Origin of the sequence: Streptomyces luteolifulvus (assembly GCF_008806595.1) — a bacterium.
Classification (GTDB): Bacteria; Actinomycetota; Actinomycetes; order Streptomycetales; family Streptomycetaceae; genus Streptomyces; species Streptomyces luteolifulvus.
Window position 1 is genome coordinate 1 of sequence record NZ_VZRB01000004.1, and the last position, 225,993, is coordinate 225,993.

Annotated in this window: 201 protein-coding genes, 1 other RNA gene and 13 pseudogenes (1 of these 215 only partly in view); 118 read left to right on the forward strand and 97 right to left on the reverse strand. The window is 70.9% G+C overall.

What is annotated here, in order from left to right; genetic code table 11:
• Both F7R91_RS06965 and ctaC read right to left on the reverse strand, forming a co-directional pair.
• Window positions 1–309, reverse strand: a 309-nt coding sequence (locus tag F7R91_RS06965; protein WP_191971386.1) for a cbb3-type cytochrome c oxidase subunit I, incomplete at its 3' end; no start/stop codon positions are given.
• The gene (gene ctaC, locus F7R91_RS06970; protein WP_150945633.1) at window positions 306–1,271 is read right to left on the reverse strand and encodes an aa3-type cytochrome oxidase subunit II; all 966 of its coding nucleotides are present in this window, start codon (window positions 1,269–1,271) and stop codon (window positions 306–308) included. The genes ctaC and F7R91_RS06965, both read right to left, overlap by 4 nt.
• A 328-nt stretch (window positions 1,272–1,599) precedes the next feature.
• On the opposite strand from ctaC, the gene F7R91_RS06975 reads away from it, so the two are divergent.
• The gene (locus F7R91_RS06975; protein WP_150945634.1) at window positions 1,600–2,976 is read left to right on the forward strand and encodes a cysteine desulfurase/sulfurtransferase TusA family protein; all 1,377 of its coding nucleotides are present in this window, start codon (window positions 1,600–1,602) and stop codon (window positions 2,974–2,976) included.
• Between the two features lie 12 nt (window positions 2,977–2,988).
• On the opposite strand, the gene F7R91_RS06980 is transcribed toward F7R91_RS06975, so the two are convergent.
• On the reverse strand, window positions 2,989–3,963 hold the full coding sequence (locus F7R91_RS06980) for a carbohydrate kinase family protein (RefSeq protein WP_150945636.1): 975 nt from the start codon (window positions 3,961–3,963) through the stop codon (window positions 2,989–2,991).
• A gap of 139 nt (window positions 3,964–4,102) precedes the next feature.
• Here F7R91_RS06980 and F7R91_RS06985 point away from each other — a divergent pair, with 139 nt between their 5' ends.
• Both F7R91_RS06985 and F7R91_RS06990 read left to right on the forward strand, forming a co-directional pair.
• Window positions 4,103–4,312, forward strand: a complete 210-nt coding sequence (locus tag F7R91_RS06985) for a hypothetical protein (RefSeq protein WP_150945638.1) — start codon at window positions 4,103–4,105, stop codon at window positions 4,310–4,312.
• Window positions 4,313–4,481: 169 nt separating this feature from the next.
• Window positions 4,482–6,296, forward strand: coding sequence for a hypothetical protein (locus tag F7R91_RS06990; protein WP_191971387.1), 1,815 nt, complete (start codon window positions 4,482–4,484; stop codon window positions 6,294–6,296).
• Window positions 6,297–6,407: 111 nt separating this feature from the next.
• Here the strand turns inward: F7R91_RS06990 and F7R91_RS06995 are convergent, their stop codons facing one another.
• Entirely contained in the window at window positions 6,408–6,764 is a 357-nt protein-coding gene (locus tag F7R91_RS06995; protein ID WP_030794551.1) for a HesB/IscA family protein, read from the reverse strand.
• A 265-nt stretch (window positions 6,765–7,029) separates the two neighbouring features.
• Between F7R91_RS06995 and nadA the strand changes: the two genes are divergently transcribed.
• Complete coding sequence (nadA, locus tag F7R91_RS07000) at window positions 7,030–8,226, forward strand: quinolinate synthase NadA (RefSeq protein ID WP_150945641.1); 1,197 nt, start codon at window positions 7,030–7,032, stop codon at window positions 8,224–8,226.
• Window positions 8,227–8,244: 18 nt separating this feature from the next.
• On the opposite strand, the gene F7R91_RS07005 is transcribed toward nadA, so the two are convergent.
• From F7R91_RS07005 to F7R91_RS07030, 6 genes and pseudogenes are all read right to left on the reverse strand, one after another.
• A complete protein-coding gene (locus F7R91_RS07005) occupies window positions 8,245–10,473 on the reverse strand; it encodes a protein kinase domain-containing protein (protein ID WP_150945643.1) in 2,229 nt (742 codons plus the stop codon).
• A gap of 114 nt (window positions 10,474–10,587) precedes the next feature.
• Window positions 10,588–11,049 (reverse strand): annotated as a pseudogene (locus tag F7R91_RS07010) (efflux RND transporter permease subunit); the annotation flags it as partial.
• A 77-nt stretch (window positions 11,050–11,126) separates the two neighbouring features.
• Window positions 11,127–11,810, reverse strand: coding sequence for a response regulator (locus F7R91_RS07015; RefSeq protein WP_150945645.1), 684 nt, complete (start codon window positions 11,808–11,810; stop codon window positions 11,127–11,129).
• Window positions 11,807–13,039 (reverse strand): sensor histidine kinase, encoded by a 1,233-nt coding sequence (locus tag F7R91_RS07020; protein WP_150945646.1) that lies wholly within the window; start codon window positions 13,037–13,039, stop codon window positions 11,807–11,809. Before F7R91_RS07020 ends, F7R91_RS07015 begins: the two co-directional genes overlap by 4 nt.
• Window positions 13,040–13,132: 93 nt before the next feature.
• On the reverse strand, window positions 13,133–13,411 hold the full coding sequence (pspAA, locus tag F7R91_RS07025) for a PspA-associated protein PspAA (protein ID WP_150945648.1): 279 nt from the start codon (window positions 13,409–13,411) through the stop codon (window positions 13,133–13,135).
• A gap of 32 nt (window positions 13,412–13,443) precedes the next feature.
• Window positions 13,444–14,220 (reverse strand): PspA/IM30 family protein, encoded by a 777-nt coding sequence (locus F7R91_RS07030; RefSeq protein WP_150946214.1) that lies wholly within the window; start codon window positions 14,218–14,220, stop codon window positions 13,444–13,446.
• 227 nt (window positions 14,221–14,447) lie between these two features.
• On the opposite strand from F7R91_RS07030, the gene F7R91_RS07035 reads away from it, so the two are divergent.
• A complete protein-coding gene (locus tag F7R91_RS07035; RefSeq protein WP_150945650.1) occupies window positions 14,448–15,119 on the forward strand; it encodes a DUF3043 domain-containing protein in 672 nt (223 codons plus the stop codon).
• An 83-nt stretch (window positions 15,120–15,202) separates the two neighbouring features.
• Window positions 15,203–15,904 carry a class I SAM-dependent methyltransferase gene (locus F7R91_RS07040; RefSeq protein WP_150945652.1) on the forward strand — a complete coding sequence of 234 codons (702 nt, stop codon included), beginning with the start codon at window positions 15,203–15,205 and terminating at the stop codon, window positions 15,902–15,904.
• 34 nt (window positions 15,905–15,938) lie between these two features.
• On the opposite strand, the gene F7R91_RS07045 is transcribed toward F7R91_RS07040, so the two are convergent.
• Window positions 15,939–16,154 carry a hypothetical protein gene (locus F7R91_RS07045; protein ID WP_150945654.1) on the reverse strand — a complete coding sequence of 72 codons (216 nt, stop codon included), beginning with the start codon at window positions 16,152–16,154 and terminating at the stop codon, window positions 15,939–15,941.
• A gap of 165 nt (window positions 16,155–16,319) precedes the next feature.
• Between F7R91_RS07045 and F7R91_RS07050 the strand changes: the two genes are divergently transcribed.
• Window positions 16,320–17,522, forward strand: a complete 1,203-nt coding sequence (locus F7R91_RS07050) for a bifunctional adenosylcobinamide kinase/adenosylcobinamide-phosphate guanylyltransferase (RefSeq protein WP_150945656.1) — start codon at window positions 16,320–16,322, stop codon at window positions 17,520–17,522.
• On the opposite strand, the gene F7R91_RS07055 is transcribed toward F7R91_RS07050, so the two are convergent.
• Entirely contained in the window at window positions 17,511–18,335 is an 825-nt protein-coding gene (locus tag F7R91_RS07055; protein WP_150945660.1) for a class I SAM-dependent methyltransferase, read from the reverse strand. The two genes, F7R91_RS07050 and F7R91_RS07055, sit on opposite strands and share 12 nt — an antisense overlap.
• A gap of 158 nt (window positions 18,336–18,493) precedes the next feature.
• On the opposite strand from F7R91_RS07055, the gene cobT reads away from it, so the two are divergent.
• The 3 genes from cobT (at window position 18,494) to F7R91_RS41890 (ending at window position 20,501) form a co-directional block, all read left to right on the forward strand.
• Window positions 18,494–19,579 carry a nicotinate-nucleotide--dimethylbenzimidazole phosphoribosyltransferase gene (gene cobT, locus F7R91_RS07060; RefSeq protein WP_150945662.1) on the forward strand — a complete coding sequence of 362 codons (1,086 nt, stop codon included), beginning with the start codon at window positions 18,494–18,496 and terminating at the stop codon, window positions 19,577–19,579.
• 65 nt (window positions 19,580–19,644) lie between these two features.
• The gene (locus F7R91_RS07065; protein WP_150945663.1) at window positions 19,645–19,836 is read left to right on the forward strand and encodes a hypothetical protein; all 192 of its coding nucleotides are present in this window, start codon (window positions 19,645–19,647) and stop codon (window positions 19,834–19,836) included.
• The gene (locus F7R91_RS41890) at window positions 19,833–20,501 is read left to right on the forward strand and encodes a hypothetical protein (protein WP_191971388.1); all 669 of its coding nucleotides are present in this window, start codon (window positions 19,833–19,835) and stop codon (window positions 20,499–20,501) included. The genes F7R91_RS07065 and F7R91_RS41890 overlap by 4 nt, the downstream gene beginning before the upstream one ends.
• A gap of 368 nt (window positions 20,502–20,869) precedes the next feature.
• Here F7R91_RS41890 and F7R91_RS07075 read toward each other — a convergent pair whose 3' ends face one another.
• Entirely contained in the window at window positions 20,870–21,631 is a 762-nt protein-coding gene (locus F7R91_RS07075; RefSeq protein WP_150945665.1) for a hypothetical protein, read from the reverse strand.
• 81 nt (window positions 21,632–21,712) lie between these two features.
• Here F7R91_RS07075 and F7R91_RS07080 point away from each other — a divergent pair, with 81 nt between their 5' ends.
• The 5 genes from F7R91_RS07080 (at window position 21,713) to sucB (ending at window position 28,406) form a co-directional block, all read left to right on the forward strand.
• The gene (locus tag F7R91_RS07080) at window positions 21,713–22,498 is read left to right on the forward strand and encodes an adenosylcobinamide-GDP ribazoletransferase (RefSeq protein WP_150945667.1); all 786 of its coding nucleotides are present in this window, start codon (window positions 21,713–21,715) and stop codon (window positions 22,496–22,498) included.
• A gap of 41 nt (window positions 22,499–22,539) precedes the next feature.
• Window positions 22,540–23,154, forward strand: coding sequence for an RDD family protein (locus F7R91_RS07085; protein ID WP_225320555.1), 615 nt, complete (start codon window positions 22,540–22,542; stop codon window positions 23,152–23,154).
• 254 nt (window positions 23,155–23,408) lie between these two features.
• Window positions 23,409–24,935, forward strand: a complete 1,527-nt coding sequence (locus F7R91_RS07090; RefSeq protein WP_150945669.1) for a leucyl aminopeptidase — start codon at window positions 23,409–23,411, stop codon at window positions 24,933–24,935.
• Window positions 24,936–25,184: 249 nt separating this feature from the next.
• Window positions 25,185–26,573, forward strand: coding sequence for a dihydrolipoyl dehydrogenase (gene lpdA / locus F7R91_RS07095; protein WP_150945671.1), 1,389 nt, complete (start codon window positions 25,185–25,187; stop codon window positions 26,571–26,573).
• Window positions 26,574–26,633: 60 nt separating this feature from the next.
• Window positions 26,634–28,406: a 2-oxoglutarate dehydrogenase, E2 component, dihydrolipoamide succinyltransferase gene (gene sucB / locus F7R91_RS07100; protein ID WP_150945673.1), complete on the forward strand. Its 1,773-nt coding sequence runs from the start codon at window positions 26,634–26,636 to the stop codon at window positions 28,404–28,406.
• A gap of 53 nt (window positions 28,407–28,459) precedes the next feature.
• Here sucB and F7R91_RS07105 read toward each other — a convergent pair whose 3' ends face one another.
• The gene (locus tag F7R91_RS07105) at window positions 28,460–29,143 is read right to left on the reverse strand and encodes a hypothetical protein (RefSeq protein WP_150945675.1); all 684 of its coding nucleotides are present in this window, start codon (window positions 29,141–29,143) and stop codon (window positions 28,460–28,462) included.
• A 211-nt stretch (window positions 29,144–29,354) separates the two neighbouring features.
• Here F7R91_RS07105 and F7R91_RS07110 point away from each other — a divergent pair, with 211 nt between their 5' ends.
• From F7R91_RS07110 to F7R91_RS07125, 4 genes are all read left to right on the forward strand, one after another.
• Entirely contained in the window at window positions 29,355–29,981 is a 627-nt protein-coding gene (locus tag F7R91_RS07110) for a GntR family transcriptional regulator (protein ID WP_150945677.1), read from the forward strand.
• Between the two features lie 347 nt (window positions 29,982–30,328).
• Window positions 30,329–33,040, forward strand: a complete 2,712-nt coding sequence (gene aceE / locus F7R91_RS07115; RefSeq protein ID WP_150945679.1) for a pyruvate dehydrogenase (acetyl-transferring), homodimeric type — start codon at window positions 30,329–30,331, stop codon at window positions 33,038–33,040.
• 55 nt (window positions 33,041–33,095) lie between these two features.
• Entirely contained in the window at window positions 33,096–34,070 is a 975-nt protein-coding gene (locus tag F7R91_RS07120) for a helix-turn-helix transcriptional regulator (protein WP_150945681.1), read from the forward strand.
• Window positions 34,071–34,126: 56 nt separating this feature from the next.
• Window positions 34,127–34,645, forward strand: a complete 519-nt coding sequence (locus F7R91_RS07125; protein WP_150946218.1) for a DUF4240 domain-containing protein — start codon at window positions 34,127–34,129, stop codon at window positions 34,643–34,645.
• Window positions 34,646–34,648: 3 nt separating this feature from the next.
• On the opposite strand, the gene F7R91_RS07130 is transcribed toward F7R91_RS07125, so the two are convergent.
• Window positions 34,649–34,840, reverse strand: coding sequence for a hypothetical protein (locus F7R91_RS07130; RefSeq protein WP_150945682.1), 192 nt, complete (start codon window positions 34,838–34,840; stop codon window positions 34,649–34,651).
• A gap of 113 nt (window positions 34,841–34,953) precedes the next feature.
• Window positions 34,954–35,694 carry a peptidoglycan recognition protein family protein gene (locus F7R91_RS07135; RefSeq protein WP_408056014.1) on the reverse strand — a complete coding sequence of 247 codons (741 nt, stop codon included), beginning with the start codon at window positions 35,692–35,694 and terminating at the stop codon, window positions 34,954–34,956.
• Between the two features lie 270 nt (window positions 35,695–35,964).
• Here F7R91_RS07135 and F7R91_RS07140 point away from each other — a divergent pair, with 270 nt between their 5' ends.
• The gene (locus F7R91_RS07140; protein ID WP_150945686.1) at window positions 35,965–37,158 is read left to right on the forward strand and encodes a MarP family serine protease; all 1,194 of its coding nucleotides are present in this window, start codon (window positions 35,965–35,967) and stop codon (window positions 37,156–37,158) included.
• A 33-nt stretch (window positions 37,159–37,191) separates the two neighbouring features.
• On the opposite strand, the gene F7R91_RS07145 is transcribed toward F7R91_RS07140, so the two are convergent.
• Window positions 37,192–37,680: a GNAT family N-acetyltransferase gene (locus F7R91_RS07145; RefSeq protein ID WP_191971389.1), complete on the reverse strand. Its 489-nt coding sequence runs from the start codon at window positions 37,678–37,680 to the stop codon at window positions 37,192–37,194.
• A 73-nt stretch (window positions 37,681–37,753) separates the two neighbouring features.
• Between F7R91_RS07145 and F7R91_RS07150 the strand changes: the two genes are divergently transcribed.
• Window positions 37,754–38,650 (forward strand): TIGR01777 family oxidoreductase, encoded by an 897-nt coding sequence (locus F7R91_RS07150; RefSeq protein WP_150945688.1) that lies wholly within the window; start codon window positions 37,754–37,756, stop codon window positions 38,648–38,650.
• Between the two features lie 166 nt (window positions 38,651–38,816).
• Window positions 38,817–40,175 carry an NAD(P)/FAD-dependent oxidoreductase gene (locus F7R91_RS07155; RefSeq protein ID WP_150945690.1) on the forward strand — a complete coding sequence of 453 codons (1,359 nt, stop codon included), beginning with the start codon at window positions 38,817–38,819 and terminating at the stop codon, window positions 40,173–40,175.
• Window positions 40,176–41,106: 931 nt separating this feature from the next.
• On the opposite strand, the gene F7R91_RS07160 is transcribed toward F7R91_RS07155, so the two are convergent.
• Window positions 41,107–42,543, reverse strand: a complete 1,437-nt coding sequence (locus F7R91_RS07160) for a regulator (protein ID WP_150945692.1) — start codon at window positions 42,541–42,543, stop codon at window positions 41,107–41,109.
• A 218-nt stretch (window positions 42,544–42,761) separates the two neighbouring features.
• Between F7R91_RS07160 and lipB the strand changes: the two genes are divergently transcribed.
• The 4 genes from lipB (at window position 42,762) to F7R91_RS07180 (ending at window position 45,996) form a co-directional block, all read left to right on the forward strand.
• A complete protein-coding gene (gene lipB, locus F7R91_RS07165) occupies window positions 42,762–43,625 on the forward strand; it encodes a lipoyl(octanoyl) transferase LipB (protein WP_269144740.1) in 864 nt (287 codons plus the stop codon).
• 132 nt (window positions 43,626–43,757) lie between these two features.
• The gene (lipA, locus tag F7R91_RS07170) at window positions 43,758–44,747 is read left to right on the forward strand and encodes a lipoyl synthase (protein ID WP_150945696.1); all 990 of its coding nucleotides are present in this window, start codon (window positions 43,758–43,760) and stop codon (window positions 44,745–44,747) included.
• 279 nt (window positions 44,748–45,026) lie between these two features.
• On the forward strand, window positions 45,027–45,227 hold the full coding sequence (locus tag F7R91_RS07175) for an SCO2195 family GlnR-regulated protein (protein ID WP_150945698.1): 201 nt from the start codon (window positions 45,027–45,029) through the stop codon (window positions 45,225–45,227).
• 67 nt (window positions 45,228–45,294) lie between these two features.
• On the forward strand, window positions 45,295–45,996 hold the full coding sequence (locus tag F7R91_RS07180; RefSeq protein WP_150945700.1) for a DUF4191 domain-containing protein: 702 nt from the start codon (window positions 45,295–45,297) through the stop codon (window positions 45,994–45,996).
• A gap of 124 nt (window positions 45,997–46,120) precedes the next feature.
• On the opposite strand, the gene F7R91_RS07185 is transcribed toward F7R91_RS07180, so the two are convergent.
• Window positions 46,121–46,588, reverse strand: coding sequence for an RDD family protein (locus F7R91_RS07185; RefSeq protein ID WP_150945702.1), 468 nt, complete (start codon window positions 46,586–46,588; stop codon window positions 46,121–46,123).
• A gap of 210 nt (window positions 46,589–46,798) precedes the next feature.
• Between F7R91_RS07185 and glnA (F7R91_RS07190) the strand changes: the two genes are divergently transcribed.
• The 5 genes from glnA (F7R91_RS07190) (at window position 46,799) to pspAB (ending at window position 51,668) form a co-directional block, all read left to right on the forward strand.
• Window positions 46,799–48,208 carry a type I glutamate--ammonia ligase gene (glnA, locus tag F7R91_RS07190; protein WP_150945704.1) on the forward strand — a complete coding sequence of 470 codons (1,410 nt, stop codon included), beginning with the start codon at window positions 46,799–46,801 and terminating at the stop codon, window positions 48,206–48,208.
• 123 nt (window positions 48,209–48,331) lie between these two features.
• On the forward strand, window positions 48,332–48,589 hold the full coding sequence (locus F7R91_RS07195; RefSeq protein ID WP_150945705.1) for an SCO2583/SCO2584 N-terminal domain-containing protein: 258 nt from the start codon (window positions 48,332–48,334) through the stop codon (window positions 48,587–48,589).
• Window positions 48,590–48,630: 41 nt separating this feature from the next.
• Window positions 48,631–50,049 (forward strand): HEAT repeat domain-containing protein, encoded by a 1,419-nt coding sequence (locus tag F7R91_RS07200; protein ID WP_191971409.1) that lies wholly within the window; start codon window positions 48,631–48,633, stop codon window positions 50,047–50,049.
• Between the two features lie 111 nt (window positions 50,050–50,160).
• Window positions 50,161–51,081, forward strand: a complete 921-nt coding sequence (gene htpX / locus F7R91_RS07205) for a zinc metalloprotease HtpX (protein ID WP_150945706.1) — start codon at window positions 50,161–50,163, stop codon at window positions 51,079–51,081.
• A gap of 2 nt (window positions 51,082–51,083) precedes the next feature.
• The gene (pspAB, locus tag F7R91_RS07210) at window positions 51,084–51,668 is read left to right on the forward strand and encodes a PspA-associated protein PspAB (RefSeq protein WP_150945707.1); all 585 of its coding nucleotides are present in this window, start codon (window positions 51,084–51,086) and stop codon (window positions 51,666–51,668) included.
• Window positions 51,669–51,696: 28 nt separating this feature from the next.
• Here pspAB and F7R91_RS07215 read toward each other — a convergent pair whose 3' ends face one another.
• Window positions 51,697–51,975, reverse strand: coding sequence for a hypothetical protein (locus F7R91_RS07215; protein ID WP_150945708.1), 279 nt, complete (start codon window positions 51,973–51,975; stop codon window positions 51,697–51,699).
• Window positions 51,976–52,208: 233 nt separating this feature from the next.
• Between F7R91_RS07215 and F7R91_RS07220 the strand changes: the two genes are divergently transcribed.
• Window positions 52,209–52,973 carry an alpha/beta hydrolase gene (locus F7R91_RS07220; protein WP_150945710.1) on the forward strand — a complete coding sequence of 255 codons (765 nt, stop codon included), beginning with the start codon at window positions 52,209–52,211 and terminating at the stop codon, window positions 52,971–52,973.
• Between the two features lie 31 nt (window positions 52,974–53,004).
• Here the strand turns inward: F7R91_RS07220 and F7R91_RS07225 are convergent, their stop codons facing one another.
• Window positions 53,005–54,348, reverse strand: coding sequence for a DUF2252 domain-containing protein (locus F7R91_RS07225; protein ID WP_150945712.1), 1,344 nt, complete (start codon window positions 54,346–54,348; stop codon window positions 53,005–53,007).
• A gap of 226 nt (window positions 54,349–54,574) precedes the next feature.
• Here F7R91_RS07225 and F7R91_RS07230 point away from each other — a divergent pair, with 226 nt between their 5' ends.
• Entirely contained in the window at window positions 54,575–55,768 is a 1,194-nt protein-coding gene (locus F7R91_RS07230) for a winged helix DNA-binding domain-containing protein (RefSeq protein WP_150945714.1), read from the forward strand.
• An 82-nt stretch (window positions 55,769–55,850) separates the two neighbouring features.
• Here F7R91_RS07230 and F7R91_RS07235 read toward each other — a convergent pair whose 3' ends face one another.
• A complete protein-coding gene (locus F7R91_RS07235) occupies window positions 55,851–56,165 on the reverse strand; it encodes a hypothetical protein (protein WP_150945716.1) in 315 nt (104 codons plus the stop codon).
• Window positions 56,166–56,338: 173 nt separating this feature from the next.
• Here F7R91_RS07235 and F7R91_RS07240 point away from each other — a divergent pair, with 173 nt between their 5' ends.
• The 8 genes from F7R91_RS07240 (at window position 56,339) to F7R91_RS07280 (ending at window position 64,642) form a co-directional block, all read left to right on the forward strand.
• Window positions 56,339–56,698 carry an arsenate reductase family protein gene (locus tag F7R91_RS07240; RefSeq protein ID WP_150945718.1) on the forward strand — a complete coding sequence of 120 codons (360 nt, stop codon included), beginning with the start codon at window positions 56,339–56,341 and terminating at the stop codon, window positions 56,696–56,698.
• A gap of 58 nt (window positions 56,699–56,756) precedes the next feature.
• Window positions 56,757–57,587 (forward strand): hypothetical protein, encoded by an 831-nt coding sequence (locus tag F7R91_RS07245; protein WP_225320556.1) that lies wholly within the window; start codon window positions 56,757–56,759, stop codon window positions 57,585–57,587.
• Window positions 57,588–57,706: 119 nt separating this feature from the next.
• Window positions 57,707–58,426, forward strand: coding sequence for an RlpA-like double-psi beta-barrel domain-containing protein (locus F7R91_RS07250; protein WP_150945721.1), 720 nt, complete (start codon window positions 57,707–57,709; stop codon window positions 58,424–58,426).
• 360 nt (window positions 58,427–58,786) lie between these two features.
• Window positions 58,787–59,815, forward strand: coding sequence for a glutamine synthetase (glnII, locus tag F7R91_RS07255; protein WP_150945722.1), 1,029 nt, complete (start codon window positions 58,787–58,789; stop codon window positions 59,813–59,815).
• Window positions 59,816–59,899: 84 nt separating this feature from the next.
• The gene (locus F7R91_RS07260) at window positions 59,900–60,823 is read left to right on the forward strand and encodes a DUF6891 domain-containing protein (RefSeq protein ID WP_150945724.1); all 924 of its coding nucleotides are present in this window, start codon (window positions 59,900–59,902) and stop codon (window positions 60,821–60,823) included.
• A 331-nt stretch (window positions 60,824–61,154) separates the two neighbouring features.
• Entirely contained in the window at window positions 61,155–61,763 is a 609-nt protein-coding gene (locus F7R91_RS07270) for a winged helix-turn-helix domain-containing protein (RefSeq protein ID WP_150945728.1), read from the forward strand.
• Window positions 61,764–61,841: 78 nt separating this feature from the next.
• Entirely contained in the window at window positions 61,842–62,864 is a 1,023-nt protein-coding gene (locus F7R91_RS07275) for an SDR family oxidoreductase (protein ID WP_150945730.1), read from the forward strand.
• Window positions 62,865–63,097: 233 nt separating this feature from the next.
• Window positions 63,098–64,642 (forward strand): DUF1996 domain-containing protein, encoded by a 1,545-nt coding sequence (locus tag F7R91_RS07280; RefSeq protein ID WP_150945732.1) that lies wholly within the window; start codon window positions 63,098–63,100, stop codon window positions 64,640–64,642.
• 62 nt (window positions 64,643–64,704) lie between these two features.
• On the opposite strand, the gene F7R91_RS07285 is transcribed toward F7R91_RS07280, so the two are convergent.
• Window positions 64,705–65,142 carry a hypothetical protein gene (locus F7R91_RS07285; protein ID WP_150945734.1) on the reverse strand — a complete coding sequence of 146 codons (438 nt, stop codon included), beginning with the start codon at window positions 65,140–65,142 and terminating at the stop codon, window positions 64,705–64,707.
• A gap of 218 nt (window positions 65,143–65,360) precedes the next feature.
• Between F7R91_RS07285 and F7R91_RS07290 the strand changes: the two genes are divergently transcribed.
• Together F7R91_RS07290 and F7R91_RS07295 are read left to right on the forward strand one after the other, a co-directional pair.
• Complete coding sequence (locus F7R91_RS07290) at window positions 65,361–67,283, forward strand: hypothetical protein (protein WP_150945736.1); 1,923 nt, start codon at window positions 65,361–65,363, stop codon at window positions 67,281–67,283.
• An 88-nt stretch (window positions 67,284–67,371) separates the two neighbouring features.
• The gene (locus tag F7R91_RS07295) at window positions 67,372–68,061 is read left to right on the forward strand and encodes a TetR/AcrR family transcriptional regulator (RefSeq protein WP_150945738.1); all 690 of its coding nucleotides are present in this window, start codon (window positions 67,372–67,374) and stop codon (window positions 68,059–68,061) included.
• Window positions 68,062–68,081: 20 nt separating this feature from the next.
• Here F7R91_RS07295 and F7R91_RS07300 read toward each other — a convergent pair whose 3' ends face one another.
• From F7R91_RS07300 to F7R91_RS07335, 8 genes are all read right to left on the reverse strand, one after another.
• Window positions 68,082–68,438, reverse strand: a complete 357-nt coding sequence (locus tag F7R91_RS07300) for a 5-carboxymethyl-2-hydroxymuconate Delta-isomerase (protein WP_150945741.1) — start codon at window positions 68,436–68,438, stop codon at window positions 68,082–68,084.
• A 33-nt stretch (window positions 68,439–68,471) separates the two neighbouring features.
• Complete coding sequence (locus tag F7R91_RS07305) at window positions 68,472–70,094, reverse strand: fused response regulator/phosphatase (protein ID WP_150945742.1); 1,623 nt, start codon at window positions 70,092–70,094, stop codon at window positions 68,472–68,474.
• Between the two features lie 72 nt (window positions 70,095–70,166).
• On the reverse strand, window positions 70,167–75,566 hold the full coding sequence (pulA, locus tag F7R91_RS07310) for a pullulanase-type alpha-1,6-glucosidase (protein WP_150945744.1): 5,400 nt from the start codon (window positions 75,564–75,566) through the stop codon (window positions 70,167–70,169).
• A 214-nt stretch (window positions 75,567–75,780) separates the two neighbouring features.
• Window positions 75,781–77,154 carry an alpha-amylase gene (locus tag F7R91_RS07315; protein ID WP_150945746.1) on the reverse strand — a complete coding sequence of 458 codons (1,374 nt, stop codon included), beginning with the start codon at window positions 77,152–77,154 and terminating at the stop codon, window positions 75,781–75,783.
• A gap of 134 nt (window positions 77,155–77,288) precedes the next feature.
• Window positions 77,289–78,980 carry a glycoside hydrolase family 13 protein gene (locus F7R91_RS07320; RefSeq protein WP_150946226.1) on the reverse strand — a complete coding sequence of 564 codons (1,692 nt, stop codon included), beginning with the start codon at window positions 78,978–78,980 and terminating at the stop codon, window positions 77,289–77,291.
• Between the two features lie 154 nt (window positions 78,981–79,134).
• Window positions 79,135–80,046, reverse strand: a complete 912-nt coding sequence (locus F7R91_RS07325; RefSeq protein WP_150945749.1) for a sugar ABC transporter permease — start codon at window positions 80,044–80,046, stop codon at window positions 79,135–79,137.
• Between the two features lie 13 nt (window positions 80,047–80,059).
• Window positions 80,060–81,064: a carbohydrate ABC transporter permease gene (locus F7R91_RS07330; protein ID WP_150945752.1), complete on the reverse strand. Its 1,005-nt coding sequence runs from the start codon at window positions 81,062–81,064 to the stop codon at window positions 80,060–80,062.
• 112 nt (window positions 81,065–81,176) lie between these two features.
• Window positions 81,177–82,448, reverse strand: coding sequence for an extracellular solute-binding protein (locus F7R91_RS07335; RefSeq protein ID WP_150945755.1), 1,272 nt, complete (start codon window positions 82,446–82,448; stop codon window positions 81,177–81,179).
• Window positions 82,449–82,862: 414 nt separating this feature from the next.
• Here F7R91_RS07335 and F7R91_RS07340 point away from each other — a divergent pair, with 414 nt between their 5' ends.
• The gene (locus F7R91_RS07340) at window positions 82,863–83,897 is read left to right on the forward strand and encodes a LacI family DNA-binding transcriptional regulator (protein ID WP_150945758.1); all 1,035 of its coding nucleotides are present in this window, start codon (window positions 82,863–82,865) and stop codon (window positions 83,895–83,897) included.
• A gap of 89 nt (window positions 83,898–83,986) precedes the next feature.
• Window positions 83,987–84,847, forward strand: coding sequence for a phosphatase PAP2 family protein (locus tag F7R91_RS07345; protein WP_150945762.1), 861 nt, complete (start codon window positions 83,987–83,989; stop codon window positions 84,845–84,847).
• Window positions 84,848–85,027: 180 nt separating this feature from the next.
• Here the strand turns inward: F7R91_RS07345 and F7R91_RS07350 are convergent, their stop codons facing one another.
• Window positions 85,028–88,042 (reverse strand): bifunctional [glutamine synthetase] adenylyltransferase/[glutamine synthetase]-adenylyl-L-tyrosine phosphorylase, encoded by a 3,015-nt coding sequence (locus F7R91_RS07350; protein ID WP_150945764.1) that lies wholly within the window; start codon window positions 88,040–88,042, stop codon window positions 85,028–85,030.
• A 237-nt stretch (window positions 88,043–88,279) separates the two neighbouring features.
• On the opposite strand from F7R91_RS07350, the pseudogene F7R91_RS07355 reads away from it, so the two are divergent.
• Together F7R91_RS07355 and F7R91_RS07360 are read left to right on the forward strand one after the other, a co-directional pair.
• Window positions 88,280–88,794: pseudogene (locus tag F7R91_RS07355) on the forward strand (pyridoxamine 5'-phosphate oxidase family protein).
• Between the two features lie 22 nt (window positions 88,795–88,816).
• Complete coding sequence (locus F7R91_RS07360) at window positions 88,817–89,251, forward strand: VOC family protein (protein ID WP_150945766.1); 435 nt, start codon at window positions 88,817–88,819, stop codon at window positions 89,249–89,251.
• Between the two features lie 1,266 nt (window positions 89,252–90,517).
• Here F7R91_RS07360 and glnA (F7R91_RS07365) read toward each other — a convergent pair.
• Window positions 90,518–91,879, reverse strand: coding sequence for a type I glutamate--ammonia ligase (gene glnA, locus F7R91_RS07365; protein ID WP_150945768.1), 1,362 nt, complete (start codon window positions 91,877–91,879; stop codon window positions 90,518–90,520).
• Window positions 91,880–92,186: 307 nt separating this feature from the next.
• On the opposite strand from glnA (F7R91_RS07365), the gene F7R91_RS07370 reads away from it, so the two are divergent.
• On the forward strand, window positions 92,187–93,377 hold the full coding sequence (locus tag F7R91_RS07370) for a globin domain-containing protein (RefSeq protein ID WP_150945770.1): 1,191 nt from the start codon (window positions 92,187–92,189) through the stop codon (window positions 93,375–93,377).
• Window positions 93,378–93,386: 9 nt separating this feature from the next.
• Here the strand turns inward: F7R91_RS07370 and F7R91_RS07375 are convergent, their stop codons facing one another.
• Window positions 93,387–93,824: an RrF2 family transcriptional regulator gene (locus F7R91_RS07375; protein ID WP_150945772.1), complete on the reverse strand. Its 438-nt coding sequence runs from the start codon at window positions 93,822–93,824 to the stop codon at window positions 93,387–93,389.
• A gap of 178 nt (window positions 93,825–94,002) precedes the next feature.
• Between F7R91_RS07375 and F7R91_RS07380 the strand changes: the two genes are divergently transcribed.
• The 3 genes from F7R91_RS07380 (at window position 94,003) to F7R91_RS07390 (ending at window position 97,144) form a co-directional block, all read left to right on the forward strand.
• Window positions 94,003–94,659 carry a DUF3105 domain-containing protein gene (locus tag F7R91_RS07380; protein WP_150945773.1) on the forward strand — a complete coding sequence of 219 codons (657 nt, stop codon included), beginning with the start codon at window positions 94,003–94,005 and terminating at the stop codon, window positions 94,657–94,659.
• Window positions 94,656–95,276: a DUF305 domain-containing protein gene (locus F7R91_RS07385; protein ID WP_150945775.1), complete on the forward strand. Its 621-nt coding sequence runs from the start codon at window positions 94,656–94,658 to the stop codon at window positions 95,274–95,276. The genes F7R91_RS07380 and F7R91_RS07385 overlap by 4 nt, the downstream gene beginning before the upstream one ends.
• A 113-nt stretch (window positions 95,277–95,389) precedes the next feature.
• Window positions 95,390–97,144 (forward strand): NAD+ synthase, encoded by a 1,755-nt coding sequence (locus F7R91_RS07390; protein ID WP_150945777.1) that lies wholly within the window; start codon window positions 95,390–95,392, stop codon window positions 97,142–97,144.
• Window positions 97,145–97,231: 87 nt separating this feature from the next.
• On the opposite strand, the gene F7R91_RS07395 is transcribed toward F7R91_RS07390, so the two are convergent.
• The 4 genes from F7R91_RS07395 to F7R91_RS07410 all read right to left on the reverse strand — a co-directional run bounded on the left by F7R91_RS07395 (window position 97,232) and on the right by F7R91_RS07410 (window position 102,156).
• Window positions 97,232–98,452, reverse strand: coding sequence for an MFS transporter (locus F7R91_RS07395; RefSeq protein ID WP_150945779.1), 1,221 nt, complete (start codon window positions 98,450–98,452; stop codon window positions 97,232–97,234).
• Window positions 98,453–98,574: 122 nt separating this feature from the next.
• A complete protein-coding gene (locus tag F7R91_RS07400) occupies window positions 98,575–99,540 on the reverse strand; it encodes an endonuclease/exonuclease/phosphatase family protein (protein ID WP_408056015.1) in 966 nt (321 codons plus the stop codon).
• 276 nt (window positions 99,541–99,816) lie between these two features.
• Window positions 99,817–100,353, reverse strand: a complete 537-nt coding sequence (locus F7R91_RS07405; RefSeq protein ID WP_150946228.1) for a TetR/AcrR family transcriptional regulator — start codon at window positions 100,351–100,353, stop codon at window positions 99,817–99,819.
• Between the two features lie 213 nt (window positions 100,354–100,566).
• A complete protein-coding gene (locus F7R91_RS07410; RefSeq protein WP_150945783.1) occupies window positions 100,567–102,156 on the reverse strand; it encodes an MFS transporter in 1,590 nt (529 codons plus the stop codon).
• A 243-nt stretch (window positions 102,157–102,399) separates the two neighbouring features.
• Between F7R91_RS07410 and panB the strand changes: the two genes are divergently transcribed.
• The 3 genes from panB (at window position 102,400) to F7R91_RS07425 (ending at window position 105,352) form a co-directional block, all read left to right on the forward strand.
• Window positions 102,400–103,266, forward strand: a complete 867-nt coding sequence (gene panB / locus F7R91_RS07415) for a 3-methyl-2-oxobutanoate hydroxymethyltransferase (protein WP_150945785.1) — start codon at window positions 102,400–102,402, stop codon at window positions 103,264–103,266.
• Between the two features lie 245 nt (window positions 103,267–103,511).
• Complete coding sequence (locus F7R91_RS07420; RefSeq protein ID WP_150945787.1) at window positions 103,512–104,531, forward strand: ATP-binding cassette domain-containing protein; 1,020 nt, start codon at window positions 103,512–103,514, stop codon at window positions 104,529–104,531.
• Complete coding sequence (locus F7R91_RS07425; protein WP_150945789.1) at window positions 104,528–105,352, forward strand: ABC transporter permease; 825 nt, start codon at window positions 104,528–104,530, stop codon at window positions 105,350–105,352. Before F7R91_RS07420 ends, F7R91_RS07425 begins: the two co-directional genes overlap by 4 nt.
• A 37-nt stretch (window positions 105,353–105,389) precedes the next feature.
• Here the strand turns inward: F7R91_RS07425 and F7R91_RS07430 are convergent, their stop codons facing one another.
• Window positions 105,390–109,205, reverse strand: coding sequence for an AfsR/SARP family transcriptional regulator (locus F7R91_RS07430; RefSeq protein ID WP_150945790.1), 3,816 nt, complete (start codon window positions 109,203–109,205; stop codon window positions 105,390–105,392).
• A 232-nt stretch (window positions 109,206–109,437) separates the two neighbouring features.
• Between F7R91_RS07430 and F7R91_RS07435 the strand changes: the two genes are divergently transcribed.
• A complete protein-coding gene (locus tag F7R91_RS07435) occupies window positions 109,438–110,238 on the forward strand; it encodes a site-2 protease family protein (RefSeq protein WP_150945793.1) in 801 nt (266 codons plus the stop codon).
• On the opposite strand, the gene F7R91_RS07440 is transcribed toward F7R91_RS07435, so the two are convergent.
• Together F7R91_RS07440 and npdG are read right to left on the reverse strand one after the other, a co-directional pair.
• Window positions 110,228–110,416: a hypothetical protein gene (locus F7R91_RS07440; protein WP_150945795.1), complete on the reverse strand. Its 189-nt coding sequence runs from the start codon at window positions 110,414–110,416 to the stop codon at window positions 110,228–110,230. The genes F7R91_RS07435 and F7R91_RS07440 overlap by 11 nt on opposite strands.
• A gap of 48 nt (window positions 110,417–110,464) precedes the next feature.
• Window positions 110,465–111,190: an NADPH-dependent F420 reductase gene (npdG, locus tag F7R91_RS07445; protein ID WP_150945796.1), complete on the reverse strand. Its 726-nt coding sequence runs from the start codon at window positions 111,188–111,190 to the stop codon at window positions 110,465–110,467.
• 144 nt (window positions 111,191–111,334) lie between these two features.
• On the opposite strand from npdG, the gene F7R91_RS07450 reads away from it, so the two are divergent.
• Window positions 111,335–111,952, forward strand: coding sequence for a hypothetical protein (locus F7R91_RS07450; protein ID WP_150945797.1), 618 nt, complete (start codon window positions 111,335–111,337; stop codon window positions 111,950–111,952).
• Window positions 111,953–112,133: 181 nt separating this feature from the next.
• Here F7R91_RS07450 and F7R91_RS07455 read toward each other — a convergent pair whose 3' ends face one another.
• Window positions 112,134–112,364, reverse strand: a complete 231-nt coding sequence (locus F7R91_RS07455; protein WP_150945799.1) for a hypothetical protein — start codon at window positions 112,362–112,364, stop codon at window positions 112,134–112,136.
• 58 nt (window positions 112,365–112,422) lie between these two features.
• Between F7R91_RS07455 and map the strand changes: the two genes are divergently transcribed.
• Together map and F7R91_RS07465 are read left to right on the forward strand one after the other, a co-directional pair.
• On the forward strand, window positions 112,423–113,280 hold the full coding sequence (gene map, locus F7R91_RS07460) for a type I methionyl aminopeptidase (protein WP_150945801.1): 858 nt from the start codon (window positions 112,423–112,425) through the stop codon (window positions 113,278–113,280).
• A 151-nt stretch (window positions 113,281–113,431) separates the two neighbouring features.
• Window positions 113,432–114,061, forward strand: a pseudogene (locus F7R91_RS07465) (biliverdin-producing heme oxygenase); the annotation flags it as partial.
• A 120-nt stretch (window positions 114,062–114,181) separates the two neighbouring features.
• Here F7R91_RS07465 and F7R91_RS07470 read toward each other — a convergent pair.
• On the reverse strand, window positions 114,182–114,826 hold the full coding sequence (locus tag F7R91_RS07470) for a PhzF family phenazine biosynthesis protein (protein WP_150945805.1): 645 nt from the start codon (window positions 114,824–114,826) through the stop codon (window positions 114,182–114,184).
• Window positions 114,827–115,127: 301 nt separating this feature from the next.
• Between F7R91_RS07470 and efeO the strand changes: the two genes are divergently transcribed.
• The 4 genes from efeO to F7R91_RS07490 are packed head-to-tail and all read left to right on the forward strand — an operon-like array spanning window position 115,128 to window position 119,453.
• A complete protein-coding gene (gene efeO / locus F7R91_RS07475) occupies window positions 115,128–116,285 on the forward strand; it encodes an iron uptake system protein EfeO (protein ID WP_150945807.1) in 1,158 nt (385 codons plus the stop codon).
• Window positions 116,286–116,295: 10 nt separating this feature from the next.
• Window positions 116,296–117,615, forward strand: coding sequence for an iron uptake transporter deferrochelatase/peroxidase subunit (efeB, locus tag F7R91_RS07480; protein WP_150945809.1), 1,320 nt, complete (start codon window positions 116,296–116,298; stop codon window positions 117,613–117,615).
• Between the two features lie 4 nt (window positions 117,616–117,619).
• Window positions 117,620–118,492 (forward strand): iron uptake transporter permease EfeU, encoded by an 873-nt coding sequence (gene efeU / locus F7R91_RS07485; protein ID WP_150945811.1) that lies wholly within the window; start codon window positions 117,620–117,622, stop codon window positions 118,490–118,492.
• Window positions 118,452–119,453, forward strand: a complete 1,002-nt coding sequence (locus F7R91_RS07490; protein ID WP_150945813.1) for a hypothetical protein — start codon at window positions 118,452–118,454, stop codon at window positions 119,451–119,453. The genes efeU and F7R91_RS07490 overlap by 41 nt, the downstream gene beginning before the upstream one ends.
• 39 nt (window positions 119,454–119,492) lie before the next feature.
• Here the strand turns inward: F7R91_RS07490 and F7R91_RS07495 are convergent, their stop codons facing one another.
• From F7R91_RS07495 to F7R91_RS07515, 5 genes are all read right to left on the reverse strand, one after another.
• Window positions 119,493–120,230, reverse strand: a complete 738-nt coding sequence (locus F7R91_RS07495; protein WP_150945815.1) for a bifunctional DNA primase/polymerase — start codon at window positions 120,228–120,230, stop codon at window positions 119,493–119,495.
• Between the two features lie 108 nt (window positions 120,231–120,338).
• Window positions 120,339–121,334 carry a small ribosomal subunit Rsm22 family protein gene (locus F7R91_RS07500; RefSeq protein WP_150945817.1) on the reverse strand — a complete coding sequence of 332 codons (996 nt, stop codon included), beginning with the start codon at window positions 121,332–121,334 and terminating at the stop codon, window positions 120,339–120,341.
• 188 nt (window positions 121,335–121,522) lie between these two features.
• Window positions 121,523–122,527 (reverse strand): serine hydrolase domain-containing protein, encoded by a 1,005-nt coding sequence (locus F7R91_RS07505; RefSeq protein ID WP_150946230.1) that lies wholly within the window; start codon window positions 122,525–122,527, stop codon window positions 121,523–121,525.
• Window positions 122,528–122,648: 121 nt separating this feature from the next.
• Window positions 122,649–123,944 (reverse strand): multidrug effflux MFS transporter, encoded by a 1,296-nt coding sequence (locus F7R91_RS07510; protein ID WP_150945819.1) that lies wholly within the window; start codon window positions 123,942–123,944, stop codon window positions 122,649–122,651.
• 412 nt (window positions 123,945–124,356) lie between these two features.
• Complete coding sequence (locus F7R91_RS07515) at window positions 124,357–124,683, reverse strand: nuclear transport factor 2-like protein (protein ID WP_150945821.1); 327 nt, start codon at window positions 124,681–124,683, stop codon at window positions 124,357–124,359.
• A 132-nt stretch (window positions 124,684–124,815) separates the two neighbouring features.
• Here F7R91_RS07515 and F7R91_RS07520 point away from each other — a divergent pair, with 132 nt between their 5' ends.
• Window positions 124,816–125,382, forward strand: a complete 567-nt coding sequence (locus F7R91_RS07520) for a DoxX family protein (protein ID WP_150945822.1) — start codon at window positions 124,816–124,818, stop codon at window positions 125,380–125,382.
• Between the two features lie 95 nt (window positions 125,383–125,477).
• Here the strand turns inward: F7R91_RS07520 and F7R91_RS07525 are convergent.
• Window positions 125,478–125,657: pseudogene (locus F7R91_RS07525) on the reverse strand (phosphate ABC transporter ATP-binding protein); the annotation flags it as partial.
• Between the two features lie 101 nt (window positions 125,658–125,758).
• Between F7R91_RS07525 and F7R91_RS07530 the strand changes: the two are divergent.
• The 8 genes from F7R91_RS07530 to F7R91_RS07565 all read left to right on the forward strand — a co-directional run bounded on the left by F7R91_RS07530 (window position 125,759) and on the right by F7R91_RS07565 (window position 133,148).
• Window positions 125,759–126,133: a BlaI/MecI/CopY family transcriptional regulator gene (locus tag F7R91_RS07530; protein WP_150945824.1), complete on the forward strand. Its 375-nt coding sequence runs from the start codon at window positions 125,759–125,761 to the stop codon at window positions 126,131–126,133.
• Window positions 126,130–127,041 (forward strand): M56 family metallopeptidase, encoded by a 912-nt coding sequence (locus F7R91_RS07535; RefSeq protein WP_150945826.1) that lies wholly within the window; start codon window positions 126,130–126,132, stop codon window positions 127,039–127,041. Before F7R91_RS07530 ends, F7R91_RS07535 begins: the two co-directional genes overlap by 4 nt.
• 149 nt (window positions 127,042–127,190) lie before the next feature.
• Window positions 127,191–128,060: a F510_1955 family glycosylhydrolase gene (locus F7R91_RS07540; RefSeq protein ID WP_150945828.1), complete on the forward strand. Its 870-nt coding sequence runs from the start codon at window positions 127,191–127,193 to the stop codon at window positions 128,058–128,060.
• Window positions 128,061–128,279: 219 nt separating this feature from the next.
• The gene (locus F7R91_RS07545; protein WP_150945830.1) at window positions 128,280–128,639 is read left to right on the forward strand and encodes a DMT family transporter; all 360 of its coding nucleotides are present in this window, start codon (window positions 128,280–128,282) and stop codon (window positions 128,637–128,639) included.
• A gap of 154 nt (window positions 128,640–128,793) precedes the next feature.
• Window positions 128,794–129,681, forward strand: coding sequence for a DUF5134 domain-containing protein (locus F7R91_RS07550; RefSeq protein ID WP_150946232.1), 888 nt, complete (start codon window positions 128,794–128,796; stop codon window positions 129,679–129,681).
• A gap of 239 nt (window positions 129,682–129,920) precedes the next feature.
• Entirely contained in the window at window positions 129,921–130,316 is a 396-nt protein-coding gene (locus F7R91_RS07555; RefSeq protein WP_191971392.1) for a cupredoxin domain-containing protein, read from the forward strand.
• A 142-nt stretch (window positions 130,317–130,458) separates the two neighbouring features.
• Complete coding sequence (locus F7R91_RS07560; RefSeq protein ID WP_150945832.1) at window positions 130,459–130,752, forward strand: heavy-metal-associated domain-containing protein; 294 nt, start codon at window positions 130,459–130,461, stop codon at window positions 130,750–130,752.
• 113 nt (window positions 130,753–130,865) lie between these two features.
• The gene (locus F7R91_RS07565) at window positions 130,866–133,148 is read left to right on the forward strand and encodes a heavy metal translocating P-type ATPase (RefSeq protein ID WP_150945834.1); all 2,283 of its coding nucleotides are present in this window, start codon (window positions 130,866–130,868) and stop codon (window positions 133,146–133,148) included.
• A gap of 168 nt (window positions 133,149–133,316) precedes the next feature.
• Here the strand turns inward: F7R91_RS07565 and F7R91_RS07570 are convergent, their stop codons facing one another.
• The gene (locus F7R91_RS07570) at window positions 133,317–133,643 is read right to left on the reverse strand and encodes a metal-sensitive transcriptional regulator (protein ID WP_150945837.1); all 327 of its coding nucleotides are present in this window, start codon (window positions 133,641–133,643) and stop codon (window positions 133,317–133,319) included.
• A 704-nt stretch (window positions 133,644–134,347) separates the two neighbouring features.
• Between F7R91_RS07570 and F7R91_RS07575 the strand changes: the two genes are divergently transcribed.
• From F7R91_RS07575 to F7R91_RS07610, 8 genes are all read left to right on the forward strand, one after another.
• Window positions 134,348–134,620, forward strand: coding sequence for a DUF2933 domain-containing protein (locus F7R91_RS07575; RefSeq protein ID WP_150945839.1), 273 nt, complete (start codon window positions 134,348–134,350; stop codon window positions 134,618–134,620).
• Between the two features lie 84 nt (window positions 134,621–134,704).
• The gene (locus F7R91_RS07580; RefSeq protein WP_150945841.1) at window positions 134,705–135,394 is read left to right on the forward strand and encodes a methyltransferase family protein; all 690 of its coding nucleotides are present in this window, start codon (window positions 134,705–134,707) and stop codon (window positions 135,392–135,394) included.
• 5 nt (window positions 135,395–135,399) lie between these two features.
• Window positions 135,400–135,696: a hypothetical protein gene (locus F7R91_RS07585; RefSeq protein ID WP_150945843.1), complete on the forward strand. Its 297-nt coding sequence runs from the start codon at window positions 135,400–135,402 to the stop codon at window positions 135,694–135,696.
• Between the two features lie 31 nt (window positions 135,697–135,727).
• Window positions 135,728–136,474, forward strand: a complete 747-nt coding sequence (locus F7R91_RS07590; RefSeq protein WP_150945844.1) for an ABC transporter ATP-binding protein — start codon at window positions 135,728–135,730, stop codon at window positions 136,472–136,474.
• Between the two features lie 7 nt (window positions 136,475–136,481).
• Complete coding sequence (locus F7R91_RS07595) at window positions 136,482–137,960, forward strand: ABC transporter permease (protein WP_150945846.1); 1,479 nt, start codon at window positions 136,482–136,484, stop codon at window positions 137,958–137,960.
• Window positions 137,961–138,087: 127 nt separating this feature from the next.
• On the forward strand, window positions 138,088–138,660 hold the full coding sequence (locus tag F7R91_RS07600) for a hypothetical protein (RefSeq protein WP_150945848.1): 573 nt from the start codon (window positions 138,088–138,090) through the stop codon (window positions 138,658–138,660).
• 102 nt (window positions 138,661–138,762) lie between these two features.
• The gene (locus F7R91_RS07605; RefSeq protein WP_150945849.1) at window positions 138,763–139,452 is read left to right on the forward strand and encodes a response regulator; all 690 of its coding nucleotides are present in this window, start codon (window positions 138,763–138,765) and stop codon (window positions 139,450–139,452) included.
• Entirely contained in the window at window positions 139,449–140,555 is a 1,107-nt protein-coding gene (locus F7R91_RS07610) for a sensor histidine kinase (protein WP_150945851.1), read from the forward strand. Before F7R91_RS07605 ends, F7R91_RS07610 begins: the two co-directional genes overlap by 4 nt.
• On the opposite strand, the gene F7R91_RS07615 is transcribed toward F7R91_RS07610, so the two are convergent.
• The 8 genes and pseudogenes from F7R91_RS07615 to F7R91_RS07645 form a co-directional block, all read right to left on the reverse strand.
• Window positions 140,521–140,751: a response regulator gene (locus tag F7R91_RS07615; protein ID WP_150945853.1), complete on the reverse strand. Its 231-nt coding sequence runs from the start codon at window positions 140,749–140,751 to the stop codon at window positions 140,521–140,523. The genes F7R91_RS07610 and F7R91_RS07615 overlap by 35 nt on opposite strands.
• A 29-nt stretch (window positions 140,752–140,780) precedes the next feature.
• The gene (gene htpX / locus F7R91_RS07620) at window positions 140,781–141,695 is read right to left on the reverse strand and encodes a zinc metalloprotease HtpX (RefSeq protein ID WP_150945855.1); all 915 of its coding nucleotides are present in this window, start codon (window positions 141,693–141,695) and stop codon (window positions 140,781–140,783) included.
• 25 nt (window positions 141,696–141,720) lie between these two features.
• Window positions 141,721–141,993 (reverse strand): PspA-associated protein PspAA, encoded by a 273-nt coding sequence (gene pspAA, locus F7R91_RS07625; RefSeq protein WP_408056011.1) that lies wholly within the window; start codon window positions 141,991–141,993, stop codon window positions 141,721–141,723.
• A 2-nt stretch (window positions 141,994–141,995) separates the two neighbouring features.
• On the reverse strand, window positions 141,996–142,790 hold the full coding sequence (locus F7R91_RS07630; RefSeq protein WP_150945859.1) for a PspA/IM30 family protein: 795 nt from the start codon (window positions 142,788–142,790) through the stop codon (window positions 141,996–141,998).
• Window positions 142,791–142,847: 57 nt separating this feature from the next.
• Window positions 142,848–143,132: a DUF2933 domain-containing protein gene (locus F7R91_RS07635; protein ID WP_150945861.1), complete on the reverse strand. Its 285-nt coding sequence runs from the start codon at window positions 143,130–143,132 to the stop codon at window positions 142,848–142,850.
• Between the two features lie 277 nt (window positions 143,133–143,409).
• Window positions 143,410–145,440, reverse strand: a complete 2,031-nt coding sequence (gene ftsH, locus F7R91_RS07640; protein ID WP_150945863.1) for an ATP-dependent zinc metalloprotease FtsH — start codon at window positions 145,438–145,440, stop codon at window positions 143,410–143,412.
• A gap of 26 nt (window positions 145,441–145,466) precedes the next feature.
• Window positions 145,467–145,676, reverse strand: coding sequence for a YHS domain-containing protein (locus F7R91_RS44005; RefSeq protein ID WP_225320576.1), 210 nt, complete (start codon window positions 145,674–145,676; stop codon window positions 145,467–145,469).
• A 193-nt stretch (window positions 145,677–145,869) separates the two neighbouring features.
• A pseudogene (locus tag F7R91_RS07645) lies at window positions 145,870–148,275 on the reverse strand (heavy metal translocating P-type ATPase); the annotation flags it as partial.
• A 394-nt stretch (window positions 148,276–148,669) separates the two neighbouring features.
• On the opposite strand from F7R91_RS07645, the gene F7R91_RS07650 reads away from it, so the two are divergent.
• The 5 genes from F7R91_RS07650 (at window position 148,670) to F7R91_RS07670 (ending at window position 157,670) form a co-directional block, all read left to right on the forward strand.
• Window positions 148,670–151,189 (forward strand): heavy metal translocating P-type ATPase, encoded by a 2,520-nt coding sequence (locus F7R91_RS07650; RefSeq protein ID WP_150945865.1) that lies wholly within the window; start codon window positions 148,670–148,672, stop codon window positions 151,187–151,189.
• A gap of 15 nt (window positions 151,190–151,204) precedes the next feature.
• Entirely contained in the window at window positions 151,205–151,396 is a 192-nt protein-coding gene (locus F7R91_RS07655) for a hypothetical protein (protein WP_225320557.1), read from the forward strand.
• Window positions 151,397–151,665: 269 nt separating this feature from the next.
• Window positions 151,666–153,258, forward strand: coding sequence for an FAD-binding oxidoreductase (locus F7R91_RS07660; RefSeq protein ID WP_150945866.1), 1,593 nt, complete (start codon window positions 151,666–151,668; stop codon window positions 153,256–153,258).
• A 414-nt stretch (window positions 153,259–153,672) separates the two neighbouring features.
• Window positions 153,673–155,802: a flavin monoamine oxidase family protein gene (locus tag F7R91_RS07665; RefSeq protein ID WP_150945868.1), complete on the forward strand. Its 2,130-nt coding sequence runs from the start codon at window positions 153,673–153,675 to the stop codon at window positions 155,800–155,802.
• A gap of 23 nt (window positions 155,803–155,825) precedes the next feature.
• Window positions 155,826–157,670, forward strand: coding sequence for an alpha-keto acid decarboxylase family protein (locus F7R91_RS07670; RefSeq protein WP_230989786.1), 1,845 nt, complete (start codon window positions 155,826–155,828; stop codon window positions 157,668–157,670).
• Between the two features lie 510 nt (window positions 157,671–158,180).
• Here F7R91_RS07670 and F7R91_RS07675 read toward each other — a convergent pair.
• On the reverse strand, window positions 158,181–158,411 hold the full coding sequence (locus F7R91_RS07675; protein WP_191971393.1) for a hypothetical protein: 231 nt from the start codon (window positions 158,409–158,411) through the stop codon (window positions 158,181–158,183).
• 33 nt (window positions 158,412–158,444) lie between these two features.
• Window positions 158,445–159,734 carry an MFS transporter gene (locus F7R91_RS07680; protein WP_150945872.1) on the reverse strand — a complete coding sequence of 430 codons (1,290 nt, stop codon included), beginning with the start codon at window positions 159,732–159,734 and terminating at the stop codon, window positions 158,445–158,447.
• A 331-nt stretch (window positions 159,735–160,065) separates the two neighbouring features.
• Between F7R91_RS07680 and F7R91_RS07685 the strand changes: the two are divergent.
• Window positions 160,066–161,372, forward strand: a pseudogene (locus F7R91_RS07685) (BTAD domain-containing putative transcriptional regulator); the annotation flags it as partial.
• Window positions 161,373–161,600: 228 nt separating this feature from the next.
• Here F7R91_RS07685 and F7R91_RS07695 read toward each other — a convergent pair.
• Window positions 161,601–162,266, reverse strand: coding sequence for an LmbU family transcriptional regulator (locus tag F7R91_RS07695; protein ID WP_191971394.1), 666 nt, complete (start codon window positions 162,264–162,266; stop codon window positions 161,601–161,603).
• A gap of 805 nt (window positions 162,267–163,071) precedes the next feature.
• Here F7R91_RS07695 and F7R91_RS07700 point away from each other — a divergent pair.
• Together F7R91_RS07700 and F7R91_RS07705 are read left to right on the forward strand one after the other, a co-directional pair.
• Window positions 163,072–164,379: a tetratricopeptide repeat protein gene (locus F7R91_RS07700; protein ID WP_150945874.1), complete on the forward strand. Its 1,308-nt coding sequence runs from the start codon at window positions 163,072–163,074 to the stop codon at window positions 164,377–164,379.
• A 23-nt stretch (window positions 164,380–164,402) separates the two neighbouring features.
• Window positions 164,403–165,488: a UDP-N-acetylmuramate dehydrogenase gene (locus F7R91_RS07705; protein WP_150945876.1), complete on the forward strand. Its 1,086-nt coding sequence runs from the start codon at window positions 164,403–164,405 to the stop codon at window positions 165,486–165,488.
• Window positions 165,489–165,505: 17 nt separating this feature from the next.
• On the opposite strand, the gene F7R91_RS07710 is transcribed toward F7R91_RS07705, so the two are convergent.
• Together F7R91_RS07710 and F7R91_RS07715 are read right to left on the reverse strand one after the other, a co-directional pair.
• Window positions 165,506–166,285, reverse strand: coding sequence for a 3-oxoacyl-[acyl-carrier-protein] synthase III C-terminal domain-containing protein (locus F7R91_RS07710; protein ID WP_150945878.1), 780 nt, complete (start codon window positions 166,283–166,285; stop codon window positions 165,506–165,508).
• A gap of 330 nt (window positions 166,286–166,615) precedes the next feature.
• Window positions 166,616–166,879, reverse strand: coding sequence for a GlsB/YeaQ/YmgE family stress response membrane protein (locus F7R91_RS07715; protein ID WP_150945880.1), 264 nt, complete (start codon window positions 166,877–166,879; stop codon window positions 166,616–166,618).
• A gap of 39 nt (window positions 166,880–166,918) precedes the next feature.
• Here F7R91_RS07715 and F7R91_RS42535 point away from each other — a divergent pair, with 39 nt between their 5' ends.
• From F7R91_RS42535 to F7R91_RS07725, 3 genes are all read left to right on the forward strand, one after another.
• Window positions 166,919–167,074, forward strand: coding sequence for a DUF5709 domain-containing protein (locus tag F7R91_RS42535; protein WP_225320558.1), 156 nt, complete (start codon window positions 166,919–166,921; stop codon window positions 167,072–167,074).
• A 193-nt stretch (window positions 167,075–167,267) separates the two neighbouring features.
• Complete coding sequence (locus F7R91_RS07720) at window positions 167,268–167,456, forward strand: hypothetical protein (protein ID WP_150945881.1); 189 nt, start codon at window positions 167,268–167,270, stop codon at window positions 167,454–167,456.
• 66 nt (window positions 167,457–167,522) lie between these two features.
• The gene (locus F7R91_RS07725) at window positions 167,523–167,849 is read left to right on the forward strand and encodes a plasmid stabilization protein (RefSeq protein WP_150945883.1); all 327 of its coding nucleotides are present in this window, start codon (window positions 167,523–167,525) and stop codon (window positions 167,847–167,849) included.
• Between the two features lie 217 nt (window positions 167,850–168,066).
• Here the strand turns inward: F7R91_RS07725 and F7R91_RS07730 are convergent, their stop codons facing one another.
• From F7R91_RS07730 to F7R91_RS07750, 5 genes are all read right to left on the reverse strand, one after another.
• Entirely contained in the window at window positions 168,067–168,939 is an 873-nt protein-coding gene (locus F7R91_RS07730; protein ID WP_150945885.1) for an SDR family oxidoreductase, read from the reverse strand.
• Between the two features lie 21 nt (window positions 168,940–168,960).
• A complete protein-coding gene (locus tag F7R91_RS07735) occupies window positions 168,961–169,941 on the reverse strand; it encodes an iron-containing redox enzyme family protein (protein ID WP_225320577.1) in 981 nt (326 codons plus the stop codon).
• 2 nt (window positions 169,942–169,943) lie between these two features.
• Entirely contained in the window at window positions 169,944–170,159 is a 216-nt protein-coding gene (locus tag F7R91_RS07740; RefSeq protein WP_225320559.1) for a CDGSH iron-sulfur domain-containing protein, read from the reverse strand.
• Window positions 170,143–170,826: a HemK2/MTQ2 family protein methyltransferase gene (locus tag F7R91_RS07745; RefSeq protein ID WP_150945891.1), complete on the reverse strand. Its 684-nt coding sequence runs from the start codon at window positions 170,824–170,826 to the stop codon at window positions 170,143–170,145. Before F7R91_RS07745 ends, F7R91_RS07740 begins: the two co-directional genes overlap by 17 nt.
• Window positions 170,827–171,002: 176 nt before the next feature.
• Window positions 171,003–172,103 (reverse strand): YihY/virulence factor BrkB family protein, encoded by a 1,101-nt coding sequence (locus F7R91_RS07750; RefSeq protein WP_225320560.1) that lies wholly within the window; start codon window positions 172,101–172,103, stop codon window positions 171,003–171,005.
• Window positions 172,104–172,179: 76 nt separating this feature from the next.
• Here F7R91_RS07750 and F7R91_RS07755 point away from each other — a divergent pair, with 76 nt between their 5' ends.
• The gene (locus F7R91_RS07755; protein WP_225320561.1) at window positions 172,180–172,341 is read left to right on the forward strand and encodes a hypothetical protein; all 162 of its coding nucleotides are present in this window, start codon (window positions 172,180–172,182) and stop codon (window positions 172,339–172,341) included.
• A 197-nt stretch (window positions 172,342–172,538) separates the two neighbouring features.
• Here the strand turns inward: F7R91_RS07755 and F7R91_RS07760 are convergent, their stop codons facing one another.
• The 3 genes and pseudogenes from F7R91_RS07760 to F7R91_RS07770 all read right to left on the reverse strand — a co-directional run bounded on the left by F7R91_RS07760 (window position 172,539) and on the right by F7R91_RS07770 (window position 174,514).
• Window positions 172,539–172,997 (reverse strand): SRPBCC family protein, encoded by a 459-nt coding sequence (locus F7R91_RS07760; protein WP_150945895.1) that lies wholly within the window; start codon window positions 172,995–172,997, stop codon window positions 172,539–172,541.
• A gap of 455 nt (window positions 172,998–173,452) precedes the next feature.
• Window positions 173,453–173,702, reverse strand: a pseudogene (locus F7R91_RS42540) (cytochrome ubiquinol oxidase subunit I); the annotation flags it as partial.
• A 173-nt stretch (window positions 173,703–173,875) separates the two neighbouring features.
• A complete protein-coding gene (locus F7R91_RS07770) occupies window positions 173,876–174,514 on the reverse strand; it encodes a diguanylate cyclase (protein WP_150945897.1) in 639 nt (212 codons plus the stop codon).
• Between the two features lie 151 nt (window positions 174,515–174,665).
• On the opposite strand from F7R91_RS07770, the gene F7R91_RS07775 reads away from it, so the two are divergent.
• From F7R91_RS07775 to F7R91_RS07790, 4 genes are all read left to right on the forward strand, one after another.
• Window positions 174,666–175,622: an LLM class F420-dependent oxidoreductase gene (locus F7R91_RS07775; protein ID WP_150945898.1), complete on the forward strand. Its 957-nt coding sequence runs from the start codon at window positions 174,666–174,668 to the stop codon at window positions 175,620–175,622.
• Window positions 175,623–175,643: 21 nt separating this feature from the next.
• Window positions 175,644–176,216, forward strand: coding sequence for a cysteine hydrolase family protein (locus F7R91_RS07780; protein ID WP_150946239.1), 573 nt, complete (start codon window positions 175,644–175,646; stop codon window positions 176,214–176,216).
• Window positions 176,217–176,656: 440 nt separating this feature from the next.
• Window positions 176,657–176,986 carry an ANTAR domain-containing protein gene (locus F7R91_RS07785; RefSeq protein ID WP_150945900.1) on the forward strand — a complete coding sequence of 110 codons (330 nt, stop codon included), beginning with the start codon at window positions 176,657–176,659 and terminating at the stop codon, window positions 176,984–176,986.
• 399 nt (window positions 176,987–177,385) lie between these two features.
• Window positions 177,386–177,769 carry a phosphatase PAP2 family protein gene (locus F7R91_RS07790; protein WP_225320562.1) on the forward strand — a complete coding sequence of 128 codons (384 nt, stop codon included), beginning with the start codon at window positions 177,386–177,388 and terminating at the stop codon, window positions 177,767–177,769.
• A 292-nt stretch (window positions 177,770–178,061) separates the two neighbouring features.
• Here the strand turns inward: F7R91_RS07790 and F7R91_RS07800 are convergent, their stop codons facing one another.
• A complete protein-coding gene (locus F7R91_RS07800) occupies window positions 178,062–178,889 on the reverse strand; it encodes a hypothetical protein (protein WP_150945904.1) in 828 nt (275 codons plus the stop codon).
• Between the two features lie 211 nt (window positions 178,890–179,100).
• Between F7R91_RS07800 and F7R91_RS07805 the strand changes: the two genes are divergently transcribed.
• A complete protein-coding gene (locus tag F7R91_RS07805; RefSeq protein WP_150945906.1) occupies window positions 179,101–179,508 on the forward strand; it encodes an SseB family protein in 408 nt (135 codons plus the stop codon).
• Between the two features lie 732 nt (window positions 179,509–180,240).
• Window positions 180,241–180,951: a transposase gene (locus tag F7R91_RS42545; RefSeq protein ID WP_225320563.1), complete on the forward strand. Its 711-nt coding sequence runs from the start codon at window positions 180,241–180,243 to the stop codon at window positions 180,949–180,951.
• Window positions 180,952–181,305: 354 nt separating this feature from the next.
• On the opposite strand, the gene F7R91_RS07815 is transcribed toward F7R91_RS42545, so the two are convergent.
• The 3 genes from F7R91_RS07815 to F7R91_RS07820 form a co-directional block, all read right to left on the reverse strand.
• Complete coding sequence (locus tag F7R91_RS07815) at window positions 181,306–182,649, reverse strand: hypothetical protein (protein ID WP_225320564.1); 1,344 nt, start codon at window positions 182,647–182,649, stop codon at window positions 181,306–181,308.
• Window positions 182,650–182,949: 300 nt separating this feature from the next.
• The gene (locus F7R91_RS41900; protein WP_191971395.1) at window positions 182,950–183,123 is read right to left on the reverse strand and encodes a hypothetical protein; all 174 of its coding nucleotides are present in this window, start codon (window positions 183,121–183,123) and stop codon (window positions 182,950–182,952) included.
• Between the two features lie 86 nt (window positions 183,124–183,209).
• The gene (locus F7R91_RS07820) at window positions 183,210–183,449 is read right to left on the reverse strand and encodes a DUF6766 family protein (protein ID WP_150945908.1); all 240 of its coding nucleotides are present in this window, start codon (window positions 183,447–183,449) and stop codon (window positions 183,210–183,212) included.
• Window positions 183,450–183,614: 165 nt separating this feature from the next.
• On the opposite strand from F7R91_RS07820, the pseudogene F7R91_RS07825 reads away from it, so the two are divergent.
• A pseudogene (locus tag F7R91_RS07825) lies at window positions 183,615–183,941 on the forward strand (Orn/Lys/Arg family decarboxylase); the annotation flags it as partial.
• Between the two features lie 19 nt (window positions 183,942–183,960).
• Here the strand turns inward: F7R91_RS07825 and F7R91_RS07830 are convergent.
• The 8 genes and pseudogenes from F7R91_RS07830 to F7R91_RS07870 all read right to left on the reverse strand — a co-directional run bounded on the left by F7R91_RS07830 (window position 183,961) and on the right by F7R91_RS07870 (window position 191,600).
• Complete coding sequence (locus tag F7R91_RS07830) at window positions 183,961–184,452, reverse strand: hypothetical protein (RefSeq protein WP_150945910.1); 492 nt, start codon at window positions 184,450–184,452, stop codon at window positions 183,961–183,963.
• Window positions 184,449–186,907 (reverse strand): annotated as a pseudogene (locus F7R91_RS07835) (molybdopterin oxidoreductase family protein). Before F7R91_RS07835 ends, F7R91_RS07830 begins: the two are co-directional and overlap by 4 nt.
• An 11-nt stretch (window positions 186,908–186,918) precedes the next feature.
• Window positions 186,919–187,245, reverse strand: coding sequence for a plasmid stabilization protein (locus tag F7R91_RS07840; protein WP_150945912.1), 327 nt, complete (start codon window positions 187,243–187,245; stop codon window positions 186,919–186,921).
• 303 nt (window positions 187,246–187,548) lie between these two features.
• On the reverse strand, window positions 187,549–188,076 hold the full coding sequence (locus tag F7R91_RS07850) for a hypothetical protein (RefSeq protein WP_150945914.1): 528 nt from the start codon (window positions 188,074–188,076) through the stop codon (window positions 187,549–187,551).
• A gap of 769 nt (window positions 188,077–188,845) precedes the next feature.
• An RNA gene (gene rnpB / locus F7R91_RS07855) (RNase P RNA component class A) lies at window positions 188,846–189,250 on the reverse strand.
• Window positions 189,251–189,362: 112 nt separating this feature from the next.
• Window positions 189,363–190,145, reverse strand: a pseudogene (locus tag F7R91_RS44210) (DMT family transporter); the annotation flags it as partial.
• A 22-nt stretch (window positions 190,146–190,167) separates the two neighbouring features.
• Window positions 190,168–190,989: an AraC family transcriptional regulator gene (locus F7R91_RS07865; RefSeq protein WP_150945916.1), complete on the reverse strand. Its 822-nt coding sequence runs from the start codon at window positions 190,987–190,989 to the stop codon at window positions 190,168–190,170.
• Between the two features lie 41 nt (window positions 190,990–191,030).
• Entirely contained in the window at window positions 191,031–191,600 is a 570-nt protein-coding gene (locus F7R91_RS07870) for a Uma2 family endonuclease (protein WP_191971410.1), read from the reverse strand.
• Window positions 191,601–191,772: 172 nt separating this feature from the next.
• On the opposite strand from F7R91_RS07870, the gene F7R91_RS07875 reads away from it, so the two are divergent.
• Window positions 191,773–192,522, forward strand: coding sequence for a MerR family transcriptional regulator (locus tag F7R91_RS07875; protein ID WP_150945920.1), 750 nt, complete (start codon window positions 191,773–191,775; stop codon window positions 192,520–192,522).
• 57 nt (window positions 192,523–192,579) lie between these two features.
• Here the strand turns inward: F7R91_RS07875 and F7R91_RS07880 are convergent, their stop codons facing one another.
• Window positions 192,580–194,019, reverse strand: a complete 1,440-nt coding sequence (locus F7R91_RS07880; RefSeq protein WP_150945922.1) for an RNB domain-containing ribonuclease — start codon at window positions 194,017–194,019, stop codon at window positions 192,580–192,582.
• 76 nt (window positions 194,020–194,095) lie between these two features.
• On the opposite strand from F7R91_RS07880, the gene yaaA reads away from it, so the two are divergent.
• The gene (gene yaaA / locus F7R91_RS07885) at window positions 194,096–194,878 is read left to right on the forward strand and encodes a peroxide stress protein YaaA (protein ID WP_150945924.1); all 783 of its coding nucleotides are present in this window, start codon (window positions 194,096–194,098) and stop codon (window positions 194,876–194,878) included.
• 63 nt (window positions 194,879–194,941) lie between these two features.
• On the forward strand, window positions 194,942–195,592 hold the full coding sequence (gene eda / locus F7R91_RS07890; RefSeq protein ID WP_150945926.1) for a bifunctional 4-hydroxy-2-oxoglutarate aldolase/2-dehydro-3-deoxy-phosphogluconate aldolase: 651 nt from the start codon (window positions 194,942–194,944) through the stop codon (window positions 195,590–195,592).
• Here the strand turns inward: eda and F7R91_RS07895 are convergent.
• The 3 genes from F7R91_RS07895 to F7R91_RS07905 are packed head-to-tail and all read right to left on the reverse strand — an operon-like array spanning window position 195,564 to window position 198,689.
• Entirely contained in the window at window positions 195,564–197,069 is a 1,506-nt protein-coding gene (locus F7R91_RS07895; protein ID WP_150945928.1) for a bifunctional RNase H/acid phosphatase, read from the reverse strand. The genes eda and F7R91_RS07895 overlap by 29 nt on opposite strands.
• Before the next feature lie 13 nt (window positions 197,070–197,082).
• Entirely contained in the window at window positions 197,083–197,826 is a 744-nt protein-coding gene (locus F7R91_RS07900) for a zinc ribbon domain-containing protein (protein ID WP_150945930.1), read from the reverse strand.
• A complete protein-coding gene (locus tag F7R91_RS07905; protein ID WP_150945932.1) occupies window positions 197,823–198,689 on the reverse strand; it encodes a Nif3-like dinuclear metal center hexameric protein in 867 nt (288 codons plus the stop codon). The genes F7R91_RS07900 and F7R91_RS07905 overlap by 4 nt, the downstream gene beginning before the upstream one ends.
• Window positions 198,690–198,893: 204 nt before the next feature.
• On the opposite strand from F7R91_RS07905, the gene F7R91_RS07910 reads away from it, so the two are divergent.
• Complete coding sequence (locus tag F7R91_RS07910; RefSeq protein ID WP_150945934.1) at window positions 198,894–200,135, forward strand: hypothetical protein; 1,242 nt, start codon at window positions 198,894–198,896, stop codon at window positions 200,133–200,135.
• 94 nt (window positions 200,136–200,229) lie between these two features.
• Window positions 200,230–200,391 (forward strand): hypothetical protein, encoded by a 162-nt coding sequence (locus tag F7R91_RS41905; RefSeq protein ID WP_191971396.1) that lies wholly within the window; start codon window positions 200,230–200,232, stop codon window positions 200,389–200,391.
• A 97-nt stretch (window positions 200,392–200,488) separates the two neighbouring features.
• Here F7R91_RS41905 and F7R91_RS07915 read toward each other — a convergent pair whose 3' ends face one another.
• The 3 genes from F7R91_RS07915 to F7R91_RS07925 form a co-directional block, all read right to left on the reverse strand.
• A complete protein-coding gene (locus F7R91_RS07915; RefSeq protein ID WP_150945936.1) occupies window positions 200,489–201,427 on the reverse strand; it encodes a 3-oxoacyl-ACP reductase in 939 nt (312 codons plus the stop codon).
• Between the two features lie 33 nt (window positions 201,428–201,460).
• The gene (locus F7R91_RS07920) at window positions 201,461–202,537 is read right to left on the reverse strand and encodes a Zn-dependent alcohol dehydrogenase (protein ID WP_150945938.1); all 1,077 of its coding nucleotides are present in this window, start codon (window positions 202,535–202,537) and stop codon (window positions 201,461–201,463) included.
• A gap of 90 nt (window positions 202,538–202,627) precedes the next feature.
• Window positions 202,628–203,485: a MaoC/PaaZ C-terminal domain-containing protein gene (locus tag F7R91_RS07925; protein WP_150945940.1), complete on the reverse strand. Its 858-nt coding sequence runs from the start codon at window positions 203,483–203,485 to the stop codon at window positions 202,628–202,630.
• Between the two features lie 420 nt (window positions 203,486–203,905).
• On the opposite strand from F7R91_RS07925, the gene F7R91_RS07930 reads away from it, so the two are divergent.
• Window positions 203,906–205,159, forward strand: a complete 1,254-nt coding sequence (locus tag F7R91_RS07930) for a sensor histidine kinase (protein ID WP_408056012.1) — start codon at window positions 203,906–203,908, stop codon at window positions 205,157–205,159.
• A gap of 88 nt (window positions 205,160–205,247) precedes the next feature.
• Window positions 205,248–205,880 carry a response regulator transcription factor gene (locus F7R91_RS07935; protein ID WP_150946244.1) on the forward strand — a complete coding sequence of 211 codons (633 nt, stop codon included), beginning with the start codon at window positions 205,248–205,250 and terminating at the stop codon, window positions 205,878–205,880.
• Between the two features lie 5 nt (window positions 205,881–205,885).
• Here F7R91_RS07935 and F7R91_RS07940 read toward each other — a convergent pair whose 3' ends face one another.
• Both F7R91_RS07940 and F7R91_RS07945 read right to left on the reverse strand, forming a co-directional pair.
• Window positions 205,886–206,701 (reverse strand): hypothetical protein, encoded by an 816-nt coding sequence (locus F7R91_RS07940; RefSeq protein WP_191971397.1) that lies wholly within the window; start codon window positions 206,699–206,701, stop codon window positions 205,886–205,888.
• A pseudogene (locus tag F7R91_RS07945) lies at window positions 206,701–207,239 on the reverse strand (SigE family RNA polymerase sigma factor). The gene F7R91_RS07940 and the pseudogene F7R91_RS07945 overlap by 1 nt, the downstream one beginning before the upstream one ends.
• Before the next feature lie 182 nt (window positions 207,240–207,421).
• On the opposite strand from F7R91_RS07945, the pseudogene F7R91_RS42550 reads away from it, so the two are divergent.
• From F7R91_RS42550 to F7R91_RS07980, 7 genes and pseudogenes are all read left to right on the forward strand, one after another.
• A pseudogene (locus F7R91_RS42550) lies at window positions 207,422–207,646 on the forward strand (MFS transporter); the annotation flags it as partial.
• A 460-nt stretch (window positions 207,647–208,106) separates the two neighbouring features.
• Complete coding sequence (locus F7R91_RS07955; protein ID WP_150945946.1) at window positions 208,107–208,757, forward strand: class I SAM-dependent methyltransferase; 651 nt, start codon at window positions 208,107–208,109, stop codon at window positions 208,755–208,757.
• Between the two features lie 173 nt (window positions 208,758–208,930).
• A pseudogene (locus F7R91_RS07960) lies at window positions 208,931–210,174 on the forward strand (helix-turn-helix domain-containing protein).
• A gap of 195 nt (window positions 210,175–210,369) precedes the next feature.
• The gene (locus tag F7R91_RS07965; RefSeq protein ID WP_150945948.1) at window positions 210,370–211,326 is read left to right on the forward strand and encodes an N-acetylmuramoyl-L-alanine amidase; all 957 of its coding nucleotides are present in this window, start codon (window positions 210,370–210,372) and stop codon (window positions 211,324–211,326) included.
• Window positions 211,327–211,421: 95 nt separating this feature from the next.
• The gene (locus F7R91_RS07970; RefSeq protein ID WP_191971398.1) at window positions 211,422–212,192 is read left to right on the forward strand and encodes a DUF5336 domain-containing protein; all 771 of its coding nucleotides are present in this window, start codon (window positions 211,422–211,424) and stop codon (window positions 212,190–212,192) included.
• 97 nt (window positions 212,193–212,289) lie between these two features.
• Window positions 212,290–213,300: an LLM class F420-dependent oxidoreductase gene (locus F7R91_RS07975; protein ID WP_150945951.1), complete on the forward strand. Its 1,011-nt coding sequence runs from the start codon at window positions 212,290–212,292 to the stop codon at window positions 213,298–213,300.
• A 38-nt stretch (window positions 213,301–213,338) separates the two neighbouring features.
• On the forward strand, window positions 213,339–213,632 hold the full coding sequence (locus F7R91_RS07980; RefSeq protein ID WP_150945953.1) for a hypothetical protein: 294 nt from the start codon (window positions 213,339–213,341) through the stop codon (window positions 213,630–213,632).
• Between the two features lie 79 nt (window positions 213,633–213,711).
• Here the strand turns inward: F7R91_RS07980 and F7R91_RS07985 are convergent, their stop codons facing one another.
• Genes F7R91_RS07985 through F7R91_RS07995 form a run of 3 tightly spaced genes read right to left on the reverse strand, consistent with a single transcriptional unit; the run spans window position 213,712 to window position 216,937 of the window.
• The gene (locus tag F7R91_RS07985; protein WP_150945955.1) at window positions 213,712–214,785 is read right to left on the reverse strand and encodes a prenyltransferase/squalene oxidase repeat-containing protein; all 1,074 of its coding nucleotides are present in this window, start codon (window positions 214,783–214,785) and stop codon (window positions 213,712–213,714) included.
• Window positions 214,782–215,525, reverse strand: coding sequence for a class I SAM-dependent methyltransferase (locus F7R91_RS07990; RefSeq protein ID WP_150945957.1), 744 nt, complete (start codon window positions 215,523–215,525; stop codon window positions 214,782–214,784). The genes F7R91_RS07985 and F7R91_RS07990 overlap by 4 nt, the downstream gene beginning before the upstream one ends.
• Window positions 215,519–216,937: a glycosyltransferase family 4 protein gene (locus tag F7R91_RS07995; RefSeq protein WP_150945959.1), complete on the reverse strand. Its 1,419-nt coding sequence runs from the start codon at window positions 216,935–216,937 to the stop codon at window positions 215,519–215,521. Before F7R91_RS07995 ends, F7R91_RS07990 begins: the two co-directional genes overlap by 7 nt.
• Before the next feature lie 209 nt (window positions 216,938–217,146).
• On the opposite strand from F7R91_RS07995, the gene F7R91_RS08000 reads away from it, so the two are divergent.
• Window positions 217,147–217,794 (forward strand): TetR family transcriptional regulator, encoded by a 648-nt coding sequence (locus F7R91_RS08000; protein WP_150945961.1) that lies wholly within the window; start codon window positions 217,147–217,149, stop codon window positions 217,792–217,794.
• Between the two features lie 304 nt (window positions 217,795–218,098).
• Here the strand turns inward: F7R91_RS08000 and F7R91_RS08005 are convergent, their stop codons facing one another.
• Both F7R91_RS08005 and F7R91_RS08010 read right to left on the reverse strand, forming a co-directional pair.
• Window positions 218,099–218,332, reverse strand: coding sequence for a ferredoxin (locus tag F7R91_RS08005; RefSeq protein ID WP_150945963.1), 234 nt, complete (start codon window positions 218,330–218,332; stop codon window positions 218,099–218,101).
• Window positions 218,333–218,335: 3 nt separating this feature from the next.
• The gene (locus tag F7R91_RS08010) at window positions 218,336–219,793 is read right to left on the reverse strand and encodes an aldehyde dehydrogenase (protein WP_150945965.1); all 1,458 of its coding nucleotides are present in this window, start codon (window positions 219,791–219,793) and stop codon (window positions 218,336–218,338) included.
• 230 nt (window positions 219,794–220,023) lie between these two features.
• Here F7R91_RS08010 and F7R91_RS08015 point away from each other — a divergent pair, with 230 nt between their 5' ends.
• The 5 genes from F7R91_RS08015 to F7R91_RS08035 form a co-directional block, all read left to right on the forward strand.
• A complete protein-coding gene (locus F7R91_RS08015; RefSeq protein ID WP_150945967.1) occupies window positions 220,024–221,052 on the forward strand; it encodes an MBL fold metallo-hydrolase in 1,029 nt (342 codons plus the stop codon).
• 300 nt (window positions 221,053–221,352) lie between these two features.
• Complete coding sequence (locus tag F7R91_RS08020; RefSeq protein WP_150945969.1) at window positions 221,353–222,576, forward strand: prenyltransferase/squalene oxidase repeat-containing protein; 1,224 nt, start codon at window positions 221,353–221,355, stop codon at window positions 222,574–222,576.
• Window positions 222,573–223,214 (forward strand): SCO2322 family protein, encoded by a 642-nt coding sequence (locus F7R91_RS08025; protein ID WP_150945971.1) that lies wholly within the window; start codon window positions 222,573–222,575, stop codon window positions 223,212–223,214. Before F7R91_RS08020 ends, F7R91_RS08025 begins: the two co-directional genes overlap by 4 nt.
• Window positions 223,207–224,361 carry an energy-coupling factor transporter transmembrane component T gene (locus tag F7R91_RS08030; RefSeq protein ID WP_150945973.1) on the forward strand — a complete coding sequence of 385 codons (1,155 nt, stop codon included), beginning with the start codon at window positions 223,207–223,209 and terminating at the stop codon, window positions 224,359–224,361. Before F7R91_RS08025 ends, F7R91_RS08030 begins: the two co-directional genes overlap by 8 nt.
• Window positions 224,358–225,993, forward strand: the 5' portion of a protein-coding gene (locus F7R91_RS08035; RefSeq protein WP_150945975.1) for an ABC transporter ATP-binding protein. Its footprint extends 53 nt past the window's final position; 1,636 of the gene's 1,689 nt are visible here — the first part of the coding sequence; it begins with the start codon at window positions 224,358–224,360; the stop codon falls past the right edge of the window. Before F7R91_RS08030 ends, F7R91_RS08035 begins: the two co-directional genes overlap by 4 nt.

Genomic DNA, 225,993 nt, shown 5'->3' on the forward strand with positions numbered 1-225,993 from the left:
GAACAGCGGCGTCGCGAACATCAGCAGCATGATCGTGCCGTGCATCGTGAACGCCTGGTTGAACTGCTCGTTCGACATGATCTGCAGGCCCGGACGGGCCAGCTCGGCGCGCATGAACAGCGCCATCACGCCGCCGATCACGAAGAAGATGAACGACGTGACCAGATACAGCGTTCCGATCGTCTTGTGGTCAGTGGTCGTCAGCCACTTGATCACGACGTTGCCGGGCTGCTTGCGCCGGACCGGCAGTTCGTCCGTGTAGTGGGACTCTGCTGCCGCGGCACCCTGGGGTTCGTTGAGGATGCTCACAGGTTGTTCGTCTCCCGGTTCTTCTCGTGGCTCGTCTGCGCGATGCCGGCGGGAATGTAACCGGTCTGCCCCTTCTTGGCGAGGTCCTTGAGGTGCTGCTCGTAACGCTCGGGGGAGACGACCTTCACGTTGAACAGCATCCGGGAGTGGTCGACGCCGCAGAGCTCGGCGCACTTGCCCAGGAAGGTGCCCTGACGGTTGGGGGTCACCTGGAAGGCGTTGGTGTGGCCCGGGATGACGTCCTGCTTCATCAGGAACGGCACCACCCAGAAGGAGTGGATGACGTCACGCGAGGTGAGGACGAAGCGGACCGTCTTGCCCTCGGGGAGCCAGAGGGTCGGACCCGGGTTGCCCGTCTGCGGGTTCCGGGTGGCGGGCGTGCCGACGTCGTAGACACCGCCGGCGTTCGCCGGGAAGGCGTCCTTGTACCGGTCCGGAATGGCGTCCAGGTTCTTGTCGGTCTTCGCGTTGCCGGTGGAGCCCTCGACGTTCTCGATGTAATTGAAGCCCCAGCTCCACTGGAAGCCCACGACGTTGATGGTGACGTCGGGCTTCTTGTCGAGGCTCAGGAGTTCCGTTTCGTCGCGCGCCGTGAAGTAGAACAGCACCGAGACGATGATGAGGGGGACCACCGTGTACAGCGCCTCGATCGGCATGTTGTACCGGGTCTGCGGGGGAACTTCGACCTTGGTGCGGCTGCGCCGGTGGAACATGGCGCTCCACAGGATCAGGCCCCACACCAGCACGCCGACGGCGAGCGCCGCCGCCCAGGATCCCTGCCACAGGGAGAGGATCCGCGGAGCCTCTTCCGTGGTCGGGGTGGGCATGCCAAGGCGAGGGAAGTCTTCCCAGTTGTACGAGCAACCGGTGGCTGTCGCCAGGACCAGGCCCGCAGTCATTGCCTGCAGCAGCTTCCGCCGCATCGGGCGCCGCGGCGAGCGGTCGGAGCCGTTGGGACTCACGTAGCGCCTTCCCGAGAGTCTCGCCCGCGCGGATTGGCTGCGGCCTGCCTTCTCGCTGGTCGGTCGCCGCCCTGCGTCGGGCAGGGGTTTGATGTTTATGCGGACCAAACCCTACTGGACGCATTTTGGGGTCGCGCGGGGAGGGTCCCCAACTCGCCGGGGGTCACGCCAAGGGGGGTTGGGGGCGCCCAGGAGCCCGGGGATGTCTGTTGTGTCGCGGCTGCGGGTTCGTGGGGGCTTGTCGCGCCCACGCGGCACGGCCGCACATCGACACAGTCCCGCGCCCCTGGAGGTCCGTTGCCCTTGCCGCAAGTCGTAGCGTTGCTGTGTGCCCTACTTCGATGCCGCCTCCTCCGCACCCCTCCACCCCGTCGCCCGGCAGGCTCTTCAGGCCTCCCTCGATGAGGGGTGGGCCGATCCCGCACGTCTCTATAAAGAGGGGCGGCGGGCACGGTTGTTGCTGGATGCGGCTCGGGAGGCGGCGGCCGAGGCGGTGGGGTGCCGTGCGGACGAGCTGGTGTTCACGGCCTCCGGTACGCGGGCGGTGCACTCCGGGATCGCGGGGGCGCTGGCGGGGCGGCGCCGGGCCGGACGCCACCTGATCGTGTCAGCGGTCGAACACTCCTCTGTGCTCCATTCGGCGGAGGTGTTCGAGGCGGACGGCGGGACGGTCACCCAGGTCGCCGTGGACCGGGCGGGTGCGGTGACCGCGGAGGCGTACGGGGAAGCCCTGCGGCCCGAGACCGCGCTGGCCTGTCTTCAGTCGGCCAACCACGAGGTGGGCACTCGGCAGCCGGTGGCCGCCGTGGCCGGGGTGTGCCGGGAGGCAGGGGTGCCGCTGCTGGTGGACGCGGCGCAGTCGCTGGGCTGGGGACGGGTCGAGGGCGACTGGTCACTGCTGACGGCGAGTGCGCACAAATGGGGCGGACCGTCGGGCGTCGGGCTGCTCGTGGTGCGCAAGGGGGTCCGGTTCGCGGCTCAAGGGCCGGTGGACGAGCGGGAGTCGGGGCGGGCCCCCGGATTCGAGAACATCCCGGCCGTCGTGGCCGCGGCGGCCTCGCTGCGCGCGGTGCGCGCGGAGGCGGCCGAGGAGACGGTACGGCTGCGGGAGCTGACGGAGCGGATCCGGGCGCGGGTGCCGCAGCTGGTGCCGGACGTGGAGGTGGTCGGCGATCCGGAGCGCCGGCTGCCGGGGATCGTCACGTTCTCCTGTCTCTATGTCGACGGAGAGACTTTGCTGCACGAGCTGGACCGAGCCGGTTTCTCCGTCTCGTCCGGATCGTCCTGTACGAGCAGCACACTGACGCCCAGCCATGTCCTGAAGGCGATGGGGGTGCTGAGCGAGGGGAACGTCAGGGTGTCGCTGCCGCTCGGGGCGCCGGAGGAGGACGTCGAACGGTTCCTGGGCGTGCTTCCCGGGGCGGTCGCGGCGGTGCGCGAGAAGCTGGGGGCGCCGGTTCCCGAGACGGTGGTGAGCAGGGACGTCCTCGTCGTCGACGCCCGCGGCAAGCGCTGCCCGATCCCGGTGATCGAGCTGGCGAAGGTCATCGGCGATGTGCCGGTGGGCGGCACGGTGCGTGTCCTGTCGGACGACGAGGCGGCACGCCTGGACATTCCCGCGTGGTGCGAGATGCGGGGCCAGGAGTACCTGGGCGAGGAACCGGCGGACCACGGTTGCGCTTATGTGGTCCGCCGGATCGCCTAGGTACTCTCCGCCTCAGCCGAGGTGCTTGCGGACCTCGGCGGCCGCGTCGTGGCCGTATGCCTTGGTGAAGCGGTCCATGAAGTGGGCGCGGCGCAGCTGGTACTCCTGGGTGCCGACCGTCTCGATGACCAGCGTGGCGAGCATGCAGCCGACCTGGGCGGCACGCTCCGGGGGGACACCCCAGGCCAGGCCGGACAGGAAGCCGGCGCGGAAGGCGTCGCCGACACCGGTGGGGTCGGCCTTGCGCTCCTCCTCGGGGCAGCCGACCTCGATCGGGACCTCGCCGAGGCTCTCGATGCGCACTCCGCGCGAGCCGAGGGTGGTGACCCGTGTACCGACCTTGGCGAGGATCTCCTCCTCCGTCCAGCCGGTCTTCGACTCGATGAGGCCCTTCTCGTACTCGTTGGAGAAGAGGTACGTCGCGCCCTCCAGCAGTATCCGGATCTCGTCGCCGTTCATCCGGGCGATCTGCTGGGAGAAGTCCGAGGCGAACGGGATGCCCCGGGTCCGGCACTCCTCGGTGTGCCGGAGCATCGCTTCCGGGTCGTCGGCGCCGATCAGCACCAGGTCGAGGCCGTCGACACGGTCGGCGACGGTCTTCAGCTCGATCAGGCGGGCCTCGCTCATCGCACCGGTGTAGAACGAGCCGATCTGGTTGTGGTCGGCATCGGTGGTGCAGACGAAGCGGGCGGTGTGCAGCGTCTCGGAGATACGGACGGACTCGGTGTCGACGCCGTGCCGGTCCAGCCAGGCCCGGTAGTCGTCGAAGTCGAAGCCCGCGGCGCCGACGAGGATCGGCTGTGTACCGAGCTGACCCATGCCGAAGGCGATGTTCGCGCCGACGCCGCCGCGGCGGACGTCGAGGTTGTCGACCAGGAAGGAGAGCGAGACCGTGTGCAGTTGGTCCGCGACGAGCTGGTCGGCGAAACGGCCGGGGAACGTCATGAGATGGTCGGTGGCGATGGAGCCGGTGACTGCGATGCGCACGGCGTGGACTCTCCTGTGGGGAGACGGGTTGACAGTTCACGCTACCGGGTCGGGGTGGGCCTCTGCGAGGAGCCGAAGCAGCCAAACTACCCGATAGTAGAGCTTTCTCAACGGGCTCCGACGTGCATACGGTTCCGGTATGACGAACCTCGAGGTCCATGCCCCCGCGCCGGCCGACCTGGAAGGCGGCCTGGCGTCGCTGATCGGCGACTGCGCCCGGATGGCCCCACACTGGGCGGCGCCCGACCGGATCACCCCCCGTCCGGTCTCCCCGTCACTCATCCACGGTGTGACCGTGCCGCAGAAGTCCGCCCGGCTGCTCGACGCGATGTCGGACTACGGAGACTGAGGCAGCGCGTTTTTCGGGGAAAGGCGCCTTTCAGGGAACCGTGCGCTCCCCCGCTGCGTCCCATCGCTGTCCCCCGTAAAGGGGACGCGCGATACGACCCACCAGCAGGCCGTTTTGGCAGGGCCGGGTCAGAATCACTGGGACAGTGCGCAGCCGAAGGAGCGATGCGGTGAACACCGAGCGACCCGACAACGACGACGCGGCCCACGAGGCCGACGCCGCCGAGACCGCCGGTAACGCGCGGAACACCGAGGAGACCGGGGGTACGGCCGGGGAAAAGGGCGCGGAGAAGGAGTCCCCGGAGCCGGAGGCTGCCGCGGAGTCGGAAGCTGTTCCAGAGCCCGAGGCCGCGCCCGGCCCCGGTGCTGCCGCCGCGCCCGACCCCGGTGCTGCCGCCGGGCCGGCGGCGGCACCGGGCGCCGACGGTGGCGATGGCGATGGCGATGGCGATGGCGAGCCTCCCGCGCCTGACGTGACCGCCGGGGCCGGCGGTGATTCACCCGAAAGGGCCGGCCGCCGCTCCCCCCTCGTCGTCGCCTCCGTCGCCGCTGCCGTGCTGCTCGTGGGGGGTGGTGGGGCGTACTTCGCCACCACCACCGCCTCCGACGGTTCCGGCGGCTCGGACAGCCGTACGGGCTCCTCGGCCCCCGGCGGCGACGGCACTCCCCCGCCACTCGTCCTCGACGGCGTGTCCGAGGGCGGCAACGGCATCGCGACCGGTGAGCCCGACCCGTACGGCGTCACCTATCGCGCCGACGGCCCCCTCCCGGACGGCCCCGACTCGGCGCCCGTGTACCGGGCGGAGGGCGAGGTCACGCAGGACGAGGTGGCGCGCCTGGCGAAGGCCCTCGGCATCGACGGGACCCCGGTGGTGCGCGGGCAGGCCTGGCAGGTCGGACCGGCGAAGGACGGTGCGGGGCCGAGCCTGCAGGTGAACAAGCAGGCGCCCGGCGCCTGGACCTTCCACCGCTACGCACCGGGTACCGACAACTGCAAGAGCACCCTCGTCTGCGCCAGTGATCCCGCGAACCCGGCCGGCGACACGGTGAGCGAGGAGACCGCGAAGAAGGCGGCCGCGCCGGTTCTCAAGGCGGTGGGCCAGGACACCGCGAAGGTGGACGCGAGCCAGGTCATGGGCGCCCAGCGGGTGGTGAACGCCGACCCGGTGATCGGCGGACTGCCCACGTACGGCTGGACGACCGGACTGACCGTGAGCGCAGACGGCGAGGTGGTCGGCGGCAGCGGCCAGGTGAAGGCGCCGGCGGAGAGCGACACGTATCCGGTGGTGAGCGCGCAGAAGACGCTGGAGCTGATGAACACCGCGCCACCGGCCGACCCCCGTACGGGCATCGGCGGCTGCGCCAGCCCCGTACCCCTGAAGGACCGGCCGGAGGCGCCCTGCGGGGAGTCGACGTCCGCATCGACGCCCACGCCGCAGCAGGAGACGATCACGGTCGACGACGCGGTGTTCGGGCTGGCGATGCATGTCGTGGACGGGCGGCCGGCGCTGGTGCCGTCCTGGCTGTTCACGGTGAAGGCGTCCGGCGCGCAGAACAGCTTCACGGTGACGCATCCCGCGGTCGACCCGGAGTACCTGGTCCACCAGATGCCGGCCGGGGAGCCGACCGACGCGCCCAGCCCGCGGCCGACCGGACCGGGCGACGAGCCGACCTCGTCGGTGAACACCCGTGAGGTGCACGTGGACGGCTACACGGCCGAGGGCAGGGAGCTGACCGTGGCCTTCACGGGCGGGGTGTGCGCCAAGTACGAGGCATCGGCGAGCGAGACCGCGGACGAGGTGACGGTCACGGTGACCGAGACGTCCGATCCGGAGAAGATCTGCATCATGATCGCCAAGGAGTTCCACCAGACCGTGACGCTGGACGCGCCGCTCGGCGACCGTGAGGTCGTGGGCTCGGACGGCAAGGCGATCCCGCTGGAGAAGCCGGGGGCGCGGCTGCCGGAGACGTCCGGGGCCCGGTGAGTCGGACTCCGGGACACCCGAAGGCGGCGGCCCGGTCGGAGGGGGCCGCCGCCTTCGCGGTATTCGACTGCGGCTGAAAGCTTTCCGACGGAAAACTTTCAGCCGAAGGCCTCAGCTGAAGGAGTCGCCGCAGGCGCAGGAGCCGGTCGCGTTCGGGTTGTCGATCGTGAAGCCCTGCTTCTCGATGGTGTCCACGAAGTCGATCGACGCGCCGCCCAGGTACGGGGCGCTCATACGGTCGGTGACGACCTTGACGCCGTCGAAGTCCTTGACCACGTCGCCGTCGAGGGAACGCTCGTCGAAGAAGAGCTGGTAGCGCAGGCCGGAGCAGCCGCCGGGCTGAACGGCGACGCGCAGCGCCAGATCGTCACGGCCTTCCTGGTCGAGCAGGGCCTTGACCTTCGCCGCGGCGGCGTCGGACAGGATGATGCCGTCGGTGACGGTGCTGGTCTCGTCCGATACGGACATCTACATCTCTCCCGGGTTGTACGGAGACTGCTTGCCGACGGTTGCAACCGGCGGGACCGCGGATTCATTCCGGGCCGGGCACTTCTGTTGTCGCCTCTTCTTCATGCTCGCACACGCTCGGCGAAGCGGACAGCAGCCCCGTACCACGCCTGCCTGTACGGCATCGGGATTCATGTCACATCGACGCAATGGCCATCGTCAAACTGACGTGAAGCGGTTATGATAGATAGCGTCAGTTCGACGAAAAGTAGAAAGGGTGCGTGTCGTGACCACCGCCCAGACCCAGGAGCTCGACGTACAGCCGACGCCCCTCGCCCTGCTGCTCCTCGGCCGTGAGGCCGATCCGAGGAGCGAGCGGGGCGTCGAGTGTCCCGGTGAGCTGCCCTCGCCCTCCGACCCGGACCTGATCGAGCGCGCCCGTGCGGCCAAGGAGAAGCTCGGCAGCAAGGTGTTCGTGCTCGGCCACCACTACCAGCGCGACGAGGTCATCCAGTTCGCCGACGTCACGGGGGACTCCTTCAAGCTGGCCCGGGACGCGGCGGCGCGGCCGGAGGCCGAGTACATCGTCTTCTGCGGTGTGCACTTCATGGCGGAGTCCGCGGACATCCTGACCTCGGACGACCAGAAGGTCGTCCTGCCCGACCTGGCCGCCGGCTGCTCCATGGCCGACATGGCCACCGCCGAGCAGGTCGCCGAGTGCTGGGACGTGCTGACCGAGGCCGGGATAGCGGAGCAGGTCGTGCCCGTCTCGTACATGAACTCGTCCGCCGACATCAAGGCGTTCACGGGCAAGCACGGCGGCACCATCTGCACGTCGTCGAACGCCAAGCGGGCCCTGGAGTGGGCCTTCCAGCAGGGGGAGCCCTCCACGACGAAGGTCCTGTTCCTCCCGGACCAGCACCTGGGCCGCAACACCGCGGTGCGGGACATGGGCATGACGCTGGAGGACTGCGTCGTCTACAACCCGCACAAGCCGAACGGCGGGCTGACCCAGCAGCAGCTGCGCGACGCGAAGATGATCCTGTGGCGGGGCCACTGCTCGGTGCACGGCCGCTTCAACCTCGACTCCGTCGACGAGGTCCGCGAGCGGATCCCGGGCGTGAACGTCCTCGTCCACCCCGAGTGCAGGAACGAGGTCGTGGCGGCGGCCGACTACGTCGGATCGACCGAGTACATCATCAAGACCCTGGAGGCCGCTCCCGCCGGCTCCAAGTGGGCCATCGGCACGGAGCTGAACCTGGTGCGCCGGCTGGCGAACCGCTTCGCGCCCGAGGGCAAGCAGGTCGTGTTCCTCGACCGGACGGTGTGCTTCTGCTCGACGATGAACCGCATCGACCTCCCCCACCTGGTGTGGGCGCTGGAGTCCCTGGCCGAGGGGAACCTCGTCAACCGCATCGAGGTCGACCAGGAGACGGAGGCGTTCGCGAAGCTGGCGCTGGAGCGGATGCTCGCCCTGCCGTAACCGGGTCCGGCCCCGCCGTCACCCCGAGGCGGGTTTCCGCTCGGGGTGGGCGGGGTCGAGGCTGAAGAGGGTGCCGTCCGGGGTGGAGACGATCAGCGCGCCCTGGTGCAGGAGTACCCGGGGCTGGGCGACCGCGGCGGACGACACCCGCCCGGCGTGCGGCAGCGTCTCCCACAGCACCGTGCCGGTGCGGCTGTCGAGCGCCGCCACCCGGCCGCTGGCGCTGGCCAGATACAGGGTGCGGGTCCGGGCGTCGTAGGTGGCCTCACCCGGTTGCTCCAGGCTGGTGCGGGCCTGCCACAGCCGCTTGCCCGTCCGCGGCGACACGGCCGTCACCCGGCCGCCGGACGTGACGAACCAGAGCGTGCCGTCCGCCAGTGTCGCCTTCCCCTCGACGGTCTGCGCCGGCTTCGCCGTGCTGCGGGCGCCGGTGCCCGGGTCCACCAGCAGGATCCGGCCGTATGTGTCGTCCTCGGCGGACTGCGACTCGCGGTCCTCCCACTCCAGCACCAGCAGCCGGCCGTCGAGGACTCCGAGCAGCCCGCTCCTGGGCGGGCCCTTCAGGCGGCGCACCGAGCCGTCGGTCCGGTCCAGCTCCAGGATCACGGAGTTCCCGGGCTGTTCCACGTCGTTCTGGAAGCACTGCGCGTACAGGCCGGTGCCGCCCGCCTTGAAGGTGCAGTAGTGGCCGGCCGGCAGCTGCGCGGTCCAGCGTGCGGCGCCGGTGCGCGGCGCCCGGGCCGTCACCGTCCGGCCGCCGGTGTCGGAGGTCAGGACCATGTCGCCGGCCAGGGCGAGCTCGATGTTCTCGTCGTCGGCCTTGCGGGTCCACCGCTGAGCGCCGGTCCCGGCGTCGAGGGCGACGAGGCGGACCGGGTCATTCAGGGAGTCTTCGCTGAAGACGGTCTGCCGCACGATCACCGTGCCGTCCCGGACGCCGAGGACCGAGGAGGAGTACGACGCGCTCTCGGTGGCGGACGGTACGAGGCCGGCGCGCCAGACGGTCCTGCCGGTCAGGCCGTCCAGGCGGACCGGAAGGATGCCTTCGCCCGCGCAGTAGACGGCGCCCTCGTGCGTCAGACAGCCGGGCTCGCCCGACGGCTTGTCGTCGTCCGCGAACAGGGGGTCCCTGGCGCCGAGCGGTGCCGTCTCGAACACCGTCGTCTGAAAGGGCTTCCAGCTCTCGGGCAGCGCCGCCCACCTCGGGGAGTCCGGCTTCGCCCCGCCGTCCGCCGGCCACGGCCCGGTCAGCGCATAGGCCGTCAGTCCGAGGGCCAGCGCGCCGACAGTGCCGGTCGCGGCCCACAGCGGACGGATACGGCTCGGGCGGCGGGGCGGGGTGGTGGCCGCCGGGCCGGGCGCGGCTCCGGGGCCGGTGTCCGCCGTGGACGGCAGGGCGTCCCTGCGCAGCGTCACCGTGGGCAGGTCGCCCGGCGCCGTCTCGGGCAGGACCGCCCCGAACTCCCGGGCCAGCTCGTCGAGTGCGGGCCGGTCCGCGGGGTTCTTGGCCAGACAGCGCTCCAGGACCGCGCGCAGCGGCAGGGCCAGCCCGTCCAGCACGGGTTCGTTGTGGATCACCCGGTAGGCGGTGAGATAGGGGCTCTCGGCGTCGAAGGGTCCCCGCCCCGTCGTGGCGAACACCAGCAGCGCCCCGAGCGAGAAGACGTCCGAGGCGGGACCGACCGAACGGGCGTCGCTGAACTGCTCCGGGGACATGAACGGCGGAGTCCCGATCATCTGCCCGGTCTCGGTCAGCGTGTGGTTCTCCGCCGCGCGGGAGATGCCGAAGTCGATGACGCGCGGACCGTCCTCCGCCATCAGGACGTTGGCCGGCTTCAGATCCCGGTGCACGACTTCGGCCCGGTGGATGTCCTGCAGCGCCTCCACCAGCCCCAGCGCCAGCCGCCGCAGCGCGGTGCCCCTCAGCGGGCCGTGCTCGCGCAACCGCTCGGCGAGCGAGCTCCCGGGCACGTACTGCGTGGCCATCCAGGGCCGTGCCGCTTCCGGATCGGCGTCCACGACCGGTGCGGTGAAGGCACCGCTCACCTTGCGGACGGCCGCGATCTCCTGCCGGAACCGGGTGCGGAAGACGGCGTCCTCGGCGTACTGGGCGTGCACCACCTTGACGGCGACGTCCCGCCCGGACCGCGATCTGCCCCAGTAGACGACCCCCATGCCCCCGGCCCCGAGCCGGTCGACCAGTCTGTATCCGCCGACGGACTTCGGGTCGTCCCTGTGCAGCGGCACAGCCAAGCCCCTTCCCCCGCAGCATCGTTCGAGGGCCACAGGATACGAAACGGCGGCCGGGGTCCCGGACCGTTGTGGTCCGGGACCCGGCCGCCGTCGGTGATCCACGGTCTGTCAGACGGCCGCGGGCTCCGGCTCGTCCGCGGCGGACTCGGGCCGGGGCGCTGCCCCGTTCTTCTTCTCCCGCTTCGCCGCCCGCTTCTTCGCGCGGCGCTCCTTGCGCAGTTCCAGCATCGTGTACAGCGTCGGGACCAGCAGCAGGGTCAGCAGCGTCGACGTGATCAGACCGCCGATCACCACTACCGCCAGCGGCTGGGCGATGAAGCCGCCCTCGCCGGTGACGCCCAGCGCCATCGGCAGCAGGGCGAAGATCGTCGCCAGCGCCGTCATCAGGATCGGGCGGAGCCGGTGGCGGCCGCCCTCCACCACGGCCTCGACGACGCCGTAACCCTGTCTGCGGTACTGGTTGATCAGATCGATCAGCACGATCGCGTTCGTGACCACGATGCCGATCAGCATCAGCATGCCGATCATCGCGGGGACGCCCATCGGGGTGCCGGTCGCCACCAGCAGGCCGGCGAGCGGTGATCCGTAGGCCCCAGGTCCCGTTCCTCGTACGGCGCATACTCCGGGCGCAGTACGGCCGGCGGAGGTCAGTCCACCCTTGGACGTACCAGCCCCGACTCGTACGCGATCACCACCAGCTGGGCCCGGTCCCGGGCGCCCAGTTTGGCCATGGACCGGTTGACGTGCGTCTTCACCGTGAGGGGGCTGACCTCCAGGCGTTCGGCGATCTCGTCGTTGGAGTGGCCGCCGGCGACCTGCACCAGCACCTCGCGCTCCCGCACGGTCAGCGCGTCGAGCCGGGCAGCACGGTCGGGATCGTGGCCGTCGTCCGCCCCGTCGCCCTGGGCGAGAAAGCGGGCGATCAGTCCCTTGGTCGCGGCGGGGGACAGCAGGGCCTCGCCGCCGGCCGCGACGCGGATCGCGGTGAGCAGTTCCTCGGGTTCGCTGCCCTTGCCGAGGAACCCGGAGGCGCCCGCGCGCAGCGACTGCACCACATAGTCGTCGACCTCGAAGGTCGTCAGGATGACCACGCGGACCTGGGCGAGCGCGGGGTCGGCGCTGATCAGCCGGGTGGCGGCGAGGCCGTCCGTGCCGGGCATCCGGATGTCCATCAGGACGACGTCGGCCCGCGCCTCCCCGGCCAGCCGGACCGCCTCGGCGCCGTCCGACGCCTCCCCCACGACCTCCATGTCGGACTCGGAGTCGACGAGCACACGAAAGGCGCTGCGCAGCAGCGCCTGGTCGTCGGCGAGCAGGACACGGATCGTCATACGGGCTCCCCCGGCCTTCCGGTGGCGGCTGTGCGTGTCTTGACGGGCAGGATCGCATGGACGCGGAACCCGCCGCCGTACCGGGGGCCGGTGGTGAGGGTGCCGCGCAGGGCGGTCACGCGCTCCCGCATGCCGAGCAGTCCGTGCCCGCCTCCGCTCACCGGGTCCTCGTCCTCGCCGGAGCCGTCGTCGAGGACCGTGACCTCGATGTGCGGTCCCACGCGGACGACGCTGACCTCCGCCTTCGCCTCGCCCCCGGCGTGCTTCTGGACGTTGGTGAGGGCTTCCTGGATGACCCGGTAGGCGGCCAGGCCGACGGCGGCGGGCAGGGCGGTGCCCTGGTCCGCGCGGGCGACCTCCACCTGAAGACCGGCGCTGCGGAAGGTGCCGACGAGTTCGTCGAGCCGGTGGAGGCCGGGGGCGGGTTCGGTCGGCGCCTCGGGATCGCCGGACTGGCGGAGCAGACCGACGGTGGCGCGCAGCTCGTTCAGCGCGGAGCGGCTGGCCTCCCGTACGTGGGCGAGGGCCTCCTTGGCCTGGTCGGGCCGCTTGTCCATCACATGGGCGGCCACCCCGGCCTGGACGTTGACCAGGGCGATGTGGTGGGCGACCACGTCGTGCAGATCGCGGGCGATACGCAGACGTTCCTCGGCGACCCGGCGGCGGGCCTCCTCCTCGCGGGTGCGTTCGGCCCGCTCGGCGCGCTCACGGATGGCGTGCACAAAGGCGCGGCGGCTGCGGACCGCGTCTCCGGCGGCGGCCGCCATACCGGTCCAGGCGAAGATGCCGAGGTTTTCCTGGGCGTACCACGGCAGGGGGCCGGCGAGCATCGCCGTGCCCGTCAGGACCGTCATGGTGAGGAGGCCGACGCGCCAGGTGGTGGGGCGGTCGGTCGAGGCGGCGACGGTGTAGAGGGCGACGACCGCGGACATGGCGACCGGGGCGCGGGGGTCGCCGGTGACGCACTCCACGACGGAGACCGTGCCGGTGAGGAGGAGGACCGTCATCGGGGCGCGGCGGCGGAAGACGAGGGCCACGGCGCCGAGGGTCATGAGCAGCAGGCTGAGCGGGGCGGGGCTGTGGACGCCGCCCCAGCTGACGCCGTCCTCCCCGTGCGGGTCCACGAACGAGCCCGCCACCATCGCCGCGAGGACGCCCGCTGCGAGGGTGGCGTCCAGGGCGAGGGGGTGCGCGGTCAGCCTGCGGCGGGCTCGGTCGAGATGGCTCACGTCTAGTAAAGGTACGGAAGGCGTGACGGGGGCGGAACGGGGGCTACCTGTGCGTTTCCTGTCGGGCGGGCGGTAACGGTCGGGCGGGCGGACTCACCCGGGGATCAAGCCGTCGTCGCTGAGCAGTTCCTGGACCTCCTCCAGGGTTGCGTCCGGGGACGGGAGGATCAGGTCCGACGGTTCCAGGGAGTCGTCGGGCAGGGGCTCGCCCAGGTCACGGACCCTGGCCAGGAGGGCCTGGAGAGTGCGGCGGAAGCCGGGGCCGTCGCCGCTCTCCATCTCTGTCAGGAGCTCGTCGTCCAGCTTGTTCAGCTCGGCGAGGTGGCCGTCGTCCAGCCTCACCTGCCCCTCCCCCATGATCCGTACGATCATGTCGCCCTCCTAGGCGTGGGCCCTGCTGCTCGTCACTGCTTGTCGAAGCGCGGAGTGTCCTGCGGCTGCTGCTGGGACTGCGGCTGACCCGAGCCGCCCTCGATGGCCTGCTGCCCGCCGGACGAGCCCCCGGCCAGCTCGGCCTTCATCCGCTGCAGTTCCAGCTCTACATCCGTACCACCGGAGAGCCGGTCCAGCTCGGCCTGGATGTCGTCCTTGTGCATGCCGGACTGGTCGTCCAGGGCTCCGGAGGCGAGCAGTTCGTCGATCGCGCCGGCGCGGGCCTGGAGCTGGGCGGTCTTGTCCTCGGCACGCTGGATGGCCAGGCCGACGTCGCCCATCTCCTCCGAGATGCCGGAGAACGCCTCACCGATCCGGGTCTGCGCCTGGGCCGCGGTGTAGGTGGCCTTGATCGTCTCCTTCTTGGTGCGGAAGGCGTCGACCTTGGCCTGGAGCCGCTGGGCCGCCAGGGTGAGCTTCTCCTCCTCGCCCTGGAGTGTCGCGTGCTGCGTCTCGAGGTCCGTCACCTGCTGCTGGAGGGCGGCACGGCGGGAGAGCGCCTCGCGGGCCAGGTCCTCCCGGCCGAGCGCGAGCGCCTTGCGGCCCTGGTCCTCCAGCTTGGACGACTGCGACTGCAGCTGGTTGAGCTGGAGTTCCAGGCGCTTGCGCGAGGTCGCCACGTCGGCGACGCCGCGGCGCACCTTCTGCAGGAGCTCCAGCTGCTTCTGGTACGAGTAATCGAGGGTCTCGCGCGGGTCCTCGGCCCGGTCAAGGGCCTTGTTCGCCTTCGCGCGGAAGATCATCCCCATACGCTTCATGACACCGCTCATGGGCTTCGCGCGCCCCCTTCTGACGGACTCCAGCTCCAGCTCTGCGACAGAACCCACAGTACGGGCCCTGCCTCCATTGACGCACTGTTCCGGGACGGATGCGCTCCTCCCCGAGGACGACTGGCCGACACCTTGCTCCGGCGTGAGGAGTAGGTGACCCTCAGGGTGAGCGAACCGGTCACCGGGACGCCCCCTCTGTCCTTTACATGACGACTGGTGTTGCCGGATCGTTCCCCACCGGGCTGGGGTCCATGCCGTCGCACCCCGTACCCTTGGGTTTTGTGTTCCGTAGCCGCGCCAAGGAAGAGAAGGCCCCCGCCGACAAGGCGGCGGTGACCGACTCCACTCAGACCCGTCACCCGCAGGCCCCCAAGGGACGCCCCACGCCCAAGCGCAGTGAGGCCCAGTCCCAGCGTCGCAGCGTCGCCAACTCGCCGACGACGCGCAAGGAGGCCGCCAAGCGCCAGCGCGACGAGCGCCGCGCACACATGGAGAAGCAGCGCCAGGCACTGGCCGGCGGCGACGAGCGGTATCTGCCCGCGCGCGACAAGGGCCCGGTCCGCAAGTTCGCGCGCGACTTCATCGACTCCCGCTTCAACATCGCGGAGTTCTTCCTGCCGATGGCCGTGGTCATCCTCGTGCTGAGCATGGTGCGGGTGGCCTCGCTGCAGAGCATCGCGCTGCTGCTGTGGCTGGTCGTGATCGTGCTGATCGTGCTCGACTCGATCCTCACGGGCTTCCGTCTCAGGAAGCGGCTCACCGAGCGCTTCCCGGACCAGAACAGGCGAGGCGCCGTCGCCTACGCCCTGATGCGCTCCCTCCAGATGCGTCGCCTCCGGCTGCCGAAGCCGCAGGTCAAGCGCGGAGAGCGGCCCTGAGCGCGACATCTTTCTCCGGGGGCGCGGCACAAGCCTGGCTGAGCAAGCTCGGCGGACTGCGTGATGTCGTACGACAGGAGCTGGTGGCCCGGCAGCTCGACGAGCAGATGGCCGGGCGTTTCCCGGTGGGGCAGCGGCTTCGGGTGCTCGACGTGGGGATGGGCCAGGGCACGCAGGCGCTGCGTCTGGCCCGGATCGGGCATCAGGTGACCGGACTCGAACAGGACGCGAGGATGGTCGCCGCGGCCCGTGAGTCGCTGTCCACGGAGCCCGAGGGCATCCGGGAGCGGGTGCGGATCATCGAGGGCGACGGCCGGGACACCGGTGTGCACTTCCTGCCGGGCAGCTTCGACGTGGTGCTGTGCCACGGCGTGCTCATGTACGTCGAGGAGCCCGACCCGCTGCTCGCGGGGCTGGCGCGGATGCTCGCCCCGGGGGGCCTGCTGTCGCTGCTCGTGCGCAACGGTGACGCGCTGGCCATGCGGCCGGGCCTGGCCGGGGACTGGGCCGGGGCGCTGGGCGCCTTCGACACCACCGCGTACCGGAACCGGCTCGGGCTCGATGTACGAGCCGACCGGCTGGGCACGCTGACGCGGACGCTCGCGGGGATCGGGGCGCCGTTGCAGGCGTGGTACGGGGTGCGGGTGTTCACGGACACCGCGGCAGACGGCGCGCAGGTGCCGGACGACGTGGAGGCGCTGCTGACCGTCGAGGAACGCGCCGGGCGGACGGATCCGTACCGCGGGGTCGCGGCGCTGCTGCATCTGTGCGGGGTGCGCGGCTGAGCCGGGCGAGGGCAGGGGCCCTCGCCCGGACCTCCTAGGCTTCCTCGGCCACGCGCAGGCTCATCGGGCCGTAGATCTCGGTCGTGTCCTCGAACAGCCGCACCTGGTCGGCGCCGCCTTCGAGCAGGGCCTTCCAGTGCTCCCCGATCCAGGACTCGGCGTCTCCCTGCGTGGTGAACTCGTCGGGCTCCACCGCGGGCTGGACCTCCGCGCCGTCGGCCTTCTCGAATCGCCACGTCCATGCAGCCATGTACGCCTCCAGAGTCTGAGCAGTAGAGGATCAAGGTAGTCGTTTATCTGCGGGTCGTCTTGGGCCGGTCGCGCCCACGCGGTGGAGCCGCATGGGTCACTGCCCCGCTCCCCTTGGGGGCACCTCGGTCGCGCATGTCCTCCGGTGACCGGGGAAAATCGTTTCGTGGAATTGACTCTCCTCGGTACCGGTGCCCCCGCTGGACTCCCCCGACCCGACTGTCCCTGTGCTGTCTGTGCCGGCGCGCTCGGGGTGGATGCGCGGGCTGCGACCGCGCTGCTCGTGGACGGGGCGGTGCTGCTGGATCTGACGCCCGGTGCGGCGTTCGCGGCCGCTCGGGCGGGGCATTCGCTGGGGGGCGTACGGCAGGTGTTGCTGTCGCATCCCCATGACGGGCCGGCGGTCGAGGTGCCGGCGGGGCTGCCGCAGCCGGGGCGGGTGCCGGACGGGCGGGAGTTGGCACTGCTGACGGGGCATCGGGTGCGGGCGGTGGCGCTGGACGCGCCGGGCACCGGGTACGCCGTGACCGGCCCGGATGGGCAGCGGCTGCTGTATCTGCCGCCGGGAGGCGCTCCGGCCGGGCTGGAGGAAGGGTCCGGTGAGGCGTACGACATGGTCGTCGCGGATGTCGTGGGGCGGCCGGACGCGCTGGCCCGGCTGCGGGCGGCGGGGGCGGTGGGGCCGACGACGGACGTCATTGCCGTACACCTCGACCACGATGTACCGCCGGGGGCCGAGTTGCGGCGGCGGCTGGCCGCGGCGGGGGCGCGGGCCGTGCCGGACGGGACGACCCTGGCGGTGGGCGCCTACGAGGACGTACCGGATGTGCCGCGCCGGACGCTGGTGCTGGGCGGGGCACGGTCGGGCAAGTCGGTGGAGGCCGAGCGGCGGCTGGAGGCCTTCCCGGACGTGCTGTACGTCGCGACCGGCGGCACCCGTGGCGGGGACAGCGAGTGGGCGTCGCGGGTCGCCGTGCACCGGGAGCGGCGGCCGGGGTCGTGGCAGACCGCCGAGACCTGCGATCTGGTGCCGCTGCTGGCCGAGGACGGGCCGCCGTTGCTCATCGACTGTCTGTCGCTGTGGCTGACGGACGCGATGGACTCGGTGGGGGCCTGGGACGACGCGGAGTGGGCGGGCGGCGGCGAGCGGGCCCTGCGCGAGCGGGTGCGGGAGTTGACGGAGGCGCTGCGGGCGACCCGGCGGACCGTGGTGGCCGTGTCGAACGAGGTGGGGTCGGGGATCGTGCCGGCCACGGCGTCCGGGCGGCGGTACCGGGACGAGCTGGGGCGGCTGAACGCCGCCTTCGCGGGCGAGTGCGAGCATGTGCTGCTGGTGGTGGCCGGGCAGGCGATGGTGCTACGCGGATGACGCCGGTTCCCCTTTGCGGGCGATGATCCGGTACGTGTCCGGGAGGCGGGCGCGGCTCAGCTGGAGCGCTGCGGCGGGCGGGACGCGGTCCGCGGTTCCGGCCGGGATGATCGTGCAGCCCTGGGACTCCAGCTCCGTGCGGAGGTTGTCCGGCGGCATCAGGTGCAGCTCACCGGGCTGGGTGCGCCGAAGCCACCACCCGCCCAGCAGGGTGGCGAACGCGCAGTGGGGGTCGAGGAGTTCGAGCAGCAGGTGGCCGCCGGAGCGGAGGGCGGTCAGGGCGGCGCGGAGCTCCTCGCGCGGGTCCGGGACGCGCTGCAGGTGATGGACCATGCTGACCACGTCGTAGCGGGCGCGGAGGTGCGCCGTGAGCTGCGGGTTCGTCAGACGGCCCACGTACGCCCGCTCGACGCGGCCCGCCGCGCGGGCCTGTTCGACACGGGGGGTCGGGTCGAGGCCGTCGAAGGACGAGTACGGGAAGAACTCCTTCGCCGTCTGCGGGAAATGGGCGTGCCCCGTGCCCACGTCCAGCCAGGCCTCCGGCTCGGGGAAGGGCAGCATCGCGCGGGCGGTACGGCGATGGCGGCGCGAGGTGCCCCGCCCGTCGCCGGTGTCCCGGCGGCGGAGGGCCGGGCCGGTGGCCGTGAGCCGGGGGTTCTGGAACAGGTGGGAGCAGTCCCGGCACTCGTCGACGGCACACGGGCCGGCCTGGCGCGGGCGCAGGTCCCGGGAGCCGCACCAGGGGCAGTCGTCGCGGCGCGGCTCGTGAACGGGGCGCGCGGAGAGGGCGGTTGGTTCTTGGGGTGCGGACATGAGCGGCTCCCGGGCGCGTGGGGCGTACGAAAGGGCCGTACGACAATCCAGTGCAAAAAGGAACGTATGGGATCGCGATCTTGGGTGCAACGACGTGTCGGAGTCGTGGTGGCCATATGGCGACGAGCTGTTCGATCCGGGCCGGTACTGTTCGGCGAATGAGCTCGCTTAATCTCGACGACTTCACCGATCTGATCGAGCGCCCCGACGGCGGGGTACGCCGTGACGCCGAGGCGCGCCGTGAGCGTCAGATCGTGCCGCCCGGGTCGCTGGGCCGCCTCGACGACCTGGGTGAGTGGCTGGCCACGGCGCAGTCGGCCGTACCGGTGCGGCCGGTCGAACGGCCGCGGGTCGTGCTCTTCGCCGGTGACCACGGGATCGCCGGACTGGGCGTCTCCGCGCGGCCCGCGGGCAGCGCGGGCGAGTTGGTGCGGGAGGTGCTGGAGGGCGGCCGCCCCGTGTCGGTGCTCGCCCGGCGCCTCCGCGTGCCGGTGCGGATCGTCGACATGGCGCTCGACTGCGACCCGGAGACGCTGCCCGCGGAGGTGGTACGGCACCGGGTGCGGCGCGGCAGCGGGCGGATCGACATCGAGGATGCGCTGACGGCCGAGGAGGCCGAGGCCGCGTTCCGGGCCGGGGTCGCGGTGGCGGACGAGGAGGCCGACTCCGGTACGGACCTGGTGGTGCTCGGCGATGTGAGCGTGGGCGGGACCACCGTGGCGGGCGTGCTGATCGCCGCGCTGTGCGGGACCGACGCGTCCGTCGTGACCGGCCGGGGCGGGCTCGCGATCGACGATCTGGCGTGGATGCGCAAGTGCGCGGCGATCCGGGACTCGCTGCGCCGGGCCCGGCCCGTGCTCGGGGACCAGATGCAGCTGCTGGCGGCGGTGGGCGGGGCGGACTTCGCGGCCATCACGGGCTTTCTGCTGCAGAGCGCGGTGCGCAAGCTGCCGGTGATCCTGGACGGGGTGGTGGTGGCCGCGTGCGCGCTGGTCGCGCAGCGGATCGCGTTCCGGGCGCCGGACTGGTGGCTCGCCGGGCAGAACAGCGGGGAGCCGGGGCAGGCCAAGGCACTGGACCGGATGGCGCTGGAGCCGCTGCTCGACCACGGGGTGACGGTCGGGGAGGGGGCGGGGGCCCTGCTGGCACTGCCGCTGGTGCAGGCCGCTGCGGCGCTGGCGGCGGAGCTGCCCGAGAAGCCGGAGCCTGCGGAAAAGACGGAGGACGAGACGGCGGAGGAGTAGCGGAGGCGTAGTCGCCGGTACGGCCGATCGCTGTCACGGCGGAGAAGGCGGCATGATCACCCTTCATGGGAGATGTCCGAGTCGCACCGCGGGCCGCCGTCTTCACCTCCGGTGTGTTCGCGGAGATCCAGATCACTCGGGTGTCGCTCAACTGCGCCCTGTTCCGGTCGGTCTTCGAACGTGGCGAGGGACCGGTGCCGGGGCTGTGGCGGTCGCCGGACCGCGCCGACGCCGAGCACCCGGAGACCCGTGGATGAACACCCTCGCCCGCTGGGCCCGCGCCGAATGGGGACCGCTGTACGCCACGGTGCGCGGGCCGCTGCTGAAGCGGCGGTGGCGGGCGGTGCCGATGACGCTCGGGGCGGTGTGCCTGACGGCGCTCATGCAGGTGGTGCAGAACCAGTCGTGGGGTTACGGGTTCGTGCAGGACATCGGGGCCGTACGGGCGCAGGACCCGCTGTGGCTCGCGCTGCTGCGTACTCCCCTGTCGCTGTTCGTGCCCGCGCTGGACCTGCCGGTGTGGGGTGCGCTCGCGCAGATCCTGCTGGTGTTCGGCATCGCGGAGATCTGCCTCGGCTGGTGGCGGACGCTCGCCGTCGCGTACGCCGCCACGCTCGCCGGGACGATGTACGCGCGTGTGGGCATCTGGCTGGGCCCCGACAGCCCGCTCGGCCTCCCCGCCTCGGACGCCCCCGTCGTGGACACCGGCCCGTCGGCCGCGGTGGTGGGCCTCGCGGTGTTCCTCGGCCGGCGCTACGGCGCGTACGTCACGGCGGCCGCGGTGATCACGGCGATGGTGACCGAGGTCCTCCTGAAGGAAAACCTGGCCGGCAAGGAACACCTGGCGGCCATCGCGGGGGTGGGCATGCTGTGCGGGCTCTCGACACTGCGCCACCGCCGGACATCGGGAACGCCGGGCTAGTCGGTGCTGGTCGCCTTCGGCTGCACACCGCGGCGAACGGCAGGAACCCCCAGCCCGCAGCGGGCACCGTCCGACCGCGTCACCCTCGACACCACACCAGCGGCCCACCCCGGCAAGCGGCTCGCCCCACCCGGGCCACGGACGCCCGAGCCCCTACGCCCCCACGAGTCCCAGCGCCGCATGAGCGCCTCGCCATCGGATTGCCGGAACCACGGGCGACGCCGGGATCATCACGCGACTGCACCACCCCACACCGCACCAGCGGCACGCACCGGCTGCCCGCCCCACCGGCCCGCCCAGGTCGCGGACACCCGAGCCCCGCAGCCGCCGTGGGGAAGCGGCACAGCGGCGAGCGCGTCATCAGTGGCTCACCGTCGAATGGCCGGTACCACCGGCTCGTCCGGTTTGCCGCCGATCAGGTCCTGGAGTTTGCGGCTGAGGGTCGTCCAGCGGCGGTCGTGGTGGTAGATGCGCAGGGTTGATCTGGCGCGGGCGCGCGGGCGGCGGCGGTAGAAGCGCCTCGCCCAGGGGGAGCCGGGGCGGGCCAGCCGGATCGCGCCGATCAGGGCGATGATCGGGATGATCGCGCCGAAGAGCGCGGTGCGGGGCTTGCCCTTGCTCAGCGCGAGCAGGGCCAGGAAGAAGTTGACCGCGATCGTCGAGAGCACGGTGCCGCGGTCCTGCAGTTCGTCCTGGGACAGGTCGTTGACGCCGAACGGCGAGAAGCCCGCGAGGAGCAGGCCCACCAGCGCGGCCGTGACCACCACGACCTCGACGCTCTGCCGGCCCGCCTCCGTCCAGTAGACGTCGTCGAGATGCAGGATCAGCGCGAACTCGTCCAGGACGAGACCCGCGCCGACACCGAAGATGACCGCGGACAAGGCCGCGCCGACGCCGTGCCGGGCGCTGGCGACCGCGCCGAAGCCGCCGATGATGATGAGGAGGACGCCGGGGACCACGTGGTGGATGTGCAGCCCGCCCGCCTGCACATTGCCGAACGGGCCTCTGCCCGCCCGGATGAGGCGGGTGATGACCCGGGTGATCACAAAGGTCAGGACGAAGGCGGTGAGCGCGCAGAGCAGTGGCAGCTTGCCTGGTTCGATGATGTTCCGCTCCAGCCAATGTCCCATATGGCCAACTTTATCCACGCCCCCCGCGGGCGCCATCCGCCGCCGCCCCGGGCCCTTGCGGCCGCCGGGTAATCTGCGGCGGTGTCCAAAACCCCCTGGCCGGACGGCCTCCGCTTCATCTTCGGCACCCTCACCGTGCTCCCCGTCCGGGTGACCCGCTGGGACCGGGAGGCGGCCCGCGGCGGCATGCTGTGCGCCCCGCTGGCCGGGCTGCTGGTCGGCGGGTGCGCCGCGACGCTCGGCGTGCTCCTGCTCTTCCTGGGTGCGGGACCGCTGCTCGCCGCCGTCGCCACCGCCGCCGTACCGGCCGCCCTCACCCGTGGCCTCCATCTCGACGGGCTCGCGGACATTGCGGACGGGCTCGGCAGCGGAAAGCCCGCGCAGGACGCGCTGCGGATCATGAAGCAGTCGGACATCGGGCCGTTCGGGGTGATCACCCTCGTCTTCGTGCTGCTCGCCCAGGTCGCCGCGCTGACCAGGGCGTACGACGACTCGTGGGCCCGGGGTGCGCTCGCGGCGGTCGTCTCGGCGACCGCGGCCCGGCTCGCCCTCACCCTGGCCGCCCGCACCGGAGTGCCGGCCGCCCGGCCCGAGGGCCTCGGGGCGGCCGTGGCGGGAGTCGTCCCGGTGGGCGGGGCGGTGGCGGTGGGCGTCGCGGTCACCCTGGCCGCCGGGGCGGGGGGCGCGCTCTTCGGGCCGTACGACATCACCCGCACCGCACTCGCGGTCGTCGTCGCTGCCGCTGCCGCCGAACTCCTCCGGCGGCACTGCATACGCAGGTTCGGCGGGGTGACGGGGGACGTCTTCGGGGGCCTTGAGGAGACGGCGGCGACGACGGCGCTCGTGGTGCTGGCGCTGGGCCGCTAATCTGAGCGACCGCACAGACGTGATCGTCGTCGGGGGGACGTATGCCGAAGCTGCGCCGTGCCATGGCCTGGTTCATCGACTTCGCGCTGGTGCTCGCGGGCGCCTCCGCGCTCGCCGTGCTCACCTTCCACCGGATATCCGGGCTCGTCACCGATGTGCCCGAACTCGCCACCCGAAGCGGCTTCGACCTGCTGACCTCGCGCGGTGATGTCATCGACGCCTCGCAGCACCTCGGGCTGTCGCTGTGGAACAAGTCGGTGCTGTACGTCGAGCAGGCCTTCGGACTGCTCGTCGTGGCGACGTTCCTCTACCAATGGGGTTCGCTGGCGCTCGCCGGCCGCACCATCGGCAAGGGGCTCCTCGGTCTGAAGGTCACGCCGAGCCGCCCACGCCGAGCCGCGCTGCGGGCCGCCGTCACCACCACGGCGGACGTCGTGATCTACGCCGTGGCCTGTGTGCTGCTGGTCGAGGGGCAGTTCCTGCTGTCGGTGCTGGTGTGGGCGGTCGCGGTGGCCGTCTTCTTCGTCAATGCACTGCCCGTCCTCGCCCCCGCCCGCCGGTCCCTCGCCGACCGGATCGCGGGTACCGCCGTCACCGGGATCGGGCTCGGCACGCCCGGCGCGTCGATCCCGTCCGGAGGGACACCGCGGCGGTGAAGTCCCGTGACCGACGGGCGAGTTCGCCGTCGGGGTCGGGCCCGCCGTCTGCGATGCGTGAAGTGGCCACGGCGCCACCGGCAGGTGAACGCACCGCGGCGATGATCGGACGGCCCGCCGAGCGTAGGCTCGTGCCGGGTCTGCCTGCCCGGGCAGAACCCTGGTTCATGGCCGCACATAGAGTCGGACGTCGGGCCTGGCCGACCCACCCCTCTCGGCCATCGTTACTTCAAGGGAAGCGAGATTCCACCACCGTGACTGCTCTGACTCTCAGCACCGCCGCGGCGCCCGGCCTGCGGGCCGACGCGATCGTGATCGGTGTCGCCAAGGGCGCCAAGGGCCCGGTCGTCGCACCGGGCGCCGAGGCCGTGGACAAGGCGTACGACGGCCGCCTCGCCGGCGTCCTGGAGACCCTCGGTGCCTCCGGTGCCGAGGGCGAGGTGACGAAGCTCCCCGCGCCGTCCGGCTTCAAGGCTCCGCTCGTGGTGGCGGTGGGCCTGGGCGCCGAGCCCGAGAAGGACTCCGCGTTCGGCGCGGAGGCACTGCGCAAAGCCGCCGGTGCCGCCGCCCGTGCCCTCGCCGGTTCCAAGAAGGCCGCCTTCGCCCTGCCGATCGGGGACGCCGGCGACACCGGCGCGGTCGCCGAGGGCGCGCTGCTCGGCGCGTACTCCTTCGACACCTACAAGGACAACGGCAACTCCGGCAAGGCCAAGAACGGCAAGGCCCCGCTCGCCGAGGTCGCGCTGCTCGGCGGCAAGCCCCGCGACAAGGCGTACAAGGCGGCGGTCCAGCGCGCCACCGCCGTGGCCGAGGAGCTCAACCGGGCCCGCGACCTGATCAACACCCCGCCGAACGATCTCAACCCCCAGTCCTTCGCCGCTCTCGCGCAGACCGCGGCCAAGGAGCACGGCCTCAAGGTGCAGGTGCTCGACGAGAAGGCCCTGGAGAAAGGCGGCTACGGCGGCATCCTCGGCGTCGGCGCGGGCTCCCAGGCCGCTCCCCGGCTGGTGAAGCTGTCGTACACGCACTCCAAGTCGGCCAAGCACCTCGCCTTCGTGGGCAAGGGCATCACCTACGACTCGGGCGGCATCTCGCTCAAGCCCGCCGGGCACAACGAGACGATGAAGTGCGACATGAGCGGTGCGGCGGCGGTCTTCGCCGCGGTGGTCGCCGCCGCGCGCCTGGGCCTCGAGGTCAATGTGACCGGCTGGCTGGCCCTGGCCGAGAACATGCCGTCGGGCTCCGCGACCCGGCCGGGCGATGTGCTGCGCATGTACAGCGGCAAGACGGTGGAGGTGCTCAACACGGACGCGGAGGGCCGCCTCGTGCTGGCCGACGCGCTGTGGGCCGCCTCACAGGAGAAGCCGGACGCGATCGTGGACGTCGCGACCCTGACCGGCGCGATGGTGCTGGCGCTCGGCCACCGCACGTTCGGGATCATGGCGAACGACGACGCGTTCCGCTCCGCTCTGCACGAGGCGGCGGAGGAGGTCGGTGAGCCGGCGTGGCCGATGCCGCTGCCGGAGCACCTGCGCAAGGGGATGGACTCGCCGACCGCCGACATCGCGAACATGGGCGAGCGGATGGGCGGCGGGCTGGTCGCGGGGCTCTTCCTGCGCGAGTTCGTCGGCGAGGGGATCACCTGGGCGCACCTGGACATCGCGGGGCCGGCGTTCAACGAGGGCGGTCCGTTCGGTTACACGCCGAAGGGCGGAACGGGGTCTGCGGTGCGGACGCTGGTGCGGGTCGCCGAGCTGACGGCCTCGGGGGACCTGGGCTGAGACCGGCTTCACTGTGACGGGGCCTCGCATGCGGGTAGCGCGAGGCCCCGTCGCCTTTTGTCCCGGTTCGTATGAACAGTGGGACGTCTCACACACCTGCCCGGCGTCTCGTTCGGTCGCGACAAGTGCGAAGATGGGGCACGGCAGGACAGGGCCCCGACCACAGGGCCGAAGCAACAGCGGCCGGACACCAGCCGCCGCCCGGTCATCGAGGACCGGCGTACGGCGCACATGCATGGAGGACGTGACGTGGCGAACGACGCCAGCACCGTTTTCGACCTAGTGATCCTCGGCGGTGGTAGCGGTGGTTACGCCGCGGCGCTGCGCGGGGCCCAGCTGGGCCTGGACGTCGCCCTGATCGAGAAGGACAAGGTCGGCGGTACCTGCCTGCACCGGGGATGCATCCCCACCAAGGCCCTGCTGCACGCGGGCGAGATCGCCGACCAGGCCCGCGAGAGCGAGCAGTTCGGTGTGAAGGCCACCTTCGAGGGCATCGACGTACCGGCCGTCCACAAGTACAAGGACGGCGTCATCTCCGGCCTGTACAAGGGTCTGCAGGGGCTCATCGCCTCCCGCAAGGTGACGTACATCGAGGGCGAGGGCCGGCTGTCCTCCCCCACCTCGGTCGACGTCAACGGCCAGCGCGTCCAGGGCCGCCACGTCCTCCTCGCCACCGGCTCCGTCCCGAAGTCGCTGCCGGGCCTGGACATCGACGGCAACCGGATCATCTCCTCCGACCACGCCCTCGTCCTGGACCGCGTGCCGAAGTCCGCGATCATCCTGGGCGGCGGTGTCATCGGCGTCGAGTTCGCCTCGGCGTGGAAGTCCTTCGGCTCCGACGTCACGGTCGTCGAGGGTCTGAAGCACCTCGTCCCGGTCGAGGACGAGAACTCCTCCAAGCTTCTCGAGCGCGCCTTCCGCAAGCGCGGCATCAAGTTCAGCCTGGGCACCTTCTTCCAGAAGGCCGAGTACACCCAGGACGGTGTCAAGGTCACCCTCGCCGACGGCAAGGAGTTCGAGGCCGAGGTCCTCCTTGTCGCCGTCGGCCGCGGCCCGGTCTCCGCCGGTCTCGGTTACGAGGAGCAGGGCGTCGCCATGGACCGCGGCTACGTCCTGGTCGACGAGTACATGCGGACGAACGTCCCCACCATCTCGGCCGTCGGTGACCTGGTCCCGACGCTCCAGCTCGCGCACGTCGGCTTCGCCGAGGGCATCCTGGTGGCGGAGCGTCTGGCCGGTCTGAAGACCGTTCCGATCGACTACGACGGTGTGCCCCGCGTGACGTACTGCCACCCGGAGGTCGCCTCCGTGGGCATCACCGAGGCCAAGGCCAAGGAGATCTACGGCGCGGACAAGGTCGTCGCTCTCAAGTACAACCTGGCGGGCAACGGCAAGAGCAAGATCCTCCAGACCGCGGGCGAGATCAAACTCGTCCAGGTCAAGGACGGTGCGGTGGTCGGCGTCCACATGGTCGGCGACCGCATGGGCGAGCAGGTCGGCGAGGCCCAGCTGATCTACAACTGGGAGGCGCTGCCGGCCGAGGTGGCCCAGCTCATCCACGCCCACCCGACGCAGAACGAGGCGCTCGGCGAGGCCCACCTGGCCCTGGCCGGCAAGCCCCTCCACTCGCACGACTGACCCCTCGGTCGACGAACGCGACGACACAGACTTCCGCACTTGTAAGGAGCAACCGAAACCATGGCGGTTTCCGTAACCCTTCCGGCGCTCGGCGAGAGCGTCACCGAGGGCACTGTCACCCGCTGGCTGAAGGCCGAGGGCGAGCGCGTCGAGGCCGACGAGCCGCTGCTCGAGGTCTCGACCGACAAGGTCGACACCGAGATCCCCTCGCCCGCCGCCGGTGTCCTCGCCTCCATCAAGGTCGCCGAGGACGAGACCGTTGAGGTCGGCGCCGAGCTGGCCGTCATCGACGACGGCACGGGCGTCCCCGCTGCCGCCCCGGCCCCGGCCGCTGCGGAGGCTCCGGCCCCCGCTGCCGAGCCCGCCCCGGCGCCGGTCGCCGAGGCCCCCGCCGCTCCGGCCCCCGCGCCTGCCGCCGCCCCCGCCGCCCCGGCGGGCGCCGCGACCGGCACCGACGTCGTCCTGCCCGCGCTCGGCGAGTCCGTCACCGAGGGCACCGTCACCCGCTGGCTGAAGTCGGTCGGCGACTCCGTCGAGGCCGACGAGCCGCTGCTCGAGGTCTCCACGGACAAGGTCGACACCGAGATCCCGGCGCCCACCTCCGGTGTGCTGCTGGAGATCACGGTCGGCGAGGACGAGACCGCCGAGGTCGGCGCCAAGCTGGCCGTGATCGGCGCCCCGGGTGCCGCTCCGGCGGCCGCCCCGGCCCCCGCCGCCCCGGCCCCGGCGCCCGCGCCGGCCGCCCCCGTGGCCCCGCCGGCCCCGGCTCCGGCGCCTGCCGCTCCGGCCCCCGCGCCCGCCCCGGTCGCCGCCGCTCCGGCTCCGGCTGCCCCGGCTCCCGCGCCGGCCGCTCCGGCTCCGGTCGCCCCGGCCGCGCCGGCGCCCGCCGCTCCGGCCGGTGACGACGGCGCCTACGTGACCCCGCTGGTGCGCAAGCTCGCCGCCGAGAACGGCGTCGACCTGGCCACCGTCAAGGGCACCGGCGTCGGCGGCCGTATCCGCAAGCAGGACGTCATCGCCGCCGCCGAGGCCGCGAAGGCCGCCGCCGCGGCTCCGGCGCCCGCCGCTGCCGCCGCCCCGGCCAAGAAGGCCCCGGCCCTGGAGGTCTCCCCCCTCCGCGGCCAGACCGTCAAGATGCCGCGCATCCGCAAGGTCATCGGCGACAACATGGTCAAGGCCCTGCACGAGCAGGCCCAGCTGTCCTCGGTCGTCGAGGTCGACGTCACCCGCCTGATGCGTCTGCGTACCCAGGCCAAGGACTCCTTCGCCGCGCGTGAGGGCGTCAAGCTCTCCCCGATGCCGTTCTTCGTCAAGGCGGCGGCCCAGGCGCTGAAGGCCCACCCGGTCATCAACGCCAAGATCAACGAGGCCGAGGGCACGATCACCTACTTCGACTCCGAGAACGTCGGGATCGCGGTGGACTCCGAGAAGGGCCTGATGACCCCGGTCATCAAGCACGCCGGTGACCTCAACATCGCCGGTATCGCCAAGGCCACCGCGGACCTGGCGGGCAAGGTCCGCGCCAACAAGATCACCCCGGACGAGCTGTCCGGCGCGACCTTCACCATCAGCAACACCGGTTCGCGCGGCGCGCTGTTCGACACGATCATCGTGCCGCCGGGCCAGGTCGCGATCCTCGGCATCGGCGCCACGGTCAAGCGCCCGGCCGTCATCGAGACGGAGGAGGGTTCGGTCATCGGCGTCCGCGACATGACCTACCTGACGCTGTCCTACGACCACCGTCTGGTGGACGGCGCCGACGCGGCCCGCTACCTGACCGCGGTCAAGGCGATCCTGGAGGCGGGCGAGTTCGAGGTCGAGCTCGGCCTGTGAGCCACGTCGCTCACGGTGCCCCCGTCCGGCTTCCGGGCGGGGGCACCGTCGTCTCACCGGGGCGTCAGCCTGTTGTCCGACCAGCCCCACAGCGACTCCACCCACACGTTCGGGACGGACAGCTCGGCGGCGGGTGTCAGCCGCTGTGTCCGGTAGGCCTTCAGCACGTCGTACGTCGCGTCGAGGCAGTCCCGTGAGGTGAGCCTGCCGGTCCTCGGGTCGACACCGACGAGGAAACCGCGGGCCTCGACGGCACGGATCATGGACCGGGCGGCGGTCACGTCGTACGTCGAGGACTTCGTACAGCGGTAACGGCTGTACGGGTGCCCGGATTTGCCGGGGTGGTTCGCGTCCGTGGACATCTCGCTGAGCATGCGGTCGTACGACCCCTCCGCGTGCCAGGCTCCGATGTCACCGCCGGGCGGAGTGTACAGCCTGCCGCTGGGGTTCTCCACGGCGCCGTAGACCCAGCGGCCGGTGCCCGTGATCTTGAATCCCCAGCCGACGTGGCCGAACTTCCGGGCCCCGTCCGGCTTGACGAAGACGCAGGCGGCGCCGGTACCGCCACCGCCCGGGACGGCGCCCGCCATGCCTGTGATCGCTTGCGTGCTGCTCGGTTTCGCCCTGCCCTCGTCCCGTGTGGCCGACCGCCCGCAGCCCGTCAGGCCGACGATCGCGCCGATCACGGCCACGACGGCCGCCCGGCGCAGCAGCCCCCGCCGTCCCCCTATGGTCATGCCGTCCCCCAGTCAAGCGAGGGGCGCCCCGCGTGGGAACCCCTGCCGAACGCGACACCTCTCGCGGTCACGGGGTTCCGGGTGTTGACAGAAGTCGTGCGGCTGGGAGCGTGTAAGCCTCGTCTCACCTGCATGAAAGCGCCCCCGTGCGCCCCTCCTGAACGGGCCCGCGGCCTTATTGTCTAAACGTCAAACGCCTTAAGGAGCCCTCATGACCGCGCCCGTCATCCACTCGCTGCGCGAACAGATCCGCGAGCACATCGTGGAGGGGATCGTCAGCGGGCGCTGGAAGCCGGGTGAGCGGATCGTCGAGCGGCGTATCGCCACCGAGCTGGAGGTCAGTCAGACCCCGGTGCGGGAGGCGTTGCGCGAGCTGGAGTCGCTGCGGCTGATCGAGTCGGCGCCGAACAAGGGCGTACGGGTGCGCAACCTGACCGCCGCCGATCTGGAGGAGAGCTACCCGGTCCGGGCCGGTCTGGAGGCGATCGCGGCGGAGCTGGCGGCGGCACGGCTGGCGGAGGACTGTTCGGCCCTGGAACCGCATGTCGCCGCGCTGTACGAGGCCGACCGCCGGTCGGACGGCACGGCGCAGGTGCGGCACACGGTGGGATTCCACCGGGAGATGGTGCGGGCGGCCGGCAACTCGGTGCTGCTGCACACCTGGGAGGGCCTCGGCATCGAGGTGTTCACCGCGCTGTCGATCCGCTGGCTGGGGACGGTCCAGCAGTCGTACGCGGAGGAGCACGAGGAGCTGGTGCAGGCGTTCCGCCGCCGGGACCCGCGGATCGCCGACCTTGTGAAGGCACATGTGCTGGGGTGCGCGCCGCGCCACGAGTGACGGGGCGACAACCCCGACGGGGGTCTTCGGCCGTGCCGGTGCCGACCCCTTCGCAACCGCCTCCGAACCACCCCGAACACCGGAGCAGACCCCCGCTCAAAACGCCGTACGACCTGCGAAAACCCTCGGAGATGCGCGGCACCCGGTGTCTGTCCGCAAGGCACCGCGTGCCTACTTTCTCGTGATCAAGAAGTTTTGCTCCTGACCCTTTGATCGATCATCGATCAGCGGGTTACAGTCGCCGACGGGCTTGCACCCAAGCCCTCAGCCCTGTCCTGCCAAAGACAAAGGGCAACCCCGAACCCTTGCCGATGAGGGAACCCCCTTCGACTGAGGAAGGCGGCGACATGACCGACCCCAACGCCATCCAGCCGGGCCAGCTCGACCAGCTCCCGGACCGCGACCCCGAGGAGACCGCCGAGTGGCAGGCCTCCCTGGACGCGGTCGCCAAGGCGGCCGGCCCGCACCGTGCCGCATATCTGATGCGCCGCACGCTGGAGCGCGCGGAGGCGGGCGGCATCGCGCTGCCGAAGCTCCTCGAGACCGACTACGTCAACACCATCCCCACCGCCGCCGAGCCGGCCGTGCCCGGTGACGAGGCCGTGGAGGCCCGTATCACCGCGTGGAACCGCTGGAACGCGGCCGCGATGGTGACCCGCGGGGCCAAACACGGCGTCGGCGGCCACATCGCCACCTTCGCCTCGGCGGCCTGGCTCTACGAGACCGGCTTCAACCACTTCTTCCAGGGCAAGGACGCCAAGGACGCTGCCGGCTCGGGCGACCAGCTCTACATCCAGGGCCATGCCTCCCCCGGCATCTATGCCCGCGCCTTCCTCGACGGCCGGCTGACCGAGCAGCAGCTCGACAACTTCCGCCAGGAGGCCGGCGGCAACGGCCTTCCGTCGTACCCCCACCCGCGGCGCCTGCCCTGGCTGTGGGAGTTCCCGACGGTGTCGATGGGTCTCGGCCCGCTCTCCGCGATCTACCAGGCGCGCTTCAACCGCTACCTCACCAACCGCGGCATCAAGGACGTCTCGGCCTCCCACGTCTGGGCCTTCCTCGGCGACGGCGAGATGGACGAGCCCGAGTCGACGGCGGCACTCGCACTGGCCTCCCGCGAGGGCCTGGACAATCTGACCTTCGTCATCAACTGCAACCTCCAGCGCCTCGACGGCCCGGTCCGCGCCAACTTCAAGATCGTGCAGGAGCTGGAGGCCCAGTTCCGCGGCGCCGGCTGGAACGTCGTCAAGACACTGTGGGGCACCGCCTGGGACGAGCTGTTCGCGCTCGACACCACCGGCGCGCTCGTCCGCCGGCTGCGTGAGGTACCGGACGCCCAGGTGCAGACGTACCAGACGCGCGGCGCCGCCTACATCCGCGAGGACTTCTTCGGCAAGGACCCGGCGCTCGCCGAGATGGCGAAGCTGCTGAGCGACGACAAGATCCTCGAGTGCTTCCACCTCTCCCGCGGCGGCCACGAGGCACGCAAGGTGTACGCGGCCTACAAGGCGGCCCTCGACTTCAAGGGCGCCCCGACGGTCATCCTGGCCCAGACGGTCAAGGGCTTCACGCTCGGCGAGGGCTTCGCGTCCAAGAACGCCAACCACCAGATGAAGAAGCTGACGGTGGACGAGTTCAAGAGGATGCGCGACCTGCTGGAACTGCCGATCTCCGACGCGCAGTTCGCCGACGGGGTCGTCCCCTACGGCCACCCCGGCGCCGACTCCCCCGAGGTCCGCTACCTCCAGGAGCGCCGCGCGGCCCTCGGCGGCCCGGCCCCGGCCCGCCGTGTCCACCCGGTCGCGCCGCTGCCCGCCCCCGCGGAGAAGGCCTTCGCCTCCTTCGACAAGGGCTCGGGCTCCCAGAACGTCGCCACCACGATGGCGTTCGTCCGTCTGATCAAGGACCTGGTCCGCGACAAGGAGACCGGCAGTCGCTGGGTGCCGATCGTCCCCGACGAGGCGCGCACCTTCGGCATGGAGTCGCTGTTCCCGTCGCTCGGCATCTACTCGCCCAAGGGCCAGACGTACGAGCCGGTCGACCGCGACCAGCTGATGTACTACAAGGAGGCCCAGAACGGCCAGATCCTCAACGAGGGGATCACCGAGGCCGGTTCGATGGCCGACTTCATCGCCGCGTCCACCGCGTACGCCACGCACGGCGAGGCGATGATCCCATTCTACATCTTCTACTCGATGTTCGGCTGGCAGCGCACGGCCGACCAGATGTGGCAGCTCGGCGACCAGCTCGGCCGCGGTTTCCTGATCGGCGCGACGGCCGGCCGGACCACGCTGACCGGCGAGGGTCTCCAGCACGCGGACGGCCACTCGCCGGTGATCGCGGCGACGAACCCGGCGGCGCTGACGTACGACCCGGCGTTCGCCTACGAGGTCGCGGCGATCGTCAAGGACGGCCTGCGCCGTATGTACGGCGAGGCGCTGCCGGGCGAGGACCAGAACGTCTTCTACTACCTCACCGTCTACAACGAGCCGCTGCCGCAGCCCGCGAAGCCGTCGGCCCCCGGTATCGACGAGGGCATCGTCAAGGGCCTGTACCGCTTCAACACGGCGGAGTCGGCCGGGCTCACGCCGGTGGCCAATGCTCCGCGCATCCAGCTGCTGGGCTCCGGCACGGCGATCCACTGGGCGCTGACGGCGCAGAAGCTGCTCGCCGAGGAGTGGGGCGTGGCCGCCGACGTGTGGTCCGCGACCTCCTGGACCGAGCTGCGGCGCGACGCCCTGGAGGCCGACGCGGCCCTGCTGCGCGGCGAGGAGCGCGTGCCGTACGTCCGTCGGGCGCTGCACGGCGCCGAGGGCCCGGTGCTCGCGGTCTCCGACTACATGCGCCAGGTTCCCGACCAGATCGCGCAGTGGGTCGAACAGGACTACTCCTCGCTGGGCGCCGACGGCTTCGGCCTCTCCGACACCCGCGATGCGGCCCGTCGCCACTTCGGCATCGACGCCCAGTCGATCGTCGTCGCGGCACTGGCCCAGCTCGCGAAGCGCGGCGAGGTCAAGGCGTCGGCGGTGAAGGAGGCACGCGAGCGGTACGGCCTGTAAGGCTGAGGGGGGTGCTCCGCACCCCCCTGTCAGTGGTACCGGGCACCATGACCCCATGCGCGCTGCCCGTCTGATCAGAATGGTGCTGCTGCTCCAGTCCCGGTCCGCCATGACCGCCGCCGAACTCGCGCGAGAGCTCGAGGTGTCCGAGCGGACGGTCACCCGGGACGCCCAGGCGCTGTCGGAGGCGGGTGTGCCGGTCTACGCGGAGCGTGGGCGGGCCGGCGGGTACCGGCTGATCGGCGGGTACCGGACCGGGCTGACGGGGCTGGCCCGGGGCGAGGCCGAGGCGCTGTTCCTGTCGGGCGTGCCCGGGGCGCTGCGGGAGATGGGGCTGGAGGACGCCGCCTCCGCCGCCCGCCTCAAGGTGTCCGCCGCGCTCCTCCCCTCGCTGCGCGACGCCTCCCGTACCGCGGCCCAGCGGTTCCACCTGGACGCGCCGGGCTGGTTCCACGAGCCGCGGACGCCGGAGCTGCTGCCCGCGGTCGCGGACGCCGTCTGGGACGACCGGCGGATCGACGCCCGCTACCGCAGCCGGGACACCGAGGTGGTGCGCGAGCTGGAGCCGTACGGGCTCGTGCTCAAGGCGGGGGTCTGGTACCTGTGTGCGCGGGTGGCGGGGCAGGGCGCTTTCCGGGTGTACCGGATCGACCGGTTCACGGCGGTGGAGGCAGGCCGGGAGCGCTTCGAGCGGGACGAGCAGTTCGATCTGCCCGGCTTCTGGGAGGAGCGGGCCGAACAATTCGCGCGGTCGATCCTGCGGGCCGAGGTCGGGATACGGCTGTCGAAGGAGGGCGCGCGGAGACTGCCGCACGCCGTCGATCCGCACGCCGCCCGGGAGGCGCTGGCGTCGGCCGGGCCCGCGGACGACGAGGGACGGGTGACCGTGACCCTGCCCGTGGAGTCCGAGGAGGTCGCCCACACCCAGCTGACGGCACTCGGGCCCGAGGTGGAGGTGCTGACGCCGGAAAGTCTGCGGGCACGTTTCTCGGACGACGCGCGGCGGCTCGCCCGGCTGTACGGGACATAACAATCCGTCGCACTCCGCGTGCGCCCCACCCGTCCAGGGCCGATGCTTGACCCGTGATGGACGAAATGGAGTTCTGGGAGCTGGTGGACACCTCCCGCGAGGCCGCCGGGGGCGACCCCGAGGATCAGGCCGACCTCCTCGTGGACCGGCTGCTCCAGCTCGACCCCGAGTCGGTGCTCGACTTCGCCCGTCACTTCGAGTCCCGCTACAACCGCGCCTACACCTGGGACCTCTGGGGCGCCGCCGCGGTCCTGCTGGACGGGGCGAGCGACGACGCGTTCGACTTCTTCCGGTGCTGGCTGATCGGCCAGGGACGCGAGGTGTACGAGCCCGCGGTGCACGAGCCCGACTCGCTCGCCGACCTGCTGGGCGACTTCGACGAGGAGGTCGACGGTGACGCCGAGGACCTCGGCTATGCCGCCGACGAGGCCTACGAACAGCTCACCGGCACCGTGGCTCCCGACCTCGGCATCCCGTCGGCGCCTCCCGAGCCGGAGGGCACGCCCGTGGACTTCGAGCACGAGCGGATGCTGGCGGAACGGTTCCCCAGACTGTGGGAGCGGTTCAGGTCCTGAGCCTCATACGGTTTCCCGGTGGCGGGTCGGGTCCGACGGGATGTACGCCTGCGCCTGGTCGATCACTGTGTGGTGCAACGGGGCCTTGTTGGCCTGGTCGAGGGCGGACGCCGTCACGGCGGCCGGCCCCAGCACGACGGTCGCGACCGCGCAGACCACCGTCCACACACGGCTGCTGCCGATGCTGCTGCTCATGATCCCCACCTCCGGTCGGCTCCTGGTGAAGACCGTAGATCGCGGGCCTCTCAAGGCCCTGCGCAGCGGCTGTGCCGTTCCTGTGAACCACACGACTGCACCACAGGGCCGCCTCATCCGCGGCCCTGGAGCCGTGCCGCCCGCTCCCTGATCTCCGGCAGCCGGGCGCTGAGGGCCGCGCCGGGGCAGCTCGTCATATAGCCGTCGTCGTGGCCCGCGAGGGCGGGCAGGACGGCGGCGGTTCCGGCCGCGTACCGGCTGTGGCTGTTGCTGGAGACCAGGCGCACCGGCGTGCGCGGGTCGATCTCCGCGAGGCCGAGTTTCCAGGCGGCCAGCGCGGCGATCGCGTCGGTCATCGCCCGCGGCACGGGCACACCGGCCGTGAAGGTGCCGAGGGCGGCGATGCCCGCGCTGCGGTGGTTGAAGCCCTGGGTGTGGGCGCCGGTGACGGGCCGGTCGACGCCGCCCGCGCGGCCCTCGTAGACGGTGCCGCAGCGGTCGACGAGGAAGTTGTAGCCGATGTCGTCCCACTGGCGGTAGCCGGTCTGGCCGGCGGCGATGTAGCGGATGATGCGCGGCACGTCGGCGCAGTCGTAGTCGTTGGGCGAGTCGGTGTGGTGGATGAAGACCGCGACGACCTTGTCGTCGTAGCGCGGGGGCGGCCGGGAGCGTGCGTAGTCCGGGGCCGCCCAGACGGACCTGGGCACGATGGGCGGTCTGGCCGCGTGGTGGTGGACGGCGGGACGGGCCACGGCGTCCGAACGCGCCACCGGCGGGCCGGTACGGTCGATGCCGGTCGCGCAGAGCACCAGCGCGAGAACGGCGGCCGTTCCGGGCAGACAGGCCAGTGGCACGTACGCGGCGCCGGGTATTCGTACCCGGCGGCGCTTCCGTGCCCCCCGCGCTCTTCGGAAGACACGCATGATCCCACTCTCCGACGGATCCGCCCCGTCCGCGATGTGGAGTGTGCCACCCGGTGGAACCATCGTCCCGGTCCGCGGCGTTTTCCGGGGTACACGCACGCGTGGCCGGTCCCGGGCGCCACGCGCGCGTGGCTGATCACTGGGCCCGTTCCGCGCGTACTACGGGACGACTCCCCCTGGGTCCTAGAGAAAGGCGGCTCCGTGGACCTGCTCGACATCCTGCTGCTCCTCGTGGTCCTGGCCTACGCGGCCTCCGGCTACCGGCGGGGACTGGTGGCCGGCTGTGTCTCGCTGGCCGGCTTCGTGGGCGGTGCGGTCGTCGGTGTGTGGGCCCTGCCGTGGGTGATGGACCTGGTGGAGCCGGGGACCACGACGGCCACGGTGACGGCGGTGCTGACGGTGCTGGTCCCGGGCGTGGCCGGGCACGAACTGGCGGGGCGCCTCGCACTGAGGCTGCAGACCGAGCTGGCCCATTCCGGCAGCAGTCCGCTGCGGGTGGCCGACGGGGTGGGCGGGGCCGCGGCGAACGCGGTGGCCGTGCTGATCGTGGCGTGGGTGGCCGCGAGCGTGCTGGGCGCGTCCTCGTCCCCGGTGGTCACGACGGCGATCCGGGACTCGAAGGTGCTGGGTGCCGTGCAGGACGCCATGCCGGACACCACGCCCACCTGGTTCTCGCGTGCCACGTCCGCGCTCACCGAGGCGGGCTTCCCGCAGGTCTTCAACCCGTTCGAGAACGAGTCGACCGCCGAGGTCGCGAAGCCCTCCGGCGACAGCGTCACCGCCCGTGCCACGAACGCCGCCAGGCTCAGCACCGTCAAGATCGAAGGCGTGGCCGGCAACCAGGGCCGCGAGGGCAGCGGCTTCGTGTACGCGCCGCGGCATGTGATGACCAACGCGCATGTGGTGGCCGGCATCGACGAGCCCGGCGTGCGGATCGGGGGTGTCGGGCGGTCGTACGAGGCACGGGTGGTGCTCTTCGACCCGGACAAGGACGTGGCCGTGCTGTACGTGCCCGGCCTGCGGGCCCCCGTGCTGCGCTTCGACGACGGCGCCGCGCGCGGCGACTCGGCGGTGGTGGCCGGCTATCCGCAGGACGGCAATCTGAACCTTCAGGCGGCGACCGTCGCGAACCGGGTCCGGGCGACGGGCCAGAACATCTACAACGACGCGAACGTCACCCGCGAGATCTACTCGATCCGCTCCACCGTCCGCCCCGGCAACTCCGGCGGCCCCCTGCTGACCACCGACGGCGAGGTCTACGGCGTCGTCTTCGCCCGCTCCACCTCGGACGACGAGACCGGCTACGTCCTGACGGCGGCCGAGGTCTCCGCCGACGCCGAGCGCGCGGCGGACGCGACGGCACCGGTGGACACGGGCGACCTGGTCACCTCCTGAGAGCCCGTGACACAGGTTCTGAGCCCGCGCCGTTCAGAGGCGGCGCCCCATGAACACGTCGTCGACGTACGCGCCGTCGAGGAGGAACTCCTCGGGCAGGACGCCCTCCACCACGAAGCCCTCGGACTCGTAGAGCCGGCGAGCCGGGGTGTTGTGCCCGAGGACGCGCAGGGTGATGCGCCGGGCGCCCTGCCGTGCGGCCTCCGCCACGACGGCGCGCAGCAGGGCCCGTCCGACGCCCGCGCCGCGCGCCTCCTCGGCGACCGCGAGGCCCTGGATCTGCCGGACATGGGCGTGGCACGCCAGGGGCGTCGGGAAGCCGAGCCGGACATATCCGACGACCGTGCCGTCCAGCTCGGCGACGAGATGGTCGCGCGGTCCGAAGCGTTCGCCGAAGAAGGGGGGATACGGCGGCCGTGGACACGGCTGGACGGAGTGCAGCGTGGACCAGGTGCCCCGGTCGAGACGGCCGAGCGTGTCCTCGTCGTCGGGGGTGGCGTGGCGTATGTGCGGAACCGGCATGTCGGTCACCCTAGGCCGGAGGGCGGGCGGGCCCTGACAGCGTTTCAGCGGGTCGGTGCGCAGAATGGGCGGCATGGAACGTTCCCGAATCGCGGTGGCCGGCGCGTCCGGTCTCATCGGCGGCGCCCTGGTGCGGTCCCTGACCGCGGACGGGCACGAGGTGGTACGTCTGGTGCGCCGGGAGCCCCGGGCCGAGGGCGAGGTCCGGTGGGATCCCGAGCGGAAGGACGTCGACGCGGCCGGGCTCGCCGGCTGCGACGCCGTGGTCAATCTGGCCGGGGCGGGGGTGGGCGCACGGCCCTGGACGGAGGCGTACAAGGCGAGGATCCGGGACAGCCGGGTGCTCGGCACGGCGGCCCTCGCCGAGGCCGTGGCGGCCATGGACAGCCCGCCGCGGGTCTTTGTGAACGGCAGCGCGATCGGTATCTACGGGGAGACCGGTGACCGGGCCGTGGACGAGGACGCGCCGCCCGGGGAGGGTTTCCTGCCCTCGGTGTGCGTGGAGTGGGAGGGGGCCGCGGCGCCGGCCCGCGAGGCGGGCGTTCGGACGGTGTTCGTGCGTACCGGGCTGGTGGTGTCCCGCCGGGGCGGGGCGTGGGGACGGCTGTTCCCGCTGTTCAAGGCGGGGCTCGGCGGGCGGATGGGCGACGGGCGGCAGTACTGGTCGTTCGTCGCGCTGCACGACGAGGTGGCCGCGATCCGCCATCTCATCGACACCGACGGTCTGTCCGGTCCCTTCAATGTGACGGCGCCTCACCCGCTGACGAACCGTGAGATCACCGAGGCGATGGGGCGGGTGCTGCACCGGCCGACGGTGTTCACGGTGCCCGCGCCGGTGCTGCGGGCCGTGCTCGGCGAGTTCTCCGGGGACGTCCTGGGCAGCCAACGGGTGCTGCCGATGCGCCTGTTGGAGTCGGGGTTCACCTTCGCCTTCCCGGAGATCGAGGGGGCGATCCGGGCGGCGCTCTGACAAGCGACCGCTCTGCGAGCGTATGCGACCGCGTGCGACCGTGCTCTGTCGATGCGCGACCCCCTTTGACCGATCACGGCCCTAACCTCGACCCGAACTCGGGTATTCCCGGAGCCTGTTGGGGGCATCACGTCTCCACCGGCCGCGCAACCTCGAGGAGGGGCACGTGCTAGAGCCCGCATATGAGGCGGACGTCGTCATCGTGGGAGCCGGGGTCGCCGGACTGTCGGCGGCACACCGGCTGACCACGGCAGGAGTGACGACCACAGTGTTGGAGGCCGCCCCTTGTGCGGGCGGCCGTATGTCGACCGAGAAGATCGACGGATTCCGGCTCGACCGGATCGGACAGCTGCTGTCCACCTCGTATCCCGAACTACGGCTGACACCCGGGCTCGACGCACTCGTCCTGCGCCCCTTCGCGCCCGGTGTCCTGCTGCACGGCGACGGACGCCACCATCGTGTGGAATTCCCGCCGGCCGCGGGGGGCGCAAGGGGCGCACTCCATACGGTGCGTGCACTGGCAAGTGCCCCCATGAGCGCCCCCCGCGCGGGGGCGCTGCCCCGGGTCCGTGCGAGTGCCCCGCTGGGTACCGCCGTCGACCAGGCCCGCCTCGGCGCCGCGCTCACCCGGCTCGCGGCCATGCCCGTGGAACGGCTGCTGTCCCGCCCCGAACTGCCCGCCGCGCAGGCGCTCGCCGCCGGCGGGGTCCCGGCCCGCACCATCGCCGGCTTCCTGCGTCCGCTGCTGGCCGCTCTGCTGTGCGACCCGGAGCTGCTCACGTCCAGCCGGTGTGCGGACCTCGCGCTGCGCTCGTTCGCGAGCGGGCGGCTGTGTGTGCCGGAGGGCGGTGCCGAGGTGCTGCCGGAGCTGCTGGCGCAGGCGCTGCCGCCGGGCACCGTACGCACCGGCGTCCGGGTCACCTCCGTCTCCACGAGCTCGGTGACCACCGCCGAGCACGGCGAGTTCCGCTGCCGCGCCGTGCTCCTCGCGACCGACGCCCGTGCCGCCGCCGGTCTGCTGCCGGGCCTGCGGGTGCCGGACTTCCACCCGGTGACGGTGGTGCACCACACGACGGACGAGCCGCCCGGCACCGGCGCCGGTCTGCTGCTCGACGCGGACCGCGGCGGCCCGGTCGCGCACACGGCGGTGGTGAGCGAGGTGGATCCGAGCCGGGCACCCGCGGGCCGCAGCCTCGTCTCCTCGACGGTCCTGGGACCACCGCCGGCCGACGTCGACACCGCCGTGCGCATGCACGTGTCCCGCCTGTACGGCACCTCGACGGCGCGCTGGGAGACGCTCGCCGTGCACCACACCGCCGAGGCGGTACCGGCGATGCGGCCACCGCACGATCTGCGGCGTCCGGTGCGGCTGATGGCGGGCCTGTACGTATGCGGCGACCACCGAGACACCAGCACGGTCCAGGGAGCACTCCACTCGGCCCACCGAGCGGCAACAGCACTGCTCACGGACCTGGGCGCGGGCGGCTCGATGCACCGAGCAGAGCGGTTGCGTGCCGCGGCTTGACCGGGTTCGCCTGCGGCGGGTTGGGCGGATCGGACCGCTTGCGGCGCGGTCGCCTGCGGCGGGCTTGAGCGGGTCGCCCGCGGCGCGCCTGAGCAGATCGCCCGCTGCGGGCCTGAGGGGTCCGCCCGCGGCGGGGTCGCGCGGTCACCTGCGGCGGGCTTGAGCGGATCACCCGCGGCGCGCCTGAGGGGATCCGCCCGCAGCGGGGTCGCGCAATCACCTGCTGCGGCTTCAGCGGATCGCCCGCGGCGGGCTCGAGGGGATCCGCCCGCGGCAGGGTCACGCGATCACCTGCGGCGGGCTTGAACGAATCGCCCGCGGCGCGATCGAAGGGATCCGCCCGCGGCAGGGTCACGCGATCACCTGCGGCGGGCCTGAACGAATCGCCCGCGGCACGCTTGAGCGGATCACCCGCGGCGCGCCTGAGGGGATCCGCCCGCAGCGGGGTCGCGCAATCACCTGCTGCGGCTTCAGCGGATCGCCCGCGGCGCGCTTGAGTCGATCGGCTGGAGCCGCTTGAGCGGATCGGCTGTGGACGGTTCGGCACCGCCGGACTCCGCGGCGGCTGAGCGCCGTCGCGGCGGAGATGGGGTGACCGGCGAAGACGGGCCGTCGCAAGCTGACGGGGCCGTCGCCGCTGCGGGCAGTCGCACCGCCGAGGCGGCGCCGTCCCCGAGAGGCGGGACCCCGTCGGCTCCGGGTGAGGCGGCGCCCGGCCCAGAGAGGCAGCACCCCGCCGACTCCGGGCAGCGCGACCCACCGGCGCGGAGACGGGCCATCGCCGCTGCGGGCAGTCGTGCCGCCGGGGCGGCACCCGGCCCGAAGAGACAGCACCCCGTCGGCTCCGCATGAGGCGGCACCCGGCCCAGAGAGGCAGCACCCCGTCGGCGCCAGGCAGCGCGATCCGGTCGGGACGCCGTGGGCGGGGCAGTTAGCCCAGCGCTGCCACCCTGTCCCGATATCCCCGGGCCGGTGCCGCGTCCTTGTACGGCTCCAGTCTGCGTTCGAAGTCCCGGACGTATTCCAGCGCCCGTACCGACCGCATCTCCGCCGCCTGCGCTGCAGCCTCCGCGGCCAGCTGGCACGCCTGGTCGAGTTCGCCGAGGCCGAGGCGGGCGGAAGCGAGCACGACCCGGCAGAACAGGCGGCTGCGCGCGTAGGCGGGGGCGCGCAGCTGCAGGGAGCGTTCCGCGTGCTGCGCGGCCGCGCGGAACTGCTGAAGGTCCCGGTGACTGTGCCCGAACTCGTCGGCGAGCTGCGCCTCGTCGAAGAACCGCGCCCAGTGCGGGACTTCGTCCCCGGGCCGGGCGGCCTCCAGGGCCCGCTCGGCCCGCGCGAGGGAGGCCGTACAGGCCCGCACCTCGCCGAGCACCCCGTGGCCCCGCGCCTCGGCCGCGTGCAGCAGCGCCTGCACGACGGGCGGTGCACCGGTCCCGACCCCCTGCTGCGCCACCCGCGCGAGCTGCACGGCCTCCCGCCCGTGCCCGAGGTAGACGGCCTGCCGGCTCATCGTGACGAGGACGTACGAGCCGTAGGCCCGGTCCCCGGCGGCCTGCGCGAGCCGCAGCGCCTGCACGAAGTAGCGCTGGGCGAGTCCGTGCGCGGCGATGTCGTACGACGTCCAGCCCGCGAGCCTCGTCAGGTCCGCGGCCGCCGCGAACAGCCGACGGCCCGTCTGCTCGCCGTAGGTGCCGCGCAGCATCGGCTCGCACTCGTGCTCCAGGTAGCGCACCAACGCCTGGCGCGCATGGCCACCGCCGTACATGTCGTCGAGGGAGCGGAAGAGGTCGCCGACCGAGCGCAGGGCGGCGATGTCGCCTCCGGTGACCTTCTGGCCGGGGCCGCGTTCGGCCGCGCCGCGCTGGCGGGGCAGCACCGGGCGGCCCTGCACGGGGACGCGGGCGGGCTGTTCACCGCGGGCCACCCGGTCGTCGGCCCGTCCGATGAGCCAGTCCCGGCTGGGGACGACGAGCCCCGCCGGGGTGAACGCGATCTTGCGCAGCTCGGCATGGCTGCCGGAGTCCTTGCGCCACAGTCCGCCGACGATGTCGACGGCCTCCTCCGGTGTCCCGGCGAACTCCAGGCCGGCGTAGACGGGGGCGCAGGCGTCGAGCCCGAGGTCCTGCGCGGTGAGGCGCCGTCCCAGACGCCGGGTGAAGACCTCGGCGATCAGGGCGGGGGTGGTGCCGCGGGGCTGCTGACCGCGCAGCCACCGGGTGACGGACGTCTTGTCGTATCTCAGGTCCAGCCCGTGTTCGAGACCGAGCTGGTCCACCCGTCGGGCGAGACCCGCGTTGGAGAACCCCGCTTCTGCGATGAGCGCGGCGAGCTGTCGATTGGGAGTGCGCTGCGCGGGTCGTTCCGTCATCTGCGGTGCGGTCTCCTGCCTTTCGGGCCTCACAGAGGCCGATGTGGCCGCTGAGGTGCCCGGATCGCCTGTGAGCAGCCCTTTTGGCCTCGTGAACGGCGCGAATGTAGCGGAGCGTAAGCAGTCGATCGCACACTTCGACGTTCATTCATCCGATCGTGTGAGGATTGCCCGCAGCGCTGACGTCATACGGTCGGACGTACAGTGGCGTAGGCACGCTGCGTGCCTTACGAGCTTCCGAGGAGGCGCTTGCTGTGAGTGGGTTGCGGTTCGTCCGTATGGGCTTCGGTGCCGAGGCCGTCGAGTACCAGGAGGCGTGGGACGAGCAGCGCCGTGTGCACGCGGCGCGCTTCACGGACGAGATCCCCGACACCGTGCTGCTCCTCGAGCACCCTCCGGTCTACACGGCGGGCCGGCGCACCGCCGAGAACGAGCGGCCGCTCGACGGCACCCCGGTGATCGACGTGGACCGCGGCGGCAAGATCACCTGGCACGGCCCGGGCCAGCTGGTGGGCTACCCGATCCAGAAGCTGCCGCGCCCGGTGGACGTGGTGGCCCACGTACGGCGCCTCGAAGAGGCCCTGATCCTCACTTGCGCGGAGTTCGGCCTGGAGACGACCAGGGTCGAGGGCCGCAGCGGGGTGTGGGTCCTCGGCGACGCCAAGGCCCTCACGGAGCAGCGCCCCTCGCTCGGCGGCCTGTCGCTGGACTTCGACCCCCGTCTGCACGACGAGGAGTTCGACCCGCGCCTGAACGGCCCCGAGTACGCCCCGTCCAACGCCGGCCAGCGCCGCGAGGACCGCAAGATCGCTGCGATCGGCATCCGGGTCGCCAAGGGCGTCACGATGCACGGCTTCGCACTGAACGTGAACCCGGACAACAAGTGGTTCGACAGGATCATCCCGTGCGGCATCCGGGACGCGGGCGTCGCCTCCCTCGCGAACGAGCTCGGCCGGGACGTGACGATCGACGAGGTGCTGCCGGTGGCCGAACGGCACCTGAGGGACGTACTCGAGAATGCGGACCTGAAGCCGCGCGAGATCGACAGGACGCCGGCGACCGTCAGCCCGTCCGGCGCTTGAGACGAGGCTCGTTCAGGGCCGAAGCGGGGGTTAGGGACGGCAGCCCCCGGGGGGCCGGCACCGACGCCGATCCACCGAATCAACGGGCGTACCCTGGGGAACGCCGAAGAATCAAACGCTAGGGAGCCGGTCGTGTCCGCAGTCGCACCCGACGGACGCAAGATGCTGCGCCTGGAGGTCCGCAACAGCCAGACCCCCATCGAGCGCAAGCCCGAGTGGATCAAGACCCGGGCGAAAATGGGCCCCGAGTACACGGAGATGCAGAAGCTCGTCAAGAGCGAGGGTCTGCACACGGTCTGCCAGGAAGCCGGCTGCCCGAACATCTACGAGTGCTGGGAGGACCGCGAGGCCACCTTCCTCATCGGCGGCGACCAGTGCACCCGGCGCTGCGACTTCTGTCAGATCGACACCGGCAAGCCCGAGGCGCTGGACCGCGACGAGCCGCGCCGCGTGGGCGAGTCCGTGGTCACCATGGACCTGAACTACGCCACGATCACCGGTGTCGCCCGCGACGACCTGGAGGACGGCGGCGCCTGGCTGTACGCGGAGACGGTGCGCCAGATCCACGAGCAGACCGCCTCCCGTGCGGCCGGCCGCACCAAGGTGGAGCTCCTCGCCCCCGACTTCAACGCCGTACCGGAGCTGCTGGAGCAGGTCTTCGCCTCCCGCCCCGAGGTCTTCGCGCACAACGTCGAGACCGTTCCCCGGATCTTCAAGCGCATCCGCCCCGGCTTCCGCTACGACCGCTCGCTGAAGGTCATCACCGACGCCCGCGACTACGGTCTGGTCACCAAGTCGAACCTGATCCTCGGCATGGGCGAGACCCGCGATGAGGTCGGCGAGGCGCTGAAGCAACTGCACGACGCGGGCTGCGAGCTGGTCACCATCACCCAGTACCTGCGCCCGTCCGTGCGGCACCACCCCGTCGAGCGCTGGGTCAAGCCGCAGGAGTTCGTCGAGCTGAAGGAGGAGGCCGAGCAGCTCGGCTTCTCGGGAGTGATGTCCGGTCCGCTGGTGCGGTCCTCGTACCGTGCCGGGCGGCTCTACCAGATGGCCATCGAGCAGCGTCATTCAGCTGCTCCGCAGCGGGGTGGCTCGTTCATCGCCTCGCAGGCCGTCTGATCGTCTGACAATCCGTCGCCCTGTCCACCCGGCTTGCGCGAGCGAGCGTGTGAATTCACGCACAAGAAGCTACTCATCAGTAACGGCTGATTCGACGCGGTCCCGACCGTCCTCGCAGATGAGGGCATCCGTCAGGGCCGCGTCAACATTTGGGCCCTCCCCATCAAGGCTTCATTGGTGTTTGACCAGTCAGTCACGCCCTGGTAACACCAATCAGTGACGCTGGACTCACGCCATGTACATCCGTACCCGCAGCCGTCTCGAGGGGGGACCTCCACCATGCAGGCCGCGCCCGTTCGCGCCACCGCCATTCCTTCGTTCACCGACGCACTCCGTGCCGTCGAATCGCTGCTGATGAGCAGCGGCCAGCGCACCGCCCGCCGCAACGCCTGGACCTCCGTCCTGGAGGACCGCCGTCGCGCCAAGGACCGCGTCGAGGCCCAGCGCGTCCTGGAGCAGACCTACACCGGTCGCCGCTGAGGCCGCTCCCCCCGTCCCTCGGGCACTGCCGTCGTCGGCACTTGTGGGGCCACGTAGACTTCACGGCATGGCGAGGAAGGACACGGCAGCGGACGCTGCGAACCCCGGGCGACTGAAGCAGATCGCCCTGACCTACAAGATGACCCGCAGGGCCGACAAGAAGATCGGTCTTGTACTCGCGGCTGTCGGCATCAGCATCTTCGGTGTCTTCCTCGCGATCGGTTTCTTGATCGGTCACCCCGTTTATCTCGGCATCCTGGGCCTTCTGCTCGCCTTCCTCGCGTCGGCGATCGTGTTCGGGCGCCGGGCCGAGCGGGCGGCCTTCGGGCAGATGGAGGGCCAGCCGGGCGCTGCCGCGGCCGTCCTGGACAACGTCGGCCGGGGCTGGACGACGACCCCCGCGGTGGCGATGAACCGCAGCCAGGACGTGGTGCACCGGGCCGTCGGCAAGGCCGGCATCGTCCTGGTCGCCGAGGGCAACCCGAACCGGGTCAAGAGCCTGCTGGCCGCCGAGAAGAGGAAGATGAACCGCATCGTGGCGGACGTGCCGGTGCACGATCTGATGGTGGGCACGGGCGAGGGCCAGGTCGAGCTGAAGAGGCTGCGCACGACCATGCTGAAGCTGCCGCGCGTGCTGACCGGCCCGCAGGTCACCGCGACCAACGACCGGCTGCGTGCGATGGGCGACCTGATGAGCAATATGCCACTGCCGAAGGGACCCATGCCCAAGGGCATGAAGCTGCCGAAGGGCGGGCCGAAGGCCCGCTGACACCCCCGAGCCGAGACGAACGAGACGAAGGGGCCGCCCGGATCACTCCGGGCGGCCCCTTCGTCGTACCAGGTCGTACAAGGTCGTCGTAAAAAGGACCCTCAGAACTTCGTCACCAGGACCCTCAGATCCGCACCTCGACCGTGCGGGCCAGCCGGTCGTGCAGGCCGCGGCCGTCGCGGTCCCAGATCAGGGCGGGGATGGCGAGGCACAGCAGAAACGTGCGCAGCAGGGCCCTCGGCGGGCTGACCCGGCCGGTGTCGAGCGCGGCCACCCGCAGCCCGAACAGGCGCTTTCCGGGAGTGAAGCCGACCGTGCCCACGGTCAGGACCCCCAGCACGAAGAAGATCAGCAGCGCCCAGTTGCTGGTCGCCTGGTCGTAGCCGTCCGTGATCAAGCCGTATGCGATCAAGAGGCACAGGCCCCAGTCGACGGCGAGAGCACCGAGCCGCCGGCCGGGGCGCGCGATCGAGCCAGGCCCCTCCTGCGGCAGACCGAGCTGTTCGCCCCGGTATCCGAAGTCGGCACCGGCTTGTTCCGCGGCCGCGCGGGGCCCGGAGAGCCACGATCCGATTGCTTGCCTGTTGTCCACCCGTCCAAGGTACTGCGCCCCCCTTTGCCCCTGGGACGGCGGGGTGCAGGCGAGCTAGGCTCGAAGCCGGGCCGGTTAACTTCTGCGAAACAATTGAGTCACGCCCGAGAAATCACCCGTCCCTAGGGTCGAGGTCAGCGTGTGCCACCGCACTGGCAGCACGAACGAACTACCACCCCGGCGAGGACGGTCGGGAGTAGGAGGAGCTGGATGTTCCAGAACGCCGACGAGGCCAAGAAGTTCATCGCGGACGAGGACGTCAAGTTCATCGACGTCCGCTTCTGCGACCTGCCGGGCGTCATGCAGCACTTCACGGTGCCGGTCGAGGCGTTCGACCCGGACGACGAGCTCGCCTTCGACGGGTCCTCGATCCGTGGATTCCAGGCCATTCACGAGTCCGACATGGCGCTGCGCGCGGACCTGTCGACCGCCCGGGTCGACCCCTTCCGCCGCGACAAGACGCTGAACATCAACTTCTTCATCCACGACCCGATCACCGGCGAGCAGTACAGCCGTGACCCGCGCAACGTGGCCAAGAAGGCCGAGGCCTACCTCGCCTCCACCGGTATCGCGGACACCGCGTACTTCGGTCCCGAGGCCGAGTTCTACGTCTTCGACTCCGTCCGCTTCGCCACCAGCGCGAACGAGTCCTTCTACCACATCGACTCCGAGGCCGGCGCCTGGAACACCGGTGCCCTCGAGGACAACCGTGGGTACAAGGTCCGCTACAAGGGCGGCTACTTCCCGGTCCCGCCGGTCGACCACTTCGCCGACCTGCGCGCCGAGATCTCCCTGGAGCTGGAGGCGGCCGGCCTGAAGGTCGAGCGCCAGCACCACGAGGTGGGCACCGCCGGCCAGGCGGAGATCAACTACAAGTTCAACACGCTGCTCGCGGCCGCCGACGACCTCCAGCTCTTCAAGTACATCGTAAAGAACGTGGCCTGGCGCAACGGCAAGACCGCGACCTTCATGCCGAAGCCGATCTTCGGTGACAACGGCTCGGGCATGCACGTCCACCAGTCCCTGTGGAGCAACGGCGACCCGCTGTTCTACGACGAGGCCGGTTACGCGGGCCTGTCGGACACCGCCCGCTACTACATCGGCGGCATCCTCAAGCACGCCCCGTCGCTGCTGGCCTTCACCAACCCGACGGTGAACTCGTACCACCGTCTGGTGCCGGGCTTCGAGGCCCCGATCAACCTGGTGTACTCGCAGCGCAACCGCTCCGCGGCCATGCGCATCCCGATCACGGGCTCCAACCCGAAGGCCAAGCGCGTCGAGTTCCGCGCGCCCGACTCCTCCGGCAACCCGTACCTCGCCTTCTCGGCGCTGATGCTGGCCGGCCTGGACGGCATCAAGAACAAGATCGAGCCGGCCGAGCCGATCGACAAGGACCTCTACGAGCTGGCTCCCGAGGAGCACGCGAACGTGGCCCAGGTCCCGACCTCGCTCCCGGCCGTCCTCGACTCGCTGGAGCGCGACCACGAGTTCCTGCTCGCGGGCGACGTGTTCACGTCCGACCTGATCGAGACGTGGATCGACTTCAAGCGTGCGAACGAGATCGCCCCGCTCCAGCTGCGTCCGCACCCGCACGAGTTCGAGCTGTACTTCGACGTGTGATCGGACCACGCGTGGACGACGCGTGAGCCGTCCGGCGCCCCCGTTCCTGCTTTCTCAGGGCGGGGGCGCCGTCGTATGGTTTCTGGCACTGCTGTTCGACATAGGCGAGTGGGGGATACGGGGATGGCCGAACAGGACGACTTCCAGCGGGAGTTCGACCTCACGTGGGCGGACAAGGCCGAGCACAAGGAGCCCTCCGCCCGGGCCCGGATGCTGGCCGCGCGCTGGAAGGAGAACCCTCCGGAGCGGCAGCCCTTCCGCGCCGACCCCGGACCGTCGGCCCCGCGCCGTTCGTCGTGGAAGTCGACCGCCATCGTGCTCGGCAGCGTGGCCGTGATCATCGTGCTGCTCGGCTACGCCAGCTACCGCCAGCCCTATTAGAGCTGCGCACAGTGCGGGACAAGATCAGGGCCGGGGAAGCCATGGTGGAGCGGCTCGCGAAGCGCACGCCCCTCGCGGAGGCCGTCGACACCACCGATCCGTCCGCGTGGACCACCCTGGACGCGGGCGTGCGCGCGGCGGCCGTGTGCCGGATGGATCTGCTGCCGACACGGGCATGGACCGAGGAACGGTGGTACGCGGTCGGGTTGCCCGGGATGTTCCGCCGCGCCGAGCACGCAGTCGAGGCGAAGCTCGCGCTGGCGCTGTGCCATCCCCACCGCTGGGTCAGGGAAGCGGCGATACGGCGCGCCGGCGCGTACCCCGCCCTGCTGCCGCTGGTGGTGCTGCGCGCCACCGACTGGGCCGACCCGGTGCGCGAGCCGGCACGGGAACTGCTGCGCGAGCGGCTCGGCCCGGACACGGCCGCGGCCCTGACTCCGCTGATCCTGCGGGTCGGTCGCCGCTACCGGGGCTCGTACGGGGTCGAGTTGCTGACCGAGGTACTGCGCCGGGCCCCCCGCGAGCGGATCGTTCCCCTCTTCACCGACCCCGACCGCGCCGTCCGGCGGTTCGCGTACCGACTCGCCGTCGAGGAGGGGCGTCTCTCCCCCGCCGAGCTGGCCACCGCCGCCGCCCGGGACCACGACGGCATCGTCCAGGACCTGTGCGCCGAGGCGGCGCTGGCCGGCGTACGGGAGGGCGCGGCGTACGACGACGTCCTCGGACCGCTGCTGCGCGCGCGCAATCCGCGCGTGCGCTCGGCCGGCGTCACCGCGCTGCGCCGGTCCGGGCGGCCGGAGCAGGCGGAAGGCTTCCTGGCCGACCGCTCGGGGCTGGTGCGGGCCTGTGCACGGTACGTCGTACGGCAGCACGCGACCGATCCGCTGCCGTGGTACCGGCGCCGGTGCGCCACGCCGGACGATCCCGCGCTGCCGCCCGGCGCGGCCATCGGGCTGGCGGAGTGCGGGGAGCGTACGGACGCCGAGCTGCTGTGGCCGCTGCTCGGCCACCCCTCCCCGAGCGTGCGGGCGCGGGCGGTGGCCGGGCTGCGGGCCCTGGACCTCAGGGACGTACGACGGCTGTGGCCGCTGCTCGACGATCCGGCACCCGGTGTCGTCCGCGAGGCGACCGCGGCTCTGCTGCCCTCCGCGCGGTCGCTGGACGCCGACTGGCTGGCGGAGCGGCTGGAGAGCGGACGACCGCGGCACGTACGCGTCTCCGCGTACCGGCTGCTGGACGCGCACGGCGGTGTCGTGAGGCTGCGGACCGCCGTCGCGCTCCTCGACGACCCGGACCTCAAGCTGCGGACGTGGGCCACACAGTCCGTGCAGGGCTGGCACGCGACCGCCGACGTGCCGCGCGGGGCGGCGGAGGTGGGCGAGCTGCTCGACCGGGCGCGGCACCTCTTCAGCGAGTACGCGCTCAAGCGCCGCAAATGGGGAGCCGGACTCGACGCCTGAACCTCACAGGGACCCTTTGCCGCTCCTAGGGCCGTTCGGGACCGTGTCATGGGAGACGGCGGGTGCACACTGGGCAGTGGGGACGAGTGCCTGGACTGCGGGGTGATACAGATGCAGAGCCGCTTTCGGAGCGACCGGCGACTGACCGTGCGGATGACGGTCACGCTGTTCCTGCTCGGGCTCCTGTACGTGGCCTTCGTCGCCGCGTTGATCGTTTTGCTGAAGTCGTGGGTGCTGGTCGTCGTCATCGCCGGAGGGATGCTCGGCGCGCAGTACTGGTTCTCCGACCGGATCGCGCTGTTCGCGATGCGCGGACGGGTCGTGGAACGGGAGGAGTATCCGGAGCTGCACGCGGTCGTCGACCGGCTGTGCGCGATCGCGGACATGCCCAAGCCGGTGGTCGCCGTGTCGCAGATGGACATGCCGAACGCGTTCGCGACCGGACGCAACCCCGACAACGCCGTGGTGTGCGTGACCACCGGGCTGCTGCGGCGGCTGGAGCCGGCCGAGCTGGAGGGTGTGCTCGCGCACGAGCTGTCGCACGTGGCGCACAAGGACGTCGCCGTGATCACGATCGCCTCCTTCCTCGGCGTGATCGCGGGCCTGATCGTGCGGTTCGCGTTCTACTCGCAGCTGTTCGGCGGGGGCCGCAGGGACCAGAACACCGCCGTGGTCTTCGCCGCCGTGATGGCGGTGTCGGCGGCCGTGTACGCGATCAGCTTCCTGCTGATCCGGGCCCTGTCCCGGTACCGGGAACTGGCGGCCGACCGGGCGGCGGCGCTGCTCACCGGGCGTCCCTCGGCCCTCGCGTCCGCGCTCACCAAGGTCACGGGCGACATCGCCCGGATCCCGACCAAGGACCTGCGCACCGCGCAGGCCTTCAACGCCTTCTACTTCACCCCGGCCCTGGGCGCCGAGCCGGGCCTGGCGCGGATCTTCTCCACGCACCCGAGCCTGGAGCAGCGGCTCGAACAACTGGGGCGGATCTCCACCGAGTTGGGTGAGACGGCGCTGCCGGGGAAGGCGGACTGAGGATGGGGTTGCTGGACATCCTGCTCGGCCGTACGAAGCCGGTCGCGCCCGATCTCGACCGGCTCTTCGCGCTGCCTTCGGCGGCCGTGACGCTGCAGGCCGCGGCGGGGTTCACACCGACCGGGCACGGGGCGGTGTGCTTCGCCACGGTGGAGGGCGCCGCCTTCGAGCAGACGCACCGGGAGGTCCAGGCCCTGCTGGACGCGGACGCCGACCGGAACGGCCCCCCGGTGGAGCTGCACCGGGACGAGTTCGGCTACTCCTGGCTGGTCTCACGCCGCACCCCCGACCAGCTCCCCCAGCTGGTCAACGATCTCCACGCGGTGAACAGTTCGATGGAGGTCAACGGCTTCGGCCCGCAACTGCTGTGCTCGCTCGCCGGCTTCCAGGACCCGGAGGGCCGGCGGCTCGCTCTGGTCTACCTCTACAAACGCGGCACCTTCTACCCCTTCGCGCCGCTGCCCGGTACCGGAGAGCGGCGCGACAATCCCCTGGAGCTGCGGGTCAAGGCGGCGCTGGCGGACGACCTGCGGATCGAGCAGGACCTGAGCCGCTGGTTCCCGGTGTGGGGCGCCCCCGGTCTGTGACCGCGGACGCCCCTGCTCACCGGCGGTCTCACCGGCCCTGCTCGCGCTCCTGACGCCGGCTCTCGAAGGGCCGCTCGCGGCGGTAGCGGCGGTCCCACTTGGCCTGCTGGTCACGACGGTCGCGGTAGGCGCGGTAGCTGCCGGCCGCCGGCCCGGAGGAGGAGCCCTGGGACGTGGGCGCCGAGGACGCGCTGCGTCCGTACTGCAGGTACAGGAAGAGCACGGCGACGGCGGCGAGCCACCAGATGTGGTTCCCGAATCCCAGAACGACCAGGACGACGGTTCCGGAAATGACGATGGTGCCCATCACGGGCCTCCGTGGGCGTGGGTTGGTCCGAGCGGTGATCGGTGTCGCGACGGGGCGCTGGGGAAGGGCGACCGTCCGTCGGTGCGTAGAGACTAGCCCCGAGTCCGCGGGGTGATACCTGTCCTGCGGAAAGCGAGGTGGGCGCCTCCGTAACGCGTCTCCAGCGTAGGGACGCGGTCACTCGGCGTGCATCTCCTTTTCCCGGAGGACGGGGGGCGTGAGTGAATGGGGGCATGAGTGAACTCCTGCCTTTCACGCACGAGTACGACGGCGAACACCTCAGTTGCGTGTACGGCGACGGCGGTGGTCCCGGAGCGGCCACCGCCGTCGCGCTGCACGGTGCCGGCAACGGCAGCAAGGAGCGATCGCTGCCGCTCCTCGAGGAGTTCACGGCGCACGGCTGCAACGCCCTCGCCCTCGACTTCTCCGGACACGGCGAAAGCAGCGGGGAACTGCGGGAGTTGAGTCTGCGGCGCCGCTTCGAGCAGGCCGTGTCCGTGATCGACGCGCGGGTTCCCGCGGACGGCCCGCTGGTCCTGGTCGGCTTCAGCATGAGCGGCCAGACGGCGACGGATCTCGCCGCGCACTACGGGGACCGGGTGGCGGCCCTGGGACTCTGCGCGCCCGCCGTGTACACGGCCGAGGCCTGGGACGTCCCGTTCGGCGAAGGGAACAGCCGGTTCAGCGAACTCATCCGCCGCCCGGACGGCTGGCGCGGTGCCCCCGCACTGGACGTACTGCGGTCCTTCGAGGGCCGTGCGGTGCTCGCGGTACCGGGCAAGGACGAGATCATCCCGCCCGCCGTCACCGAGGCGGTCCAGGACGCCCTGACCGCTCGCGCCCGGTTCACCCGCTTCGACCTCCCCGACGCCGACCACATCCTGGGCCGCTGGTTCCTCGAACACCCCGACGACCGAGGGGAGTTCGTCGCGGCGGTGCTGGCCGGTCCCGGCGACGGAGGCCGGACGCCGACCCGTGCCTGGGAACGCTACGGCTGAACCGCAGCGTTCGCGTTCCGCGGGGCCTGTGTCAGACCCCGGGCTCCGCCCGTACCACCCCCGCCATCACCGCCGCGACGAGTGCCGTGTGGTCGGCGGTGGTCTGGTCGGTGTAGTCCAGGGCGAAGTCCGCGACCGCCCGTTCGAAGGTGTCCGAGCTGCCCAGGTACGCGGCGATCGCGATGCGGTCGCCGGAGCGGGCGTGTGCGCGGGCGAGGGTGGTGCCGCACAGGCGGGCGTAGGCCAGGAGGTCGGCCGGGCCCATCCCGGCCACGTCCGCGGAGCCCTTCATATCGCGCAGCTGACGCCAGTAGAAGGCACGGTCCTGCGGTCCGGTCATCCACCCGAGGAAGATGTCGCTGGCGGACTGCAGCAGCCGCTGCCCGGCGACGACCCGGTGCCCGGGATGCACATACGGGCCGCTGGGCAGGTGCGCCTCCAGTACGGACTTGCGGGCTTCCTTGATCTGCAGGAACAGCGGGTCGTCGGCGTCGCGTCCGGCGAACAGCACGATGAAGCAGCGCATGCCGACGCTGCCGACACCGACGGTCTTGCGGGCGGCGTCGACGAAGCGGAAGCGGTCCAGGAGCAGACGGCGTTCCTCGGAGAGGGTGGAGCGGTAGTCGCTGAAGATCTTCCGGAGGGTGGCGGTGTCGGCGGCGTCGGCGGGTTCCAGGAGCGGCGGGTCGTGGATGATGCGCCGCCGGCCGTCGACGACCTCCGTCAGCTTGCCCAGGGCCTGCAGGCTGGTGCGGCGGCGGGCCCGGGTGAGCTGGGAGGCGGCACGGCGGCGGTGGCGGGCGGAGCGGACGAGGGGCAGCAGGCTTTCGACGTCGATGCGCTCGTACCACACGTCGAGTTCGCCCATGCGCGCCAGTCTCCGCATGTTCACGCGGTACGCGGCCGCGGCCTCCTGTGCCGCCCGGCGCACCTTGCCGTCCTCGTGACCGTTCTCGCGGGCGGCGACGGCGACGCTGGCGGCAAGCCGTTTCACGTCCCATTCGAAGGGCCCGGGGAACGTCTCGTCGAAGTCGTTGAGGTCGAACAGCACGGCCCGCTCCGGGGAGGCGTACAGGCCGAAGTTGAGCAGATGGGCGTCGCCGCACAGCTGCACGGTCAGGCCGGTGTGCGGCTGGACCGCGAGATCCGAGGCCATCACGGCGGCGGCCCCGCGCAGGAAGGCGAAGGGCGAGGCGACCATGCGCCCGTACCGGACGGGCAGCAGCTCCGGCAGCCGGTCCCGGCCCTGGCGCTCCAGTACGGCGACCGGGTCGGGCCGCTCGACGGAGGGGATCCACCGGCCGTGCGCGGAACGCGGGACACGCTTGCGGGCGGCCCTGCCGCGCTCGGCGGGGTCGGCGGGGGTGGTGGTCATCTGCCCTGCCCTTCCATCACGCCTCCCGGGTCTCGTGCGTCTCGTGGCTGTCCTGGCTCCCTGGTGCTCCTGGCCCGCGGTACCCCCTGAACGCAGTGAAGGCCGGGCGTGGGGGCACCCGCATGCCCGGCACGGCAAACGGGTGACGGCGCCGGTTGTCAGTGCCGTCCGAGAGGATGTGGTCAGGCGGAACGGCCAGGAAGACGGAGAGCGGGTGGAGGTCGGCATGACCGGCAGCGTCGGCGAGGGGCGGTACATCGGGGTGGCGGAGCGCCGGGCCAGGCTGGCGCTGCGGCACCGGCTGGCCGGGCCGGCCCGGGCTGCGGACCCGGAGGAGGCCGCCGCCTCCCTGGTGGCCCTGCACGGTTCGGACCCCGCGACGGTGTACCTGGCCCTGGGCGCGCGGCTGGCCGACCCGGCGCGGACCGTGCCGGACACCGGCCGGGCGCTGTACGAGGACCGCACTCTGGTCCGGATGCACGGCATGCGGCACACCGTGTTCGTGTTCCCCACGGACCTGACCGCCGTCGTGCACGCCTCGACCGGCCTCGCGGTCGCCGCACGCGAGCGTGCCACGCTGCTCAAGAACATGGCGAAGGCCGGGGCACCGGACGCGGCCTGGCTGAAGGAGGTCGAGGAGTCGGCCCTGGCCGTGCTGGCCCGGCGCGGCCAGGCCACGGCGGCCGAGCTCGCCGAGGACGAGCCGCGTCTGCGGGAGCAGTTCGTGTACGCGGCCGGCAAGAGCTACGAGGGTGTGCACACCGTCTCGACACGGCTGCTGAGGGTGCTGGGCGTGGAGGGGAAGGTCGTCCGGGGACGCCCCCTCGGCTCCTGGACGTCCAGCCAGTTCCGCTGGGCGTTGGCACCGGAACACCCCGAGCTGGACCCGGCCGGGGCTCAGGCCCGTCTGCTGCAGCACTGGCTCACCGCGTGCGGGCCGGCCACGGAGGCCGACCTGAAGTGGTGGACGGGCTGGCGGGTCACGGACGTCCGCAGAGCGCTGAAGGCGATCGGCGCGCGGCCGGTCTCCCTCGACGAGGGCACGGGGTACGTCGTCGCCGGCGACGAGGCTGCGCCGGCCGGACCGGCGGAGCCATGGGCCGCGCTGCTGCCGGCGCTCGATCCGACGGCGATGGGATGGCAGCAGCGGGACTGGTACCTCGCGCCGGAGCTGCGCCCCCGGCTGTTCGACTACAGCGGCAACGTGGGGCCGACGGTCTGGTGGAACGGCCGGGTGGTGGGCGGCTGGGCCCAGCGCGCGGACGGGGAGATCGTCTGGCGCCTGCTGGACACGGACGAGGTGGGCCGGGACGCCGAGGCAGCGATCACCGCGGAGGCGGAACGGCTGCGCAGCTGGGTGGGAACCACCCGGGTGACCCCTCGCTTCCGGACGCCGCTGGAGAAGGAGTTGTCGGCGTAGCTGCCCCTCAGCGGCCCCGGCGTGCGGCATGGCAACGCCGACGCCGGGCACCCCACCGCACAGGGCACCCGGCGCAGACGGTTCAACGTGAGTATCGAATCAGCGCCCTCACCATGTGGCACGTCGTGTCCGACGGCGGGTGCACGCCGATCACTTGGGCCGTGCTCCGTATCGTCTCGTTGCGGGCCTGGTTGGGCACGTACACGCCCGAGTCGAGCAGGGCGATGGCGAGGCGCATGGCCTTGAGGCGGCGGTTGTGGGTGATGTACCACTCGCGCGGACGGCCCGGCGGCAACGGCCGCTTCTCCACGGGCGCGTACGGCAGATCGAGCAGCACGGGCTGCTTCGCGGTGGACTGGGTGGGCAACGGCTTCGGCTTCAGTGCGGCAGCGGGCACAGGCATCCTCCTGTCGCGGTCAGGGCGCCCTCCCGGAGTTCGGCCACTCCGGCGACACCCTCGAACACTGCTTCTATTCTACTGCCCGCCACTGACAAAAGCCCCTGGCCACAAGGGCTTTCGGGGAGGCCGGGGCCAAGGTGGAGGACGGGCCGTCGTATACCGTGGGCGGTATGGAGATCTGGATCAATCCGGCCTGTTCGAAGTGCCGCAGCGCGATCAGTCTGCTCGATGCCGAGGGTGCCGAGTACACCGTCCGCCGTTATCTGGAGGACGTGCCGAGCGAGGACGAGATCCGGGACGTGCTCGGGCGGCTCGGGCTCGAACCGTGGGACATCACCCGCACGCAGGAGGCCGCGGCCAAGGAGCTCGGGCTCAAGGAGTGGCCGCGGGACGAGACTTCGCGCGAGCGCTGGATCAGCGCGCTGGCCGAGCATCCGAAGCTGATCCAGCGCCCGATCATCACGGCCGAGGACGGCACGGCGGTGGTGGCCCGCACCGACGCGGCCGTTCAGGACGCCATGTCCCGTTAGTTGACGGTTTGTCGGGTGGCGGGAGTCAAGGCCACTTCCCCTGTTACCCTCCGCCGCCATGACCTTCGGTGATCAAGGAATGCCGTACGGGGCTCCGGTCGGGGCTCCGGACCCGTACGCCCAGTGGGTGGCCGAGCAGGAACGGATACGCAGGAGGAGGCGGCGGACCGGCCTCGCGGTCGGTGCCGTGGCGGGGGTCGTTCTCGTCGCGGCCGTGGCCGCCGGCACCGCGATGTACACCGGCGGCGACGCGGACCGGGCGGCGGCTGCCGCCTCCCCCTCCACCCGCTCGGGCGGGACGCCCGTTCCGTCCGTGAATGTCGACATGCCCTCCGACGCCCCGTCCGCCCTGCCCTCCCTGCTGGCGCGCCCGGTGATTCGCCCCGAGCAGGCGTTCCCGGAGACGAACGTGCACCTGAAGGACGGCTCCCGTTACACACGCGTCGACCTGGCCACCACCACCGACTGCTCCCGCGGCATGTCGCAGGAGCTCGCCGCCCTGATCGAGCAGGGCGAGGAGTGTGCCCGGCTGACCGCGGCCCTGTTCACGGACGCGGACCGGCGCTCACAGGTGACGGTCACCGTGCTGAGCTTCCGGCGCGTCGAGGACGCCTCGCGGGTCTTCATGATGGCGTCCATGGACCCCGTGCAGTACCAGGTGGTCTCGCTCGATCCCCCGCCCGAGGCGGGAATGCCGACCGTGCCGCCCGGCTCGGCGGGGATCTTCCGACGGTTGATGACGGTCCGGTCCGTGGTGTTCGCCAACGGGCAGTGGGGCGACGGCGCGGAGACCCGCGAAGCGGAGCTCACACGGCAGACCGAGGGGCTGCTCCAGTACGTCAACGACACCGTGGTGGCCCACGAGGAGGGACGGAGCGGGGTCGGCTGAGCCCTCCGTCCGGGCATGTGACGCAGGTTACTTCAGCGAGTCCCGTAACCGCTGAGTAACTTCGTTCGGGATCTCGTACCTACCGACGTACGCTTCCCCGACCTCTTCAGGAGGCGCGCATGTCGCGTAGGAGAACTCTCGGCACGAAGAAGAAGATCGCGCTGCTCGTCAGTGCCGCCGCAGTGGCGGGCGGTGGGGCCTTCGCCCTGGCGTCGACTTCGAATGCCGCACAGAGCCCGCAGAACGCCAAGCCCCTGGCCGCCGCGGATTCGACGGTCTGTCAGGGGCTGGCCACGGCCCTCGGCAACAACCAGAAGTTCATCGATGGCCAGAAGGCGAACCCGGACGCCCAGTCGGAGGCCCGGATCGCCAACCGTACGGCGGTCATCGAACAGATCAAGGTCCAGCAGAAGGCCGCGGGTTGTGTCGTTGGGGAGTCGGCTCAGGGCTCCCAGGCGGCGCAGCCGGGGCAGAACGGCCAGCAGGACGCCGGCCAGCAGGCCGGCGGCGAGCAGGCTGGGGGCGCACAGCCCTCGCAGGCCGCCCCCGCGGAGAACGCCGACGGGAACAACGGCGGCGGAGCCGCCTCCGGTCAGCAGGTGTGCAACGGCTCGACCGTCACGCTGTCCGGCGAGGGCGGGGCCCCTGCCGCGTCCAGCAACCAGTTCCCGGCCGGGACCAAGCTGAAGGTCACCAACCTGGACAACAACAAGTCCACGACGGTGGAGGTCACCTCGGTCTCCGGCAGCTGTGTCCTGCTCAACAACGCGGCCTTCGAACAGGTCCGGGAGCCCGGAAAGTTCCTGATCCGCAAGGCAGTGATCGAGAAGGTGGGGTGAGGCTCAGCAGCCGACGAGAGGGATGAGGCGGCGGCAGCTGTTGCCGCTGTTGCCACCGCCTCGTACGTGTCACAGGTCCGGCCGCTCGCCCAGGGGCGGCCGGACCGGCGGGTACTGGGGCCGGCGACCGTTACGGGGGTGACGGTCGCCGGCCGCGCGCTGTGCGCACCTCAGGGCCGCACAGAACCCTCACACCGTGAATCGCGACACAGTGCCACCCGGTAACACGGGGTTCACATTCGAGCAATGACCGGGAAATCGCCTGTTGACAGGCTGCCGGGCATCCAAGGCGGCGCCTCAGTGCCGCAGCGCCGCAAGCACCCGCAAGTGCGCCAGACCCACCCCCGAAGGATGTGGCCCGTGACGTTCAAGGCTGAGTACATCTGGATCGACGGCACCGAGCCGACGGCCAAGCTGCGTTCCAAGACCAAGATTCTGGCCGACGACGCAAAGGGTGCCGAGCTGCCGATCTGGGGCTTCGACGGGTCCTCCACGAACCAGGCCGAGGGTCACGCCTCGGACCGCGTCCTCAAGCCGGTCTTCTCCTGCCCCGACCCGATCCGCGGCGGCGACGACCTCCTCGTCCTGTGCGAGGTCCTCAACATCGACATGACGCCGCACGAGTCCAACACGCGTGCCGCGCTCACCGAGGTCGCCGAGCGGTTCGCCGGCCAGGAGCCGATCTTCGGCATCGAGCAGGAGTACACCTTCTTCGACGGCGTCCGTCCGCTCGGCTTCCCCGAGGGCGGCTTCCCGGCCCCGCAGGGCGGCTACTACTGCGGTGTCGGCGCCGACGAGATCTTCGGCCGTGACGTCGTCGAGGCCCACCTCGACAACTGCCTGAAGGCGGGTCTGGGCATCTCCGGCATCAACGCCGAGGTCATGCCCGGCCAGTGGGAGTTCCAGGTCGGTCCGCTGGCCCCGCTGGAGGTCGCCGACCAGCTGTGGGTGGCCCGCTGGCTGCTCTACCGCACCGCCGAGGACTTCGGCGTCTCCGCCACCCTCGACCCCAAGCCGGTCAAGGGCGACTGGAACGGCGCCGGCGCGCACACCAACTTCTCCACCAAGGCGATGCGCGAGGGCTACGACGCGATCATCACCGCGTGCGAGTCGCTCGGCGAGGGCTCCAAGCCGCTCGACCACGTCAAGAACTACGGTGCCGGCATCGACGACCGTCTGACCGGTCTGCACGAGACCGCCCCGTGGAACGAGTACTCCTACGGCGTCTCCGACCGCGGCGCCTCGGTCCGTATCCCGTGGCAGGTCGAGAAGGACGGCAAGGGCTACATCGAGGACCGCCGTCCGAACGCCAACGTCGACCCGTACGTGGTGACGCGTCTGCTCGTCGACACCTGCTGCTCCGCGCTGGAGAAGGCCGGCCAGGTCTGATCCCGCCCAGCCGCTCCGAGAGGGTGCCCACCGTCGCGGTGGGCGCCCTCTCGCGTTGTCAGTGGCGCATGCCATGGTGGGGGCATGGAGATCGACGAGATCCTGGCCGTCAAGGTCCAGACGGAGAACGGCGAGACGTACACCCGGCCTTCGGTGGCCACGCTCCGGGAATTGGTGAACCGGATCGGCCGCCGCGGCGACCGGTTCCTCGTGGTGCAGCGGATACCGGACGTCCCGGACGTCTTCGCGCAGGTGTGGCACAAGCGGCGGTCGGACTACCAGTTCGAGTACCGGGCGAGCCGCGAGGTGTTCCTCTGCACCGTGTACGCCACCGCGGATCCCACCGCCGACGCCCTGGTGGGCTGGGCGCGGCAGGAGGAGGGCTGGGATGCCAAGACCGCCTGGACTCCGGTCGGTTTCGATCTTCCGGCACAAGTGCCCGAGCCCGCCGACGAGGTGCGCGAGCAGGTGGAGGCACGCATACGCGAGCTGCTGCGCTGCGGGTACGCCGACCGGGACACGCTCAACGAAGCCGCCGAGGAATACCTCGTGAGCGGCAAGGAGCGGCCGGTGTCCCCTGCACAGGCCCGGCAGCTCGTGGACCGGCTGTGGCTGGAGCGGCTGGCCGAGATGCAGACCTGGCAGGGCACCACCGACCCCGAGCGCCTCACCCGCGCCTTCGAGGCACTGACCGCGCAGGGGATCACCGCCCGGGAGAACTTCACCTGCTGCCGTAACTGCGGCACGGCGGAGATAGGTGGGGAACGCGCCGACGGCGACCGGGGCTTCGTCTACTTCCACTCGCAGTGCGCCGAGGGCGCGGCCGTCGGCAGTGGACTGACGCTGCTGTACGGCGCGTTCGACGGCTCGGCCGAGACCACGGCGGCCGTCGGGCACAAGGTGGTGGCCGCGCTCACCGAGGCGGGTCTGTCCGCACAGTGGGACGGCAGTCCGGACACCGCCATCACCGTCACGCCCTTGACCTGGCACAAACGCCTGGTGGGGTGAGGTCCCCGGCATCAACTCCAGTCCAGGGAAGCGTCCGAGCAGTGAGAGGAGGGGTCCTGCCGTCGGCATCCGTCTGCTTCAATGGGGCCATGGCCAGCTTCCGGAAGTTCAACGCGACGGGTCGCCATGACCTGGAGCCCTTCTGGCCTTCCCGTCAGCATCACGACTTCGACCGGGTGTGTTGCCGCGCGACGACCGCGCCGGCCCTCTGAAGCCGCACAACCCGGTCTTCGGCCGGCGCGACACGTCGTACGTCCCTCGACGGGCCCGACCACGAACTCGGGCCGTCGGTCTTCCCGACGCACTCCTCGCGCGAAAGAGCTGACCTCTCATGGCGACCACCCGTTCCTTGCCCACCGCCGCTCTCACCGCCCCGTCCGCGACCGCACCGGCCGCCGGCACGGCGACCGCATCCGCCCGGCACCGGCTGCGTGCCGTCGACCGCGACGAGGTGGTCGACGTCACCGGCTTCCTGCCGCCGGGCGCCACCTGGCTGCCCGCTCCCCAGCACACCCCGCCCACCCTGCCGGGCCGGCCGCCGATGGTCGGCTATCTGGTCCTCGTCCCGGCCGACCAGCAGCCGCCGTTCCTGCCGGTGCCGGTGTCCGGCCATTCCGAGGCGGGCGGGCCGGCCGAAGAGGAGGGCACCCCACTCGTCCGCGTCGACACCGTGGAGCGCACCGCCGAGGTCGACGGACGGGAACTCGACCTCACGTACCTGGAGTTCGAACTGCTGGCCCATTTGGTGGCGCACCCGAACCGGGTCCACACGCGCGACCAGCTGGTCACCACGGTGTGGGGCTACGGACACGTGGGCGACGGCCGCACCGTCGACGTCCACATCGCCCGCCTGCGCCGCAAGCTGGGCGCCGAGCACCGCGGCGCGATCCGGACGGTGCGGCGGGTCGGCTACAAGTACACACCGCCGACCGGACGTTGACGGTTCCCGGAACCCGACCGTTCTCCTGACAGCAGATTCCCGTTCCGTCCCGCGGCAGGTTCGTGCACAGTCACCGGCATGAGACTTCTGATGCTGGGCGGCACGGAGTTCGCGGGGCGGGCCGTCGTGGAGGCGGCGCTCGGGCGCGGCTGGGACGTGACCGTCTTCCACCGGGGAAGGCACCCGGCCCCGCCCGGGGCCCGGTCGCTCCAGGGCGACCGCACCGCACCCGGCGGGCTCACCGCGCTCGCCGGGTGCGGCGAGTGGGACGCCGTCGTCGACACCTGGTCGGGCGCGCCCCGGGCAGTACAGGACGCGGCGAGGCTGCTGCGAGGCCGGGCGGGACGCCATGTGTATGTGTCGAGTTGTTCGGTGTACGCCTGGCCCCCGCCGGCCGGGTACACCGAGGACGCGCCGCCGGTCGAGGGCGCCGAGGCCGGCGCGGAGCAGACCGACTACGCCCGGGACAAGCGCGGCGCCGAGCTGGCCGCGGCCGAGGCCTTCGGAGCGGACCGCACCCTGCTCGTCCGCGCGGGGCTGATCATCGGCCCGTACGAGAACATCGGAAGGCTGCCCTGGTGGCTGAACCGGATCGCGCGCGGCGGACCGGTCCTGGCCCCCGGGCCGCGGGACCTGCCGATCCAGTACGTCGACGTCCGCGATCTCGCCGAGTGGATCCTCGGCGCGGTGGAGCAGGGGCTGAGCGGGCCGTACAACCTCGTCGGCCCGCGGGGACACGCCACCATGGGCACGCTGCTGGACGCATGCGCCGACGTCACCGGCGGGTCGGCCGAGCTGCGGTGGACCGACCCCGGGGTGATCCTCGGTGCGGGCATCGAGCCGTGGGCCCAGCTGCCGGTGTGGGTGCCCCCGGGGAGCGAGGAGCATGCGGCGCTGCACGGCGCGGACGTCTCCCGCGCAGTCGCCGCCGGTCTGCGCTGCCGCCCCGTCACCGAGACCGTGGCCGACACCTGGAACTGGCTGCAAGGCATCGGCAACGTCGCACCGCAGCGCCCGGACCGGCCGGCAGTGGGCCTGGACCCGGAGCTGGAGGCGAAGGTGCTCGCGACCGGCGGGGGCGTATCTGGCACCACCCCCTGACCAGGGGGGTCCCGCTCCCGTGACCCTCCCACGCGTCCCGGCCGGACCGACGCCATGACGCCGAACCGCGATTTCCGTAACCTGTGCGGGAGTTGGGGCCGAATTGTCTCGCGAATCTCTCACCAATTCCTGAGCCGGCTGAACACCCGTGGGACGGCCTCCGTATGAATGGGAGCCGCTTCACTCCTGTCGGGCGCCTCGATGCTGCCCCGCAAGGAAGTCAGAGGAGTTCCATGGGACGCAACACACGCAAACGCCGTACGCCAATGGCCACCAAAGCCATCGCCGCATCGGCGGCCCTAGCGCTCGGTGGGGGCGGGCTGATCTGGGCAAACTTCTACGCTTCGGCGCACGAGTCGAACGACTCGGCGTGGAACCAGACCAAGGCCGCGGACGCGCAGGTCGCCACCATCTCCTGCCCGGACGTGGGCCAGAAGCTGACGAGCGTGCCCCGCGGGGCACGCTCCGGCGTCTACACGGAGCTGGCGAACCTCGACAAGCAGATCACCGAGGCCTACACCCGTCTCGCCTCCACGCGCCAGGCCCAGGCGAACGACGCGAACTTCGTGCAGAACGCGATCGTCAGCCCGCTGAAGGACAAGCGGACCGCGACGCTCGACCGCATCAGGATCAGCATCCAGCGGGCGGGCGGCTCGGTCTCCAACTCGCTGAGCCAGCTCGCGGCCTGCACGACGCAGACCGCAACCCCGCAGACCAACGCCGGTGAGGCCGACGGCCAGCAGCAGGACGGCGGCCAGGACGACGGCCAGCAGCAGGACGACGGCCAGCAGCAGGACGGCGGCCAGGACGGCGGCCAGCAGCAGGGCAACGGCGGCCAGGCCGGCAACGGCCCGGTGGCGGCGGACTTCGTCGACATCACCCAGGTCCAGGGCAATGCCCAGCTGGGCGTGGGCGCGAACGGGCTCAAGGCGAACGGCAACAGCGGTTCGCGGGGCAGCTTCACCACGAGGTGCGGCACCAACGGGAACGACAACCACAACACGGACAACGTGATCGTCGCCCCCGGTGTCACCAACGGCGCGCACCACCTGCACGACTACGTCGGCAACCAGAACAACGACGCGTTCGCGAGCGACCAGGAGCTGGCCGGTGCCGGCACCAGCTGCCAGAACCAGGGCGACAAGTCGTCGTACTTCTGGCCGGTGCTCCGTCTGCAGGACGGTTCGCAGGACTTCGACCAGAACAACGACGGCGGTGGCAAGGAGGGCAACGTCGGCAAGATCCTCCAGCCGGCCCAGGCGCAGCTGAAGTTCGTCGGCAACAAGACGGGCAATGTCGTCGCGATGCCGACGGCCCTGCGCATCATCACCGGTGACGCCAAGTCCTTCGTCAACGGCCTCGGCAACGCCAACGTGAACTGGAGCTGCACCGGGTTCGAGAACAAGGTGCAGCTGGAGGACAAGTACCCGATCTGCCCCGAGGGCAGCCAGGTGGTCCGGACGACCAACTTCCAGAGCTGCTGGGACGGCCAGAACATCGACAGCGCCAACCACCGCACGCACGTGGCGTTCGTCCAGGCCGACGGCACCTGCGCCAACGGCTTCCAGGCGATCCCCCAGCTCCAGGTCCGCCTGGTCTACGACGTCCCGGCCCCGCAGATCGAGAACGGCCAGGTGGTGAACCCGTTCGCGGTGGACACCTTCCCGGAGCAGCTGCACAAGCCGGTCACCGACCACAACGATTTCATCAACTTCTTCTCCCAGAACCTGATGAACAAGATGGTCGACTGCATCAACACCGGCAGGCGCTGCGCCTGACCCACTGAGAAAGCCGGCGGTGAGGATTCCTCACCGCCGGCTTTCTTCTGTGCCGGGCCCGCTCAGTGACCGGAGTGCGAAGCGCCCCCGGAGGACCCGGAGGACTCGTGCGCGGAGTGGTCCGTGCCCTCCTCGATGTCGCCGCCGAGCGTGTCCCGCAGTGCCACCACCGTCTTGCTCTCCCCCACGGCCACCCACTTGCGGCCGACCAGGTAGTGACCGCCGTAGTCCTTGGCGCCGTTGATCCACTCGCGCTGGCCGCGGTCGGTGGCGAAGGTCGCGAGGATGAACTTGCCGTCGGAGTTCTTGCACACGGCCTGGCGGATCTCGTCGGCGTCCGTCTGCATGTCCGGCGTGCACTTCACCTCGGCGGCCAGGTGCTCCAGGCTGCCGGTGGCCGCCTCCGGCACCGCCTTCGTGTCCGAGTCGGAGCCACAGCCCGCCAGCACCAGCACCAGCGTGGCGCCGCTCAGCGCGAGCATCGGTCGGGTCACCTTCATCTGTCCTCCCTGCGAGAGCCTCGTCCTGGATACGGCTCCCGCGCACGGAGCACTCAACATACCGCTGCGGACCGGGCACACCCGTGCGACGGTGTGCCGGTGAACCAGGACGGGGAGGACCGCGTGGCCGCCGCCTGGTTCAGCTCGTTGTCTGTCGATCCGGGGACCAACTCTCCGCAGCCAGGTGACCATCCAACGATTCGCTCGTTCTGCTGAACGTGCAGTCACAGGATGTCGCCCCGCGCCGCCCCGCCCACGCCGCCTCCGACCCCGTCGTCGATGTGGCGCAGGCCGAGGCCGCGCTCGTCGAGCACTACCCACGGCTGGTCCGCCTCGCCTACCTGGTGCTGCCGCCGGGCCCGGGCCGGGGCCGGCGCGTGCTGACCGCGCATGCCCTGGCCCAGCGCGCCCTGCCCCGGGGCAAGGCCGCGTCGCCGGTGATCCCGGCACAGACGACGGGCCGTGACGGCGATCCGGGCTACGCCTATGTCCGCCTCCAGGTGGTGCGTACGGCGCTGGAAGCGGGCCTGCCGCTCAGGCGCAGGGCGTGGCCCAAGCGGTCCCAGCTGCCGCCGCTGCTGCCCCAGGTGTGGGGTCTGCGGCTGTTCCCGCGTTCGGGCGGCGCCGACGAACTCGCTCTGGACCAGCGGTTGTCCGCGCTGTCCGGCCCGGCGCGCGCCGCGTATGTGCTGCGCGGCCTGGAGAAACTCCCGGACGGCGCCGTACGCAAGGTCCTGACCGAGGCCGGTGTCACGGACCCGGACGCCGCGCTGCGCGAGGCGGACCGGGTCGAGGCCCGGTACGCGCTGCTCGGCTCCCCCGAGTTCGACCCGTGTTCGCTGCAGGCCCGGCCCACCGATCTGATGCGGCGCAGACAGCACACCAAGGCCGCACTCACCGCCGCGGCGGCCGTCGTCGTGTGCGGGGCGCTGCTCGGCCTGCCCGGCGGCGGCCTGGGCCCGGACGGCGCTGCCGCGCCCTCGTCCGCGCAGAACCCGGCGGCCCAGGCCGCCCTCGACCCCGGCCGGCTGACCAAGGCCGCCCCCACCGCGTGGAAGTCCGCCACGCGCACCGGCTTCTCCGTGTGGCCCGCCCGCGGGGAACTCACCGGCGACAAGGCCCTGCTGCGCCGCGCCCTCGCCGTCTGGGCCCGCCCCGGGGAGACCGTCCGGATCTCGGCGACCCCCGGCACCCCGTCCGGCGGCCCGGCCGGCCCGCCCCAGCTTCTGTACGCCGGGCCCGTCGACGGCGCGCGCGTGGTGATCTTCTACGACGGTCTGCGCATCGCCCGTTACGCCGAGCCGCAGGGCGGCGCGCAGGGCGCGGCGCTCGACTTCGCGCGGGTCGACTCGGCCACCGGGGCCGAGGCGGCGGCCGTGGTCCTGGGCCGGGCGGACGGCAATGTGCGCTATCTGACGGCGCCCTGGGTGAAGAAGGCCGCCGAGCGGGACCTGCTGAAGCCGGGCGCGGGGGCGATGGATCTCGACCTCACCGGTGGCACCACCGCACCGCTGGCCGGGCCCGGTCGGCAGAGCGGCGCCTGCACGTCGTGGAACGTGCTCCAGCTGACGGACGACTCGGGCACGCATCTGCTGACCGACCTCGGTGAGCTGGTCCCCGCCCACCTCACCGAGGGGCGGCCCGGCTCACCCGGCGAGGCGTCCGGTGCCGGGGCGCTGCACACCTGGTCGCCGTTCGCCTGCTCGCTGGCCTCGGTGCGCTCGGCGGGCGTGCGCAGCGTCAACGCGTGGGCGTACGCCGAGCAGCCGCTGCCCGACGCGAGCGGATCGGCGGACTGGGTGTGCACCCGGGCCGAGACCTGGAGGGGCGGCGGGACCCGGGTGCTGGCCCAGTTCCACACGCCGGACGGGGAGTACGGCGCGGTGGCCGCGCAGGCCGAGGACACTCCGGCGTGCGGTCCGCGGGAACCGCAGGTGCTCGCGGGAGTGCTGTGGAAGTCGCAGGCGGGGTCCTGGTATCTGCTCGGGGCGGGCGGCGGGGAGCTGTCGTCGATCAGCGCCACTGGTCGGGTGCAAGGCAGCGCACAGGGCAACCTGCTGGCCGTACGGGCGAAGCAAGGGGTCCGGGCGGGGCTGAAGGGGACCCTGGAGGACGGGCGGACGATCAGCGGGCTGCGCTGACCGCGGGAGCCTGCCGAGTCGTACTCCGGTGAACGACCGTGTCCGGTCCGGTCCGTTCGCGGCCGAATCCGATCGGTAAAGTGTTCGTATGACTACCGGGGTGCGCCGCAGAATGGGCGTCGACGAGCGACGCCAGCAGTTGATCGGCGTTGCCCTCGACCTGTTCAGCCGCCGCGCGCCCGACGAGGTCTCCATCGACGAGATAGCGTCGGCGGCCGGTATCTCACGCCCATTGGTCTACCACTACTTCCCCGGCAAACTCAGCCTCTACGAGGCGGCGTTGAAGCGTGCCTCGGAGGATCTGGCCAACCGGTTCGCGGAGCCGCACGAGGGTCCGCTGGGGGCGCGGCTGCTGCGGGTCATGCACCGGTTCTTCGACTTCGTCGACGAGCACGGGCCCGGTTTTTCGGCCCTGATGCGCGGTGGACCGGCGGGGGGCTCCTCGACCACGAACGCGCTCGTGGACTCCGTACGCCAGGCCGCGTATGACCAGATCCTTTCGCATCTGCGCGTCGAGGACCCGCCCGCGCGACTGGAACTGGTCGTCCGCTCCTGGATCTCGCTCGCCGAGTCGACGGCGCTGATCTGGCTGGACGGCCGGCGCATCCCGCGCGCCGAGCTGGAGATCCAGCTCGTGCACGACTTCGCGGCGCTGACCGCGGTCAGCGCCGCCCACGACGAGGAGATGGGCGCGCTGCTGCGCCATATGCTCAGGGACGAGCCGGCCGACGGACCGTTCGGCACCCTGATGAACAGACTCCTGGCGCTGGCGTTCTGAAGACCCCCGGAGGAAAGTCCTCAGCCGTCGAACTTGCGGTACGACGGGTCGAGGTCGCGGACCTCGGCGGAGGCGTGCAGCGCCAGGCCCTCGGCGGGCTTCACGAACCGGCGCAGCAGTTCCAGCACCGCGTCCGTGAGGCGGGCCTTCGTCTCGTCGGTGCGCCCGGCCAGCAGGCCGAGGGTGACATGGACGATGGCGTGACCGTCCTCGTCCCGCCCCACGGTGGTGTCCTCGGTGGCCCGGAACTGCGTCTTGCACGCCTCGTACTTCGCGGCCGCGATCTCCACGACGGCGTCGTGCAGGGCGAGGACGAACCCACGCCGGTCGAAGCCGTCCGCGAGCGGCGCGGAGTAGTCGACGGTGATCTGCGGCATGGGCACTCCTGTTCTGGGCCGACAGGGCTCAGACTAGTTCGTCCGTTGCAGTGCCAGCAGCGCGATGTCGTCCTCGCGGTCGTCGCCGAAGCAGGCCAGGAGGGTGTCGCACAGGGCGTCCAGGCCGGACAGCGCGCCGGCGGCGGCCGCGCGGAGGTGTTCCATCGACGCCGCGAGGTCCGTTCCCCGGGTCTCGATCAGGCCGTCCGTGACCATGAGGAGCCGGTCGGTGGGTTCGAGGACCAGCTCGGTGGGCGGCGGGTGGGGCAGGCCCAGGCCGAGCAGCGGGCCGTCGGCCTCGGCGTAGTCCGCGGTCTGGGTGTCCCGGATGACCAGCGGTGGTATGTGGCCCGCGTTGGCGATGCGGGTGCGCCCGGTCGCGGGGTCGATCAGGGCGAGGCAGACGGTGGCGGTGACATCGGGGTGATAGCGCTGGAGCATCCGGTCGAGGCGTCCGGCGAGCACGGAAGGGTCGCTCTCGTCGACGCCGTAGGCACGCAGCGCATGCCGGATCTCGACCATGACGGTCGCCGCCTCCAGCGAGTGGCCGACGACGTCGCCGACCGCGGTGAGCACGCCGTCGCCGGTGCGCAGGGCAACGTAGAAGTCGCCGCCGATCTCGGTCTGCGAGGACGCGGGCACATAGCGGACCTCCACATCGAGGCCCGGCAGGTTGCGCAGCCGGTGCGGCTGGGGCAGAAAGCTGTGCTGGAGCGTGAGGGCCACATGCCGTTCGACCCGGTACATGAGCAGCGGCTCGGCGGCGAGCGCGGTGGCCTGGGCGAGCCGCACGACCAGGGCCTCCGCCTCGGGGTCGACCCGGCGCATCCCGCGGGTGGGTGTGGCCAGGCACACCGGGGCCTTGCCGTCCTGGGTGAGGACCAGCGCGAGGCGGGCGTCGTGCTGCACACCGGGCCGGAAGAACCCGGTGGGCCACAGCGGCGCGGGCACCGTGGTCAGGTGCACCCCGGCCTGCCCGCGGGTCAGCCGCCGCAGCAGGGCGGCCACGGAACGGTGGGCGCCGTCGTCCGGCAGTGCGAGTGAGGTGCGGTCCCGGGAGGTGCCACAGAACAGTTCGTCGTCCGGGCTGAGCACGAAGACGGTGGCGGGGCCGCCGGTGAGTCGCGCGGTGCCGTCGGCGGCGGCGTCGGCGAGTTCCTTGGGGGAGCGTGCCGCCTGGATGGCGACGATCGTCTCCGACAGCAGCGTCAGCCGCCGTAACACCGCCTGGTCGTCGGCCCGCAGCCGCGCGGCGCGTACCGCGGCCCGCACCACCGCCTGGATCTCCTCGGGTTCGGCGGGCACCGTCAGATACGCCTCGCCGCCCGCGTCCAGTCCGTGGCAGCGGTCGCCCGGGGCCACGGCGGCGGCCGAGAAGTGGACGACGGGCAGGCCCGCCATGTGCGGCCGGGACTTGAGCCTGCGGCACAGTTCGAAGCCGCTCATGTCCGGCAGGTCCACGTCGACGAGGGCCACGTCGGGCAGGATGCCCTTGCGCAGCCGCACGTCGAGTTCGACGAGCGCCTCGCCGCCGGTGGCGACCGGCACGACCTGATGGCCGGCTCTGCGCAGCACGGTGCCCATGGCGTACCGGTTGGCCGCCCGGTCGTCCACGACCAGCACGGTCGTATCTGTCAGCTTGCCGTCGACGTCCATCTTCCAGCCCTGGGACAACACCGGTGGGGCAGACCGGAGTTCATGGTCTGCCCCACCAAGGTAATGCCCTTATCAGCTGCTACGGGAGAAGACCGCTGCAGTGCGCCCCGGAACGGCGAAGGTGCCCGATATCCGCTCATAGGAGGCGGACTTGACGGTAGGGTCTGCCCCTGACATCTGCACCGGGTGCAGCCGGTAGCCGGTGCCCGCCAGCGGGTCGATCCGCTGCTCCTGCGTCTTCGGCGTCGCGTTGAACACGACGACGAGGTCACCGAGTTCCATGGTGATCACACCGGGCGTCTCGTCCTTCCCGGACAGCGGGAAGGAGAGCTGCGACTGCACCTGTCCGGCCGTGCCGAGGGAGAACAAGCGCTCCGTCGTGCGGATCTTCAGCAGATCCCGGTACGCGGCCGACGCGCCCTCGATCTGCTCGCAGCCGGCCTTGACCGCGCCCAGCAGCGGCTTGGCGTACGGCCACTTGGCGGCGTTGTCGGCCGCCATCGGCAGTCCGCGGCCGAAGCCGTTGCCGTCCGCGCAGTTCCAGTGGATCGCGTTGAACCAGTCACCGCTGTCGTACGAGTTGCGGTCCAGGGACTTGGAGCGCAGCAGGTCCGAGCCGGCCTGGGAGAGCGTCGGGCCCTGCGAGAGGGTGGCCGTCGCCATCGCGAGGACCTGCATCCGGGCCCGGTCGGACGCGGAGGTGTCCTTGGGCAGCTTGTAGGCCAGCGCGTCGAACAGCGACTCGTTGTCGTGCGCGTCGGCGTAGGCGAGGGCGTCGCCGGGCGCGTCCGCGTAACCGGCGGGGGCGCCGTTGTAGTCGACGTCGGCGCCGGTGACCTCCTTGCCTGCGGTGTCGGTGAAGCGGTACCCCGCGAGGTTGCCGGAGAGCCCCACCTTGATCAGGTCCTGGTAGTGCAGCAGACGGGCCTTCTGCTGCTCCTCGGTGCCGTTGCCGGTGGAGGTGTTGGGGTCGGTGTACAGGCCGGAGGCGAAGCCCTGGATGCCGGGGTCGGAGTCGAAGGGTCCGCCGCCGCGCACGGCGTCACGGGCCCGGTCGGAGAAGGTCGCGATGCCGGTCCCCGCCATGTTCTTCTGCGTGGCCTGCACGAACCGGGCGTCGTCGGCGACCTCGCCGAAGTTCCAGCCCTCGCCGTAGAGGATGATCTTCCGTCCGTCGACACCGTCCTTCGCGAGGGTCAGCGCGTCCAGCGCCTTGCGTACGGCGAGGATGTTGGCCTTGGGGTGGTGGCCCATGAGGTCGAAGCGGAAGCCGTCGACCTTGTACTCCTTGGCCCAGGTGACCACCGAGTCGACGACCAGCTTGCCCATCATGGCGTTCTCGGTGGCGGTGTTGGCGCAGCAGGTGCTGTTCGCGACCGAGCCGTCCGCGAGGAGCCGCTGGTAGTAGCCGGGCACGATCCTGTCGAGGACGGAGGTGGCCGCCTGCCCGCTCGCCGCGGTGTGGTTGTAGACGACGTCCATGACGACCCTGAGGCCGTCCTCGTTGAGCGCCTTGACCATCTTGCGGAACTCGACCGTACGGGCGGTGCCGTCCGGGTCGGTGGCGTACGACCCCTCGGGGACCGTGTAGTGGTACGGGTCGTAGCCCCAGTTGTAGGCGTCCTTCGCGGCGACCGCGGCCACGCACTCCTGCTGCTGGTCGGAGTCGGCCGGGTAGGAGGCGAGGTCGCAGTCGGTGCCCGCCTGGTCGGACTTCCGCTCGGGGATGGTGGCGATGTCGAAGGCGGGCAGCAGATGCACGTACGACGTGCCCGACTTCGCGAGCCCCCGCAGGTGCCGGGAGCCGTCACTGCCCTTGTCGGTGAAGGCGAGGTAGGTGCCGGGGTGCTGCGCCGTCCGGTCCGCCACGGAGAAGTCCCGGATGTGCAGCTCCTGGATCTGGGCGTCCCGCAGCGGTACGGCCCTGGGCTTGACGAGGCCCGACCAGCCGCGCGGGGCGAGGGACTTGTCGTCCAGGTCGACGACGAGACTGCGCCGGGAGTCCGTGGTCAGCGCGACCGAGTAGGGGTCGGTGACCTTGTTGGTGACGACCTTGCGGACGCTGGGCGCCCACACGGCCACGGCGTACCGGTAGGGCTTGTTCTTCCAGGACCTGGGGCCGGTGACGGACCAGACCCCGGTGGCGGCGTTCCGCTTCATGGCGACGGTGGAGCCGCCGAGCTCCAGGGACACCTTGCGCGCGGTGGGCGCCCAGACGGACAGCGTGGGCCGGCCGTCCCGGAAGACCGGCCCGAGGTCGGCCTTCGTCGCGCCCGGGTACAGATCGTCGAGTACGCCGGCGATCTGTACGCCGGTCGCCGCGAGTACGGCGCCGTTGGCGGCGCGCTGGGAGGCGACGAGCTGGCCGCGGAGGGCGGTGCGGACCCGGTCGCGGTCGCGCGGGTCGACGGACCAGGCGGTGTAGCTCTTCAGATGCGGGAACCTGGCCTTCTGGGCGTCGGTGAGGGTGGTCTTCCACAGCCGCAGCCAGCGCTCGTCGTCACTGGTCAGTGCGCCGTCCTTGACGGTGATGGACCCGTCGCGGGAGGACAGCAGCTGGGTGGAGACGGCCGCGTCGGAGCCGTTCCAGGCGACCGTGTTCCGGTCGATCCAGACCGCCTTGGAGGTGGTCGGGTCCAGCGCGGCGGCGGAGCCCGCAGGCTGCGGGAGCAGGTACTTCTCCTGGCCGTTCAGCAGCCACACCTCGTGGCCATTGGCCTTGAGGTCGAGCGACTGGTCGGCGGGCAGGTCCTTATCGTCGCCCTTGTGGACGATGTAGCTGAGGCTCCCGGCACCGTCGGTGAGCGGTACCTCGAAGACGGCGCCGAAGGCGTCGGTCCTCACCGGCTTCAGGGGGTTGGACCACTCGGTGGGGTTCGCGGCGCCGGTCCACACATGCAGGCCCCAGCCGTCGTAGTTGCCGTCGGCGCGGTGGTAGTGGAGGACGGCCTTGGTCTTGTCCTGCTCCGGGTGGTCGGGCCGTTCGGTGCGCACGGCCTCCTTGCCCTGCTCGACCCAGATCTCGCCGTGCTTGGTGACATCGATCGTGCGGTCGGCGGAGACGTCCTTGTTGCCCTGCTTGTCGATGACGAGGAAGCCGACACCGGAGGCGCCGGGCTTCAGCTTGACGTAGGCGAAGGCACCGTAGGCGTCCCGGCCGATGAAGGGGTGGCTGTCGGGCCAGTTGGTGGACTCGCCGTCGGCGAGGTCGCCCCAGGCGTACAGGCCCCAGTCGGCGTAGTCGCCGTCCGTGCGCTTGTAGTGGACGATCGCGTAGTCGCGGGAGGAGGCCGTGGGGACCTCCGGGGCGGGCGGGGTGCCGGTGGTGCTCGTGGCGGTGGCGCTCGCGGTCCGGCCCGCGGAGTCGATCACGACGGCCTTGTAGCGCAGGGCGGTGCCGGCGGGTACGTCCTTGCCGATGGTCTGGGTGACCTTGTACGGGGCGTGGTCGGCGGAGCCGAGGACGCGCCACCTGCCGTTGCCGGTCTGGGCGGCGAACACGACGCGGTTGAGCTGACCGCCCTCGACATCGGCGGAGAGCTCGACGGTCCCGGTGGCACCGGCGTCCGGGGCCTTCAGGGTGATCGTCGGCTTGGTGGCGGGCTCGGCGAGGGTGCCGGCCGCCTTGAGGACGACGGCGGAGCCGGCCGGGACGGTGACCGTGATCTTCCTGTCGGCGTCGGTCTTCGCCGTGGCGTCCGTGCCGTAGATCCCGCGGTACGTCATGTCGGCGGAGCCGGTCGCAAAGGTCGCGGTCTTCGCCTCGCCGGCGTTGTTGAAGGCGACGATGTACTCGGCACCGGTCCTGGCGTCCGTGCGGGTGGCCGCGTAGACGCCGGAGCCGTCGGCCGCGTACCGCTGGGTCTGGACTCCGTCCATGAGCGCCGGGTTGTTCTTCCGGAGCTTCGCCAGAGCCGCAATCTGCCGGTAGAGCGGGGTGCTCGTGTCGTAGGCGTCGCTCGCGTGGGTACGGTCGGTGCCGATCTGGTCGTCGTCGAGGTACTCGGCCGTGCGGGAGGCGAACAGGGTCTGGCGGGCGTCCTTGTCGCCGCCGGAGCCGGTGAAGCCCTGCTCGTCGCCGTAGTAGACGACGGGGTTGCCACGGCTGAGGAACATCAGCTCGTTGGCGAGCCGGTCCTTGGCGAGGAGTTCGGCGTCGGTCGCCTTCGGGTTGTCCTGCTTCAGGAAGTGCCCGATGCGGCCCATGTCGTGGTTGCCGAGGAAGGTGACCTGCTCGTACGCGTTGGCCTTGTCGGTCGTGTACTTGTAGTCGTCGCCGAAGACGGACGCCAGCTTCTGCGCGCTGCCGCCCTGGGAGGCGTACTGCCGTGCCGCCTCCTGGAAGGGGAAGTCGAGCGTGGCGTCGAGCCGGCCCCGGGTGACGTACGGCGAGGTGATCGACGTGTCGGCGGAGTAGACCTCGCCGAACATGAAGAAGTCGTCCCGGCCCTGCCTGGCCGCGTAGGCGTCCAGGGCCGTGGCCCACTGGGTCCAGAACTGCATGTTGACGTGCTTCACGGTGTCGATCCGGAAGCCGTCGATGCCGAAGTCCCTGACCCACCGCTGGTAGATCTTCTTCATCCCGCCGACGACCTCGGGACGCTCGGTCCACAGGTCGTCGAGGCCGGAGAAGTCGCCGCCCTCGGCGCTCTCGCCGGCGAAGGTGGAGTCGCCGCGGTTGTGGTACATGGTCGGGTCGTTGAGCCAGGAGGGGACCTTCACGTCCTTCTTGGCGGCGGGCACGAAGGGCGTACGGGGGAAGGAGTCGCGGTCGACGGCGGGGAACCCGGACGTCCCGTCCGCGTAGTCGGCGTCGTCGAACGGCTCGCCGTCCTTGGTCAGGTAGGGGAAGGCGCCCTTGGAGAGGTAGTCGTAGGACTTCTCCTCGTAGTCGACGACATCGGCGGTGTGGTTGGTGATGACGTCGAAGAAGACCTTCATGCCCTTGGCATGCGCCTTGGAAATGAGGGTTTCGAGGTCCTTGTTGGTGCCGAAGTGCGGGTCGACCTGGGTGAAGTCGGTGATCCAGTACCCGTGGTAGCCGGCGGAGGCGTTGCTGCCGGTGCCCTGCACGGGCTGGTTCTTGAAGATGGGCGCCATCCAGATGGCGGTGGTGCCCAGGCCCTTGATGTAGTCGAGCCTCTTGGTCAGGCCCTTGAGGTCGCCGCCCTGGTAGAAGCCCTTGTCGGTGGGGTCGTAGCCGGTGACCAGACGTGAACCGGTCAGGCCGCCCTCGTCGTTGGCGGTGCTGCCGTTGGCGAAACGGTCCGGCAGAACGAAGTAGAACTGCTCACGCGTGTCGTCGTGCCGGGCGGGCTCGGCCGCGAGCTTCGCGTCGGAGGGCGGCGGGGGCGGGGTCTCGGCACGCGCCGCGAGCGGCTGTACGACGGCTGCGGCGAGCGCGGCGGCGGTGACGGCCGCGACCCGTCCGGTATGTGGCGCGATGCGGCGCGCCGGCCATCTCGGTATCACAGGCGGGAACTCCTTGCGATTACGGCTCCATCGGGTCCGACCCCTGCGCCACGGCACGGCCTTGTCGGCTTCGTCGCCGGGCGTCCGCGTGACCGTATCGCCAACGAAAGGTTTACAGCAAGAGGGTTGAAACTGATAGCAAGATGTTTCAGCGTCAAACTTCGAGACGCCCCCGGGTGCGCGGCGACCGGAGCGCCGGTCACCGCGCACGGACTCAGCAGCTCGGCTTGCCGGCGTAGAGGGCGAGCGCCGTGTTGGCGCCCAGGGCGGCGGTGAACTGTCCGCTGGAGTTCACCGCCACCGTCGTGTTGTTCTGGACGTTGCAGTACGTCCCGGCCGGCAGCGAGGTCTGGTACGTCCGGGTCAGCGAGCCCGACTCGTGGTTGATGGCCACATAGCCCTTGCTGCCACGCCCGAAGGCGATCGCGTCACCCCCGTTGTCCCACCAGTCGGTGACCGCCTGACCGCGCGTCGCGTTGCGGAAGGCGACCATGCGGATGATCTCCGGCCAGGCGTGCTGGCACTTCCAGCCGTCCTGCCAGCAGGCGTTGACCGTGCCACCGGCCGGCGGGCCGGCGTCCTTGTCCGACCACTCGTAGGCGGAGTTGATGTCCGGGGCGCCGTACGGGTAGGCCAGCATGAAGACGTGCGCCAGCGTGTAGGTGGCGCCGTCCTTGTAGTTGAGCGTGCTGCCGTTGCGCTCCGTGTCGTGGTTGTCGACGAACACACCGGAGACGCCACTGTTCATATAGCCCCAGCCCTCGCCGTAGTTCTTCAGGTAGGCGAGGTTCTCGTTGTTGAAGACCCGCTTGAGGTCGTAGGCGTAGCGGAACTCCTGGACGTCTCCGTTGCCCGTGTACTCGGTGGGCTGGACGGCCTCTCCGGAGCCGTGGATGACCTCCTGCTTCCAGTACACCGACGGGTTCGTCAGGCGGGCCTTGATGTTCGCCAGGTCGGCTGCGTCGATGTGCTTGGCCGCGTCGATGCGGAAGCCGTCCACGCCCAGGGTGAGCAGGTCGTTCATATAGCCGGCGATGGCCTGGCGGACGTAGTTCTCGCCCGTGTCGAGGTCGGCGAGGCCCACCAGTTCGCAGTGCTGGACGTTCCAGCGGTCGCTGTAGTTGGAGACCTGGTGGGTGCAGTCGTCGAAGTCGTAGGAGGCGTACAGACCGGGGTAGTCGTACTTCGTGTACGGCGATCCCCCGGTCCCGGTGCCGCTTCCCGCGGCCATGTGGTTGACGACCGTGTCGACGACGACCTTCACGCCTGCCGCATGACAGGTGTTCACCATGTTCTGGAACGCCGTCCGGTCGCCGAGCCGGCCCGCGATCTTGTAGCTGACCGGCTGGTACGAGGTCCACCACTGCGAGCCCTGTATGTGCTCGGCAGGTGGAGAGACCTGGACGTATCCATAGCCGGCGGGGCCGAGCGTGTTGGTGCACTCCTTGGCGACCGAGGCGAACTTCCACTCGAAGAGGACGGCGGTGACGTCCTTGGTGCCGGGCGGGGAGGCCTGCGCCATGGACGGGGTCATGACAAGGGCGGACGCCGCGAGGGCGAGGGCCCCTGAGAGGGTTCTGCGTGCCATGTGGGGTTCCTTCATCGTTGAAGGCACTTGCTGAAAACTTTCAACCAACTTGCGGTGACGCAGATGTTAAAGGCCCGCTGCCTGAAAAGGCAGCGGGCCGATTGAAGTTGATGAAAGAACTTTTCGACGGACCGTCAGGCCGTCGTGAACCACACGGTGGTGTCGCCGGGCACCTTCGCCTCGCCGTCCGCCTCGGTCACCTCACCGCTGGCGAGCAGCACCCGCCCGTACGCCGGAGTCGTCACCGACTCCCCGCTGGTGTTGGCGACGCACACGAACTCCCCGCGGCGGAAGGCGAGCACGCCCTCGGGCGTCCGCAGCCACTCCACCGAGTCGCCCGCGCCCAGGTCGGCGTGGTCACGGCGGACGGCGAGCGCGGCGCGGTACAGCTCTAGGGTCGAGTCCGGCTCGCCGTCCTGCGCCTCGACGCTCAGCTCGCCCCACGACGTGGGCTGCGGCAGCCAGCTCCCCCCGCGGCCGAAGCCGTACGAGGATCCGGTGCGCGTCCACGGGATCGGCACCCGGCAGCCGTCACGGAAGCCGTCCTGGCCCGCGCCCCGGAAGTACGCGGGGTCCTGGCGGACCTCGTCCGGCAGGTCGACGACGTCCGGCAGGCCGAGCTCCTCGCCCTGGTAGATGTACGCCGATCCGGGCAGCGCCAGCATCAGCAGCGTGGCCGCCCGGGCCCGGCGCAGACCGAGCGCGCGGTCGCCGGCCAGGCGGATCTGGGTGCCGAGGCCGGGCGGGTTGGCGAAGCGGGTGGCGTGCCGGGTCACGTCGTGGTTCGACAGGACCCAGGTGGCGGGGGCGCCGACGGGGCGCATGGCGTCCAGGGTGCGGTCGACGACGGTACGCAGTTCGGCGGCGTCCCACTCCGTGGCCAGGTACTGGAAGTTGAAGGCCTGGTGGAGTTCGTCGGGGCGGACGTAGTTCGCGGTGCGTTCGACGGTCGGGGTCCAGGCCTCGGCCACGAAGATGCGTTCGCCCGCGTACTCGTCGAGGACGGTGCGCCACTGGCGGTAGACGGCGTGCACGCCGTCCTGGTCGAAGAACGGCATGACATCGTTGCCCAGCAGTTTCAGCTGTTCGTGGGAGCCGAGGTCGGGCAGGCCGTCCGCCTTGACCAGGCCGTGGGCCACATCGATGCGGAAGCCGTCGACGCCCATGTCGAGCCAGAAGCGCAGGATGGAGCGGAACTCGTCGCCGACGGCCGGGTGCTCCCAGTTGAAGTCGGGCTGCTCGGGGGCGAAGAGATGCAGATACCACTCGCCGGGGGTGCCGTCGGGTTCGGTGATCCGGGTCCAGGCGGGCCCGCCGAAGATCGACTCCCAGTCGTTGGGCGGCAGTTCGCCGTTCGCGCCCTTGCCGGGGCGGAAGTGGTAGCGGTCCCGCAGCGGAGAGCCGGGGCCCTCCCTCAGGGCCCGCTTGAACCACTCGTGCTGGTCGGAGGAGTGGTTCGGGACGAGGTCGACGATGATCCTCAGGCCCAGTCCGTGTGCGTCGCGGATCAGCGCGTCGGCGTCCAGGAGGTTGCCGAACATGGGGTCCACGGCCCGGTAGTCGGCCACGTCGTAGCCGGCGTCGGCCTGCGGCGAGGCGTAGAAGGGGCTGAGCCACACGGCGTCCACGCCGAGGTCGCGCAGATACGGGAGGCGGGAGCGTACGCCCTCCAGGTCGCCCATGCCGTCGCCGTTGCTGTCGGCGAAGCTGCGCGGATACACCTGGTAGATCACCGCGTCCCGCCACCAGTCGCGGCGCTGGGCGACGGTGGCGACAGCCGCTTCGGGGTAGGGGGTTTCTGCCGGGTCGGCGGTGTGCTGGCTCATGGCGTCCTTGATGCGTGCGGGGGTTCGGGTCATGGGGCGTGCGGGTGCGGCGGCGGTGACGAGGCGGCCGCGGTGCCTGCGGGGTCGGATGGGGCACCGCGGCCGCCACCCGCGCGCGAGGCGCGCGGGTGCCGCCGGGAAGGGCCGCTTGGGGTCAGCCCTTCGTGCCGCCTGCGGTCAGGCCGGTCACCAGGTTCTTCTGCACGAAGTAGAAGAACGCGGAGACGGGTATGGCGATCAGCACCGCGGTGGCGGCCATGAGGTTGCGCTGGGCGTCGTGCTCGCTGACGAAGGTCTGCAGACCGACGGCGAAGGTGTACTTCGTGTCGGACAGCATGAACGTCGAGGCGAACGCGACCTCGCCGAACGCGGTGAGGAAGCTGTAGAAGGCGGCGACCGCCAGGCCCGGCTTGGCGAGCGGCAGGATCAGCCGCGCGAACGTGCCGAAGGGGGTCAGCCCGTCGACGCGTCCTGCCTCGTCGATCTCGAACGGGATGGTGTCGAAGTAGCCCTTCATCAGCCACGCACAGTACGGGACGACGGTCGTGCAGTAGACGAGGACAAGTCCAGGGTAGGTGTCGATGAGCTGAAGGTCCGAGAGGATCTGGTACATCGGCACCATCAGGACCGCCACCGGGAACATCTGGGTGATCAGGAGCACCCACATGAACTTCTTGTAGCCCGGGAAGCGCATACGGGAGACCGCGTAGCCGGTGGTGGCGGAGATGATCACACCGATGGCGGTGGTGCCGAGGGTGACGATCATCGTGGTCAGCAGCCAGTCGAAGAACTTCGTGTGTTCCAGCACGAAGGTGTAGTTGTCGAGCGTCATCTTGCCCCAGATGCGCCCGGGGTGCAGATAGTCGTCCTTGTCCGGGCCGAGGGACAGGAAGACCAGCCAGGCGACCGGGAAGAGCGCGACCAGGCTCGCGACGATCAGGATGCCGTGGGAGGCGAGGCGCGTGGCGCGGCCGGTCTCGCCCCGCGGGCGGGCCGTGCGCGGCTGGGCGGGCACGGAGTCCTGGCCGGCCACCGCGCCGGGCGTGTCAACAGTGGTGGTGCTCATGGGGACTCCTGCCTCAGATCGCGAGCTGCTGCTCATTGCGATTCAGCCAGCGGCGGTAGAAGGAGGTGAAGACGACCAGGATGGCCAGCAGCAGGATGCCGTAGGCGGCCGACTGCGCGAAGTCACGCGGCTGCTGCCCGAAGCCGAGGTAGTAGGCCCAGGTGACGAGGATCTGCGCGTCAGGGGCGGTGTCGCCGAACAGCAGGAAGATGATGGCGAACTGGTTGAAGGTCCAGATGATGCCGAGCAGTACGACGGTGGAGCTGACGGACCTCAGACCCGGAAGGGTGACGTACCGGAAGCGCTGCCAGGCGTTCGCGCCGTCCATCTCGGCGGCTTCGTAGAGCGAGGTGTCGATGGACTGGAGGCCGCCGAGCAGCGACAGCATCATGAAGGGGACGCCGCACCAGGTGTTGACCATGATCGCGGCGAACCGCTGCCAGAAGGTGTCCTCCAGCCACAGCGGCGAGGGCAGATGCAGCGCGTCCAGGGCGGAGTTGATGATGCCGCCGTCGGCGAGCATGAAGCGCCAGCCGAAGACGGTGACGAAGGTCGGCACGGCCCAGGGCAGGATCAGGACAAGCCGGTAGAGGGTCCGCCCGCGCAGCTTCTGGTTGAGCAGGAGGGCCAGGCCCAGGCCGATGACGTAGTGCAGGGTGACACAGACCGCGGTCCAGACGATCGTCCAGACGAAGTGCGACCAGAAGCGTTCGTACGCCGTCGGGCCCCACAGGATGTCGGCGTAGTTGTCGAGGCCGATGAACTTGTAGGTCGCGTCGATGTGGTTGACGCCGATCGTGCGCGCCGTGTTGAGGCTGTTGGCGTCCGTGAGGGTGAGGTAGACGCCGTACACCAGGGGATAGATCACGAGGACGCCGAGCACGACGACCACGGGCGCGATCATCGCGTAGGCGTACCAGTGCTTCTGGTATCCGTGCTTGAGGCGCTGGAGCGGCCCGGGGCGCGGTGCGCGGTCACCTCGGGTCTTTCCTGTCGCGCGATCGATGGCGACTGTCATGGCTCGACAACCTTCTTGAAGATCGGCAGCTGTACGGCACTACGGGCCGGCTGGACACAGGACGGCGGCCGTCGCATCTGTCCCCCCAGGCAGATGCGACGGCCACGCGGGCTTACTTGCTGAAGTCCGGGACCAGCTTGGTGATCGCGGCCTCTACGTTGCTCAGACCCTTGTCCAGGGACTCCTTGCCGCCGGCGATCTGCGGCAGCTCGGTGTCCAGCGGGCCCCACAGGGAGCTGTACTCGGGCAGCGCGGGGCGCGGCTGTGCGTTGGGCAGGACGCCCTGGTAGCCGGCGATGCCCGGGTCGGCCTTGACCTCGGCGGTGTAGGCGTCGTCACGCGTGGGCAGCGTGGAGTTCTTCAGGGCGATGGCCGACTGGGACTTCGCCGAGGTCATGAAGTTGACGAACTTCAGCGCGGCCTTCTGGTGCGCGGAGTCCGAGCCGGCGTAGACGGACAGGTTGTGGCCGCCGGTCGGGGCGCCCGCCTTGCCGCTGGAGCCGGCCGGGACGGTGGCGATGCCCAGGTTGGCCTTGTCCTTGAAGGCCGAGCCCTTGTAGAAGTTCGTGATCTCCCAGGGACCCTGGATGATCGAGGCGACCTTGCCGCTGACGAACGCCTCCTGGATGTGGGCGTAGGCGTCGGCGGTGGTGTCGGCCTTGTGCAGGCCCTTGCCGTCGAACAGGCTCAGCCAGGTCTCGTAGCCCTTCTTCGCGGCGTCCGAGCTGACGGTGATCTTCTTGGCGGCGGCGTCGACGGTGTCGGTGCCCTCGCCGTAGAGGAACGTCTGCGCGTAGTAGGCCGAGGTGGAGCCCCAGTAGCCGTCGACGCCGGTCTTGCCCTTGATCTTGGCGGCGGCCTTCCTCAGGTCGTCCCAGGTCTTGGGGGCCCCGACGCCGGCCTTCTCGAAGAGCTGCTTGTTGTAGACCAGCGCGAGGGTGTCGGTGACGAACGGCACGCCGTAGCTCTTGCCTTCGTACTTGGACTGCTCGATCAGGTTGGGCTGGAACTTGGCCTGGTCCGCGAGGGCCTCGGTGCCGTCCAGCGGCAGCAGGTAGCCCTTCTTGGCGAAGGCGGGGGTCCAGCCGACCTCGGAGCGCAGGATGTCCGGGGCGCCCTTGGAGCCGGCGGCCGTGTCGAACTTGTTCTGCGCCTGGTCGAAGGGCACGTTGACGTACTTGACCTTGATGTCCTTGTTGGCGGCCTCGAACTCCTTGACCAAGGCCTGGTACGTCGGTGCCTCGTTGGTGGCGTTGGAGGTGTCCCACCAGGTGATGGTGACAGGCCCGTCCGACTTGTCGCTGCCGCTGTCGTCCCCGCCGCAGGCCGTCGCCGCGAGGGCGAGGGAGGCCACCAGCGCGGTGGCCGCTATGCCACGCCGCATGAGTTCTCCTTGAGGGTGAAAGCCCGTGTGGTGCAGGGGGCGGTCCCGTTCGCCGTTCCTGCCGTCTTGCCGACTGCGCCGTTGCGGCGGCCGGGCGACGTGAACGTAACAGCGTTGAAAGCGTTGCGAAAGACCTTGCAGCAAAAAAGTGCAAGGGATCTCCGAAGTTATCCCGGCGTGACGTACGGGCGACCTTTGCGAGACCATGGGGGGTAGGGCCGAACGGCCTCGAACCCCGGGGTTGAGCGGCCCCGAAGCGGGGCACGGGCCATTTGTGCAAGACTCTGCAAGCTCTTGCTACCACTTTCACGAGGGAGCGCGATGACGCAGCAGCGCGGACCGGGGCGTCCCACAGGACGCCCCAGGCGTCCGATTGGTGTGCAAGGTGACACCTTGCCGGTACAGTCCACCCCTGTGACCACACGGCTTGCCGACATCGCTGCTCAGGCGGGGGTGAGCGAAGCGACCGTCAGCCGCGTCCTCAACGGGAAGCCGGGCGTCGCCGCCACCACCCGCCAGTCCGTGCTGGCCGCACTCGATGTGCTGGGGTACGAACGCCCGGTGCGTCTGCGGCAGCGCAGTGAGGGCCTGGTGGGCCTGATAACCCCGGAGCTGGAGAACCCGATATTCCCGGCCCTGGCGCAGGTGATCGGCCAGGCGCTGACCAGGCAGGGCTACACGCCGGTCCTCGCCACCCAGACCCCGGGCGGGTCCACGGAGGACGAGCTGACCGAGATGCTGGTGGACCGCGGAGTCGCCGGGATCATCTATGTCTCCGGTCTGCACGCCGACACCACCGCCGACATGCAGCGCTACGAGCAGCTGCGGGCGCAGGGCGTCCCGTTCGTGCTCGTGGACGGCTTCTCCCCGAAGGTGCAGGCGCCGTTCATCTCCCCCGACGACCGCGCCGCGATGACACTGGCGGTCACCCATCTGGTGTCGCTCGGCCACACCCGGATCGGGCTGGCGCTCGGCCCGAAACGGTTCGTGCCGGTGCAGCGCAAGATCGAGGGCTTCGTCCGCACCATGCAGGACCAGCTGGGGCTGAGCGCGCAGTCCATCGAGACCGACCTCGTGCAGCACTCCCTGTACACGCTGGAGGGCGGTCAGGCCGCGGCCACCGCGCTGATCGACCGCGACTGCACGGCGGTGGTCTGCGCGAGCGACATGATGGCGCTGGGCGCGATACGGGCGGCCCGGCAGCGGGGTCTGGACGTGCCGAAGGGCATCTCGGTGGTGGGTTTCGACGACTCTCCGCTGATCGCGTTCACCGACCCGCCGCTGACCACGATCCGCAAGCCGGTCCCGGCGATGGGCCAGGCCGCGGTGCGCACGTTGCTGGAGGAGATCGGCGGGACGCCCGCGCCCCACAGTGAATTCGTGTTCATGCCGGAGCTGGTGGTGCGCGGTTCGACGGCCTCGGCCCCCGGGGACCGGAACCGGGTCTAATCACGTAATCCTCACGTCGTAGAACATGCGTCGCGAACCCGACCCGGGGATGATCGGAGGGTAGGGCTTTTCTGGCAGACTCTGTGCCCATGGGTGAGACGACCGTGACGCCACCGGAGGGCCAGCAGAAGGTCGCTCCGCAACCCGTCGCGAGCAATGCAGCGGGGCAGGGACACCTGCGCCGGATGCGCACCCCGCGCCGCCCCCGGCTCTGGTTCGAGATGCTGCTGATCGCGGTGAGTTACTGGACGTACTCACTCATCCGCAACGCCGTTCCGGAGCAGAAGGAACAGGCGCTGAGCAACGCCGACTGGATCTGGAAGGCCGAGCACCAGCTCGGCCTGGCGGTCGAGGAGTCGGTCAACCACGCCGTGAACTCGGTGACCTGGCTCATCATCGGCATGAACTACTACTACGCGACACTGCACTTCGTGGTGACGCTGGGTGTCCTGGTGTGGCTGTACCGTGCTCACCCGGGCCGCTACGCGGCGACCCGTCTGGTGCTGTTCGCGACGACGGCGGTCGCCCTGGTCGGTTACTACCTGTATCCCCTCGCCCCGCCCCGCCTGATGAACGGCGGCGACTTCATCGACACCGTCCTGGTCCATCAGACCTGGGGTTCCATGGCCTCCGGCGACCTGAAGAACATGTCGAACCAGTTCGCCGCGATGCCGTCGATGCACATCGGCTGGTCCGTGTGGTGCGGGCTGACCATCTTCGCGCTGGCCAGGGTGCCGTGGGTCCGGGTGCTGGGTCTGCTCTACCCGGTGGCGACCCTGGTGGTCATCGTCGCCACCGCCAACCACTTCTGGCTGGACGCGGTGGGCGGCGTCCTGTGCCTGGCCTTCGGCTTCACGGTGGCCTGGATCTGGTATGGCACCCTGCCGTACGCCCTGCCGGCGGTCCCTGCGCGGGGCAGGGCCGGGAACCTGCTGCCGCACAAGGCGTAGGGCTGTATTCGGGGCCTGGGCCGGTTCGGCGGCGCCGACCGCAACCAGCGAGATCCACGCCCTGCACGGGGTGAGCGGACCACCGTCGTGGCCGGGCGGCGTCGCGGCGGCATGAGATCGGCCCGCAACCGGTGTCACCCCGGCTGACCGGCCCTGCGTTCCGCGCGGCCCGCGCAGGGCTCAGCGCGGTCTGCCGTTTCCCGCTCCGTAGAACAGCTCGTCCACCACGGTGCGTGCCCTACGGGTCGTGCGGCGGTAGTCGTCGAGCATGTCGCCGACGTGGCCGGGGCCGTAGCCGAGGTAGCGGCCGACCGCCGCCAGTTCTCGTCCGCCCGACGGGAACGTGTCCCCGGCGCGCCCGCGGACGAGCATCACCGCGTTGCGCACCCGGGTCGCCAGCACCCACGCCTCGTCCAGGGTCCCGGCGTCCTCGGCGGAGATGAGGTCCGCGGCGCACGCGGCGGCCAGCGCCTGGCGGGTCCGCGTGGTGCGCAGTCCGGGCTCCGCCCAGCCGTGCTGGAGCTGAAGCAGCTGCACGGTCCACTCGACGTCGGACAGCCCCCCGGGCCCCAGCTTGGTGTGCAGCTTCGGGTCGGCTCCGCGCGGCAGCCGCTCGGACTCCATCCGGGCCTTCAGCCGCCGGATCTCGCGCACGGCGTCGTCGCCGAGCCCCTCGGCCGGGTAGCGCAGGGGGTCGATCAGCTCGATGAAACGGCGGCCCAGGTCATCGTCCCCGGCCACGGGTTCGGCCCGCAGCAGCGCCTGCGACTCCCACACCAGGGACCAGCGCCGGTAGTAGGCCTCGTACGACTTCACCGTCCGTACCAGCGGCCCCGATTTTCCCTCCGGGCGCAGGTCGGCGTCGATGAGCAGCGGCGGGTCGGCGCTGGGGATCTGGAGAAGGCGGCGCATCTCGGAGACGACCTTGTTCGCCGCCTCGGCGGCCACGCGCTCTTCGACGCCCTCGCACGGCTCGTGCACGAACAGGACGTCCGCGTCGGAGCCGTAGCCGAGTTCATGGCCGCCGAAGCGGCCCATGCCGATGACGGCGAAACGCGTGGGCAGCGTGTCGCCCCAGCCCTCGCGGACGACCGCACGCAGCGTGCCGGCCAGGGTCACGGCCGTGAGGTCGGAGATCGCGCCGCCGATGCGGTCCACGAGGACGCCCTGGTCGGCCTCGGCGGGCTGGGTCTCGGTGCCGTAGGAGCCGACGATGTCCGCTGCGGCCGTACGGAACAGTTCGCGGCGGCGGACACCGCGGGCGGCGGTGACCGCATGCACGGCGTCGTCGGCGCGGCCGACCGCGGCGAGGATCTCCTGCTCCAGCTGGGCCCGTTCCCGTGGTGCGAGCCCGCCGCCGTCGCCGTCGCCGAGCAGCGCGACGGCCTCCGGCGCGCGCATCAGCAGGTCGGGGGCGAGCCGCCCGGCGGACAGCACCCGGGCCAGGTTCTCGGCCGCCGCGCCCTCGTCCCGCAGCAGCCGCAGATACCACGGGGTCTTGCCGAGCGCGTCCGAGACCTTGCGGAAGTTGAGCAGGCCCGCGTCCGGATCGGCGGAGTCCGCGAACCAGCCGAGGAGGACGGGCAGCAGGGTCCGCTGGATGGCGGCCTTGCGGGTGACGCCGGAGGCCAGCGCCTCCAGGTGACGCAGAGCGGCGGCGGGATCGGCGTACCCGAGCGCGACCATGCGCTCGCGAGCCGCCTCCGGACTCAACCGGGCCTCGCCGGGGGCGAGTTGGGCGACCGCGTCGAGCAGCGGGCGGTAGAACAGCTTCTCGTGCAACCGCCGTACGACGCTGGTGTGCCGTTTCCACTCACGGTTGAGGTCGGCGACCGGGTCGGCGCGCAGACCGAGGGAGCGGCCGATGCGGCGAAGATCGGACTCGTCCTCGGGGACGAGGTGGGTGCGCCGCAGCCGGTAGAGCTGGATGCGGTGCTCCATGGAGCGCAGGAAACGGTAGGCCTCGTCGAGCTGTACGGCGTCCGCGCGGCCGACGTAGCCGCCGGCGGCCAGGGCCTGCAGGGCGTGCAGGGTAGTGCCGCTGCGCAGTGACACGTCGGCCCTGCCGTGCACCAACTGCAGCAGCTGTACGGCGAATTCGACGTCCCGGAGGCCTCCGGGGCCGAGCTTCAGCTCGCGCTCGATCTCGGCAACCGGGATGTTCTCCACGACCCGGCGGCGCATCTTCTGCACGTCGGCGACGAAGTTCTCGCGCTCGGCGGCCTTCCAGACGAGGGGTTCGAGCGCGGCGACGTACTCCTCGCCGAGCTCGATGTCGCCGGCCACCGGGCAGGCCTTGAGCAGCGCCTGGAACTCCCAGGTCTTGGCCCAGCGCTGGTAGTAGGCGAGATGGCTGCTGAGCGTGCGCACCAGCGGACCGTTTCTGCCCTCGGGGCGCAGATTGGCGTCCACGGGCCAGATCGAGCCCTCGACGGTCGCCTCCGAGCAGACGCGCATCATGTGCGAGGCGAGCTTGGTCGCGGCGCGCAGCGCCTTGCCCTCGTCGGCGCCGTCGACGGCCTCACCGACGAAGATCACGTCGACGTCGGACACATAGTTCAGCTCATGGCCGCCGCACTTGCCCATCGCGATGACCGCGAGCCGGCACAGCGCGGAGTCGTCGGGCGCGGCCGCACGGGCGATGGCGAGGGCGGCGCGCAGGGTCGCGGTGGCGAGGTCGGCGAGTTCGGCGGCGGTCTGGGCGACGTCCGTGGTGCCGCACACATCGCGGGCGGCGATGGACAGCAGGCAGCGCCGGTAGGCGACCCGCAGGGAGACCGGGTCGGTCGCCTCCGCCAGGCCCCGCTCGAACTCCTCCACCCCGGGGTGGAGGTCACTCGGCTCGTACATGACGAGCGCGTGCCAGTCGCTCGGGTGCCGGGAGAGATGGTCGGCGAGCGCGGCGGACGCGCCGAGCACTCCGAGCAGCCGGTCGCGCAGCGGTTTGGCCGCCGTCACCGTGTCGAGCAGCTCACGCCGGGCGGTGGAACCGGGCTGGGCCTCCAGCAGCCGTACGAGACCGTGCAGGGCCAGGTCCGGGTCGGCGGTCGCGCCCAGCGCCTCAAGGAGCACCGGGTCGCTGCGCACGGGCGCGAGTTCCGCGCTGTCCAGCAGGCGCTCGGCGGCCGAGGGATCGGTGAAGCCGTGCCGCAGCAGCCGTGTGAAGGTACTGCTCCTGCGCCCCGGCGCCGTCATGCTCGGCCTCCCCTGTCGGATCAAGGTCGTACTCGGTCGAGCCTAGCCGGAGAGCCTGCGGGAAGCGCCGTACAGGCGGCCTCGGCACGGGCGGTCTCGGGCACGGGCGGTCTCGGGCACGGGCGGTCTCGGGCACGGGCGGTCTCGGGCGATGAGTCCTCCCGGCGCGCGGAGTCCTGTCTTCGTCCGGGGTACGTCGGTAGTGGCTGCCCGGTACTCGCTACGAGGAGGAGAGCCATGACGTTCGACACCACCCCCCAGACCCGTCTCGACCCGCGCTACAGCGACCCACAGGCAACCGCGACGACCTGGGCCGAGGCCGAGGCGCTGCTCCGCGAGGCCGAGCTGTTCTGGATCTCGACCGTCCGGCCGGACGGACGGCCGCATGTGACCCCGCTGCCGGCGGTGTGGGCGGACGGCGCGCTGCACTTCTGCACCGGCCCGGAGGAACGCAAGGCCAAGAACCTCGCGGACAACCCGAACGTCGTGCTGACGACCGGCACCAGCACCTGGAACAAGGGCTACGACCTGGTGGTGGAGGGCGAGGCCGTGCGCGTCACCGACGACGGCAGGCTGCGCGAGCTCGCCGCGGCGTGGGAGGCGAAGTACGGCAGCTCTGGCACTTCGAGGTGCGGGACGGCTGCTTCCACCACGGCGCGGGACACGCCCTCGTCTTCGCGGTGGCGCCCGGCACGGTTTTCGGCTTCGGTAAGGGGGAGCCGTTCAGCCAGACGCGGTGGCGGTTCACGTGACGTACGACCAAGGAGTCGTTCCATGCAGATGACGCTCGAAGTGATCCTGCTGCCGGTCTCCGATGTGGACCGGGCCAAGGAGTTCTACCGCGACAAGGTCGGCTTCCATGTCGACCTCGACGGCGAGGTGATGGAGGGCGTACGGATCGTCCAGCTCACCCCACCCGGCTCCGGATGCTCGATCGCGCTCGTCGACGGACTCCAGGTGCCGACGGGAACGCCGCAGCCGGGGACGTACCACGGAATGCAACTGTGCGTGACGGACGCGAAGGCGGCCCACGAGGAACTGACGGCCCGCGGCCTCGACGTCACCGAGCCCCAGCAGTTCGCCCCCCAGGACGGCGCCACGTTCATGTACTTCAAGGACCCGGACGGCAACGGCTGGGCCATCCAGGAGTACCGCCGCAGGGAGACGGAGCCGCTGCACCAGGTCCTGGCCCAGCTGTCGGCCGAGTAGCGCCGCTTCAAGGGCGCGGGGCCACCCCACGCCCCTGCGGCGAACCTGTCGGCCCGCCCTTCAACGGCACACGGACGGCCCGGGACGGCGTTACAACCGCCTCGGAGATCCCGTTCCCTTCGTAGGGGCGGTGGGCAGCGCCGCGTTCTGCGGTTGAGGGGACCCGCTCGGTGACCCGCTCGGTGAAGTCGCCTGCCTCGGGAAGTAACTGCCGGTGGCACGCGCCACCCCGGCAGTGTCCATGGGGGTCCTGGGCGGCGAAGGCGTCTTTCCGTCGGACAGGGAGTCGGGAGTGTTCACCTTCTGGCCGAAATCCCGAATGACCCCCGCTGCACTCTGCAAGGTCACGCCCTTGCCCGCGTCCCGTATCTGCTCCTGCCGGGAACGCGATTCAATCGGCCTCTCGAAGTATCTGAAGGGGTATGCGGTGTTTTTGGCCGCCGTGTTTCTGTACTGATTCACGGCGCCTGCATATCCGTACGTGGTCTGCGCCGGCCTGGTGTCGTTGACGTTGTATCGCCCCGGCTTGCCTTTGTGGTAAACGGAAGACGTGACGTTGTCGGATGAAGGGAACATCCGGTCGAGGTCCTCCTTTCCCTGCTGAAGGCGGCATTTGCATCCGTCGCATGGGCCGATATTGCTGACCCAGTCGATTCTGATGCTCTGGACGGCCCCCGTGTTCTGGCCGTATTTGGCTCGGAGATGGTCCATCGTTGCGTTGAGCGCCGACTTCGGCGTCCTTCCGCGATGCGTGCATCTCGGTCTCCAACCCGGGTACTTCCATTGCCCCGTAGGAGGCCTCGCCACTGGCGCGAAAGCTGTCCCGGCCGCTCCCGTAGATCCCCATGTCCGGCTCCTTCGTGCCGTTCACGTAGACGATCGGCCTGACCCACACTCCACGGTCGCTGACGACCTTTGCAAAGACGTCGTTCATCGCCTCCATCCGGTTCTTGCTGATTCGTAGATGAATTGCGGGGGCGGCGTTGACATGGATTCGGCTCCTCGGTCCGGCTCGAGTGGTGCGCGGGTTTGTGCACGTGCTCGGTAGACGGAACGGATGCGCGGCCGGTTTGGGATCAGAGCAGCGAACATTTTCGTGGTGGCGGGCGACCGGGTAACCGGCACTCACCTCTGGTGCAGCAAGCCATGCCACGTCCCGCGACGGCCCGGAGAGGGTCCCAGGAAGATCAACCAGGCCCGGTGCTGGCGACCACATACCCGCCGGCACCGGTGCACAGTGAAGAGGAAAGCCGATCTGACCAGCGTTTACAGCACCGGCAGGTTCTTCCGCAGCTCGAAGGCCGTGACCTCGCTGCGGTACTCCTCCCACTCCTGGCGCTTGTTGCGCAGGAAGAAGTCGAAGACGTGCTCGCCGAGCGTCTCGGCGACCAGATCACTGCGCTCCATCAGCGTGAGCGCCTCCCCCAGATTCTGCGGCAGCGGCTCGATGCCCATCGCGCGGCGCTCCGCGTCGGAGAGGGCCCAGACGTCGTCCTCCGCGCCCGGCGGGAGTTCGTAGCCCTCCTCGATGCCCTTCAGGCCGGAGGCCAGGAGCACGGCGTACGCGAGGTAGGGGTTCGCGCCGGAGTCGAGGGAGCGGACCTCGACGCGGGCCGAGCCGGTCTTGCCGGGCTTGTACATCGGGACGCGGACCAGGGCGGAGCGGTTGTTGTGGCCCCAGCAGATGTACGAGGGGGCCTCGCCGCCGGCGCCGGCCGTGCGCTCCGAGCCGCCCCAGATGCGCTTGTAGGAGTTGACCCACTGGTTGGTGACCGCGGCGATCTCCGCCGCATGCCGGAGCAGGCCCGCGATGAAGGAGCGGCCGACCTTGGAGAGCTGGTACTCCGAACCGGACTCGTAGAACGCGTTCCGGTCGCCCTCGAACAGCGAGAGGTGCGTGTGCATGCCAGAGCCCGGGTGCTCCGAGAACGGCTTCGGCATGAAGGTCGCCTGGACCCCCTGCTCCAGCGCCACCTGCTTCATGACCAGGCGGAACGTCATGATGTTGTCGGCCGTGGAGAGGGCGTCGGCGTAGCGCAGGTCGATCTCCTGCTGGCCCGGGGCGCCCTCGTGGTGGGAGAACTCGACCGAGATACCCATCGACTCCAGCATGGTGATCGCCTGGCGGCGGAAGTCCATGCCGATGTTCTGCGGGGTGTGGTCGAAGTAGCCGGAGTTGTCGGCGGGCGTCGGGCGTGAGCCGTCGAGCGGGCGGTCCTTCAGCAGGAAGAACTCGATCTCCGGGTGGGTGTAGAAGGTGAAGCCCAGGTCGGAGGTGCGGGCCAGGGCGCGCTTGAGGACGTAGCGCGGGTCGGCGAAGGAGGGGGAGCCGTCCGGCATGAGGATGTCGCAGAACATCCGGGCGGTGCCGGGGGCCTCGGCGCGCCAGGGCAGGACCTGGAAGGTCGACGGGTCCGGCTTTGCGATCATGTCGGACTCGTACACCCGGGCGAAGCCCTCGATCGCGGAGCCGTCGAAGCCGATGCCCTCGTCGAACGCCTGCTCAAGCTCGGCGGGAGCCACGGCGACGGACTTGAGGAAGCCCAGCACGTCCGTGAACCACAGGCGTACGAACCGGATGTCGCGCTCCTCCAACGTACGGAGCACGAACTCCTGCTGCTTGTCCATCTTCCGCTTCCCCATCCTTGCTGGTCAGGTCGCCTGTCCCCCGTGCCGTAGGAGGCGGTCGGGCACCTGAGCATCCCACCACAACACCATTTCATGCGTGTTGCACATCTTGATCGTCCGGCCGGCACCGGGGTGAACGCATCCCGTACGGCAGGTGTAGCGCTCTGGTGCCATCTTGCCTGTTCGGACTGACATCCGTAATGGCCGCTCCGCCCTCGCCCCAGTGAGCGACACCACTCCTCATAAATTTGCATCTCAAATGCAAGTTTCACTACGGTGCCGAACAGTTGACCCCCGAGGAGCCCCGATGCTGTCCGAGCAGTCCGTCACGGTCGTCCGCGCCACCCTCCCCGTCGTGGGAGCCGCCATCGGTGACATCACCGAGCGCTTCTACCGGCGCATGTTCACGGCCCACCCGGAGCTGCTGCGCGACCTCTTCAACCGGGGCAACCAGGCCGCCGGCACCCAGCGCCAGGCCCTCGCGGGCTCCATCGCCGCCTTCGCCACACATCTGGTCGAGCACCCGGACCAGCGGCCCGACGAGATGCTCAGCCGCATCGCCCACAAGCACGCCTCCCTGGGCGTCACGCCCGAGCAGTACCCGATCGTGCGCGAGCACCTCTTCGCTGCCATCGTCGAGGTGCTCGGCGAGGCCGTCACGGCCGAGGTCGCGGCCGCCTGGGACGAGGTCTACTGGCTGATGGCGAACGCGCTCGTCGCGATCGAGAAGCGGCTGTACGAGGAGGCCGGCGACCCCGGCTGGCGGCAGTGGGAGGTCGTCGAGCGCATCGCCGAGACCGCCGACGTCGTCACCTTCCGGCTGCGGCCCGTCGACGGCGGGCCGGTGGCCGGCTTCCGCGCGGGCCAGTACGTGTCCGTCCGCGTCGAACTTCCGGACGGTGCCCGTCAGATACGTCAGTACAGCCTCTCCGGAGCGCCCGGCGCGGGTGCGGTGCGGCAGATCAGCGTGAAGCGCGTGAGCGGCGAGGCGGGCACGCCCGACGGCGAGGTCTCCCAGCACCTGCACGCGCGCGTGGAGGAGGGCAGCGTCCTGGAGCTGTCCGCGCCGTACGGCGATCTCGTCCTCGGTGACGTCGCCGACCGGCCCCTGCTGCTCGCCTCGGCCGGCATCGGTGTGACCCCGATGGTGGCGATGCTCGCGCAGCTCGCCGAGGACGGGCACGGCGCCCCGGTCACCGTCGTGCACGGCGACCGCTCCCCCGCCGACCACGCCCTGCGCGCCGACCACGAGGCGTACGCGGGCAAGCTGCCGCAGGCCGCCGTCCACTTCTGGTATGAGACGGACGCCGCCGGGTCCGACGCCCGCACCGGCCTGGTCGACCTCCGCGAGATAGACGTACCGAAGGACACGCGCGCGTACCTGTGCGGGCCCCTGCCCTTCATGCGCGTGGTGCGCACCCAACTGATCGAGAAGGGCGTGGCCCCCGCCGACATCCACTACGAGGTCTTCGGGCCGGACCTCTGGCTGGCCCAGTAAGAGCCTGTGTCACACCCCCGGCCGGCCGATCTCCAGCAGCAGCGGTCCGGTGGGCGGCGCGACCATGTCCGCCACCGTCAGCGGGTCCAGCGTGGCGAAGAACGCCTCCTGGGCCCGCCGCAGCGCCCCGCGCAGCCGGCAGGCGGAGTTCAGGGGGCAGGGGTTCGCCCCCTCGCACTCGACGACATCGCCGCAGCCCTCGAAGGTGCGCACGACCGCGCCCACGGACGCCGTGCGCCCCTTCTCGGTGAGCGCGAGCCCGCCGCCCCGGCCCCGGCGGGCGACGAGCAGCCCCAGGTGCTGGAGTTCGGCGACGACCTTCGCCAGATGTGTGTACGGCACGTCCATATCGTTGGCGACCTCGCGGGTCGTGGGAGTCGGCCCGTCCTCGACGGCGAGCCGCATCAGGACGCGCAGAGCCAGGTCGGTGGAGCGCAGGAGCCGCATTCCGCCAGCGTAAATAATGCGCATTCGCGGTTCAAATAATCGGGATCGCGGCACCGGTCGCGGTGACGGTCCGTCGCGGCGATCCGGCCTTTTACCCTGCCCTCCCTACGACACGCCACTTCCTCCCCATTACGATCGGCGGACCCGACCGGCCTCCCTTTCCCCAGAAGGACACCTCATGGGCTCCGCCAAGAAGAGCAACACCGCGGCACGCAAGGCGCGTATAGAGGAGATGCGGCGCGCCGAGCAGGCCCGCGAGCGGCGCAACCGGTTCCTCACCATCGGCGCCGGCGTGCTGGCCGTCGCCGGTCTCGTCGTCGGCGGTGTCTATGTCGTGAAGTCCCAGGACGACAGCTCGGCGGCCGACGCGAAGACCTCGGGGCACTTCGTCACCGGCAAGGACGGCGTGAAGACCTGGAAGGGCACCCTGGGCCGTACCCATGTCGCCCGGACCGTGAAGTACCAGGCCGAGCCCCCGGTCGGCGGCGACCACAACAAGGCCTGGATGAACTGCAACGGCGACGTCTACACCAAGGCGCTCACCAACGTGAACGCCGTGCACTCCCTGGAGCACGGCGCGGTGTGGGTGACGTACAACAGCAAGGCCTCGAAGGCCGACGTCGACGCGCTGGCGGCGCGGGTGAGGAAGACGCCGTACACGCTGATGAGCCCGGACGACCAGCAGAAAGACCCGATCATGCTCACCGCGTGGGGCAGTCAGCGCACGGTGACGGGCGCGAGCGACCCGAACGTCGGCAAGTTCTTCGAGCAGTTCGTCCAGGGCAAGCAGACGCCCGAGCCGGGCGCCACCTGCTCGGGCGGTCTGTCGCAGTGAGGCACGTCGGCTGGATCGCCTCGGTCGCGGCGGCGGTGCTCGTCGCGGCCGGAGCCGTCACCTACGCGGTCGCCGGGGACGGCGGCTCCGGCAAGACCCCCACGGCCGACTCCGCGGACGCCGGGTTCGCGCGCGACATGGCCGTGCACCACCAGCAGGCCGTGGAGATGTCGTACATCGTGCGCGACCGCACCGATGACCCGGACGTGCGGCGCCTCGCCTACGACATCGCGCAGACGCAGGCCAACCAGCGCGGCATGCTGCTGGGCTGGCTTGATCTGTGGGAGCTGCCGAAGGTGTCGTCCAAGGCGCCGATGACCTGGATGGGCATGGGCGGCATGGCCTCCGGCAAGGACGGCGCGCTGATGCCCGGCATGGCGACCGACACCGAGCTGAAGAAGCTGGACGAGCTCAGCGGCAAGCAGGCCGAGATCTTCTACCTCCAGCTCATGACGGACCATCACAAGGGCGGCGTCCACATGGCCGAGGGCTGCGCCGCCCAGTGCACGGTAGAGGTGGAGGAGCGGCTCGCGCAGGGGATGGTCGAAGCGCAGCAGTCGGAGATCGACCTCATGACGGACATGCTCGAGGAACGGGGCGCGAAGCCCCGACCATAGGCGACGACGCACCTCCGTCACTGACCTGACACGCGGTACGGCACGGGGCGGCGTGAAGTGACCCACACTTCGCGCCACCCCATCGCGTCGCTCTGACGATTACACTGGGGCCCGTGCCTCAACTACGCCTCGCCCTGAACCAGATCGACTCGCGCGTCGGCGACCTCGCCCAGAACGCCGAGACGATCGTCCGCTGGACCCGGCACTCCGCCGAGCAGGGAGCGCATCTCGTGGCGTTCCCGGAGATGGCGCTGACCGGGTATCCCGTCGAGGACCTGGCCCTCAGGTCGTCCTTCGTGCAGGCGTCCCGCGCGGCCCTGCGCGGCCTCGCCGCCCGCCTGGCCGACGAGGGCTTCGGGGAGCTGCCGGTGATCGTCGGCTACCTCGACCGGTCCGATGCCGCCCAGCCGAAGTACGGCCAGCCGGCCGGCGCCCCGCGCAACGCGGCGGCTGTGCTGCACCGCGGCGAAGTGGTCCTGACGTTCGCCAAGCACCACCTCCCGAACTACGGCGTCTTCGACGAGTTCCGCTACTTCGTGCCCGGCGACACGATGCCGGTCGTCCGGGTGCACGGCATCGACGTGGCGCTCGCGATCTGCGAGGACCTGTGGCAGGACGGCGGCCGCGTACCGGCCGCGCGCTCGGCCGAGGCGGGCCTGCTGCTCTCGATCAACGCCTCTCCGTACGAGCGCGACAAGGACGACACCCGGCTGGAGCTGGTCCGCAAGCGGGCCCAGGAGGCCGGCTGCACCACCGCCTACCTCGCCATGATCGGCGGACAGGACGAGCTGGTCTTCGACGGCGACTCGATCGTGGTCGACCGGGACGGCGAGGTCATCGCGCGGGCGCCGCAGTTCTCGGAGGGCTGCGTGGTCCTCGACCTGGATCTGCCGGCGGCGTCGTCGAACGCGCCGACGGGTGTGGTCGACGACGGTCTGCGCATCGACCGCGTGGTGCTGTCCGCGGACCCGGTTCCGGCGTACGAGCCGGAGCTGGCGGGCGGCTACGCCGAGCGGCTGGACGACGACGAGGAGGTCTACTCGGCGCTGGTCGTGGGGCTGAGGGCGTATGTCGCGAAGAACGGCTTCACGTCCGTCCTGATCGGACTGTCCGGCGGAATCGATTCGGCACTCGTCGCGGCGATCGCCTGCGACGCGGTGGGCGCGCAGAACGTGTACGGCGTGTCGATGCCGTCGAAGTACTCCTCGGACCACTCGAAGGGCGACGCGGCGGAGCTGGCGCGCAGGACCGGCCTGAACTTCCGCACGGTGCCGATCGAGCCGATGTTCGACGCGTACATGGACTCGCTGGGGCTGACGGGGCTGGCGGAGGAGAACCTCCAGTCACGGCTGCGTGGCACGATGCTCATGGCGATCTCCAACCAGGAAGGGCACATCGTCCTCGCCCCCGGCAACAAGTCGGAGCTGGCGGTGGGCTATTCGACGCTGTACGGCGACTCGGTGGGCGCGTACGGACCCATCAAGGACGTGTACAAGACGTCGGTGTTCCGCCTGGCGGAGTGGCGCAACCGGGCGGCCGCGGAGCGGGGGCAGACTCCCCCGATCCCCGAGAACTCGATCACGAAGCCGCCGAGTGCGGAGCTGCGGCCGGGGCAGGTCGACACGGACTCGCTGCCGGACTATCCGGTTCTCGACGCGATCCTCGATCTCTATGTCGACCACGACAAGGGGGCGGACGAGATCGTCGCGGCGGGCTACGAGGGGGCGCTGGTCGCGAAGACGCTGCGGATGGTCGACACCGCGGAGTACAAGCGGCGGCAGTACCCGCCGGGGACGAAGATCTCAGCGAAGGGGTTCGGGAAGGACCGTCGGCTGCCGATCACGAACGGTTGGCGCGAGTCGGTGTGAGCGGCCGTTGCCGGGGGCGGAGCCCCCGGGGATGGGACGGGTAGGGGCCGCTGGGGGCCGGGGCGAGGAAAACCCCGCCCACGGCCCTCAGGAGTGCACTGCCTCCGGCTGCTCCGGCACACGCGCCGCGACCAGCCTCCCCTGTCCGCTCCGTGCCACCGCCCGTCGCCGGTCCACCACCGCCGCCGCCCCCGCAGCCACCAGCCCCAGCACGCCCAGCCCCGCCCCCGCCACCGCAGGAGCCGTCACCCCGAACCCGGCCGCCAGCGCGAGCCCCCCGATCCACGCACCCCCGGCGTTCGCCAGGTTGAACGCGGCCTGGTTGGCCGAGGACGCCAAGGACGGCCCACCGACCGCCTTCTCCATGACCATCAACTGCAACGGCGACCCGGTGACGAACGCCGCCACTCCCAGCAGCACAACCGCCGGCGCGGCACTCCACCGCGCGGACATCAGCACCGGGAACATCGCCAGCACCACCACCAGAGCGGCGAGACCGCCGAACAGCGTCCCCCGCATCGCCTGATCGGCCAGCCGCCCGCCCACCAGATTGCCCACGGTCGCACCCACCCCGAACAGCGCGAGCAGCAAGGTCACGCTGGCGTCGGCGTACCCCGCGGCTCCGGTGAGCATCGGCGTGATGTAGCTGTACGCAGCGAACAGCGCCGAGAACCCCGCAACCGTCGTACCCAGCGCCAGCCAGACCGGCAGGGAGCGGAGAGCCGCCAGCTCGCGTCCCAGCGCACCGGACGGCGTGTGCGCACCCTCGCGCGGCAGCAACAGTGCCAGTGACGCGATCGCCGCCACCCCGATCCCGCTGACGCCGAGGAATGCGGCCCGCCAGCCGAGGTGCTGCCCCAGGAGCGTGGCGGCGGGTACGCCCGCGATGTTGGCGACGGTCAGGCCGAGGAACATCAGGGAGACGGAGCGGGCCTTGCGCTCGGGCGCGACCATGGTGGTGGCGACCACGGCGCCGACACCGAAGAAGGCCCCGTGCGGCAGACCGCTCAGGAAGCGCGCGGCCAGCAGCCAGTGCTGGTCGGGCGCGGAGGCCGACAGCGCGTTGCCGATCACGAACAGGCCCATCAGTGCGATGAGGACCCTGCGGCGGGACATGCGCGCGGTGACGGCGGCCAGCAGCGGGGCGCCGATCACCACGCCCAGCGCGTACGCCGAGACGAGATGACCGGCGACGGGGATCGAGATGTGCAGGTCGTCCGCGACATCGGGCAAAAGGCCCATCATCACGAATTCGGTGGTGCCGATACCAAAGGCGCCCACGGCGAGGGCGAGCAGGGCCAGAGGCATGAAGGGGCCGTTGCCTTTCGGAGAGGGAGAAGCGCAGAAGCGACACGACGAGCGGTGTCCCGCCCATCATATGTTCAGCTTCGGAACAAAGTCTCTCCGGGTCCGTATTCCAGGGGTTACGACTACGTGTCGATCTCCACCCGCGCAGCCACCGGCAGATGGTCGCTTCCGGTCTGCGGCAGCGTCCACGAGCTCACCGGCTCGATCCCCCGCACCATGATCTGGTCGATCCGCGCCATCGGGAACGACGCCGGCCAGCTGAACCCGAACCCGCTGCCGGCCGCGCCCTGGGTGGAGCGCATCTGGGCGGTGACGGCGTTGAGCGAGCGGTCGTTCATCGTGCCGTTGAGGTCGCCGAGCAGTACGACCTCGGCGATGGGCTCGTCGGCGATCGCCTCACCGAGGGCGTCCGCGCTCTTGTCGCGCTGCCGGGCCGTGAACCCGGCCTCCAGCTTCACCCGCACCGACGGAAGGTGGGCGACGTACACCGCGACCTGCCCGGCCGGGGTCGTCACCGTGCCGCGCATCGCGCGCGTCCAGCCCAGCTTGATGTCGACGGCCTTGACCCCGCTCAGGGGGTACTTGCTCCACAACCCGACCGTGCCCTGCACCGAGTGGTACTTGTACGTCGACGCCAGCGCCTTCTCGTAGACCGGCACCGCCGATGCCGTCAGCTCCTCCAGGGCCAGTACGTCGGCGCCGGAAGCGGCCACGTCCCGGGCGGTGCCGGACGGGTCCGTGTTGCCGGCATTGACGTTGTGCGTGGCCACCGTGAGGTCGCCGCCGGTGGCGGCCTTGTCGGTGAGGAGGCCGCCGAAGAGGTTCAGCCACATGATCGCCGGCAGCAGCACCGCGATCAGCGCGGTCACGGACTTCCGTACGAAGGCGAGGACGAGCAGCAGCGGCACGAGGACGCCCAGCCAGGGCAGGAAGGTCTCCGTGAGGCTGCCGAGGTTGCCGATCCGGTTCGGGATCCGCGCGTGCACCAGCATCACCAGCGCTAGGAGCACCGCGAGCGTGGCGACGACGATGCCCCGGCGCCAGATCCGCGGATCGCCGCGCCAGCCGCCGAACAGGCGGTTCACCATGCGGTTCATCAGGCGCCGGTGCCGGGTTCCCGGTCGCTCGGGCCCCGAGCCGCCGTCTGCCGTCTCCGTCATGTACGCCTGCTGCGCCATACCGTCGCCTCACTGCCTGCCGTGCACACCGTTCGCCCCCTGCGTCTTACGACCCTAGGGGATGATCGGTTCCGTTCTCGCCGCCCATCTGCGGCCGTACGGGCACGAGGACGTACAAGTCGGCGCTGTGAGTTCCGATTCCGGGCGGGGCAAGCGCGCTCTGTGACAAAACGCGCACATTCACGCTTACCCCGGGCGCGAGCTGACGGGGCGTAGCCCTTCGAGCAGGGTGTCCACGATCCGTTCGGCGAGACCGTCCGGGAGGTCGCCGTCCGGGCGCAGGACGGAGCGGACGAGCATGGGGCCCACGAACAGGTCGTAGAGCAGCTCGATGTCGACGTCGTCGCGGAGTTCGCCGTTCGACTGTCCCCGGCGCAGGACTTCGAGGCCGAGGCGGCGCCGGGGGGCGATCACGGTGTTCTGATAGGCGGCCCAGATCTTCGGGCTGCTCTTCATCTGGGCGTGGACGTTGTGCAGGATCACCGACTGGCGGCTGAACACACCCCGCTGACGCTGCGTTTCGAGGAGGACGACCAGGTCGGCGCGCATCGAGGTGCCGGGGAGTTCCGGATCGGCGGGCTCCGCGGAGCGCACCACGTCGACGAAGAGCTCCTCCTTGCCGCTCCACCGGCGGTAGATGGCGGCCTTGCCGACTCCGGCGGTGCGGGCGATGCGCTCTATGGAGAGTTCCGCGAGCGGTATGCCCTCCTCCAGGAGCTTCATCACGCCTTCGAGGATGGCGCGTTCCACGGCCTCGCTGCGGGGGCGTCCCTTGGTCGGGCCGGTTCGGGCGGGCCGGCTTTCGGTGAGGCTCACGTTGATCCGTCCCTCCGTGGGCTGTGGTTCGTGGGCAGTGGTTCGTGGGCAGTGGGCAGTGGTCCGCGGGCTGTCGTGATTCTCCCAGGTGCCCGGCGCGGCCGGAAACCCAGGCGATCCCTACTCCCCCGCCGGCACCAACTCGGACTCCTCCCTGCCCTCCTGGGGCGCGGGCGCCTTCCCCGGCATGTACCGCGCGACGACCACCGTGCCGATGAGCGCGACGACGGCTCCCCACAACGCCGTGACGTGCATGGCGTGCAGGAACGCGTCGTCGGCCGGGCCGACCAGCGACTCGCCGGGCGGCCCCAGTTTCGCGGCGATCCCGAGGGTCGCCTCGATGGACTCGCCCGCGGAGTGCCGTAGGCCCGCCGGCAGCGCGACGAGATTGTCCTCGATGTCGTTGCGGTAGGCCGTCGACAGGACCGAGCCGAGGACGGCGAGGCCGAGGGCGCCGCCGACCTGGCGGAAGATGTTGCTGAGCGCGGAGGCGGAGCCGGCCTTCTCGCGCGGCACGGACTGCATGATGACGACGCTGGTCGGCGTCATCACATGGGCCATGCCGGCGCCCATGAGGAAGAAGTCGACCTCGAGGATCCAGATGGGCGTGTCCGCGTCCAGCACGGCGAACACGGCCAGCGTCACGGCGATGAGCAGCATGCCGGCCGTGGTCGTGGTCTTGTGGCCGAAGCGGTCGACGAGCAGCCGGACGCGCGGCGCGAACACCGTCTGCGCGACGGCCAGCGGCAGCATCAGCAGACCGGTCTGGAGCGCGGAGTAGCCGCGCACGCTCTGGGTGTAGAAGACCGCGAAGAAGGTCACGCCCATCAGCGAGAAGAAGACCAGCGCGACGACGCCGATGGCGGCCGAGAAGACCTTGTTCCTGAAGTACGTCATGTCGATGGACGGGTGGTCGCTGCGCTTCTCGAAGACGACGAAGACGACGAGTACGGCGAGACCGGCGCCGATGGTCGCCCAGACCTGCGGCTCGGTGAAGTCCGCGAGCTGGCCGCCCTTGATGATGCCGTAGACGAGCAGGACCAGGCCGACGACGGACAGCAGCACGCCGACGGGGTCGATACGGCCGGGCTTCGGGTCGCGGGAGTCCGGCACCAGCCACAGCATCAGCCCGAGCGCGAGCACCACGATCGGCACATTGACGAGGAAGACCGAGCCCCACCAGAAGTGGTCGAGCAGCAGACCGCCGGTGACCGGTCCGATGGCGATGGCGAGGCCGACACCGCCGGCCCAGAAGCCGATGGCCTTCGGCTGTTCCTCGCGCTCGAAGACGTTCATCAGGACGGCGAGGGTGGCCGGCATCACGAAGGCGGCGCCGACGCCCATCAGCGCGCGGAAGGCGATGAGCTGGGCGGCCGATCCGGAGAAGGCGGCGAGGGCGGAGCCGATGCCGAACACGGCGAGGCCGGCGAGCAGGACCTTCTTGCGGCCCAGCCGGTCGCCGAGGAGACCGGCGGTGAACAGCAGGCCCGCGAAGACGAGGGTGTAGGAGTTGATCGCCCACTCCAGCTCGCTCTGGGTGGCTCCCAGGCCGGTGGGGGCGGGGGTGGAGATCGTCTTGATGGCGACGTTGAGGATCGAGTTGTCGAGCACCACGATCAGCAGGCTCAGCATCAGGACCCACAGGATCACCCAACGGCGCCGGTGCACCGCTTCCGGTATCCGGGAGGACGGGAGAGCTGGAGTACTCATACGTCGAGCTTAGCCGCATTACGATACGAGACCGTGCCGTATCGGAAATCCATGGGTGATCCTTTACCCGAGCCTTACGCGGAAGGACCGGCGGAAAGGACCGGCGGCAGGCCCGCCGTGAGGCCGGTGGGCAGGGGGATCGTCACACGCCGACCCCCTGGCCCTCCCTGGCACGAAGTGCCACCATGGGGGTGATCCGGGGACGCCGTAAGGGTGCCTCGAGATGACTGAAGGAGCGTTGCAATGACGCAGCTTTCGGCTGCCCAGACGAAGCCCTCCGACGGCAGCAAGGCGCTGTACGGGGGCAAGGGCACCCGCCGCATCACCGTTCGCGACATCGCCGCCGCCAAGGAGCGCGGCGAGAAGTGGCCCATGCTCACCGCGTACGACGCGATGACCGCGTCCGTCTTCGACGAGGCCGGTATTCCGGTGCTCCTGGTCGGGGACTCGGCGGGCAACTGCCACCTCGGATACGAGTCGACCGTGCCCGTCACCCTCGACGAGATGACCATGCTGTCCGCCGCGGTCGTACGGGGCACCAGCCGGGCCCTGATCGTCGGGGACATGCCCTTCGGGTCGTACCAGGAAGGTCCCGTGCACGCGCTGCGCTCGGCGACGCGGCTGGTGAAGGAGGCCGGGGTCGGCGCGGTCAAGCTGGAGGGCGGGGAGCGGTCGCACCGGCAGATCGAGCTGCTGGTGGAGTCCGGTATCCCGGTCATGGCGCACATCGGTCTCACACCGCAGTCCGTGAACGCGATGGGATACCGCGTGCAGGGGCGCGGCGAGGAGGCCGCACAGCAACTGCTGCGGGACGCGAAGGCCGTGCAGGACGCGGGAGCGTTCGCGGTGGTGCTGGAGCTGGTTCCTGCGGAGCTGGCGGCCGAGGTGACGCGGGTGCTGCACATTCCCACCGTGGGGATCGGGGCGGGGGCGGAGACGGATGCGCAGGTTCTTGTCTGGACGGACATGCTGGGGCTGACGCCCGGGCGTGTGCCGAAGTTCGTGAAGAAGTACGCGAATCTTCGTGAGGTCATGGGCAATGCGGTGAAGGAGTTCGCGGAGGACGTGGTCGGGGGGACGTTCCCGCTGGAGGAGCACTCCGTCCACTGACCTCTACTGGTCCACTGCGGCACACCGGCAGCCCGCCGATCGTCCCCCGTCGGCGGGCTGCCCCCTTCTTTGCGCCTAAACCGGCGCCGCTCTCGCGGAGCTGGTTGCTCGCCATCGTGGTACCTCAATTGATGGTTGCGGTGGCGCCGGGGTATTTCGGCGTTGTCGGTGGCGTGTCGGTGAGTTGTCGGTGCTGTCGGTGGGATGTCGGTCGTTTGTCGGGCGGCGCTGACACCTTCGTTCACATGACACGAATCGACAACAACCCCGGTGGCGTGGCCGTCACCGTGCGGGGGCTGGTCAAGCACTACGGCGAGACCAAGGCGCTGGACGGCGTCGACCTGGATGTGCGTGAGGGCACCGTGATGGGGGTGCTCGGGCCGAACGGCGCCGGGAAGACCACCCTCGTCCGCATCCTGTCCACCCTCCTCTCCCCTGACGCCGGCCAGGCCACCGTCGCCGGCTACGACGTCGTACGGCAGCCCCGGCAGCTGCGCCGGGTGATCGGGCTCACCGGGCAGTACGCCTCCGTCGACGAGAAGCTCCCGGGCTGGGAGAACCTGTATCTGATCGGGCGGCTGCTCGACCTGCCCCGCAAGGAGGCCCGCGCCCGCGCCGAGGAGCTCCTGGAACGTTTCTCGCTCACGGAGGCGGCAGGGCGGCCCGCGGCGACGTACTCGGGCGGTATGCGGCGGCGGCTCGACCTGGCGGCGTCCATGATCGGGCGGCCGGCCGTCCTGTATCTGGACGAGCCGACCACCGGGCTCGACCCACGCACCCGCAACGAGGTGTGGGACGAGGTCAAGCGCATGGTCGGAGACGGAGTGACCGTCCTGCTCACCACCCAGTACATGGAAGAGGCCGAGCAGCTCGCCTCGGAGCTGACCGTCGTCGACCGCGGCAAGGTCATCGCGGGCGGCGGCATCGAGGAGCTGAAGGCGAAGGTCGGCGGCCGCTCCCTGCGCATCCGCCCGGCCGACCCGCTGCAGCTGCGCCCGCTCGCCGCGGACCTCGACGACCTCGGCATCACCGGGCTCGCCACCACGACCGTCGACACCGAGAGCGGTGCCGTACTGGTCCCGGTCCTCAGCGACGAGCAGTTGACCGCCGTCGTCGGCGCGGTGACCGCCCGCGGCATCACGCTCTCCTCCCTCACCACCGAACTGCCCAGCCTGGACGAGGTGTTCCTGTCCCTCACCGGCCACCGGGCCACACCCGCGCAGGACGCCACGCCCGCCCACGACCGCGAGGAGGTCGCCGTATGACCGCCGCCACCGTCACCCCCGCCGGCCTCAAGGCGGACGCCCGTATCCCGCTGCGCGGTCATCTGCGCCACACGGGCGCACTCATCCGCCGCAATCTGCTGTGGATCCGGCAGGACCCGGAGTCGATGTTCGACGCCGTCCTGTTCCCGGTCATCTTCACGCTGCTGTTCGTGTACGTCTTCGGCGGCTCCATCGGGCAGTCGCTCGGCGGCGGGCAGGAGGCGTACGTCCAGTACGTCATCCCCGGTCTGATGGCCATGATGGGCATGAACCTGGCCCAGGGCGTCGGCACCGGCTTCAACACCGACTTCAACAGCGGTGTCATGGACCGCTTCCGGTCCCTGCCGATCGGGCGCGGCTCCGTACTGTTCGCCAAGATCTCGGTGGAACTGATGCGGATGCTGTTCGCGACCGCGGTCCTCCTGGTCATCGGCGTGCTCGTGGGCTTCGACATCACCAACTGGCCCGGTCTGTTCGCCTCCGTGGGCCTGTCCGCGGTGTTCGGCTCGGCGCTGATGTGGGTGTTCCTCACTCTCGGCGTCGTGATGAAGAACGCGCAGTCCGTGCAGGCCATGGGCTTCCTGGTGCTGATGCCGCTGCAGTTCGGCTCGTCGATCTTCGCGCCGACCACCTCGATGCCGGGCTGGCTGCAGAACTTCACCGACTACAACCCGCTGTCCTCGCTCGCCGACGCGGCCCGCGGACTGATGGTGGGCGGGCCGGTCGCGCACGACCTGTGGGTGACCCTCGGCTGGTCGGCGGCGATCACGGTGGTGATGGCGCCGTACGCGATCCACAGGTTCCGTACGAAGGGTGCCTGACGGCCGGCGCATCGTCCGTCGGTGTACGCCGTACCCGTCAGACCAGGGCGGCGGCCTCCTCGGGGGAGAGGCCGCCGCCCTCGGCGTACGCGGCCTCGTACTCCTCGTCGCCGAGCACGGCCCGGGCCGCCGCCACGGCCCGGGCGTGCGTCTCGCGCTCCAGGGCCGAGGCGATGTACGAGGGCGGGAGCGCAGCGTCGCCGGCGCCGATGCAGCGGGCGGCGTCCCGGGCCCGGCTGCCGCCGTCGCAGCCTGCGAGGGCCACCGCGGCGATGACGAGGTACGCCGAGCGCATATGGGGCGCGATGACCTCCGACAGCGGGTCCGCGGCCCGCTCCAGCGCCCGCCGGGTCCTGACGAGGGCTTCGTCGTGGAGCCCCTCGGCGACGTCGAGCCAGGCCTCCGCGCCCAGGATGAAGGCGTCGAAGATCACGAAGTGGGCGACGGAGCTCTCCTCGCGCAGCAGCCGGAGCTGCTCGCGGGCCTCCGCGACCCGGTCGGTCATGCCGAGCCGGCCCGTGAGGAAGAGCCGGGCGAAGGGCATGGCCTCGTTGCCCCGGCCCTCCATCAGGGTGATCACCTCGCGCAGCAGGCGCTCACCGCGTTCACTCTCACCGGCCTCCAGGAGCGCTCTGCCCAGTCGGGCGGTGAGGACGGCCGTCTGGGCGCGGGCGCCGAGCTGTTCGGCGTGCTCGATCGCGGCCTCGTAGTCGGCGGCGGCCTCCATGTACCGGCCCTTGCGCTCACGGGTCTCGGCGCGGGCGGAGAGCGCCTCGGCGGTGCCCCACAGGTCGCCGAGGCGCCGGTACATCTCCAGGGACTCGTCGGCGTCACGGGTGGCGTCGCCGGCCCAGTCGCTGCGGTTGGCGAGCAGGTTGGCGCGCAGTTGCAGACCGGCGGCGAGCTCCCATTCGTAGCCGGGTGCCTCGCGGCAGGTGCGGACGGATGCGTCGACGACGGTGCGCACCCGGTCCAGGTCGGCGGTGAGCATGACGGCGAAGAGCCACAGGATGCCGGGGCTGCGGCAGGTCTGCGGGAGGCCCGGCTCGTAGGTGCGGGCGATGGCGCGCAGCTTCTCCTGCGCCTCGGGGGTCTGCCAGGCGTCCAGTTCGGCGTCCATGCAGGCGAGGTGGACGAGATGGATCCCGCGCCGGGCCTCTTCGAGGACCTCGCCCGTCCACGGGAACGGCACGTCCGTGCAGCGCTCCCAGAGCGGGGCTGCGGGTCGTACGGGCGGGGCGAAGGGGTCGGGGCCGAGCTCCTGCACCTCGCGGGACCAGTTGCGGGCGTCGATGCGCAGGTCGCGCATCTGCCAGAAGAAGGCCAGCGACAGGATCAGGCACAGCCCCTCCTGTTCGTCACGGGCGGCGACGGCACGGCGCAGGGCCGTGCGCAGGTTCTCGTACTCTCGCTCCAGCCGTCCGATCGCGGCGAGCTGGCCCCGGCCACGCAGCAACGGGTCGGTCGTGCGGGCGAGTTCGCGGTAGTACGTCAGATGCGCGCGCTCGGCGTCCGCGCGCTGCCCGGCCTCGTCGAGCCGTTCGCCGGCGTACTCCGCGACGGTCTCCAGGAGCCGGTAGCGCATCTCGCCGTCGCCCGAAGGGGCGGCCACCACCAGGGACTTGTCGACGAGTGAGCCGAGCGCCTCCAGCGCGGCGGGTCCGCACACCGCCTCGGCGGCGGCCAGGTCGCAGCCGCCCGCGAACACCGACAGCCTGCGCAGTACGTCGCGTTCGTCCTCGTCGAGCAGGTCCCAGGACCAGTCGACGACCGCGCGCAGCGTCTGCTGACGGGGCAGGACGGTACGGCTGCCCGAGGTGAGCAGACGGAAGCGGTCGTCGAGGCGGTCCGCGATCTGACGTGGCGTCAGCATGCGCAGACGGGCGGCGGCGAGCTCGATGGCGAGGGGCAGTCCGTCGAGCCGCCGGCAGATCTCCGCGGCCGCTTCCGGGTCGTCCTCGATCCGGAAGCCGGGCCTGGCCGCCGCTCCCCGGTCGGCGAGCAGCCGCAGCGCGACCGGCTCGGGCAGCGGCTCCACGGGACGCAGCAACTCCCCCGGTACGCCGAGGGGTTCGCGGCTGGTGGCCAGCACCGTCAGTTCGGGGCAGCGCTCCAGCAGTTCCTCGACGAGGCGGGCGGCCGCGTCGACGACGTGCTCGCAGTTGTCCAGGACGATCAGCATGCGGCGTCGGCCGCAGTGCTCGGCGAGGCGTTCCACGGGGTCGTCGTGCCGTTCGCCGCCCGCCCTCATCGTCTCGGCTCCGGCGCCGTACAGCACGGTCTCGCGGGCACCGACGGCGGTGAGCACGGCCTCGGGTACGGCGCCCGGATCGTCGACGGGCGCGAGCTCGGCCAGCCACACCCCGTCCCTCGCCGCATACCGCACGGCTTCGGCGGCCTCCTGGGACAGCCGCGTCTTCCCGGCCCCACCGGGCCCGAGCAGGGTGACGAGCCGCGCGGCGGCGATGTCCCCCCGAATGGCCTGAATATCGGCCTCCCGGCCCACGAAGGAGGTGAGCCGGGCACGGAGGTTGCCGGGGGATGGAGACGTGGCGGGGGCGGTGGCGCCGGGGGCAGGGACTTGGCCGGGAGCAGGGACTTGGCCAGGGGCAGGGACTTGGCCAGGGGCAGGGACGTGACCGGAGGCCGGAGCCTGCCGAGGAGCAGAAGCGTGCCCAGGGGCCGGCGCGCGCCCAGGGGCAGGGACGTGCCCAGGAGCAGGAACGTACCCAGAGGCCGGAGCCTGCCCAGGGCCCGGAGCGTGCCCAGGAGCAGAGACGAACCCAGAAGCCGGAGCCTGCCCAGGAGCAGAAGCGAGCCCAGGGACCGGAGCGTGGCCGGAGGCAGGGACGTGCCCAGGGGCCGGAGCTGCCGTTGGTCCTGTGCCCGGGCCGTGCCCGAAGTCCTCGCCGTGCCGGGTGCCCGGAGCTGCCGCGGGCCCTGAGGCCCCCGAGGCCCATGGGCCGTCCGCGGGCTGCGCTTGATCGGCGGTGCCTGCCGCGGATGCCGTACCCGCGGGGGCGGGCCCCCGGGAGCCCGCCCCCGCGCGATGCCAAGCGCCGGGCTCTCGGCCGTCGGCCCGTGCGCTACCGGCGGAGCCCGTGCGCGAGGGAGCAGGTCGTTCGGCCGGGGTCAGCAACTCCCCGTGCAGTGCCCGGAGTTCCGGACCCGGGTCCGAGCCCAGCCGGTTTGCCAGGAGGCGGCGTACGTCCTCGTACGCGGCCAGTGCCTGGGCCGTGCGGCCCGCGTCGCGCAACGCGCGCAGGCGGAGGGTCTGGAGGGACTCGTCGAGGGGGTGGGCGTCGCACAGGGCGGTCAGCTCGGGCAGGGACTGGTCGGCGTGGCCGAGGGCGAGGGCGGCGGTGTGGCGGGCGCGCAGGACGTCCAGGTACCGGGCCTCCCAGCGGGCCGTCTCGGCGGTGCGGTCGGGCAGATCGGCGAGGACGGGGCCGCGCCACAGGGCGAGGGCGTCGTCGAGGACGCCGGCCGCCTTGGCGGGATCGCCGTCGGCCAGCGCGCGCGTGCCCTCGCCGGCCAGCCGCTCGAACCGGTGCAGGTCGATGTCGTCGGGCGCGGCCGTGAGCCGGTACCCGCCGTCCGCCGAGGCGACCGCGTCCGCGCCGAGGGCCCGGCGCAGCCGGCCGACCAGCGCCTGCAGCGCGCCCGTCGCGTCGGCGGGCGGGTCGCCGTGCCACACCTCGTCGACCAGCAGCCCGGCCGGCACGGCACGGCCGGGCCGCAGGGCGAGCACGGTCAGCAGGGCGCGCAGCCGCGCGCCGCCGACGGGGACGGGTGTGCCGTCGGGACGGAGTGCCTGGGTGGTGCCGAGGATGCGATAGCGCACGGGGTCCATTGTCTCCGTTGACGTCGGGGCCGGTCAGGCGAGTGAGCCGTGGCCCCGGAGGCGAGCGAGCCGGGCAGAGCGGGTTCATACGGTGCGGCGCCCACTACCACGGCGCCCAAGCCTCCTACCTTCCACGGAACCCCCGCCCCGGCGCGAGACGTTTTCCCCGTGCGCCCGGTACGGTCGGGCAGGCCCAGCGTGTGCCCGAGCGTCCGTGTGCCCGAGAAGTCGAGGGAGCCCCATGACCGCCACCACCACCCGCCACAGCGACCGGCGGATCAGCCCGGTCTTCGTCGGGATCCTGGCCGTCACGGCGGTGACCGGCTGGGCCACCTGGACCGGGTTCGCGGAGCAGCCGGGCATCGCCGTGTTCCTGTTCGTGACGGCGGCGTGGATCGTCTCCCTCTGCCTGCACGAGTACGCGCACGCGCGCACCGCCCTGCACAGCGGCGACATCTCGGTCGGCGCCAAGGGCTATCTCACGCTGAACCCGCTGAAGTACACGCACGCCCTGCTGAGCATCGTCCTCCCGGTGATCTTCTTGATCATGGGCGGGATCGGTCTGCCCGGCGGCGCCGTCTTCATCGAGCGCGGCCGAATCCGGGGGCGGTGGCGGCACAGTCTCATCTCCGCCGCGGGGCCGCTGACGAACGTCCTGTTCGCCGCGGTGTGCACGGCCCCGTTCTGGCTTGACGTACTGGACGGAGTGCCGCGGGACTTCCGGTACGCGCTGGCGTTCCTCGCGCTGCTCCAGGTGACGGCCGCGCTGCTGAACTTCCTGCCGGTGCCCGGCCTGGACGGCTACGGCGTCATCGAGCCCTGGCTGTCGTACCGGATCAAGCGCCAGGTCGAGCCGTTCGCGCCGTTCGGCCTGCTGTTCGTGTTCGCGCTGCTGTGGCTCCCGGCGGTGAACCACGCGTTCTTCGACGTGATCGACTCGGTGCTGAGCGCCCTGGGCATCAGCGAGGTCGACACGTACTGCGGCCAGAACCTCTACCGCGTGTGGCAGGAGACGAACGAGTACTGCCAGGTCAGCCCGTGACGGACGGACCCCGTCGGCCGGCCCGGGCCCGCTTGACGTAGTACCAGGTCATGTTGGACGACAGCCCCGCCAGCAGAATCCACACGATGCCCAGCCAGCTGCCCTGGGCGAACGAGACGACGGCCGCGGCCACGGAGAGCACGCAGACCGCCAGGGCGTAGAGAGCAATGCGGGGCATGGTTTCGGCTCCTGTCGGGGGACACTGTCACCAGTGTCCCCCATGCCCTCACACGTCCGTGACGCGGAGTCCGGCGTGCGCCTTGTAGCGGCGGTTCACCGAGATCAGGTTGGCGACCAGCGACTCCACCTGGTGGGCGTTGCGCAGCCGCCCGGCGAAGATTCCGCGCATACCGGGGATACGGCCGGCCAGCGCCTGCACGATCTCGGCGTCCGCCCGCTCCTCGCCGAGGACCATCACATCGGTGTCGATCTCGTCGATCTCCGGGTCCTGCAGCAGCACGGCCGACAGGTGGTGAAAGGCCGCCGTGACCCGCGAGCCCGGCAGCAGGGCGGCGGCCTGCTCGGCGGCGCTGCCCTCCTCCGGCTTCAGCGCGTAGGCGCCCTTCTTGTCGAAGCCGAGCGGGTTGACGCAATCGACGACGAGCTTGCCCGCGAGCTCCTCGCGCAGGGACTCCAGGGTCTTGCCGTGACCCTCCCACGGCACGGCGACGATCACGATGTCGCTGCGGCGCGCGGTCTCGGCGTTGTCCGCGCCCTCGACGCCGTGACCGAGCTCGTCGGCGGCGGCCTGTGCGCGCTCGGCGGCGCGCGAGCCGATGATCACCTTCTGTCCGGCCCTGGCCAGCCGGTAGGCGAGGCCCTTGCCCTGCGGCCCGGTGCCGCCGAGCACGCCGACGACGAGCCCGGAGACGTCGGGCAGGTCCCAGGGGTCCTTGGCGGGGGCCTTCGCCGGGGTCCCGGAGGGCTGCTGTGCACTGTCGGTAGAGGTCATGGGCCGACTTTACGTTCCCCCCGGCGGCCCGGTTGAGGTGAGCCCCGTCACTTGAGGCGGCGGCCGACGCCTGTTGTCCCAGGTCGGGCGAATTCGTGGTGAACCGCGGGCCACGCGTGGCCGGTTGCGGCAGGATGCCGACGTATGGATGCCGTAAGAGTCGCGCTGCTGCGCGAAGTGCTCGCCGGGACCGAGTGGCTGGGTGCCACTCGCCGGTTCGCGGGGGCGTTGCGCGGGTCCGTGGTGTCGCACGGCGGCGGACTGCTGCTCGTGGGCACACCGGCGTACGAGCCGTGGCATCTTGCGGCTCATCTGGTGGACGAGGCCGCCTGGTCGGGGACGCCCGAGCTGACCCCGACGCTGGTACGGCACGACGCGCGCGTCGCGGATCCGGCGCATCTGGCGGTCGGGCTGGGACGGCTTGCGGCGGTCCGGCGGGGTGAGACGCTGCTGTTCGTGTCGCCGGCGGAGCCGGACGGGCCCGAGGGGCCGGACGCCGCCCTGCTGGAGCGGGTGCACGACGCCCGCCTGGCCGGGGCGACGGTGCTGGCCCTCGGGTCGGGCGGACGCGAACTGGTGGCCATGGCGCACGAGTCGCTGACCGTGGCGAAGGACGCCGAGCTGGACCTGGACAGTGTGCAGCACCTGGTCAGCGCGGCGGCCGGGGAGAACGGGGGAAGCGAGCGGGGACGTCGCCGCTTCCGGGACCGTCTGTCGAGGCTGGCGGAGGCGCTGACGGCACCGCCGCCCGCCCCCTGGTGAGCGCCCTCCGGCCTCCGCGCTCTCGTCCCTGACCTCGCCCCTTGGTGGGCCTTAGCCGGCTTTCGCAGGCTGTGGCCGTCAGGGCTGACGAACCTGCGGCGTGCGGACGAGCCAGCACGCCCTGCGGCCGCGCGGCCAGCGGGCGGCGGCAGCCGCACCGGCGCGGACCTGACGGCGTACCTCAGTCCTCGTCCCTGCCGCCCGCCGGGGCGTCGTGCCACTTGGGGTCGTTCTCCCACTGGAGGTTGCGCTCGCGGGCGGTCTCCATGGCGTGCTCGGCCTCCTTCCGGGTGGCGTACGGGCCGAAGCGGTCCTTGCCCGGGCAGTCCGGCCCCTCCTCGACCTTCTTGTGCTCCAGGCAGTAGAACCACTCGCCCGGCTTTCCCATGACGCGCCTCTTGAACAGGGGCATGACCGGCTCCTCTCGCCACCGACATGTTCCCCCATTGCCGCTCGTTAGACTCGCTGGCATGTCTGGCCAGTCGCTGCTCGTCCCAGGGGAGCTGTCCCCCACCCGTTCCGTCCCCGGAAACATCCGCCGCCCCGAGTACGTCGGCAGGCCCTCGCCGAAGCCGTACACCGGACCGGAGGTGCAGACCCCCGAGACGATCGAGGCGATGCGTGTCGCCGGCCGGATCGCCGCGCAGGCGATGGCCGAGGCCGCGAAGCTGATCGCGCCGGGCGTCACCACCGACGAACTGGACAAGGTGGCGCACGCGTACATGTGCGACCACGGCGCCTACCCCTCGACACTGGGCTACCGCGGTTTCCCCAAGTCCCTGTGCACCTCGCTGAACGAGGTCATCTGCCACGGCATCCCGGACTCCACGGTGCTGCGCGACGGCGACATCATCAACCTCGATGTGACGGCGTACATCGGCGGGGTGCACGGCGACAACAACGCGACGTACCTGGTCGGAGCGGTGGACGAGGAGAGCCGGCTGCTCGTGGAGCGGACCCGGGAGTCCTTGAACCGGGCGATCAAGGCGGTGAAGCCGGGCCGGCAGATCAACATCATCGGCCGGGTCATCGAGTCGTACGCCAAGCGGTTCGGCTACGGCGTGGTCCGGGACTTCACCGGCCACGGGATCAACTCGTCCTTCCACTCCGGACTGATCATCCCGCACTACGACAGCCCGCAGGCGACCACCGTCATGCAGCCCGGGATGACGTTCACGATCGAGCCGATGCTGACGCTCGGGACGCACGAGTACGACATGTGGGACGACGGCTGGACGGTCGTGACGAAGGACCGGAAGCGGACGGCCCAGTTCGAGCACACGCTGGTGGTGACGGAGACGGGGGCGGAGATCCTCACTCTGCCGTAGCGCCGCGTCCGTCTCGGGCCCGCTCTCCCCGGATCTTCGGAGGGCGGGCCTTTTCATGCGGGTGTGAGGGGGAATATGGGTACAGATTTCCCGACAGGGTGTCGGCAAATCCATTGACTTAGGTAAGCCTTACCTCGGAGAATGCGGGCTCATGGACTCCTTCTCGACCCTCATCCGCACGGCGTCCCACGAACAGCACGTGGAGGCGGAGACCTCGACGTTCATGAGCGACCTGCTCGGCGGCCGGCTCGGCGTCGAGGCATACGCGCGCTACACCGAGCAGCTGTGGTTCGTGTACGAGGCGCTGGAGTCCTCGGCCGAAGAGCTGACGTCGGACCCGGTGGCCGGGCCCTTCATCCGGCCCGAACTCTTCCGGCTGACCGCGCTGGGGCGGGACCTGGAGCACCTGCGGGGGCCCGGGTGGCGATCCACGCTCACCGCACTGCCGGCCACGCGGGAGTACGCGGCGCGCGTGGCCGAGTGCGCCCGCGACTGGCCGGCCGGATACATCGCCCACCACTACACCCGCTACCTCGGCGACCTCTCGGGCGGACAGATCATCCGCGACAAGGCCGAGAAGACATGGGGCTTCGCCAGAAAGGGCGACGGCGTCCGCTTCTACGTCTTCGACGAGATCCCCAACCCGGCGGCGTTCAAGCGGGGTTACCGGGGGTGGCTGGACGCGGTGCGCGCGGACGAGGGCGAGAAGCAGCGGATCGTGGCCGAGTGCAAGCTGGCGTTCGCCTTGAACACGGGGGTGTTCCGGGCGCTGGGCGGGGAGGCGCGTCACACCGCGGGCGGTCGCGCCACGGGCGGTCGCGCCACGGGGGGCTGCCGCTCCCAGACCCCCGCTTCGGCCTGAACGGCCTCGCCCTCGAACGCCGGACGGACGGGCTGATGGTCACCGCTCGAGAAAAACGCGCCCCCCGACTTCCACCCACCCCTCGGGCTGCGGCGCCGTCAGGATCTGCGACCCCGCACCCTGCGCAATGTTCAGCGCCCGCCCCAGCTGCTCCGTGAGCAGCAACGCCGCCGCCCCCGTCGCCTCGTCCTCCTCGATGCCGTCGTCCCGCCCGGGAAAGGCCCGTGCCCGGATCCGCCCGGCCGCCTCGTCCTCCCAGGCCCAGGCATAGATCCACTCCCCCGGCGGAGGGACGGCCAGATCGTCGACCTCGGCCGCCGTCGCGTACCGGCGGAGCGTCCGCGGCGGAGCCCACTCCGCCCGCGCCTCGATCCAGCTGAACTCGCCGTCCAGCCGGACGCCCACCACCCCGGCCGGCGTGACCAGTTCGGGCACGTCGAGCAGCCAGGCCGTGCCGACGCAGGGGTGACCGGCGAAGGGGAGGCGATGGGTGGGTGTGTAGATGTCGATGACTCCGCGCTCGGGGTCGTCGACGAACACGGTCTCGCTGAACCCCAGCTTGGCCGCGAACGCCTGCCGCTCCTCCGGGTCCGGCATGACCGAGCCTTCGCGGACGACGCCGAGCTCGTTGCCGTATCCGCCGCCCGGTCCGCAGAAGACCCGGAGCACGTCGTAATCAGTCACGCGGGCATTCAAGCATCACCGGACCGATTCACTCCGCCGTACGCCACGTCCGCATCGCGAGGACCGGACCCCCGCACGGAGCCTTCTCGGTCACCCCGAGGCGGAGGCTTTGAATCCTCCATGACCGCCGCTTGGTGTTTGTTTTGGGTCATCGTGATCCGCCCGTGCCCTTACGGCGTCCATGAGAGCTGAATCACGGTATGCGGGGAGCCAAGGCAGGTAAGCCTCGGTTAAGTTAGGCGAGCCTCACCAATCCTGTGAGGCGCGTCACGAGACTTTTCAGCCATCCTCGGGAGCCCGAATGCGAGCCGCCAGACTGTCCGTTGTCGCCGCTGTCGCCACCGCGGCGGCTCTGACCGCCGTCACGGGCTGCACCGAGAAAAGCGATGCCAAGGGTGACGGCGCCATCCAGGTCACGGCCACGGACTCCAAGTGTGACGTCTCCAAGAAGGAGTTCCCGGCCGGGCACATAGAGCTGGCCATCCAGAACAAGGGCTCCAAGGTCACCGAGGTCTACATCCTCTTCCCGGACGACCGGATCGTGACCGAGCGCGAGAACATCGGCCCCGGCACCCGGCAGACGGTGACCGCCGAGGTGAAGGCCGGCGACTACACGATCGCCTGCAAGCCCGGCATGAAGGGCAAGGGCATCCGACAGACCGTCAAGGCCACCGGCGGCAAGGTCGGCAAGCGCGACCCGCGCCTGGACCAGGCCGTGGCCGCCTACCGCGAGTACGTGCAGGCGCAGGCCGACGAGACGCTGCCCAAGGTCGCGACCTTCGTGAAGGCGGTCAAGGACGGCGACATCGACGCTGCGAAGGCCGCGTACGCGCCCTCCCGCATCGGCTGGGAGCGCACCGAGCCGGTCGCCGAGTCCTTCGGTGACATCGACCCGAAGGTCGACGTCCGCGAGGACGGCCTGGCGGAGGGCCAGGACCCGGCCACGGACTGGACCGGCTGGCACCGCCTGGAGAAGGCCCTCTGGCAGGACAAGAAGATCACCGACCGTGAGAAGGAACTCGCCGACCAGCTGACGACCGACCTCAAGGACTGGCAGGAGCGGGTCGGCAAGGCCGAGATCACCCCGACCTCCATGGCCAACGGCGCCAAGGAGCTGCTCGACGAGGTCGCCACCGGCAAGGTCACCGGCGAGGAGGAGCGTTACTCGCACACCGACCTGGTCGACTTCAAGGCGAACGTCGAGGGCGCGCAGAAGTCGTACGACCTCCTCAAGACGGTCGCCCAGGAGAACGACGCAGCCCTGGTCACCGAGCTCGACCAGCAGTTCGCGGCGCTGAACACGCTGCTCGACAAGTACCGCGCGGACAAGCCGAATGCAACGCAGTACGACTTCACCTCGTACGACAAGGTCGGCAAGGACGACCGGAAGAAGCTCTCGGACGCGGTGAACGCGCTCGCCGAGCCCCTGTCCAAGCTCGCCGCCGCCGTCGTGAAGTAGGGGAGCAGACATGACGGACACCACTGACACGGCTGACACGACCGGCACGACCGGCACGCCTGGCACGCCCCCTTCGGAAGCCGCTCCGTCGGCTCCCTCCCGGCGTGCGCTGATCGGCTGGGGCGGTGCCGGGCTCGCGCTCGGCGCCGCCGCGGCCGGCGGTGCGGTCGCGGTGGCGCGCACCGGCGACGACGTGGACCCCGCCGCGACCGATCTGGGCGCCGCGATCGCCTTCCACGGCGCCCACCAGGCCGGCATCGCGACCCCGGTGCAGGACCGGCTGCACTTCGCCGCGTTCGACGTGCAGACCGACGACCGCGCCGAGTTCGTGCGGATGCTGAAGGACTGGACGGCTGCCTCGCGCCGGATGACCGGCGGGCACACGGTCGGCGAGGGCGCGTACGGCGGTCTGGCCGAGGCGCCGCCGGACGACACCGGTGAGGCGCTGGGCCTCAAGCCGTCGCGGCTGACGCTGACGATCGGCTTCGGCCCGTCCCTGTTCGCGAAGTTCGGCCTCGACGACCGGCGGCCCGAGGCCCTGGTCGACCTGCCGAAGTTCCCGGGCGACGCCCTGGACAGGGCCCGCAGCGACGGCGACCTGTGCATCCAGGCCTGCGCCGACGACCCTCAGGTCGCCGTGCACGCCATCCGCAATCTCGCCCGGATCGGCTTCGGCAAGGTCGTCATCCGCTGGTCGCAGCTCGGCTTCGGCAAGACGTCGTCGACGACGCCGGAGGCGCAGACCCCGCGCAACCTCATGGGCTTCAAGGACGGCACCCGCAACATCGCGGGCACGGAGACCGCCCGGCTGAAGAAGTTCGTGTGGGTCGACGGCAAGGACACCGACGCCAAGTCGGCCTGGATGACCGGCGGTTCGTATCTGGTCGCCCGCCGTATCCGGATGCACATCGAGACCTGGGACCGCACCTCGCTGCAGGAGCAGGAGGACATCTTCGGCCGTGACAAGGGCGAGGGCGCCCCGGTCGGCAAGGCCAAGGAGCGCGACAAGCCGTTCCTCAAGGCGATGAAGCCCGACGCGCATGTCCGGCTCGCGCACCCCGACTCCAACGACGGGGCGACGCTGCTGCGCCGCGGCTACTCCTTCACCGACGGCACGGACGGCCTCGGCCGTCTGGAGGCGGGCCTGTTCTTCCTGGCCTACCAGCGGGACGTCCGCAAGGGCTTCATCCCGGTGCAGCGCAACCTCTCGCGCCTCGACGCCCTCAACGAGTACATCCAGCACGTGAGTTCGGCGGTCTTCGCGATCCCGCCCGGCGTCCGCGACAAGGACGACTGGTGGGGCCGGACGCTGTTCTCCGAGGAGGCGTAGCCCCGTGTTCTCCAACTATCTGATCGGTCTGCGCGAGGGCCTGGAGGCCAGCCTCGTCGTCTGCATCCTGATCGCCTACCTGGTCAAGACGGACCGCCGGGACGCCCTCAAGCCCATCTGGATCGGCATCGGCGTCGCCGTCGCTCTCGCCCTGGGCTTCGGCTCCGCGCTCGAATTCGGCTCGCAGGAGCTGACGTTCGAGGCGCAGGAGGCGCTCGGCGGCACCCTGTCGATCCTCGCGGTCGGCCTGGTGACCTGGATGGTGTTCTGGATGCGGCGCACCGCCCGGCATCTGAAGTCGGAGCTGCACGGCAAGCTGGACGCGGCCCTGCAGATGGGCACGGGCGCGCTGGTCGCCACGGCGTTCCTCGCGGTGGGCCGGGAGGGCCTGGAGACCGCCCTGTTCGTGTGGGCGTCGGTGCATGCGGCCAGCGACGGCACGCCCCGCCCGCTGATCGGCGTGGCCCTGGGCATCGCCACCGCGGTGCTGCTGGGCTGGCTGTTCTACCGCGGCGCGCTGCGGATCAACCTCGCCAAGTTCTTCACCTGGACCGGCGGCATGCTGGTCGTCGTGGCGGCGGGCGTCCTGGCGTACGGCTTCCACGACCTCCAGGAGGCCGACTGGATCCCGGGCCTGAACAAGCTGGCCTTCGACATCACCGGCACCGTCCCGCCGGACAGCTGGTACGGCACCCTCCTGAAGGGCGTGTTCAACTTCCAGCCCGATCCGACGGTCCTCCAGGTCACGGTGTGGCTGCTGTACCTGGTCCCGACACTCGCGCTGTTCCTCTCCCCGGTAGGGTTCGCCTCCGGTAAGGGGAAGGTGAAGGAACCTGATGAGCAGGGATCGCGGCCCTCGAAGGCTCGGCAGGCTTGACCGGAGCGCGCTGACGGCGGTCTCGCTGACCGTCCTGTCGTTGACGGCGAGCGGGTGCGTGGTGGTCCACGGGGAGAAGGAAGTGCTCCCCGCCACCACCGGAGCCGAGGCCGCGAAGGCGCTCCAGCAGTTCACCGCCGCGTACAACAAGGCCGACGAGGCGTTCGACAGTTCCCTCGACGCCGCCCATGTCACCGGTGCCCTCGGTGACATCGACGCGGCCCGGCTGAAGGCCGGTCGGGTCGTCCACCCTGACGGCAATCCCTCGCACTCTCCGCTGAAGCTGACGGACGCGAGGTTCACCGTCCCCAAGAAGGCGGGCTGGCCGCGCTGGTTCGTCGCGGACGCGCGCGGCAACAAGGGCGGCGATCTGCGCTGGCTGCTGGTGTTCACCCGCAACGAGCTGGACGATCCGTGGCAGGTGGCGTTTCTGACGCTGGTGGCCGCCGACGACGTACCGGAGTTCAAGAAGGACGCGGACGGCTGGGCGGAGGCGGTGCCCGCGAACTCCACCGAACTCGCCGTGCCGCCCGCGGACTTGAGCAAGGACTACGCGACGTTCCTTAAAAGCGGAGGCAAGGGCTTCGCCGACGGCACGCACACCAGTCTGTGGCGCAAGCAGCGTGCGAAGGAGTCCAGCAAGCCGGGCCTCGTCACGCAGTACATCGACGAGCCGCTGACCAGGGGCGACTACGCCCCGCTGGCGCTGCGCACCACGGACGGGGGCGCGCTGGTGTTCTTCACCACCCGCCGCTACCAGAAGCAGACCGCCGCGGCGGGCGCCTCGATCCCCACCCCGAGCGAGGGCGTGCAGGCCCTGACGACCGGCGAGATCAAGCAGTCGCTGATGATGGAGTTCGTCTCCAACGAGGTGGCCCTGGACCCGAAGCAGGGCTCGGCCGACGGCAAGGTGTCGATCCTGGGCCGGATCGAGGGGATGACCTCGGCGCAGGGGTCCTAGTGCCCCAACTGGCCCTGGCCGTCCCCGAGGATCAGGGGGTCAGTGGCGCAGGGGCCAGGCCGTCCCGACGTGGTCGGGCTGCTCGCCGGCGTACCGGGCGCACGCGTCCGTGAGGACTTCCAGCAGGTTCAGCGGGTCGGGCAGGGGGTGTTCGAGGCCGCGGACCCAGTGCACGCTCTGCTCGTCACCGGGCAGCCGGGCCGGTGGCAGGAGGACGTAGGACCCGCGGCAGTGCCAGCGCAGCCCCGGATGCTCGTCCATCGTCTCGGGATGGCAGTCCAGCTCGCACGGCCACCACTCGTCCTCGTCCTCGGGCGTGCCGCGGGTGAGGGTGAAGAAGAGCAGACGGCCGTCGTCGCTCTCGGCCACCGGGCCGACCTCGATACCGGAGGCCAGCAGGCGCTCCAGCGCCTCCCGGCCGGCTGCGAGAGGCACGTCGAGGACGTCGTGCACCATGCCGGTCGCGGTGATGAAGTTGGCCTGCGGCTGATGACGGGACCAGCGCTCGATCTGCGCCTTGTCGGTCGTGGACTGCGTCTGCCAGGCGAACGACACCGGGTGCCGGGCCGGGGTGGGACAGCCGACGCGGTCGCAGGAACAGCGGTAGCCGGGGGCCGGGTACGCGGCGGGTGCGAGCGGCAGGCCCGCTCCGGCGGCGGCCAGCAGCAGGGCCTCACGGCCGCCGTCGTCGGCGGCGGCTTCCTTCGGACGGCGTCCACGCAGCCACTGGGAGAGTCTGCCCTGCCGGCCGGTCCGGCCGCCGAACTCCGCGCTCATCTATCCCCTCGCCTCGCTGTCGTGCGGAACAGCATGCCCTATGGTCCCACTTTCTTGCGCTTCGGGGGGCCGGAGCCGACATCCGGGACAGCGGGGACGAGTCGGCGGCTACGTTTCGGAGGCGCACGGCGGCCAGGCGTCACCCCAGTCCGCGTCCCGGGCCGCCTTGTAGAGGTCGCCGTGGCGTTTGGTGACCGTGGTGCGGCGCAGCTGCTCGTCGGCCTCGCACAGGTCCAGGAGCACCTGGCCCTTGCGGATCTGGGGGCGCCGGACCACCCGGGAGGGGGCCGGGGCGACCGGGAGGCGGGTGGCGGCGACGTAGCTGAACTTCTCGTCCTCGTAGGCGAGGGAGCCGCCCTTGACCTGGCGGTGCAGGGAGGAACGCCTGACCCGGGCGGAGAAGTGGCACCAGTCCGTGCCGGGGACGATGGGGCAGGCGGCGCTGTGCGGGCAGGGGGCGGCGATGTGGAAGCCGGCGGCGAGCAGGCGGTCGCGGGCCTCGATGACGCGGGCGTAGCCGTCCGGGGTGCCGGCCTCGACGATCACCACGGTCTGCGCGGCGGCCGCGGCGGCGTCGACGAGCCGGTCGCGGTCGGGGGCGGTGAGCTCGTTGAGGACGTAGGAGACGGTGACGAGGTCGGTGCGGTCGAGGGTGAGGTCCGCGCCGATGCGGGTGCGCTGCCAGCGGGCGTCCCGCAGGGCGGGGCGGGCGGCGGCGATCTCCCGGCCGAGGGCGAGCGCGGGCTCGGCCCAGTCGAGCACGGTCACCGGGCGGGTGCCGTCCCAGGTCGCGCTGACGGCCCAGGTGGCGGCTCCGGTGCCGCCGCCGACGTCGACATGGCCGGCGGGCACCCAGTCCGGTACGGCCGCGGCGAGTGCGTCCAGAGCGGAGCGTACGGCCTCGAAGGTCGCGGGCATCCGGTACGCGGCGTAGGCGGCCACGTCGGCGCGGTCGCGGAGGATGGGGGCGTCGGTGGGGGTTGCACCCCGGTAGTTGGCGATCAGCCGGTCGACAGCCTGCGCCGCCTGCTTCGGCGGGAGCCCGTCAAGAAGGGTGGCCAGGGCGGTCCGGAGAGCTTCCGCCGGGGGTACGGGGGCGTTCACCCGGCGATTCTAAGGGGGGCGGTGTCGGCGCGGGCCTCGCCGGGGGCTCCGCCCCGAGACCCCCGGGCCTGTGGCCAGCCTGCCACCGGACCCGGTCGGCCGAGCGGTGACCGTCCCCTGGGGGCTGCCGTCCCTAGACCCCCGGCTCTGCCCACCACCGCCGACTCGCCCGGACCAGCAGTGACCCGCTACCTCCCCCTCACCGCCCGCGCCAGCCTCGTCCCCGCCGCTGCCCTCGGCCCGCTGTCGGCCGCGCGCCTGCGTGGGTGCACCGTGTTCGCCAGGAGTACCAGGAACGTGTCCGTCGCCGGGTCCAGCACCAGGGACGTACCCGTGAAGCCCGTGTGGCCCGCCGCTCCCCGTCCGGCCAGTTCGCCCATGAACCACGGCTGGTCGACCGCGAAGCCCAGGCCCGGCGGGGTGAGGAGGAGCTCGACGAAGTCGGGGCCGAGGATGCGGGCGGGGCCGTACGAGCCGCCCGCGAGCAGGGCGCGGCAGAAGACCGCCAGGTCACGGCCCGTGGAGAACAGGCCCGCGTGGCCCGCCACCCCGCCCAGCGCCCACGCGTTCTCGTCGTGCACCTCGCCCCGCAGCATGCCCCGGTCCGCCTTGGCCCACGGCCGGCGCTGGTCCTCGGTCGCCGCCGCACCGGGGCAGGGTCCGAAGCGGGTCGCCGTCATTCCCAGCGGCCGGGTGATCCCGTCGTGGAAGAGGACGTCGAGCGGGCGGCCGGTGATGCGTTCCAGGACGTGCTGGAGCAGGAGCAGGTTGAGGTCCGAGTAGGTGTACGTGCCGGGCACCCGCTTCGGTGCCTCCGCACGCAGCAGCGCGAGCCGTGCCGCGTGGTCCGGGCAGTCGTACAGCGGGAGTTCGGGCCGCAGCCCGGAGGTGTGCGTGAGCAGTTCCCGTACGGTGATGCCGTGCTCGGCGGCCGCGCGGAACTCCGGGAGATACGCGCCCACCCGCGCGTCGATGCCGAGTGTGCCCCGCTCGATCTGCTGCACGGCGGCGACGGCCGTGAACAGCTTGGTGAGTGAGGCCAGGTCGAAGGGGGTGTCGACGGTGGCCGGGACGCGGGCGGCGGGCGGCAGTTCCACTCCCGCGTCGGTCCTCGGGTCGTAGGACGCGTAGCGCACGGCCCAGCCCGCCGCCTCCTCGACGGCGATCACCGGGCCGCGCCCGGCGACGACCACGGCGCCCGCCGCCCAGGGCCGTTTCCCGCGGGTGAGGGCCTGGACGTCGGCGACGAGGTGGTCGAGTGCGCGGGGTCCAGTCCGGCCCGTTCCGGTGTGTCGCGGCGCAGTCGCGGTGCGCTCAGTTCTCCGCCCCTTCCGCACTCGCACGCCCGTTCCATGGACGGCACATACCCAGGAAGCAGCCCAGCGCCACCAGTGCGGCGGCCAGCTGGACGACGGCCATCGGGACCGCGGTGTGCTCGCCCGCGATCCCGACCAGCGGGGAGGCGATCGCGCCGATGAGGAAGGAGGACGTCCCGAGCAGCGCGGACGCGGAGCCCGCGGAGTGCTGGGTGCGCATGAGGGCGAGGGCCTGGGTGTTGGGCAGGGTGACGCCCATCGCGGACATCAGCACGAACAGCGCCGCGGCGACGGGGGCGAGGCCGACCTCGCCGAAGAGGCCGGCCGACATCAGCAGCAGGACGGTCGCGGCGGCGATGACCACCGAGAGGCCCGTGGCCAGGACCCGGTCCAGGCTGACCCGGCCGACCAGTACCTTGCCGTTGATCTGGCCGACGACCACGAGTCCGACCGAGTTGAGGCCGAACAGCAGGCTGAAGGTCTGCGGGGAGGCGCCGTAGATCTCCTGGATCACGAACGGCGAGGCCGAGATGTAGGCGAACAGCGCGGCGAAGGCGAAGCCGCCCGCGAGCATGTAGCCGGTGAAGGGCAGGTCGGTGAGCAGACGGCGCATGGAGCGCAGGGCCTCGCCGACCCCGCCCGCGTGGCGTTCGGCGGGTTCGAGCGTCTCGGGGAGCCTCGCCCAGACGAGACCGGCCAGCAGCACCCCCACGCCGGCCAGTACGACGAACACGCCCCGCCAGTCCGTCACCCGCAGGATCTGGCCGCCGATGAGCGGTGCGACGATCGGGGCGGTCCCGGAGATCAGCATGAGGCTGGAGAAGAAGCGGGCCATGGCCATGCCCTCGTACAGATCGCGGACGACGGCCCGCGCGATCACTATCCCGGCGGCGCCCGCGAGGCCCTGCGCCAGCCGGAACGCGACCAGCGACTCGACGGTGGGCGCGAGGGCGCACAGGACGGTGGCGACGACGTACACGGCGAGGCCCGCGAGCAGCGGGCGTCTGCGGCCCCATCTGTCGCTCATCGGGCCGACCACGAGCTGTCCCAGCGCCATGCCGGCCAGGCAGGCGGTCAGGGTGAGCTGGACGGTCGCGGCGGGTGCGTGCAGGGACCTGGTGACCTCCGGGAGCGCGGGGAGGTACATGTCCATGGCCAGCGGCGGGGTGGCGGTGAGCCCGCCGAGGACGAGCATGACGAGGAAACCGGTGCGCCGGGCCGCACGGAGAGGCGGCCGTCCATCCGCCACGGCCGCCTGTTCGAGGTCCGGTGTCGACCCCCCGGGCTCCTGCATGCGCCCCCCTCTCCGAGTGCTCCGCCACCTATGCTCTCAGCTCGCACAAGATGCCGGGGGTCAGGTGAGCGAGGGCGTCCGCCAGCCCTCGGAGCTGATGCCTGCCTGATCAGCCCGGTCTTCTCGGCGACGCTGCGGCCCCATGGATCCGAAAACCGTCAACTCCTCAACCTGCACAACCGGAATCACACATTCCGCGTCATATAAGCCGGTAGCGGGCTTATGCTCTTCATCTCCTCCATCAGAGCTTCACACTTGGAGCACGAAGCTTCCGCAGACCACATCGAGGGGGGAGGCGGCAGCCGTTCCACGGCACCGGGTGGGGGTGGACCTCGCGTGGGACCGCGAGGGTGCACACCGGTGCGTGGAACGGCTGCCGTGTGACGTCCGTCGCGGGTGTTCAGACCTGCGCTCAGGCCTGGCCGGTCTCGAAGCGTGAGATCCTGCCGTCGTCCTCGACCGTGAACCGCCACTTGGTGCGCATCTCGCCCCAGGTGTCGTTGCTGTAGCGGGCGAGGAGGGCGCGGCCGCGCTGCGATTCGTTGTCGACCTCCATGTGACCGTGGGAGGAGAAGATCTCCCGGTCGATCCAGTCGGCGAGGTCACGCTCCGAGCCGTCGTCCGACATGGTCGCGTCGTCCGTGAGGAGCTTGAGGAAGCCGTCCCGGTCATGGGCGTTGACGGCGGAGACGAAGGCCCGGACGGACGGGTCGCTGAGTCTGGCGGTCTGAATCGTCATGCCAGCCAGACTCACACCGCCCCTGTGGACCCGCCACCCGAACGGCGGCCCGGACGAGCCCGCCGGGTGTGGGAAGTGCGACGGTGGAAACGCGGAAGGGGCTTGTTCCTGCTGTCTGTTCCAGGAGTCATCGTGAAGGGATTCGAGCGACGTGATCTGGGCCTGCTGCTGCTCCGGATGGGCGTCGGCGGAGTACTGGCGGCGCACGGCACACAGAAGCTGTTCGGCTGGTTCGGCGGACACGGCATCGAGGGAACCGGCCAGTTCATGGAGTCCGTCGGCTACGAGCCCGGAAAGGCGAGCGCACGGACGGCGGGGCTGGCCGAGGCCGGCGGCGGCACACTGCTGGCGCTGGGCCTGGCCACCCCGGCCGCGGGCGCGGCGGCGGCCGGTGCCATGGCGGGCGCGTCGGCGGTCCACACGCCGAACGGCTTCTTCAACGCGGAGGGCGGCTACGAGTACGCGGCGACCCTGGGCCTGACGGCAGCGGGCCTCGCCGTGACGGGCCCCGGCCGCCTCTCCCTCGACCACGCACTCGGCCATGCGGCGAACCGCGGCTGGATGATCCCGACGGCGTTCGCGGCGACGGGCCTGGTGACGGCACTGGTCGTGGGTGCACGCAACCGCCGGGTACGCAAGCCGAAGGAGGGCGAGCAGGGGGTGCTGTTCGAGGGAGAGGAAGAGCTGTACAGCGAGTAGGACCTGCCCGGCACGGGCACGGTGTCCCGGAGCCGGGCCGGCATGTTTGGGAGCGGCGGGTCGAGGGCGGTGCGCAGCCGGCTGCCGCGGGCGGTTCAGCCGAAGCGGCCCTCCACGTAGTCCGCCGTGCGGGGGTCCGACGGGGTGGAGAACATCGTGGACGTCGGGCCGTGTTCCACGATGGCGCCGGGAGCGCCCTGTTCGGCGAGGAAGAAGGCGCACTGGTCGGAGATACGGGCGGCCTGCTGCATGTTGTGGGTGACGATCACGATCGTCACCTCGTGGGCCCAGGTCGGTACTGCCCTGGGCCGAAAACCTGCCCTGACCGCTCGACTACTATGGCCTTGCGTATTCGTTGGCGAAGGGAAGTCAGGCGATGCGGCGGCTGGGGGAACTCGAAGCGGAGATCATGGATCGCCTCTGGACGTGGAACCGTCCGGCGACCGTGCGCGAGATAGTCGATGACATCAACACGATCCGCCCCGTCGCGTACACCACGGTGATGACGGTCACCAACATCCTCTACACCAAGGGCTGGCTGCTGCGCGGCAAGCACGGCCGGGCCTGGCTGTACACGCCGGTTCGCAGCCGCGAGGCGTACGCCGCCGCACTCATGGAGGACGGCTTGGGAGCGAGCAAGGACCGCCCGGCAGCGCTGATCGCCTTCGTCGAGAACATGGACGAGGAAGAGCGCGCCGCCCTGCGCAAGGCCCTGCGGAACGTGAACCGGCAGGCGAAGGCGGAACAGTGAACGCGGCGCCCGCTCTGGTCGGCTACACGGCGGCCGTGGGCTTCGCCGCCCCTCACCTGCTGCTGCGCGCCGCCTGGCCGCACCGGGCCCCGGCCCTGGCGGCGGCCGTGTGGCACGCCCTGACGGTCTCGTTCTCGATCGCTGCCGCGCTCACCGCGTACAGCCTGGCCCTGCCGGCCGAGCACCTGCACGCGGGCCTGGTGGGCCTGCTGCACACCTGTGGAGTGGACGTGGGCGCGGGACAGCCCGACCCCGGCACCGCGGACCGTCTGGCCGTCGGCATCCCCGCCGCCATCGGGGTCGCCCTGGTCGCAAGCTTCGCCTTCCACGTCGTACGAGCCCGCCGGGCGCGGAGCAAGCACCGGGAAGCCGTCGACCTGGTGGGCCGCCGCTCCGCCCGGCTGCGCGCCACCGTCCTGCCGTACGGCACCCCCGCCGCCTACTGCCTGCCGGGACGTGGCCCCCGGATCGTGATCAGCGACGCGGCCGTCCGCCGGCTGACGCCCGAGCAACTCGGCTCCGTACTGGAACACGAGCAGGCCCATATCGCGGGCCGCCACCACCTGATCCTGGCCGCCGCCGAGGCCTTCCACGCGGTCTTCCGGTGGGTTCCCCTGACCCGCCACGCCCGCGAGCAGACGGCGCTGCTGCTGGAGATGATCGCCGACGACCGCGCGCTGCGCAGCCACTCCCACGAGGCGCTGGCCACCGCGCTGTACGAGATGGCCGCGGCCCGCACCCCGAAGGGCGCGCTGGCGGCAGGTGGCCAGAGCGTGCTGATCCGCTTGAAGCGGGTCCTCGGCCCGCGCAAGGCGCCGCACCTCGCTCTGCGGGGCGCGGTCGCCGCCGCGGCCGCGGCGGTCCCGCTGCTGCCGCTGCTGGTCGCCTGCCCGCCCGGCCTGGGCTGACGGCTCCGGCCGAGGCCGGTTGAGTGTTCCGGCTGGGGCCTGTGTGCCCCGGACTGGCTTCCGATCCGTAATACTAAGCTACTAAGTTCCCCAGCCGTGCTCGAACAGCTACTCTCGGCAGGCCCTGAGCAACAACATCTGGAAGTTCCGTGACGCCACGCCCGACCGCCCGTACTCTGCTCGCCCTCGCGGGCGCCTCGATCGCCTCCCTGATCCTGACGGCCTGCTCAGGTGGGCCGTCCGGCACCGATGACCCGTCCGAGGCGCCGGGAGCACCGGAGGCGCTCTCCCATGTGCACGGGCTGGGCGTCAACCCGGCGGACCATCGCGTGTACGTCGCCACCCACGACGGCCTGTACACGGTCGCCGAGGGCGAGAAGCCGAAGCTCGTCGGCGACAGCAGGGACGACTTCATGGGCTTCGCCGTGACCGGCGAGAACACCTTCGTCGCCGGCGGACACGGTGCCCCGGGCAGCGACCGTCCGGGCAACGTCGGCCTGATCGAGTCCAAGGACGCGGGCCGGACGTGGACGTCCCGGTCCTTGTCGGGTGAGGCCGACTTCCACTCCCTGGACTCGGCCAAGGGCACCCTCTACGGATACGAGGGCGGCCGGATCCGGGTCAGCGAGGACCTGCAGAACTGGGACGACCGGGCGACTCTGGAGGCCCTCGACATCGCCGTGAGCCCCACGGGCGACACATTGCTGGCCACCACCGCCGAGGGCGTCGTGACCAGCACCGACGGCGGCCGCACCTTCGGCAGGGGCTCCGGGCAGGTCCAGGCGCTGGTGTCCTGGCCTTCGGAGAGTGCCCTCTTCGGCATCGACCCGTCGGGGAAGCTGAGCAGCAGCGCGGACGGTGGCAAGACGTGGAAAGAGCCCACGACCGTGCCGGGCGGACAGCCCCAGGCGCTGACCGCCGTCAACGCCGACCACATCCTCGCCGCGACGATGACGGGCGTGTACGAGTCGCGCGACGGCGGCAGGACCTTCACCGAGCTCGCGCCGCTTGCGTCCTGAGTCGTCCAGCGGGGCTCGAACCGTCGGCTCGGATACGCGAACGCCCTTTACACAACGGTCCGTTGACCGAGGCCAGCGGGCCGTCGCACCGGCCGCCGGGCCGCCCTCGGTGGTGTCTTGGTCCTCATCCCCAGCTGATGCACACTCGCACCAAGAGGACGAACCACCCAGCAAGGCAGGTCACCGATCTGCCGACCCGAGGTGCGGAGGCATACCCCCATGGCCAAGGCATGGCTGCTCGTCACGGTTGCCGGACTGTTCGAGACCGGCTTCGCGGTGGCCCTCAAGCTGTCCCAGGGCTTCACGCGGCTGTGGCCGACCATCGGGTTCTGCGTTTTCGCACTGGCCAGCTTCGGTCTGCTCACACTGTCGCTGAAGAAGCTGGAGGTCGGCCCTGCGTATGCGGTGTGGACCGGCATCGGCGCGTCCGGCACGGCGATCTACGGCATGGCCTTCCTCGGCGACCTGGTGTCCCCGCTCAAGATCGTCTCGATCATCCTGGTGATCGTGGGGGCCATCGGCCTGCAGCTCTCCGGTTCCGCCGGTGAGCACGGGACCCGCCCACCGCAGCTCGGGTAAAGGCCCTGGCGGATTGTCCACCTGAACGCCTTCAGCTCCCGCAACGTACTAAGGGCGATAGCAGTCAATGCCTGCGCGAGGCCCCGTGGTGCTCGTGTGCCGCGGCGGCGACGGCTGTGCGGCCGACCGTGCACGGACGATCGGGAAGGTGAAGATGGGAACTCTGGCGCTCAGTTGGGCCATTGCACTGGTCGCCGCCCTGGTGGCCGCCGTCAGCGCGGTCCGGTTGGCGACCTCCAGGGGTGAGACCCGGTTCGCGGCGGGCGGTGACCTGCTGATGGGCCTGTGCATGGCCGCCATGGCGCTGCCCGCGACGGTCGGCTGGTACGCGGGCTACGGCATGTGGTGGTCGGTGGCGTTCGGTCTCCTCGGGTCCGGGGGCGTGGCGATGGCGGTCAGGCACGCGCGCGAGGGCGGGTGGCGGCAGGGCCGTCACTGGGTGCACATCATCGTCGGCAGCTTCGGCATGGTGATCATGACGCTCGCCATGACGAGCACGTCGTCCGGACCCGTGCTCGCGCTCGGCGGCGGCCATTCCATGGCGCACATGCCGGGCATGGAGCACACGGCGGGCATGGAGCACGCGGCGGGCACGACGGGCACGCATCACATGGCGGGCATGGATTCCATGGAGGGGATGGAGTCCCTGCACGGGAAGGGCATGGCGGGCATGACGCAGGCCGCGACCGAAGCCGGCTCCTCGGCGGGGTCAGGTTCTGTGTGGCGGTGGGTGATCGCGGCGCTCGCCGTGTACTTCCTGCTGTCGATGGGCGCCGCAGTGTGGGTACGGGTCCGCGGCGCCGGCAGGCCCGGCCGTGGCGCCCGCTCACGGCGCCCGGGGCGCTGGCTGCTCGCCATGCCGGACACGGTGTTCGTCTTCCTGGCGTCGCTGACGATCTCCGTGTGGGGCAAGAACCGGGTGACGCAACGGTCGGGCCACGGCCGGCGCCGCAGGCTCGGGGCCGCGCCGGACGCGGCGCTGGCGACCCATGTCTGCATGGGCGGGACCATGTCGGCCATGCTGCTGATGATGGCCGCGTGAGAGCCGGGCACTACTGACGAGCAAAGGGCGGCACCGCTCACCGCGGCGAGAGAGCGCGGAGATGGGTGGGGCATCACGGCGGAGTCGACCCGACAGCGGCCCCGGTCTGCGAACCTTCTTCGCAGGCGGAGCCCGGGAGGGAGAGAATGGAGGCAGGCACTCCATGCGCCCGGGCGGATGCGGACTTCCTGATCCCCAGGGCAGGCCGCCCGCGGGCGCCCGTCGGAAGGACCGGTCCGATGTCGCCTTCACAACTCCGCAGGCGTGCCGTCCCGCTGGCGCTCGGAGCAGCCGCCGCTGCTCTGCTCGCGACCGCCTGTTCCAACGGGGACGACCAACCCGCCTCTCCCAGCCCCGCCCCATCCTCCTCCGCCACTGCGGGCACGCAGAGCATCACGATGGAGAACTTCGCCTTCAGCCCGGCGGATCTCCAGGTACGGCCGGGCGAGAAGATCACCGTGGTCAACAAGGACTCCGCCGCCCACACCGTCACGGCCACGGAAGGCGACACCTTCGACACGGGGAACATCCCCGGCGGGAAGTCCGGGACGTTCACCGCCCCGGCCGAAGCGGGTGAGTACGCCTTCGTCTGCACCTTCCACCCGAACATGACGGGCACTCTGATCGTCCGTTGAGACACCGGAGACCTCGGTGGTGAGCAGCACCACAGTCGAGGGAATACCCCTAGGGGGTATGGTGTTGTCATCCATCAGGAGAGGCAGGGAAGCGGCGCCCCTCCCGGAAATGACCCATGCATCCCTCCCCGAGGAAGAAGCCATGACCACTGAGACGAACTCCGGTTCCTGCTGCGGCTCCGGTTCCTGCGGCTCCGGCTCGACGGTCGACGTCCAGGGCGTCGGCGTCACCACCGTCTACAAGGTGTCCGGCATGACCTGCGGCCACTGCGAGGGCGCTGTCTCGCAGGAGATCTCCGCCCTGGACGGCGTCACCGCGGTCCAGGCCGTCGCCAAGACCGGAGAGGTGACCGTCACCTCCGCCGCCCCGCTCGACGAGGAGGCCGTCCGCGCCGCCGTCGACGAGGCGGGCTACGAGCTCGTCGGCCGCACCTGACGCCCAGTCGGGGCCCCACCACGGCCCCGGATACCCCTCATTCCTCCCCACGCCGGGACGTACCGCCCCGCTGATACGGCCGCCGTACGTCCCGGCTTCCCCTGGAGACGCCCATGACCAGCACGGTTCCAGAGACGACAGTCCCCGGCAGAGCACCCGCGCCCCTCTCCGAGGTCGAACTCTCCATCGGCGGCATGACCTGCGCCTCGTGCGCCGCCCGCGTCGAGAAGAAGCTCAACCGCATGGACGGCGTCGCGGCAACCGTCAACTTCGCCACCGGGAAGGCGAAGGTCTCCTACGCGGACGGCATCACGGTCGCCGACCTCATCGCCACCGTCGAGAAGACCGGGTACACCGCCGAGGAGCCGCCGCCGCCCCCATCCGCGGCTGCCGAGGAGAGCGCGGGCGAGACCGCGCCGGCGGCGGACGGCGAGCTGCTGATCCTGCGGCAACGTCTGTACGTGTCGCTGGCGCTCACGGCGCCGGTCGTGCTGATGGCGATGATCCCGGCCCTGCAGTTCGACAACTGGCAGTGGCTGTCGCTGACCCTGGCCGCTCCGGTCGTGGTCTGGGGCGCGTTCCCCTTCCACAGGGCCGCCTGGACAAACGTCCGCCACGGCGCCGCGACCATGGACACCCTGGTGTCCATCGGGACGCTGGCCGCGCTCGGCTGGTCGGTGTGGGCTCTGTTCTTCGGGCACGCCGGGATGCCGGGGATGCGGCACGGCTTCGAGTTCACCGTCTCCCGGGGGGACGGCTCCTCCTCCATCTACCTGGAGGCCGCCGCCGGGGTGACCGCGTTCATCCTCGCCGGGCGCTATCTGGAGGCGAGGTCCAAGCGCAAGGCGGGCGCGGCACTGCGCGCGCTCATGGAACTCGGCGCCAGAGACGTCTCCGTGCTGCGGAACGGCACGGAAGTACGCATCCCCGTCAGCCAGTTGACCGTCGGCGACCGATTCGTCGTACGCCCCGGGGAGAAGGTCGCCACCGACGGGACCGTCGTCGAGGGCGCGTCGGCGGTCGACGCCTCCATGCTGACCGGCGAGTCCGTGCCGGTCGACGTGACGGTCGGCGACGCCGTGACCGGCGCAACCGTGAACGCCGGCGGCCGCCTGGTGGTCGAGGCCACCCGGATCGGCGCCGACACCCAGCTCGCGCGGATGGCGAAGCTGGTCGAGGACGCACAGAACGGCAAGGCCGCGGTGCAGCGCCTCGCCGACCGGATCTCCGGGGTCTTCGTGCCGGCGGTCATCGTCATCGCGGTCGCCACGTTCGGGGTGTGGCTCGGGGCCACGGGCGACACCGTGGCCGCGTTCACGGCCGCCATCGCCGTACTGATCATCGCCTGCCCGTGCGCACTGGGGCTGGCCACGCCGACCGCCCTGATGGTCGGCACGGGTCGCGGCGCCCAGCTCGGCATCCTCATCAAGGGCCCCGAGGTCCTGGAGTCCACGCGGCGCGTCGACACGGTCGTCCTGGACAAGACCGGCACGGTCACCACCGGCCGTATGACCCTTCAGGACGTGTACGTCGCCGAGGGCGTCGACAAGGACGAACTGCTACGGCTGGCAGGCGCGTTGGAGCACGCCTCCGAGCACCCCATCGCCCGGGCTGTCGCCGCGGGGGCCGTCGACCGGACCGGAAGCCTGCCGGTGCCGGAGAACTTCGAGAACGTCGCCGGTCTCGGTGTCCAGGGCGTCATCGACGGGCACGCCGTACTCGTCGGCCGGGAGAAGCTCCTGCGGGACTGGGCGATCGAGCTGCCCGCGGAGCTGGCCGAGGCCAAGGCCGGCGCGGAGGCGGAGGGCCGTACAGCGGTCACCGTGGCCTGGGACGGGGAGGCGCGCGGCGTCCTCACCGTCGCCGACGCCGTCAAGGAGACCAGCGCCGAGGCGGTGGCCGAGCTGCGCGGGCTGGGCCTGAAGCCGGTCCTGCTGACCGGCGACAACCAACTCGTCGCCGAGTCGGTGGCCAAGGCCGTCGGCATCGACGAGGTCATCGCCGAAGTCCTGCCCGAGGACAAGGTCGACGTCGTCAAGCGGCTGCAGAGCGAGGGCCGTACGGTCGCGATGGTCGGCGACGGCGTCAACGACGCGGCCGCACTGGCCACCGCCGACCTGGGGCTGGCCATGGGCACCGGCACGGACGCGGCGATCGAGGCCGGCGACCTCACCCTCGTACGCGGCGACCTGCGGGTGGCGGCCGACGCCATCCGGCTCTCCCGCAGGACCCTGTCCACCATCAAGAGCAACCTCTTCTGGGCCTTCGGCTACAACGTCGCCGCGATCCCCCTCGCCGCGCTCGGCATGCTCAACCCGATGATCGCGGGCGCCGCGATGGCGTTCTCGTCGGTGTTCGTGGTGACCAACAGCCTGCGGCTGCGGTCCTTCACGTAGGCGTGCGGGCAACACCCGTCGTCCGAGGCGCCCGGCTCTTCCGGCCGGGTGCCTCGGCGCGGGGCCGTCGCCGACCACCCACGCCGCCGGTCAGCGGACCCGCCACGCGCCGTCGGCGCGCCGTGCCATGGACGCGAGGCCGTCGCCGGACAGGGCTGCTCCCCGAGGTCACATCCGCGTCAACCGGCGCATGGCGAGGGCGAGTTCGTCGAGCCTCGTGTCGGCTTCCTCCGGGTCCGAACAGGCCGCGGTCAGCAGGCAGTTCCTGGAGTGGTCGTCGAGCAGGCCCAGGGCGACCTCCTGGAGCGCCCGGGTGACCGCGCCGATCTGGGTGAGGACGTCGATGCAGTAACGGTCCTCGTCGACCATGCGCGCCACCCCGCGCACCTGGCCCTCGATCTTGTTCAGCCGGGACAGGTGATCGTCCTTGTGGCTGTGGTAGCCCGGCGGTTCGGACACCCGCGGGCGGAGACCACGACCGGGAACTGTGGTCATCGCCGTGCGCCTCCTCTCCGTCTCTCCGCGCGTAACGCGCGAACCGCGCGTACGAGATGCGGATTCCATCCTGACCGCCGATACCCCCACCACGTAGGGGCCTGGTGTCCTGTCCACGAGGCCAACAGGCCCCCGTGTGCGGCATCACGTCTGACACGAGTCGACGTCCCTCGCAGGAGCATCCCGCCCCGCTCCCATCGGGCGGAGGCAAGCCGGCCACCCACCGCCGGCCCGGGTCGCGGCGATGGGGCCGTTCGGTCCATTACTAAGGACCTTAGTTCCATAGGATCCGCGCTCCCATCGGGGCCACGGTGGAGTCCACATCGCCCCGGCAAAAGCACTGAGCACGAGGGCGCAGCCCGCCGGTGGCCCGGCACGGGAACGGAGGCAGCCATGTCCACGCTGATCGGAGCGCTGCTGCCGGCATCGATCGTCGTCGGCATCGCACGGCGCGTCGTCGCCCCGCGGGACGGTGCGGCGTGCGGCCGGCCAGGCGTACGTCCATCGGCGATCCGTCGCGCTGGGGGCCCGGCAGCGGGTGACGTGAGGTGCCCCAGGGCCGTCCGGCCCTGCGGACAGGGGAACTCCGGCCCTACCCGCGGCACCCTCAGCCCCTGCCCGCAGACGGACAACAGGCTCACGCTCGAAGTAGACCACCCATACCGGGTGCCGGTATGCGAAGACGAAGCCGAGGAGGCGACGTCATGACGAACGACAAGCGCCCGCTGTACGCACTCGCACTGGCGATCGGGGTCATCGGGCTGGTGGCAGTCGGCGTTCCCGTCGAGACCATCGTCCTCCTGGCCGTCCTGGCCGCCTGCCCGCTGATGATGGTGTTCATGATGCGCGGCATGCACGGTGGACAGGGTGGAGCCACGCGCGGCGGACACGACCGTACGGACGAGTCCACCGACGAGGACCGCGATCCGCTCCGCAAGAACGATCACCAGCACCCCTACGGCCATGGCCGCTCCTAGCGCGGAACAGGGCGGCCCTCGTTCCCGCCGCCGTGCGGCGATGCGCAGCCTCGCCATCGGTGAGCGCACCCCGAGGAGGACGTGATGGCTGACGCCGCATACGGCCTGTGGCCGCTGGTGGTGCTCAACACCCTGCTGTTCATCGCCTTCGCCGCCAGCTTCTTCCACCCGAAGAGCAAACGGGACTGGCGGGCGATGGGCGCCTACAGCGCCTTCATGGTCGCGCTGTTCACCGAGATGTACGGCACCCCGCTGACCATCTACCTGCTCGGCAGCTGGCTCGGCTCCCAGTTCCCGCTGCTGAAGGACACCCACGCCGGCGGGCACCTGTGGAACGACCTGACCAACTGGCAGGGCGATCCGCACCTGAGCCCCTTCCACCTCGCCAGCTACGTCGCCATCGGCGTCGGCTTCTGGCTGATCGCCGCCGCCTGGCGGGTGCTGCACGACGCCGCCCAGCACGACCGGCTGGCGACCACGGGCCTGTACGCGCACGTGCGCCATCCGCAGTACGACGGCTTCCTGCTCATCATGATCGGGTTCCTGCTGCAGTGGCCGACCATCCCGACCCTGATCATGTTCCCGGTCCTGGTGTACATCTACGCACGGCTGGCCCGCAGCGAGGAACGCGAGGTCGCCGAGAGGTTCGGCGCCGACTGGGAGGCCTACGCCGCCCGCACTCCCGCCTTCTGGCCGAGGTGGCACACCCGTCCGCCCGCGCCACGCAGTGGCCCGCCGTCGCGGCCCGAGCAACACACCACCGCACGGAGGTGAGGGACATGATCGCCCTCGTCTGGTCCCTGATCGGTCTGCAGCTGCTTGTGGTCGGACTGTACGCATACCGCCGCACCCGCCTGCGTCACCGCGGCGTCCCTGCCGCGGCGCATCCCGTCGGCCGTACCGCGATCGTCCTGGTCGCCGTCTGTGCGGCGCCGCTGCCCGCGCTCCTGACGATCGACGCCCCCGTCGCGGCCTGGGGTCTGTGGGGCGTCGGCTACACCGCCGCCGCGCTGGTGCTCGCCTTCGCCGACGCGTCGCGCGACATCCCGTCCCGCATGTCAACGGGCACGGCCTGACAGGCGCGTCCGGGAAGCCGAGGAGGGAGCGATGAACCCCACCGCACCCGTGTCGACCGCCCACGAACCGCAGGCGCGGCACCTGCGGCCCGTCCTCACCGCCACCGGTATCGAAAAGGCCTACCGGCGCGGCATGTGGCCCGCCCGGCGGAGCCTGACGGTGCTGCGGGGCGCGGATCTGTCGCTGGCCCCCGGTGAGGTCGTCGGTCTGGTCGGGGAGAACGGCTCCGGCAAGAGCACCCTGATGAAGATCCTGGTGGGCGCGCTGCGTCCGGACGCCGGCACCGTGTCGTACGACGGCCTGCTCGGCTACTGCCCCCAGGAGCCCATCGTCTACGAACGCCTCACCTGCGACGAGCACTTCGAACTCTTCGGCCGCGCCTACGGGATGGCCCCCGAGGCCGAGCGGCGCGCCCGCCGGGCGGTCTACGAGTCCCTCGGCTTCGAGCGGCACGCCGCCACCCGCGCCGACCAGCTGTCCGGCGGCACTCTGTCCAAGCTCAACCTCGGCCTTGCGCTGCTGGCCGATCCCGACGTGCTGCTGCTGGACGAGCCGTACGCGGGCTTCGACTTCGACACCTACCTGAAGTTCTGGGAACTCGTCGGGCAACGGCGGCAGGCGGGCCGGTCCGTGCTGATCATCAGTCACTTCGTCACCGACGAGGAGCGCTTCGACCGCATCGTGCACCTGCGGGACGGAAGGACCAGCCAAGGACCCGGCCAAGAACCCGGCCGAGGACCCGGCCGAGTACCCGGCCCGGGGACGGCAAGGCGGTGACGCCGTGATGACCACCACCGGCCTGCTCGTCCGCCGGTATCTCACCGAGACGGCACGCAACCCGGTCACCGTGTCGATGCTGGTCGTCGTGCCGGTGGTGTTCGTGGCGGTGGCCGCGCGGAAGGTCGCGGACGCCGCCGAACTGCTGGGCGGGCGGGGCGGGGTGGAGGTGGAGACGGTCACCGCCGCGTGGGCGGCCGCGTTCATCTCGGCCATCGCCATGTACTTCCAGGTGCGCTCCGCCCGCGCCACCGACCGCCGTCTGGTGCTGGCGGGACTGGCTCCGGTCCGGCTGGTCGCCGCGCGGCTCGTCACCGGGCTCGCGCTCGCCGTGACCGCCACCGCCGCGGCCCTGGTGACCCTGGCGGCCCGCACCGGCATCGACGTACCGGGCCGGACCGTGGCCGGGACGCTGATGTTCGCGGTGATCTACCTGGGCATCGGGGCGCTGATCGGCGCTCTCGTCCCGGGGCCGGTCAACGGCACCGTCCTCGTCTTCTTCGTCTGGATCCTGGACGTCTTCCTCGGACCGGCGTTCGGCTCCGCCGACCGGATCGTGACCCGCGTGCTGCCGACGCATTTCCCGACGCTGTGGATGATGGACCTGCCCTCGCGCCACGGTGGCCGAGTCGGCGACCTCGGCTGGGCGCTCGTATGGACCGCCGCCGCGCTCGCCGTCAGCTGGACGGTCGTCGCCGCCACCAGCCGTGCCGCACGACCGCGCCACCAGGCGGGCCAACTCGCCACCGTCCTGCGCATGGGGCTGCGGGAAGCCGGCCGCAACCGGGTCCTCTGGGTGCTGCTGGCCGTCGTGCCTACCGTCTTCATCCTGCTCGCCGCGGTCACCACCCCGGAGGAATACCAGTCCATGCCGCTCCCCGAGAACGGCCGCCAGGTCGTGGTGCGGTTCTGGTTCCCCGACGCCCATCCCGGCTTCATGGCCCCCGTCGCCATCGCCTCGCTGGCCGCGCTCGTCGGACTGTTCACCGTCCTTCAGGCGCGCTCCGGCGACCAGCGCCTGGTCCTGGCCGGGCTGCGCACCCGCAGCCTGCTCACCGCCCGGCTGTCCGTCGTCGCCCTGGGCGCCCTGATCGCGACCGCGGCCTCCCTGGCGGTCACGGCGGCCCTGTTCGACGCCCGCCAGTGGGGTCTCTACTTCCTCGCCAACCTCCTGATGGGCCTCACCTACGGCCTCGTCGGGGTGCTGATCGGCTCGTTCGTCGGACGGGTCGGCGGGGTGTTCATCGCCTTCCTGGTGCCGTTCCTCGACCTCGGCATCGAGCAGAGCCCCATGCTCAACACCGAGGTGTCCGGCCTGGGAACGGCCCTGCCCGGCTACGGCGCCTCGCGGGTCCTGTACGACGCCGCGCTCACCGCGTCCTTCGACGAGACCGGCCCGCTGCTCATCGCCCTCGTCTGGCTCGCCGGTCTCACGCTCGCAGCCGCGCTGCTGTTCCGGCGCGCTGTGCGCACCACCGCCGCCTGAGATCCCGGACCTGCCGGACCCGCCGGACCGGCCTTCACAGACGCTTCATACGAGCGCCGGTGGTTGCTTCATGCCGCGCTCCGATGCTGGTGAGCAAGTCGGGATACGAAGCAGGGAGCCGAGAGCGATGAAGCTGAACCGTAAGGACGTGACTCGGGGACTGGTGGCGCTCGGGGTTGCCGGAGCGCTGGCCGGCGGTGTCGGCATCGCGCAGGCGGCGACCGGCACGGCTGACTCGCCCGCCGCGAGCACGACGTCCGCCGCACCGACCCATATGTGCGGCGACGACGACGGTGGTACGTACGGCATGCACGGCAGGGCGTTCGGCGACCACGCGGCCATGGACGCCGCCGCGAATTACCTCGGCCTGAGCCGCACCGGTCTGCAGAACCGGATGTACGAGGGCAAGTCCCTCGCGGACATCGCCAAGGCGCAGGGCAAGTCGGTGTCCGGGCTCAAGGACGCGATGGTCGCGGCGGTCGAACGCGAGCTCGACGACGACACCTCGCTGACGGCCGAGCAGAGGAAGACGATTCTCGCGCGGGCCAAGAGCCGCATAGACATCATGGTGGACACCACGTATGGGTCCGGCCCTGGATCCCGCCCTGGATCCCGCCATGGATCCGGCCATGGTTCCGGTGCGGGCCACGGCTCGATGGGCTCGATGGGCTCGATGGGCATGGGGATGGGCGGCATGTGACGCCGGCCCGGCCCGCTGTCCGGGGGCGAGTCGTTGGCCGCGGCCAGGCAGCCACGCATACGGTGCTGCCTGGCCGTGGTGTCGTTCGAGGAGTGAGAGCCCATGCCGCGGGTGCTGGTGGTCGACGACGAGCCGCACATCCGGAGAGTCCTGCGGGGCTATCTGGAGGCGGACGGATTCCAGGTGGCGGAGGCCGCCGACGGAGAGGCGGCGCTCGCCGCGCTCCGTGGCGAGCCGCCCGACCTGGTGCTGCTGGATGTGATGCTGCCGGGGATCGACGGACTCGAGGTCCTCCGGCAGCTGCGCGGCTTCAGCGACACCTACGTGATCATGGTGACCGCGCGGGCGGAGGAGGTCGACAAGCTCGTCGGACTCGGAGTGGGCGCGGACGACTACGTGACCAAGCCGTTCAGCCCGCGTGAGGTCACGGCCCGGGTGAAAGCGGTGCTGCGCCGCGGCCGGGGAGCGCAGGCCGGCCAGGACGCACCGCTGCGCTTCGACGGCTTGACCATCGAGCCCGCCGGCCGCGAGGTGACGGTGGAAGGGAAGCCGGTGGCACTGTCGAGCCTCGAATTCGACCTGCTCACCGCGCTGGCCGACGCGCCGGGCCGGGTCTTCTCCCGCGCGCAACTGCTGCAGCGCGTATGGGGTTACGACTTCTACGGCGACGAGCGCGTCGTCGACGTCCACATCCGCAGTCTGCGCGCACGGCTGGGCGACGACGCGAGCGATCCGCATCTGATCGCCACCGTGCGCGGGGTCGGCTACAAGTTCGTGGGGCGGCCGCGATGAGGACGCGCCTGCCCCTGCGGCTGTTCGTTTCCCATACCGCCGTGGCCGTGGTCGGCGCCCTCGTGGCCTACCTGACGGTACGACTGCTCGCCCCGGCCCTGTTCGACCAGCGCATGGGGATGATGAACGGGAACGGCCACATGCCCGGCACGGGCCCGGCGACGGGGGCACAGGTGCACGACGCCTTCCGGACCGCGCTCGACACCGCCCTGCTCGTGGGCGTCCTGGCCGGTGTCGCCGCCGCCGGAGTCCTCGCGGCACTCGCCACCCGCCGCCTGCTGCGCCCGCTCAATGCCGTGCGCACCGCGACCCGGCAGATCGCCGCCGGACGATACGACGTCGACGTCCCGCTTCCGTCCGAACCGGAACTGGCCGCGCTGGCAACCGACGTCAACACCCTCGGGCACACCCTGGCCGAGACCGAGACACGGCGCACCCGACTGCTCGGCGACGTCGCCCATGAGATGCGGACCCCACTGACCGCACTCGACGGCTACGTCGAGGGTCTGATCGACGGTGTGTTCACCGCGAGCCCGGACACCCTGGCCTCCCTCAGCGAGGAACTGCGCCGACTGCACCGGCTCGCCGACGACCTGTCCGGCCTGTCCCGCGCCGAGGAACAGCGCCTCGACCTGCATCTCGTCGACGCCGACCTGGCGGAACTGGCCCGACGCGCCGCCGCCCGACTCGCACCGCAATTCGACGACGCGCGCCTCACCCTGGTCGTCGACGCCGACACGGTCGTACCCGTACGCGCCGATCCGGACCGGATCGCCCAGGTACTGACCAACCTGCTGGGCAACGCCCTGCTCGCCACTCCCGCCGGTGGCACCGTCACGCTCACCGCCCGCTGCTCCGGCGGCCGTGGCGAGGTCGCCGTGACCGACACCGGCGTGGGTCTGGCCGCAGAGGACATCGAGCGTGTCTTCGAGCGCTTCTACCGTGCACCCGGGCAGTCCCGCCGGTCCGCCGGTTCGGGCGTCGGCCTGACGATCGCCCGGGGGATCGCACGTGGGCACGGCGGAGAGGTCACGGCGTCGTCGCCGGGGCGAGGACGCGGCGCGAGCTTCACACTCGCGCTGCCGCTGCACCCCCGTTCGTAGCGGCTGTGGCTGTGGCTTGGAGCACCACAACGTCCGGTGCCGTCGCACGGGCCAGATCCAGCGCCTCAGCGCCGGTTCGTACGACGTCCACGGCGAATCCCTCGCGGGACAGGTAGTCCCCGACCAGGCGGCCGAGTTCCACCTCGTCATCGACCACCAGGGCCCGCCTGGCCGTCGGTGCCGGGGCGTCGTTCATGTCCCATGCTCCTGAAGTGCGCTTCGGCGTCATGGGGCCGGGCGGCCCAGCTCCGCGGAGATCCTCCCCAGCTGCTCCAGCCGGCGCTCCAGGGTGGGGTGGGTGGAGAACAGGTTCGCCACGGTCGAGCCCGGGCCGAGGGCCGGGGTGAAGAAGAAGGCGTTGAACGCCTGCGCGGTGCGCAGGTCCCGGGTGGGGATGCGAGCGATGTCGCCGGTGACCTTGGTCAGCGCCGACGCCAGCGCCGAGGGCCGGCCGGTGAGCAGGGCGGCGGCCCGGTCGGCGGCCAGCTCCCGGTAGCGGGACAGGGCGCGAATCAGCAGGAAGCTGAGGGCGTAGACGAGGGCCGAGACCGCCATGACGGCGAACAGCAGCGCGGCGGTGTTCTGGTCCTCGCGCCGGTCGCGGCCGCCGCCGAACAGCTGGGAGTAGAAGGCGAAGCGGACCATGAGCCCGGCGATCACACCGAGGAACGAGGCGATGGTGATCACGGCGACGTCGCGGTGCGCGACATGGGACAGCTCGTGGGCGAGGACGCCTTCCAACTCCTCGGGCTCCAGGCGGCGCAGCAGCCCAGTGGTCACACACACGACCGCGTGGTCGGCGTTACGGCCGGTGGCGAACGCGTTGGGCAGGTCCATGCCGGATACGGCCACCTGGGGCTTGGGCATGTCGGCGATGGCGCACAGCCGGTCGATGACCCCGTGCAGTTCGGGCTGCTCCTCGGGGGTGACGAGGCGACCGTGCATCGCGAACAGTGCGATCCGGTCGGAGAACCAGTACTGGGCGGCCAGCAGCCCGGCGGCGATGACCACCACCAGCACCCACGACTTCAGCAGCACGATCAGCACGGCGACGAACACCACATACAGCAGGCCGAGCAGGAACAGCGTCAGGCCCATGCGGGCGGTCAGCTGCCGGTCGGGAGCGAAGCGGCTGCGCATGGTCATCTCCCCTCGTCACCCCTCGTCACCCTGGGATCAGGCCCTCGTCGGCCAGCAGGGCCTGCACCTCATGCAGGCTGGTGTCCTCGTCGGGGAGGATCAGGTCCGAGGGCGCGAGTGTGTCGGCGGGGAGCGGGGTGCCCAGGGCGCGTACGGCGTCCAGCAGTGCCCGCAGCCCGCTGGCGAAGGCCTGCTCGTCGCCGGACACGGCGGCCGACTGCAGGACAGCGTCCAGTTCGTTGAGCTTGTCCAGATGGGTGTCGGCGATGTCGTACTGGCCCTCGCCGAGAATCCGCATGATCACGACGGTGCCCCCTTGTCCGGCTTGTCCGGCTTGCGGTCGGCGTCGGTGGCCTCGCCGCTCTCCAGCGCGGGCGACGATTTGGGAGCGGCAGTGAGTTCGCCCTTCATCCGGGCCAGCTCCAACTCCACGTCCGTTCCCGAGGACGCCCTGTCCAGCTCGGCCTGGATGTCGTCCCGGCCGGCCGGCAGAGTGGCGTCCTCCAGTGCCCCGGTGGCGATCAGCTCGTCCAGTGCGCCGGCACGGGCCTGGAGCTCCTCGGTCTTGTCCTGGGCGCGCTGGATGGCCATGCCGACGTCGCCCATCTCCTCGCCGATGCCGGTGACGGCCTCGGTGATCCGGGTCTCTGCCTCGGCAGCGGTATAGGTGGCCTTGAGGGTTTCCTTGCGGGTTCGGAAGGCGTCCACCTTGGCTTCGAGGCGTTGCGCACCCAGGGTGAGCTTCTCTTCCTGGGCCTGCAGCGCGGCGTGCTGGCCTTGCAGGTCGGTGAGCTGCGTGGCCACTGCTGCCCGGCGTCCCAGGGCTTCGCGGGCGAGGTCCTCGCGTCCGACGGCGAGCGCCTGCTGAGCCTGCCCCTGAAGCTTGCCGCTCGACTGCTCCAACGTGCTCATCTGCAGTTCGAGACGTTTGCGGCTGGTGGCGACGTCCGCCACGCCGCGCCGCACCCGAAGCAGCAGCTCCTGCTGCTTCGCGTAGGAATAGTCGAGTACCTCACGCGGATCCTCGGCGCGGTCGAGCGCCTTGTTCGCCTTGATCCGGAACAGGTCCGCGATACGGCGAGCGATGCTGGTCATGCCAACCGGTCCCTTCGTCGCGGTCCCGCACGCCCGTGCCGCGAACGTGCGGGAGATTCAGTGGTGCTGCGGATCCTTCTTCGTCAGGTCGGTCCCACCGTGGTCGTCCTGCTGATGGCGGGGGCTCGTTCCGTCCTGCTCCCGCTCGTGCGGTCCCCTGCCGTGACCACCCTGACCATCCTGTCCGCCGTGGCCTCCGTGCATGAACGCCATGCTCAGCGGGCACGCCGCCACGAGGGCGATGAGGACGAGGGTGAGCGGCGGCACGCCGAGCCAGAGCAGCACGGCAGCCGCGGCGACCGCCACCGCGATGACCGTGAGCGGTTTCGGTTTCGTCTTCATCTCCGGCTCCCAAGGTCTCTCAGGTCTCTCAGGTCTCTTGCGATCGCATGCCTCTGGACTCCAGGCTCCCTCTCGTAGGGCTACCCCGCATGGGTACTAAGGGTCTTAAAAGTGGGCCGACAGGCCCACCCTGATCGTGGATCGCTCATCCGGGCCCCGAGGCGCCGGTACGGGCGGTGTGGAGGGTGAGGCGGGGCAGGCAGGGCCAGCCGATTTGCGTCGGGCGCTCCTGGTGGGTGTCGGCCGGTGGGTGTCGGCCGGTGGGTGTCGGCGCGGGTCATGACGCGGCCTTCGGAGGCATGTCGGACCGGTCCGGGCCGGGAGCGGGCGCCGTGTGCGCGTGACGGGTGTGGCGTGCGGCCGGCTCCTTGGCGACGGAGACGCGGCGCGGTGCGATCGTTTCCCCCGTCGGGTGCGCGCTCGGCGGCTCGGTGCCCAGCAGGTCGTACACCATCGCGCCGTCCACGGTCTCCTGCGTGAGGAGGAGGCCGGCCAGTTCATCCAGTTGCCTGCGGTGCTCGGTGAGCAGGTCGGTGGCCCGCTGCTCGGCCTCGCGCAGCAGCCGGGCGATCTCCGCGTCGATGGTGGCCTGCGTGGCCTCGGCGAAGGGGCGGCTGGACATAGCCGTACCGCCGCTGCCCAGGAACACCGAGCCGCCCTGCGGATAGCCCACCGGGCCGAGCGCGGGCGACAGACCGAACTCACGGACCATCTTGGTGGCCAACTCGGTGGCTCCGGCCAGGTCGTTGGCGGCTCCGGTGGAGCCCTGGCCGAAGACGACGAGTTCGGCCGCGCGGCCCCCGAGCCGTACCGACAGGGTCTGGTTCAGGTAGTCCTCGCCGTACAAGTGGCGCTCCACCAGCGGAAGTTGCTCGGTGACCCCGAGGGCCTGTCCAGCGGGGAGGATGGTCACCTTGGCCACCGGGTCGGCGTGCGGCGACAGCGCGGCGACCAGGGCGTGCCCGGCCTCGTGGACGGCCACGGCCTCCTTCTCCGCGGGCAGCAGCACGTTGGAGCCCTCGCGGCGGCCGAGCAGGATCCGGTCCCGGGCCGCGTCGAAGTCGTCCGCGACCAGGACCTCGCGGCCGTCCCGTACGGCGACGATGGCGGCCTCGTTGGCCAGATTGGCCAGGTCCGCGCCGGAGAAGCCGGGCGTGCCGCGTGCCACCTTCTCCAGGTCGACGTCCTTGCCCAGCTGCTTGTCCTGGCAGTGCACGGCCAGGATCGCGGCCCGCTCGGCCAGGGTGGGCAGCGGGATGGTCACCTGCCGGTCGAAGCGCCCGGGTCGCAGCAGCGCCGGGTCGAGGACCTCGGGCCGGTTGGTGGCGGCCAGCACCACGATGCCCTCGGCCGCCTCGAAGCCGTCCATCTCGGACAGGAGTTGGTTGAGGGTCTGCTCCCGCTCATCGTTGGAGACGATCTGCCCGGCCGCGGCCCGGCGTCCGCCGAGCGCGTCGATCTCGTCGACGAAGACGATGGCGGGCGCCCGCTTGCGGGCCTCGGCGAACAGGTCCCGCACCCGGGCGGCGCCGACACCGACGTACATCTCGACGAAACTCGACCCCGCCACCGACAGGAACGGCACCTCCGCCTCGCCGGCGACCGCGCGGGCCAGCAGGGTCTTGCCGGTGCCGGGCGGGCCGACCATCAGCACGCCGCGCGGCGCCATGGCCCCGGCGCGGCGGTAGCGTTCGGGCCTGCGCAGGAAGTCGACCACCTCGGCGATCTCGGACTTGGCGCCCTCGTAGCCCGCGACATCCACGAACGTGGTCTCGGGCCGTTCCGCGTCGAAGACCTTGACCTTGGACTTGCCGACCCCGCCCAGCATGCCCTGCATGCCGGCCGCGCCCTTCGACATCCTGCGCCAGAACCAGATGATGAGCAGGAACGGGGCAAGGATCAGGATCCAGGACACTATCTGGGAGCCGGCGGACGGAGAGGTGGACGGCGGCTTGGCCGTCACCGCCACGTTCTTGTCCTCCAACCGGTCCAGCAGTTGGTCCCCGGCCAACTGGACCGGGACGGCCGTGGTGAAGGTGTGCCCGTTGGTGAGTGTGCCGTTCGCCTCACCGTTGGCCTTGATGGTGACGGTCTTGACCTTGCCGTCGTCGACCTGGTCGATGAACTTCGAGTACGTCAGGTCCATCTTCACCGGCTCGTCGGCGCGCAGCCCCGGCAGCACCACCCACAGACCGACGGCCAGCAGGATGGCCAGCGGCCACAGCCAGTGCCGCCAGGCGGGCGGGGTCGGCGGCGCGGTGGGCGTCGGCCGGTCCCCTGGGGGAGGCGGTTCGGCCTGCTTGGTCATGGCGGACTCCGTAGGTCTGGGCGCTCCTACGCGCCGGCGCCGAGGTAGCGGTCGGGGTCGGCGTCGAAGGTGGTGGCGCACTGCGGGGAGCAGAAGTAGTAGGTGTGGCCTGCCGCTTCGCGGTGTTCGGCAGCGGCGTCCGGGCTGATCTGCATGCCGCAGACCGGGTCCTTGACGGTCTGGGCCGAGCCTTCGTCCGCCCCCGTGTGGTGACCGTGACGCTTGAAGATGCTCATCTCCGTCTCCGTCTCCGTTGTCGTGTCGGGTCGGGCGGTACGGTCGTGTGCCCGTGCCGCGCTCTTCCGGGACCTCCACACGAGGCTGGACCGCGGCGGCGGTGGTGCTGGGCAGCGCGGCGGAGCGCCAGCGGCGCAGCCGGTTGGCGTTGGTGACGACCGACAGGGACGACAGGGCCATCGCGGCGGCGGCGAGGATCGGGCTGAGCCGCAGGCCGAGCCACGGGTAGAGGGCACCGGCGGCGACGGGCACGCCCACCGCGTTGTAGACCAGCGCGAAGAACAGATTCTGCCGGATGTTGCGCATGGTCGCCCGCGACAGCTTGATCGCGGTGACCACGCCGGACAGCGAGCCGGAGATGAGAGTGATGTCGGCGGCCTCGATGGCCACGTCGGTGCCCGTGCCGATGGCCAGGCCCACATCGGCGGCGGCCAGCGCGGGGGCGTCGTTGATGCCGTCGCCGACCATGCCCACCCGGCGTCCCTCGGCCTGCAGACCGCGTATGGCGTCGGCCTTGTGCTCGGGCAGGACCTCGGCGAGCGCCCGTTCGATGCCGACCTCGGCGGCGATCGCGGCGGCGGTACGCCGGTTGTCGCCGGTCAGCATGACCACCTGCACGCCCATCTGCCGCAGAGCGGCGATCGCGGCGGCCGAGTCCTCCTTGACCGTGTCGGCGACTGCCAGCACCCCGGCGGGACGGCCGTCGACGGCGGCCATCACCGGGGTCTTGCCCTGCGCGGACAGTTCGGCCGCGACCGGTTCGAGCGCCGCGGTGTCGATACCGACATCGGCGAGCAGCCGCGCCGCGCCGACGAGAACGGCGTGCCCGTCCACGGTGGCCTGCACGCCCTTGCCGGTCACCGAGTCGAAGCCGGATGCGACCGGCACGTCCAACCCGCCCTCTCGCGCCCCGGAGACGATGGCGGCGGCCAGCGGGTGCTCGCTGTCCCGCTCGGCCCCGGCGACCAGGGCGAGCAGGGTGTCCGGTTCGATGTCGTCCGCGGGGCGTATGTCGGTGAGGACGGGCGCTCCGGCGGTGATGGTGCCGGTCTTGTCCAGCACGACGGTGTCCAGCTTGTGGGCGGTCTCCAGCGCCTCGGCCGAGCGGATGAGGATGCCTGCGCGGGCGCCCTTGCCGGTGCCGACCATGATGGACATCGGGGTGGCCAGGCCCAGCGCGCAGGGGCAGGCGATGATCAGTACCGAGACCGCCGAGACCAGGGCGAGGGTGAGAGCCGGGGCCGGGCCGACGGTGTACCACAGCGCGAACGTGCCGATCGCGACGGCGATGACGGCGGGCACGAAGTAGGCGGAGGTGGCGTCCGCGAGCCGCTGGATCGGCGCCTTGGAGGCCTGCGCCTGCCGCACCAGGCGGATGATCTGGGCGAGCATGGTGTCCGCGCCGACCTTGGCGGCGCGCACCCGCAGGGATCCGGTGCCGTTGACGGTCGCGCCGATGACCGTGTCACCCGCCCGCTTGGTGACCGGCATCGGCTCGCCGGTCACCATGGACTCGTCCACCGCGGAGGATCCGGAGATCACCTCGGCGTCCACGGGCACCTTCTCGCCGGGCCGGACGAGGACCTCGTCGCCGAGCTGGACGTCCTCCACGGGAATCTCGGTCTCGGCCCCGTCGCGTACGACGCGGGCGGTGCGCGCCTGCAGCCCCAGCAGAGCCCGGATGGCCTCACCGGTGCCGGCCTTGGCCTTCGCCTCCAGGAGCCGCCCGAGCAGGATCAGCGTCAGGATCACCCCGACGGCTTCGAAGTACACCTCGCGCACGTCCTCCGGGAGCGCGGTGGGAGCGAACGTGACGAGGAGGCTGTAGCCGTAGGCCGCTGCCGTGCCCAGGGTGATCAGCGAGTTCATGTCGGCCGCGCGGTGGGCGAGCGTCAGCCAGCCGGTGCGGTGGATCGGCCAGCCCGTGTAGAACATCACGGGAGTGATCAGCGCCAGTTGCAGCCAGTGATTGAGCATCCACCCGGGCACCCAGTCCGCGCCGAACAGCTCATGGGCCATGACGGCGAACAGCACCGGCGCGGTCAGTACGGCGCCGAAGGCCACGCGACGGCTCAGATCCCGGATCTCCGCCTGCCGCTCGGCGGCCTCGGCCGCTTCCGCCGCCGCGGCCTCCCCCTCGCTCGGCCCCGCGGACGGGACGTGGGTGTCCGGCACCCGGCCCACGTCACCGGGCGGGGCCGCGCCGTTCCCGCCCGACCCGTCACCGGGCTCGACCAGCACCGTGCCGTGGATCATGTTCATCCCGCACGCGAAGCCGAACGACCCCGCCTCGGCCGGGTTCAGACGCACCGTCGTGCGCTCGTGGGCCGGCAGCGCGGCGCTCACCCGCAACTCCGGGAAGACGACGCGGTTCGTGCACTCCCCGGACTCCTGCCGATCGAAGACCAGCTCGGCCGGAACCCCTTGCCGCAGCCGGATCACGTCGGGGCTGTAGCCGCCGCGCACGGTCACCTCGACGCGCTGCACCCCATGCGAGAGCTCCGCCGCCCGCGCCCGGCGCGGGCCGAAGAAGAACCAGCCCATCGCGGCGACGGCAACGACGGAGACGGTGATCACGACCAGGTCGGCCACGTTCATGGCGGGCTCCTTCACCCTGTGGGCGGTATGAGATCCACTCTCTCCACCGGGTACCCCCACCCAGTAGGGGCCCACCGTCCCCGGAGCAGGGCCACCCGACCCATCCGCTAAGTCCCTTAGTGAGACGACATCCTCGTCACACCCACCGTCCAGGCGGGGCCCGGATCCTGACCGCACTGACCGGCCCGCCCCGGCTGCCCCACCTGCCCCGCCTGCCCCGCCGACGTCGCACCGGGCCGCGGCCCACCGTCCGCCCTTGAGGGAAGCGGGCGGTACGGGCGGGTCCTCGCCATGCGCCGGCCACCCGGCAAAGTCGTACTAAACCCATTAGTTTGTAGGTGAGTGCTGCGGTCGATGCTGATACGCGCACCCGTCACCCGGGGAAGGAGCGCCCATGCAGCATCACGATCACGCGGATCGACCGATGGGACCGATGGGCCATCGCAAGGAGCGCAGTACCGCCGTGCTCGAACTGGGCGGGCTTCGCTGGGCCTCCCAGCAGAATGTCGCCGCCGCCGTCCTGGGGCGTCGCCGCGGTGTGCTGGAGGTCGAGGTCAATCCGGTGGCGGAGACGGCGAACGTGGTCTTCGACCCGGGCCTCACCTCGCTGGCCCAACTGCGCCGCTGGGTGGAGGAGTGCGGCTACCACTGCGCGGGCCAGTCCGTTCCGGCCCACCTGTGCGATCCGATGGCCGAGCCGGATCCACCGCATATCGCGGCACCGGGTGATCGCGAGGGCCATGAGGGGCATACAGCGGTCGCCGAACCGCCGACTCCCGCTGCTCAAGCGGAACCTGCCGCCCACGCCGGACCCGAGGCGCACGCCGCGCCGGAGGCCACGCCCTCTCCGCACGAGGTGATGGGCCACGGCGGACCCGAGGGCATGTCGATGGCCCAGATGGTCGCGGACATGCGCAACCGCTTCCTCGTCGCCGTACTCTTCTCCCTCCCCATCGTCATCTGGTCGCCGATCGGCGAGGACGTCTTCGGCCTGGACGTACCGGTCCCGTTCGGCCTGCGTGAGGACGTGTGGGCGCTCCTGCTGAGCCTGCCGGTGATCTTCTACTCGTGCACGATCTTCTTCGACGGCGCGGTACGCGCGCTCCGCGCCCGCACCCTGGACATGATGGTGCTGGTCGCGGTCGCCGTCGGCTCGGGCTGGACGTACTCACTGATCGTGACGCTCACCGGGGGCGGCGACGTCTTCTACGAGGCGGCCACCGTGCTGGCCGCCTTCGTGCTGCTCGGCCACTGGTTCGAGATGCGCGCCCGGGGTGGCGCCAACGACGCCATCCGCACGCTCCTCGACCTCGCCCCGCCCAAGGCACTGGTGGTGCGTGACGGCGAGCAGGTCGAGGTGCCCACCTCCGAGGTCGTGGTGGGGGACCTGCTGTTGGTCCGCCCCGGCGCGAAGGTCGCCGTCGACGGCGTGGTGGAGGAGGGCGAGAGCGACGTCGACGAGTCGATGGTCACCGGCGAGAGCCTGCCCGTGCACAAGGAGCCCGGCTCCCAGGTCGTCGGCGCGACCATCAACGCCAACGGCACCCTGCGCGTCCGCGCCACCAAGGTCGGCGCCGACACCGCCCTGGCCCAGATCGTCCAACTCGTCCAGCAGGCCCAGAACTCCAAGGCCCCCGGCCAGCGGCTGGCCGACCGGGCGGCGTTCTGGCTGGTCTTCGTCGCCCTGATCGGCGGGGCCGCGACCCTGGCCGTCTGGCTGCTGGCCACGGACCGCTCGTTCGGCACCGCGATGCTGTTCGCCATCACGGTGGTGGTCGTCACCTGCCCCGACGCCCTGGGCCTGGCGACCCCCACCGCGATCATGGTCGGTACCGGGCTGGGCGCCCGGCGGGGCGTGCTGTTCAAGAACGCCGTGGGCCTGGAGACCTCGGCCCGGATCCAGGTCGTCGTCATGGACAAGACCGGGACCCTGACCAAGGGCGAACCAGAGGTGACCGACGTGGTCACCGCCGACGGGACGGACGAGGGCGAACTGCTGCGCCTGGTCGCCGCAGTGGAGCGGGAGTCCGAGCACCCGCTGGCCGAGGCCGTCGTCCGGTACGCCGACGCACAGGCGGTGGACGAGGTGCGCGCCGAGGGCTTCGAGAACGTCCCCGGGCACGGCGCGACCGCCACTGTCGACGCGCACCGCGTGGTCGTCGGCAACCGCCGCCTGGCCGAGCGGGAAGAGATCGACCTGGGTGAACTCGCCGAGCGACGCGTGGAGCTGGCCGCCACCGGCCGCACCGTCGTCATCGCCGCCGTCGACGGACACGCCGCAGGTCTGATCGGCATCGCCGACGCGCCCCGGGAGACCTCGGCCCGGGCCGTGGCCGAACTGCACGCCCTCGGCGTCGAGGTGGTCATGCTCACCGGGGACAACAAGGCAACCGCCGACCGCATCGCCGAACAGCTCGGCATCGACACCGTGATCGCCGAGGTCCTCCCCGGCGACAAGGCAGCCAAGGTCGCCGAACTGCAGGCGGGCGGCCGCAGGGTCGCCATGGTCGGCGACGGAGTCAACGACGCGCCCGCCCTGGCCCAGGCCGACCTCGGTATCGCCATCGGCGCCGGAACCGACGTCGCCATCGAGACGGCCGACCTCGTCCTGATGCGCTCCGACCCCCTGGACGTCCCCACCGCGCTGCGCATCGGCCGCGGGACCCTGCGCAAGATGCGCCAGAACCTCGCCTGGGCCATCGGCTACAACTCCATCGCCCTGCCCATCGCCGCCGGTGTCTTCGAACCCGCCGTCGGCCTGGTCCTGCGCCCCGAGATCGCCGCCGTGTCCATGTCCGGCTCCAGCATCATCGTCGCCGTCAACGCCCTCGCCCTCAAAGGCCTGCGGCTGCCCGCAGCACCCACCCCACCGGGGGTTCGAACCCGCGCAACACTTGCTCGGCACCCCGTCTGACGAGCCACGTCAAGAATGACGACATCACCGCCGACATGCCCGGAGTGGCCGTCGTTTCCCCACCTGCCTTCCGGCAACTCCCGGTTCGCGGCGGCGCAGGTCCACCACGGACTCGGGGGCACCCAGCTCGGCTTCACCACCCCGCCCACCCTCGTCACCAACGACCCGGCCGAGGCATGCGAGTTCATGGACCGGTCGAGAGTCTGAGTCGAGTCGGACGGATTCAAGTAGGTCCAACCGGCATGGCACTTGAACTCGAGAATGGGCAAGTCAGCTGATCAGAAACACACATCCAAGGGGCGGAGCTGCATCCAGGTTGCACGCCTCCTGCTCGGCCATCAGGCCGCGCGGGAGGCACGCTTTCGAGTGGCCGGCTTGTGGGCGGGGCACGCTGAGCGGCTGGGGTGGTGACGATCCGTTGACCGCTCATTCCGGAGGCAACCGAGCCTCCGACGGTTTCGCGAAGGCAGGCCACAGTGATCAACAGACGGGATGTATTGCGGGCAGGCACCCTCAGCGCCCTCGGCGCCGGGGCGGTGGCTCTGAAGGTGTCGCCCGATGCGGCCGCGGCAACCGAGGCAGCGAAGTCGGTCAGCCGTCGGGACTGGGAGCGGCTGGCTGCGTCACTCTCCCCCGGCGCCACCCTCTACCGGCCGCGAAACCCGGACTACCCTCCGCTGGCGATCCCGTTCAACCACCGGTACGCCGGGATCCAACCCGCCGGAATCGTCGCCTGCGCCACCACAAGGGACGTGAGCGAGGCGATCCGCTGGGCCCGCGCGGTGGGGCTGCCCGCCGTGCCTCGCACCGGGCTGGGACACAACTACGCCGGCTACTCCACCACCACGGGTCTGCTGCTCAACATGAGCAGGATGCGGAGCATCGTCTCCACTCCGCGGCGGAGAGCCGCCCGCGCTCGGGCATACGGGCCGATCGAGGTCGTCCACGACGCGGGCACCGTCACCGTCGGGGCCGGGGTCACCAACGGCGACCTGCACCCGCTGCTCGAGGACCAGGGCATGTTCGTACCGACCGGCCGCTGCCCCTCGGTCGGGGTCGCGGGGCTGGTGCTGGGCGGAGGTATCGGCTTCAGCGACAAGATGTTCGGCCTGACCTGCGACCGGCTGGTCGCCACGACCGTCGTGCTGGCAGACGGCCGGGTGGTCGAGGCCAGTGAGGATGCGGAGCCCGATCTGTTCTGGGGCTGCCGGGGCGGCGCGGGCAACAACTTCGGGGTGCACACCTCGTTCACGCTCCGGTACGAGCAGTTCCAGGGCAACGTCGGGTTCTACCAGTTCCGCTGGAGCCTTGACTCCGTGCTGCCGGTCCTGTCGACCACACAACAGATCGTCCAGGACACCTTGGACAACAAGCGGTTCCACTGCCGCCTGGGAATCGGCACCCACGGGCGAACCCGGGACCAGATCCGCACGAACGCCAACGTCAATGTCATCGGCCAGCACTACGGAACCATCGATGAGTTGCGGGCGATCCTCGCCCCGCTGCTGGCCATCGGCACAGCCGACGAGCGTGCCCGGAACAACGCCGCCCTCCGGGAGGTCACCCCGGCCGAGGCCGGTGAGCTGCTGAGCGCCACCACTCCCGTGGTGAAGTTCGCCTCCAAGTCAGCGATCCTGACCTCCCGGGCACTCCTCACCGACAAGCAGGTCAGCGCCGCAGCCGAGCAGCTGCTCGCCTGGCCGGGCAGCGGCAACGAGGACGGAGCCGGGTTCGCGATGTTCGCGCTCGGCGGGGAGATCAACCAGGTGCCACCGGAGGCGACCGCGTTCGTGCACCGTGGCAGCACGTTCATCCTGGCCGCCGAGACCAACTGGGCGGACTACGACCACCCCGATGTCGCCGCCGCGAATCTGCGCTGGCTCCAGGATTTCTACGACGCCATCTTCGACGGCACGCCCCCTGAGCGCTCGTACCAGAATTTTCCCGATCCAGAGCTGAGGGACTGGCGCCAGGCGTACTACGGCGCAAACTACCCCCGGCTGGTCCGCGTGAAGCGGCAGTACGACCCGAGCGGCTTCTTCGACTACCCACAGGCAATCGGCTCCTGATGCTCTCCCCGGGCCGGTCTGGTGGACGCCCGCCGGGTGACCCCGCAGGTCAGCCGGGTTATGCGGCAGCTCGGATCTCCGCCCGGACCCCCGCGGGAGTCTCTCGGCTTCGAGTTGACACCCGGGATCCAGGCGAGAAAAGTACTAATTGTGCATGTTCGAGCACGTTTCGTATTCGAAAATGCTTCCATTGCCGGTTCATCCACCTCAGCCCCGGGTTGTTCGGGGCTGCCCTGCCTGCCTGCGTGCCGCAGGGATGTCTTCCGCGATGCTGCCTCCCGCCTGCGCCCGGCGAGCCCGCGCCCACCCGGCCGGCCGTCCGGGGCCGCGCGGCCACGGACGGCCGACGTGCCGTAGCGGTCGGGCCTCGCGGCTCTTGCTTCACCCAGAAGGGAACAGAAGGGAACAGACGCCATGGACAAGACCCAAACCGACCTCTGGAGAAACCGCGTGCGCTGGGAGACCTGTCTGCAGCTGGCACGCGAGCTGCTTCTGGTCGGCCCCGAGCCGAAGAACGAGGACCTGAAGCTGCGCTTCCTCGACGTCCTCATCGACCGGGGGCTGGCTCCCGTACAGCCGCCCGGGCGGCCGAAGGAAGTGCTGATCGTCGGGGCCGGGATTTCCGGTCTGGTGGCCGCGACGCTGCTCAAGCAGGCCGGCCACAAGGTCACGATCCTGGAGGCCAACGCCAACCGGGTGGGCGGACGTATCAAGACCTTCCGCCGCCGGGAGGGCGAGGAACAGGGGCCGTTCACCGATCCGGCCCAGTACGCGGAGGCGGGAGCCATGCGGCTGCCCGACTTCCACCCCCTCACCCTCGCCCTGATCGACAAGCTCGGACTGAAGCGCCGGCTGTTCTACAACGTCGACGTCGACCCCCGTACGGGCTTCCAGAAGGCGCCCGTACCCCCGGTGGTCTACAAGTCCTTCACCGGTCACGAGTGGAGATACGGACAGGACAGCCCCGACTTCCGGGAGCCCCACAAGCGCAACGACACCTGGATCCAGATGAACTCCGTCCAGGCCCGCCGGTCCGAGTACGCGGACGACCCCACGCTGATCAACGAGGGCTTCCATCTGACGGGGGACGAAGCACGGCTGACCACCAGCCAGATGATCAACGATGCTCTGGAAGAGGTCAGGGACTACTACTCCGACTCCGTGACCGGCCAGGACGGCACGCAGCAACGGGTGAACAAGCCGTTCAAGGAGTGGCTCGAAGGCTGGGCGAGAGTGGTCCACGACTTCGACCGCTGCTCGATGGGCGACTTCCTGCGCGACCACGCCGGTCTGAGCGACGAGGCCATCGAGGCCGCCGGCTCGATCGAGAACCTCACCTCGCGGCTCCACCTCTCGTTCTTCCACAGCTTCCTGGGCCGCAGCGACATCAACCCGAACGTCACCTACTGGGAGATCGAGGGCGGCACCGAGATGCTGCCCGACAAACTCGCCGAAGGGCTTCAGGACGAGTTGGTGAGGGGGCAGCGGATGGTCCGCCTGGAGTACTGGGACCCGCGCCGGGACGGTGAGCGGCGCGAACACGTGGGCCCGGAGCCGGGGCGCACCGTCGCGATCCACACCGAGCCCGAGGACTCCCTGAGCGGACCGCCCCGGGTGTGGAGGGGTGACATGGCGATCGTCACGATCCCCTTCTCGAGCTTCCGCTTCGTCGAGGTGTCGCCGCCGTTCTCGTACAAGAAGCGGCGGGCCGTCATCGAGACGCACTACGACCAGGCGACGAAGGTGCTGCTGGAGTTCTCCAAGCGGTGGTGGGAGTTCACCGAGGAGGACTGGCGCCGGGAACTGGAGTCCGTCGATCCGGGTCTGTACGGCTTCTACCAGCAGTCCGCCAAGGCCCTCGTGGAGCCCGCGGACGACCTGCCGTCCCAGCTGAGTTCACTGCCGACGGGGCTGCTCGGTGCCCACGGAAGTGTCCAGGAGCAGCTCATCGACCCCAGACAGCTCGAGTACTACCGCCAGGAGCCGCTGCGCGGGGCGCCGCTCCGGCCGGCGACCAATGTGTTCGGGGGCGGCTCGACCACCGACAACCCCAACCGGTACATGTACTACCCCTCCCACCCGGTGCCGGGCAGCAAGGGCGGCGGGGTGGTCCTGGCCACCTACTCCTGGTCCGACGACGCGTCACGCTGGGACTCGATGGAGGACGCCCAGCGCTACGTCCACGCCCTGCGCAACCTGCAACTGGTCCACGGCCGCCGCATCGAGGTGTTCTACACGGGCGCCGGGCAGACCCAGAGCTGGCTGCGCAACCCGTACGCCTTCGGTGAGGCCGCGATCTACACGCCGCACCAGATGACCAGTTTCCACCTGGACGCCGTCAAACCCGAAGGGCCGGTGCACTTCGCGGGCGAGCACACCTCGCTGAAGCACGCCTGGATCGAGGGCGCCGTGGAGACGGCGGTCCGCGCCGCCATCGAGGTGCACGAGAAGGCGTCGCCCCCGTCCTACACGATGCCCGTGGAACGCGAGGCGGGACGCGAAGCGGTGGACGAGCGAGAGGTCACGGGGGTGCAGGCACAGTGACGGAGCAACCCTCGACTTGGAACGTGGCGCGGTACCTGGCCACTCGACTCGAACAGCTCGGTATCGAGCACCTGTTCGGTGTGCCCGGCAACCATCTGGGCCCGTTCCTGTCCCTCATGAAGCAGCACAACCCGCGGGTGACGTGGGTGGGCACCCCGACCGAGGTCGGGGCGGGGTATGCGGCCGACGCCTATGCGCGGGCCCGCCACGCCGACGCCCCTGACGGCGGCTTCGGCGTCGGCGCCGTCGCCGTCACCTACAGCGTCGGAGCGTTCAACCTGCTCAACCCCATCGGGGGCGCCTACGTCGAGTATGTGCCGCTCATCGCGATCAACGCCTGCCCGACCTACGAGCAGTGGCTGAACTACCAGGCCATCGGCCTGCTCACCTCCCACATGAGCCAGCGCCGGGAGAGCAACCTCGACGTGTACCGCCAGGTCACGGTCGACGCGCAGGTGATCTCCAACCCGGGACTGGCCCCCGTGCAGATCGACAGCGCCATCGTCGCCTGTCTGTCCGAGCTCCGGCCGGTGTATCTGGAGGTCATGGAGGACGTCTGGGCCGCGGAATGCGAGGCACCCCAGGGCCATCTGGCCCCCAGGCGGCGCCCGTTCACCCCCAAGAACCGGACCATGCTGGCCAAGGCGGTCGCCGCCGCCGTCGGCCTCGTCAAGCAGAAGGGGGGAGTAGAGGGCTCGCCCATCCTGTGGGCGGGCGAGGAGATCGACCGGTTCCGTCTCTCCCAGCCCCTCACCGAGCTCGTGCAGGACACCGGGATGCCGTTCTGCACGACCGTCGGAGGCAAGTCCGTGGTCTCGGAGAACACCCCGGGATATGTCGGCGTCTACAACGGCAAGGCCAGTGATCCGTACGTACGGGAGGTGTTCCAGCGGGCCAAGTGCCGCATCGGGCTGGGTACCTGGTCGACGTCGAAGAACCTCGGCGGCGAGCAGGACATCGGCGACGACTGGTGCGTGGCCGCCCGCGAAGGAGTGAGCGTCGGCGCCTCCTACTACCCCGACGTCCAGCTGGAACGGTTCATCCCGGCACTGCGCGAGGCGCTGGTGACCGAGTTCGGCCCGCGCGCCTTCGCCGCCGACTACTTCGCCCAGGCGCACGCCGAAGGGGCGCCGGTGCCCGAGAGCACGGCCGCCTACCAGGCCCAGCTCAGCTCCACCGACAACCAGGCGGAACTGACGTACGACAGCTTCTTCCAGCACATCAGCGGCTTCCTCGACAGCCAGGCGACGGGCACGGGCACCGAGGCCACCTCACCGTTCACCCTCCTGTCCGACGCGGCGTTCGCCCTCCTGGGCTCGATGAACCTGCACAGCGTCGAGCGCGCCGGATACCTGGCGCAGAACGCGTGGCTGTCCATCGGCTACTCGGTCGGCGCGGCCACCGGCGTCGCGATGGCCCGGAAGGCCGCGGGCAAACGGCCGATGGTGTTCGTCGGCGACGGCGCGTTCCAGGAGACGTGCCAGGAACTGTCCACGCACACCCGGCACCGGCTGAACCCGGTGATCTTCGTGCTGGACAACGAGGGCTTCTACGGCATCGAGCAGATGCTGGTCAACCCGTGCTACTACCAGCAGAAGCCGTCCGACCAGAAGCCGTCCGACGGCGCCGACTTCTACAACGATCTGCACCAGTGGCACTACGACCAGCTGGCCAAGGTCTTCGGCTCGACCAAGAGCCCGATGACCGGCATGACGGTCGCCACCCACACGGAACTGGAATCCGTTCTGAAGCGCATCAGCGAGCCGAACGACTCGATCAACCAGGGACCGCTGCTGGTCCAGGTCCGCCTCAGCCGTCACGACTACCCGCGCGCCCTTCAGTACAAGATCAACGAGAACTGTCCCTGACGGGGCGCTGCACAGCTGACGGGCTCCGGTGCGGAGCCAGGCACACGAGGCCTCCAGGACGGCAATCCTGGAAGGCTGGTTCGCTTGGCACCGATTGGAGGTCGGTTCCGGATGCCGCCCGTGGTTTTGGCGCGCCTGGGCGGCGTCCATGTCTTTGCGGGACGAGCCCACCATGCCGATCTGATCCTGCTCGGCGACCTGACCGGCCGCTACGCCACTGGCAGCTACAGCAGACTCGCCTCCGACGGCGAAGCCTGGTCCTGCGCGCGGACCGCCAGGGCGCGGCCGAGCGCGGGCACCGGGTCACCGCGAGATCCCGGCCCCCACGCGGAGGCTCGCGCCTCTACGGGCCGGGCGAGGTCGAACCTCTCCGCGGGAGGGACCACCTGCGGTCAGGCAGAGGCGGCAGCCGGCCCATGGCATGTTCGCAGCGAGGGTCGACCGGCATCACCGTCGCCTGCCGGGTATTCGGCTCCACCGTCACCACGGCTGCCCGGCTGGCGCTGCAGCTCAAGGAGCGCTGACGGCTCGGCTCCGCGGGCACCGCCGCAGTTCCTCGGCGTACGGCAGTACGACGCCCGTCACGATGACCCCGGCGAGCCCCGCCAGGTACTGAGCGGGCGGGGGACGTTCCTCGGGCAGCAGGCGCCAGTCCCCGGGATTCGGGCCGCCGCGAAATGCCGAGCGGACCTGATCGGCGTGCAGGCAGGCGGTGAACGCCAGAGCGCTGAGCGGGAGCACCTCCTGGTCGAGATGGGCGCGGACTACCGCCAGTCAAGGGCGGTGTGCGGGTGCGCTCAAGGAGGCGGATCGCGGTGACGGCGTGGCGCGGAGGAGGAATCGGTAGAGCAACGCCCCTACCGCCAGGACGACAACCGCAAAAAGGAAGGGCGCATGAAACGACCCGGTAGCCTGCGCCAGCCATCCAGTGAACATGATGCCGAATCCGGTAGCTGCCGTATTGGCGAAGTTCATCAGCCCGCTGACCGCACCTACCGTTCCGGGTGCAGCCAGCAGGCCGGGGAGGCTCCAAGCGACGGGCGCGGCGATGGCCAGGCCGGACAGGGAGAGGCACATCCAGGCCACCGCAGTGGAAGCAGACTCGGCGGTCCCCGCGGCGCCGATGCTGGCGCCGCACAACAGCCCCGCAGTCAGCACGGTCCTGCGGACCAGTATCGGATCACGGCCTCGGGACACCAGCCTGTCCACCAGCCAGCCTCCGACGAGGAGTTCGGCCACGGTCGCCACACCCCACGGGATCATCGAATGGAATCCGGAGTTCAGCAGTCGAAGGCCGTACTCCCGCTGAAAGAACTCCGGCATCCAGGTGACCACCACATTGATCGTGTAGCCGTAGCAGGCAAAGGCGAGCGCCATGGTCCAGTTCCTGCTGACACACAGCGCGGAGCGGATGTCCTTCATCCGTGCGCGGTCGCTGTCGCGTGCCCCGCCGTCGAGGATGAACTCCCGCTCGGCGTCGGCCAGCAGGGGGTGTGCGGAGGGGTCCCGGTAGCCACACCACCACAGCACCGAGAACAGCAGGCTCAGCATCGCGCAGAACAGGAATCCCGCTCTCCAGCCCCACTCGCTCATCACAAAGGCCAGAACCGGGAACGCCACCATGTGGGCGAGCTTCGTCGCTCCGTCGAACAGCGCCGTCGCCATCCCGCGCTCACCGAGCGGGAACCAGGCCGCAGTCGCCTTGGAAGCCCCCACCATGGACGGGCCCTCTGCCACACCGAGCAGCAGACGTGCCGCGATGACCGAGCCGAGTCCACCAGCCAGCGCGGTCAGCAGACTGGCCACGGTCCACAGAGCGGTGGCGACCCGCGTGAGCCGGGAGACGCCGAAGAGGTCCACGAGCGCACCCGCCGGCAACTGCGCCAAGCAGTACGACCACGTGAAAGCCGCCAGTACGATTCCGAGTTGCTGAAGGTCGAGATCGAATTCATCGGCAATCGGTGAACTCGCCACCGACAATGCGATACGGTCGACAAAATTGACGAATATTCCGCCGGCGAGCAGTCCTCCGATCGCCCAGCGAGAACGTCCAGAAGGTTTCACAGAATCGGGTCACCTTTCGCGGAACGTCCGTCCCGCTCGGCCTGATGGGGCAAGCCTTCACCGCAGCGAAAGTTCACGTGCTCCGGCAGCGGCCTGCCACATCGTGGGGGGTTTCTGCACGCCGCCAGTTGTGTGCCCGAGAGCGATGTGACGGCTGATGTGCCTCTGCGCTGTGACGCTACGTGTCATCTTGATCGCTGGTCCAGACCGTACTGACGTCTTGGCCCAAACCCGCTGTGTCCACAGGCGCTTCCGCGACAAGCCCGTCCGGGACGCGGAGTTCGGCCGATGGTGGCGGTTCGGGCGGCCGCACCTTGGTTAATCTGCGAGGATGAGCACCGACCTGACTCTGCTCCCGCGTGTCGCCTATCGCGGGCAGGAGGTCACCTCCCATCGGCTGCGCAGCCTGCTGGCGCTGCTCGCGGGCGACTTGCGCACCGGCCGCAGCATCGAGCGGCTCGTGGAAGGCCTGTGGCCGAACGAGCTGCCGGACCGGCCGGGAAAGGCCGTGCAAGTCCTCGTGTCCCGGGCGCGGGCGCTGCTGGGCGCCGACGTCGTCGCGAGCACGCCGACCGGATACCGGCTCACCCTGGCCGAGCATCAGGTCGACAGCTCCGCCCTACTGCTGCACGCCGCCGCGAGCGCGGACCGGGCCAGGGCCGACGACCACGCGGGTTCGCTCGCCGCCGCCGAGGCCGGGCTCGCGCTGTGGGACAGCGCCCCTGACGGGCCCAGCGACACCGACGACGCCGTAGCCACGCTGCGCGGCATGCGCGCTCCCGTCCGCAGCGCGGTGGTACGCGCGCAGGCGCTCGCGCTGGCCCGGCTGGGCCGGCACGCTGAGGCGTCCGGGCCGCTGGCCGCGGCTGCCTCGGCGCATCCGCGCGACGAGGAAGTGCTCGCCGCGCTGCTGCGCGGCGAAGCGGCGACGGCGGGCCCGTCCGCCGCGCTGACCCGGTACGAGGCCGCCGTGAGCTGCGCGACGAACTCGGCACCGACCCGGGCGCCGCGCTCAAGGCCGTCCAGCAGGAGTTGCTGCGCGGTGAGGCCCCGGTGGTCAGGCACGGCGTGCCGCACGAGCCGAACCCGCTGCTCGGCCGGGAGGAGGACATCGCGGCGGTGGAGCACCTGCTGCGCTCCTTTCGCGCCGTCACCGTGGTCGGCTCCGGGGGCCTCGGAAAGACCCGGCTCGCGCACGCCGTCAGCCGCCGGGCCGAGCAGCGTGTGGTGCACTTCGTGCCGCTCGTCGGCGTCACCGCGGACGAGGACGTGGCCGCGGAGGTGGCCTCCGCACTCGGCGCGGGCGAGGGGCGGCATGGCGCCGTGAGCGGTCACGCTTCGGCCGATCCCGTGTCCGGCATCCTCGGTGTGCTCGGCTCGGGGCCCACTCTGCTGGCGCTGGACAACTGCGAGCACGTCATCCGGGGCGCCGCCGGGCTCGTACAGGCCCTGCTGTCGGCCTCCAAGGACCTGCGGGTGCTCGCCACCAGCCGGGCCCCGCTGGGCCTGACATCGGAGGCCGTGTACGCGTTGCCGGAGCTCGGTCTCGACACGTCGGTCGAGCTGCTCACACAGCGGGCCCGGGCCGCCCGGCCCGGCGTGCAGCTGCCCCCGGACGCCGTGGGCGGGCTGTGTCGCCCGGGTACGGGTGACCGGTGCCGAGGGCATGTTCAAGCTCAGCCAGGAGCAGCCGGCCGAGGTGCGTGACCGCGTGCGACAGTCGTTCAGTGAGCGCGAGCAGGGGCGCTACCGCGAGACGGCCGAGCTCATGGGACGGCTGCCGGGTTAGCGCGGCGCGACGGGGTGGGCGCGGGCGGCTCCCGGAGGTCGCGAGGAGTCACCCGGCTCGCCCCGTTCGCGGTGCGGCTACCGCTGTTCGGCGAGTATCCGCTCCGCCGCGTTGTCGAGAGTCGTGAGCATCCAGTGCTCCAGGTCGGTGCCCGCCTGCTGTGCGGCCTTGTGCCAGCACTGCACCCGACTGTCCGGCACGGAGAGCTGCCGCTTCGCCTCAACCTCTCTGCCGTCGTTCGGTTTCTCGCCCTCGCGGGCGAGGCTGATGGCGCTGCGTAACTGTTTGGTGGTCCACTTGTTCTGCTCCGCGCGGTCGAGCCAGGTCTCCTGCTCGTCGACCGGCAGCGACGCCACTTCGGCGTGGTGCTGGAAACTCAGCGCGGGACGCCTCCGTTCGAACGCGAACCGCCGGGACACCCAGGCGTAGTTCCGCAGCGTCTGGTACTGGAGTCCGGCGGACCGGATGCCGCGCTGGTAGCGGTCGGTGTAGTGCTCCTTCCCGTACACCAGCCAGTCCCCGAGCCACCAGGTGGACGAATTCACGAGGCTCGACAACTGGCGTCCGGCCCGCTCCCAGTCCTCGAAGGACAGGCCGGTCGGCATGTGGAGACCGATTCTGGTGGTGAGTACCTGCTCCTGGCACGATGCCTCGTCCTGGGATCGCTGCTGTGCAGGAATCGTCTCGCGACGCCCACGGAACAGCGGCTTGCTGACCTTTGCTTCGATGGTCGCAGCCGTCATCACACCTCCACGTAGAGTGCACCGACGTTCTCGTACGTCCTCCGCGACGGCGGAATCGGCGTTCTCCTGATGCCGCCGCCCGGACCACCGACCCCGGAATCCACCTTGAGCGGGGGTCGGCCCTGATCACAGTCCAATGCAACGGCAGTCCGTTTCGAAAGAGGCCTGACGGTCAGCTTGGTCAGCTTGGTCAGTCAGACAGTCCGCGACGGTCAGGAATCTCCGATTCCGCGGGGGTGCGGATACCGCGAAGGGGGATTCCGTCCCGCCGGACGGCGGTCATCTTCTCCAAGCCGCCAGTCGAGTTCCGGACAAGGCGGGCCGGCACCGCCCCGGTGCCCCGCCCGGCGACGACTGCCCCGACAGCGGCCCCCGAGTCGGCGAGCTGCGCGAGCGCGGGCCCCCGCCCAGGTGATCTCCCGGCAAAGTGCCCTGGACAGCGAGGGTTTGGGTCCGCTCCGCCGAAGCCGTCGTGCAGACCTTCCCCGCCTTCGCACCACACCCCCGTCTCCCGCTCGGCCGTGATCGGGGACGAGTCCTGAGAGGCGGGTATGTCAGTTGCGGCAGTACGCCTCCGCTCATAGTGTTGGGCCGATCATCGCCGGGAAAGTCAGGGATCCTCACCTTCTCAAGGAGGAATAATGACCGCCGGAAGGCTTGACATGCGGAAGCCTGGGACACATCGGATCGCCGGCCGCATCTCCACGACGGAATCCCCCGAGCACGGATCCAGACGCGTTCCTCCCGGGCTTCGGCACACCCCCACGCCGGCGTTGATGCACCCCACAGTCGAGGCCCCTCATTTATGACCCGGACTTCTTCGCTGCTGGCCTCCTGCCTGGCCCGGCTCGGGTGGTCGCCGGAACAGCTGGCTCGCGAAATAAACAAAAGGTACGGCACCGGAACGATCAGCAGCAAAGCCCCCTACAACTGGCTGCAGGGCTCTCTGCCGCGGCGTCAACTGCCCCATCGGGTCGCGGAGATACTCACCGACCGGCTCGGCGAGCCCATCACGGCGGAGGCGCTCTGGCCCCGGCACTTCCCCGACAGCCGCCCCCAGGGACCGGTCCTCATCGCCCCGTCCGTCCTCCCCGCCCCCGACGTCCCCCACACGTCGACGGGCCCCCTCAGCGCCGCGGTGGACTGGCTGGTGGACACGGGCTCCGCCTCGCCCAGCCGGTCCGGTGGATCCGAGGTGCCCGAGATTGCGCTCGACATGCTCGCCACTCGCATCGGCCAGCTCCGCAAGGTGGACGACATCGCCAGCACCAGGCTCGCGATGGATTGGGCCCTGCAGGACCTGCAGTCGGCGCGGAAGCTGGCCGCCGAGCACTCCTACGACACCCGGACCGGCCTGCAACTGCACCGCATCATCGCGGAGCTCGCGCAGCTCGCGGGATGGCTGGCCGCCGACCTCGGGCTGCGCCGGCGCAGCCAGTCCTACTTCCTCTACGGGCTGGCCACCGCCAGGACCGCCCAGGACCGGCCACTGGCCGCGTACATCATCTCCTGTATGAGTTACTGTGCCACCTGGGAGACCCGGCAGGAGGAAGGGCTGCGGTTGATCCGCATCGCGCGCAAAGGCTCGTACAGGGAGGACTTCAGCATCGGTCACGCCCTGCTCGCGACGCGCGAGGCCCGTGCCCGGGCGCGGCTCGGTGACAAGGCCGGCTGTGTGCGCGCCCTGAACGAGGCTGCCGATCTGAGCCAGGACAGCGATTCCTCGGCCGACGCGCCCTGGCTCTCCTGGGTGTCGCCCCCCGTGATGGTGGCGGACGCCGGACGGGCCTGGCTGGAACTCGGGGACTTCCGGCAGGCCGAACAGTGCCTGGAACGCGGGCTGGAACTGTTCGGGGAAAGCCAGCCCCGCAATCGGATGCTGCACTGGGCCTCCCTGGCCGAGGCGCGACTGGGTCGCGAGGAGGTCGACGGCGCCGTCGAGGCCGCCGACGAGGCGCTGTCGCTGGCGGAGGTGATGACGTCGCAGCGGGCCCAGGTCCGTCTCGCGGATCTGCAGCGAAAGCTGAAACGGTACGACAGTGCCGCGGCGCGTGACGTGGTGCAGCGCGTCGACGTCCTCCTGGGCACCGACCGGCTGCGGGTCGCGAGTTGAGAAGTCCGTACCGTGAGAAGGACATGGGCACGCGCACGAGGATCAGCCACGGGGTGCCGCTCGCCCCGATGACGACGCTGGGCCTCGGCGGTCCCGCGTCGATCCTCGTCGAACTCCAGGACTCCGCCGACTTCCCGGAGTTCGTCGAACTGGCCGGGACCTGCGCCGGCAGTCCCGTCTGTCTGGGGTCGGGGAGCAACGTTCTGATCAGTGACCTCGGCTGCGACTCCCCCGTGCTGCGGCTCGGCAACCGGGGGTTGCGGATCGGCGCGGCGGACGCCGAAGGCCGGGTCCTGGTGGAGGTGCAGGCCGGGCACCTCCTCACCGACCTGGTCGAAACCGCCATCGCCGAGGGCCTCAGTGGTATGGAGATGCTCGCCGGCATCCCGGGGACCGTCGGCGCCACGCCCATTCAGAACGTCGGCGCGTACGGCCAGGAGGTCTCTGACACGCTCGTCGAAGTGCGGGCCTGGGACTGGGTTTTGGGGCACCACGTCACCCTGAGCGCGCGCGAGTGCGGCCTGGGCCACCGCAGCAGCGTCTTCAAACGATCCCGCCGCTGGACCCTGCTGAGCCTCGTGTTCGCGCTGCACCGCTCGGAGTTGAGCGCACCCGTCACCTACGGTGCCGTCGCCGGCGTGCTCGACGTCCCGGTCGGTGGCAGGGTTCCGCTCGCCGAGGCCGCCGAGGCGGTGCTCACCGTGCGGCGGCGCAAGGGCATGGTGATGGGCTGCACCGAGACGGACCGCCGTTCGGTCGGCAGCGTATTCCTCAGTCCCGAGGTCGGCCCTGCCGACGCCCGGCGCCTGGAGGCCCGCAACGCCCCCGTCAACTCCTTCCCCGACGGCTCGACCCGGGTCAGCGCGAGCTGGCTCATCCAGCAGGCGGGGTTCGGGTTGAACAGCCCTATCGTCGACGGCGTCCGCATCTCGTCCCTGCACCCCACTCTCGTCGCCGACGAGGGAGCGAGCGCCACCGCCTTTCGCGAGGCCATCGAGATCGTGCTCCAGCATGTACTGCGGTGCACCGGCGTACGGCTCACTGTGGAGATCGACCTCCTCGGGACGTGGCACACGGCGGGGGGACCCGGGGCACCCGGGCAAACCTAGGGACCCACGGCAGGCCCTCAGCACTCGAGGAGCGTGCAGCCCCAGTGCATGCCGCGCCCCATGCCGGCCAGGGCGATCAGGTCACCGGCGCGGAAGTCCCCCGACGCGCGGTGATGCCGGAGGTTGAGGATGTGGTCCGCGGCCCCGAAATGGCCGTGCTCCATGGAGATGTCGAGGTTCGTACGGTCCAAGGGCACTCCGAGCTTGTCAGCCACCTTCGTCAGGGTGCTCAGGTTGTCGTTGAGCAGCACCACCCTGGCCAGGTCGGACACGGACACGCCGATGCGCTTGCAGGCGCGGGCCACCACTTCCCGCACCCGGTCGTTCATCAGATCGACGAACGCCTCGAAACGCTCCGCGTCGTAGTCGAAGAACTCCATCAGATCCCAGGCGTCGCGGGCGGGCGCGGGCTCCTCGCCGCCGCGGAAGGGGTCGGCCGCCCCGCCCTGCTCCAGCAGGAACAGGTCGGCGCAGCGGCCGTCCGTGATCACCTCGCTGGCCCTCCAGCGCAGGCCGGGGTGGCCGCGACCGGCCACCGCCGCCGCGGCGCCGTCGGAGAACAGCAGGGAGTGGGTGTCCATCCGGTTCCAGTACGCCTCGCACGTCCGGTTGGCCCCGACCACCAGAGCCCGCCGGTACTCGGGGTGAGTGGCGAACCGGCCGGCGAGCAGGTCGAAGCAGGTGATCCCGCCGACACAACCCTGCGCGACGAGGACCGACTCGGCGCGGTGGGCGCCCAGCCTGTCCTGGAGGCTCGCCGCGCCGTCTTCGACGTACGCAGCAGGACCCCCTCCCAACCGCCCACGGGCAGACGGTGGCCTTGCGAAGGCCCCTGAGTTTCATGGCGGGGTGGCCGACCACGGCTCCGGCGAGGCTCTGCTCGGCGCTACCCAGCCGACCCTTCGCAATCCGGCGACGGACCTGCCCCGCCGCCGCGGGGCGCTCGTACACCCGACCACCTTCCGACGCCTCGGCGAGCCGCCTCCTGAGCCGCGGCCCGCCAGTGATCGGCCCAGAGGCTTCCGTCGTGCGAGGACTTCCCGTGCTCACTGCGTCGACGACCGCCTGGCAGCGGCCGAGCTGCGCGACTGCCAGGACTACGGCAGGCGCTGACAGCCGCGTTGCGGTCAGTGGCGCAGCTTCACCTTACTGACCGCTGCGACGCCAAGGGCCGCGAGGGCGATCTGGATGAGCCATTCGACCCAGTCGACGCCCTTCGAGTCGGCGACGTCGAGACCGGAGGCGATGCCCGTTCCGATGAAGGCTGCGACGATGCCGATCGCGATCGTCCACAGGATGCCGATGCGCTGCCGGCCGGGGATGACGAGTCGGCCGAGGACACCAATCACGATGCCGATGACGATCGCGCTGATGACGCCTGAGATCTCCATGAGCGGTATGCCACCCCTCGACTCGTTGGTGACATACGAGTGCCCGTTCGAGACGGTGTCACCCTGTCCTCTTCCGTAGGGCGGAACCCGGAACTCGTCGGCGAAGATGAGGGCCCTGACGGCGGGGCCGCGGGCGCGGAGGAGCCCACCGTCCATGTCGCCCCCGAAAATCAGCTGCCACCGGCTGGCGAGTGAGGGGAGTGACACGCACCCGACGGCGTGCGAAGGCCGGGCGGGAGCTTCGAAGGTCTGCTTAGGAGTTCGGCCGCTCCGCCTTGCGGGCCTGCCATGGCCGTCCGGTCGGTGGGTGTGCCTGTCGCATGCGTCGGGTGATGGGTTCAGGGAACTCGTGCCCTAAGCGAACGAGACATGACCAGGGTGGTTGCAGATGTCCAACCCACAGCAGCCCGAGCAGCGACGGAGCCACAAGGGCGGTGCCACACCACAGCACAGCGCCGGACTCAAGGCGCGGCAGAGCGAGGCCAGGGGCGGACGCGCCCACGGCACGGACAAGGGCAACAAGGGTGGAGGAGAAGGCGGCGGCGTGCCGCCGGACCAGAACGCCAGCCATCCGTGAGCAAATACGGACCGCGTTCGCAGCACCCATGCGTGGGATCTCAGCTGGTGAGGAAGGAGCGCAACCATGCCGGCCGGATCGAGCCCCAAGAGGGAACGGCAGTACGAACACATCAAGAAGAGCGTTCAGGACCGCGGCGAGTCGCCCAAGCGGGCCAAGCAGATCGCGTCGCGGACGGTGAACAAGGAGCGGGCCAGGCCGGGCGAGTCCAAGACCGCCAGCAAGACCTCGACCCGTGACCCGAAGTCGGCGTCCCAGCGCGGTGGACAGCGCTCGCACAGCGGCTCGGAAGGACCCACGAAGGACCAACTGTACGAGGAGGCCAAGAAGCGCAACATCCAAGGACGCTCCTCGATGACCAAGCGCCAGCTGGCGAACGCGCTCGGCCGTTGACACCCGATGATCCCGGACCTCGCCCGGCCTCTACGGGCCGGGCGAGGTCCGTTCCTCAAGCGGCGAGCCACTCATAGGAACGTACAAAGCCAGGGTCGCGGTGAAGGCGTGTCCGAGCTGTCCGAGGACGGGCCGTGTGTCGCGGGAGACCAGGAGGATCCGTGGGGCCCGGTCGAGCCACCGGCCCGGAGACGTTCTGGCCCGCGGCGGTCGCGTGTCAGGGCAGCGGGGTGCCGCCCGTGGCGTTGAGGATCTCCGCCGTGATGAAGCTTGCCCGCGGTGAGGCGAGGAAGACGTAGGCGGGTGCCATCTCGGCGGGTTGGGCGGGGCGGCCGAGCGGTGCCTGTTTACCGAACTCCACGGTGTCCGGCATGGTCGCCGGGATCAGCGGCGTCCACACCGGGCCGGGAGCAACGGCGTTGACGCGGATGCCGTCGCCGGCCAGCATCTGCGCCATCCCCTGCGTGAACGTCACGATGGCACCCTTCGTCATCGCATAGTCCAGTAGATGCGGGCTCGGCTTGTACGCCTGCACAGACGCGGAGTTGATGATGGAGCCGCCCGCCGGGATGTGCGGCAAAGACATCTTGCAGAGCCAGAACATCCCGTACAGGTTCGTCCGTACGACACGGTCGAACTGCTCGGTCGAGATCGCCTGGATGCCGTCCGGCTGCGACATCTGGTAGGCGGCGTTGTTGACCAGGACGTCGATGCGGCCGAACTCGTCGACGGCCCGCTCCACCAGCTGCCGACACGCCTCCTCCGTACGGATGTCGCAGGGCACGGCCACACACTCACGCCCCGCCTCCTCAACGAGGGCGGTGGTCTCGTCGGCATCCTTCTCCTCCTCCGGCAGGTACGTGAACAGTACGTCCGCGCCCTCGCGGGCGTAGGCGAGTGCCACGGCCCGGCCGATGCCGGAGTCGCCGCCGGTGACGACCGCCTTGCGGTCGTGGAGCAGCCCGCTGCCTTCATACGAGTGCTCCCCGTGGTCGGGCGGCGGGTCCATCGGGCCGGTCCAGCCCGGGTGTTCCTGGCCCTGATCCGGAAATTCGGGACGGGGATGCTTCCTGGTGGGGTCCTCGGTCACGGGTTCTTCCCTCCTTCGTCGCTAGCTCAACGGGACGCGCAGGGCGCTGCGTTGCTGCCGCCAGGCCTTGAGCAGATGCGCCCCGAGCCGGTCTTCGAGCAGGCCGGTGGCATGGACACCGAACACGATGTCGGGCTCCAGCCGCGGCTCGTCGTCGAGGAGCCCGCCGACCACTTCATGGCGTACGACCTGCTCGTGCACGGCGTCGGCCTCCACATGCTCGTCGTAGAACCGCTGCGCCGCCGCTCCCGCACCGAGACGACGAAGCGCCGAGGCCAGTCGACGGGAGGCCGGTGACGACGTCACCTCCACGGTCGCGAAGTGGCCGACGAGTGCGCCGCGCAGGGCCCGGTGCAACCCGAACAAGGACATGAGGTTCACGGTGGCGAGCGCCTCGGCGGGCGCGGCTTCCAGGTAGTGGCCGTAGGCCGTCTCCAGACCGAGGTCGCGCATCAGGTCCGCGAAAAGCTGAGCGTGGATCTCCTCCGCGCGGCCCGCGCCGAACTCGTCGAACTCCACGGCCACCATGGCCGCCTTGGCCCGCCCGCGCAGCCGGGGAATGACCCAGGCATGCGGGTCGGCCTCTTTGAGGTGGTAGAGCGAGCGGACGGCCGCGTACTCCCTGAGCTGCCACAGCTCGCCGTCCCGCTCCAGGTGGTGGCTGACGCTCGTGCCGTCATGACCGACCGGTTCCACCAGCAGGTCGCCCAGCGCCTGTTCGGCATCCGAAAGCGGCGGTACGTCGGCGCGCAGGGCCTGGAGGAATCGCCGCTCCAGGGGACGACGCAGGGCCAGCAGGCCGACATCCCATTCGCGCTCCTCGGGCACGCCCGCGAAGCCCTGATAGTGGAGTTCGTAGAGCAGGTAGAGGGCCAGTTGCAGGTCGTCGCCGTACGGGTCACGGCCGTCCACGGACACGGCGTGCGGCCGCCCGCCGAGCAGCGCGCTCAGCACCGCAGCGGACAGCTCACCGCGTGCGCTGGGCAGTGGAGGTCCGGTCACGGTCACGGCAGCTCCCGGTCGCGCTTCGTCCTGCGGCGGTGGCTGGTGTCGCACCAGGGGTACGTACGGCTGCGGCGACAGGTGCATATCGCGACCATGAAACGCCGTGACGTGGCAATGCTGCCGTCGCCGAGGGCCACCTTGACCGGCCCCTCCACGAGCAGCGGCCCGCCGGGATCGATCACGACGCGGCGCAGGCGTTCAGGTGTGTGCGGCACGGATGACCACCAGTTCCTCTCGGTCCTCATCGCCCTGCACCAGGCCCTCCCTCACCAACCATCGCTGCCGGGAACGCAGTACCGGGCCGTAGGGCACCAGGGACCGGTCGGTGACCGCAGCGCGCAGCCCGGCGTCCCTCAGGCGCTCCAGCGTGGCCCGGATGCCGCACAGACCGGAGTGCACGATGAGCAGTGCACCCGCCGGACGCACGAGGGCAGGCGCCGCGGCGCAGATGCGATCGAGGAACGCACGCCCGTCCCGGCCGGCATCCCAGGACCGGGCCCGGCCACGGCGCGGCAGCCGAGCCGAGGGCGACGGCACGTAGGGCGGATTACAGACCACCAGGTCGTACGACCGCCCCGACACGGCCTCCATGAGGTCCCCGCGGAGGACCCGAACCCGCTGCCGCGCCAGCAGCGCGTTGACCCGTGCGGTGAGCACGGCCGGCCAGGAGATGTCGACGGCCGTCACCCGGGCGCCCAGCCGCGCGGCCTGTACCGCAAGCGCGCCGCTGCCGGTGCCGAGGTCGAGTACCTCGGTCGCGGAGCTGATGTCCTCCCGGTACAGGGCCCGCGCCAGCAGCCCGGTATCCCACTGCGGGGCATACACGCCAGGCGGTGTCAACGGGAGCGGCGGCGGTGCGGGCGCCAAGGTGTCCGCGGTCATCGCAACTCCGTTCATCAGGGAACCCAACGAGAAGGCCACTTGTAGCGGGATATAGGGAGGAGTGCAGATATCTGGCGTTCTGCTTCGTCGCACTGGGTGCCCAGACCTCGGTGCTCCACACATGCCTCAAACCCTCCCCGCCCGCGCTGCACCGCCAGGTCACCACCGTCCCCTGGTCACCTCTGGTCCAGGCGGCGCCGGTCCTGCTCGCTCCATGTGCGGGTGTCGCGAGGTGCGACGTACGGCTCCCGGTCCTCGGGGTGGCCGCCGGCGATGGCGCGCTGGCGCGAGGTCTCGGCGTCGAACTCCAGACCGAGGAGGATCGCCAGATTGGTGATCCACAGCCAGATCAGGAAGATGATGATCCCGGCGAACGTGCCGTAGGTCTTGTTGTACGAACCGAAGTTGGCCACATACAGCGCGAACCCGGCTGAAGCGATCATCCAGATCAGCAGGGCCAGGAAACTGCCGGGTGTCACCCAGCGAAAGCCCCTGACGCGGGCGTTGGGGGTGGCCCAGTACAGGATCGCGATCATGACCGTGACGAGCAGCACGAGCAGCGGCCACTTGGCGATCGACCACACGGTCAACGCCGTGTCGCCGATGCCCAGCGCGGTGCCCGCCTGGCGGGCCAGGGAGCCGGTGAACACGACGATCAGCGCGCTGATCACCGCCAGGACCATCAGCACCGCGGTCACGCCGACGCGGACCGGGAGTACCTTCCACACCGGCCGTCCCTCGGGCATGTCATAGACGGCGTTCGCGGCGCGGATGAACGCCGCGACATAGCCGGAGGCCGACCAGAGGGCCAGCACCAGACCCACGATCGCCATCACCGAGCCGATCCCGGCGTTGCCCTGCAGCTGGTTCACCGCGTTCGTGATCACATCGCGTGCGGAACCGGGGGTGACCTTGGTGAGGTTGCTGAGCACCTGGTCCGTCGCTGATTTGCCGGCGATGCCGAGCAACGACACCAGCACCAGCAGCGCGGGGAAGAGCGCCAGGAGGCCGTAGTACGTCAGCGCCGCCGCCCGGTCGGTGAGCTCGTCGTCCTTGAACTCCCGCATGGACCGGCGCAGCACCGCCCACCACGCACCCTTGCCGAGGTGCGTCGGAGCATCCGGCGCCCGGCGCTCGACCTCCGGCTCCGGCCCGTACCGCTCGTCCCGCTCCCTGCCCTCCCGCGCGGCCGTGCCCGGCCCACGCTCACCCTCCGGGCGCCCTGACCGGTGACGATCACCGTCACCGGATGTCCGATCCTTATGTCCCAGTTTCATTAGTCGTGTCATGTATAGGCGGGTATCCCATGGACGACACCTCACGCCCCACCCCTTCCGAACCTGCGATGGCAAGGTGCGGGTTGCTGACCTGAGAGAGCTGCGGCAACTGAGTAAGGCGGAGCTGTATCAGCGAGCCACCGAGCAGAAGATCACCGACCGCTCCAAGATGAGCCGGGAGCAGCTCGTCGACGCACTCGACAGTGCCGGGCGCCGCCGTAAGAAGAGCGCTGCCTGAGGCCGCTGCCCCGCGCCCATGCTCTGGTCCCTGCCGGAGCCGAGGCTCACGATCGCATCAACCGTCCCATACCCGCCCCACAGCACGTCACCGTCTGGGGCGGGTTCCGGGCGCGGTCTCGGCGGACGCGGGCCAGGTGATTCTGCGCCTGCAGGCACGGCACCGACCCGGCGCCCGCGTTCCGGATGAAGCAGTTCTCATCCCGGAGTGACGCGGCCGCGCCACGAACCTGACTCACCGCCGCGCTCTTCGATGTACTCCTTGAAGCGACGCATGTCCCCCTTGACCCGCCGATCCATCATGCCGAGTACGTCGGCGGCCTTTTCCGCCGGTCCGCTCGATTCGACGTCCATGACGAGCTCCACGCGCGTGTGCATGTTGTCCAGGCTCTGGAAGCGCACCATGCCCATCTGCCGGGTGTCGCCGCCGATCGTGCGCCAGGCGATCCTCTCGTCCGTAAGCTGGTCCACGATCTCGGTGTCGAACTCGCGCCGCACGCCGCCGATCTTGGTGGTCCAGTGGTTATGGGTGTCGTCGAGCTGAGTCACCTCTTCAACACCCTCCATGAACTTCGGGAACTCCTCGAACTGTGTCCACTGGTTGTACGCGGTACGGATCGGTACGGCGACCTCAACCGCTTCCTTCACTGTGCTCACGGCTACGTCTCCCTCGGTTGCCGACGGGCGCGGACAGCGGGCCCGTCCTACGGATCATGGACGGTGAGCCGAGTACCCAGGACCCGCGTTGGTACAACCAGGGCGTTTGTCCCACTGCCTGGGCACCCAAACGAAACCTTTCGTCCGCCAAGGCCTTCACAGGGCCATGTGCGACCCTCACCCGGATGTTGGACACGGGGGTCGGGTGTTGTCGCGGCTGACACAGCGGAACGCCACGGGCCGCGCGTGGAGAGCGGTGGGCCCTGCCTTCGCGCCCTTCCGCGCCTCCCTCTTCATGGACACGTTCCAGCTCTCCGCGGGGGCGTTGTACTCACTGCCGCCGACCGCGCTCACGCTCCTTCTCACGCGGGCCCGTTCGCAGGTGTCGGCGAACGCAGCACTCACTCATCGGACTGCCTTCGCGACGGGTCGGTGCCCTTGGGAAAGTACCGGCGCAGCAGTCCGTGGCGGGGCGGCGGACAAGACGTCGCCCACTCCAGCCCGCGTCCGTACCCCCAAGGATCGTCCTCGGCCACCGGCTTGGCGTGGCGCGCCGTGTGCCAGACGCCGTACTGCAACGCAGCGTGGAGACGCCGAGCAGGAACGCGCCCAGCGACACAGGGTGTTGAGGAGCGTGAAACCGTCGGCGGGCAGGTAGTCGGCCTACCGGCGGGGCATGCCCTTCTCGCCGAGCCAGTGCTGCACGGGACTCCGGACGTCGGCGCCACCCCAGCCTGGGGGGCGCCCGGCTGCGCGCACGTCGGGCCGTGTCTTGCCGCTCGACCTGATCCGCGCGTCGACCGGCATCACCCACACGGTGGTCGCCTGCCGGGTATTCGGCTCCACCGTCACCACCGCCGCCCGGCTGGCGCTGCAGCTCAAGGAGCGGAGACGGCTCGGCCCCGCAGGCACCGCCGCAGTTCCTCGGCGTACGGCACGACGACGCCCGCCACGATCACCCCGGCGAGCCCCGCCAGGTACGGAGCGGGCAGGGGACGTTCCTTGGGCAGCAGGCGCCAGTCCCCGGGGTTCGGGCCGCCGCGCAGTGCCGAGCGGACCTGATCGGCGTGCAGGCAGGCGGTGAACGCCAGAGCGCTGAGCGGAAGCACCTCGAGGAAGCTGTGGATGTGCTGCTCGACCGGCCGGATCTCGCGTTCGCCGGAGGCCAGCCACACGTCGTACACGGCCGTGGCGCCGTGCGCGACGGCGGCGCCGCCCATCGCGGTGAGCACCAGGGGATTGACGCGGGCCAGCAGCCCCATGACCACCGGTACGCCCGCCTCGGTCATCATCAGCGCGTGGATCGCGGACTCCTTGGTGCCGCTCGTCCGCTCGATCTTCGTCCGCCGGTGCATCCACCAGTCCGCCAGGCCGGGCACCACCCACAGCGGGAGCACCCCGAGCAGCAGGAACCGGCGATTGGCGTCCTCCACGTCGGTCGAGTGCAGCGGGATCCGCAGATCCTCGGCCCGCCGCCAGTGCCGCCATGCCTTGCGGGGCAGTGCGCGCAGTGCCATGGAAACCCTCCGTGACGTCTGTGTCCTGGTCTTCGAGTGCCGGCTCCCCGGTACCCCACCGCATGCCGGCGACACCATGCACGACCCGGTGTCCGCCGGGTACTCGGCAGCAGGGCCCCAACGCCACAGACCCGCTCCACCAGGAGGCACGATGGCTGACTTCGGATACTTCCTGTCCAGTGAGGAGCACAGCCCGCCGGAGCTCGTCGACCAGGCGCGGATGGCCGAGCAGGCCGGCTTCGACGCGCTGTGGATCTCGGACCACTACCACCCGTGGAACGACCAGCAGGGCGAGAGCCCGTTCGTGTGGACGGTGATCGGCGCCCTGTCGCAGGCCGTCTCGCTGCCCGTGGAAACGGCCGTGACCTGCCCGCTCGTGCGCACGCACCCCGCCGTGATCGCCCAGGCGGCCGCCACCAGCGCGGCACAGTTGGGCAGCCGGTTCCGACTGGGCGTCGGCACGGGTGAGGCCCTGAACGAACACATCCTGGGCGATGCGTGGCCCGAGGCGTCGGTGCGGCTGGAGATGCTGGAGGAGGCCCTCCAGATCATCCGGAAGCTGTTCACAGGCGAGCAGACCAGCCATCGCGGCAGGCACTACACCGTGGAGAACGCCCGCCTGTACACCCTCCCCGACCAGCCGGTCCCCATCGACGTCTCCGCCTTCGGCCCGCAGGCCGCCGAGGTCGCGGGCCGCATCGGCGACGGGCTGATCACGATGATGCCCGACGCCGCCTTCGTCGAGCGCTTCCGGCGCGGTGGCGGCGGCGCCAAGCCGGTGTACGGCGGGCTCAAGGTGTGCTGGGGCTCGGACCGGCACGAGGCGGTCCGCACCGCGCACCGTCTGTGGGCCAACGAGCAGCTGCCGGGGGAGCTCGCGCAGATCCTGCCGACCCCGCGCCACTTCGAGCAGGCGTCGGAGCTGGTCACCGAGGAGCAGGTCGCGGCGTCCGTGCCGTGCGGCGACGATCCGGACGCGCACATCGAGGCGCTGACCGCGTTCGTCGACGCCGGATTCGACACCGTGTACGTCAACCAGATCGGCAAGGACCAGCAGGGCTTCTTCGACTTCTACCGCAGCAAGGTCCTGCCCCAGCTGGGCGACTGACCACACCAGGTGAGGGACGTGGTGCACAGGCCCGTGGAGCAGGGCGGCCTCGCGCTCATCGTGATCGACATGATCAACACATACGACCACGAGGACGCCGAGCTGCTCGCCCCCTCCGCCGGGCGCATCGTGCCCGTCGTGGCGGACCTGGTCGGCCGGGCCCGCGACGCGGACGTCCCGGTGGTCTACGCCAACGACAACCTCGGGCTGTGGCGCTCCCACCACGGAGAACTCGTCGATACGGCGCTGGACGGGCCGCACGCGGAACTGGTCGAGCCGATACGGCCCGACGACGACTCGCTGTTCGTCGTGAAGGCCCGCCACTCGATCTTCTACGAGACGCCCATGTCCTACCTGCTGTGGCAACTCGGCGTCGGCCATGTGGTGCTGTGCGGTCAGGTCACCGAGCAGTGCGTCCTCTACTCCGCCCTGGACGCGCACATCCGCCACCTGGAGGTCACGGTGCCGAGGGATGCCGTGGCCTGCATCCATCCCCATCTGGAGGCCGCCGCCCTGGAAATGATGGAACGCAACATGGGGGCCCGGATCGTCACGGCGAAAGAGATCGGCTTCTCCCCTGCGAGGACGGAATAGCGTCGCCCGCTTCGGGCCAGTGACCGGGAAAGGTGGGTGTACCCGATGGCACCTGGGGAGCATCCTGGCCGGAACCACGGTCGGGGTTGGCCCGTTCTGCGGTCAGACGTCCGTCTCGGTGCGCAGGGCCGTGACCAGGTCACCGAAGGCTTCACCACGGACGCGTTTGGCGCCATGATCGGCCTCCGGACTGGTGCGGACGTCCGTCCCGTACGGCACCTCAATGCAGTCCGATCACGCCGGCATGACGGCCGACCACTGGGCTACCCGCCAGCATGCGGGTTCGGAAACCAGCTCGCGGGCTCTCCGAGCTCTGTCTCGGGGAGCTCATCATTTTCCCGCCATTGTGCTGCGCGATTCCCATGGTGCGGGGATGCGGGAGGAGGAAGCCGGGCAGGCGAACATCTGTCCCCGCTCCGCTCACACCTCCGGTGATATGCATGACGTCGCCCGCGCTCCCTCGCCGAGAACGCAACGACCCTCCCCCTTTCGACGACCTCAAGCAGGAGGTCGAGCAGCTGCGAGCGGAGAATGAGCAGCTGCAGCGAGCGGTCGCCTCCCACGCGGTGGTCGATCAGGCCATCGGGGCCCTGGTGATGATGGCAAGGATCAGTCCGCCAGAGGGATTCACCGTGATGCGCGAGGTCTCACAGCACACCAACACCAGGCTGTCCTCGATCGCCGAGCAGATCATCGGGCACGCGCAGGGTGCCGCCCTGCCCGAGACGATCCTGGCCGAACTCCACGCGGCGCTCGTCCGCAGGAGGTGACCCGCACGCGAGAGGCTGAACCGGGGGCGGCCCCGTGACCGCCGACCGCACTGTCGTCCGGATGTCCAGGAACGGGATACTGGCCGTGACGCGTTTCCGACCGGCTCCCGCTGCGCCTCACAGCCCCCCTCCCCCGTGGCGGCCGGACGAACACGTGACGATCACACCGTGGGGCAGGAGAACTCATTCTGGGGTGAGCGGCTTACCTCGGTGTACTTCGGGATAAGTGCAGTTCATGAGGTTGCTGACGGGTTGGCGCGAAGCTGATCGATTGGTGGCCCAGCAGACGGCCTCCGGCATCCCGCCCCGCGTCGCCAAGGTGCTCTCGGCCGTGGAGGAGAGCGCCGAGAGCACGAAGCTGTGGTGCAGCGCCGCCGTCGCCATGGCGGGGCTGAGCGGATGGCGTGGCCGTCAGGCGGCGGCCAGCGGTCTTGCCGCCCTGGTGGTCGCCCAGCTCATCTCGAACGGCCTGTGCAAGCAGCTGGCCGACCGGGCCCGGCCCCCGAAGGAGTGGTTCCCGCACGACGAGGTCGACGACCGCCCCGACCCTCCTCCCTCCCCTCCGGCCACACTGCCGCCGCGGTGGCCTTCACCGCGACTGTGGCACCCACATGGCCGGCCGCTGGCGCATCGTGCGCGGTACCGGCCGCCATGGTGGCGCTCGAGCGGGTGCAAAGTGGAGCCCACTATCCGAGTGACGTAGCCGCCGGCGCCGCCATCGGCCTGGCCAGCGCCTGGCTCACCCGCCGCGCTCCGCGCCTGATCCTGCGTCATGGGCCCTGAAGAGGCCGAGTCCGTCGACGTCGTTGCCCCGCAGGTCCCGCACACGGTTTCAAGAGCGCCGTCGGCCCTCGGTGCTGAGTGTGTTCGACAGCCCGTACCGGACCTGCACGTTCCGGTGCTCCACGCCGACGTCGACCGGGTCGGTCAGGTTCGTCCTCGTGCTCACCGTGACCGAACGGGTACCGGGACTCCCGCTGAAACGGACGTCCGCCCGCGGCGCTTCGCGGAAACGGAGCCGGTCGGCTGCCACGGTGGAGGTGAACTCGATGTCCGCGTGCTGGTGTTCAGGCCTTCACGGAGGCCGGCCGTCGTCCTCCGGCTCCTTCTCCCGCACACGCTTCACCTTGCGACGAGGCGCTTCGGCGCCCCGTCGCGCCCGCTCCTCGCCACCTTCGGCGGCCCGTCGCCTGCGCGCGGGTTCTTCGCGTGCGAGCTTCCGTTCTGCGCGGCCCGTCGCTCCCCCGGCCTTCCTGGCGCGCGTGGCGCCGCCACTCGCGGCCTTCGGGACGTCGGACACTTTCTCGGTGTCCGGCAGTGTCTCACCGACCCTCGCGGCGGCTCCCTTCACCGTGTCCCCGGTCTGTTCCGCGAGCCCCGCAACAGCGTTGCCCGTGTCGTCACCCAGGCGCTCGACCGTGGTCCCGGCCCCGCGCCCGACATCCTCGACCGCGGTCCCGGCACCACGCCCGACCTCGTCGAGCGTATTGCCCGCCCCAGTGCCCACCTCACGTACGGCGGTCCTAAGGCCCGAGGTCACGTCCCTGAGGATGTCCGGGTTGCGGTCGATGGTCGTCAGAACCCTCCCAATGACCTCCACGACGTTGTCCAGACGCACCTTCAGCAGCGCCTGCGCCTCCACACCCTTGATGTCGAGGTGGACGGAGCCCAGCTCCACGTACGCCCCCACGTTCAGCCGGAGCAGGTCGAGCACCTCCGCCTGGAGCGACACCTTCGCCCGTAGATCCTCGACGTCCAGGGCGATCTCGTCCACCTTCAGCAGGGGGACATCGAGGAGAACGTCCGGCTCCTCGAGCTCCGCGCTGACGGGTTCCTCGTCGACGTAGTCATCGCTGTCGTCGACGTCGGTTTCCGTCACATCCTTGGTGCCCTCGTCGTCCATTGCCGCTCCTTGAGAACGCGTACGTAGAGGGATCTTTCCGATCCTTCCACCGCCCATGGGAGGCCGCCACCGGTCGGCAAGCTCCCGGCACCGCCCCGGAGGAACCGGGCCGGGAAGGCGCCCGTGCGCCGTGCTCAGGGCATGATCGGGCCGATCGCGGGTACGCGTACGTCGTCTCGGGGGCGGCTTTGTGCAGCGAAGGTACGGCGCTATGACTGAAATCCCGGCAGAGGTCTTCAAATCGGTGGCGCGGGACGCGCTGCAAGACCTGTCCACCGCACCGGACCTACGGGCGCTGGAGGCGCTGGCCGGCTGTGACGTGCTGATTCCTGCGATCGGCGGAATCCGTTACACACGTAACCGCAGTGAACTCGTGCGGCTTGTGCTGCCGGTGATCGAAAGCGTCTACGACGCCCCCGCGGTCATGGTCTTCACCTCGGAGGAGCGGCTGTTCCGGGCCTTTCCCGAGGTGCCCTGCTACCGGCCTGTCACCCTGCGGGACCTGGCCAGCCGCTGGCCGACCCACGAGGTGGTGCTGGTCATCGACGCCGGGGACGAGCACGAGCTGACCCTGTCCGCACACCACGCGCGGTGGCTGCTCGGCCGCTGCCTCGTGTGACCGAACCCGGCGGACCTTACTCCATGGGGTAACTCTGAGTAGCGGGAGGTGGAGTCGGGGGGCAAGCTGGATGTGTGACGGTTTCGCCTGCGCAGGTCGTGGTCATCGTGGGCGGGGAGCAGATCGTGGTCAGTGCTGTACTGGGAGTGTTGTCCTCCGCCCGGAAAGAATGGGGCGGCACTCTCCGCGGTGTGCCGGAGGAGATGGTTGCCTCTGTGCAGGACGGTGAGGAGGCGCGACTTCTCCTCCCCAATGGCCAAGAGCGGCGGATTCACCTTTCACGACCGATGCGCCTCGATGATCAGGCGCCCGCCGTGGTGTCCTTCCCGGGCGAGGGAACGGTGCCTGTTCCGTAGTGTCGGGCGCCGGTCCGCTCGCCCGAGCTCGTCAGGACGATGTGTGGCTCGGCCCCCCGTCCGAGTGTTGCAGCAATCCGCCAGACATGGGCAAGAAGGAGCCCCAGGCGCATGTGAGCCCCCTGCCGTCGAATTCCGCGGCAGGGGGCACTTGCTTGTAGGCCGGTTTGGGTCGGGTGTCAGTTGTGTCCGCCAGGGGCGTGGCCTGCGGGGTTCTGGTTCTCGGTGTCCTGCGTCAGGCCGCCACCGGTGCAGGTGGGCTGCTGACCGCCTGGCTGCTGGCCACCGCCGTTGGTGCAGGAAACATGGGTCTGCTGCACGATCGGGTGACATCTGAACTGGCTTGCCCTGTGGGGCGGGTGGGAAGGATGTCGCTGTGCCCAAGCCCTATCCGGAAGAGTTCCGCCAAGACGTCGTGCGGGTCGCGAGGAACCGCGGCCCGGGTGTGACGGTCGAGCAGGTGGCCACCGATTTCGGGGTCCACCCGATGACGTTGTGGAAGTGGATGCGCCGGGCGGACATCGATGACGGCACCACGCCCGGGGTGGCCAGCCAGGAGAGCGCGGAACTGCGGGAAGCGCGTCGGCGGATCAAGCTGCTGGAGCAGGAGAACGAGGTCCTGCGCCGGGCCGCGGCCTATCTGTCGCAGGCGCATCTGCCGGGAAAAGGATTTACCCAAGCGGCGCGCGCCGAGTTCGAACGGATTGCCGCCGCGCCCGGAGACGTACAGTCACGGCCGCCCACGACCGAGCCGAACACGTTCGTCCGGGAGGCCGAGTACTGGCGGATCGCCTTCGACGGTCGGCATGCCACCGTCCGCGACAGCAAAGGCATGCACCATCTGGCCCGGCTGCTCACCGCACCGGACCGAGAGTTCCACGTCCTCGACCTCGTCGCCGCCGACAGCGACGCCCCCAAGGCCACGGGGCGTCTTCTCCGCGTCGGCACGCCGGTCCCCTCCTGGACGACCGCGCCAAGCAGATATACCGTCGGCGGCTCGCCGAGATCGACGACGACATCGAGGAAGCCCGGACCAACAACGACATCGCGAGACAGTCGCAGGCCGAACTCGAACGCGACTTCCTGATCAATGAACTCACCCGAGCGGTCGGACTCGGCGGCCGCGATCGCCGCGCGGCGCGACGTCCGAGCGGGCCCGGGCCGCGGTCACCCGCCCTGCGCAAGGCCATCGGCCGCCTCCGCGACGCCTGCCCACCGCTGGGCGACCATCTCGACCGCACCATCCGCACGGGGACCTTCTGCGCCTACTTCCCCGACCCTCGATTCCCGTCCACGTGGTCCACATGACGTCAGAGCGCCGTCGTCCCGCCGCTCCCCGATCTCTCCGGCGCCTGCACCGCTGGGGCAGCTCGAGGAAGCGCCGCCACGCCCTCTTCCACAAAGCCGTCCCTTTCCGGAGTGGTCGCAGGGCCGCCCCCTGCTATCGCAGCAGCGTGGCATCCTCAGACGTTGCCGGTTCGTCCGCAGCCGCAAGGACGCCCAGGATCACCAGGACCACCACGACGAGCAGGAGCAGCAGGGCCACGGAGGCGGGCGTGGGGTAGTTCCACAAGAACAGGGCCAGGCCCCCGGCGCCGATGACGGCGCCTGTGGTGAGGGGGCGGTTCGTGCGCAGCCACTGTCCGACGGCCCCCGTCGTCAACCCAGTCCGGGCGAGTGCCTGTCCGGCGGTTTCGGTACTTCTGGCCGCGACAGAGCGCACAGCGGCCGCACCGCGACCTGGTCCGTACAGATACCCCGCGATCACGGTGAGCAGGGCCGTGAGGAGCACTGTGAGGATGGTCTGCCGGAGGAACCTCACCAGGGTGTCGAAGACGGCTGCTGCGGCATCCTGCGACTGGGTCACCGGAGTCACCGCATCCAGATAGATCTGGCGCATGACGGCGAGTCCGACGAGAAGCCCGCACATCATGATGCCGGTGCCGATGCCGCCGACCATCAGCGCGACCCGGCGTGAAGGTGCCGCCCAGATGCCCAGCCCGCCGAGCACCACCACCGCCAGGGGCAGCCACGGGCCGACAACGCCGAGCCAGCGGGCACCATCCCGGGCCTCACTGAGACTTTCGTTCCGAACCAGCACGATAGACTCGTCGGCCCCCGGAATGTCTTCTGCCTCGACAAGCGTCACGCCGATCAGCTGCTTCTGCAATTCCTCAATCACAGTGCCAACGTTCAGTGTGATGGAGTCGCCCTTGACCTCGAGCGCTCCGCCTCCCTCCCCCGTGAGGACATTCGTCGCGACGGTGTGCGCGCCGCGGTTGATGCTGTCCCACGCCTTGGCAAAGGCGTCGCTCGTCACCACCTTCTCGACCGCGAAACGCACGCCGGTCGTCAGTCCGCCCTTGAGCTCGTCATCCAGCGACCTGGCCGCGTCGACGAGGAAGCGGGGCGCATCACGGTCGGCCAGAGTGTCGGCGATCGCGTCGCTGATCTTGCGAGCGTCAATGTTCTCGACCAGCCCGTCAGTGACACGATCAATCACCAGATTTTGTACGGTGGGATCCCTGGCAAGCGGTGACACGGTCTGCACATACCGATCAACATCGGTGACCTCGGAATTCACCCATGTGGCGACGACGGTGACGGGTGCGAGCAGAACGGCCAGCGTGAGAAGCAGGGAAGCTCCACAGAGTCGCAGGCGCCGGTGTCGCGTGCCGAGAATGTGCCGGAGTCGCTTGTACTCCGTTCGTTCGGCATTGTCCAACGGGGCGTTCTGCTCACGTCGGCCATTCTCCTCCGGGCCGGAGGCGGCGGGTGGGTCCACGGCGCACCTCCCTCCGCCGCGGCCCTAGGCGCGCTGCGGCTGTCTGCGCCCAGGGGCCAGAATGCACAACCGGCCGGCCCCAGTCGGTCTCTCCATCGTCGTTCATCGCCAACCGGCACGCAGCTTGCCCAGGCATTCGAGGCTGACGGGGCGAACATGTGGGTCGTCCGCCCTCGCTCAGTGACGCGATCGCGCTGGTCGGACAGCGAAGAGCGTGCAGCAACCCTGGATCCGAAGCTGACTTGCACGCGAAACCGACCGGATTCAGCGGACCGCGACCCACTCCAACTCGCGACATTGTCAGCGCATGACGGAGTCCTTGGTCCTCTCTTTCTCGCCGCGCATCCTGCCCCGTGTTTCAAGGGCGGCGCCCTTTGCTGCAAGGGTCTCCTTATGCACCGCATGGGCGGCCTTGCGCACGGTCTTTCCGACAACCTGTTCGGCCTTCGCCTTGACTTTCTCTCCGGCACTCATCTCATTACCTCCGCGCATTCCCACCCACCGAGTGCCCTGGAGGCATGGGCAAAACCCTCAGCAGGCGGTATCCCATCGCGCCTGCCTCACCCGACGGCTACGGCACGACCCACGCCTACGCCACCGCCGTCATCGACCCCCTCAACGGCGAAGTCGGAGGTCGCGAGGTACTGCCAGAAGCTGAGCGGGTGCAGTCCCTCGGCTACGAGCTGGTTGTTGAAGTCGGCATGGCCGGAGACGGCCTGACCGGCCAGGGTGAGCAGGAACCCGGTACCGAAAGCCAGGGTGAGGCTGTTGTGCTTCACGAACCGTGTCAGGGGGGTCATCGCTGCATCAGTCCCACGGCGGTGAAATACGCCAGGCCGACAACCGACCGTCAGCAGGAGCAGAGTGAACAGGGTGCGCACCCTCCGGTCACCCGCCCTTGACCTGGCACTGGTACGGCTGGTGGGGGCGCGGCACACAGCCCGCCGCCGTGATCCTCCAACCGGCGCGATCTAGCCGACCACACAGACGAGTTGAGAAACGCGCCGGGCGTGGACGTGCCCTCCCCGGCCGAGCTGCGGATGGAGCAGGCCCGGCTGCCCCGCGATGCCTACTTCGAGCCCCACGAGGACGTGCCCGTACACCGCGCTGCAGGGCGGCCGGCCGGCGAGATGATCACGCCGTATCCGCCCGGCATACCCGCCGTACTGCCCGGCGAACGCCTCACCGAGCCGGTCCTGCGCTACCTGAGCAGCGGTGTCGCGGCGGGGTTGAACCTGCCCGACGCGGCCGACACCCAGCTGAACACCATCCGGGTGGTCGCGCAGGAGTGACCCGCTGCGCCGCTCCGCCTCACAGGCTGGTGAGCAGCTGGGGCGACAGGGTCTTGATCATGGTGTTGGTCCAGCGCAGCTGGCGAAGGGTCTGGGGATGGCAGTCGGCGGCGAGGTCGAGGAGGCCGGTGTCCCCGGCGGCCTGTGCGACTTCGGCGAGCATCTCCCAGTTCAGGGAGTTCTCGGTGGCGGCGAGGTGGAGGTCGCGCAGATCGCGTAGCAGGTGCAGGCCGGGTGGGGGCTGTCGGCCGACGGACCGGCCGGGGGTCTCGCGCAGGATCGCCGGTGGGCCGGGCTCCGGACGGTCCATGGGGCCTGGCAGGTGCAGGTCGTGGGGTGCGGCGGCGTGGGCGATGCGTTCGGAGTGTTCGTGGGACCAGCGGGCCATGTCCTTGGCGACGTGGTGGAACTCGTGCTCGCCGCAGTGGCGGTCGGCGGCCGCGAGGAACTGCCGCTCCAGTTCGCGTTCGCCGTCGTACAGAGCACGCAGGACGATCGGGACGCCGTTCACCGTTCACCTCCGTTCTGGCCGGCCATGGCTGCGGGTCCGCCCGCTGTCGGCGGGACATGGTGTGGGTCCACCGGGGCCGATGCGGTGGTGGTCGGGGCCCCGCTACCGGTTCCGTCGCCCCGCTCGACCAGGGTCAGGCGAGCGGCGGCGGTCTTGAACAACGGCTGCTTGGAGACGGGGTCCCAGTCGGTGACCGTGGTCTCGTTCGCGGCCCGGCCGCCGTACGCGCCGGGACGGTGGCCTTCGGGAGTGTCCCAGTAGCCGTAGTGGAAGGGCAGGAACACCAGTCCGTCGCGGATGCCGGTGACCCGCAGCCGGCCGCGCACCGAGCCGCGCGGGCTGGTGACCTCGACCAGGTCCCCCTCGGCAACGCCCTGCCGCAGCGCCTCGGCGGCGGAGATCTCCACCCACACCTCCGGAGCGGCAGCGTTCAACTGGGGTGTCCGGCCGGTCTTGGTGCGGGTGTGAAAGTGGTACAGGGTCCGGCCGGTGATCAGCTGGAGGGGAAAGGCCTCGTCCGTCGTCTCGTGGGGCGGAACGTACTCGGCGGCCTTCAGCACCGCCTTGCCGTCGGGGTTGAGGGCCCGGTACTCGGTCTCCGAGACGGACGCGCCGGTCACCAGGTCCCTGCCGTAGGTCTCGCAGTCGTCGGGCGCGGCCCACCGGATACCGTCGGTGTAAAGCCGCTCGGTGCCCTCCGGGGTCTCCTCGGTGCAGGGCCACTGAATGCCGCCGGCGCTGCGCAACCGCTCGTACGTCATGCCGGTGTAGTCGCAGGGCCGGCCGCGGCTGCACTCCTTCCACGCCTCGAACGCCGACGCGGCGTCGTGCCAGCCGACGAGCGGGCGGCCGTCCTTGTCACGGAAGTCCATCCGCCGGGCGTAGTCGAGGAGGATGTCCAGGTCCGGTCGGGCATCGCCCGGTGGGTCGACGGCCTGCTCGCAGAGGTGGACGGTGCGGTCGGCGTTGGTGAGCGTGCCGGTCTTCTCCGCCCAGGTCGCCGCGGGCAGGACCACGTCCGCGAGCTGGGCGGTCTCGGTGAGGTACAGATCCTGTACGACGGTGAAGAGCCGTTCCTGACCGAGGATGTCCCGGATCCGGTGGAGCTCGGGGAGGGAGACCAGCGGGTTGGTGCCGGAGATCCACAGCATCCGGATCGAGCCCTGCTCGGCGTAGCGGAAGATCTGCATCGCCGGGGTGGGCGGGGCGTAGTGCGGGATACGGGAGGGATCGACGTTCCAGATGCTCGCAAGGTCCTCGACGTGGGCGTCGTTCTCCCAGTTGCGGAAGCCCGGCAGATCGCCGTCGGCGCCGCACTCCCTGGTGTTCTCGGCGCTGGGCTGGCCGTTCATCTGCAGGACGCCGCAGCCCGGCCGGCCGAGCATGCCGCGGATCAGCTGGAGGTTGTTGACCTGGCAGGCCGCGGCGGTGGCCTGGTGGGACTGGTAGACGCCCTGGAGGACGGTGGACAGCAGCCGCTCGGCACCACCGAGGATCTCCGCGGCCTCGGTGATCTTCCCGGCCGGTACGTCGCAGATGCCGGCGGCCCAGGCGGGTGTGCACTCGGACACGCGCTCGGTGAGTTCATCGATGCCCACCGTGTGCGCCTCGATGAAGCCGCGGTCGATCCGGCCGGTGCGGATGATCTCGTGCAGCAGGGCGTGGAGCAGGGCCACGTTGGTGCCCGCACGGGGTGCGAGGTGGACGGCCGCGCGGCGGGCGACCGGGGTGGGGCGCGGGTCGACGCACACGAGACGGGGCGGATTGGAGCCCTCCAGGCGGTCCAGGATCCGCATCCACAGCACGGGCTGGGTCTCGGCCATGTTGTGACCGAACAGGGCGATGACATCAGCGTGGTCGATGTCCGTGTACGAAGCGGGCTGGCCGTCGCAGCCGAAGGTCTCCTTCAATGACTCGGCGGCCGTGGCGGTGCACAGGCGGGTGTTGCCGTCGAGGTGGTTGGTGCCGATGCCGGCGCGGGCGATCACGGTCAGCGTGTAGTAGTCCTCCAGGAACAGCTGGCCGCTGGTGTAGAAGCCGATGGAGCCGGGGCCGCTCTCGTCCAGCAGCTCCCGGGTCCGGTCGGCGATCCGGTCCATGGCGGTGTCCCAGCCGCAGGGCACGAGACGCCCGCCGTCCCGGACCAGCGGGGTGGCCAGCCGGTCCTTTGCGTGGTTGGCCTGCCAGCCGAAGAGGTCCTTCGGGCCGAGCCGTCCGCGGTTGACCCGGTCACCGGGCCGGCCGCGAACCCCGACGATCCGCCCGTTGGCGACTGCGACGTCCATCGCGTCCCCGTGGAGTGCAGCAGCGAAGCGGTGGGAACCCATCGCCGCACCGAGTCGGCCGTGACGTCGTGTTCGAGATACGAGTCGATCCGCACCGGCCAGACACCACCGCGGCCGTAGGGGGTGCGCTCCCCCCACGGCTGCGCGATCCGGTCCACCTCGGGCTGCATCGGCTTCCCCCTCAACGACCGAGGGCGTTCTGCAGCTGCTGCTTGGTCATCGAGGAGCGGCCGTCGATGTTGCGCTTCCTGGCCTCCTCGTACAGCTGGTCCTTCGTCGGTCCCCGCGCGCCGCTGTGCGAGCGCTGCCCACCGCGCTGGGATGCGGACTTGCGGTCGCCGGTCGAGGACTTGCTCGCGGTCTTCGACTCGCCCGACCTCGCCCGCTCCTTGTTGACCGTCCGCGCGGCGATCTCCTTGGCCCGCCCAGCGGACTCGCCCCGGTCCTGGGCGCCCTTCCTGATGTGCTCGTACTGCCGTTCCCGCTTGGAACTCGATCCGGCAGGCATACTGTTCCTCCTCGCCGTCTTCCCCTGGGGCCCCACGACTCTGCACGCCCTCGGTGACTCAGGGGTGATCGGGCCGCTGGTTCGGAGGCGCTGCGTTGCCTTCTCCCCTGCCCTTGTCTGTGCCATGAGCGTGCCCGCCGCCCTGGCCGTCGGTCTGCCGCGTCTTGACCTGACCGCTGTGCTGCGGTGTGGCACCGCCGTTGTGGCTGCGTACTGTTCGGGCTGCTGACGGTTGGACACGCGGGGTCGACGCCCCGAGTTCCCCGAAGCCGTCGTCCGACTCGTCGGTCTTCCCACTCCGTGTCAGCCGGAGAGCAACACGTCCTGGACAGCTCTGACGCGCAGCTCCTCCAGCGTGTTCATCTGCCGCTCGGCCCGCGCGATCAGTCCGTCGAGCTCCTGCTCGTCGAAGCGACCGTCCGCCTCGGCCAGAGCGCGCAGCGTGCGCCAGCCGAGTTCCTTGCCCTTCACTCCCAGCCGAAGGAACTCAAGTTCGACCACCAGCGTCAGAGGTGAACGCCTGTAGAGGCGCCCATTGCTCTTGAGGCGCCCCAGCCGCTCGACCGCCCCGGAAGCTGCGATCTTGTAGCGGCGCTTCGGCACCCCCAGGCTCCGCATGATACGCAGCAGGCTCGCGCGGTCCTCGGCGATCTCGCCCGCGAGCTGCCGCAGCGGCTCCGCGAACGGCGGGTCGCGATGCGACCGGGCCATGAACAGGGAACGTCCGGCTCCGACCGTGGAACCTGCCAGATGGTCGTTGAGGTAGATCCCGAGCAGGTCCGTGCGGACCTGGCGGGTCTGTGGGCGGGTGCCCGGCATCGGTGTCGTCATGGCTTGTGCCCTCGCTTCCCTCTGCCCGTGTGCGGCGACGTTGCACGAGTACCCGTACGGGACTCGTCTGGCCCCCGCCTCGATGGACATCCTCGCCGCGCATCAGACCGACCCGGTCCCTCGGCTTCGGAGCACAGGACCGCCATGCCCGGCCTCGTGGCAGGCGGCACCTCCTGGCAATGCACGACCTTCGTCTGCCGGAGCAGCTCTGGGCGCGGACACCCCCGAACGCGGCACCTGGCTACTGGCCTCCGCCCGCTCCACGCGCGGACATCGAGGTGGTCGGCCGCGGCGAAAGCAGCACAGAGACGGGCAGGTTTCGGTGGCCGGGAGAGCTTGCCCCCCACCGCACCACGTCCGTGCCGCCACGCCCATTCACGACAGCCGTCACCGCCGCACGAGGGTTCAGTCCGGCGCGACCCGCGACAACCGAGAGGGCGCTATTGGCAGCTGCCTCGACATACCGCACGCAATGTCACCTATCCCGGCCCGGGTACGGCTCGTTGGAGGACGCGACATCGGTGCTCGGGTTCAGCCAGAACAGGCTAACAAGGAGACACCTCGTACATGTACTTCCGAGTGCATCAGCATCCGAGATGTCTGCTACAGAGCGGCACTGGACCGCATTTGACACCCGGAACGCCCGAATATGCGGCATGGATGGCAGACAGAAACGACGATACCTGTAGTACAGATTCGACCCGGATTCGACCCCGAGGGTTTATTTAGCCGGTAAACATGGCCTCTGAACTGCGGAAATACGGAGCGGCAGACGAGTCGGACTGTACGCCGGGTTCTGTTCCGGGGGGACCTCACGGTCCCCCCGGCGACGGCCATCCATCTAGGGCCGGTGTTGCCACCGGCCTCGTGCGGTCTACCCGCGGGCTCGGGCGGGCAGCCCTCGAACGTCCGCGCAGAGTGCTTTTTACGGCGCTCCTTTTGACCTTGCTCCGGGTGGGGTTTACCTAGCTGCCCAGGTCGCCCTGGGCACTGGTGGTCTCTTACACCACCGTTTCACCCTTACCGAGGGCCTAAGCCCTCGGCGGTCTGCTTTCTGTGGCACTGTCCCGCGGGTCACCCCGGGTGGCCGTTAGCCATCACCCTGCCCTGTGGAGCCCGGACGTTCCTCGGGAAGCCCCCTACGGGGACTCCACGCGGCCGTCCGCCCGGCTCGTCTGCCGTGGCGACCATGTTACCCGCCGTGCGCGGCCCACCTGTCCCGCCGTCGCGAGTACGGAGCCCGCCAGGATGAGGAGGAAGGCGACCGCGATCCCCGGCGTCAGATCCTCGCCCAGGAACAGTGCGCCCGCCGCCACCGCGACCGCCGGGTTGACGTACGTGATGACGGTCGCCCGGGTCGGGCCCGCCTCCTTGATCAGCTCCAGGAAGGCCACGAACGCCACCGCCGTGCAGATCACGCCGAGGGCCGCCAGCGCGGCCAGGACCGAGGCGGACGGCGTCTTAGCGGGCCATGTCGCCGCTGCCGCCGGGGCGTAGACCAGCGCCGCCAGCGCCAGGCAGGGGGCCGTCAGGTGGAGGGACGGGATGTCCTTCATGTACTTCGCTGCTATCAGGGGCGCCGTCGCGTAGCCCAGCACCGTCAGCAGCACCTCACCGAGGGAGCGGGCGTCTCCGCCCGTCAGATGCGGGACGGTCAGCACTCCCACGCCCGCCAGGCCCAGGAACAGGCCCGTCAGCCGGCGTATCCCCAGCTTCTCCGTGTCGCCGAAGTAGCGGGCCAGGACCACGCCCACGATCGGCACGCCCGCTATCAGCAGGCCCGCCGTGGAGCTCGACAAGTGCCGTTCCGCGTCCGTGAGTGTGAACCAGGGGCCGATGATCTCTATGCACGCGAAGGCCAGCATGGGGCGCCAGTAGGCCCGTACCGTCCTCGTCAGGCCGCCCTGCCGCAGGGCGAAGGGGAGCAGGAGCGCGGCGCCCAGGGCGCAGCGCGTGAACACCACCATCGACGGGGACAGGTCCGCGTCCACCGCCACTTTGATCAACAGATAGGGGATGCCCCAGATCACTCCCATCAGGGAGAACAGCAACCAGCCGCGTGCAGTCATGGGGGCAGTGTCGGCTTCTGCGTCATACGGCGTCTTGAACGCTGTTGCGGTACGCCGCCGGGGTCACCCCCAGCACCCGCCGGAACCAGCGGGTGAGGTGCGCCTGGTCGGCGAAGCCGACGAGTGTCGCCACCTCCGCCGGGCGCAGGCCCGACTCCAGCAGGCCGCGGGCGCGGTTCACCCGGTGCTGGGCCAGCCAGGCGTACGGCGGTATCCCCATGGTCGTACGAAAGGCGCGCAGGAGCTGGTAGCGGGACAGGCCCAGGTCGGTGGCGAGTGCGGAGAGGGAGGGGGGTTCGACGACTTCGTCGGCCAGGCGGTCGCGTACCGCCCTCGCGATGTGGTCGGCGCCCGCGATCGTGTCGGACGCGGCGCGCGCCGTGGAGTGGCGGCGGGCCAGGGCCGTGAGCAGCCACGGGAGGCGGGACTCGGCCTCCAAGGGGTCGGGGCAGGCGGCGAGTTCGGTGTGTGTGATGCGCAGGGCGGCGGCGAGCTCGGCGTCGTGGAGGAGGGGCTCGCGGAAGTGCGGGAGGCCGTGGCCCACGGTGCCGTCGGTCAGCAGGCCCGGCTCGGCGTACAGGGCGCGGTAGGCGTAGCCGTCCGTGGCGTTGCCGGGGCCGCCGGTGTGCATCTCCCCCGGGGCCAGGACGACGATCGAGCCCGGGCCGGTACGGATGTGACCGCCGCGGTAGTCGATGATCTCGGAGCCGTCCACGCAGACACCGATCGTGTACTCGTCGTGGGCGTGCGAAGCGTAGACGTGCTGGTCGAACCGCGCGGTCAGCAGGTCCAGCGCAGGCCCACCGCGGCCCAGCCGCGCCCTCGTCCACAGTGCCTGCTCCACCTCGCACCCCTTTCCGTCCTACGGGTGCAACACCGGGAGGCTCAGAGAAAGTCCGCGGTGTCGAGCTCGAAGGAGAACGGCTCCGGGAGCGTGACCGGCTTTCCGAAGGGGCGCGTGCAGTGCTCTCGGTAGTCGTCCTTGTCCGGGTCCATGAACAGCGTGACCGAGGAGGCCTCACGGTCGACAAGCAGGTAGAGGGGGATGCCGCCACGGGCGTAACAGCGGCGTTTGGCCTCGCGGTCGGCGTTGGGCTTGCTGGAGGTCACCTCCAGCACCATGGCGACCCCGTCGCAGGGCATCCAGGAGCCCTTGCCTCGATAGAGTCTCAGTGTCCTGGGCGCGAACGTGCCGTCGGGGATCACGTGATCCTTCGGGCAGCCGCCCCCGCTCTGCAGCTTCAGACCCTTGTGACCGGAGAACTGCATCCTGCTGCGGGACTTCTCGTACACCTGTGCCAGGACCAACTCAATGTAGTCCTCGTGATCCCCGTCCGGCGGCGGCGTCACAACGATCTTGCCCTCGATCAACTCGGCCCGGAAACCCTCCGGTGTGTCCAGGGCGAGAAAGCCCTCCAGCAGGACCTCTTCCGGCGTGAGCGGCTCATGGGCCATGGCAGTCATGTCACGCCCCTCCCTTTGTCGCTCGCCAGACTCGGACATCGCCGGATCACCCGTCCGTGAGATCGAGAACCGTTCCCTCGATCGTGGCACACGATCACCCCCACCGTCAGGCGCCGAGCCGTCCGCTTGACCCTGCCCCGACGTCAGCGTCTGTACTGATCCCATGCGGATCGGAGAACTCGCCGCCGCCGTCGGCGTCACCACGCGGACCGTGCGGCACTACCACCATCTGGGGCTGCTGCCCGAGCCCGAGCGACGGCCCAACGGCTACCGCACGTACACGCTCCGGCACGCCGTCGTGCTCGCCCGGATCCGGCGGCTGACCGAGCTGGGGCTGGGGCTGGCCGAGGTGCGGGACGTGCTCGCTCAGGACGCGGGGAAGGACCTCGTCGAGGTGCTCACCGAGCTCGACGAGGATCTGGCCCGGCAGGAGGCGGCGATCCGGGAGCGCCGAGCGCGGCTGCGGGAGCTGCTGTACGCCGGGGAGCTGCCCGCCGAGGGCCCCGTCTCGCCCGAACTGGCCGCGCTGTTCGCGGGGATGGCGGGCGCCGCCTCCGACTCCCCGATGGCCGCCAAGGACCGCGAGATGCTCGCGCTGCTGGACACCACGGCGGCCCCCGAGGAACGGGAGCGGTTGCTGGCCGCTCTGGGCCGCGTGCTCGAGACCCCGGAAGCGGTGACGCGGGCCAACGAGGCGTACGCGCAGCTCGACGCCCTCGCTGACGCCTCGCCGGGCGACCCGCGCGTGGCGGAGGCGGCCCGTACGCTCGCCGGTCTGATCCCGCCGGATCTGCTCCCGGAGACGGACATCGACGACGACCACACCTTCCTGCGCGCCTTCTACGCGGACTTCGGGCCGGCCCAGGCGGAGGCGATCCGCCGGGCCCTGCGGATCGTCGCGGAGGGACGATGACCAGGGCGGTCCACACTCCGCTCCGGCACGAGCTGCGCTGCGCTCGTGTGAGAACGATCACGCAGGCGCGAAACGCACCTTCGCCGCTCCCGGGTCCGCCTGGGTGAGGCGGACCCGCAGGCGCTCGCCCAGCGGCAGCGGGGTCGTGCCGCCCTCGACGCGGGCGACGACGGCCGGGGACTCCAGCTGGACGGTACCGACGGTGGGGTTGCGCTCCTCCACGTCCACCACGCAGGCGTCGAAGTCCTCGCCCACGCGGTCCCTGAGGAGCGCGGCCTCCACGATGTCGACGCATGCGCGTTCGACGTCGGCCGCGCGTCGGCTGCCGTCGGTCATCTCGCCGGGCAGGGCGTCGAGCGCGGCGAGCACCCAGTCGGGCGGGGTGTCATCGGCGGAGGCCGCGAGGCAGAGCTCGGAGGCGTAGCGGTCGGCGAGGCGGCGCAGTGGGGCCGTGCAGTGCGTGTAGGGGGCGGCGACGGCGGAGTGTGTGGTGATGTCCGGGAGCTTGCCGTCCCGGAAGACCGTGTAGCCGGCGCCGCGCAGCAGAGTCGTGCACTCCTGGAGGAAGGCTGCCTGGTCGGGGCGGTGCGGGTCGAGGGAGCGGATGAGCTGTGCGTACGAGACGTGGTGCGGCCAGTCGATGTGCAGGGCGTGGGCCGTGCGGCGGAGGCGGCCGACCGCGCCGTCCGGGGCGGCGGGGAGCGTGCGCAGGACTCCCGTGCCGTGGGCGAGCATGAGGTCGGCCGCCGCCATGCCCGTGAGCAGGGAGAGCTGGGCGTTCCAGCCTTCGGCGGGGAGAGGGGCCCGGTAACCGAGTTCGTAGGTGTGGTCCCGCTCGGTGATCTCCTGCTCCGGCACGTTGAGCGAGATCCCGCCCCGGTCCAGCTCAAGTTGTTCGCGCAGCCGCCCGATCTCCTTGAGCAGCGCGAGCGGTTCCTCCGCCGTGCCGTCGTCGATCTGCCTCTGTACGCCCGCGTAGTCGAGCTTCGCGCGGCTGCGCACGAGGGCCCGGCGGACGTAGACGGCGAGGATACGGCCCTCCGCGTCGAGGTCGATCGTCCACAGCACGGTCGGGCGGACCTGGTCCGGGAGCAGACTCGCGGCGCCCTCGCTCAGCGGCTCCGGGTGCAGGGGGACCTTCTCGTCCGGGAAGTAGAGGGTGGTCACCCGCCGGTGGGCCTCCGCGTCCAGCCCTCCGCCGGGTACGACGAAGGCGGCGACGTCCGCGATGGCGTACCGGACGCGGTAGCCGGTGCCCTGGCGGGACAGGTGCAGCGCCTGGTCGAGGTCGGTGGCGCTCGGCGGGTCGACGGTGAAGAAGGGGATGCCGGTGGCGTCCTCGGCGGGGAGGGCGGGTGCCTTGGCCGATTGCTCCGCCTCGGCGAGGACGTCGGGCGGGAAGCTCTCGGGGACGCCGAGTTCGGTGCGCAGCGCGGTGAGCGCGGCCCGGAGGGGGGCTTCGGGGGCGCCGGTCACGCGGATGTGGCGGCGGGGCATGTGTCGAGAGTAGGGCGGGGGCCGCCGTGTGGCACGCCGTACGCTGTGCCGGAGCCCGAACGGAGAAGGAGACCCTGTGCTTGTCCTGCTGCCGCCCTCCGAAGGCAAGGCGTCCTCGGGCCGGGGCGCCCCGCTGAAGCTGGAGTCGCTGGCGTTGGCGGGGCTGACCGCCGCCCGTGAGGCCGTACTCGACGAGCTCGTCGAGCTGTGCGCTGCCGACGAGGACAAGGCGCGCGAGGTGCTGGGGCTGAGTGAGGGGCTGCGGGGCGAGGTCGCGAAGAACGCCGGGCTGCGGACGGCCGGGGCGAGGCCGGCCGGGGAGATCTACACGGGTGTGCTGTACGACGCCCTCGGTCTGGCGTCCCTGGACGCGGCCGCGAAGCGGCGTGCGGCCCGGTCTCTGCTGGTGTTCTCGGGGCTGTGGGGTGCGGTCCGGGTGACCGACAGGATTCCGTCCTACCGCTGCTCGATGGGGGTGAAGCTGCCGGGGCTCGGGGCGTTGGGCACGCACTGGCGTACGCCGATGGCCTCCGTGATGTCCGAGGCGGCCGGGAACGGGCTGGTGCTGGATCTGCGGTCCTCCGCGTATGCCGCCGCGTGGCGGCCGAAGGGCGAGGCCGCCGGGCGGACGGCGAGCGTGCGGGTGCTGCACGCGCCGACGCGGAAGGTCGTCAGCCACTTCAACAAGGCGACGAAGGGGCGCATGGTGCGGAGTCTGCTGACCGCGGGCGTGGCGCCCTCGGGTCCGGCGGAGCTGGTGGAGGCGCTGCGGGACCTCGGGTACGTGGTGGAGGTGGAGGCCCCTGCGGGGGCGGGGAAGGCGTGGACGCTGGATGTGCTGGTGACCGAGGTCCACTGACCCGTCATTGCAGCATGTGCAACATGCTTTGCGCATGCTGATCGCCATCGGCACGATGTCGCCATGGCCCCTCCCATGACCGGGTCCGTGCTGGACCTCGCGCCCGTCGTGCCCGTCGCGGTCGTCGAGGACGCCGCCGATGCCGTACCGCTCGCCCGGGCCCTGCTCGCCGGCGGGCTGCCGGCGATCGAGGTGACGCTGCGGACACCTGCGGCGCTCGACGCGATCCGGGCGATCACGGCGGGCGTCCCGGAGGCCGTGGTCGGGGCGGGGACGGTGATCACGCCGGAGCAGGTGTCGGCGTCCGTGGCGGCGGGGGCGCGGTTTCTGGTGAGCCCCGGCTGGACGGACGTACTGCTGGAGGCGATGCGGGCGTCCGGGGTGCCGTTCCTGCCGGGGGTGTCGACCGCCTCCGAGGTCGTGGCGCTCCTTGAGCGCGGGGTGCGGGAGATGAAGTTCTTCCCGGCGCGGGCCGCGGGCGGCACGGCGTTCGTGCAGTCGCTCGCCGGGCCGCTCCCGCAGGCCCGGTTCTGCCCGACCGGGGGCATCGGCCCGGCCGACGCGCCGGAGTACCTGGCACTCCCCAACGTCGGCTGTGTGGGCGGGACATGGATGCTGCCGCCGGACGCGGTCGCCGCGCGGGACTGGACGCGGATCGAGCAGCTGGCCCGGGAGGCGGCCGGGCTCAGGGACGCAGGTGCGAGGTGTCGTTGAAGAGCCGCACGCTCGCGTTGCCGTCCGCGTAGTACGCCACCGCCGACAGCGAGGCCGCTGAGAGTTCCATGCGGAACAGGGACTCGGGCGGGGCGCCCAGGGCGAGCCGTACGAACGTCTTGATCGGGGTGACGTGCGAGACGAGCAGGACCGTGCGGCCCGCGTACGCCGAGACCAGCTTGTCGCGGGTGGCGGCGATACGGGTGGCGGTGGCCGCGAAGCTCTCGCCGCCGCCGGTCGGTTCGGCCTCCGGGTCGGCCAGCCAGGCGTTCAGGTCGTCCGGGTAGCGCTCGCGGACCTCGCCGAAGGTGAGCCCCTCCCAGGCGCCGAAGTCGGTCTCGCGCAGGCCGTCGTCGATGCTCACGTCGAGGCCGAGCCGGGCGGCGACCGCGGCGGCGGTCTCCCGGGTCCGGGCGAGCGGCGAGGCGACGACGGCCTGGATGGTGCCGCGGCGGGCGAGCGCGGCGGCGACCCGCTCGGCCTGTTCCCGGCCGACGTCGGAGAGGGAGGGGTCGGTGCCGCCGCTGCCGGAGAACCGCTTCTGCGGGGTCAGCGGGGTCTCACCGTGCCGCAGCAGTACGAGGGTGGCGGGCGCCCCCAGATCGGCGGGAGCCCAGCCGGCGCTGGGCGCGGCCACCGTCCGCGCGGCCCTCACATCCGCCTCGGCCTTGGCGCCGCCGCCGGCCGAAGGCTCCGCCGCCTTGGAGGAACCCTCCGCCTTGGAAGAACCCTCCGCGGTGCCGGCACCCCCAACCGGCGCCGCACCCGCCGCCGCATCTCCGGGCAGGCCCGACCGCTCCGACCGCGCCGCGCCCCCCGCGGCGGATCTCGCAGCAGCCGCGTCCGGTCCGGCCTCGGCATCCGCGCCGACCGGACGCTCCGCCCGTCCGCGGCGGGAAGCGGGGGCGGAAGCCTCCGCCAGCGCCGCACGCGCCCGCGCCGCACCCGCCGCCGCATCTCCGGGCGGGCCCGCCGGCTCGGGAGGCGCGGCCGCGGCCGCCCTCGCCGCGGACGTCGCGGCGGCCGCGTCCAGTTCCGCGGTGGACGTCGACGCAGACCACTGTTCGCCCCGTCGGCCCGCGTCCATCGCCTCGTTGGCCAGGCGGTCCGCGTGTTTGTTCTGCTCGCGGGGAATCCACTCGTACGTGACCTGCGCCGGCGGGAGGACCCGGCTCGCCTCCGTCGCCAGGGGCTTCATGTCGGGGTGTTTGATCTTCCAGCGGCCCGACATCTGCTCGATGACGAGCTTGGAGTCCATCCGGACGTGGACCGTGGCGGCGGGGTCAAGTTGGCGGGCGGCGAGCAGTCCCGACAGCAGGCCCCGGTACTCGGCCACGTTGTTCGTGGCGATCCCGATGTACTCCGCCGCCTCGACGAGCGTCTCCCCCGTCGCCGCGTCCAGCACCACGGCACCGTAGCCCGCCGGACCGGGGTTGCCCCGCGATCCGCCGTCGGCCTCGACGATGAACTCCCGCACGCCGCAGGCCCCCTTACAGACCGGACTCGGCGGTGCGCACCAGGATGCGGCGGCAGTTCTCGCAGCGGACGACCGTGTCGGGCGCGGCCGCACGGATCTCGTTGATGTCGGTGATCGACAGCTCCTGGCGGCAGCCCTGGCAGGTGCGCTGGTACAGCTTGGCCGCGCCGATGCCGCCCTGCTGCTCGCGCAGCTTGTCGTAGAGCTTCAGCAGGTCCGCCGGGATCGCGCCCGCGATCACCTCGCGCTCCTTCGTCACCGACGCCGCCTCGCCGTCGATCTCCTCGAACGCCGCGTCCCGGCGGGCCGTGGCATCGTCGATCTTCGACTGGACGGAGCCGACCCGCCCGGTCAGTTCGCCGACCCGCTCCTGCACGGACTCGCGGCGCTCCATGACCTCCAGGACGACGTCCTCCAGGTCGCCCTGGCGCTTGGCGAGGGAGGCGATCTCGTGCTGGAGGTTCTCCAGGTCCTTCGGCGAGGTGACCGCGCCGGAGTCCAGGCGCTGCTGGTCACGGACGGCGCGCTGGCGCACCTGGTCCACGTCCTGCTCGGCCTTGGTCTGCTCGCGGGCGGTATCGCTCTCCTCGGTCTGCGCGGCCACGAGCAGGTCGCGCAGCTGTGTGAGGTCCTTGTTCAGCGACTCGATCTCGGTGTGCTCGGGCAGGGACTTCCGCTTGTGCGCCAGCTGCTGCAGGCGGACGTCGAGGGCCTGGACGTCGAGGAGTCGGATCTGGTCGGCGGGCGCGGCGTTCAGTTGGGGGCTCCCAGTGCGCTAGAGGTCGGGTTGGACGCCGCGTGGGCGGTCCACGGGTCGGTGACCGTCTGCGAGACGTGGACGCGAAGGCCCCATCCGTTTCGGTCGGAGATCTCGTCGAGCTGGGCGGCGGCCAGCTCGCACCAGGGCCACTCGGTGGCCCAGTGCGCCGCGTCGAGCAGCGCGAGAGGACTGTGGGCGCGAGCCCCCATGAATTCGGACGCGGGGTGGTGGCGCAGGTCCGCGGTGAGGAACGCGTCGACGCCGGCCGCCCGTACCTGGTCGAAGAGGCCGTCGCCGGAGCCGCCGCTGACGGCGACCGTGCGGACCCGCGCCTCGGGGTCACCGGCCACGCGGATGCCCTGCGCGGTGGCGGGCAGCCGCTCGGCGGCGCGGGCGGCGAACTCACGCACGGTGAGCGGGTGGTCCAGTTCGCAGACGCGGCCGAGGCCCCGGCGGCCGGACGGATCGGCCGGGTCCGGCACGAGGGGGCGTACGACCCGAAGGTCCAGGGCCCCGGCGAGCGCGTCGCTGACGCCCGGGTCGGCCGTGTCGGCGTTGGTGTGGGCGACATGCAGCGCGATGTCGTTCTTGATGAGGGTGTGCACCACACGGCCCTTGAAGGTGGAGGCCGCGACCGTCGTCGTACCGCGCAGATAGAGGGGGTGGTGGGTGACCAGCAGCCCGGCGCCCAGCTTCACCGCCTCGTCGACGATCTCCTGCACCGGGTCCACGGCGAACAGGACCCGGGAGACCTCCTGTTCGGGGTCGCCCACCACGGTGCCGACCGCGTCCCAGGACTCGGCCCGCTCGGCGGGCCACAGGTTCTCCAGCGCGGCGATGACTTCAGACAGACGGGGCACGTGCAAAGGCTACCTGGCGTTCTCGGGCGTGGAACCGGCGCCGGTCACGGAAACGGCCGGGACCGCTCAGGGCTCCGTCCAGCACATTCGCCCCCGTTTCCTCAGGCGAATCGTTCCTGGGCCACCCTTATGTGTGAAGTGGCCGCTCGCGGCTCTCCGGCTGTGCGTACGAAAACTACCTTCGTAACCGGAGGTGACCAGACGATGACGGCCTGTGAGATCGAGTCTGTTGCGGACCACGGGGAAGAGGCCGCGCAGGCAGGGTGCTCCATCACGGCGGACGGTGCCTACGCGGCCCGTCTCGTGCCGGCCGGCGACTCCTGGTTCGTGGAGCGCTGGACCCTGGGCCCCGAGCCCTATGCCGTGCCGCTGCCCGCCAACCAGCCGGAGGAACCCGGCACCGAAGTGCAGCCGATGGGGGACGGACGTGTCCTGATCCACCGGCCGGCCGCCGGACGGCACATGTTCTCGCTGCTCTACCCGGCCGGGCCCGGGACGGGCGAGCTGCCGCTGGGCGTGGTCGACTGCCCGGACACCGGCGTCCGGCTGCGGCTGCTGCCCCCGGCCCCGTGCGGCCGGAAGGCGTACGCCCTCGCCGTGGGACCGCGTTCCAGCGCCGTGTGGCTGGTGGCGGGCGGCGAGTTCGGACCCCAGCACCTCGCCGAGATCCCCGGGCGCTGCTCGGGCGGGGTGTGGCTGGACCGTGCGGGACGGATGCTGGCCCTGGACCGGGAGGCCGGCGGCCGGACCAAGTCGGTCGTGGTGGACCTGGAGCGCGGCGGCGAGGTCTCCCCCCTGCTGCAGATCACCCCGGGCAGCAACGACCGGCTGCTGCTCGCCGCCCCGGACAGCGGGCTGCTGCTGATCCGCTCGGACGCGCCCTCGCCGGGCCGGGACCGGCTGGGCTGGGGCATCCTGGGCAGCACGCTGCCGGTGCGCTTCCCGGAGTATCTGAAGGTGCCGGACTGCACGCTGACGCCGTTCGCGATCCAGCCGGGCCAGGTGCTGACACCGGAGCAGTGCGCGGTGGCGCTGCGCGTGGACGGTCCGGCGGGCACCTGGGTGGCGGTGTGGCGGCCCGCCCAGCGCCAGGTCCACCATCTCCCCGCGCCCGAAGGGTGGTTGACGGGGGCGGGGCTGTGGACCACGGACGGGGTGCTGCAACTGCCGTACAGCACGGCCGAGGTGCCGTGCGGGGTGCTGCGGCTGGGGATGCCGTCGGCGGCGCCGCGGGGAGCGGGCGACGCGGACTCGGAGGTTCCTATACGGGACGGTACGGCGGCTCAGGCCGCGCAGGCCACGCGAGCCGTGTACGGCACCTCGGTCCCGGTGCCCCTGACTGTGCCCTCGCCGGGCGAGCCCTCGGAACCGGGTCCTCCGGATTCCGCCGCCGCGCGTCCTGTGCCATTGCAGCAGGCACCCTTGGGACGTCTTGTAACGAACTAGTGCCGGTTGGCGTGGCCGCCTGGATTCGCCCCGAGGTGGGTTGGTTAGACTCGCCCGGCTTTAAAAGATCATGTCGACGGGGTGAATCCTTCTGATGAGCGACGCAAGCACCATGCAGCCGCTTTCCACCGAGGCCCAGGAACAGTCCGGCCACGGCCGGCACCGGGGCCCGGTCTCGGTCCACGACGGTGAGACGGCCCCTCGCGGCCGTCACCGCAAGCCGTCGGTCGAGGAAGCCGAGGCGGCGGCTGCCTGACGGTACGTCTGAAAGGGGCCCGCGCGTCGAGCGACGTGCGGGCCCCTTCCCCATGGCCCACGTCCGTATTGCCCACGTACGTATTGCCCCGCGGTTCCTACCCTCGCTTGAGTCCCAGCACCTCCACCGCCCCGAACGTCTCCCCCTCCGGGCGGCCCGCGTAGTGCGGGGTGAGCAGGGCATCCAGCTCGTCATGGGTGAACGTGTCCTGCTTGCTGTCGAACCTGGCCTGGACACGCGGTCGTTCGACGACCGCCACCATGCCTCCGTGCACCACGAGCAGCTGGCCGTTGACGCGCCCGGCGGCGGGCGAGGCCAAGTAGCCGACGAGCGGGGCGACATGTTCGGGCGCGAGCGGGTCGAGGCCCTCGCCCGGCTGCTGGAGGCCCGCGAAGACGTCCTCCGTCATCCGGGTGCGGGCGCGCGGGCAGATCGCGTTCGCCGTCACGCCGTACTTGGCCAGGGCGAGGGCCGTGGAGGTGGTGAGCCCGACGATTCCGCCCTTCGCCGCCGCGTAGTTGGGCTGTCCGGCCGAACCGGCCAGGAACGCTTCCGAGGAGGTGTTCACGATCCGCCCGTACACCGGGGTGCCGGCCGCCTTGGACCGCTCGCGCCAGTGTGCGGCGGCGAAGCGGGTGGTGTTGAAGTGGCCCTTCAGGTGGACGCGGATCACCGAGTCCCACTCGTCCTCGGCCATGGAGAAGACCATGCGGTCGCGGAGGATGCCCGCGTTGTTGACCAGGATGTCGAGCTTGCCGAACTCGGCGACCGCCGACTCGACGAGTTCTCGGGCCTGTGAGAAGTCGGCGACGTCTCCGGTGTGGGCGAGCGCCTTGCCGCCAGCCGCCCGGATCTCGTCGGCGACCTGTTCGGCGGGGGCTGCGGAGGCCTCGCCGGAGCCGTCCCGGCCGGGCTGCCCGTAGTCGTTGACGACGACGGCCGCACCCAGCCGGGCGAGTTCCAGCGCCTCGGCCCGGCCCAGGCCCCGGCCCGCGCCGGTGACGACCGCGGCGAGTCCTTCGAGTGGCAGTGACATGCGCATCCTCAAAGTCGTTGAGTCTCTATGTCGTCAGATCTCTATGCAGGTACGCAGGGCCGTGCCGGTGCGCATCTGGTCGAGGGCCTCGTTGATCTCGGCGAGCGGCACCCGGTGTGTGATCAGGCCCTCCAGATCGATCCGGCCCGCCCGCCACAGGGCGATGGTCCGCTCGTAGGAGCGCAGGACGTCGCCGCCGCCGTACAGGGACGGCAGGATCCGCTTCTCGTCGAAGAACAGCTCGAACATGCTGAGCTGGAGGAGGTCGTCCATGGCTCCGGCGCCGACGACCACCAGGGTGCCGCCGCGGCGGGTGTTCTCGTACGCCGTGCGGGCGGTGGCCGAGCGGCCGACGACCTCGAAGACATAGTCGAAGCCCTCTCCGGCCGTGACCTGCTGCTTGGCATCGGGCAGCTCGTCCGGCGAAACGACCCTCGTGGCCCCGAACCTGAGGGCGGACTCACGGCGCGAGGCGATCGGGTCGACGGCGACGATCTCGGCGGCCCCCTTCAGCCGCGCCCCCTGGATGGCGGAGATACCGACGCCGCCGCAGCCGATGACGGCGACCGACGAACCGGCCTCCACATCCGCCGTGTTGAGGACGGCGCCGAGTCCGGTGGTCACCCCGCAGCCGATGAGGGCCGCGATGTCGTAGGGCACGTCGTCGGGGACGGGCACCGCGCAGCCCGCGTCGACGACGACCTCCTCGGTGAAGGTACCGGTGCCGGCGAAGCCGAAGAGGTCCCCGCCGGGGCGCTTGAAGTTGGGAGTGCCGGCGTTCATGAACCCGGCCAGGCACAGTTCGGTCTGGCCCCGCTTGCAGGCGGCACACGCCCCGCAGGCGGGCAGCCAGCACACCACGACCCGGTCGGCGGGCTTCAGATGGCGCACACCCTCGCCGACTTCGAGGATCTCGCCCGCGCCCTCATGTCCCGGCACGAAGGGAGCCGGCTGAGGCAGCACCCCGCCCATCGCGGACAGGTCCGAATGGCACAGCCCCGTGGCCCGCACCCGAATCCTCACCCGTCCGGGTCCGAACCCCACCGCCTCGACGTCGTCGAGAACCTCCAACTTGTCCTGACCGATCTCGTGCAGTACGGCTGCGCGCATGGTGCGGCTCCCCTCAACAGTGGTCGGTCTCAGACGATGGCGGTCTCGGGCGATGGCGTGCTCGGGGCGGTTCTGCCGGGGATGGCGTTCTCAGGTGTGTTCGACGACGGTGTCGGCGAGGACGGGCGCGTCGTCCCTCTCGACGGCGCCGACGGCCACCCGGACGGTGCCGTCCCCGCGCCACATACGGATCCGCAGCGTCTCCCCCGGATACACGACCCCGGCGAAGCGCGTCGTGTAGGCGCGCACCCGGGTCACGTCCCCGCCGAGCAGCGTGTCGACGACGGCCTTCAGGGTGATCCCGTAGGTGCACAGTCCGTGCAGGATGGGCCGGTCGTACCCGGCGACCTTGGCGAATTCCGGGTCCGCGTGCAGCGGGTTCCAGTCGCCGGAGAGGCGGTAGAGCAGGGCCTGGTCCTCACGGAGCGGCCGCTCCAGGACCCGGTCGGGCGCGCCGGCGGGTGGTTCGAGGCGGGCGGACGGGCCCCGGTCGCCGCCCCAGCCGCCTTCTCCGCGCAGGAAGATCTGGGAGTCGTTGGTCCACAGCGGGCCGTCGTCGCCGGTGACCTCGGTGCGCAGGACGAGGACGGCCGCCTTGCCCTTGTCGTACACGGCGGCGATGCCTGAGGTCGCGGTGGCCGTGCCCTGCGCCGGGATCGGACGGTGGATCTTCAGGATCTGGCCGCCGTGCAGCACGCGCGCGAGGTCGACTTCGATGCCGGGCATGGACAGGCCGCTGATCACTCCGGGCGCGCCGGAGCCCGCGACGGTGGCGAAGCTCGGCAGGACGTGCAGCCGGGACTCCAGGGTGTAGCGCAGTTCGTCGGGGTCGGTGGCGGGCAGGCCCGCTCCGATGCCGAGGTGGTAGAGCAGGACGTCCTTGGCGGTCCAGGAGATCTCGCCGGTCCGGGGCTCGGCGGCGAGTGCCTTGGCTGCGTCGATGGGCATGAGGCTCCTGATCACGACGGTCGCTGGTGGAAGAGACCTCGGTGCGGCCGTCCGCACCGTCGGCCGCACCGAGGTCGCCACGGGCCGATCTAGAACGCGTTCCAGTCCGGCGCACCCTGTATAGCCCAGCACTGCGCAGTTGGGAAGACTCCTGACGGGGTGTCAGCTGAACCAGGGACGCGGCATGATCCGGCAGGTGGGGCCGTGACATGTGTCCTGCCGGAGTCCGTACAAGCGGATCTGCCGGACGGCACGGCGAATTCGTAGCCTCGGGGACATGAAGGCCATGGGGGAACGGAACACGGCCCGCGAGAACACAGCCGGGCGACGACCGCTCGGGGTGCGTGGGGTGAGCGGGCTTGGGGTGAACGGGCGAGGGATGAGTGGGCGAGGGATGAGCGGGGTGCAGGGATGAAGGGGATGCAGAGGATCCGTGGAGTGCGCGGGATGCTCGACGGCGCCGCATCCCGGAGGGCGGAGGCGGCCCGGTGCAGGGCCGAGCATCGGGCGGCCCGCAAGGCCGGGAAAGCACTGGAGAGCCCGGGCCCGCCGCCCAGCGGCTTCACCCTGCTGCCGTGGCTGCTGATGGGCATGGGCGCGTTCTCCAACCTCTTCCAGGGCAAGACGCCGAACCCTTTGATCGGCGGTCTGGGTCTGCTCGTCTTCAACTCCCTCTACATCTACGTCGTCTTCCGCGCCTTCGTGAAGGAGACCCGCGAGTCGACCTCCACCCGGGTGGCGCTGCTTCTGATGGGCCTGATCACCTGCGGTCTCGCCATCGGCTACGGCGGCAGCTGGCTGTACTTCTTCCCGCTGCTCGGCCTGGCGGCCGGGGCGACCCTGCGGGGACCGAACCTCGGCCGGATCGGTCTCGGCCTGACCGTGGTCGCGGCGCTGATCTCCGCGTTCCGGGGCGGATGGGACGCGATCAACGTCGCCTACGGCACCCTGCTGTCGACGATGGTGACGGCGGCGATCCTGTCCCTGTCCGAGGCGGTTCGGGACCTGCGGGCCGCCCGCGAAGAACTGGCCCGGCGCGCGGTCGAACAGGAACGCCTGCGGTTCTCCCGCGATCTGCACGATCTGCTCGGCCACACCCTCTCGGTGATCGTGGTCAAGTCGGAGGCGGCCCGCCGGCTGGCCTCCCGTGACCTGGACGCGACGCTGCTCCAGATCGCCGATATCGAGTCGGTCGGCCGCCAGGCCCTCACGGAGATCCGCGAGGCCGTGACCGGCTACCGCGAGGGCAGCCTCACCACCGAGCTCGACCGGGCCCATTCCGCCCTCACCGCGGCGGGCGTCGTCGCCGTGGTACGGCAGTCGGGCCCGCCGCTCGCCCCGGGGACCGAGGCCCTGCTCGGCTGGGTGGTCCGCGAGGCGGTCACGAACGTCGTGCGGCACAGCGGCGCGGCCCGCTGCGAGATCACGGTCTCCGGCGAGACGGAACGCGTCCGGCTGAAGGTGACGGACGACGGCACGGGTGCCGTCACCCCGGGCGCGCCCGGGGAGGGCATCGGCGGCACCGGTCTGAGGGGGCTGACGGAACGCCTGGCTGCGGCGGGCGGCTCCCTGACGGCCGGGCCAGGACCGCGGGGCGGGTTCGTGATGACGGCGGAACTTCCGGTGGAGTCCTCGGAGTTGGCGGATCCGACCATGACCAGGCAGCCGGCGTGAACGGGAGCGGACGGCCGGGGCCGGGGCAAAGTCCCAGCTCCAGGGTCCGCGGAGGGTCCCGGCGGCCTACCCTTGGGTCGTGAACGAGATGCCCCGGGACCATCGGCCCGCCAAGTCCATCAGGGTTCTGCTCGCCGAGGACCAGGGGATGATGCGGGGCGCGCTGGCGCTGCTGCTCGGGATGGAAGAGGACATCGAGGTCGTGGCGCAGGTGGCCGCCGGGGACAAGATCGTGGACGCGGCCCTCCTCCACCGCCCGGATGTCGCGCTCCTCGACATCGAACTGCCGGGCATGAGCGGGCTGGACGCGGCCGCCGAGCTGCGCGAGCAGGTGCCCGACTGCCGGGTGCTGATCCTCACCACCTTCGGCCGGCCCGGCTATCTGCGGCGGGCCATGGAGGCGGGGGCCGCCGGTTTCCTGGTCAAGGACGGGCCCGTCGAGGAACTGGCCGGCTCGATCCGCCGGGTGCTGACCGGGGAGACGGTGATCGACCCGGCCCTCGCGGCGGCCGCGCTCAGCGCCGGGCCCAGTCCGCTCACGGCCCGCGAGTGCGATGTGCTCCGGGCGTCGGCGGACGGCGCGACGGTCGCCGACATCGCGTCGGCGCTCCGTCTCTCGGAGTCCACGGTCCGCAACTACCTCTCCTCCGCGATCGGCAAGACAGGGACACGCAACCGGACGGAGGCGATGCGGGAGGCACGGCGGCAGGGGTGGTTGTAGAGCGGCTATTTCGTCACCTCCACCGACTTGTAGGCCGCGCCCTCCGGCGCCAGGCACACGAACCAGTTGTACGGGGAGCCGTCCACCGGGCGGATCACCTGTTCGTCGCTGTTGACGTCCGAGCCCGCGGGCACTCGGTGGATCTCGGTCATCCCGCCGCCCTTCCATCTGCAGGTGACTCGCTGGGCGGTCTTGGCGACCTTGCCGATGACCAGGCGTTGGGGGCCGTCGGAACCGGGCACCAGAGGCAGGGCACCGGCCTGGATGTCCGTGCCGGACAGGGTGTCCGTCCTGCTGACCGTGTTCTGCATCACCGGCGCGAACTTGTCCCCGACGCTGCGGAACACGAAGTACGAGATCTTGCCGACCAACTCCGAGGCCTGGCGCACGTCTACCGGCCGTACCCCGGATTCGGCCATCGCATCCAGTTGTCGCTGCGCCTCCACCTCGTCCCGTGGGACTCCCCACACCTCGATCCTGACGAACCACGCCCTGCCCCCGTCCGAACCGGTCGCGAGCAGCGTCTGCTGAGGCGCGTACACATGCCGCTCCTCCGCCGTCGGCGGCTGCGTCGCCACCGGCGCCACGCGCCCCCCGCCCTCTCCCGGCAGCCCCGCCACCGCCAGCGTCGCCGAAGAGGCCGCCAGGGCCAGGGCCGTGGCCGCCGTCACCGCCCACCTGCGTGCTCTGCGGCGCCTGCCGCCCCGTACCACCGCGTCGTACGGGGCTATGCCGATCTCGACCTCGTCCGCCGCGTCGGCCAGCAGGAGGGCGATGTCGCTGTTCGTCATGTCGTGGTTCGTCTTCCCGTCCGCGTTCATCACTTCCGCCCTCCGCTCGTCACCATTCCGGCCAGCCCCGGTATGGCGCGCAGCTTCGCGATCCCTTCGCCGCGTTGCTCTTCACCGCGCCCACGGAACAGCCCATCGCCTCCGCCGTCTGTGTCTCGGTGAGGTCCTCCCAGTACCGCAGGACCACCGCCTCCCGCTGCCGTGGCGGCAGTTGGGCGAGCGCCGTCAGCAGGGCGCTGCGGTCCTCGGCCTGGGAGATGCGGTCACCGGTGTCGGCGACCTCGCGCACCAGGCCCGAGTCGTCCTTCGGCGCCAGGAACTCTTTGAGGCGTCTGCGGTGCTTCCGGGCATGCGCGTTGATCATCACGCGTCGTACGTACGCCTCCGGGTCGTCCGCCGAGCCGACCCTGCGCCAGGCCACATAGACCTGTTCGAGGGTCGACTGGACGAGGTCCTCCGCGGCGTGCTGCTCCCCCGTGAGGAGAAATGCCGTCCGCATCAGCCGCGGCCAGCGGCCGGTGACAAAACTCTGGAACTCCCTGTCCCGAGCCTGTTTGCGATCCCCCATGGGCACCTCCTAGATATTCAAAGGAGTCCATGGGCCGCCCGGACCGTTGCCTCGGCCCGCGGAGAATTTTCGCTCCAGCCGCACCAGCATCAGTATCAGCACCACCCCGCCGAGCAGCACTCCGGTCCTCGTCCGGAACGCCGACGCGTAGCCCTCCGTCAGGGGCACCTGGCGTATCACTGCCCGTCCAACGCGCGCTCATCGACCGGCGGGGCCACCAGGCGGGCGCGACGCTCTCCGCGGAGGACGGCAGCTACCGCCTCGCGGTCCCCGCACAGGGCGCCTACGTCCTCGCCGCGAAGGCCACCGGCCACCGCCCGCACGCCTCGTCCGCGACCCATGTGGGTGACGACAGCGCTGTCGACGTGGATCTCTCGCTGCCGGGTGAGGCGGTCTCCACACCCTGAGAGGACTTGTTCCGCTCGCATCCACCCGGCGTTCACGTCATGCAGGGTTCGCCGACGCACCATCCGTCCTGTGATCGTCTGAGCGTGTCTGACGGGGACTCAGGGACGGATGGTGCGGGGGATGATCGGGACGATGTTCCGGTGCGCGGACGTACCAGCGCAGGACAGGCTCGCCTACTGGCGGGAGCAGGCCGCGTCGCGGCACCGCTCGACGTGACCAGCCCCTACGCCATCGACTACTGGGCCGAGCAGCGGGTGTGGAGCTGGGAGCGGTCGCCGTGTGGCGGACGACGTGCCGGCCGGCGCGCTTCCTGCGCAACGCGAGGATGGTGCGCCAGTCCGACCCCGTCTCCGACGCACCCTGATCCCGGGCCGCACCTGCCGTACCCCCTGTCGCCCGCCGGCCAGGGGGTACGGCAGCATGGGGCGCCGAGACGTACGTACGACCGGAAGGCCCTCCATGACCGCGGCGCCCAAGCCCGAGATCCTGGCCTCGTTCGAGGCCGCGAAGGGGTTCATGCCCCTCGACGAGGGGCTGGCGCTGTACGCGGCCGCGCTGGAGGCCGGACGGCTCGGGCTGCCGCTGCTGGAGGTCGGGACGTACTGCGGGCGCTCGGCCGTCCTGCTCGCCGACGCGGCCCGCGAGGCCGGTGTCACCGCGCTCACCGTCGACCACCACCGCGGCAGCGAGGAGCAGCAGCCCGGCTGGGAGTACCACGACCCGGAGACCGTGGACCCCGAGATCGGCCTGATGGACACGTTGCCCACGTTCCGTCGTACGCTCCACAGGGCGGGCCTGGAGGATTACGTGGTGGCGCTGGTCGGCCGGTCGCCGCAGGTGGCGAAGGTCTGGGGCACGCCTCTCGGCCTCGTCTTCATCGACGGCGGCCACACCGACGAGCACGCCACCGCCGACTACGAGGGCTGGGCGCCCCATGTCGCCGAGGGCGGCCTCCTCGTCATCCACGACGTCTTCCCGGACCCGGCGGACGAGTTCACCGGGCAGGCCCCGTACCGCGTCTACCTCCGGGCCCTTGAGTCCGGCGCGTTCACCGAGGTCTCGGCGACCGCCTCACTGCGCGTGCTGCGGCGAACCGGGGCGGGGGTCTGAGAGGACGGTCTTCTTCGGACAGATGGGCGATACGGTGCGGCATGTCGACTCCTCGCAGTCGGCCACGCCCCGGGGCCGGTCGCACGGTCGCCGGGGTCCTTCGCACCGACCCTTGCGAGGGACGCCGACTCAGGCCATCCCAAGGCCCTATGGCACCGGCCTATATTGGGCGCATGGGGGACTCCCGCCCGGACCTGTGGTCCCACCCGCAGCTCGTTTCCGCCGTCGCCGCCAAGGACTGGGGCGCCGTCTTTCGCACGTTCAGGAAGCTCACCGGTATGAGTCAGACCAAGCTCGGTGAGCGCGTCGGCCTGGTGCAGCCCGACGTCTCCGACATCGAGCGGGGACGTCGCCGGGTGACGTCGGCGGAGGTGCGGCAGCGCATCATGGAGGGTCTCGGTATCCCTGCGGAGTTGGCCACAGGGCGGCCGTCCGAGGCGTCTGCCGTCCCCGCGCTGGTGCTCCCTGGCCCCGCGCCGGACGACGATCTGCTGACCCGGGTGACGAGTGTCGTCGGCAACGGACACCGGGTGGACGCTCCCACCCTTGGCTGGCTTGACAGGCTGCTCGCCGAGCACCGCCGGGCCGAGGACGAGATCGGCTCGCGCCCGCTGGTGGACGTGATGCGGCAGCAGCTTCGTACGGTCGTCGACCTGTACGCCTCCGCCCGTGGCCGGCTCGCTGACCGGGTGGTCCGTCTCGCCTCCGAGCACGCGCAGTTCCTTGCGTGGATGGCGCAGGACCGGGCGCAGACGGCCGCTGCGCTGGCCTGGTACGACCGGTCCCACGAGTGGGCGTTGGAGGCCGCAGACGCCAACATGGCCGCCACGACGCTCAGTATGAAGGCGCACATGGCGTGGTCGGGCGGACGCGGGGACCGGACCGTCCGGCTCGCCGAGGCTGCCCGGTGGTCGGCGCCGGGGACGTCGCTCGGGGTCCAGGGCATGGCGGCGCAGATGGCTGCCCGGGCCACGCGCTGAACGGCGACGCGGACGAATCTGACCGCCTGCTGGACGAGGCGCAGGATCTGATCAGCCGGGCGGCGGAGCACCCGGAGGACGAGCCGGTCTGGATGTACTTCTACAGCGAGACCTGGTTCACGCTCCAGCGGGGCATGGCCGCACTGCACCTGCGGGACTGGCGGACGGCCGTCGACCACCTGACGGTGGGGCTGGCCGCGCTGCCGGACGGGTACCGGCGTGACCGGGCGTGGTACCGGGCGTGCCTGGCGCACGCCTACGCGGGAGCTGGTGAGGCTGCGCAGTCTCTCGTGGTCGCTCTGGACGCGGTGCCTGATGCCGCAGCCGTGGGCCGTCCCCACTCATGGAATGAGCTGCACACGTCGGCCGGCATGCTGCTGCGCCGGGGTGCGTCGGAGGGTCGGCAGCTCGTTGCTGCTCTGCGCGAGTACGACTGACTCACCTCGTCGCGCAACGGGTGACCTCGGCGGAGGTCCGGCATGCGGAGGCGGCGACGGCGAGAGCTGCCCAGGCGGGGATGTCGCGCTTCACCGGACTGTGCGTGAGTCGGCGGACCCGGAGCCGCTGGCCAGGAAGAGACGGACGTCTCACGGACCCTGCGGACCCGGTGGACGCCCCTTAGGGTGGCAGACGTGTCGTACGTAGGCCCTGACTTCGATCCGCCCCAGCCCCGCCGTCCCCGCCGGCGCCCGATGACCGTCGCGCTCGCCGCGCTCGTGCCCGGGGCGTTGCTGGGGTGGGTGGTGTACGAGGCGACTGGCGGGACGTCGGACAAGAGCGTCGGGACGCCCGGCGCCTCCGCGAGCACGCTCGCCTCGGCGGCCGACGACGGCGCCGGGAAGCCGAGCGCGTCCTCGACGGACACACCACGGACGCCCTCGCCCACCTCCAGGTCATCCGCCCCCGCCGCCTCCGGGCCCCTCAAGGGCAAGGTCGTCGTCATCGACCCCGGCCACAACCCCGACAACTTCCGGCACACCACCGAAATCAACCGCAAGGTGGATATCGGGACCAACCGGAAGGAGTGCGACACCACCGGCACCTCCACCAACTCCGGTTACACCGAGGCGAAGTTCACACTCGACGTCGCGCACCGGATGCGTTCGTTCCTCCAGCAGCAGGGCGCCACCGTGAAGCTGACACAGGACGGCGACCGGGCGTACGGGCCCTGCGTGGACGAGCGCGCGCGGATCGGCAACAAGGCGCACGCCGATGCCGTGGTGTCACTGCACGCGGACGGATCGTCAGCCGGCAACCGCGGCTTTCATGTGATCCTTCCGGGCGCAGTGGACGAGGGTGCCGCCGACACCGGCGCGATCGTCGCCCCTTCCCGTGACCTCGGCGAGCGGATCGCGGGCAACTTCGTCCGGGTCACCGGCAGCGCGCCGTCCAACTATGTCGGCGAAGGTACCGGTCTCGTCACACGTAAGGACCTGGGCGGTCTCAATCTGTCAACGGTTCCCAAGGTGTTCATCGAGTGCGGCAACATGCGCGATAGCAAGGACGCGGCACAGCTGACCAGCGGTGCGTGGCGGCAGAAAGCGGCGCAGGGGATCTCTGAGGGAATCGTGAGTTTCCTGCGCGGGTAGATCCTTTCGCGCTGATCCCGACGGACAGCGTGATCGTGCGGACGATAGGGTCGTCCACCGATGCCGACGACGAGACGACTGACGAAGGACCTGACGTGAATATCCGCTCCCTCACTCGGGGCGACGGCGTGGTGATCGGAGCAGCGGTGTTGCTGTTCATCGCGTCGTTCCTCAACCTGTACACCATCCGCGGTTACGACGTGGACGCAAACGCGTGGGACAGCCTCGGCCTGGGCCTCGGCATCTACATGGGCGGGGTCATCGGTGGCGCCCTGATTGTCGTCAACCGCTGCCTTCCGCAGCCGCGCAAGGTCGTCGGCCTCGACCTGGCGACGGTGGGCGTGGCGTTCACGGTCCTCTCGGCGTGGAGCCTGTTCTGGTCGCTGGTGGACAGCGGTGAGGGCACCAGCGCCGCCGCCGGTCTCATCCTCGGCTTCATCGCCGCCCTGCTCCTGGCGGGCGGCGCCGTGGCCACCCCCCTCGTCCCGGTCCTCCAGGCCGCCCTCGTCCCGGCCCCCAGGCCGGCGGCCCCCCAGCCCCACGGCGCCCAGCCGCAGGGCGGTTACGGCTACCCGGGTGGCCAGCAGCCCGGTCAGCCGGGGCAGCCGTACGGCGGTCAGCCGCAGGGTGGTCAGCCCTACGGCGGGCAGCCGCAGGCGCCGGCGCCGGACTTCTCGCCGTTCTGGTTCGCCGTGCCGGTGCCGCGCCCGCTGTTCTCGGAGGACGGTTCGCAGACGCCGGTCGCCGAACTCGCGCCGGGCACCTGGTACCTGGCCGTCGAGCAGCGCGGTGGCGCGCTCGTCGCGCAGACGCAGGACGGCCGCCGCGGCGTGCTCCAGGACACCTCGGGCATCCAGCGCGGCTGACGCCCGGCCCCTCTCACGACCGGCCCCTCTCCCTTCCGGGCGAGGGGCCGTTGTCGTACAGTCGCCCCCTTGGCTGACACACCGTCAGGAGGCAGGCATGCGGCTGGGTCTCGCTCTCGGTTACTGGGGCCGCGGTCCCTCCGCGGACCACGTCCCGCTGGCACAGGAGGCCGAGCGGCTCGGTTACGACTCCGTGTGGACGGCGGAGTCCTGGGGATCCGACGCTTTCACGCCGCTCACCTGGATCGCCGCACAGACCTCACGGATCAGGCTCGGTACGGCGGTTGCCCAGATGGCCGCCCGCTCCCCCACCACCACCGCCATGCACGCGCTCACCCTCGACCATCTCTCCGGCGGTCGCATGATGCTCGGCCTCGGGCTGTCCGGTCCGCAGGTGGTCGAGGGCTGGTACGGCCGCCCGTTCCCGAAGTCACCGCTGACCGCGACCCGGGAGTACGTCGATGTCGTACGGCAGGTCCTCGGGCGCAAGGCGCCGGTCGCGCTCGACGGACGGTTCCACTCCCACCCCTATCGCGGCGAGGACGGTACCGGTCTCGGCAAGGTGCTGAAGCCGATCACGCATCCCCTGCGCCCCGACCTGCCGATCCTGCTCGGCGCCGAGGGCCCGAAGAACGTCGCGCAGACAACCCGGATCGCGGACGGCTGGCTGCCGCTGTACTGGTCGCCGAGCCGGCCGGACGCGTACGGACCGGCACTTGAGGAGATCCCCGAGAACTTCCTCGTCGCCCCCATGGCCCGGGTCAAGGTCTGCGACGACCTCGCGGAGGGCCTGCTGCCCGTGAAGGCCATGCTGGGCTTCTACATCGGCGGCATGGGCCACGCGGCCCGCAACTTCCACGCCGATCTGATGGCACGCATGGGATACGAGGAGGAGGCCCGCAGGATTCAGCGCCTGTTCCTGGACGGCCGCCGGGAGGAGGCGGTACTCGCCGTGCCGGACGCCTTCGCCGACGAGATCTCCCTGGTCGGCCCGCGCGAACGCATCGCCGAGCGGCTGGAGTTGTGGCGCAAGGGCCCGGTGACGGATCTGCTGGCGCTGGCGCCGGACCCGCACACCCTGCGGGTGCTCGCCGAGCTCAGCACCTGACCGGGTTTCATCCGGGCTTTCGCGGCAACCCGATGGGCATGTCCCCTCATTATCGCAACGGCGCCAATCAGGCGGGCAGGGTCATCGCTGTCGTGGCCGACATCATGGCCCTGATCCTGGGCCTGTGGATTCTGATGTACCTGCTGGACGCGAACCGCGGGAACGACTTCGTGCAGTTCATCCACGAGGCCGCCCGCTGGCTCGCCGGCTGGTCGCACGATCTGTTCACCTTCGACGAGGCATGGGCGCGGGTCGTGGCCGGTTACGGGCTCGCAGCGGTCGTGTACCTGTTCGTGGGGCACGCGATAGCGAACCGGGTCCACCGGCACTGAGCCCAGCCCCCAGGGGCGCGGGGAACTGCGCGACCAGCCACGGACGGCCTGAGCCCGCCACCTGGCGGAAGCGACCGAGCTATTGGGCGCAGCAGTCGGGGTCCAGCCCGGTCGGTAGGCGATCGCCGCCGAACACCGCACACGTCGCCTCGTGGCCGCCCAGCGCGGCGACCGCGAGGAGGAGTGAGCCGGCCGTCCAAGTGGTGAGCTCCCGGGGCCAGATCGCCTCGTCCTCGAAGACGTACCCCGTCCAGTACAGGCCGCTCTCCGCGTCGCGCAGGTGCTGGATCGACTGGAGGACGTCCAGCGCGCGGTCGGACTCGCCCATCGCCCACAGGGCCAGGGCGAGTTCGGCGGACTCGCCGCCGGTCACCCAGGGGTTGGGCACGACACAGCGCACGCCGAGCCCGGGGACGACGAAGCGCTCCCAGCCCTCCTCGATACGGGACTTGGCCTCCGCACCCGTCAACGCGCCGCCGAGGACCGGGTAGTACCAGTCCATCGAGTAGCGGTCCTTGTCGAGGAACCGCTCGGGGTGCCGACGGATGGCGTGCCGGAGCGCGCCCGCCGCCAGCTCCCAGTCCGGCTGCGGCTCCTCACGCTGTTCGGCGATGGCGAGCGCGCAGCGCAGCGCGTGGTGGATCGAGGAGGAGCCGGTCAGCAGGGCGTCCGCGGTGTCCGTCCCGTCGTCGTCGCGCCGCCAGCCGATCTGCCCGCCGGGCTGCTGGCGGCCGAGCACGAACTCGATCGCCGCGTGGACGGCCGGCCACATGCGGTCGAGGAAGGTGTCGTCGCCGGTGGAGAGGTAGTGGTGCCAGACGCCCACGGCGATGTAGGCGACGAAGTTGGTCTCCCGGCCCCGGTCGGTGACATCGGCGAAGTCCCCGTCGGCGTAGGCCGCGTACCAGGAGCCGTCCGCGTTCTGGTGCCGGGCCAGCCACTCGTAGGCCCGCTCGGCGGCCTCGTGCTCGCCGGCCGCGTCCAGCGCCATCGCCGCCTCGGTGTGGTCCCACGGGTCGAGGTGGTGTCCCCGGAACCACGGGATCGCACCGTCCTCACGCTGCACGGCGAGGATGCCGTGGACGGTCGCGGCGGCCTGCCCGGCGGTGAGGACCCCGGGCAGGACGAGGTGTTCTGTCCGGGGGGTCGTCACTTGGCGGCCGCCTCGGAGAGCGCGGGAAGGTGGGGCTTGGTCGCGTACGCCACGAAGCTCTTGCCGATCAGCGGGTTCAGCGCCTGCTCGGCGACCCGGGTGGCCAGCGGCTTCTTCATGATGTCCCAGACCAGCAGCTTGTGGTACGCGCGCACCGGCAGCGCCTTGTCGTTGTCCACGCCGAACGCGCACTTCAGCCACCAGTACGGCGAGTGCAGCGCGTGCGCGTGGTGGGTGCCGTACGGCTTCAGGCCCGCCTCGCGGATCTTCGCGAGCAGTTCGTCCGCCTTGTAGATGCGGATGTGGCCGCCCTCGACCTCGTGGTAGGCGTCGGACAGCGCCCAGCAGACCTTCTCGGGGCCGTAGCGCGGAACCGTGATGGCGATGCGCCCGCCGGGCTTGAGGACCCGGACCATCTCGGCGAGCACGCCCTTGTCGTCCGGGATGTGCTCCATGACCTCGGAGATGATGACGACGTCGAAGGACTCGTCGGGGAAGGGCAGCGCGAGGGCGTCGCCCTCCATGGCGGTGGCGGTCGCCCCGGCCGGGGCCTCGCCCGCTTCCTTCATCGCCGCGAACCACTTCGCGACCTCGCGGATCTCCTCGCCGTTCTGGTCCAGCGCCACGACCTGGGCGCCGCGCCGGTAGCACTCGAACGCGTGCCGGCCGGCACCGCAGCCGAGGTCCAGGACACGGTCGCCCGGGGCGAGCGGGAACCGGGAGAAGTCGACGGTCAGCACGTGGCCCTGCTTTCGCGGTTGGAATCGGCGGTCACTTGATCGACGGTCACTTTGGCGGGGGTCGTCGCCCGGCGTTCGCGGCTCGCCGCCAAGTGGCCGACCGCGCCGCCCGCGGAGCGGGCGATGGCCTCGCGGTAGCGGGACACCGTGCCCTCGGCGGCTCGCGCCCAGGTGAAGCGCTCCAGCACGCGGTCCCGTCCGGCGGCGCCGAGCCGGGCGCGCAGGTGCGGGTCGCCCAGCAGCCGGCTCAGCCCCGCAGCGAGCGCCCCGGGGTCGCCCGGCGGCACCGCGACGCAGGTCTCCCCGTCCCGGCCGGCGACCTCGGGGATCGCTCCGCCGGTCGTTGCCACCAGGGGCGTTCCGGTCGCCATGGCCTCGGCGGCCGGCAGCGAGAAGCCCTCGTACAGGGAGGGCACGCAGGCGACCTGCGCCGAGCGCACGAGGTCGACCAGTTCGGCGTCCGAGATGCCCTTCACGAACTCGACGGCGCCTTCGAGGCCGTACCGCTCGACGGTCTGTGCGACGGGCCCCTCCTCGGGGCGCTTGCCGACGACGACGAGGTGGGCGTCGGGGTGCTCGGTGCGGACCTTGGCGAGCGCCTCGACGAGATGGACGAGGCCCTTGAGCGGTACGTCGGCGCTGGACGTCGTCACGATCCGGCCCGGCTTCTGCGGCACGGCCGGGTCGGGCGAGAAGAGGTCGGTGTCGGCGCCGATGTGGACGACGTGGATGCGGCTCTGACGTACGCCCAGATGGTCGACGATCTCCTGGCGGGAGGTGCCGGAGACGGTGAGCACGGACGGCAGACGGCGCGCCACACGCTTCTGCATGCGCGTGAACGCGTACCAGCGGCGCACGGAGTACCGGCGCTGCCAGCCCTCCGCCGCGTCCAGCTCCAACTGGCGGTCCACGGTGATGGGATGGTGGATGGTGGTCACCAGGGGCGCGCCGATGTCGCCCAGCAGGCCGTAGCCCAGCGTCTGGTTGTCGTGGACGACGTCGAAGTCACCCCGCCGGGCGCGCAGGTGACGGCGGGCCCGCAGGGAGAACGTCAGCGGCTCGGGAAAGCCGCCGGTCCACATCGTCGCGACTTCCAGCCCGTCGATCCAGTCGCGGTACTCGTCGCGCTTCGGGGTGCGGAAGGGGTCCGGCGCGCGGTAGAGGTCGAGGCTGGGCAGTTCGGTGAGGCTCAGGCCGTCGTGGCCCTCGTCGAGGACGGGGTACGGCTGCGAGCCGATGACCTCCACCCGGTGACCGAGGCGGGCGAGTTCGCGTGAGAGGTGCCGGACGTAGACGCCCTGGCCGCCGCAGAACGGGTTTCCTTTGTAGGTGAGGAGTGCGATACGGAGCGGTCGCCCGCCGTCAGCGGCGAGGTCCTCGGGAGACCCCGCCTGACTGGCCTCAGCGGTCACTCTGGGCCCCCTTCTGCCTGCACTGTCCCGCGAGGTTACGCCGGGACGCTAATCTAGAACAAGTTTCAGACTTGATCGTTCAAGAGGCTCTGAATCTACCGGCAGGTAGGGACACTGGCAGCAGTGGATCAGGTGATTCACGCCACGGCCGCGGCCCCTGCCATGCTGTGTGATCACTCGCCCTCACCGACTGTCACGGAACGGGATCCATGCCTGCGGAAGCCAAGGTGGTCAAGGTGGAAGCCCATACCTCGCCGGCTGCCTCGCCGCCCCTGACCGAGCGCCAGGAGGCCCGGCGGCGGCGCATCCTGCACGCCAGTGCCCAGCTGGCGAGCCGGGGCGGTTTCGACGCGGTGCAGATGCGCGAGGTCGCCGAGTCCTCACAGGTGGCCCTCGGTACGCTCTACCGCTACTTCCCGTCCAAGGTCCATCTGCTGGTCGCCACGATGCAGGATCAGCTGGAACACATGCACGGCACGCTGCGCAAGAAACCGCCGGCCGGCGAGACTGCGGCCGAACGGGTGGCGGAGACCCTGATGCGCGCCTTCCGCGCGCTGCAGCGCGAGCCGCATCTGGCCGACGCGATGGTCCGGGCCCTGACTTTCGCGGACCGCAGCGTGAGTCCCGAGGTCGACCAGGTCTCCCGCCAGACCACGATGATCATCCTGGACGCGATGGGCCTGGAGAACCCGACCCCCGAGCAGCTCTCCGCGGTCCGTGTCATCGAGCACACCTGGCACTCGGCGCTGATCACCTGGCTGTCGGGCCGCGCCTCCATCGCCCAGGTGAAGATCGACATCGAGACGGTGTGCCGGCTGATCGATCTGACGGACCCGGCCGCAGAAAACCAGGACTGACCGGGCACACGCAGGACCTACGAGAAGGGCACACGAAGGACCTACGAGACGGGTTCCCTTCGCCGGCATTGTCCGGATCAGGTGTTGGGGGTCGCCTTCCGGCCCGACCACTGCCTTCCGGCCTCTCAGCCCGACCGTCGACGTCGGCATCGGCGGAAGCGGGTGCCTCTCGCCCACGTCGGCTACTCCGGTCGAACTCCCTCACTCGTCCCGTAGGCCACCTCCAGGATAGAACTCCTGGAGGCCGATGAACCCACCTGAATTTATGATTTTTTTGCCGAATCCGACCAAACGTCGATGCCGTTCACTCCTCGGGCGGGAACACCGCCTCACCGCTCCCCAGCAGCGTGATCGTGATCGCTTCCACCGGGCAGTTCTCCGCCGCCGCGAGGATCTTCTCGTTGGCGTCGGCCTCCGCCTCGACGGGGTGGGACTGCCGTCCCGCATCGAGGCGGAAGCCGTCCGCGGCGTGGTGGACGCACTGGGCGGAGCCGATGCACAGGGAGCGGTCGACCTCGACCTGCCAGCGGTCTCCCATGCCCTACGCCTCCCAGCCGGCGGGGAGATGGATCATCTTGTGTTCGAGGTACTCGCCGTATCCCTCGGGGCCGAACTCCCTGCCCAGCCCGGAGTTCTTGTAGCCGCCGAAGGGGCCGAGCATGTCGAGGCTGAAGGTGTTCACCGAGTAGGTGCCGGTACGGACCCGGCGGGCGACCTCGATGCCGTGCTCGACGTCCGCCGTCCACACGCTGCCGCTCAGGCCGTAGTCGGAGTCGTTGGCGATCTTCAGCGCCTCAGACTCGTCGCCGTACGGCAGGAGGCAGATCACCGGGCCGAAGATCTCCTCCCGGGCGATCCGCATGGAGTTGTCGACGTCGCCGAACAGGGTCGGCTCGACGTACCAGCCGCGGTCCAGGCCCGGCGGACGCCCGCCGCCGGTAAGGATCTTGGCGCCCTCCTCCTGGCCGATGCGGATGTAGTCGAGACTGCGCTGCTGCTGGCGCCGGGCCACCAGCGGGCCGACCTGAGTCGCCGCGTCCAGCGGGTCGCCGACCACCAGCGCGCTCGTGGCCGCGGCGAGGGCGTCCGCGAACTCGTCGTAGCGGGAGCGCGGCAGGAGGATACGGGTCTGGGCCACACAGGCCTGGCCGTTGTTCATCCAGGCCGCGGAGGCGATGCCGGGGACGGCGCTCTCCAGGTCCGCGTCCGGCAGCACCACGGCCGCCGACTTGCCGCCCAGTTCCAGGGTCACGCGGGTCAGGTTCCGTGACGCGACCTCCATGACGCGCCTGCCCGCCGCCACCGAGCCGGTGAAGGAGACCTTGTCGATCCCGGGGTGCCCGACCAGGTACTCGCTGACCTCGCGGTCCGCGGGGAGGATCGACAGGACGCCCTCCGGCAGGCCGGCCTCCCTCGCGATCTCACCGAGGAGGTACGCGTCGAGCGGCGACTCCGGCGACGGCTTGAGCACGATGGTGCAGCCGGTGAGCAGCGCGGGCGCGAGCTTGGCGGCGGCCACGAACTGCGGGACGTTCCACGGGACGACGGCCGCCACGACGCCGACCGGCTCGCGCCGTACGAGGATCTTCCCGAGGACTCCGTCACGGTGCTCCTCGTGGGGGACGTTCCGTGCGACGGTGATCGCCGCGTCCCAGACCATCATCGCGCCGAGGGCCTGCGCGAGGACGCTCCAGGAGTACGGCGACCCGTTCTCGGAGGAGATGACCCGGGCGATCTCCTCGTGCCGTACGGCGATCGCGTCCTTGATCCGCCCGACGACCTCGATCCGTTCGTCGAGCGTCATACGCGGCCAGGGTCCCTCGTCGAACGCTTTCCGCGCGGTGGCGACCGCACGGTCCACGTCCGCCGTCGAGGCGTGCGGCACGCGTCCGATGACCTCCTCGGTGTGCGGGGAGATCACCTCGATGACGTCCTTGCCCAGGGGGTCGGTCAACTCCCCGCCGATGAAAAGCTGTCCGTGTTCCACGAGCTCGGTCATGGCGACTGCCTCCCCGGGGCCGCTCCCGGCCACTTGTCCGACGACCATGTGCCTGACGGCGACTTGCCCGACGCCACTGTTCTGACGATCCATCAGATACGAAGACTGATACCAGCTCCTGCCCACGGAGTCCACGGACAGGACACCCCTGAGACGGGAGAAGGTCGACTCGGGCTCCCATCGAAACTCGTTCTAGTTATAGTGGCCGGAACGCGGAGATTGGGGAGCCCATGACGCAGGTGCACGACCACGGCGGAGGCGTACGGTCCGTCGAGGTCCCCATCCCGGACAACCCCCTCGGCCACACCCTCGTCCACGTCGTCGACACCGACCGCGGCCCGGTACTGATCGACACCGGCTGGGACGACCCGGCGTCCTGGGACACCCTCGCCGAGGGCCTCGCGGCGTGCGGGACCGCGCCCGGCGAGATCCACGGCGTGGTCATCACCCACCACCACCCCGACCACCACGGACTGTCGGGGCGGGTGCGCGAGGCGTCCGGGGCATGGGTCGCGATGCACGCGGCGGACACCGCGATCGTCCGCCGGACCCGCGGGACCCGTACGGAGCGCTGGTTCTCTTACATGGCGGACAAGCTCACCGCCGCGGGCGCGCCCGAGGAGCATGTCGCACCCCTGCGCACGGCCCTCCCCCCTCGCGCCCTGCCGGGCTTCTCCCCCGCCCTGCCCGACCGCGAGATCGTCCCCGGCGAACTCCTCGGCCTCCCCGGCCGCCGACTGCGCGCGATCTGGACGCCGGGCCACACACCGGGCCATGTCTGCCTCCACCTGGAGGAGGAACACCCGGCCCGACTGCCCGGCAACGGCCGCCTGTTCTCCGGAGACCATCTGCTCCCCGAGATCAGCCCGCACATCGGCCTGTACGAGGATCCCGACGACGCCACCGTCACCGACCCCCTCGGCGACTACCTGGACTCCCTCGAACGCGTCGGCCGCCTCGCCCCCGCCGAGGTCCTCCCCGCCCACCAGCATGCCTTCACCGACGCCGCCATCCGCGTACGGGAACTCCTCACCCACCACGAGGAACGGCTCACCGGCCTGCTGACCCTCCTCGCCGAGCCCCTGACCCCCTGGCAGCTCGCCGAGCGCATGGAGTGGAACCGCCCCTGGGACCAGATCCCCTACGTTTCGAGGAACATCGCCGTGTCGGAGGCGGAGGCCCATCTGCGTCGGCTGGTGAAGCTGGGGCGGGCGGAGGCGGTGACGGGGGGCGAGCCGGTGAGATACGTGGCCGTGTGACCCGTACGGCCCGTACACCCAGCTCACAGGCCCCCCTCAGGGGCCTTCCTACCTGCGGGTAGAGTGGCCGCGTCGTCATCACACCCGTACGGGGGGAAGCCGGTGCAATTCCGGCGCTGACCCGCAACCGTTAACCGTTCCCCGAGGACGGTGAGCCGGACTGCCCCGCACGGTCGTGAACGGCTCACGCGCACCGGCAGCCCGCCGGTGTGCGGCACCGTCGAGGTCTACGGAGCCGAGCCGCCCGGGGTGTCCTCCCGTGCTGCCCGGCTCCCCTGCAGGGAGAGGCAGTCGCCGATCATGAACGTCCGCCGTAGCGCCGCGGTCCTGGCCGCCGTCACCGTGATCGGCGTGGCCACGCCCGCCGTTGCCGCCGATCCGTCGCCTTCCGCGTCGCCGTCGGTGGTGCTTCCCTCCGGGCTGTACGGCAGTGCGGACCCGCAGTACGACGGCGTTTGGCGGCAGTCCCTCGCGCTGCTCGCCCAGCACACCGTGGGTGTGAAGCCCGCCGCCGTGGGCGTGGAGTGGCTGGCCGGGCAGCAGTGTGCGAGCGGGGCGTTCGCGCCCTTCCGCGCCGACGCCACGAAGCCCTGCGACGCCAAGCTCATGGTGGACAGCAACAGCACGGCCGCCGCCGTACAGGCACTGGCCGCGCTCGGCGGTCACGACGCGGAGACCGGCAAGGCCGTCGCCTGGCTGAAGTCCGTGCAGAACAAGGACGGCGGCTGGGGCTACGCGCCCGGCGGGCCCAGCGACGCCAACTCGACCTCGGTCGTCATCGGCGCGCTCACCACGGCGGGCGAGCAGCCCGCGAAGGTCGTGAAGAGCGGCAAGTCGCCGTACGACGCCCTGCTGAAGCTCGCCCTGCCGTGCACCGACGACGGCGCGGGCGCCTTCGCCTACCAGCCCGACAAGAAGGGCAAGCTCGCCGCCAACGCGGACGCGACCGCCGCGGGCGTGATCGGCGCGCTGGGCAAGGGCATGGTGGTCGAGGCCGGCGCGAAGACGGACGCCGAGTGCGCCGGCTCCGGCGATCTCACCCCGCAGCAGGCGGCCGCCAACGGCGCCGCCTACCTCGCCAAGGCGGTCGCGAAGGACGGCCACCTGAACTCCGCCCTCGCCGGAGCCACCGACCAGCCCGACTACGGCAACACCGCGGACGCGGTCGTCGCGCTCGCCGCGCAGGGCGGGGCCGAGCAGGCGAAGCAGCCGCTGCAGTGGCTGGAGCAGAACTCCACGGCCTGGGCGAAGCAGAGCGGCCCCGCCGCCTACGCCCAGCTGGTCCTCGCGGCCCACGCGACGGGCACCGACCCGCGCGACTTCGGCGGCACGGACCTGGTCGAACAGCTCAACGCGACCGGCCCGGCCCCGCAGCAGGCGAAGACCGAGAACAACGCGCGGGCCGAGGACAGCGACAAGGACGACTCCGGCCTCGGTGTCTGGTGGATCGTCGGCGTGGGCCTCGTCGCCGGCATCGGCGTCGGCTTCCTGCTCAGCGGCCGCAACAAGAGGCAGCAGCCGTGATCCGCCGGGGCGCCGCGCTGCTCCTCGCCGGGCTCCTCCTGGCCCTCGTCCCGGGCCAGGCGCAGGCCACCGGCTACCGCTACTGGTCGTTCTGGGAGCGCGACGGCGCCCACTGGGTCTACGCCACCCAGGGCCCGTCGACCACCCGGCCCTCCGACGGCGACGTCCAGGGCTTCCGTTTCTCGGTCAGCGAGGACTCCTCCGACTCGGCCCGGCCGCGCGGCGCGGCGGACTTCGCGGCGATCTGCGCGGGGACGCCCGCGGCGGACGGCAGGAAGCGGGTGGCCCTGGTCATCGACTTCGGCACACGCGCGGACGCTCCGTCCGGCGAGAGTCCGCCCGCCCGGCGTACGGCCTGCGCGAGTGTGTCCCCCGACGCGACGGCGGCGGAGGCCCTGGCGGCGGTCGCCAAGCCTCTGCGCTACGACACGAACGCCCTGCTGTGCGCGATCGCGGGGTATCCGCGGACCGGGTGCGGGGAGCAGGTGGCGAATTCTTCAACCGCGACGTCGACTTCGACTTCGAAGAAGGAGACGCAGGACAGCGGTCCGTCCCTCGGCCTCCTCGCGGGGACGGCGGCCGTTGCGGTGCTGGGTGCAGCAGCAGCGTGGCAGGCAAGGCAACGCAGGCGTGCGTAGCGGCGGGCAAGCTCGGGCAAGCGCCCCAACCCTCAGGTACCAACGCAGGGCTACGCGTCAAGCAACCCTGCATCCGGGAGCCTGGTGGCTCTGGTCCCTTTCCCTAGGCACCGCCGCCACCCGCACCACCAACCCCCTCCTCCTCGCCCTCCTCATCGCCACCTCCGCCTACGTCGTGGCGACCCACCGCCCGAACACTCCCACCGCCCGCTCCTACACCGCCTTCGTCAAACTCGCCCTCGCCGTCCTGGTCATCCGCCTCGCCTTCGCGGTCGTCCTCGGCTCCCCGATCCCCGGCACCCATGTGGTCGTCACCCTCCCCGAAGTCCCCCTCCCCGACTGGGCCCAGGGCATCCGCCTCGGCGGCAGGGTCACCGCGGAGGGCCTGCTCTTCGCCCTGTACGACGGCCTGAAACTGGCCACGCTCCTCATCTGCGTCGGCGCCGCGAACGCCCTCGCGAACCCGACCCGCCTCCTCAAGTCCCTCCCCGGCGCCCTGTACGAGACGGGCGTGGCAGTGGTCGTCGCCCTCACCTTCGCGCCGAACCTCATCGCCGACGTGCAACGCCTGCGTGCCGCCCGCCGTCTGCGCGGCCGCCCCGACAGAGGCGTACGAGGCCTGCTGCAGGTCGGACTCCCGGTCCTGGAGGGCGCGTTGGAGCGCTCCGTCGCCCTCGCCGCCGCCATGGACGCGCGCGGTTACGGCCGTACCGCCGACGTCCCGCCCGCCGTCCGCCGTACGACCACCGCGCTCACCCTCGGCGGCCTGCTGGGCGTCTGCGCGGGAACGTACGGACTGCTGACCGCCGCGGGCGGCACCTACGGTCTGCCGCTGCTCCTCGCCGGGATCGTCGCGGCGCTCGCGGGTCTGCGTCTCGGCGGCCGCCGCTGCCTGCGCACCCGCTACCGCCCCGACCGGTGGGACGCCCGCGCCTGGCTGGTGACCGGGTCCGGCGTTGCGGTGGCCGCCCTGCTCACCCTCGCCTCCGCCTACGATCCCGAGGCCCTGCACCCCGGCGTGGTCCCCCTCGTCGCCCCCGCCCTGCCCCTGTGGCCGGCGGCGGCCGTACTCCTCGGCCTGCTCCCCGCCTTCGTCGTCCCCGCTCCCGTCCCCGCTCCCTTCCCCGCATCCAAGGAGCCGTCGTGATCCGTTTCGAGAACGTCTCGGTGACGTACGACGGCGCCGCCGAACCCACCGTCCAGGGCGTGGACTTCGAGGTCCCGGAGGGTGAACTCGTCCTGCTCGTCGGCCCGTCGGGCGTCGGCAAGTCCACGGTGCTCGGCGCGGTCGGCGGCCTCGTCCCGCACTTCACGGGCGGCACCCTGCGCGGCCGTGTCACGGTGGCCGGCCGTGACACCCGTACCCACAAGCCGCGCGAACTCGCCGATGTCGTCGGCACCGTGGGCCAGGACCCGCTGTCGCACTTCGTGACGGACACCGTCGAGGACGAACTCGCCTACGGAATGGAGTCGTTGGGGCTCGCCCCGGACGTGATGCGGCGCCGGGTCGAGGAGACCCTCGATCTCCTCGGGCTGGCCGCCCTGCGCGACCGCCCGATCGCCACCCTCTCCGGCGGCCAGCAGCAGCGCGTCGCGATCGGGTCCGTCCTCACCCCGCACCCACGGGTCCTGGTCCTCGACGAACCGACCTCCGCGCTGGACCCGGCGGCCGCGGAGGAGGTCCTCGCGGTCCTCCAGCGTCTCGTCCACGACCTCGGCACCACGGTCCTCATGGCCGAACACCGCCTCGAACGCGTCATCCAGTACGCCGATCAGGTCGCCCTCCTCCCGTCCCCGGGAGCGGCGCCGGTCCTCGGCACCCCGGCCGAGATCATGGCCGTGTCACCGGTGTACCCGCCGGTGGTGGACCTGGGCCGGCTGGCGGGCTGGTCCCCGCTGCCGCTGACGGTGCGGGACGCGCGACGCCGGGCACCGGAGTTGCGTGAGCGACTGACGGAGCAGCGGGCGGACACCTCGTCCGCGGCACCCCGCACCGTGCCCGCTCCCGTTCCCCCTCCTTCTCCGTCCCGTTGGCGGCTGGGCAGGAAAGCCCCCGGCACCGACCGGACCGCTCCTCCCCCGCCCACGGCCGAGGCCCACTCTCTCGCCGTCCGCCGCGACCGCGTCCAGGCGCTGCGCCACGTGGATCTGACCGTGGCCCCCGGCGAGACGATCGCGCTCATGGGACGCAACGGTGCCGGAAAGTCCACGCTGCTCTCCGCGCTCGTCGGGCTCGTGGCACCGTCCTCCGGATCGGTGCGGGTCGGCGGGGCCGTACCGCATCGCACGGCGCCCACCGATCTCGTACGCCGGGTGGGCCTCGTACCGCAGGAGCCGCGCGACCTGCTGTACGCCGACACGGTCGCCGCCGAGTGCGCGGCCGCCGACCGGGACGCCGGGGCCGCACCCGGCACCTGCCGGGACCTGGTCTCCGGCCTGCTTCCCGGCATCCCCGTCGACACCCACCCGCGCGACCTCTCCGAGGGCCAGCGGCTCACCCTCGCGCTGGCCGTCGTACTGACCGCCCGTCCTCCCCTTCTCCTGCTCGACGAGCCGACCCGCGGGCTGGACTACGCGGCGAAGGCCCGCCTGGTCGCCGTCCTGCGCGGGCTCGCCGCCGAGGGCCACGCCATCGTGCTGGCCACGCACGACGTGGAACTGGCCGCCGAGCTCGCGGACCGCGTGGTCCTGCTGGCCGAGGGCGAGGTGATCGCCGACGGTCCGACCGCGGACGTGGTGGTGGCCTCCCCCTCCTTCGCCCCACAGGTCACCAAGATCC

Bases quoted from the DNA above. Each gene is read 5' to 3' on its own strand.
- F7R91_RS06985 (WP_150945638.1), top strand. From the start codon at position 4,103: ATGACGAACCTCGAGGTCCATGCCCCCGCGCCGGCCGACCTGGAAGGC.
- F7R91_RS06995 (WP_030794551.1), bottom strand. From the start codon at position 6,764: ATGTCCGTATCGGACGAGACCAGCACCGTCACCGACGGCATCATCCTG.
- F7R91_RS07015 (WP_150945645.1), bottom strand. From the start codon at position 11,810: ATGACGATCCGTGTCCTGCTCGCCGACGACCAGGCGCTGCTGCGCAGC.
- pspAA (WP_150945648.1), bottom strand. From the start codon at position 13,411: ATGATCGTACGGATCATGGGGGAGGGGCAGGTGAGGCTGGACGACGGC.
- F7R91_RS07030 (WP_150946214.1), bottom strand. From the start codon at position 14,220: ATGGGGATGATCTTCCGCGCGAAGGCGAACAAGGCCCTTGACCGGGCC.
- F7R91_RS07035 (WP_150945650.1), top strand. From the start codon at position 14,448: ATGACGACTGGTGTTGCCGGATCGTTCCCCACCGGGCTGGGGTCCATG.
- F7R91_RS07045 (WP_150945654.1), bottom strand. From the start codon at position 16,154: ATGGCTGCATGGACGTGGCGATTCGAGAAGGCCGACGGCGCGGAGGTC.
- F7R91_RS07055 (WP_150945660.1), bottom strand. From the start codon at position 18,335: ATGTCCGCACCCCAAGAACCAACCGCCCTCTCCGCGCGCCCCGTTCAC.
- cobT (WP_150945662.1), top strand. From the start codon at position 18,494: ATGAGCTCGCTTAATCTCGACGACTTCACCGATCTGATCGAGCGCCCC.
- F7R91_RS07065 (WP_150945663.1), top strand. From the start codon at position 19,645: ATGGGAGATGTCCGAGTCGCACCGCGGGCCGCCGTCTTCACCTCCGGT.
- F7R91_RS41890 (WP_191971388.1), top strand. From the start codon at position 19,833: ATGAACACCCTCGCCCGCTGGGCCCGCGCCGAATGGGGACCGCTGTAC.
- F7R91_RS07075 (WP_150945665.1), bottom strand. From the start codon at position 21,631: ATGGGACATTGGCTGGAGCGGAACATCATCGAACCAGGCAAGCTGCCA.
- F7R91_RS07085 (WP_225320555.1), top strand. From the start codon at position 22,540: ATGCCGAAGCTGCGCCGTGCCATGGCCTGGTTCATCGACTTCGCGCTG.
- sucB (WP_150945673.1), top strand. From the start codon at position 26,634: ATGGCGGTTTCCGTAACCCTTCCGGCGCTCGGCGAGAGCGTCACCGAG.
- F7R91_RS07105 (WP_150945675.1), bottom strand. From the start codon at position 29,143: ATGACCATAGGGGGACGGCGGGGGCTGCTGCGCCGGGCGGCCGTCGTG.
- F7R91_RS07110 (WP_150945677.1), top strand. From the start codon at position 29,355: ATGACCGCGCCCGTCATCCACTCGCTGCGCGAACAGATCCGCGAGCAC.
- aceE (WP_150945679.1), top strand. From the start codon at position 30,329: ATGACCGACCCCAACGCCATCCAGCCGGGCCAGCTCGACCAGCTCCCG.
- F7R91_RS07120 (WP_150945681.1), top strand. From the start codon at position 33,096: ATGCGCGCTGCCCGTCTGATCAGAATGGTGCTGCTGCTCCAGTCCCGG.
- F7R91_RS07125 (WP_150946218.1), top strand. From the start codon at position 34,127: ATGGACGAAATGGAGTTCTGGGAGCTGGTGGACACCTCCCGCGAGGCC.
- F7R91_RS07130 (WP_150945682.1), bottom strand. From the start codon at position 34,840: ATGAGCAGCAGCATCGGCAGCAGCCGTGTGTGGACGGTGGTCTGCGCG.
- F7R91_RS07145 (WP_191971389.1), bottom strand. From the start codon at position 37,680: ATGCCGGTTCCGCACATACGCCACGCCACCCCCGACGACGAGGACACG.
- F7R91_RS07150 (WP_150945688.1), top strand. From the start codon at position 37,754: ATGGAACGTTCCCGAATCGCGGTGGCCGGCGCGTCCGGTCTCATCGGC.
- F7R91_RS07160 (WP_150945692.1), bottom strand. From the start codon at position 42,543: ATGACGGAACGACCCGCGCAGCGCACTCCCAATCGACAGCTCGCCGCG.
- F7R91_RS07175 (WP_150945698.1), top strand. From the start codon at position 45,027: ATGCAGGCCGCGCCCGTTCGCGCCACCGCCATTCCTTCGTTCACCGAC.
- F7R91_RS07180 (WP_150945700.1), top strand. From the start codon at position 45,295: ATGGCGAGGAAGGACACGGCAGCGGACGCTGCGAACCCCGGGCGACTG.
- glnA (WP_150945704.1), top strand. From the start codon at position 46,799: ATGTTCCAGAACGCCGACGAGGCCAAGAAGTTCATCGCGGACGAGGAC.
- F7R91_RS07195 (WP_150945705.1), top strand. From the start codon at position 48,332: ATGGCCGAACAGGACGACTTCCAGCGGGAGTTCGACCTCACGTGGGCG.
- F7R91_RS07200 (WP_191971409.1), top strand. From the start codon at position 48,631: ATGGTGGAGCGGCTCGCGAAGCGCACGCCCCTCGCGGAGGCCGTCGAC.
- htpX (WP_150945706.1), top strand. From the start codon at position 50,161: ATGCAGAGCCGCTTTCGGAGCGACCGGCGACTGACCGTGCGGATGACG.
- pspAB (WP_150945707.1), top strand. From the start codon at position 51,084: ATGGGGTTGCTGGACATCCTGCTCGGCCGTACGAAGCCGGTCGCGCCC.
- F7R91_RS07215 (WP_150945708.1), bottom strand. From the start codon at position 51,975: ATGGGCACCATCGTCATTTCCGGAACCGTCGTCCTGGTCGTTCTGGGA.
- F7R91_RS07220 (WP_150945710.1), top strand. From the start codon at position 52,209: ATGAGTGAACTCCTGCCTTTCACGCACGAGTACGACGGCGAACACCTC.
- F7R91_RS07225 (WP_150945712.1), bottom strand. From the start codon at position 54,348: ATGACCACCACCCCCGCCGACCCCGCCGAGCGCGGCAGGGCCGCCCGC.
- F7R91_RS07230 (WP_150945714.1), top strand. From the start codon at position 54,575: ATGACCGGCAGCGTCGGCGAGGGGCGGTACATCGGGGTGGCGGAGCGC.
- F7R91_RS07240 (WP_150945718.1), top strand. From the start codon at position 56,339: ATGGAGATCTGGATCAATCCGGCCTGTTCGAAGTGCCGCAGCGCGATC.
- F7R91_RS07245 (WP_225320556.1), top strand. From the start codon at position 56,757: ATGACCTTCGGTGATCAAGGAATGCCGTACGGGGCTCCGGTCGGGGCT.
- F7R91_RS07250 (WP_150945721.1), top strand. From the start codon at position 57,707: ATGTCGCGTAGGAGAACTCTCGGCACGAAGAAGAAGATCGCGCTGCTC.
- F7R91_RS07260 (WP_150945724.1), top strand. From the start codon at position 59,900: ATGGAGATCGACGAGATCCTGGCCGTCAAGGTCCAGACGGAGAACGGC.
- F7R91_RS07270 (WP_150945728.1), top strand. From the start codon at position 61,155: ATGGCGACCACCCGTTCCTTGCCCACCGCCGCTCTCACCGCCCCGTCC.
- F7R91_RS07275 (WP_150945730.1), top strand. From the start codon at position 61,842: ATGAGACTTCTGATGCTGGGCGGCACGGAGTTCGCGGGGCGGGCCGTC.
- F7R91_RS07280 (WP_150945732.1), top strand. From the start codon at position 63,098: ATGGGACGCAACACACGCAAACGCCGTACGCCAATGGCCACCAAAGCC.
- F7R91_RS07285 (WP_150945734.1), bottom strand. From the start codon at position 65,142: ATGAAGGTGACCCGACCGATGCTCGCGCTGAGCGGCGCCACGCTGGTG.
- F7R91_RS07295 (WP_150945738.1), top strand. From the start codon at position 67,372: ATGACTACCGGGGTGCGCCGCAGAATGGGCGTCGACGAGCGACGCCAG.
- F7R91_RS07300 (WP_150945741.1), bottom strand. From the start codon at position 68,438: ATGCCGCAGATCACCGTCGACTACTCCGCGCCGCTCGCGGACGGCTTC.
- F7R91_RS07305 (WP_150945742.1), bottom strand. From the start codon at position 70,094: ATGGACGTCGACGGCAAGCTGACAGATACGACCGTGCTGGTCGTGGAC.
- F7R91_RS07315 (WP_150945746.1), bottom strand. From the start codon at position 77,154: ATGGCACGCAGAACCCTCTCAGGGGCCCTCGCCCTCGCGGCGTCCGCC.
- F7R91_RS07320 (WP_150946226.1), bottom strand. From the start codon at position 78,980: ATGAGCCAGCACACCGCCGACCCGGCAGAAACCCCCTACCCCGAAGCG.
- F7R91_RS07325 (WP_150945749.1), bottom strand. From the start codon at position 80,046: ATGAGCACCACCACTGTTGACACGCCCGGCGCGGTGGCCGGCCAGGAC.
- F7R91_RS07330 (WP_150945752.1), bottom strand. From the start codon at position 81,064: ATGACAGTCGCCATCGATCGCGCGACAGGAAAGACCCGAGGTGACCGC.
- F7R91_RS07335 (WP_150945755.1), bottom strand. From the start codon at position 82,448: ATGCGGCGTGGCATAGCGGCCACCGCGCTGGTGGCCTCCCTCGCCCTC.
- F7R91_RS07345 (WP_150945762.1), top strand. From the start codon at position 83,987: ATGGGTGAGACGACCGTGACGCCACCGGAGGGCCAGCAGAAGGTCGCT.
- F7R91_RS07350 (WP_150945764.1), bottom strand. From the start codon at position 88,042: ATGACGGCGCCGGGGCGCAGGAGCAGTACCTTCACACGGCTGCTGCGG.
- F7R91_RS07360 (WP_150945766.1), top strand. From the start codon at position 88,817: ATGCAGATGACGCTCGAAGTGATCCTGCTGCCGGTCTCCGATGTGGAC.
- glnA (WP_150945768.1), bottom strand. From the start codon at position 91,879: ATGGACAAGCAGCAGGAGTTCGTGCTCCGTACGTTGGAGGAGCGCGAC.
- F7R91_RS07370 (WP_150945770.1), top strand. From the start codon at position 92,187: ATGCTGTCCGAGCAGTCCGTCACGGTCGTCCGCGCCACCCTCCCCGTC.
- F7R91_RS07375 (WP_150945772.1), bottom strand. From the start codon at position 93,824: ATGCGGCTCCTGCGCTCCACCGACCTGGCTCTGCGCGTCCTGATGCGG.
- F7R91_RS07380 (WP_150945773.1), top strand. From the start codon at position 94,003: ATGGGCTCCGCCAAGAAGAGCAACACCGCGGCACGCAAGGCGCGTATA.
- F7R91_RS07395 (WP_150945779.1), bottom strand. From the start codon at position 98,452: ATGCCTCTGGCCCTGCTCGCCCTCGCCGTGGGCGCCTTTGGTATCGGC.
- F7R91_RS07400 (WP_408056015.1), bottom strand. From the start codon at position 99,540: ATGGTGAACCGCCTGTTCGGCGGCTGGCGCGGCGATCCGCGGATCTGG.
- F7R91_RS07405 (WP_150946228.1), bottom strand. From the start codon at position 100,353: ATGAAGCTCCTGGAGGAGGGCATACCGCTCGCGGAACTCTCCATAGAG.
- F7R91_RS07410 (WP_150945783.1), bottom strand. From the start codon at position 102,156: ATGAGTACTCCAGCTCTCCCGTCCTCCCGGATACCGGAAGCGGTGCAC.
- panB (WP_150945785.1), top strand. From the start codon at position 102,400: ATGACGCAGCTTTCGGCTGCCCAGACGAAGCCCTCCGACGGCAGCAAG.
- F7R91_RS07420 (WP_150945787.1), top strand. From the start codon at position 103,512: ATGACACGAATCGACAACAACCCCGGTGGCGTGGCCGTCACCGTGCGG.
- F7R91_RS07425 (WP_150945789.1), top strand. From the start codon at position 104,528: ATGACCGCCGCCACCGTCACCCCCGCCGGCCTCAAGGCGGACGCCCGT.
- F7R91_RS07430 (WP_150945790.1), bottom strand. From the start codon at position 109,205: ATGGACCCCGTGCGCTATCGCATCCTCGGCACCACCCAGGCACTCCGT.
- F7R91_RS07435 (WP_150945793.1), top strand. From the start codon at position 109,438: ATGACCGCCACCACCACCCGCCACAGCGACCGGCGGATCAGCCCGGTC.
- F7R91_RS07440 (WP_150945795.1), bottom strand. From the start codon at position 110,416: ATGCCCCGCATTGCTCTCTACGCCCTGGCGGTCTGCGTGCTCTCCGTG.
- npdG (WP_150945796.1), bottom strand. From the start codon at position 111,190: ATGACCTCTACCGACAGTGCACAGCAGCCCTCCGGGACCCCGGCGAAG.
- F7R91_RS07450 (WP_150945797.1), top strand. From the start codon at position 111,335: ATGGATGCCGTAAGAGTCGCGCTGCTGCGCGAAGTGCTCGCCGGGACC.
- F7R91_RS07455 (WP_150945799.1), bottom strand. From the start codon at position 112,364: ATGCCCCTGTTCAAGAGGCGCGTCATGGGAAAGCCGGGCGAGTGGTTC.
- map (WP_150945801.1), top strand. From the start codon at position 112,423: ATGTCTGGCCAGTCGCTGCTCGTCCCAGGGGAGCTGTCCCCCACCCGT.
- efeO (WP_150945807.1), top strand. From the start codon at position 115,128: ATGCGAGCCGCCAGACTGTCCGTTGTCGCCGCTGTCGCCACCGCGGCG.
- efeB (WP_150945809.1), top strand. From the start codon at position 116,296: ATGACGGACACCACTGACACGGCTGACACGACCGGCACGACCGGCACG.
- F7R91_RS07490 (WP_150945813.1), top strand. From the start codon at position 118,452: ATGAGCAGGGATCGCGGCCCTCGAAGGCTCGGCAGGCTTGACCGGAGC.
- F7R91_RS07495 (WP_150945815.1), bottom strand. From the start codon at position 120,230: ATGAGCGCGGAGTTCGGCGGCCGGACCGGCCGGCAGGGCAGACTCTCC.
- F7R91_RS07510 (WP_150945819.1), bottom strand. From the start codon at position 123,944: ATGCAGGAGCCCGGGGGGTCGACACCGGACCTCGAACAGGCGGCCGTG.
- F7R91_RS07515 (WP_150945821.1), bottom strand. From the start codon at position 124,683: ATGACGATTCAGACCGCCAGACTCAGCGACCCGTCCGTCCGGGCCTTC.
- F7R91_RS07530 (WP_150945824.1), top strand. From the start codon at position 125,759: ATGCGGCGGCTGGGGGAACTCGAAGCGGAGATCATGGATCGCCTCTGG.
- F7R91_RS07545 (WP_150945830.1), top strand. From the start codon at position 128,280: ATGGCCAAGGCATGGCTGCTCGTCACGGTTGCCGGACTGTTCGAGACC.
- F7R91_RS07550 (WP_150946232.1), top strand. From the start codon at position 128,794: ATGGGAACTCTGGCGCTCAGTTGGGCCATTGCACTGGTCGCCGCCCTG.
- F7R91_RS07555 (WP_191971392.1), top strand. From the start codon at position 129,921: ATGTCGCCTTCACAACTCCGCAGGCGTGCCGTCCCGCTGGCGCTCGGA.
- F7R91_RS07560 (WP_150945832.1), top strand. From the start codon at position 130,459: ATGACCACTGAGACGAACTCCGGTTCCTGCTGCGGCTCCGGTTCCTGC.
- F7R91_RS07565 (WP_150945834.1), top strand. From the start codon at position 130,866: ATGACCAGCACGGTTCCAGAGACGACAGTCCCCGGCAGAGCACCCGCG.
- F7R91_RS07570 (WP_150945837.1), bottom strand. From the start codon at position 133,643: ATGACCACAGTTCCCGGTCGTGGTCTCCGCCCGCGGGTGTCCGAACCG.
- F7R91_RS07575 (WP_150945839.1), top strand. From the start codon at position 134,348: ATGACGAACGACAAGCGCCCGCTGTACGCACTCGCACTGGCGATCGGG.
- F7R91_RS07580 (WP_150945841.1), top strand. From the start codon at position 134,705: ATGGCTGACGCCGCATACGGCCTGTGGCCGCTGGTGGTGCTCAACACC.
- F7R91_RS07585 (WP_150945843.1), top strand. From the start codon at position 135,400: ATGATCGCCCTCGTCTGGTCCCTGATCGGTCTGCAGCTGCTTGTGGTC.
- F7R91_RS07590 (WP_150945844.1), top strand. From the start codon at position 135,728: ATGAACCCCACCGCACCCGTGTCGACCGCCCACGAACCGCAGGCGCGG.
- F7R91_RS07595 (WP_150945846.1), top strand. From the start codon at position 136,482: ATGACCACCACCGGCCTGCTCGTCCGCCGGTATCTCACCGAGACGGCA.
- F7R91_RS07600 (WP_150945848.1), top strand. From the start codon at position 138,088: ATGAAGCTGAACCGTAAGGACGTGACTCGGGGACTGGTGGCGCTCGGG.
- F7R91_RS07605 (WP_150945849.1), top strand. From the start codon at position 138,763: ATGCCGCGGGTGCTGGTGGTCGACGACGAGCCGCACATCCGGAGAGTC.
- F7R91_RS07610 (WP_150945851.1), top strand. From the start codon at position 139,449: ATGAGGACGCGCCTGCCCCTGCGGCTGTTCGTTTCCCATACCGCCGTG.
- F7R91_RS07615 (WP_150945853.1), bottom strand. From the start codon at position 140,751: ATGAACGACGCCCCGGCACCGACGGCCAGGCGGGCCCTGGTGGTCGAT.
- htpX (WP_150945855.1), bottom strand. From the start codon at position 141,695: ATGCGCAGCCGCTTCGCTCCCGACCGGCAGCTGACCGCCCGCATGGGC.
- pspAA (WP_408056011.1), bottom strand. From the start codon at position 141,993: ATGCGGATTCTCGGCGAGGGCCAGTACGACATCGCCGACACCCATCTG.
- F7R91_RS07630 (WP_150945859.1), bottom strand. From the start codon at position 142,790: ATGACCAGCATCGCTCGCCGTATCGCGGACCTGTTCCGGATCAAGGCG.
- F7R91_RS07635 (WP_150945861.1), bottom strand. From the start codon at position 143,132: ATGAAGACGAAACCGAAACCGCTCACGGTCATCGCGGTGGCGGTCGCC.
- ftsH (WP_150945863.1), bottom strand. From the start codon at position 145,440: ATGACCAAGCAGGCCGAACCGCCTCCCCCAGGGGACCGGCCGACGCCC.
- F7R91_RS44005 (WP_225320576.1), bottom strand. From the start codon at position 145,676: ATGAGCATCTTCAAGCGTCACGGTCACCACACGGGGGCGGACGAAGGC.
- F7R91_RS07650 (WP_150945865.1), top strand. From the start codon at position 148,670: ATGCAGCATCACGATCACGCGGATCGACCGATGGGACCGATGGGCCAT.
- F7R91_RS07655 (WP_225320557.1), top strand. From the start codon at position 151,205: ATGACGACATCACCGCCGACATGCCCGGAGTGGCCGTCGTTTCCCCAC.
- F7R91_RS07665 (WP_150945868.1), top strand. From the start codon at position 153,673: ATGGACAAGACCCAAACCGACCTCTGGAGAAACCGCGTGCGCTGGGAG.
- F7R91_RS07695 (WP_191971394.1), bottom strand. From the start codon at position 162,266: ATGACGGCTGCGACCATCGAAGCAAAGGTCAGCAAGCCGCTGTTCCGT.
- F7R91_RS07700 (WP_150945874.1), top strand. From the start codon at position 163,072: ATGACCCGGACTTCTTCGCTGCTGGCCTCCTGCCTGGCCCGGCTCGGG.
- F7R91_RS07705 (WP_150945876.1), top strand. From the start codon at position 164,403: ATGGGCACGCGCACGAGGATCAGCCACGGGGTGCCGCTCGCCCCGATG.
- F7R91_RS07715 (WP_150945880.1), bottom strand. From the start codon at position 166,879: ATGGAGATCTCAGGCGTCATCAGCGCGATCGTCATCGGCATCGTGATT.
- F7R91_RS07720 (WP_150945881.1), top strand. From the start codon at position 167,268: ATGTCCAACCCACAGCAGCCCGAGCAGCGACGGAGCCACAAGGGCGGT.
- F7R91_RS07725 (WP_150945883.1), top strand. From the start codon at position 167,523: ATGCCGGCCGGATCGAGCCCCAAGAGGGAACGGCAGTACGAACACATC.
- F7R91_RS07745 (WP_150945891.1), bottom strand. From the start codon at position 170,826: ATGACCGCGGACACCTTGGCGCCCGCACCGCCGCCGCTCCCGTTGACA.
- F7R91_RS07750 (WP_225320560.1), bottom strand. From the start codon at position 172,103: ATGAAACTGGGACATAAGGATCGGACATCCGGTGACGGTGATCGTCAC.
- F7R91_RS07770 (WP_150945897.1), bottom strand. From the start codon at position 174,514: ATGGCACTGCGCGCACTGCCCCGCAAGGCATGGCGGCACTGGCGGCGG.
- F7R91_RS07775 (WP_150945898.1), top strand. From the start codon at position 174,666: ATGGCTGACTTCGGATACTTCCTGTCCAGTGAGGAGCACAGCCCGCCG.
- F7R91_RS07785 (WP_150945900.1), top strand. From the start codon at position 176,657: ATGACGTCGCCCGCGCTCCCTCGCCGAGAACGCAACGACCCTCCCCCT.
- F7R91_RS07790 (WP_225320562.1), top strand. From the start codon at position 177,386: ATGGCGTGGCCGTCAGGCGGCGGCCAGCGGTCTTGCCGCCCTGGTGGT.
- F7R91_RS07800 (WP_150945904.1), bottom strand. From the start codon at position 178,889: ATGGACGACGAGGGCACCAAGGATGTGACGGAAACCGACGTCGACGAC.
- F7R91_RS07805 (WP_150945906.1), top strand. From the start codon at position 179,101: ATGACTGAAATCCCGGCAGAGGTCTTCAAATCGGTGGCGCGGGACGCG.
- F7R91_RS41900 (WP_191971395.1), bottom strand. From the start codon at position 183,123: ATGAGTGCCGGAGAGAAAGTCAAGGCGAAGGCCGAACAGGTTGTCGGA.
- F7R91_RS07820 (WP_150945908.1), bottom strand. From the start codon at position 183,449: ATGACCCCCCTGACACGGTTCGTGAAGCACAACAGCCTCACCCTGGCT.
- F7R91_RS07840 (WP_150945912.1), bottom strand. From the start codon at position 187,245: ATGCCTGCCGGATCGAGTTCCAAGCGGGAACGGCAGTACGAGCACATC.
- F7R91_RS07850 (WP_150945914.1), bottom strand. From the start codon at position 188,076: ATGACGACACCGATGCCGGGCACCCGCCCACAGACCCGCCAGGTCCGC.
- F7R91_RS07870 (WP_191971410.1), bottom strand. From the start codon at position 191,600: ATGGCCCATGAGCCGCTCACGCCGGAAGAGGTCCTGCTGGAGGGCTTT.
- F7R91_RS07875 (WP_150945920.1), top strand. From the start codon at position 191,773: ATGCGGATCGGAGAACTCGCCGCCGCCGTCGGCGTCACCACGCGGACC.
- F7R91_RS07880 (WP_150945922.1), bottom strand. From the start codon at position 194,019: ATGCCCCGCCGCCACATCCGCGTGACCGGCGCCCCCGAAGCCCCCCTC.
- eda (WP_150945926.1), top strand. From the start codon at position 194,942: ATGGCCCCTCCCATGACCGGGTCCGTGCTGGACCTCGCGCCCGTCGTG.
- F7R91_RS07910 (WP_150945934.1), top strand. From the start codon at position 198,894: ATGACGGCCTGTGAGATCGAGTCTGTTGCGGACCACGGGGAAGAGGCC.
- F7R91_RS41905 (WP_191971396.1), top strand. From the start codon at position 200,230: ATGAGCGACGCAAGCACCATGCAGCCGCTTTCCACCGAGGCCCAGGAA.
- F7R91_RS07915 (WP_150945936.1), bottom strand. From the start codon at position 201,427: ATGTCACTGCCACTCGAAGGACTCGCCGCGGTCGTCACCGGCGCGGGC.
- F7R91_RS07920 (WP_150945938.1), bottom strand. From the start codon at position 202,537: ATGCGCGCAGCCGTACTGCACGAGATCGGTCAGGACAAGTTGGAGGTT.
- F7R91_RS07925 (WP_150945940.1), bottom strand. From the start codon at position 203,485: ATGCCCATCGACGCAGCCAAGGCACTCGCCGCCGAGCCCCGGACCGGC.
- F7R91_RS07930 (WP_408056012.1), top strand. From the start codon at position 203,906: ATGCAGAGGATCCGTGGAGTGCGCGGGATGCTCGACGGCGCCGCATCC.
- F7R91_RS07935 (WP_150946244.1), top strand. From the start codon at position 205,248: ATGCCCCGGGACCATCGGCCCGCCAAGTCCATCAGGGTTCTGCTCGCC.
- F7R91_RS07940 (WP_191971397.1), bottom strand. From the start codon at position 206,701: ATGAACGCGGACGGGAAGACGAACCACGACATGACGAACAGCGACATC.
- F7R91_RS07955 (WP_150945946.1), top strand. From the start codon at position 208,107: ATGACCGCGGCGCCCAAGCCCGAGATCCTGGCCTCGTTCGAGGCCGCG.
- F7R91_RS07975 (WP_150945951.1), top strand. From the start codon at position 212,290: ATGCGGCTGGGTCTCGCTCTCGGTTACTGGGGCCGCGGTCCCTCCGCG.
- F7R91_RS07980 (WP_150945953.1), top strand. From the start codon at position 213,339: ATGTCCCCTCATTATCGCAACGGCGCCAATCAGGCGGGCAGGGTCATC.
- F7R91_RS08000 (WP_150945961.1), top strand. From the start codon at position 217,147: ATGCCTGCGGAAGCCAAGGTGGTCAAGGTGGAAGCCCATACCTCGCCG.
- F7R91_RS08005 (WP_150945963.1), bottom strand. From the start codon at position 218,332: ATGGGAGACCGCTGGCAGGTCGAGGTCGACCGCTCCCTGTGCATCGGC.
- F7R91_RS08010 (WP_150945965.1), bottom strand. From the start codon at position 219,793: ATGACCGAGCTCGTGGAACACGGACAGCTTTTCATCGGCGGGGAGTTG.
- F7R91_RS08015 (WP_150945967.1), top strand. From the start codon at position 220,024: ATGACGCAGGTGCACGACCACGGCGGAGGCGTACGGTCCGTCGAGGTC.
- F7R91_RS08020 (WP_150945969.1), top strand. From the start codon at position 221,353: ATGAACGTCCGCCGTAGCGCCGCGGTCCTGGCCGCCGTCACCGTGATC.